190 protein-coding genes, 2 tRNA genes and 2 pseudogenes (1 of these 194 running past the window's edge) are annotated in these 230686 nt (G+C 61.0%); 102 read left to right on the forward strand and 92 right to left on the reverse strand.

What is annotated here, in order from left to right:
• Nucleotides 1-30 precede the first annotated feature (30 nt).
• The 5 genes from HJO_RS02000 (at nt 31) to HJO_RS02020 (ending at nt 8965) form a co-directional block, all read left to right on the forward strand.
• Nucleotides 31-2211, forward strand: a complete 2181-nt coding sequence (locus HJO_RS02000) for a TonB-dependent siderophore receptor (protein ID WP_035613010.1) — start codon at nt 31-33, stop codon at nt 2209-2211.
• A 23-nt stretch (nt 2212-2234) separates the two neighbouring features.
• The gene (locus HJO_RS02005) at nt 2235-5540 is read left to right on the forward strand and encodes an amidohydrolase family protein (RefSeq protein WP_051617987.1); all 3306 of its coding nucleotides are present in this window, start codon (nt 2235-2237) and stop codon (nt 5538-5540) included.
• Between the two features lie 29 nt (nt 5541-5569).
• On the forward strand, nt 5570-6286 hold the full coding sequence (locus tag HJO_RS02010) for a hypothetical protein (RefSeq protein WP_035613012.1): 717 nt from the start codon (nt 5570-5572) through the stop codon (nt 6284-6286).
• Between the two features lie 175 nt (nt 6287-6461).
• Nucleotides 6462-7217, forward strand: a complete 756-nt coding sequence (locus HJO_RS02015; RefSeq protein WP_035613014.1) for an AraC family transcriptional regulator — start codon at nt 6462-6464, stop codon at nt 7215-7217.
• A 122-nt stretch (nt 7218-7339) separates the two neighbouring features.
• A complete protein-coding gene (locus tag HJO_RS02020; protein ID WP_051617988.1) occupies nt 7340-8965 on the forward strand; it encodes a tetratricopeptide repeat-containing sulfotransferase family protein in 1626 nt (541 codons plus the stop codon).
• A gap of 137 nt (nt 8966-9102) precedes the next feature.
• Here the strand turns inward: HJO_RS02020 and HJO_RS02025 are convergent, their stop codons facing one another.
• From HJO_RS02025 to HJO_RS02035, 3 genes are read right to left on the reverse strand one after another with little or no spacing between them, the layout of a single operon-like run.
• Nucleotides 9103-9330 carry a hypothetical protein gene (locus tag HJO_RS02025; protein WP_035613016.1) on the reverse strand — a complete coding sequence of 76 codons (228 nt, stop codon included), beginning with the start codon at nt 9328-9330 and terminating at the stop codon, nt 9103-9105.
• 35 nt (nt 9331-9365) lie between these two features.
• Nucleotides 9366-14423: a vWA domain-containing protein gene (locus tag HJO_RS02030; protein ID WP_162173746.1), complete on the reverse strand. Its 5058-nt coding sequence runs from the start codon at nt 14421-14423 to the stop codon at nt 9366-9368.
• A 5-nt stretch (nt 14424-14428) separates the two neighbouring features.
• The gene (locus HJO_RS02035; RefSeq protein WP_156945384.1) at nt 14429-16732 is read right to left on the reverse strand and encodes a hypothetical protein; all 2304 of its coding nucleotides are present in this window, start codon (nt 16730-16732) and stop codon (nt 14429-14431) included.
• A gap of 264 nt (nt 16733-16996) precedes the next feature.
• On the opposite strand from HJO_RS02035, the gene HJO_RS02040 reads away from it, so the two are divergent.
• Entirely contained in the window at nt 16997-17443 is a 447-nt protein-coding gene (locus HJO_RS02040) for a hypothetical protein (protein ID WP_156945385.1), read from the forward strand.
• Between the two features lie 114 nt (nt 17444-17557).
• Here HJO_RS02040 and HJO_RS02045 read toward each other — a convergent pair whose 3' ends face one another.
• The gene (locus HJO_RS02045) at nt 17558-20050 is read right to left on the reverse strand and encodes a serine/threonine-protein kinase (RefSeq protein WP_035613022.1); all 2493 of its coding nucleotides are present in this window, start codon (nt 20048-20050) and stop codon (nt 17558-17560) included.
• Between the two features lie 212 nt (nt 20051-20262).
• On the opposite strand from HJO_RS02045, the gene HJO_RS02050 reads away from it, so the two are divergent.
• Nucleotides 20263-21036 (forward strand): hypothetical protein, encoded by a 774-nt coding sequence (locus tag HJO_RS02050; RefSeq protein ID WP_035613024.1) that lies wholly within the window; start codon nt 20263-20265, stop codon nt 21034-21036.
• A 22-nt stretch (nt 21037-21058) separates the two neighbouring features.
• Here HJO_RS02050 and HJO_RS02055 read toward each other — a convergent pair whose 3' ends face one another.
• Nucleotides 21059-21613, reverse strand: a complete 555-nt coding sequence (locus HJO_RS02055; RefSeq protein WP_051617990.1) for an ECF-type sigma factor — start codon at nt 21611-21613, stop codon at nt 21059-21061.
• Nucleotides 21614-21715: 102 nt separating this feature from the next.
• Entirely contained in the window at nt 21716-22180 is a 465-nt protein-coding gene (locus tag HJO_RS02060) for a hypothetical protein (RefSeq protein ID WP_035613026.1), read from the reverse strand.
• Between the two features lie 284 nt (nt 22181-22464).
• Between HJO_RS02060 and HJO_RS02065 the strand changes: the two genes are divergently transcribed.
• Genes HJO_RS02065 through HJO_RS02075 form a run of 3 tightly spaced genes read left to right on the forward strand, consistent with a single transcriptional unit; the run spans nt 22465 to nt 27269 of the window.
• Entirely contained in the window at nt 22465-24813 is a 2349-nt protein-coding gene (locus HJO_RS02065; protein ID WP_051617992.1) for a glycoside hydrolase family 3 N-terminal domain-containing protein, read from the forward strand.
• Nucleotides 24814-25908, forward strand: a complete 1095-nt coding sequence (locus HJO_RS02070) for an SMP-30/gluconolactonase/LRE family protein (RefSeq protein ID WP_206741790.1) — start codon at nt 24814-24816, stop codon at nt 25906-25908.
• A 5-nt stretch (nt 25909-25913) separates the two neighbouring features.
• Complete coding sequence (locus HJO_RS02075; RefSeq protein WP_035613031.1) at nt 25914-27269, forward strand: GntP family permease; 1356 nt, start codon at nt 25914-25916, stop codon at nt 27267-27269.
• On the opposite strand, the gene HJO_RS02080 is transcribed toward HJO_RS02075, so the two are convergent.
• A complete protein-coding gene (locus tag HJO_RS02080) occupies nt 27266-27778 on the reverse strand; it encodes a gluconokinase (RefSeq protein WP_035613033.1) in 513 nt (170 codons plus the stop codon). The two genes, HJO_RS02075 and HJO_RS02080, sit on opposite strands and share 4 nt — an antisense overlap.
• A 512-nt stretch (nt 27779-28290) precedes the next feature.
• Here HJO_RS02080 and HJO_RS18065 point away from each other — a divergent pair.
• Nucleotides 28291-29151: a rhodanese-like domain-containing protein gene (locus HJO_RS18065; RefSeq protein ID WP_162173748.1), complete on the forward strand. Its 861-nt coding sequence runs from the start codon at nt 28291-28293 to the stop codon at nt 29149-29151.
• Between the two features lie 13 nt (nt 29152-29164).
• Here the strand turns inward: HJO_RS18065 and HJO_RS02095 are convergent, their stop codons facing one another.
• Nucleotides 29165-30217, reverse strand: coding sequence for a tellurite resistance/C4-dicarboxylate transporter family protein (locus HJO_RS02095; RefSeq protein ID WP_051617996.1), 1053 nt, complete (start codon nt 30215-30217; stop codon nt 29165-29167).
• Between the two features lie 577 nt (nt 30218-30794).
• Here HJO_RS02095 and HJO_RS02100 point away from each other — a divergent pair.
• Nucleotides 30795-33071, forward strand: coding sequence for a Tex family protein (locus HJO_RS02100; protein WP_051618244.1), 2277 nt, complete (start codon nt 30795-30797; stop codon nt 33069-33071).
• Nucleotides 33072-33077: 6 nt separating this feature from the next.
• Here the strand turns inward: HJO_RS02100 and soxA are convergent, their stop codons facing one another.
• From soxA to HJO_RS02135, 8 genes are all read right to left on the reverse strand, one after another.
• On the reverse strand, nt 33078-33860 hold the full coding sequence (gene soxA, locus HJO_RS02105) for a sulfur oxidation c-type cytochrome SoxA (RefSeq protein ID WP_035613037.1): 783 nt from the start codon (nt 33858-33860) through the stop codon (nt 33078-33080).
• Nucleotides 33857-34177, reverse strand: coding sequence for a thiosulfate oxidation carrier complex protein SoxZ (gene soxZ, locus HJO_RS02110; RefSeq protein WP_035613039.1), 321 nt, complete (start codon nt 34175-34177; stop codon nt 33857-33859). The genes soxA and soxZ overlap by 4 nt, the downstream gene beginning before the upstream one ends.
• A 9-nt stretch (nt 34178-34186) precedes the next feature.
• Nucleotides 34187-34651 carry a SoxY-related AACIE arm protein gene (locus HJO_RS02115; protein ID WP_035614286.1) on the reverse strand — a complete coding sequence of 155 codons (465 nt, stop codon included), beginning with the start codon at nt 34649-34651 and terminating at the stop codon, nt 34187-34189.
• 7 nt (nt 34652-34658) lie between these two features.
• Entirely contained in the window at nt 34659-35111 is a 453-nt protein-coding gene (soxX, locus tag HJO_RS02120) for a sulfur oxidation c-type cytochrome SoxX (RefSeq protein WP_035613041.1), read from the reverse strand.
• Nucleotides 35111-36397, reverse strand: coding sequence for an NAD(P)/FAD-dependent oxidoreductase (locus HJO_RS02125; RefSeq protein WP_084141344.1), 1287 nt, complete (start codon nt 36395-36397; stop codon nt 35111-35113). The genes soxX and HJO_RS02125 overlap by 1 nt, the downstream gene beginning before the upstream one ends.
• Nucleotides 36390-36512: a c-type cytochrome gene (locus HJO_RS18790; protein ID WP_277813148.1), complete on the reverse strand. Its 123-nt coding sequence runs from the start codon at nt 36510-36512 to the stop codon at nt 36390-36392. Before HJO_RS18790 ends, HJO_RS02125 begins: the two co-directional genes overlap by 8 nt.
• A 222-nt stretch (nt 36513-36734) precedes the next feature.
• Nucleotides 36735-38921, reverse strand: a complete 2187-nt coding sequence (locus HJO_RS02130; RefSeq protein WP_035613043.1) for a xanthine dehydrogenase family protein molybdopterin-binding subunit — start codon at nt 38919-38921, stop codon at nt 36735-36737.
• A gap of 10 nt (nt 38922-38931) precedes the next feature.
• Nucleotides 38932-39387 carry a (2Fe-2S)-binding protein gene (locus HJO_RS02135; RefSeq protein ID WP_035613045.1) on the reverse strand — a complete coding sequence of 152 codons (456 nt, stop codon included), beginning with the start codon at nt 39385-39387 and terminating at the stop codon, nt 38932-38934.
• A gap of 345 nt (nt 39388-39732) precedes the next feature.
• Between HJO_RS02135 and HJO_RS02140 the strand changes: the two genes are divergently transcribed.
• The 4 genes from HJO_RS02140 (at nt 39733) to HJO_RS02155 (ending at nt 46952) form a co-directional block, all read left to right on the forward strand.
• On the forward strand, nt 39733-42009 hold the full coding sequence (locus tag HJO_RS02140) for a TonB-dependent receptor (RefSeq protein ID WP_035613048.1): 2277 nt from the start codon (nt 39733-39735) through the stop codon (nt 42007-42009).
• A 19-nt stretch (nt 42010-42028) separates the two neighbouring features.
• Nucleotides 42029-43729 carry a carboxylesterase/lipase family protein gene (locus HJO_RS02145; RefSeq protein ID WP_084141346.1) on the forward strand — a complete coding sequence of 567 codons (1701 nt, stop codon included), beginning with the start codon at nt 42029-42031 and terminating at the stop codon, nt 43727-43729.
• On the forward strand, nt 43726-45312 hold the full coding sequence (locus tag HJO_RS02150; protein ID WP_035613050.1) for an AMP-binding protein: 1587 nt from the start codon (nt 43726-43728) through the stop codon (nt 45310-45312). The genes HJO_RS02145 and HJO_RS02150 overlap by 4 nt, the downstream gene beginning before the upstream one ends.
• An 80-nt stretch (nt 45313-45392) precedes the next feature.
• Complete coding sequence (locus HJO_RS02155) at nt 45393-46952, forward strand: carboxylesterase/lipase family protein (RefSeq protein ID WP_051617999.1); 1560 nt, start codon at nt 45393-45395, stop codon at nt 46950-46952.
• Nucleotides 46953-46965: 13 nt separating this feature from the next.
• Here HJO_RS02155 and HJO_RS02160 read toward each other — a convergent pair whose 3' ends face one another.
• Entirely contained in the window at nt 46966-48576 is a 1611-nt protein-coding gene (locus HJO_RS02160; protein WP_051618001.1) for an FG-GAP repeat domain-containing protein, read from the reverse strand.
• On the reverse strand, nt 48573-49916 hold the full coding sequence (locus HJO_RS02165) for a spinster family MFS transporter (RefSeq protein ID WP_084141350.1): 1344 nt from the start codon (nt 49914-49916) through the stop codon (nt 48573-48575). Before HJO_RS02165 ends, HJO_RS02160 begins: the two co-directional genes overlap by 4 nt.
• 468 nt (nt 49917-50384) lie before the next feature.
• Here HJO_RS02165 and HJO_RS02170 point away from each other — a divergent pair, with 468 nt between their 5' ends.
• From HJO_RS02170 to HJO_RS02180, 3 genes are all read left to right on the forward strand, one after another.
• A complete protein-coding gene (locus HJO_RS02170; RefSeq protein WP_035614299.1) occupies nt 50385-51053 on the forward strand; it encodes a TetR/AcrR family transcriptional regulator in 669 nt (222 codons plus the stop codon).
• Nucleotides 51054-51427: 374 nt separating this feature from the next.
• Nucleotides 51428-51820 (forward strand): hypothetical protein, encoded by a 393-nt coding sequence (locus HJO_RS02175; RefSeq protein ID WP_035613051.1) that lies wholly within the window; start codon nt 51428-51430, stop codon nt 51818-51820.
• Between the two features lie 107 nt (nt 51821-51927).
• Nucleotides 51928-52923, forward strand: coding sequence for a LysR family transcriptional regulator (locus tag HJO_RS02180; RefSeq protein WP_084141352.1), 996 nt, complete (start codon nt 51928-51930; stop codon nt 52921-52923).
• Here HJO_RS02180 and HJO_RS17475 read toward each other — a convergent pair.
• The 3 genes from HJO_RS17475 to HJO_RS02195 all read right to left on the reverse strand — a co-directional run bounded on the left by HJO_RS17475 (nt 52900) and on the right by HJO_RS02195 (nt 59410).
• On the reverse strand, nt 52900-53226 hold the full coding sequence (locus HJO_RS17475; RefSeq protein ID WP_051618002.1) for a helix-turn-helix domain-containing protein: 327 nt from the start codon (nt 53224-53226) through the stop codon (nt 52900-52902). The two genes, HJO_RS02180 and HJO_RS17475, sit on opposite strands and share 24 nt — an antisense overlap.
• A 245-nt stretch (nt 53227-53471) precedes the next feature.
• Nucleotides 53472-57581: a translocation/assembly module TamB domain-containing protein gene (locus HJO_RS02190; protein WP_035613054.1), complete on the reverse strand. Its 4110-nt coding sequence runs from the start codon at nt 57579-57581 to the stop codon at nt 53472-53474.
• A complete protein-coding gene (locus tag HJO_RS02195; protein ID WP_162173749.1) occupies nt 57581-59410 on the reverse strand; it encodes an autotransporter assembly complex protein TamA in 1830 nt (609 codons plus the stop codon). Before HJO_RS02195 ends, HJO_RS02190 begins: the two co-directional genes overlap by 1 nt.
• Nucleotides 59411-59691: 281 nt before the next feature.
• On the opposite strand from HJO_RS02195, the gene HJO_RS02200 reads away from it, so the two are divergent.
• Both HJO_RS02200 and queF read left to right on the forward strand, forming a co-directional pair.
• Nucleotides 59692-60711 (forward strand): calcium/sodium antiporter, encoded by a 1020-nt coding sequence (locus HJO_RS02200; RefSeq protein ID WP_035613057.1) that lies wholly within the window; start codon nt 59692-59694, stop codon nt 60709-60711.
• Nucleotides 60704-61171 (forward strand): preQ(1) synthase, encoded by a 468-nt coding sequence (queF, locus tag HJO_RS02205; RefSeq protein ID WP_035613058.1) that lies wholly within the window; start codon nt 60704-60706, stop codon nt 61169-61171. Before HJO_RS02200 ends, queF begins: the two co-directional genes overlap by 8 nt.
• Here queF and HJO_RS02210 read toward each other — a convergent pair whose 3' ends face one another.
• A complete protein-coding gene (locus tag HJO_RS02210) occupies nt 61172-61807 on the reverse strand; it encodes a nitroreductase family protein (RefSeq protein ID WP_035613062.1) in 636 nt (211 codons plus the stop codon).
• Nucleotides 61808-61971: 164 nt separating this feature from the next.
• Here HJO_RS02210 and HJO_RS02215 point away from each other — a divergent pair, with 164 nt between their 5' ends.
• The 5 genes from HJO_RS02215 (at nt 61972) to HJO_RS02235 (ending at nt 68214) form a co-directional block, all read left to right on the forward strand.
• On the forward strand, nt 61972-62676 hold the full coding sequence (locus HJO_RS02215; RefSeq protein WP_051618004.1) for a TetR/AcrR family transcriptional regulator: 705 nt from the start codon (nt 61972-61974) through the stop codon (nt 62674-62676).
• A 4-nt stretch (nt 62677-62680) separates the two neighbouring features.
• Nucleotides 62681-63865, forward strand: coding sequence for an efflux RND transporter periplasmic adaptor subunit (locus HJO_RS02220; protein WP_035613063.1), 1185 nt, complete (start codon nt 62681-62683; stop codon nt 63863-63865).
• Between the two features lie 15 nt (nt 63866-63880).
• Nucleotides 63881-67009, forward strand: a complete 3129-nt coding sequence (locus HJO_RS02225; RefSeq protein WP_035613065.1) for an efflux RND transporter permease subunit — start codon at nt 63881-63883, stop codon at nt 67007-67009.
• Nucleotides 67010-67092: 83 nt separating this feature from the next.
• Nucleotides 67093-67905 (forward strand): serine O-acetyltransferase, encoded by an 813-nt coding sequence (gene cysE / locus HJO_RS02230; RefSeq protein ID WP_035614305.1) that lies wholly within the window; start codon nt 67093-67095, stop codon nt 67903-67905.
• A 96-nt stretch (nt 67906-68001) separates the two neighbouring features.
• Nucleotides 68002-68214 carry a DUF3126 family protein gene (locus HJO_RS02235; protein ID WP_035614307.1) on the forward strand — a complete coding sequence of 71 codons (213 nt, stop codon included), beginning with the start codon at nt 68002-68004 and terminating at the stop codon, nt 68212-68214.
• 13 nt (nt 68215-68227) lie between these two features.
• On the opposite strand, the gene xseA is transcribed toward HJO_RS02235, so the two are convergent.
• Nucleotides 68228-69637: an exodeoxyribonuclease VII large subunit gene (gene xseA, locus HJO_RS02240; RefSeq protein WP_035613067.1), complete on the reverse strand. Its 1410-nt coding sequence runs from the start codon at nt 69635-69637 to the stop codon at nt 68228-68230.
• A 49-nt stretch (nt 69638-69686) separates the two neighbouring features.
• Nucleotides 69687-70688 (reverse strand): OmpA family protein, encoded by a 1002-nt coding sequence (locus HJO_RS17480; protein ID WP_162173750.1) that lies wholly within the window; start codon nt 70686-70688, stop codon nt 69687-69689.
• 152 nt (nt 70689-70840) lie between these two features.
• Between HJO_RS17480 and purD the strand changes: the two genes are divergently transcribed.
• The gene (purD, locus tag HJO_RS02250) at nt 70841-72154 is read left to right on the forward strand and encodes a phosphoribosylamine--glycine ligase (protein WP_035613068.1); all 1314 of its coding nucleotides are present in this window, start codon (nt 70841-70843) and stop codon (nt 72152-72154) included.
• Nucleotides 72155-72157: 3 nt separating this feature from the next.
• Here the strand turns inward: purD and HJO_RS02255 are convergent, their stop codons facing one another.
• A complete protein-coding gene (locus HJO_RS02255) occupies nt 72158-72901 on the reverse strand; it encodes a CPBP family intramembrane glutamic endopeptidase (protein ID WP_051618008.1) in 744 nt (247 codons plus the stop codon).
• 122 nt (nt 72902-73023) lie between these two features.
• Here HJO_RS02255 and HJO_RS02260 point away from each other — a divergent pair, with 122 nt between their 5' ends.
• The gene (locus tag HJO_RS02260) at nt 73024-73551 is read left to right on the forward strand and encodes a DUF2975 domain-containing protein (RefSeq protein WP_035613071.1); all 528 of its coding nucleotides are present in this window, start codon (nt 73024-73026) and stop codon (nt 73549-73551) included.
• Nucleotides 73552-73553: 2 nt separating this feature from the next.
• Nucleotides 73554-73760: a helix-turn-helix domain-containing protein gene (locus tag HJO_RS02265; RefSeq protein ID WP_035613074.1), complete on the forward strand. Its 207-nt coding sequence runs from the start codon at nt 73554-73556 to the stop codon at nt 73758-73760.
• Between the two features lie 22 nt (nt 73761-73782).
• Here HJO_RS02265 and HJO_RS02270 read toward each other — a convergent pair whose 3' ends face one another.
• Entirely contained in the window at nt 73783-74370 is a 588-nt protein-coding gene (locus tag HJO_RS02270) for a murein L,D-transpeptidase catalytic domain-containing protein (protein ID WP_051618010.1), read from the reverse strand.
• Between the two features lie 106 nt (nt 74371-74476).
• On the opposite strand from HJO_RS02270, the gene HJO_RS02275 reads away from it, so the two are divergent.
• From HJO_RS02275 to HJO_RS02290, 4 genes are all read left to right on the forward strand, one after another.
• Nucleotides 74477-75565, forward strand: a complete 1089-nt coding sequence (locus tag HJO_RS02275) for a phosphotransferase family protein (RefSeq protein ID WP_035613076.1) — start codon at nt 74477-74479, stop codon at nt 75563-75565.
• A 5-nt stretch (nt 75566-75570) separates the two neighbouring features.
• On the forward strand, nt 75571-76485 hold the full coding sequence (locus HJO_RS02280) for a hypothetical protein (RefSeq protein ID WP_035613077.1): 915 nt from the start codon (nt 75571-75573) through the stop codon (nt 76483-76485).
• A gap of 35 nt (nt 76486-76520) precedes the next feature.
• Complete coding sequence (locus tag HJO_RS02285; RefSeq protein WP_035614315.1) at nt 76521-77813, forward strand: metal-dependent hydrolase family protein; 1293 nt, start codon at nt 76521-76523, stop codon at nt 77811-77813.
• 131 nt (nt 77814-77944) lie between these two features.
• On the forward strand, nt 77945-78811 hold the full coding sequence (locus HJO_RS02290) for an OmpA family protein (protein ID WP_156945388.1): 867 nt from the start codon (nt 77945-77947) through the stop codon (nt 78809-78811).
• On the opposite strand, the gene HJO_RS02295 is transcribed toward HJO_RS02290, so the two are convergent.
• Genes HJO_RS02295 through HJO_RS02315 form a run of 5 tightly spaced genes read right to left on the reverse strand, consistent with a single transcriptional unit; the run spans nt 78808 to nt 84311 of the window.
• Nucleotides 78808-79875, reverse strand: a complete 1068-nt coding sequence (locus HJO_RS02295) for a DUF2855 family protein (RefSeq protein WP_035613079.1) — start codon at nt 79873-79875, stop codon at nt 78808-78810. The genes HJO_RS02290 and HJO_RS02295 overlap by 4 nt on opposite strands.
• 13 nt (nt 79876-79888) lie before the next feature.
• On the reverse strand, nt 79889-80629 hold the full coding sequence (locus HJO_RS02300) for an enoyl-CoA hydratase/isomerase family protein (protein WP_035613080.1): 741 nt from the start codon (nt 80627-80629) through the stop codon (nt 79889-79891).
• Nucleotides 80626-81963 carry a cytochrome P450 gene (locus tag HJO_RS02305; RefSeq protein WP_035613081.1) on the reverse strand — a complete coding sequence of 446 codons (1338 nt, stop codon included), beginning with the start codon at nt 81961-81963 and terminating at the stop codon, nt 80626-80628. Before HJO_RS02305 ends, HJO_RS02300 begins: the two co-directional genes overlap by 4 nt.
• Nucleotides 81964-81972: 9 nt before the next feature.
• Nucleotides 81973-83307 (reverse strand): cytochrome P450, encoded by a 1335-nt coding sequence (locus HJO_RS02310; protein ID WP_084141354.1) that lies wholly within the window; start codon nt 83305-83307, stop codon nt 81973-81975.
• A gap of 14 nt (nt 83308-83321) precedes the next feature.
• Entirely contained in the window at nt 83322-84311 is a 990-nt protein-coding gene (locus HJO_RS02315; protein WP_051618012.1) for a pseudouridine synthase, read from the reverse strand.
• A 252-nt stretch (nt 84312-84563) separates the two neighbouring features.
• Between HJO_RS02315 and HJO_RS02320 the strand changes: the two genes are divergently transcribed.
• On the forward strand, nt 84564-85298 hold the full coding sequence (locus tag HJO_RS02320; protein ID WP_156945389.1) for a VV20781 family protein: 735 nt from the start codon (nt 84564-84566) through the stop codon (nt 85296-85298).
• 17 nt (nt 85299-85315) lie between these two features.
• On the opposite strand, the gene HJO_RS02325 is transcribed toward HJO_RS02320, so the two are convergent.
• The gene (locus tag HJO_RS02325) at nt 85316-85732 is read right to left on the reverse strand and encodes a hypothetical protein (protein WP_035613086.1); all 417 of its coding nucleotides are present in this window, start codon (nt 85730-85732) and stop codon (nt 85316-85318) included.
• Nucleotides 85733-85953: 221 nt separating this feature from the next.
• Between HJO_RS02325 and HJO_RS02330 the strand changes: the two genes are divergently transcribed.
• A complete protein-coding gene (locus tag HJO_RS02330) occupies nt 85954-87174 on the forward strand; it encodes a potassium/proton antiporter (protein ID WP_035613087.1) in 1221 nt (406 codons plus the stop codon).
• A 73-nt stretch (nt 87175-87247) separates the two neighbouring features.
• Here HJO_RS02330 and HJO_RS02335 read toward each other — a convergent pair whose 3' ends face one another.
• From HJO_RS02335 to HJO_RS02365, 7 genes are all read right to left on the reverse strand, one after another.
• Nucleotides 87248-88630, reverse strand: coding sequence for a M20/M25/M40 family metallo-hydrolase (locus HJO_RS02335; RefSeq protein WP_035613089.1), 1383 nt, complete (start codon nt 88628-88630; stop codon nt 87248-87250).
• Between the two features lie 107 nt (nt 88631-88737).
• Entirely contained in the window at nt 88738-89769 is a 1032-nt protein-coding gene (locus tag HJO_RS02340) for an MBL fold metallo-hydrolase (RefSeq protein ID WP_035613092.1), read from the reverse strand.
• 75 nt (nt 89770-89844) lie between these two features.
• Entirely contained in the window at nt 89845-90804 is a 960-nt protein-coding gene (locus HJO_RS02345) for a lysophospholipid acyltransferase family protein (RefSeq protein WP_051618014.1), read from the reverse strand.
• Entirely contained in the window at nt 90801-91796 is a 996-nt protein-coding gene (gene lpxK / locus HJO_RS02350; protein WP_051618016.1) for a tetraacyldisaccharide 4'-kinase, read from the reverse strand. The genes HJO_RS02345 and lpxK overlap by 4 nt, the downstream gene beginning before the upstream one ends.
• Nucleotides 91793-93052 (reverse strand): 3-deoxy-D-manno-octulosonic acid transferase, encoded by a 1260-nt coding sequence (locus HJO_RS02355; protein WP_035613094.1) that lies wholly within the window; start codon nt 93050-93052, stop codon nt 91793-91795. The genes lpxK and HJO_RS02355 overlap by 4 nt, the downstream gene beginning before the upstream one ends.
• Nucleotides 93049-93789 (reverse strand): lysophospholipid acyltransferase family protein, encoded by a 741-nt coding sequence (locus tag HJO_RS02360; protein ID WP_035613097.1) that lies wholly within the window; start codon nt 93787-93789, stop codon nt 93049-93051. Before HJO_RS02360 ends, HJO_RS02355 begins: the two co-directional genes overlap by 4 nt.
• Before the next feature lie 68 nt (nt 93790-93857).
• Nucleotides 93858-93932, reverse strand: a tRNA-Val gene (locus HJO_RS02365).
• A gap of 483 nt (nt 93933-94415) precedes the next feature.
• Between HJO_RS02365 and HJO_RS02370 the strand changes: the two genes are divergently transcribed.
• Nucleotides 94416-94658, forward strand: coding sequence for a hypothetical protein (locus HJO_RS02370; protein ID WP_034738295.1), 243 nt, complete (start codon nt 94416-94418; stop codon nt 94656-94658).
• Here HJO_RS02370 and HJO_RS02375 read toward each other — a convergent pair.
• The gene (locus HJO_RS02375) at nt 94655-95335 is read right to left on the reverse strand and encodes an HAD-IA family hydrolase (RefSeq protein WP_035613099.1); all 681 of its coding nucleotides are present in this window, start codon (nt 95333-95335) and stop codon (nt 94655-94657) included. The two genes, HJO_RS02370 and HJO_RS02375, sit on opposite strands and share 4 nt — an antisense overlap.
• Nucleotides 95336-95421: 86 nt before the next feature.
• Here HJO_RS02375 and glmU point away from each other — a divergent pair, with 86 nt between their 5' ends.
• From glmU to gor, 3 genes are all read left to right on the forward strand, one after another.
• On the forward strand, nt 95422-96795 hold the full coding sequence (gene glmU, locus HJO_RS02380) for a bifunctional UDP-N-acetylglucosamine diphosphorylase/glucosamine-1-phosphate N-acetyltransferase GlmU (RefSeq protein ID WP_035613101.1): 1374 nt from the start codon (nt 95422-95424) through the stop codon (nt 96793-96795).
• A 5-nt stretch (nt 96796-96800) separates the two neighbouring features.
• Nucleotides 96801-97502, forward strand: coding sequence for a ribose-5-phosphate isomerase RpiA (gene rpiA / locus HJO_RS02385; RefSeq protein ID WP_035613103.1), 702 nt, complete (start codon nt 96801-96803; stop codon nt 97500-97502).
• 98 nt (nt 97503-97600) lie between these two features.
• The gene (gor, locus tag HJO_RS02390) at nt 97601-98998 is read left to right on the forward strand and encodes a glutathione-disulfide reductase (protein ID WP_035613105.1); all 1398 of its coding nucleotides are present in this window, start codon (nt 97601-97603) and stop codon (nt 98996-98998) included.
• A gap of 18 nt (nt 98999-99016) precedes the next feature.
• Here the strand turns inward: gor and HJO_RS02395 are convergent, their stop codons facing one another.
• Nucleotides 99017-100315, reverse strand: a complete 1299-nt coding sequence (locus tag HJO_RS02395) for a ParA family protein (RefSeq protein WP_035613109.1) — start codon at nt 100313-100315, stop codon at nt 99017-99019.
• A 150-nt stretch (nt 100316-100465) separates the two neighbouring features.
• On the opposite strand from HJO_RS02395, the gene HJO_RS02400 reads away from it, so the two are divergent.
• The 3 genes from HJO_RS02400 (at nt 100466) to HJO_RS02410 (ending at nt 104123) form a co-directional block, all read left to right on the forward strand.
• Nucleotides 100466-101842 carry a class II 3-deoxy-7-phosphoheptulonate synthase gene (locus HJO_RS02400; protein WP_035613111.1) on the forward strand — a complete coding sequence of 459 codons (1377 nt, stop codon included), beginning with the start codon at nt 100466-100468 and terminating at the stop codon, nt 101840-101842.
• Between the two features lie 70 nt (nt 101843-101912).
• Nucleotides 101913-102626 carry a CPBP family intramembrane glutamic endopeptidase, BDIM_20840 family gene (locus tag HJO_RS02405; RefSeq protein ID WP_035613117.1) on the forward strand — a complete coding sequence of 238 codons (714 nt, stop codon included), beginning with the start codon at nt 101913-101915 and terminating at the stop codon, nt 102624-102626.
• An 84-nt stretch (nt 102627-102710) separates the two neighbouring features.
• Complete coding sequence (locus tag HJO_RS02410) at nt 102711-104123, forward strand: MATE family efflux transporter (protein WP_035613120.1); 1413 nt, start codon at nt 102711-102713, stop codon at nt 104121-104123.
• 38 nt (nt 104124-104161) lie between these two features.
• Here HJO_RS02410 and HJO_RS02415 read toward each other — a convergent pair whose 3' ends face one another.
• The 3 genes from HJO_RS02415 to HJO_RS02425 all read right to left on the reverse strand — a co-directional run bounded on the left by HJO_RS02415 (nt 104162) and on the right by HJO_RS02425 (nt 106519).
• Nucleotides 104162-104428, reverse strand: a complete 267-nt coding sequence (locus HJO_RS02415; RefSeq protein WP_035613124.1) for an HU family DNA-binding protein — start codon at nt 104426-104428, stop codon at nt 104162-104164.
• 99 nt (nt 104429-104527) lie between these two features.
• Entirely contained in the window at nt 104528-105439 is a 912-nt protein-coding gene (locus HJO_RS02420; protein ID WP_035613128.1) for a hypothetical protein, read from the reverse strand.
• A 57-nt stretch (nt 105440-105496) separates the two neighbouring features.
• Nucleotides 105497-106519, reverse strand: coding sequence for an NADP-dependent oxidoreductase (locus HJO_RS02425; protein WP_035613130.1), 1023 nt, complete (start codon nt 106517-106519; stop codon nt 105497-105499).
• Nucleotides 106520-106689: 170 nt separating this feature from the next.
• Between HJO_RS02425 and HJO_RS02430 the strand changes: the two genes are divergently transcribed.
• Nucleotides 106690-107646: an alpha/beta hydrolase gene (locus HJO_RS02430; protein WP_035613132.1), complete on the forward strand. Its 957-nt coding sequence runs from the start codon at nt 106690-106692 to the stop codon at nt 107644-107646.
• Nucleotides 107647-107732: 86 nt separating this feature from the next.
• Complete coding sequence (locus HJO_RS02435; protein WP_035614325.1) at nt 107733-108656, forward strand: Gfo/Idh/MocA family protein; 924 nt, start codon at nt 107733-107735, stop codon at nt 108654-108656.
• Between the two features lies 1 nt (nt 108657).
• Here HJO_RS02435 and pth read toward each other — a convergent pair whose 3' ends face one another.
• Nucleotides 108658-109272, reverse strand: a complete 615-nt coding sequence (gene pth, locus HJO_RS02440; protein WP_035613134.1) for an aminoacyl-tRNA hydrolase — start codon at nt 109270-109272, stop codon at nt 108658-108660.
• A gap of 86 nt (nt 109273-109358) precedes the next feature.
• Nucleotides 109359-110018, reverse strand: a complete 660-nt coding sequence (locus tag HJO_RS02445; RefSeq protein WP_035613136.1) for a 50S ribosomal protein L25/general stress protein Ctc — start codon at nt 110016-110018, stop codon at nt 109359-109361.
• Between the two features lie 246 nt (nt 110019-110264).
• Between HJO_RS02445 and HJO_RS02450 the strand changes: the two genes are divergently transcribed.
• From HJO_RS02450 to acs, 3 genes are all read left to right on the forward strand, one after another.
• A complete protein-coding gene (locus tag HJO_RS02450; RefSeq protein ID WP_035613138.1) occupies nt 110265-110531 on the forward strand; it encodes a DUF4212 domain-containing protein in 267 nt (88 codons plus the stop codon).
• Nucleotides 110532-110537: 6 nt separating this feature from the next.
• Entirely contained in the window at nt 110538-112316 is a 1779-nt protein-coding gene (locus tag HJO_RS02455) for a sodium:solute symporter family protein (protein WP_035613139.1), read from the forward strand.
• An 85-nt stretch (nt 112317-112401) separates the two neighbouring features.
• On the forward strand, nt 112402-114357 hold the full coding sequence (acs, locus tag HJO_RS02460) for an acetate--CoA ligase (RefSeq protein WP_035613141.1): 1956 nt from the start codon (nt 112402-112404) through the stop codon (nt 114355-114357).
• Here the strand turns inward: acs and HJO_RS02465 are convergent.
• Both HJO_RS02465 and HJO_RS02470 read right to left on the reverse strand, forming a co-directional pair.
• Complete coding sequence (locus HJO_RS02465; protein WP_241764651.1) at nt 114354-115910, reverse strand: stimulus-sensing domain-containing protein; 1557 nt, start codon at nt 115908-115910, stop codon at nt 114354-114356. The genes acs and HJO_RS02465 overlap by 4 nt on opposite strands.
• Nucleotides 115911-115991: 81 nt before the next feature.
• Nucleotides 115992-116456 (reverse strand): peptidylprolyl isomerase, encoded by a 465-nt coding sequence (locus tag HJO_RS02470; RefSeq protein ID WP_035613154.1) that lies wholly within the window; start codon nt 116454-116456, stop codon nt 115992-115994.
• 113 nt (nt 116457-116569) lie between these two features.
• On the opposite strand from HJO_RS02470, the gene HJO_RS02475 reads away from it, so the two are divergent.
• Nucleotides 116570-117040 carry a DUF3995 domain-containing protein gene (locus tag HJO_RS02475; protein ID WP_051618018.1) on the forward strand — a complete coding sequence of 157 codons (471 nt, stop codon included), beginning with the start codon at nt 116570-116572 and terminating at the stop codon, nt 117038-117040.
• Here the strand turns inward: HJO_RS02475 and HJO_RS02480 are convergent.
• Together HJO_RS02480 and HJO_RS02485 are read right to left on the reverse strand one after the other, a co-directional pair.
• Nucleotides 117024-117647, reverse strand: a complete 624-nt coding sequence (locus tag HJO_RS02480) for an alpha/beta hydrolase family protein (protein ID WP_156945390.1) — start codon at nt 117645-117647, stop codon at nt 117024-117026. The two genes, HJO_RS02475 and HJO_RS02480, sit on opposite strands and share 17 nt — an antisense overlap.
• Complete coding sequence (locus HJO_RS02485) at nt 117619-118311, reverse strand: response regulator transcription factor (RefSeq protein WP_034738323.1); 693 nt, start codon at nt 118309-118311, stop codon at nt 117619-117621. Before HJO_RS02485 ends, HJO_RS02480 begins: the two co-directional genes overlap by 29 nt.
• A gap of 177 nt (nt 118312-118488) precedes the next feature.
• Here HJO_RS02485 and HJO_RS17485 point away from each other — a divergent pair, with 177 nt between their 5' ends.
• Both HJO_RS17485 and HJO_RS02495 read left to right on the forward strand, forming a co-directional pair.
• Nucleotides 118489-119964: a caspase family protein gene (locus tag HJO_RS17485; RefSeq protein ID WP_156945391.1), complete on the forward strand. Its 1476-nt coding sequence runs from the start codon at nt 118489-118491 to the stop codon at nt 119962-119964.
• Between the two features lie 50 nt (nt 119965-120014).
• A complete protein-coding gene (locus HJO_RS02495; protein ID WP_035613161.1) occupies nt 120015-120677 on the forward strand; it encodes a hypothetical protein in 663 nt (220 codons plus the stop codon).
• Between the two features lie 4 nt (nt 120678-120681).
• Here the strand turns inward: HJO_RS02495 and polA are convergent, their stop codons facing one another.
• Nucleotides 120682-123471: a DNA polymerase I gene (polA, locus tag HJO_RS02500; RefSeq protein WP_035613164.1), complete on the reverse strand. Its 2790-nt coding sequence runs from the start codon at nt 123469-123471 to the stop codon at nt 120682-120684.
• Between the two features lie 377 nt (nt 123472-123848).
• Between polA and HJO_RS02510 the strand changes: the two genes are divergently transcribed.
• Nucleotides 123849-124871, forward strand: coding sequence for an NADP-dependent oxidoreductase (locus HJO_RS02510; RefSeq protein ID WP_035613168.1), 1023 nt, complete (start codon nt 123849-123851; stop codon nt 124869-124871).
• A 263-nt stretch (nt 124872-125134) separates the two neighbouring features.
• Here the strand turns inward: HJO_RS02510 and HJO_RS02515 are convergent, their stop codons facing one another.
• From HJO_RS02515 to HJO_RS02530, 4 genes are read right to left on the reverse strand one after another with little or no spacing between them, the layout of a single operon-like run.
• Nucleotides 125135-126577: an SLC13 family permease gene (locus tag HJO_RS02515; RefSeq protein WP_035613170.1), complete on the reverse strand. Its 1443-nt coding sequence runs from the start codon at nt 126575-126577 to the stop codon at nt 125135-125137.
• 6 nt (nt 126578-126583) lie between these two features.
• The gene (gene metC, locus HJO_RS02520; RefSeq protein WP_035613173.1) at nt 126584-127738 is read right to left on the reverse strand and encodes a cystathionine beta-lyase; all 1155 of its coding nucleotides are present in this window, start codon (nt 127736-127738) and stop codon (nt 126584-126586) included.
• A complete protein-coding gene (locus HJO_RS02525; RefSeq protein WP_035613176.1) occupies nt 127735-128580 on the reverse strand; it encodes a sulfurtransferase in 846 nt (281 codons plus the stop codon). Before HJO_RS02525 ends, metC begins: the two co-directional genes overlap by 4 nt.
• A 4-nt stretch (nt 128581-128584) precedes the next feature.
• Nucleotides 128585-129589, reverse strand: a complete 1005-nt coding sequence (locus HJO_RS02530; protein ID WP_035613179.1) for a cysteine synthase A — start codon at nt 129587-129589, stop codon at nt 128585-128587.
• A gap of 160 nt (nt 129590-129749) precedes the next feature.
• Between HJO_RS02530 and HJO_RS02535 the strand changes: the two genes are divergently transcribed.
• Together HJO_RS02535 and HJO_RS02540 are read left to right on the forward strand one after the other, a co-directional pair.
• Nucleotides 129750-130307 carry a cupin domain-containing protein gene (locus HJO_RS02535; protein WP_035613182.1) on the forward strand — a complete coding sequence of 186 codons (558 nt, stop codon included), beginning with the start codon at nt 129750-129752 and terminating at the stop codon, nt 130305-130307.
• Nucleotides 130304-130999 carry a DUF6134 family protein gene (locus HJO_RS02540; protein WP_035613184.1) on the forward strand — a complete coding sequence of 232 codons (696 nt, stop codon included), beginning with the start codon at nt 130304-130306 and terminating at the stop codon, nt 130997-130999. Before HJO_RS02535 ends, HJO_RS02540 begins: the two co-directional genes overlap by 4 nt.
• A gap of 18 nt (nt 131000-131017) precedes the next feature.
• On the opposite strand, the gene HJO_RS02545 is transcribed toward HJO_RS02540, so the two are convergent.
• Nucleotides 131018-133612: an AsmA family protein gene (locus HJO_RS02545; protein WP_162173751.1), complete on the reverse strand. Its 2595-nt coding sequence runs from the start codon at nt 133610-133612 to the stop codon at nt 131018-131020.
• 165 nt (nt 133613-133777) lie between these two features.
• Between HJO_RS02545 and HJO_RS02550 the strand changes: the two genes are divergently transcribed.
• A tRNA-Asp gene (locus HJO_RS02550) sits at nt 133778-133854 on the forward strand.
• A 529-nt stretch (nt 133855-134383) separates the two neighbouring features.
• On the opposite strand, the gene HJO_RS02555 is transcribed toward HJO_RS02550, so the two are convergent.
• The 3 genes from HJO_RS02555 to HJO_RS02565 all read right to left on the reverse strand — a co-directional run bounded on the left by HJO_RS02555 (nt 134384) and on the right by HJO_RS02565 (nt 139175).
• Nucleotides 134384-135586 (reverse strand): cytochrome P450, encoded by a 1203-nt coding sequence (locus HJO_RS02555; protein WP_035613189.1) that lies wholly within the window; start codon nt 135584-135586, stop codon nt 134384-134386.
• A gap of 41 nt (nt 135587-135627) precedes the next feature.
• Nucleotides 135628-136437, reverse strand: a complete 810-nt coding sequence (gene pldA, locus HJO_RS02560; protein WP_035613192.1) for a 4-pyridoxolactonase — start codon at nt 136435-136437, stop codon at nt 135628-135630.
• Between the two features lie 188 nt (nt 136438-136625).
• Nucleotides 136626-139175: a TonB-dependent receptor gene (locus HJO_RS02565; protein ID WP_035613194.1), complete on the reverse strand. Its 2550-nt coding sequence runs from the start codon at nt 139173-139175 to the stop codon at nt 136626-136628.
• A 397-nt stretch (nt 139176-139572) separates the two neighbouring features.
• Here HJO_RS02565 and HJO_RS17490 point away from each other — a divergent pair, with 397 nt between their 5' ends.
• Nucleotides 139573-140796: a cytochrome P450 gene (locus tag HJO_RS17490; protein WP_084141359.1), complete on the forward strand. Its 1224-nt coding sequence runs from the start codon at nt 139573-139575 to the stop codon at nt 140794-140796.
• A gap of 31 nt (nt 140797-140827) precedes the next feature.
• Nucleotides 140828-142279, forward strand: a complete 1452-nt coding sequence (locus tag HJO_RS02575; RefSeq protein ID WP_035613198.1) for an aldehyde dehydrogenase — start codon at nt 140828-140830, stop codon at nt 142277-142279.
• A gap of 27 nt (nt 142280-142306) precedes the next feature.
• On the opposite strand, the gene HJO_RS02580 is transcribed toward HJO_RS02575, so the two are convergent.
• Together HJO_RS02580 and HJO_RS02585 are read right to left on the reverse strand one after the other, a co-directional pair.
• Nucleotides 142307-142969 (reverse strand): SDR family oxidoreductase, encoded by a 663-nt coding sequence (locus tag HJO_RS02580; RefSeq protein ID WP_035613200.1) that lies wholly within the window; start codon nt 142967-142969, stop codon nt 142307-142309.
• Nucleotides 142966-143841 carry an HpcH/HpaI aldolase/citrate lyase family protein gene (locus tag HJO_RS02585; protein ID WP_035613202.1) on the reverse strand — a complete coding sequence of 292 codons (876 nt, stop codon included), beginning with the start codon at nt 143839-143841 and terminating at the stop codon, nt 142966-142968. The genes HJO_RS02580 and HJO_RS02585 overlap by 4 nt, the downstream gene beginning before the upstream one ends.
• Nucleotides 143842-144155: 314 nt before the next feature.
• Here HJO_RS02585 and HJO_RS02590 point away from each other — a divergent pair, with 314 nt between their 5' ends.
• From HJO_RS02590 to HJO_RS02640, 11 genes are all read left to right on the forward strand, one after another.
• The gene (locus tag HJO_RS02590) at nt 144156-145382 is read left to right on the forward strand and encodes an NAD(P)/FAD-dependent oxidoreductase (protein ID WP_199285752.1); all 1227 of its coding nucleotides are present in this window, start codon (nt 144156-144158) and stop codon (nt 145380-145382) included.
• A 322-nt stretch (nt 145383-145704) separates the two neighbouring features.
• Nucleotides 145705-147219 (forward strand): class I adenylate-forming enzyme family protein, encoded by a 1515-nt coding sequence (locus tag HJO_RS02595; RefSeq protein WP_241764670.1) that lies wholly within the window; start codon nt 145705-145707, stop codon nt 147217-147219.
• 8 nt (nt 147220-147227) lie between these two features.
• Nucleotides 147228-148664, forward strand: a complete 1437-nt coding sequence (locus HJO_RS02600; RefSeq protein ID WP_035613205.1) for an aldehyde dehydrogenase — start codon at nt 147228-147230, stop codon at nt 148662-148664.
• A complete protein-coding gene (locus HJO_RS02605; protein WP_035613208.1) occupies nt 148664-149764 on the forward strand; it encodes an SMP-30/gluconolactonase/LRE family protein in 1101 nt (366 codons plus the stop codon). The genes HJO_RS02600 and HJO_RS02605 overlap by 1 nt, the downstream gene beginning before the upstream one ends.
• A 233-nt stretch (nt 149765-149997) precedes the next feature.
• Nucleotides 149998-151350 (forward strand): amidohydrolase family protein, encoded by a 1353-nt coding sequence (locus HJO_RS02610; protein WP_051618026.1) that lies wholly within the window; start codon nt 149998-150000, stop codon nt 151348-151350.
• Nucleotides 151351-151432: 82 nt separating this feature from the next.
• Complete coding sequence (locus tag HJO_RS02615; protein ID WP_035613210.1) at nt 151433-152287, forward strand: HTD2 family dehydratase; 855 nt, start codon at nt 151433-151435, stop codon at nt 152285-152287.
• Nucleotides 152284-153093 carry an SDR family NAD(P)-dependent oxidoreductase gene (locus HJO_RS02620; RefSeq protein WP_051618028.1) on the forward strand — a complete coding sequence of 270 codons (810 nt, stop codon included), beginning with the start codon at nt 152284-152286 and terminating at the stop codon, nt 153091-153093. The genes HJO_RS02615 and HJO_RS02620 overlap by 4 nt, the downstream gene beginning before the upstream one ends.
• An 11-nt stretch (nt 153094-153104) precedes the next feature.
• Nucleotides 153105-153581, forward strand: coding sequence for a nuclear transport factor 2 family protein (locus tag HJO_RS02625; protein WP_035613214.1), 477 nt, complete (start codon nt 153105-153107; stop codon nt 153579-153581).
• Nucleotides 153578-154474, forward strand: coding sequence for an alpha/beta fold hydrolase (locus tag HJO_RS02630; RefSeq protein WP_051618031.1), 897 nt, complete (start codon nt 153578-153580; stop codon nt 154472-154474). Before HJO_RS02625 ends, HJO_RS02630 begins: the two co-directional genes overlap by 4 nt.
• A 69-nt stretch (nt 154475-154543) precedes the next feature.
• A complete protein-coding gene (locus HJO_RS02635) occupies nt 154544-156058 on the forward strand; it encodes a class I adenylate-forming enzyme family protein (protein ID WP_035613216.1) in 1515 nt (504 codons plus the stop codon).
• Nucleotides 156059-156125: 67 nt separating this feature from the next.
• Entirely contained in the window at nt 156126-157505 is a 1380-nt protein-coding gene (locus HJO_RS02640; RefSeq protein ID WP_051618035.1) for an MFS transporter, read from the forward strand.
• A 137-nt stretch (nt 157506-157642) separates the two neighbouring features.
• On the opposite strand, the gene HJO_RS02645 is transcribed toward HJO_RS02640, so the two are convergent.
• From HJO_RS02645 to HJO_RS02680, 8 genes are all read right to left on the reverse strand, one after another.
• On the reverse strand, nt 157643-158446 hold the full coding sequence (locus HJO_RS02645; protein ID WP_035613219.1) for an SDR family NAD(P)-dependent oxidoreductase: 804 nt from the start codon (nt 158444-158446) through the stop codon (nt 157643-157645).
• A gap of 157 nt (nt 158447-158603) precedes the next feature.
• Nucleotides 158604-159416: an SDR family NAD(P)-dependent oxidoreductase gene (locus HJO_RS02650; RefSeq protein ID WP_084141362.1), complete on the reverse strand. Its 813-nt coding sequence runs from the start codon at nt 159414-159416 to the stop codon at nt 158604-158606.
• Nucleotides 159413-160717: an acyl-CoA dehydrogenase family protein gene (locus HJO_RS02655; RefSeq protein ID WP_035613221.1), complete on the reverse strand. Its 1305-nt coding sequence runs from the start codon at nt 160715-160717 to the stop codon at nt 159413-159415. Before HJO_RS02655 ends, HJO_RS02650 begins: the two co-directional genes overlap by 4 nt.
• 17 nt (nt 160718-160734) lie before the next feature.
• Complete coding sequence (locus HJO_RS02660; protein WP_035613224.1) at nt 160735-161772, reverse strand: phosphotransferase family protein; 1038 nt, start codon at nt 161770-161772, stop codon at nt 160735-160737.
• Complete coding sequence (locus HJO_RS02665; RefSeq protein WP_035613227.1) at nt 161769-163229, reverse strand: aldehyde dehydrogenase family protein; 1461 nt, start codon at nt 163227-163229, stop codon at nt 161769-161771. The genes HJO_RS02660 and HJO_RS02665 overlap by 4 nt, the downstream gene beginning before the upstream one ends.
• A gap of 3 nt (nt 163230-163232) precedes the next feature.
• On the reverse strand, nt 163233-163997 hold the full coding sequence (locus tag HJO_RS02670; protein WP_162173752.1) for an SDR family oxidoreductase: 765 nt from the start codon (nt 163995-163997) through the stop codon (nt 163233-163235).
• The gene (locus HJO_RS02675; protein WP_035613231.1) at nt 163994-164776 is read right to left on the reverse strand and encodes an enoyl-CoA hydratase-related protein; all 783 of its coding nucleotides are present in this window, start codon (nt 164774-164776) and stop codon (nt 163994-163996) included. Before HJO_RS02675 ends, HJO_RS02670 begins: the two co-directional genes overlap by 4 nt.
• Before the next feature lie 97 nt (nt 164777-164873).
• The gene (locus HJO_RS02680) at nt 164874-165992 is read right to left on the reverse strand and encodes a thiolase family protein (RefSeq protein ID WP_051618039.1); all 1119 of its coding nucleotides are present in this window, start codon (nt 165990-165992) and stop codon (nt 164874-164876) included.
• A 256-nt stretch (nt 165993-166248) separates the two neighbouring features.
• On the opposite strand from HJO_RS02680, the gene HJO_RS02685 reads away from it, so the two are divergent.
• The 4 genes from HJO_RS02685 (at nt 166249) to HJO_RS02700 (ending at nt 169836) form a co-directional block, all read left to right on the forward strand.
• The gene (locus HJO_RS02685; RefSeq protein WP_206741794.1) at nt 166249-166734 is read left to right on the forward strand and encodes a Zn-ribbon domain-containing OB-fold protein; all 486 of its coding nucleotides are present in this window, start codon (nt 166249-166251) and stop codon (nt 166732-166734) included.
• A gap of 51 nt (nt 166735-166785) precedes the next feature.
• Complete coding sequence (locus HJO_RS02690) at nt 166786-167580, forward strand: enoyl-CoA hydratase/isomerase family protein (protein ID WP_035613237.1); 795 nt, start codon at nt 166786-166788, stop codon at nt 167578-167580.
• Nucleotides 167577-168386 (forward strand): enoyl-CoA hydratase-related protein, encoded by an 810-nt coding sequence (locus tag HJO_RS02695; protein WP_162173753.1) that lies wholly within the window; start codon nt 167577-167579, stop codon nt 168384-168386. The genes HJO_RS02690 and HJO_RS02695 overlap by 4 nt, the downstream gene beginning before the upstream one ends.
• Before the next feature lie 277 nt (nt 168387-168663).
• Nucleotides 168664-169836 (forward strand): cytochrome P450, encoded by a 1173-nt coding sequence (locus HJO_RS02700; protein ID WP_162173754.1) that lies wholly within the window; start codon nt 168664-168666, stop codon nt 169834-169836.
• Between the two features lie 75 nt (nt 169837-169911).
• On the opposite strand, the gene HJO_RS02705 is transcribed toward HJO_RS02700, so the two are convergent.
• Together HJO_RS02705 and HJO_RS18075 are read right to left on the reverse strand one after the other, a co-directional pair.
• Nucleotides 169912-171054, reverse strand: coding sequence for a thiolase family protein (locus tag HJO_RS02705; RefSeq protein ID WP_035613242.1), 1143 nt, complete (start codon nt 171052-171054; stop codon nt 169912-169914).
• Between the two features lie 13 nt (nt 171055-171067).
• Nucleotides 171068-171475 carry a Zn-ribbon domain-containing OB-fold protein gene (locus HJO_RS18075; RefSeq protein ID WP_162173755.1) on the reverse strand — a complete coding sequence of 136 codons (408 nt, stop codon included), beginning with the start codon at nt 171473-171475 and terminating at the stop codon, nt 171068-171070.
• Between the two features lie 226 nt (nt 171476-171701).
• Here HJO_RS18075 and HJO_RS18795 point away from each other — a divergent pair, with 226 nt between their 5' ends.
• From HJO_RS18795 to HJO_RS02750, 9 genes and pseudogenes are all read left to right on the forward strand, one after another.
• Nucleotides 171702-172595 (forward strand): LysR family transcriptional regulator, encoded by an 894-nt coding sequence (locus tag HJO_RS18795; RefSeq protein ID WP_035613244.1) that lies wholly within the window; start codon nt 171702-171704, stop codon nt 172593-172595.
• A 100-nt stretch (nt 172596-172695) separates the two neighbouring features.
• Nucleotides 172696-173856 (forward strand): acyl-CoA dehydrogenase family protein, encoded by a 1161-nt coding sequence (locus tag HJO_RS02720; RefSeq protein ID WP_035613247.1) that lies wholly within the window; start codon nt 172696-172698, stop codon nt 173854-173856.
• 15 nt (nt 173857-173871) lie between these two features.
• Entirely contained in the window at nt 173872-174885 is a 1014-nt protein-coding gene (locus HJO_RS02725; RefSeq protein ID WP_035613250.1) for an acyl-CoA dehydrogenase family protein, read from the forward strand.
• Between the two features lie 13 nt (nt 174886-174898).
• Complete coding sequence (paaG, locus tag HJO_RS02730; protein WP_035613253.1) at nt 174899-175696, forward strand: 2-(1,2-epoxy-1,2-dihydrophenyl)acetyl-CoA isomerase PaaG; 798 nt, start codon at nt 174899-174901, stop codon at nt 175694-175696.
• Between the two features lie 71 nt (nt 175697-175767).
• Nucleotides 175768-175908: pseudogene (locus HJO_RS18880) on the forward strand (nitronate monooxygenase); the annotation flags it as partial.
• Entirely contained in the window at nt 175908-176138 is a 231-nt protein-coding gene (locus HJO_RS02735; protein WP_051618047.1) for a ferredoxin, read from the forward strand. The pseudogene HJO_RS18880 and the gene HJO_RS02735, both read left to right, overlap by 1 nt.
• Nucleotides 176135-176512: a VOC family protein gene (locus HJO_RS02740; protein WP_051618050.1), complete on the forward strand. Its 378-nt coding sequence runs from the start codon at nt 176135-176137 to the stop codon at nt 176510-176512. Before HJO_RS02735 ends, HJO_RS02740 begins: the two co-directional genes overlap by 4 nt.
• A 10-nt stretch (nt 176513-176522) precedes the next feature.
• Nucleotides 176523-177644: an acyl-CoA dehydrogenase family protein gene (locus tag HJO_RS02745; protein ID WP_035613256.1), complete on the forward strand. Its 1122-nt coding sequence runs from the start codon at nt 176523-176525 to the stop codon at nt 177642-177644.
• Nucleotides 177644-178846 carry an acyl-CoA dehydrogenase family protein gene (locus tag HJO_RS02750; RefSeq protein WP_035613259.1) on the forward strand — a complete coding sequence of 401 codons (1203 nt, stop codon included), beginning with the start codon at nt 177644-177646 and terminating at the stop codon, nt 178844-178846. Before HJO_RS02745 ends, HJO_RS02750 begins: the two co-directional genes overlap by 1 nt.
• Before the next feature lie 136 nt (nt 178847-178982).
• Here the strand turns inward: HJO_RS02750 and HJO_RS02755 are convergent, their stop codons facing one another.
• The 4 genes from HJO_RS02755 to HJO_RS02770 all read right to left on the reverse strand — a co-directional run bounded on the left by HJO_RS02755 (nt 178983) and on the right by HJO_RS02770 (nt 182852).
• A complete protein-coding gene (locus HJO_RS02755) occupies nt 178983-179744 on the reverse strand; it encodes an SDR family oxidoreductase (protein WP_035613262.1) in 762 nt (253 codons plus the stop codon).
• A 37-nt stretch (nt 179745-179781) separates the two neighbouring features.
• On the reverse strand, nt 179782-180645 hold the full coding sequence (locus HJO_RS02760; RefSeq protein WP_035613265.1) for a MaoC family dehydratase: 864 nt from the start codon (nt 180643-180645) through the stop codon (nt 179782-179784).
• 31 nt (nt 180646-180676) lie between these two features.
• Nucleotides 180677-181537, reverse strand: a complete 861-nt coding sequence (locus HJO_RS02765) for an SDR family NAD(P)-dependent oxidoreductase (protein WP_051618052.1) — start codon at nt 181535-181537, stop codon at nt 180677-180679.
• A gap of 91 nt (nt 181538-181628) precedes the next feature.
• Complete coding sequence (locus HJO_RS02770; protein ID WP_084141367.1) at nt 181629-182852, reverse strand: cytochrome P450; 1224 nt, start codon at nt 182850-182852, stop codon at nt 181629-181631.
• A gap of 375 nt (nt 182853-183227) precedes the next feature.
• Here HJO_RS02770 and HJO_RS02775 point away from each other — a divergent pair, with 375 nt between their 5' ends.
• The 6 genes from HJO_RS02775 (at nt 183228) to HJO_RS02800 (ending at nt 189416) form a co-directional block, all read left to right on the forward strand.
• Nucleotides 183228-184472, forward strand: a complete 1245-nt coding sequence (locus HJO_RS02775) for a hotdog family protein (protein WP_035613269.1) — start codon at nt 183228-183230, stop codon at nt 184470-184472.
• A gap of 58 nt (nt 184473-184530) precedes the next feature.
• Nucleotides 184531-185529, forward strand: coding sequence for a LysR family transcriptional regulator (locus tag HJO_RS02780; protein ID WP_084141369.1), 999 nt, complete (start codon nt 184531-184533; stop codon nt 185527-185529).
• A 22-nt stretch (nt 185530-185551) separates the two neighbouring features.
• Nucleotides 185552-186352, forward strand: coding sequence for an SDR family NAD(P)-dependent oxidoreductase (locus HJO_RS02785; RefSeq protein ID WP_035613275.1), 801 nt, complete (start codon nt 185552-185554; stop codon nt 186350-186352).
• Nucleotides 186333-187589 carry an acetyl-CoA C-acetyltransferase gene (locus HJO_RS02790; RefSeq protein ID WP_051618054.1) on the forward strand — a complete coding sequence of 419 codons (1257 nt, stop codon included), beginning with the start codon at nt 186333-186335 and terminating at the stop codon, nt 187587-187589. The genes HJO_RS02785 and HJO_RS02790 overlap by 20 nt, the downstream gene beginning before the upstream one ends.
• A 142-nt stretch (nt 187590-187731) precedes the next feature.
• Entirely contained in the window at nt 187732-188052 is a 321-nt protein-coding gene (locus HJO_RS02795) for a 2Fe-2S iron-sulfur cluster-binding protein (RefSeq protein WP_035614372.1), read from the forward strand.
• A gap of 200 nt (nt 188053-188252) precedes the next feature.
• Nucleotides 188253-189416: an acyl-CoA dehydrogenase family protein gene (locus HJO_RS02800; protein ID WP_035613279.1), complete on the forward strand. Its 1164-nt coding sequence runs from the start codon at nt 188253-188255 to the stop codon at nt 189414-189416.
• Nucleotides 189417-189538: 122 nt separating this feature from the next.
• On the opposite strand, the gene HJO_RS17500 is transcribed toward HJO_RS02800, so the two are convergent.
• The 5 genes from HJO_RS17500 to HJO_RS02825 are packed head-to-tail and all read right to left on the reverse strand — an operon-like array spanning nt 189539 to nt 193821.
• Nucleotides 189539-190930: an MFS transporter gene (locus HJO_RS17500; RefSeq protein WP_051618056.1), complete on the reverse strand. Its 1392-nt coding sequence runs from the start codon at nt 190928-190930 to the stop codon at nt 189539-189541.
• On the reverse strand, nt 190930-191367 hold the full coding sequence (locus tag HJO_RS02810) for a nuclear transport factor 2 family protein (RefSeq protein WP_035613284.1): 438 nt from the start codon (nt 191365-191367) through the stop codon (nt 190930-190932). Before HJO_RS02810 ends, HJO_RS17500 begins: the two co-directional genes overlap by 1 nt.
• Nucleotides 191364-192179: an SDR family NAD(P)-dependent oxidoreductase gene (locus HJO_RS02815; RefSeq protein ID WP_035613287.1), complete on the reverse strand. Its 816-nt coding sequence runs from the start codon at nt 192177-192179 to the stop codon at nt 191364-191366. Before HJO_RS02815 ends, HJO_RS02810 begins: the two co-directional genes overlap by 4 nt.
• Nucleotides 192176-192952, reverse strand: coding sequence for an SDR family NAD(P)-dependent oxidoreductase (locus HJO_RS02820; protein WP_051618058.1), 777 nt, complete (start codon nt 192950-192952; stop codon nt 192176-192178). The genes HJO_RS02815 and HJO_RS02820 overlap by 4 nt, the downstream gene beginning before the upstream one ends.
• Entirely contained in the window at nt 192949-193821 is an 873-nt protein-coding gene (locus tag HJO_RS02825; RefSeq protein WP_035613289.1) for an SDR family NAD(P)-dependent oxidoreductase, read from the reverse strand. Before HJO_RS02825 ends, HJO_RS02820 begins: the two co-directional genes overlap by 4 nt.
• An 83-nt stretch (nt 193822-193904) precedes the next feature.
• Here HJO_RS02825 and HJO_RS02830 point away from each other — a divergent pair, with 83 nt between their 5' ends.
• The gene (locus HJO_RS02830; protein ID WP_035613292.1) at nt 193905-194603 is read left to right on the forward strand and encodes a TetR/AcrR family transcriptional regulator; all 699 of its coding nucleotides are present in this window, start codon (nt 193905-193907) and stop codon (nt 194601-194603) included.
• A gap of 21 nt (nt 194604-194624) precedes the next feature.
• Here the strand turns inward: HJO_RS02830 and HJO_RS02835 are convergent, their stop codons facing one another.
• Nucleotides 194625-196244 (reverse strand): AMP-binding protein, encoded by a 1620-nt coding sequence (locus tag HJO_RS02835; protein WP_035613295.1) that lies wholly within the window; start codon nt 196242-196244, stop codon nt 194625-194627.
• 372 nt (nt 196245-196616) lie between these two features.
• On the opposite strand from HJO_RS02835, the gene HJO_RS02840 reads away from it, so the two are divergent.
• On the forward strand, nt 196617-197906 hold the full coding sequence (locus HJO_RS02840; protein ID WP_035613298.1) for an MFS transporter: 1290 nt from the start codon (nt 196617-196619) through the stop codon (nt 197904-197906).
• Nucleotides 197907-198118: 212 nt separating this feature from the next.
• On the opposite strand, the gene HJO_RS02845 is transcribed toward HJO_RS02840, so the two are convergent.
• Both HJO_RS02845 and HJO_RS02850 read right to left on the reverse strand, forming a co-directional pair.
• Nucleotides 198119-199813, reverse strand: a complete 1695-nt coding sequence (locus tag HJO_RS02845; RefSeq protein ID WP_035613300.1) for an MFS transporter — start codon at nt 199811-199813, stop codon at nt 198119-198121.
• Nucleotides 199814-199916: 103 nt separating this feature from the next.
• Entirely contained in the window at nt 199917-200699 is a 783-nt protein-coding gene (locus HJO_RS02850; RefSeq protein ID WP_035613303.1) for a DUF2889 domain-containing protein, read from the reverse strand.
• Nucleotides 200700-200846: 147 nt separating this feature from the next.
• Here HJO_RS02850 and HJO_RS02855 point away from each other — a divergent pair, with 147 nt between their 5' ends.
• Both HJO_RS02855 and HJO_RS02860 read left to right on the forward strand, forming a co-directional pair.
• Nucleotides 200847-202223: an MmgE/PrpD family protein gene (locus HJO_RS02855; protein WP_035613306.1), complete on the forward strand. Its 1377-nt coding sequence runs from the start codon at nt 200847-200849 to the stop codon at nt 202221-202223.
• A gap of 37 nt (nt 202224-202260) precedes the next feature.
• Nucleotides 202261-203010, forward strand: a complete 750-nt coding sequence (locus tag HJO_RS02860) for an SDR family oxidoreductase (protein ID WP_035613309.1) — start codon at nt 202261-202263, stop codon at nt 203008-203010.
• Here the strand turns inward: HJO_RS02860 and HJO_RS02865 are convergent.
• The 3 genes and pseudogenes from HJO_RS02865 to HJO_RS02875 form a co-directional block, all read right to left on the reverse strand.
• Complete coding sequence (locus HJO_RS02865) at nt 203007-203822, reverse strand: FAD binding domain-containing protein (protein ID WP_035613312.1); 816 nt, start codon at nt 203820-203822, stop codon at nt 203007-203009. The two genes, HJO_RS02860 and HJO_RS02865, sit on opposite strands and share 4 nt — an antisense overlap.
• A 143-nt stretch (nt 203823-203965) precedes the next feature.
• A pseudogene (locus HJO_RS02870) lies at nt 203966-204439 on the reverse strand ((2Fe-2S)-binding protein); the annotation flags it as partial.
• A 16-nt stretch (nt 204440-204455) separates the two neighbouring features.
• Complete coding sequence (locus tag HJO_RS02875; RefSeq protein WP_156945394.1) at nt 204456-206813, reverse strand: xanthine dehydrogenase family protein molybdopterin-binding subunit; 2358 nt, start codon at nt 206811-206813, stop codon at nt 204456-204458.
• A gap of 263 nt (nt 206814-207076) precedes the next feature.
• Here HJO_RS02875 and HJO_RS18080 point away from each other — a divergent pair, with 263 nt between their 5' ends.
• Genes HJO_RS18080 through HJO_RS02890 form a run of 3 tightly spaced genes read left to right on the forward strand, consistent with a single transcriptional unit; the run spans nt 207077 to nt 209388 of the window.
• Nucleotides 207077-207775, forward strand: a complete 699-nt coding sequence (locus HJO_RS18080; protein WP_035613315.1) for an SRPBCC family protein — start codon at nt 207077-207079, stop codon at nt 207773-207775.
• A gap of 9 nt (nt 207776-207784) precedes the next feature.
• Nucleotides 207785-208525, forward strand: a complete 741-nt coding sequence (locus HJO_RS02885) for an SDR family NAD(P)-dependent oxidoreductase (RefSeq protein ID WP_035613319.1) — start codon at nt 207785-207787, stop codon at nt 208523-208525.
• A gap of 11 nt (nt 208526-208536) precedes the next feature.
• On the forward strand, nt 208537-209388 hold the full coding sequence (locus tag HJO_RS02890) for an SDR family NAD(P)-dependent oxidoreductase (protein WP_051618062.1): 852 nt from the start codon (nt 208537-208539) through the stop codon (nt 209386-209388).
• A 120-nt stretch (nt 209389-209508) separates the two neighbouring features.
• Here HJO_RS02890 and HJO_RS02895 read toward each other — a convergent pair whose 3' ends face one another.
• A complete protein-coding gene (locus HJO_RS02895) occupies nt 209509-210423 on the reverse strand; it encodes a pepsin/retropepsin-like aspartic protease family protein (protein WP_162173756.1) in 915 nt (304 codons plus the stop codon).
• Nucleotides 210424-210567: 144 nt separating this feature from the next.
• Nucleotides 210568-211149, reverse strand: coding sequence for a TetR/AcrR family transcriptional regulator (locus tag HJO_RS02900; protein WP_035614385.1), 582 nt, complete (start codon nt 211147-211149; stop codon nt 210568-210570).
• 255 nt (nt 211150-211404) lie between these two features.
• Between HJO_RS02900 and HJO_RS02905 the strand changes: the two genes are divergently transcribed.
• The 5 genes from HJO_RS02905 (at nt 211405) to HJO_RS02925 (ending at nt 218237) form a co-directional block, all read left to right on the forward strand.
• Nucleotides 211405-212466: an efflux RND transporter periplasmic adaptor subunit gene (locus HJO_RS02905; RefSeq protein ID WP_162173757.1), complete on the forward strand. Its 1062-nt coding sequence runs from the start codon at nt 211405-211407 to the stop codon at nt 212464-212466.
• A 20-nt stretch (nt 212467-212486) separates the two neighbouring features.
• A complete protein-coding gene (locus tag HJO_RS02910) occupies nt 212487-215630 on the forward strand; it encodes an efflux RND transporter permease subunit (protein ID WP_035613325.1) in 3144 nt (1047 codons plus the stop codon).
• The gene (locus HJO_RS02915; protein WP_241764653.1) at nt 215630-217030 is read left to right on the forward strand and encodes an efflux transporter outer membrane subunit; all 1401 of its coding nucleotides are present in this window, start codon (nt 215630-215632) and stop codon (nt 217028-217030) included. Before HJO_RS02910 ends, HJO_RS02915 begins: the two co-directional genes overlap by 1 nt.
• An 89-nt stretch (nt 217031-217119) precedes the next feature.
• Nucleotides 217120-217710, forward strand: coding sequence for a TetR/AcrR family transcriptional regulator (locus tag HJO_RS02920; RefSeq protein ID WP_035613331.1), 591 nt, complete (start codon nt 217120-217122; stop codon nt 217708-217710).
• A gap of 41 nt (nt 217711-217751) precedes the next feature.
• Nucleotides 217752-218237: a MarR family winged helix-turn-helix transcriptional regulator gene (locus HJO_RS02925; protein WP_035613335.1), complete on the forward strand. Its 486-nt coding sequence runs from the start codon at nt 217752-217754 to the stop codon at nt 218235-218237.
• Between the two features lie 5 nt (nt 218238-218242).
• Here HJO_RS02925 and proB read toward each other — a convergent pair whose 3' ends face one another.
• Complete coding sequence (gene proB, locus HJO_RS02930) at nt 218243-219403, reverse strand: glutamate 5-kinase (RefSeq protein ID WP_035613339.1); 1161 nt, start codon at nt 219401-219403, stop codon at nt 218243-218245.
• A gap of 277 nt (nt 219404-219680) precedes the next feature.
• On the opposite strand from proB, the gene HJO_RS02935 reads away from it, so the two are divergent.
• Both HJO_RS02935 and putP read left to right on the forward strand, forming a co-directional pair.
• Nucleotides 219681-220460 (forward strand): pyrroline-5-carboxylate reductase family protein, encoded by a 780-nt coding sequence (locus HJO_RS02935; RefSeq protein WP_035613342.1) that lies wholly within the window; start codon nt 219681-219683, stop codon nt 220458-220460.
• 70 nt (nt 220461-220530) lie between these two features.
• Entirely contained in the window at nt 220531-222075 is a 1545-nt protein-coding gene (gene putP, locus HJO_RS02940) for a sodium/proline symporter PutP (protein WP_035613345.1), read from the forward strand.
• 12 nt (nt 222076-222087) lie between these two features.
• Here putP and mdoH read toward each other — a convergent pair whose 3' ends face one another.
• Together mdoH and HJO_RS02950 are read right to left on the reverse strand one after the other, a co-directional pair.
• Entirely contained in the window at nt 222088-224214 is a 2127-nt protein-coding gene (gene mdoH, locus HJO_RS02945) for a glucans biosynthesis glucosyltransferase MdoH (RefSeq protein WP_084141511.1), read from the reverse strand.
• Nucleotides 224211-225950, reverse strand: a complete 1740-nt coding sequence (locus HJO_RS02950; protein ID WP_162173758.1) for a glucan biosynthesis protein G — start codon at nt 225948-225950, stop codon at nt 224211-224213. The genes mdoH and HJO_RS02950 overlap by 4 nt, the downstream gene beginning before the upstream one ends.
• On the opposite strand from HJO_RS02950, the gene HJO_RS18335 reads away from it, so the two are divergent.
• Entirely contained in the window at nt 225940-226149 is a 210-nt protein-coding gene (locus HJO_RS18335) for a hypothetical protein (RefSeq protein WP_156945395.1), read from the forward strand. The genes HJO_RS02950 and HJO_RS18335 overlap by 11 nt on opposite strands.
• Nucleotides 226150-226361: 212 nt before the next feature.
• Nucleotides 226362-227069, forward strand: a complete 708-nt coding sequence (locus HJO_RS02955) for a 4'-phosphopantetheinyl transferase family protein (RefSeq protein ID WP_084141383.1) — start codon at nt 226362-226364, stop codon at nt 227067-227069.
• Here HJO_RS02955 and HJO_RS17510 read toward each other — a convergent pair.
• A protein-coding gene (locus HJO_RS17510) for a beta-ketoacyl synthase N-terminal-like domain-containing protein (protein ID WP_162173759.1) crosses the window boundary here: on the reverse strand, nt 227066-230686 show its 3' portion. 2472 nt of this gene lie beyond the right edge of the window; the window shows 3621 of its 6093 coding nt (coding positions 2473-6093); its start codon lies beyond the right edge, outside the window; the stop codon is at nt 227066-227068. The two genes, HJO_RS02955 and HJO_RS17510, sit on opposite strands and share 4 nt — an antisense overlap.

Consider the following 230686-nt stretch of genomic DNA (forward strand, 5'->3'; position numbering starts at 1 on the left):
AGGCGGACTGTGAAGCATAGGGGTGCAGTCATGACGCATAAGTATCGCAGCACAGCGCAACAGGTTTTCAGCAAGGGGGCGCTTCTGGGTGCCGCGGCCGTTCTGACGGTTCTTGCGCCGGTCGCAATGGCGCAGGATGGTGAAGAAGACGCCGTCAGCATCCAGGATACGATCATCGTGATTGCGCCGGACTACGTGCCGCGAGACGGTGCATCGGCGAACAAGGCCGACATTCCGCTGATCGAGACACCGCAATCGGTGTCGATCATCACGCGCGACCAGATTGATCTGCTCAGCTTCGTGGATGCCCAACAGGCCGTGCGGTATACATCCGGCGTCTTCGGTGAGAACTATGGCCCCGACCTGCGGTTTGACTTCGTCACTGTGCGCGGCTTCACACCGAAGCAATACATTGACGGCCTGGCAGCACCTGTCTCGACATCAATCTACAGCGTTGGCGTAGACCTTTACGCCTTCGAATCCTTTGATGTCCTGAAGGGCCCCGCTTCAGCGCTCTACGGCAGCGCGCCTCCGGGCGGCCTCTACAACCAGACATCGCGTCGTCCGGAAAATGAGTTCAGCGGCGAAATCCAGGCGAAGTACGGGTCTGATGACTACAAGCAGATTGCGGGCACCGTCACTGGACCGCTGAGCGATTCCGTCAGCTACTCGCTGACCGGTCTTTACCGTGACCGCGAAGCCGAGCGCGATCTCGTCTCGGCGGACCGCACGCTGTTTGCGCCGGCAATCACCTGGGACATCACGCCGGACACGAAACTCACGGGGCTTGCCTATTACCAGCTTGACCATGTCGATGGTGACACGAACGGTTTCCTGCCGGTGTACGGGACGCTGCTTCCCAACCCGTTCGGCAAAATTGACCCGGCAACCAATGTCGGCGACCCGAACAACCGGTTCGAGCGCGAGCAATGGGCTTACGGCTACGAATTTTCACACAAGTTGACCGATACCGTCTCGTTCATTTCGAATTCGAAATTGAGCAGCTATGACGAAGAGACGCCAACCAGCATTTATGGTGGCGGCGGCCTGGTCGATGACGATTTCGATGGTGTTCCGGACGATTACCGGACCGTTCAGCAGTACAATTTCTCCTATGCCGAGCACGTTGACAGCTTCGCGAGTGACAACCGTTTCGACATCAGCCTCGATGCAGGCGCGGTGACTCACCAGATCATTGCGGGCGTTGATTACCGGAATGTCGAGAACAAGGCGGACTACGGGTTCATTTTCGCGAACCGGATCGACCTGTTCGATCCAGTCTATGCGCCGCAGGCGACGCTGGAGCCCGGTTATCCATTCTCGTTCAACAACCAGACCCTCGAACAGACCGGTCTCTACGTCCAGGACCATATCGGTCTTGGCAAACTGTTCTTCACCATCAGTGGCCGCCAGGACTGGGTGACCATCGAGAACAACACGACGAATGAAAGCACGGACCAGCAGAAGTTCACTTATCGCGCGGGTGCGAACTACATCTTCGATAGCGGTATTGCCCCCTACATCAGCTACGCGACGTCGTTCGAGCCGGTTCTCGGCTCTGATTCCATCACCGGCAACGAGTTCGACCCCAGCGAAGGCGAACAAATCGAAGCGGGCGTAAAGTATGATGCGCGCGGATTGCCGGACGGCTACGAACTCCTTCTGACCGGTGCCATTTACCAGATCACCCAGACCAATATTGTCAGCACAGCGCCGTCTGTGACGCCCGTGTTTGGTACACAGACCGGCGAGGTCGAGGTCAACGGTCTTGAACTCGAACTGGTCAGCCGGATCAATGACACGCTTTCGATCAATGCGGCATACAGCTACACTGACAGCGAAGTGACCGCGAGTTCGACACCAGCGGAAGTGGGCGCTCCACTGCCCGTCACGCCGGAAAACAAGGCGTCTCTGTTCATCGACTACACGGTTCAGGACGGTCCGCTTTCGGGCTTCGGTTTCGGGGCGGGTGTGCGTTACACGAGTGAAAGCCAGGGGGCGTTGCCCGGGCCGTTCAATCCCGTTGTCTATACCGGTGAGGAATCGACATTGTTCGACGCCATCATCCGCTATGACACCCTCGACTGGCGCTTTGCCCTGAACGCCTCCAACCTGTTCGACGAACAGTATGTGGCACGGTGTTCCGGACCTGCTGGCTGTACCTATGGTGCCGGGCAGCAGATTCTCGCAACGGTGACGCGGAAGTTCTGATCCCTGCCGGAGTGTGTGGAAGAATGCTGATTACCAGGTTCGGGGAGCGCCGGAAGGGCAACACGCGTCTCGCAAGCCTGGCGGCGGTCGCCTTTCTCGGGGTGCTGTGCGCTTGCGTGCAAGGGCAAGTCACCGAAGATGTTCCGGTTCGTCAGGTTGTCGTCTCAAAGGCCTATACCGACGGCGTGTCCGGCCGTCCGCCTGTGCCCGTCGCGAAAACGGGCCAGACGTTGCCGATGGAACCTGCACGCCGGATACGGTTCGAGACAACGGAAGGCACGGCGTTGGCACTCGACGTCGCGCCCGATGGGGCCAGCATCATATTCGATATGCTGGGCGACCTTTACCGGCTGCCGATCGCAGGCGGGGTGGCTGAGCCCATCACATCGGGCATGGCGCTGGATACGCAGCCCGTCTTTTCGCCCGATGGTTCAAGCATCCTGTTTCTCAGCGACCGATCCGGTGCGGAAAACATCTGGCTTATGGATGCAGACGGAACGAATCTGCGCCAGATATCCTATTACGACGATGACCCGACCTTCGTGTCGCCGGAATGGGCGCCTGACGGACAGTCCATTCTTGTCAGCCGGTACTGGGCTGGTCGGAATGCCTATGAACTCTGGCGGTTCAAAGCCGTTCCCGGGGATATGGGGGAGGTCGTCCGTTCGACTGATACAGACGACGCGACCCACATGAGTTCACTTGGTGCCGCATTTGCGGCCGATGGCGCGTCGATATTCCTGGCATCCCTGTCCGGGGCATCCCCTTCGTTCGAGGAATTGTCCGCCTGGGAAATCATTCGCAGGGACACGGCGACCGGCGAAGAAACGGCGATCCTTCCAACGGACAGCGAAGGCGATCATGTCGTGCCGCGGTTTCGTCCTGCGGCTTCGCCGGACGGCCGCTATCTGGCGTTCGCAGAGCGGCGCCAAGGCAAGACCAGGCTGAATGTGCTTGAGCTTGCCACGGGCGATGTCCGGTGGCTTGCAGACCTGGACCCGGACTCGCTTGAAGCATCACTGTGGCACGATGCGATTCCACGCTACGATTTCACGCCGGACAGCGCACATCTCATTGTCAACCGAGAGGGGCATGTCCAGGCGATTTCGGTCGAGACCGGTGACATCCAGGCAATCCCGTTCACCGCAACAATTGATCAAGGGCTTGGGACGCTTGCCCGGCATCAGGCAATCATCGAAGACGGGCCGGTTATCGCGCGCCTGATCCAGGCGCCTTCGGAATCGCCTGATGGAAAGCAAGTTGCGTTCTCGGCGCTGGGTCACATTTACATTCAGAACCTGACATTGGGCGGCAAGCCGCGACGACTGACTTCAGGTTCGGTCACAGGCTACCATCCCGCATGGTCAGCCGATGGTGACTGGATCGCCTCGGTCAGCTGGACCAACGCGGACGGCGGTGCTGTCTGGATCACGTCTGCAGATGGCAAGACGACAAGGAAACTGGATCTGCCACCCGCGTTTTACACCCACCCGGTGTTCACGCCCGCCGGTGATGCGTTGCTGGTTATCCGTTCGCCTGCTCAGGTGCGTCGCGAGACATACATGGAGTACGGCCAGTTGCGAGACGCCGACTTGCTTCATGTGCCGCTCGATGGCGCCGAAACAAGTGTCCTCATGTCGGGCCGTATCGGTGGCACGCCGCATTTCCGTGGACGTCCTGACGAAGTGCTGGTCAATACTGACGAGGGCGTCAAGGCGATCTCGCTTGTCGATAGTGTGCAAACGGATGTGACTGAGGCGGTCGGTCCGAACTGGTATTTTGCGTCGGAGGCCGCCGACGCGGATGACCTGCGGGTCTCACCCGATGGCCGGTGGGCGTTGGCCCAGATTACCCAGCAGCTGCATCTCTACAAGCTTGACGAAGGGCGGGATGAGCCGTTCGACCTTTCTGCACCCTCGGCCACCCACGTTCAGTTGACAGAGGTTGGTGCTGACTATTTCGGATGGAGTGCTGATGGGCAATCGATTCACTGGGCTGACGGCGCGACCTATTACCGGTTGCCGCTGGACGACGTTGCATTCGAGCGTGGCAGGAACGAATCCGCGGCCGCCCGATATTCCGTTATGGTCGAGGTGCCTCGCGATGCACCCGTCGGTGACTTGCTTCTGCGGGGGGGCAGCGTCATCCCCATGACCGACCGCAATGACCCCGGAAAAGTACTCGCCAATACAGATATCCTGGTTCGGGACAATCGTATCGTTTCGATCACGAAAGCCGGCGAGACAGGTGCCGGCCCCGATGTGCCCACCGTGGACGTCAATGGCAAGTACATCATCCCGGGTCTGATCGATGCGCATTACCATGTTGCCGACATTCGCCGCGATGTGCTGGATACAGATGTGTGGGGCCTGCGCACCGGCCTGGCCTATGGTGTGACCACCTTGTTCGACCCGTCATCCCTGACGGTCGACATGCTGGCCTATGAAGACTTGGTCGAGTCTGGTGAGGTCATCGGGTCGCGCCTGTTCACGACGGGCACCGCCGTGTTCAATTTCAATGATTTCCGGAGCCGGGACCAGGTACGTTCGGTCTTGAGTCGCTATCGCGATCATTACCGACTCTCCAACCTGAAACAGTACCTGTCAGGCAATCGCCGCGTCCGGCAATGGGTGTCCGAGGTGGCGGACGAACTGGGCCTGACCGTCACGACGGAAGGCCCGCTTTCCTTCAAACTGGGCCTGACCCTGATCATTGATGGCTATTCGGGTGTCGAACATGCCATGGCGCCGGTCGTCCACTACCGGGATCTCACGGAGTTTTTCGCACAGAGCGAGACCAGCAACACACTGACACTGATGATCACCCATGGCGGCCTTCCGGCGGACAAGGTTTATATTGCCCGAACGGACCCGCTCTCGGATGCCAAGTATGCCAATTTTGCGCCGGCCTGGTTTCGTGAATCCCGCTTCCGGGACGTGACGGCGGATGCGCCAGAGGACTATCTTTATCCCCTCGTGGCGAAGAGTTCTGCCGACATGTTTCGTGCAGGTGGCGTCGTTGGTCTCGGCGCGCATGGCAATATTCCCGGTTTCGGAACGCATTGGGAAATGCAGGCCTATGTGGAGGGTGGATGGACGCCGGCTGAAGTGCTGTGGGCCGCCACGATGGGCAATGCCAGGACGATCGGCCGGGACCAGGCGCTCGGCAGCCTTATTCCGGGAAAACTCGCGGACCTCGTTGTGCTGGATGAGAATCCACTCGATGACATCAGCCATACGCTGGCCATTCACTCCGTGATGAAGAACGGGCGGCTGTATGACGACGAGACGCTTGAAGAGATACCGGCGGTACATTCGTCCCGGCCCTGAAATCGCAATCGAGACAAGGACCAGCCATCATGCGTGCAATCATTGCGGCAACGACCGCGATCACCTGCCTTCCCTTTGCCGCTGATGCCGAGAGCAAACGCTTCTTCTTCGACGCTGCCACGTCGTCGGCACTGCTTGATCGCGGTGAGCAGATAGGGGGCCATACGGCGGAGTTTTTCGCGGGTGCCGAAGCGGCGGCGGGGGACCTGCTTTTGTACGCGACGGTCTATCGCCTGCTGCCGGTTGGCCCGGACCGGGCCGCTTTCGACAATGAGACCGACTATTCGGTTGGCGCGATCCGGGAAGGGCAGGGCTATGTTGTCGATGTGTCAGCGAACTGGCTGACCTATCCCGGAGAGCAAGAGGCAAGCAGTCTGGAACTTGCTGCCTCCATCTCTCTGGACTTGCCGTTCGCGCCCGGGATGGCGGCTTTTCGTGATACCCACACAGATGACTGGGGGCTGGAGGTGTTTGGCGGCCCGCAATGGGAACGGGATGCCTGGTCGTGGTACGTTTTGGGGCGCGTTGGCTTTGTCACGCCCGGAGATGGATCTGCCAGCCGCTCCTATACGGGGGTGGAAACCGGCGCTGTCCGCATGCTCACGGATGAGGTGGCGTTGGGGTTCCAGTTACGAGCTGAAGCCGCAGACGAAGACAGCTTTGCGGACACGATCGGCGCCAATGGCGTCACTGCATGGCGCAATACCGGTACGTCTTTCGGTGTCAGTCTGTCCTACGCGCGGTAGTGCCTCGTCGGCGGATTCTGACAAGGATTTGGGCACAGGCTGACCGAATATTGGCCTGTTGCGCCGAATTCGGGTATTATTTTGCTTGATCGGGCCACAAAATCCTTCATCATCTTGTCACAGTACCCGATACTGGCATCGCTAGGGGAAAGGCACACTTTCCGGGGAGGACAGGATGAAACGAACTCTCGATCTTGACCTGAACGAACGTCCGGTCGTTGCCCTGGCCGACGAGTACCCCGCCGGTTTCGTTGACAGCGCCCATTCGCACGAACGTATCCAGTTGCTGTATGCATCTGCTGGCGTGATGTCGGTCGTGACGGATCAGACCAGCTTCGTGATCCCGCCCCAGCGGGCCGTGTGGATTCCCAGCCTGGTGCGCCATGAGGTTTCCTGCCGGGGGCCTGTGTCACTCCGCACGCTCTATATCGACCCGAAGTATGAGCGCGATGATCCTGACTGTCACATCGTGGAAGTTGGCACCTTGCTGAAGGCACTGATCCTGGAAGTGACCGCTTTCAGTTCCAGCTATGATCTCGAGGGCAGGGAAGGCCAGATTGTCAGCCTGTTGCTGAGCGAGTTACTGGCATCACCCAAGGTGCCCTACGCGGCACCGATGCCAACTGACCCGCGACTGGTGCGCGTTTGCCGCGAGATAATCGACCATCCATCCGATCAGCGCGACATCGACAAATGGGCTGACCTGGCCGGGATGAGCCGCCGCAGCTTTACGCGTGCATTCAAGCGCGAGACCGGCATGGGCGTCGCACTCTGGCGCCAGCAAGTCCGCCTGCTTGAAGCCTTGTCATTGTTGTCGACCGGCTCGAATGTCACAACGGCCGCACTTGATGTCGGCTACGAAAGCGCAAGTGCGTTCTGCGCCATGTTCCAGCGCGCGTTTGGCGTGTCTCCAAGCCGCTACGAGTTCTGAGAACGCGAGAGGATCGAACGGTCTCGACGTCTCGCACGGTTTGTAGTCCACGTATGGGTGTGCGGCCGGTAACAACATGTGTCGTTGACGATGGCAGACGGTGAACGGCATAGAGCGCTTACATGACGATTGATAATCCGAATTCCGGGGCCGCGCGTTCAGGCCAGCCTGCAAGGTTTTCGCCGCTTCATGAAGCGCGGCGGTTGCTCGGCGGAAAACGCTATCGTGAGGCCCATGCGCTTTGCCGGGCAATGGTCGAACAGGATCCGGACTGCGCGGATGCCTTTTATGTGCTCGGTATCATCTCCTACGAGCATGGCGATTTTGAGCGGGCCCTCAAATTGTTCGAGGTCGCAGTCCAGAAGGGACACCCGGAGCCTGGGCCCCATGTCCAGGCTGCTCGCTGTTTCGCCCACCTGAACATGCCGAAACAGGCGCTGGCGCGGATTGATGCTGCGAAACGGCTGAACCCGGTGGACAATTATACGCTTGCTTCAATCGGCGCGACGCTGAGCCGACTTGATCGCCATGAAGAGGCTGTGGTTTTTCACCGCAAGGCGACGCAAGCCTCGCCCAATGATGCTCTCAGCTTCTTCAATCTTGGCTCGTCGCTCCAGTTCATGGGGGACTTCAATGGAGCGAAAGAGGCTTACCGAAGTGCCTTGCGGATTGCGCCCGCGTATACGCCGGCCCGCGTGCACCTGACCCTGCTGACACAGCATACGCCGGAGCATAATGACCTTCCACTGCTTCAGGAGGCGTGGGAGAAGCGCCATCCCGATGATGCAGAAGGCGGCCTGCAACTCGCCCACGCCATTGCAAAAGTTCATGAGGATCTCGCTGACCCGGAATCAGTGATGATCTGGCTCGATAGAGGCAAGGCCCTGATCCGCCAGCTTGTGCCGGACCAACAGGTGCAGGACAGGGCAAGCTTCGACGCCGCGAAAACACTCGCCCATGCCCTGGAACAGGATCCGGATACGCCTGCGGACGGACCGATCTTCATCGTCGGTTTGCCCCGAAGCGGAACTACCCTGGTAGACCGCATCATTTCCAGCCATTCCGAGATCATTTCCGCTGGGGAGCGGACCGAGTTCGGAGCCTGCCTGCATCGCGGCACAGGGGAAGCCAGTCGGGACATTCTTGACGCTGATGTCATTTCCAGGGCCGCACAGATTGACCTTTCAGCCGTCGGGGAAAGGTATCTTGAGAGTGTAAGAGCGATTTTGGACGGGCCCCAACGCTTTACCGACAAGATGCCGATCAACGCGTTTTTTGCTCCCGCAATTCTGGCCGCGATTCCGACGGCCCGCGTGATCTGTTTGCGGCGCCACCCCGCAGACAGTGTGCTGAGCATCTATCGCCAGCTGTTTGCGCCAAGCGCCACGCATTTTCGCTATGCGTATCACCTGGAAAGCCTGGCCAATCATGTTGTGGCGTTTCATCAACTCATCTCGACGTATGTCGAGACATTGCCGAAATCGCGCTTCATGGTCATTGATTACGAGAACCTGGTGGAGAATCCGGGTGCGGAAACAAGGCGCCTTCTGACGTTCAGTGGGCTTGCCTTTGAACAGGCATGTCTCGATTTTCACGGCAATGCCGCACCAGTGGCGACGGCCAGTGTCGCTCAGGTGCGTCAACCGATGTACACGTCATCGAAGGGCCGTTGGGTGCGCTACCGGGAGCAGCTTCAACCCGCGCTCGAAATACTTCGGGAAAACGGGTGGATGGGGCAGGCGGACTAGGCCGCCTTCACTTGTTCAAACGTCAGTAGGCGTTACGTTTGCGAGTGCATTGGCATTGAGATGTGCGAACGAAAATCTGACTTGCGCCCATGGTTCAGGATGAATGCCGGGATCATCCTGTCGGTTGTGTCTTATCCTCAGGGCGTATCGGCAGATGACGTGCCTGCCGATGCATTGTGGACGTTGGGCACCTTCCATGCGGCCAGCCCGCTTTTCCGTCGGACCTGCATGGTCATTTCGTCAGTTCTTGCCGGATCGCCCGATACGATCATGAGTGAAATCTCGAGATACTGGCGATCAGGGCCGCGCGCGAAGCCGGGAGCATCGCTTCCAGTTTTTACCTGATCCGGAAGCTGGTACTTCATGCGGATGGGCGCCGAACCGCGGAATTGAAGTGCGATCAGTTTGGAACGATCTTCGTGGTTTTTGACGCTGTGATCACGAATTGCCTCGGCGCCATGCCATCAACGTGCAGATCATATTTTCCCGCCACCAGTTCGATGGGGTCGCCACCGGAGGTTCCGCTCGCCACGCGTTCGCCGTCCTGGTAGACGGTAAAGCGAACTCGCGATGTGTTTGCCAGGGCGTTCTCAAGATCTGCGCCATCAGCAGCGTCGACATAGATGCCGCCTCCCGCCTTGGCCCATGCTTCAAAGGGGCGCCGGTCGACTTCCGGTTCCAGCGCGTAGCTGACCACGTCGATTCGCGCCTCAATTCCTGCAGCCTTGAGGCTCTGGATTGCCTGAAGCGGAAAGCCCCCGCATGTTTCCTCCCCGTCGGTTATCAAAAGGATCGAAGCGGAAGCAGGCGTTGTCACGCTTTGCAGATCCTTCGCGGCGGCGAGCAGGGCCGCTCCGATCGCGGTTTTCGCATTGTTCTGGGGACGAACGGACTTGATCGAAGATGCCAGTCGGTCATTGTCAAACCGTGTGACGGGCTGGATGAGGTCCGTGTCGCAGGAACTCGGCTCGCCGCCGAACACGCGCAGTCCGACGTTCAGTTGTTCTCCTGCCTGACTGCGCGCCAGTTGCGAATTTAGGTATTCGGCCAGCGCGGCCTTGGCGATATCAATACGCCGCCTGTCACCCAGCCGCTTCAGCATGCTGCCCGAGGCGTCCAGTATGATGAGTTGGCTGCGAACTGTTGTCTTGGGGTCTGGCGCCATCGCCGCATCGACTTGAAGGAAGCCGGGTTTCAGAACGACCACCTCGCCTTGGGCGCTCACGGAATAGGGTTTGGGGCCGAGCAGCCGCGCGGCGACCCGTGCATATGCTACCGATATATCCTCGCTTTGCAGCACAAGCGAAACCTCGCCGCCGGTTTGGCCGGCCCAGAATGAGGCGCGGGGCTGTGAGATGGATGGATCCTGAAAGGTGGAATTTGAAGGAGTCTTGACAGCAAACACCCTGGCCCGGGCGGCGTGGAGTGCTTCGACAAGACCTTGCTTCGTATCGACATCGCCGTCGGTAATGACAACGATTGCGCGCGAGCCCTCCCGGTTCTCCAGGAGTTTTGCTGCATCCAACAGGGACGATTCGCCGGCACTATTGCTGCCGCCGTTATAGTTCGCGAGAAGCGGGCGCAGCGTTTCGGGATCGGTGATCCAGTCATCGCGTGCCCAGTCCCCTCCGAACGACTTGAACTGGACGGCGTCGCGCCCGGTCACCATATCGTCAGCGAAATCGATAATTGCGCGTCGAATTTGCGGGATTTGGCTCGCTATGGATGCGCTCTGGTCGATCAGGAATACCACCGAGCGCTGGGGTTCGGATATTTCGACGTCAAGAAAGCTGCCCGGAGTCACATCAAATGTGTACGTAACTTCGGGGCGCAGCGGTGAGCGAACGATTTCGATCGGCTCTGTCTCGTTACCCGAAGAGTCCCTTGCGGAGACTGCAGGGTCGAAGCCGGCGCTGCCGCGTGCTGTGATCTTGAGCCTGTTTGTCTGGCCTTCTGCCGGCACGCGCCAGGTATCGGTACGTACGCCGAATTCGACGGAGCCGTCCAGCAAGGGTGAACCCGGTACCAGTGCGCGGTGGCCTGGATCAGATGTGACGTCGGGTCTTGTGCCATTTCGCTCTTTGCCCAGGACGGCGCCAACAAAGCGATCCAGCCATTCGTGAACAGAGGCCAATGCCTGCTTCATCGTGGCCAAATCGAGTGCGTCGGGTTTTGCCACGGTCTTGGCGGTCGCGAATTCACCCCAGGTGCCAAGCGCGGACCGGTAGGTCTCGTCCTCCGGTCGTTCAATGAACTTCATTATCATCGGGGCGAGGAAGTAAGCGCTTTCGGGGTGCTCGTATTCAACTTTGACGGCGCGCGCAGACGACCATTCGGGTAGTTCGTACCGGATGGTCTGATTGGGCTGTGGTTGCGCTGGCAAGTCAAATCGACCGATTTCATGAAAGGGGCCGATGGGGCCATAGGCCGAAGCAGAGACGATGGCCGCGCTTGCAAATGGCCACCCATCGTCGGGGAAGGTCGCCGGATATACCGCCTCAACGGCTTCGATGTCGGCTTCCAACTGGTTGCGGAACGTGATGGCATTGTTGAAGTCTGTTGGGTTTCCCATGTCACCGGGGAACCGTGTGACACTGCCTTCGGCTGCGTCAATCTGGAGGTGCCGGTTGGCTTGCATCTTGCGGTTGCCCGATACAAGTGCACCAAGTTCCTTGTCTGCAATATTGAGGTTGTTGAGACCGGAATGTCCGGGGCGAGCGATCACTTCGAATCCGCTAAGCGAAACTCGGCTGGCGTCCCCGCCTCGGCGATCAGTGGCGCGTAGCCTGACCTTCAAGGCATCAGCCGGGCCACCGGGGAATGCGTAGTATGCCGTCTGACCCCATTCCTCGTGCGCGCCGACCAGGACTTCGCGCCATTTCTTGCCGTCGCTTGAGACATCGATGGCAAAACCGAGAATGCCCTGCGGTGCATCCAGACGTGTATTGATGCCAATTCCGGCAATTGGAATTGGCTTGTCTCCGGGAAGGTCCAGTACCGGGCTGAGCACCTGCTGGCCACCACCTGAGAGTAAGCCTTCGTGATCGGTTCCCTGCGTTATGAAACCGTCGATCAAATTCAGGAGGTTACCTGCACCTGCGGGATTCCCACGCGCGTAGTCGCCATCTTCACCAACGCTGATGCCACCACTTTCCAGCCATTGCGCACCAAGGCTCGTACGCGCCACATTGATGCCGCCGGCCAGGGCAGGTGGCACCCGGCGCGCGGGTATTGCACCGACTGGCGCGGTGCGAAAACCCACCTTCAGATGGTGTTCGGTGCTGGCGACGATCGCGTCCTTGTCGGTGCGGACGGCGACAAAAAAGGGAAGGTCGCCATCGTAGAGGTCATCCGGAAGCAGGAAACTGACGACTTTCGTGGTGGATTCACCGGCAGCGAGGGACACGCTATAGGGGATGACTTCAATACCGGAGCGGGCGAACCAGAAGTCGAGTGTGCCGGATACGGGTTGCGTGGATGTGTTTGTGATGTTCAGAACCGCAGTCACCCGCTGGCGGAAGATGGAATAGGCGCTCACTTCTGCGACACGTGTCACGGCCAGTTTCAGGGCGGACGGAGTGGTAACAGGGAAGGGGTTGGCATAGCGCGCCGACAGTTTGTATTCAGCGGGACTTCCCGTGCGCGGTTCGATTCTCAATTCGTGCTCGCCGGCGGGAATTGAAACCGTTCGTTTCCAGCCGCCCGGCTTGATGATTTGGCGGTCGAGGCTGGCGGACGCGTCGTCCGATGCCACTGAAAATGTCATGTAATATTCAGATCCAGGTGGCACATCAATCGACATTTCCACGAGCGCATTACGTGGCAAATACATCGAGAAGCGATCATCATCGCCCGTTGGAGAAACGCCTATTATCGGCTGGCCGATGGAAAGGCGACGAGGGACGTTCTCATTCGGCTCGCGCTCGGAATCTGCCCTCGGGCTTCCCAATGGCTTGGCGATAACCTTGTAGTCGCCTGGTGTGCCGTAGATGCTGATATAGACTGGGCCGGGCTCGAGGTAGACATCGGGCGCAACGAGGCGACGTGTATTTCCGCCGTGCCTGCGGATATCGGCAATCTTGCCTCTGGCATTGCTCAATTCAATTTGGCCCACCGACTCGCCCAGCACCATGATGCGCCAGAGTTGACCGACATCACCGGTGTTGAACCCGATCGTATCGGTATCGTCGCTTGTCGAAAGCGCGCCTTGGATCCGGAACGCACCTTCAATGATCGGCTGGAATCCAGGAGAGGAATTGGGTTCGAAAACCGTGTCCTGTGGGTTTGCCGTCAAGCGCTCAAGAGTTAGCTCGTAAAGTCCTCCGAAGTATGAATGATTCACGACGGTCAAGACAGTGTCTTTGCTTATCCGGAATGGAGAAAAGCGAATATCCCTGCCTTCGAGGCATTCGACGACCTTGTTTGTCTCTCTCAAACAGAGCCTGATATTCACGGCGCTGATAACGTGTACACTCGCCGCGCCGACCCCCGCGAGTTTTGCCAGGCTGAATCTATCTTCGTCCCTGGCGTCAAGCGGCATTGTATAAGTCTGTCCGATCGACAGGCTTGGTCCGGTGGAATACTTGAGGTCCGAATTGGGTTCGATCGGCCCGTCGGCATACTGGCTGGGCTCTGCCACGAGACGCCAGCTTCCTGTTTCTTCATCGTCCCTAGATCTTACGCAAACAGCGCTGTCTTTCAGCCGAATGCCCGAGATCGCCAGAGAGCCTTTTCCGGAACGCGCCTCGGCCCGATTAGCCTTGGCCGAGTAGACGTACATTTCCACCGAACTAGTTGGCGCGCTGACAAGGGCCAGGTCGACAACTTTGTTGGCCGAGAGGAGGGCCGGCGTCATACAATGCGTTTCACCATTGGCTGGCCCACTCACATCGTTTCCGACGGGGAGCGCCTTGCTTGGGGCATTGGGAAGCGAAGCGGGAGATTGCACCGGTACAATCCGCTCGACCGTGAGCGTGACGTCCACGGGGTTGAGTGGTGCAAGCCCCAGATAGATGCGGCCGGGCTTGAACGTCGTGGCGGGCAATCTCGCAGTCCGGTCCCCAAATCCACGCGTGGAATCGCTCAGCAACTTGGTGCGGGCAGTCGGTTGGTTGCGCTCATTGAGCTCGATCGTGTTTGCTTCCAGAACGATGCTGACGGGCTCGGCGGCCTCAGCGGAGAGCTTGTAGATGTCGGCGGTATCGGTGACGTCAAAATGATAGACTGTGCTCTCAACGAGTTTGAGTTTGACTTCGGCCAGCCCGTCCACAAATTCGAGCGGCGTGCTTTCGAGGGCCGGAACTTCTGATGTTCCGCCGAGCTTGGACAGGTCGGGGACCTGACTCCATGCGGCGCTGCTGCTGATCTGTGCACCGAATGCTACGACAAGGAGACCATTGCGCAACTGCTTCGTCACCCAGCGCATCGACTGCTGTAAACCCTCCATAATTGATTGCATCTGCATTACTCTAATACAGCGCGGCAGACGTAGTCTGGTAATGGTATGGCTGCGCCTACTATTCCGCCGTAGACTATTTCAGTCCCCAGCGCTCCTGTCAGGTAAGCGAGCCCGCTTGCTCCCAGTTCAGTTATTCTTGACGCCCAGTTTGCGTTTGCTGCGGCTACGAACTTTCCTGCGCCAGCAGCTATCAACAAATTGCCGGCAAGACAGCAAACCCGCATCGACGGGTTGTCAGGATAAGATGCTTCGCAAGAATACGAAGCGTAACCGATGCCGAATGCTGTCACCGCACTGGACGCTGACTTCAAGAATGCGGCGTATTCCTTGGTTACTTCTCCTCCATTGGGGCCCATGCCCAATGTTTGTCCTGTGCGTGTATCTATCCGCCACCAAAGAGGTGTACTCTCGTGCTCAAGCAAGACGAGGACGGAGCCCTGTTCGAAGTCGTCATTTAGACGATCACGAACCAGCAACGATACATTCGCCTGATCGCTCCAAGCTTTCAGGGAAGCCAAGTCCGGCAGAACCGCTGTGACGTCCCGTAGCCTCCAGTCACTTGTAGTTGGACCGGACCCGAGTGCGTGTTCAGCGATGGTGGTGCGGATACCTTGTTCAAAGTTACCGGTGGGGTTAACAAAAACAGTTCCATTCGTGTGAGCCAGAGACAATGTTCCATCCGTGATGATATCGATCGTTTGGCGCATTATGCCTTTTGTGTTGGCGACGTGTTGAACACGTCGCATCGAGACCATCGGTCCGGTCCTGACAAGCCATCGATCATGCTTGCCGTTCTGGTTGAAGATGCTGCCCAGCGTAAGCATTTCCGTCCAGGAAGAGATGGATTGATCTGCTTCAAACGCGGGATGGGAAGCTGCGTCCTCGGGTGTGATCTTTCCCTCAACGATCCCTTTGTAATAGGGTAGAATCCTCGCGAAATCCGCTGCAGACTCCAACGTGTCCTTTATCGCGCGAGCACCATTTTCGGGTCCAACATCCACGTCAATTACACCATGGAAACTCACCAGACGGCTTGGCGATTCAGGCATTTCCTGCCTGAAATCCGTCAGGCGACGTTCCGTACTGGTCGATGCTCCACCAGGTGAGATGTGGACCACCGTCAAAATCACGCCGCTCAGCCGGGGGGCAGTGTCGGCTTTGCCGGTCGTCTCGTCCAACCCGCCCAGCGCGTCGCCATATTTCGATCCGACAGTCGCAAAGATCGCTGGGCCTGCGGCAACATCCTCCGCTGATGCAGTCAGCCCCTGCAATGTAAAAGCCTGCCCGCGTTCGGCAGGCGCCTGGTTCATGATCGGAATGAAATAAGCGGCTTCGCCGTCGCTACGGACGGTATCGGGCGCGATTCCGATATCGATTTGCGTCAGGGCAAGGTTGGCGGCTGGTCGGCTATAGGGGGACATGATGCTGATGCGCTCGAGCTTGTCACCCGTCTTGCGCTCTATCTCGAGGCGGATTTCGATCTTGTGCAACCTGTCATCGGGCACCGTTCCGGCAATGAATTGTTCAGGCTCGACCTTGGGCGCAGCAGCGTTCTGGAAAGCTGGATGTACATCGACCCAGGGGTCATTTGGCGTATTCCTGTAGCGGACCCAGACATACTCTTCAGCAATCTGAGCGACGAGACGATCTGTCTGAGCCGCATCAGTCTGGGCAATGGAAATGCCTGCCGTTGCGAGGCTGGCCGAGAGACTTTTCACGAGCTGCGACACATCTCGATCGGCCGCGAGTGTATTCTCGTCGGCATTCTGTTCCATGTCACGGGCTTCGGCGATGATCTCGTCCAGGCGAGATCTAGGCACGAATGGCTTGAGCGCTTCCGTAACGTCTTCGACCATGAGCCCTGTTGCCAGAGGTGCCCTGTCTTTGAAGCTGACTTGAAGGAGGCGTTCAGCATCCTTCTTTTCGAGTGTTCCCTTAACGATCATGGCCTCGCCCGCCATGCTGTTGATCAGGGCGGCCAGAAGAACAGCCTGGTCCCAGCTTGAGCCCGCCGACGCGGAAATCGTGCCTTCCGGCCCCCGCATCACGCCGAGGTAGGGATCGTAAGCAATATTGTCCCGAACGAAATCGGCGGCTGTCGCGACGTCATAATCCAGGCTCTCTGCCAGGCCATCAACGTCATAGAGTTCCAGCGGAATCTTCGATGAGAGGCCCCTGTAAGCGTCTGCGATGGCGCGTGCAGCGTCGCGTTCTGCGGCCGGTGCGATATAGGTGCGTGGTGCGGCGGTCGCGCTGAAGCTGAACGAAAAAGCGAAGGCTGCGGCGAGCACTTTCAGTTTAAGAGACAAGGGCGTCTTCTCCTCTTCGAGATGAATTTCGGTGTGCGAAACCAAGCCTTACCGTAGCGCCGCACACTCGCCGCGCAGAACTTTATCGACCAACTTCGCGAAAACCGACGGTTCTTTCCTTTTAATACGCATTGCCGAGGCGAAATCCGCCAAGGAAATTCAAGATCACCCTGCAACAGCATTGATGATCGCGCCAAGTATTTTGGCGGGGTCGACGTGCCGAACGCGTTGAGAAGAACGGGGATGCAGAAATTGGAGCAAGAAATGCCGTTACGACCAATCCATGGAAGGGCGCTTGGGGCGCTGTGCGCCGTCGCTTTCGGGCTGACTGCCTGTGGCCAGACAAATGCGGATTCGCTTGCGCCGGAGCAGAAAGCGAACGCAGCAAGTGCCGACGCAGTGTGCCTTGAACGCCTGCCGGACGAGATTGCCGTGCCGGACGCATTCGTCGTTGAGACCTGTACGCAATCCGAAAAGATGACGACCTTTCGTGGGAGGGCGACGCCTGCGCAAGACATTGATGCCGTCTTCGGCGCCCTCAAATCAACCTACAAGGCGGCTGGATTCACGCTGTATGACAATTCGAATGGCAAAATTCGCAGCGTCATTTTTGGCGGATCGGGACACCGAAAAGGGGAGATCCAGTTGAACCCGAAAGACGGTTTCCTCGCGGTCGCCGTCAATCTGTATCCACTGGAAATGGAGCAATAGTCCGGCGGGTGGAAAGCCATGAGCCGCCTGGGCTGCGGCCAAGCTGGTGGGCTCCTGACGCGACGGTGTTCATGCCGTTCGTGGCCCTCTCGTGATCTCGATCCGGATCAATTCTCAGGGCTGAACGTCTAGCCCCAGTTCGCGCCCGGCTGACTTGCACGGCGCGACATAGTTAGAAGGTGCCGCCGTTTGTGTTTCCAGCGCGCGGAGTGCTGCGTCGAGATACGCCCGTGCGCCGGCCCGGTCGCCGAGGCCGAGGCGGGCCAGGCCAACGCGGCAACGCGCCACCTCGGTCGCGAAATGGCCCGGGGGAAGTGATTGGGAGAGCGCGTCAAAAGCATAACGCGCATTCCTCTCGGCCTCGGTGTAACGGTGCAGATCGAGCAATATCGCTGAACGTGTCAGGGCTGGGTACGCTCGTCGAGGGTGCCCGGCAGGCAATTTATCGTCAAATATGGCCTCCGCCTTCATGAGGCTTGCGAGCGCGTCCTGCGGCAGACCCGCCTGCACCTGAGTGACAGCGAGGTTCTGATGAACGTCCCCGACCTCCAGATCGCCTTCGCCTGAGAGCGAGATGCGGGACGCCAGGATCGTCTCGTACAGGGTGATAGCTTCGTCGTATGATTTGGCACTCGACAGGGCGTTCGCGAGATTGTTCTGATGAGACAGTGTCGACGAATTGAGTGGGCCGAACGCGCGTGTCGACAAGGCAAGTGCGCGCCTCTGAGTCCCTATCGCCGCGTCGTGATCGCCAAGATCACCCAGTATGCGCCCGAGATCAGACAGGGGGAGTGCGAGGCGGGGATGGTCGGGGCCGTAGGTTGACTCTGTCAATGCGATGGATGCCCGGATTTGTTCCTCAGCCTCAGAAAGCCTGCCCAGTTCTCCGAACGCCCGCCCCAACCCTGACCGCGCTTCGATCTCGCCATTGGTGGAGCCGGCAGCGAGCGCGCGGGGCAGGGCCTCCTCGAACAGAACGCGCTGCTTTACCCATTCGCCCGGGTGCGACCATGCGGCAGTCAGGAACGTGTCGAGCGCACTTAAATCGCCTTGTGGTGCCGCGCGGGCGATGGACAGCGCCTCCTCGATCTGGTCGGCGCTCTGGTCGTCTTCGCCCAGCTGAATATCCAGCCGGGCGCGGTAGGCCAGGGCTGCTGCATATTGACTGGAACGCGACGCGCCTGAAGCCTTTAGAAGAGAGACTGCCTCGTCGGCGAGTTCTCTTGCCTCCTTGAGATTGTCGGAGCGCTCCTTTGAGCGAGCGACCCAGCCGATGAGTTCCGCCTGCAGTTCCGGATCGTCAGTCAGGCGTTCGCGCACATCATCGAGGGTTGGTTCGAGAATGGACGCCGCATCGCCGACATTCGACTTTACGCCGTCCAGTTCCAACGGGTCGATCCTGCGGAACAGGTCCAGCAGGACACTCTTGCCACGATCGGCGCGATCAGCTTCTGCGATCGCATTGGCGCGTTCGGATTCCAGAGCGCGTCCGTGTGCCGAAAGCATCACGCCCCATCCGACCGCGCCCAGGATCAGCAACGCAGCCAGGCCCGATGCCGCCCGGTTGTGTCGCACGAACCGGTATGCTGCCTCGGTTCGCGTGTCAGGCCTGGCGGCAGGTGCGCGCCCCCCAAGCACGGCTCGAATATCGTTGGCGAAGCTCGCCGCCGACGGATACCTGTCCTCGGGAGCCTGCGCCATCGCCTTGCGAATGACAGCCTGTGTGCCGGCAGGCAGCGCCAGGCCCGTGCAGAGTTCGGAAAGGACGCGGCCCAGTTGGTAAATGTCGCTCGCGGTCGTCACCTGCTCCAGGCGCAGCTGCTCCGGGGAGGCATAGTCAGGCGTCATGGCGGTCGTTCCGTCAGGATCGCCGAGGCTGCCGGCGAGGCTGGATACGCCGAAGTCGAGCAATCTTGCCCGACCGTCATCCGACACAATGATGTTGTCCGGTTTGATATCGCGATGAACGATCAGTTTGGAGTGCGCTGACTGCGTCGCGTCTGCAACGTCTGCGACGAGTGCAAGACGACTGTGCAGGTCCAGACCGGCCTCTCGGCAATAGGCGGTGATCGGCCGCCCCGGCGCCATGTCCATCGCAAGCCAGGGCGCGCCGGTCGCGGTTTCGCCGCCATCGAGGATGCGTACGATTCCTGGGTGGTCAAGCGTCGAGAGGATTCGGCGTTCACGCAGAAAATGGCGAATGGCCTCGCCGTTCTGCACACCCCCGCGCATGACCTTCAGGGCGACTGTCTGTTCGTATCGGCCGTCATCACGGTTCGCTTCGTAAACGACCGACAAACCACCGACTGCCAGTCGCCGAAGGATGCGCCACGGACCATACCTGGCGCCGATGCGGGGATCCTCAGAGAAGCCCTCTATGTCGGTCGACACCTCGTCGAGCATCGCGGCACGCAAGGTGTGCAGGCCTTCAAACCGTGAGCGGCTATCGCGCTCGCGTTTGAGCAGCTGGGTTGCACGTCGAAGCACGTCGGGCGTGCTGGCGAGTTCATGCTGTAACCATTCTTCGCGTGCGTCCTCAGGCAGCTCCAATGCTGCCGAGAATACATCGTCGAGGCGATTCCACTGTGACTTGTCTGCGGTATCCAAGGCGTGTCTTTCTGATCCTTCGGGAGTGTCTCGCTCACGACGTCGGTTATCAAGACATCAATGCGCCATCGCGGCCCACGCGCATCCCCTTTCCCAATCCCTTTACGCAACCACCACGGATATTCCGCCACGCAGAGTCATGTGGCGGATCACGGCACGAAGATGCGTTTGACACAATAGGGCGCACAACAACACAAAAAGGGAATTACACCATGCTTCGATCAAAACTGGCCTTGTCCGTCGCTGCTTTCAGTGTCCTCGCGGCTGCCGGTCCGGCCAAGGCGCAGGAGATCGCCGTCTTTGGACCCCCAACAGTCTCCTATCAGGGACAGCGAACAATCGTGACAAACGAGGCGAGCCTGAGCCAGACCGTTTATTCCAAGCCCGGCAAGAACCGCACCGAAATGACCATGGAGGGCCAGACCCTGATTCAAATCTGGCGGGATGACCTGCAGACGATGTGGTCGCTTTCGCCGCAGCAGGGCTTTGCCATGGAGATTCCCTTTGGAACCGATCAGGCCAAATCACCTCTCGATGGCCTGGATGAGCAGACTGCCGTTCTGGAAAAGCGTTTCATCGGGCAGGAAACGGTCAACGGCGTGGTGACAGATCACCATTTTCTTCGGGCGAGTGTGTCCGGGGGGGGCACGACATCCGGCGATGTCTGGACCACGCCCGAGAACATCACGGTGCGCATGCGAATGACGCAGGTTGAGCCGGGCCAGCGAGCTGAAAATATAAGCTACGACCTCAATGGGCTGCAACGGTCGTTCCAGGCGGACCACCTCTTTGAAGTGCCTGCCGGTTACCAGATCATGTCCATGGGAACAGGCGGCATGCCGACCGGTTTCGGAGCCGTTGGAGGCTATGCTGGCGACGTCGCGGGTGATGCAACCAATGCCGCAAAGGACGAAGTTGACCGTCAGGTGCGCGGAAAAGCGAAGAGCGAAGCCGCCAAGGCCGTGCGCAAGATATTCAAGTGGTAGCTTTCAAGGGACCGTTTGACGCTCAGGTCTGTGAATCGAGGAATTCAGCCAGGTATGTCCGGGCGCGGGCCCAGTCGCGCTCGACCGTCCTGACCGATCGCCCGAGTGCGTGTGCGGTTTCTTCGACTGTGAATCCCGCAAAGAACCGGCATTCCACAATGCGCTCGAGATCCGGCGCTTTCCTGGCGAGCGCAGCCAGCGCGGCGTCGACGTCCAGGATCTGGGTTTCCGCCGTACTGCCAGGTATCTGATAGTCGTCAATATTGACGTGCTCGGCACCGGCGCCGCGCTTCTCTGCAAGCTTGCGCCGGGCATGGTCGACGAGTACCTGGCGCATGGCGCGCGAAGCGGTTGCCAGATAGTGATTCCGGTCAGCAAATCGCCGGCCGCTGTCAGTTGACAGCTTGAGCCATGCCTCGTGGACAATCATTGTTGTATTCAGCGTTGCGCTGGGGCGCTGGCGTCCGAGCTGGCGGGAGGCAATACGCCGAAGAACGTCATACGTCTCGGCCAGGAGCTCTTCCGAGAGGCTCAGAGAATGGCTGGTCGGCTCTTTTGGAGCGTGATTGGCTGGCATGATCGTCAATGCGGGTCCCCATGGAACGGGCCCTGACAAAGCCAGGACCCATTCTACGGGTAGGCAAGAAGCATCGCCAATGCAATCACAAGTTCGGGGTGTCTATTCCGGTTCCGGGTCCATGATCAGGGACATCGAGAATGTGGCGGTGCCGTCACCAAACATATCCATGACCATGATGCTGGCATCGTCCAGCCCGATCGTGTCGAAGCGGATTAGCGTTGCATTCCCTTTTTCGATCTCAAGGATTTCGTAGCCGTTCTTTTCGATCATCTCGGTGAAGAAGGCGACAGTCGACTCGACGGTGTCATTGACCTGCCCGTCCACCTGGTAGTTCCGGCTGGCATATTCAGGGGGCTGGCCACCCGATGCGCTGACAATGCGGGTGCCCACGGGGAAGTTGATCGTTTCAGGAAATCCTTCCGGCAGGGAGACCTGTTCGGGTTCCGTGGACACGTCAGCTGGAGCTGGGCCATCCGCGACAGCCGGCCCGATTGGCACGATACCAAAGGCACCGGTCGCGATGGCAGAAAGCAAAAGGCGGCGCTTGAATACTGATTTCGTCATGTTGATTTCCTCTTCTGACAGCCGCGAACGGGCCCATTGGATAGAACGCAATTGGCACGAAGTTCCCGCCATTCGTGCTGTCAGGCGGATGCAGGCGGGCATGTCACTGGCGAGCGAAGGAACTCGCTCGGGTTGGGCCGCCGCTGCCGATCCCACCAATTGTTTGACACATGCTGCATCTGATGCCAGCTTTGCTAGCGCTAACAAAAATAACAAAATCCGCGGAGGATGGGATGGAAGATCCCCACAGAGCACCGTTCAGGAAGATGCTTTGGAGGTCATGCTTGGGAAAAGCAGCCGTCGTGATTCTGCTGATCGCTGCATCAGGGTGCGGACTGACGGGGGCGGCGGCGCCCCTGAATACGGAACTGGCCGACGAGGGAAGAACCACGGCTGGTCAGGCGACAGCGAACGGCCTTCGCGGGGCAGAGCGTGTGGAGTTTATCCTCGAGCGGATGGCGGTCGAGGAGAAGCTCGGGCAGCTAAATCAGATGGCGGGCGGGCGACAAATTGCGCTCAATTCGCGGATCACGGATGCCGAATACGACCGGGTCCGGGCGGGCGGGGTTGGCTCCTACCTGCATGTCGCCGGAGCAGAGTTCCTCGGTGGGCTTCAGCGTGTTGCAGTGGAGGAAAGTCGGCATGGCATTCCGCTGCTGTTCGCGATGGATGTCGTGCATGGCTACCGCACCATCTTTCCGGTGCCGCTTGGCATCGCGGCGACATTCGATACCGTGGATGCGGACCTCGCCGCGCGGGTAGCGGCGGTGGAGGCATCTGGCGCAGGATTGCACTGGACCTTTGCCCCGATGGTGGACATTGCGCGCGATGCACGCTGGGGGCGCATCGTGGAAGGTGCTGGAGAGGAACCCTTCTTCGGGTCGGCAATGGCGCGGGCGCAGGTGCATGGATACCAGGACGGGGACCTGACGCGGGCGGACACAATCATCGCCACCGCCAAGCATTTCGGCGCCTATGGCGCAGGTGCAGGCGGGCGCGACTATGACAGCGCCGATATTTCCAGGCGCACGCTGATGGATGTCTACCTTCCGCCTTTCCGTGCTGCAGCAGAGGAAGGTGCCGCGAGCTTCATGGTGGCATTCAACGATATTGGCGGGGTGCCGACCACGGCGAACAAGGCGCTCCTCAACGACCTGCTCAGGGACGAGTGGGCGTATGAGGGACTGGTGGTCAGCGACTGGAACGCCGTGCCGGAGCTGATGAACCACGGCGTTGCGGAAACGCGCGCGCAAGCGGGTGCATTAGCACTTTCGGCCAGTGTGGACATGGAGATGACAAGCGGTATCTATGCTGGCGACATGCTGGCCGCCGTGAAGGCCTCGCCCACGCTGCAGGCGGCGCTGGATGCTTCAGCCCGGCGTGTGCTCATGGCCAAGGAACGCCTCGGCCTGTTCGATAATCCGTATGCCTATAACGATCCGGACCGGGAGGCGGCGGTGATGCTGACACCGGACCATCGGGCGGCGGCGCGGCATGTTGCGGAACGTTCGCTGGTGCTGCTGCGCAATGATGAGAGGCTGCTGCCGCTCAAGGCCGCGCCGGGCAAGGTGGCTGTCATTGGTGCGCTTGCCGATGATGCGCGCTCCATGATTGGCTCATGGAAGGCGCAAGGGCGCGAAGAGGACGTGATCACGCTGGTGGACGCCCTGCGGACGCGGCTGGGCGAGGCGCATGTCGTTTATGAGCCCGGTGCGGGTGCGCGCGATCCAGCCGATCCGGCGGCGATCGGACGGGCCGTTGCTGCGGCTGAAGCAGCAGATGTCGTCATCCTTGTGACGGGCGAGGATTACAATTTTTCGGGCGAGGCGCGCTCGCGCTCGGATATTGGTCTTCCGGCATCACAACGAGTGCTTGCTGAAGCCATCCTGGCAACGGGCAAGCCCGTCGCAACGGTGTTGATGACCGGGCGTCCGTTGGACCTTGGTCCACTGGACCATGAAGGCGCTGCGATCCTTGTTGCCTGGTTCCCCGGAGTCGAAGCAGGGCCGGCCGTCGCGGACGTGTTGTTCGGCGATGTGTCGCCGGCTGGGCGTCTGCCCGCATCCTTCCCGCGCCGGACCGGGCAGTCACCTTCCTTCATCGGGCATTATCCGACGGGGCGGCCTGCTGACGAGGACCTGTCGAAAGACAGTGCGCGCTACATGGATACCCCGATCACGCCTGCCTATGCCTTCGGCCACGGGCTCAGCTATGCGACGTTCGAGTATGGCAATCTTCAGCTGTCGGGTGACACGCTGGCTCCCGGCGACACGCTGACAATCAGTGCAGATGTAACAAACACCTCGCGTACGGATTCCGATGAGGTGGTGCAACTTTATGTGCGCGACCCCGTCGCGCAGGTCGCAAGGCCGCAACAGGAGCTGCGCGGGTTTGCACGGGTGCCGATTGACGCAGGGAAGACGAAGCGTGTGGCGTTCACGCTGCGGCCGGAGCAATTCGCCTATTTTGCGCCTTCCGACAAATTCGAAGTGGATGCGGGGCGGATCGATTTTGGCATCGGGGCGGGGTCAGCCGACATTCGCCTTTCGGGCAGCTTTCAGATCACAGCACCGGTGATGGCAGGCGGTCCGGCGGCGGCGTTGGCGACGCCGGTTTCGATTTTGGAGGAATGAATGCAGTATAAAAGGCACCTGTCCACGGTGATGGTGATTGCCGGACTGATGGTTATGGCGGGTTGTGAATCCGAGAGGCAAGCGTGGGAACCGACGCTGCCACCTGCGAGCCTTGTGTATGCACAGCCGGAGGGCGCCGGGATTGTGGTTCTCGATACAGCGCTTGCAGCGGAGGTGGTCGACGAGGGGGCGAAGGTCGAACAGCTGACGGAGGGCGCATTTGGCTGGTCCGAGGGGCCGGTCTGGATCCGGGATGGCGCATATCTTCTGTTTTCGGACGTCCCTGGAAATGCGATCCACAAGTGGAGCGCGGAGGCCGGCCTGGAAACCTTCCTTCAACCTTCGGGCTATGTCGGGGAGGACACGGACGGCGTGTTCCGGGAGCCCGGCGCGAATGGCCTGATCCGCGGCGACGCGCCGGGCACGATCCTGTTGGCCGACCATGGTAACCGGGCAATCGCGCGGCTCGATCTTGAGACAAAAGAGAAGACTCTCCTGGCAACACATTTCGCCGGCAAGCGGTTCTCCAGCCCCAATGACCTCGTGCTGGCAGGAGATGGTGCCATCTATTTTACCGATCCCCCCTACGGCCTCAGGGACATGGATACGTCGCCGTTCAAGGAACAGACGTTCAATGGCGTGTATCTCTGGCGACCGGATGAAGGCGGCGGCACGATCAGCGTGATCGATGACAGCCTGACCCGGCCGAACGGCGTGGTGCTCTCGCCGGATGGCAGCACGCTTTATGTGTCAGTGTCGGACCCCGAGGCTGCGCGGGTTTACGCCTACACTTTGGGAGTGGATGGACTGGCCACGGATCGGCGCGTCTTTGTGGACCTGACGCCAATGGTGCAGCAGGGCTACAAGGGTTTGCCGGACGGCATGGCAGTTGACGTTGACGGGCGCGTCTACGTCGCCGGGCCTGGCGGCGTGCATGTGTTCCTGCCGGATGGCACGCCGGTCGCGCGGATCGTGACTGGCACGCCGGTGGCAAATTGTACGTTCGGCGATGACGGTCACACGCTCTACCTGACATCGGCGGCGTTCCTCGCGCGCGTGCGGCTGAAGGCAACCGGTCTCGGCTTTCGGGACTGACGGCGGTGGGGGAGTCAGCTTACGCGCTGGTAGTCGTCGCCGCGAGCATAGCGGCGCTGTTGGGGCTGATCCTGCGTGCACGCATTCCGGCATTCCTTGCCTTGCTTCTCGTCAGTGCAGGCTTCGGCATCGTTTACGGTATGCAACCGGCGGCGATCATCCAATCGATACAGTCTGGCATGGGTGGCACGCTGGGTTTTGTCGCCGTCGTGGTGGGGCTGGGTGCGATGCTGGGCGCGTTGCTCGACGTCTCAGGCGGGGTGCGCGCGCTGTCCACGGGTATGCTGAACGCTTTCGGCGAACGGCGCGCGCCGCTGGCACTGGGATTTATCGGCTTCGTGGTCGCCATTCCGGTATTCCTGGATGTGGCGCTGATCATCCTCGCGCCGGTGATCTATGGGCTGACGCGCCGGACCGGTCGGCCGATCGTGGCGTTTGCGATTCCGCTGCTCGCGGGCCTTGCTGTGTCACACGCTTTCATCCCGCCTACGCCGGGGCCAATTGCGGTGGCGGATATTTTAGGCGCGGACCTGGGACTCGTGATTGCGTTCGGGGCGCTCACGGGTCTGCCAGCGATGTTGGTGGCAGGGCCGCTGTTTGCGGGCTGGCTGGAGCGGCAACCGGCGTTTCAGGGCGGGGTGCCTGCAGGGCAGGAAACTCAGACGGTCGATGCGGAGGTGGGATTCCTGACTTCACTGGGCATTGTCCTGGTGCCGCTCGTGCTGATCGTTGCTGGGACGCTCGTGAACACGCTGGGTAAGGCAGGCATGCTGGAATTGCCGGAGGTCGTTACGCGCTTCGTCATGTTTGCCGGGCATCCTTTCATAGCGCTCATGATTGCGTGTTGCCTGGCATGGTTCGTATTCGGGAAAATCCACAGCGTGCCGTCAAAAACTCTGACAGGGGCGATGGTCAAGGCGTTGGAGCCTGCTGGCGTGGTCGTGCTGATCACGGGGGCAGGTGGCGCTTTCAAACAGATCCTTGTGGATTCCGAAGCAGGCGCGGCGCTGGCGGCGACTCTGACGGCGACGGGCATGTCGCCCTTGTTGTTCGGCTTTGCTGTCGCGGCGATCATCCGGGTTGCGCAGGGCTCGGCGACTGTCGCGATGCTGACGGCGGCTGGGATAGCGGCGCCTGTGGCTGAGTTGGCCGGGCTCAGCCCGGGCGGAACGGCGCTGATGGTTTTGGCAATTGCGTCGGGGGCAACTGTGCTCAGCCACGTCAATGACAGTGGCTTCTGGCTGGTCAGCCGGTATCTTGGATTGTCAGAAGGGCAGACACTGCGCAGCTGGACGGTGACGTCAACCTTGGTGGGGCTCGTCGGACTCGCGGCCACACTGCTATTGTCACTTTTCGTCTAGGATACCGCGGCGAGGGCCGCGATTGCGAGCCGAAGCTGTTCCTGGGTGGGCAGGGAAATGTCGATGCGGTGCGCTTCGTCCGGCGGCTCGAGGGTGGCCGACTGGCTGCCCAGCAGGGCAGGGTCGAAGAAGTGACCTCGTCGCGCGGTGAGGCGTTCCTGCAGCAGGGCGGCCGGTCCGTCGAGAAGAATGTAGGCCGGGGCATGGCCGAGGCCATCTGCAATCCAGCCGCGTACCACAGCGTTCAGGGCGGAGCAGGAAACGATGCAAGGCTCGCGGCGAGTGCGGATGAATTTGGTGAGGGCCGAAATCCAATCCCTGCGGTCGGAATTGTCGAGCGGTTGGCCGGCGGCCATCTTCGCTGAGTTGGCCGCGCTGTGGAAGTCGTCGCCTTCAATGAAGGTCCACCCGAGATGCGCGGCAAGTGCACGGGCAAGCGTGGTCTTGCCGCTGCCGGCGACGCCCATGATGACAACGACCGGGCAGAGTTCGTGTTCTGGCTCAGGCATATGTTCCGCATTGAGGTGGCTGACCGAAGGGGACCATAGCGCGACGGCGTGCTGGCGGCCAGATGGTGACGAGGCCTGAGGTGCGCCTCGGCAGCAGGGAGGCGATTCTGCAAGATCGAAATGGATTTCGTCGATCAGCGTTGTTCAGGCGAGTATGTCGCCAACGCACCACGAACGTATCTACTCCCAGGATTCCGCTTTCCTCTGGCCGCCACCCACATCCAGCCGCGCCCTTCTTACGCTGCTGTGAAGAGGTTTTTGCCCGGTTTGCCCCTGAAGGATAATTTCACCCGATAAAAAATGAAGAAAGTTTGACCCGTTTTCCGGTCCGTTGCCGCTCTTTGATTATAGGGATGCGTTTTTGAGCGTCTGCGTTTTCTGGTCTTGGGGATTTTCAAATGTGTAGTTTTGCCGTGGCAGCCGAATTTGCGGGTAGAAGACGAAAAGAGACGAGGACAAGGGGGGCGGCGTCAGTGAGTAGCGTCTGTATCCCATTCGCGGGTGCCGTCCTGATGGCTGTGGCAATGCTCGGCGGTTGCTCCGGGCCTGGTGTGGAAGACCCGGATCAGACGGTTGTAGAAGAATGGAACTTTGTGCCGGGAGAAGACGGGTCCGGGGTGGAAGTCACCCATCGACAGGCGCCGGAGCTCATGCGCAACGGTGCCAGCGGTGCGCAACCGGGTGGTGCCAACCAGACCTATCCACAGCAGAATTTCCCGGCTCAGACCCCTTATTCCCAACCGAACGTGAACCAGCCGGCCTATCCTGCCCAGCCAGCCTATCCACAATCTCCCGCTTATCCTGGCGGGGCATATCCTGCACCAACCCAGCCGCAGGGCGGCATGCAAAATGGCGTTGATCTCGATCAGCTCGGGCAAATGGAACGACAGGATTTTGGCGTGCAGGCAATGAACGCGTTGCATTCTGGCCCGATGCACGGGCCGACGCCGTCGAGCATTCCCGGTGGTCAGGTCATAACGACCAAGGGGATGATTTCACTCGTTCAGGATCGCCAGGTCCCCTTTTTCCTGTTTGACGTGCTTGGCGGTCCGGAGACGCTGCCGAATGCGATGCCTGCCGTCTGGATGTCACAACCCGGCAGTTTCCGCGACCAGACCCAGCAGCAGGTTTCGCAGATATTGCAGCAGGGAACACAAGGCCGCAAAGATACACCACTTGTGTTCTATTGCCTGTCGAGCCAGTGCTGGATGTCATACAATGCCGCTTTGAGAGCCATCAATGCGGGATACTCGAATGTCTTGTGGTATCGTGGTGGTATCGAGGCATGGAAATCTGCGGGCCAACCGATCAGCACGAGCCAGCAAGGCTACGGCCCGCAAGGCGGGACCGGCAATTCACAGCAGCCGTACTGAGCTTCCTTTGTCACTAAGTTCTGGTGCGCAGGCTGGTCCAGGTCGTGAAGACCAAGCCAGCAGCGGTCAGCGTCCATGCGCCGAGCGCGATCCAGACCATCGTCGCCGAGATCGATCGCAGCGGAGGGAAGTCTGCTGCGAGTGCGAGGCGCTGGCTGGCGAGCGCGTACATGCCGAGTGGGAAGACCATGCTCCACAGCATCGGCGTATAAGTCAGGGGTACGCGGCGGACGACATGCTTCCAGATACCGAATAGCACCAGCAAGGGAATCCACCAGGTCGCCCATGCCCACATGATCAAGGTGACACCATCAATGAAGGGCCGCATCGATTCGAGGAAGGCAATTCCAGTATCGGTCAGGATGAGAACTGAGCCGGCATTGGTCGAGATTGCAGCGGCGCCCATAACGACCCAGATCAGGGGTGTGATATCCTGTGGTTCGACGTCAAAAAAGAAGATGCGATAGGCAAACAATGTGATGAATATGCCGTAAAGCCCCAGCCCGACACCCCAGAGCATGTGCGTGAAGACCATTACGCTCTGTTGCCAGTCGCCCAGGCCTGGGGCGACCAGGGCGCCGAGAATGGCCAGCGATTCCGTGCCAACAATCGCGATCAGCCATCCACCATGCACGACATTCGCGCCGTGCGCCGTGTTGAGGAAAGTCAGGACTCCAAAGGCGAGATAGATCAACACAAACCAGAGCGCGAGCGCGAGCAGCCACAGCGCGACTGCCGCCCCGGAAAACCCGCGCAGGTGGAGGCCGACGCCGAGCACGTCAGAACCCGCGACCATGGTGAAGAACCCGAATACCACCCGTGGATCGACAAGGTCGGACCAAGTCGCCTGACGAAACAATGCAAGGCGCTCGAAAGTCAGTATCCAGAGTATTGAGTAGGCGATGAGGTTGACGCCAAGAAGGGCATCTGAAACCTGGTGATGCCCCCCTGCAAACAACGCATTCGAGACGATCCCCGTGGCCATGACGAGCGCAAAATAGCCCGGGTAGAGTGTCCGGACACCACCGAGAACCCATTCATGCAGGGACGACCGGGACCCGGTCATGGTGCCAGGTGCCGAATATCTGCGACGAGGCGCGTGATGCGAATGGGTCGCTTGTACATGCCTTCCTCACGGCTCCTGATGTTTCCTCAGTCGGTAAGCCGTGAATAGATCGGCGTGCCGGAATAGTCACGCCAGAGCCCGATTTTTTTGACTTCAGGATCCAGCGCGCCGCTGGATGGAAATTGGGAGGGCCTTGCCAAGGAGGACGATGCTGCTGGAAGGCGATGGTCGGTTGTTTCCCGGTACCGGTCTTTGTGCTGCCGCTATCACTGCCGTGCGACGTACACCCAACGGGGGAACGTTCCTCGATTGCTCCGCTGTCCTGTGGCTTTGAAATGGTGCCCAGTGTTTTGTAATGGCGTGTGTTTTTTGCAGGTCCCAGCCGGTTGGTCTCTGCAGTTAGAGGAGGGAGTTCGGGCCTTCTGACCATCCCACGGTGCATTCTGTGTGCATTAAATGCCAGCGTATCCTCTCACATGCTTCAAGCGTAAACGAGGTGTGAAGGATTTGGGGTGAATTGATACGGAAATTCATCATCGAGCGGGCCGACCCGCTTGCATTCAGAAAGCCGAATTTCATGACAGGTACCTCTCGTTCCACTGTTTCACCTACAGACAGCGCGATTGCACGACAGATTGCCCAGGAATTGGGCGTTGCCGAGCGGCAGGTATCAGCTGTCATGGCCCTGCTGGATGAGGGGGCGACGGTTCCATTCATTGCGCGTTATCGCAAGGAGCGCACGGGTGGCCTGGACGACACGCAGTTGCGGGCGCTGACCCAGCGCCTGGAATACCTGACCGAGTTGGCCAGTCGCCGCGACACAGTCTTGAGTGCCATTCGGGAGCAGGGCAAACTGACACCCGCGCTCGAGCGAGAGATCATGGCGACCCGGACCAAGGTCGAGTTGGAAGACCTTTATGCGCCGTTCAAGGTCAAGCGGCGCACCAAGGCGACGATTGCAAAGGAAGCGGGGCTGGAACCGCTCGCTGAACGGTTGCTGGCCAATCCCGCACTCTTGCCTGCCTCCGAAGCCAAGAGCTTTGTTTCTCCGGAAAAGGGCGTTTCCGACCAGGATGGCGCCCTGGAAGGCGCACGAGAGATCATCGTCGAGAAGATGGCGGAAACGCCGCGACTCGTTCGAAAGATTCGCGAAACCGTGTGGACCAGCGGAAAGCTGGGTTCCTCGCTCGTGAAGGGCAAGGAAGAGGCCGGCGCCAAATTTGCCGATTATTTCGAGTTTGATGAAGCCATCAATGCCATGCCGTCGCACAGGGCGCTGGCGCTGCTGCGCGGGCAGAAGGAAGGCGTCTTGCGCGTCAAGCTGGCCGTGCCGCACGCCGATCCGCGTGACCATCCGGCTGTACGGGAAATCTGCACAGAATTTGGCATCGCCAAGAAAGGCCGTCCCGGAGATGACTGGCTGGCGGAAACGGCCCAGGCCGCATGGAAGAGCAAGCTGGAGCCTGCCAGTTCGCGGGAATCGATCACCCGCCTGAAGGAATTTGCCGACGGCGAAGCGATCCGCATCTTTTCAAAGAACATGCATGACCTGCTCATGGCTGCACCGGCAGGCCCAAAGGTGGTCATGGGAATCGATCCGGGCATTCGCACCGGCTGCAAGATTGCGGTCGTCGATGCGACGGGCAAGCTGCTCGATACGGCGACCATCTACCCTCACGAGCCGCGCAAGGATTGGGCGGGCTCGCTGGCGACGCTGGCGAGCATCTGCAAGAAGCACAAGGTGGAACTGGTCAGCGTGGGCAATGGCACAGCGGGACGCGAGACGGAAAAGCTGGTTGCCGACCTCTCCGCAAAACTGCCGGACCTCAACCTCACCCGCCTGATGGTCTCAGAAGCGGGCGCGTCTGTCTATTCTGCATCCGAGCTTGCCGCGAAGGAGTTCCCGGACCTCGACGTCAGCATTCGCGGCGCAGTGTCCATCGCACGCAGGCTTCAGGATCCGCTTGCCGAATTGGTGAAAATCGAACCCAAAGCAATTGGCGTTGGCCAGTACCAGCATGATGTCGATCAGGCGGCCCTGGCACGCTCACTTGATGGGGTCGTGGAGAATTGCGTGAACACGGTGGGCGTTGACGTCAACACGGCCTCGGCATCGCTGCTTGCGCGCGTTGCGGGGCTGAACGCAACGATTGCAGCGAACATCGTTGCCTATCGTGACAAGAATGGGCCGTTCAAATCGCGCAGCGAACTCAAGAAGGTTCCGCGCCTTGGGCCGAAGGCATTCGAACAGGCAGCGGGTTTCCTGCGGATCACGAAAGGCAAGAACCCGCTAGATGGTTCGTCCGTGCACCCTGAAGCCTATCCTGTAGTCGAGCGTATCTCGAAAAAGACGGGCCGGAAACTCGATGCGCTGATCGGGGACAAGGCCTTCCTGGCCAAGCTGAGACCGGAGGATTTCGCCGACGCCATATTTGGTGTGCCAACCGTCAAGGACATCCTTGTCGAACTTGAAAAGCCGGGACGCGACCCGCGCCCGGAATTCAAGACGGCAACGTTCAAGGATGGCGTCGAAAAGGTAACTGACCTGAAGCCGGGTATGCGCCTTGAAGGCGTCATCACGAACGTCACGGCATTCGGTGCATTCGTGGACATTGGTGTGCACCAGGACGGGCTCGTGCATATTTCAGAGCTCTCGGACACGTTCGTGAAGGACCCTCATACGGTGGTCAGCACGGGGCAGGTGGTCCGGGTTCTCGTGCTCGACGTGGATGTCCAGCGAAAACGGATCGGCCTCAGCCTCAAGCAGGCGCCGGGCCGGGTGTCGCAGGCCAAGCCCACGGCGAGCAGTGGTGCATCGGCTAGTCCGTTCGACGTGTTGTCGTCACTGCGCTGACACTTATCAGCGCCGGATCGCTGGGCTTTCCATGGCCAGACCATTCGCCCTGGCACTCAGGTAGAGTTCCAGATCGATATAGGTCTGGCTTCCCAGCGGCAGAGGTTCGGCGCGCACGCCTGTGTCACAGTCAAATATCCGCCGCTGGAGCGATCCGAGCGTTTGCCATTCCAGACGGTAGGCAGGGAATCCATTCCCGTGCCCCTGGCTGATGGTGTCACCGCGCAGGCGCTTTCCGGCGTTCTGGTCGTGACACTGGTGGCAGGACAGGTTGAGTTGCCCGCGTCGTGTGAAGAAGTAATCGCGCCCATTGGCATAGTGGGTGGCAGCGGCGCCGCTGATGTCGACTGACAGGGGCAGGCCGTGTGACTGATTGGCAATATACGCGCTCAGCGCGCGCAGCGCGTCGCTTTCATAGTCCAGAGCTGGCAGATGCTGATGCCGCTCACGACACGTGTTGATGCGGCCCTCAAGATTGAGCAATTGCCCGCTGTCTGAATCGATGGCCGGATAGGATGCAGCGACACCGGCGAGGCCGGTCGTGTGGCAGGATGCGCAGGAGGGCGCGTCCGCATCGCTGGTGTTGAACAATTCGGCGCCGCGATCGACCCAAAGGTAACCAGGATTGCTGAATGTATCATCCTGGAGGGCCTGTGTTTCGGGGGTCAGGAAGTCATACCCCGATTGCAGCCGCTCAAACGGCGCGTCCAGATGGGTCTCCGGAGGCGCGGCAGGCGTGCACGCCGCGACCGCGACCAGTGCCAGACCCAATCCAGACAGGCGGATCATGTCACTGTCAGCATGGCGGTTTCCTGCCACGACTCGCCATGCTGGTCGGTCCAGCGAAACAGGACCGGGCCGCTTCTTGTCGCGCGCGTGTGGAATGTGAGGAATGGATCCGCGGCGATGCCGGGATGGAAGTCCGCCGCAAATACAGTCTCGCCATCATAGCGGCATTCGAAACGCGTGATGATGTTTCGCGGTATTGCTTCGCCGCGGGAACCGCGCCGGTAGCCACTCTCCATCGGGTGCTGGATCAGGGCTTTCAACTCGATCACGTCACCGCGCTTCGCGGTCGCCGGAACGGAGAGTCGGATGCTGGCCATTGCGGTCTCCTAAAGCACGACGCAGGCGGCGAGCGTGACAACCGTTTTCGCGGCACCTGACCAGAGAGACCCATCGCTCAATTCGGCGACGGCCTGAACCGTCTGTGTCCCGCCAAGCCGGATGCGCGTTGAAACGGAGGCGCGTCCTGCGCGGGGTCCGAGCTCGAACCGGACGATTTCGGCAATCGGGTTGCGAGGCGAGAAGATGGCGATCTGCCTGACATGGTCGCTCTCCGTCATGGGGCTATCAACGTCGACCGATAACGGCACGGAATAGCCATTCTCTGCGATCGCGGGAAGCTTCAAGGTTACGCGTCCCTGCTTGATCTCTCGATCGCCGAACAGGCGCCGCTGCGCGCTTGTGAGATCGGCGGGATCTGCCAGGGCAGTCAACGGAATTGCCGAGACGATCATACTGGCCGCACCCAGCCGGATGAGGGTGCGTCGCTCAGGGAATGAAAGGTCAGACGTCATGCGCATCTCAGTCTTTCAGCGTGGACAGGTAGGCGACGAGGTCTTCGACAGACTGCGCCGGCAGGATCGGTTGTCCCGCATTTGTATCAGACACCTGATATAGGGCGTGGGTGCGATAGTAGGAAGGCATCAGGACACCCGGACGAAAGACCTCGTAGTCGACGATCCTCAGCCGGATCTGGCCGGGCGACAGCCGTGAACCCACGCCCGTAAGTGCCGGTCCGACATCGCCCTGGAAAGGGGCGTCGAGTCCGTCCACTTGATGGCAAAGGATGCAATGCCCGCCGTCGCGTGACACAAAAATGTCTGCGCCTGCTCCTGCGTCGCCAGCAATACGGGTCAATGGCTCGGGGATCGTGTCGTTCACAATGCTGCCCGGTGGCAGGAGGTGTGTTTGCGTGTCACCACAGCCCGCAAGCGGCAGCAAGGCGAGAAGTGCGCTGCAACAGGCCGAGCGCATCAGCCGAATGCCTCTCCTGTGATCGCCGCGAACCATGCCTCCGCTTGCGCCGCTTCCGCGGAACGCACGTTTGACATGGCGCCGACCGGAGTCAGGCCGCCTGCGCCTTCGATACTGCTGAACTGGCCAAGGGCGTTCGAATACACGCCCGAAATCGATACCGCCTGGTCAGGTGTGACGAAAGAATAGCACGTGTTGGCGAGGATGGTCGGTTCGGGGGCCATGTCGGACACAAGACGTGCCACGGCGATGGCGCAAATCTTTGCCTGGAGGTTGGCGGAGAAGGCCGACTTCGGCATGGGTGCAGCGATCGTTGCGTCGCCGATGACATGGATGTCGTTCTGGAGCGTGGATTCAAAGCTCGTGGCGTTGATCGGGCACCAGCCTGTAGCGTCTGCGACGCCGGCACGATCTGCAATTTCGCCAGCTTTCTGTGGCGGGATAACATTGGCGACGTCTGCGCGAATATCGTCGAAGTCCGTCGAGAGGGTCAGGCTGGCGGCATCAAAGCGTGACACCCGGCCATCGTCCGATGCGCCGCGCCATTCGAGATGATCGGGATAGTTTTCGGCCCACGCTTCCTTGAAGAGCGGCATTTTCGAGAACCTGTCCTGATGGTCCAGGATCAACAGCTTTGACCGCGGCTTGCGAGTCTTCAGGTAGTTGGCAATCAGGCTGGCGCGTTCGTAGGGGCCGGGAGGGCAGCGGAACGGCGGGGCGGGTACTGACATGACGACGAGCCCGCCGTCCTCCATCGCAGCAAGCTGGTCACGCAGCAGAACGGTCTGGTCCCCGGCCTTCCAGGCGTGTGGCGCGCGTTTCGCGGCGGACTGGTCGTATCCTTCGATGGCCCCCCAGCGAAAGTCTATGCCGGGTGACAGGATCAACCGGTCGTATGTGAGCGACGCACCGCCGCCAAGCGTGATTTCTTTCCGGCTGGCATCGATCTCGATGGCGCGATCATGGATGATAGTGATGCCCGTCTGGACGAGCGGCGCATAGGTGAATGCCTGGGCGCTGATGTCACGCGTGCCACCGACGACGAGGTTGCTGAACGGGCAAGCAGTGTAGGTCGGGTTCGGCTCGACAAGGGTGATGTCGGCATTGGGCAGCAGGCGGCGCAAGCTGCGCGCTGCAGTCGCACCACCAAAGCCGCCACCGACGATGACGATCCTTGCGCGGGTCTGTGCAAATGCCTGAGTGCCGAAATCCACAAAGGGAACGGCGAGAGCGCCGAGTCCAGCGAGGACGTGGCGCCGGTTCGTGTCGGACACGCGTTCAGTCATTGGCTGTCTCCGTCGCCAGATAGTCGCTGATCATGGCGATCTGCTCGTCCGAATAGCCGCGCGCGAGACGGTGCATCACGGTCGTACCGTCTGGATCGTATTTGTAGGTGGCCAAGCGGGCGCTCAGTGTCGCGGAATCGAGGCCTCCGAGATCCGGAACTGCGGCGTGAGTTGCCGCGTGGCAACCGGAACAGGAAGATGCTAGCGCTGCGGATGCGGATAGGGCCGGCAGCGCTGGCGAGGTGGGCTGCGCAGCGGCGTGGCGTGTCGCTTGCTGGCACGCCGCAGTTGTCAGGAGCGCGGTGGCCAGCAGAAAGGCTCCAGCGTAGCGCAAGGTTCAGGCGTCCCTCAGGCTCTGGTCCTTCAGCGGCAGGTGTCGCATTCGCTTGCCGGTCGCAGCGAAAATAGCGTTCAGCACGGCCGGGGCCGCCACGGCGATCGTTGGTTCGCCGACCCCGCCCCAGAAGCCGCCTGACGGCATGACAAGTGTCTTGACCTTCGGCATGTCCGCAATTCGCATGGAATTGAACCGGTCGAAATTCCGTTCCTGGACCTCTCCATCCTCGAATGTGATTTCGCCGTACAGCATGGCTGACAGGCCGTAGACGAACGACCCCTGCACCTGCGCTTCAATTTGCTGCGGATTGACGGCGTTGCCCGGATCGGTGGCCGCGACGATGCGATCAATCTTGAGGTAGCCGTCTTCATCGACCGTGACCTCCGCGCATGCGGCCGTGTACGAGCCGAAGGAGTAGAAGCTGCACAGTCCGCGAGCTTTCCCGTCATTTGATCCCCAGCCGGATTCCTTGGCAACGGCATTCAGGACCGTTGCGGATTTCGGACTGTCCTGCAGGTGTGCGAGGCGGAACTCGAGCGGGTCGCGCCCGGCCGCATGGGCAAGTTCGTCCATGAAGCATTCCAGGTAGACCGCATTCTGGTTCGCGTTGACGCCACGCCAAAATCCGGGCCGGACGGGCGGGTTTCGCATGGCATGATCGACCAGCAGGTTCGGGAACGTGTACTTGAGTGTCTGGTCTTCAACGCGCGGATCGAGCCCTGACGGCAGAAGGCCCTGGAATGTGGCGTAGTCGGCGCCGTCCCGCAGGGCTTGGGGCATCAAGGCAGCCAAAATGGATTGACCCGATATGCGCACATGAAGCGCAGTCAGGTTACCATCGGCGTCGAGCGCCCCGCGCATCCGGGCCTTGGTTGTCGGGTGAAGGAAGCCGTGCTGCATGTCTTCTTCGCGAGACCAGAGCAGCTTGATCGGCGTGCCGGGCATCTGTTTCGCGATCTGGACGGCCTGGACAACATAGTCGGACATGCCGCGGCGACCGAAGCCGCCCCCCAGGTGCAACTTGTAGACGTCACACTGTTCGATCGGCAGGTCAGCTGCTGTCGCGGCAGCGGCGAGGGCCGCTTCGCCGTTTTGCGTCGGGCACCAGACTTCGCATTTCTCGGGCGTCCAGACGGCTGTCGCGTTCATGGTTTCCATCGGCGCATGGTTCTGGTGCGGAACGCGATAGGTCGCTTCGATGACCTGTGCCGCATCAGCAAACGCCGCTGCCGTGTCGCCAGCCTTGTTGCCAAGGAAGGCGTCGGCTGAGGTCAGCCCGTCATCCAGCTCGGCTTCGAAGGCGGCGCTGGAATAGTCCAGCCCACCGGTCCATTCCACCGGCAGGGCCTGCACTGCCTTGTTTGCGCGCCACCATGTATCGGCGACAACGGCCACCGCGTCGTCGCCAACCTGGACCACTTTCTTCACGCCCGGCATGGACTCGACGGCGGCAGCGTCAAAGCTCTTCACCTTTCCGCCAAGCTTGGGGGACGCCTTGATGGAGGCGTTCAGCATGCCGTCCAGTTTGAGGTCTGCCCCATAGACCTGTACGCCGGTCAGCTTGTCGGCCGTATCCAGACGCAATTTGGGTTGGCCGATGATGGTCCAGTCCTTGGGGTCTTTCAATTGCACTTCGAGGGGCGGCGCGAGGAGCGCTGCTGCGCTCGCGACCTTTCCGTACGTGGTCTTCTTGCGAGACCCAGTGTGCGAGATGACACCCTTGGATACGGAGCACTCGCTGACTGGCACACCCCATTCATTGGCGGCCGCTTCGACCAGCATGATGCGGGCCGCCGCAGCGCCTTCGCGGACGTATTGATGAGACCCCCGAAGCCCCTGGCTTCCGCCTGTCGAGAAGTCGCCCCACACGCGCTCGCGGGCAAGGTTTTCTCCCGGTGTCGGGTATTCGGTGACGACCTTGTCCCAGTCGCATTCGAGTTCCTCGGCGACGAGTTGGGCGAGTCCGGTCAATGTTCCCTGGCCCATTTCAGACCGTGCGATCCGTACGGTTACGATGTCGTCGTGACCGATATGAACCCATGCATTCACTTCAGGATTGGGTTCGAGATCGGATTGGCCGGGGTCGCCCGGTTTCGAACACGCTGCCAGAACGCCTATGGTCAGGCCGGCGGCACCTGTTCCGACGATGAAAGTGCGACGCGATAGATGATTGAGCACGTTTGTCATGATCGTCCCCTCAGGCTTTCTTCGTCTTGGCGAGATGGACGCCTTCGCGGACGCGAACAAAAGTGCCGCATCGGCAGATATTGGTGATTTCGGCGTCGATATCCTCGTCGGTCGGATTCGGATTGGTTTTCAGCATGGCTGCCACGGCCATGATCATCCCTGGCTGGCAGTATCCGCACTGCGGGACATCAAGCTCCGCCCAGGCTTTCTGAACGGGATGGTCACCTGCCTTTGAAAGGCCCTCGATCGTGGTGATCTTTGCGGTCCCCGACAGCGCAGACACCGGGAAGACGCAGGAACGGACCGGCGCGCCATCGACATGAACCGTGCAGCTGCCACATTGCGCGATGCCGCATCCGTATTTGGCGCCGGTCAAGCCGAGTTGCTCTCTCAAGACCCAAAGGAGTGGCGTGTCGTCTTCCACATCGACTGTGAGTGTTTGTCCGTTGACGTTTAGCGTTGCCATTGTCGATTTCCTTCGATCCTTGTCGGCGATCCTGCAGTGACTGCTCCGTGCGAGCACATGCATCACAAATTCTGTTGGGGAGGCGTTCGTACACCCGTCTCGCTCAGATGACAGGATGCGTTCATTTCACCCGATTGCCAAGGCGCGTGGGTCGATTTCCGGGAAATTAGGACCCGCTGTGGGGCGACTAGCGTAGGCTGGTTCGGTGCAATCAGACGGGGGCAATGGCGAGTTTCTCAAAATTCATTCACACCAGAGTGAATATTATTGACAGGGCCGGAGATTTGTTCTCCAACTATCTGCGAAAAGCGGAAAAGCCCGCTTTCACTCTGGGAGGAGAATCAAATGACTCTACGGTCAATGGCGTCAGTATCGGCGATTTCGTTTGCTGTTCTGGGAGCGCCCGCTTTTGCACAATTGCCCTCGTCTGCTGACGAGGTGTCACAAGAATCACACGATAATGAAGCGCGTCAGGATACGGTCATCGTGACCGCGACGCGGCGGGAGCAGAGCCTGCAGGACGTGCCGCTGGCCGTCACGGCCTTCCAGCAGGAAGCGATGTCGGAAAAAGGCATCGTCAGCTATGACGGCCTCGCCCGCGAAACGCCAGGCATCGTGCTGAACCAGCCGACCGCCAACTTCAACACAATCACCACCCGCGGCATCGCCACCAATGGCTACGGTGCCAACCTGCAGGCAGCTACCGCGATCTACATCAACGAGCTTCCGATCTCCTCGAACGGCAACTCGACCATTCTCGACCCGACCCTGTTCGATGTGGAGCGGGTGGAAGTGTTGCGCGGGCCGCAGGGAACGCTGTTCGGCGCAAACTCGCTGTCCGGTGCCATGCGCATCCTCACCAAGAAGCCAAATCCGAACAAGTTCGAAGCGTCGACGCTGGTCGATTTCGGCCTGACGGATGGCGATGCCTTCCGTCAGCGTTACAACGGCATGGTCAACGTGCCGCTCGTATCGGACCAACTGGCGTTGCGAGTCGTTGGCTTCTACCGCGATGAGGACGGTTGGGTGGACAATCTTGGCACCGGCATCAACGGCGCCAACTCACTGAAGGCTGTCGGTGGCCGCGCGCACCTGTTGTGGGAACCGAGCAGCAAATTCGACGTCGGTTTGCTCATTATCCGCGAGGACAACGAACCCGCGGATTCGGGGCTCACTAACCCTGACAGGGGTGAGTTCATTCGCTTTACGGACCGTCCGGACCTCTTCCAGTCCGACATGACCAGCTACAACCTGACAGCTAACTGGGACTTGGACTTCGCGACCCTGACCAGTTCCTCGAACTATTCCAAGATCGACGGCAAGTTCATTGTCGACCTGGCGGGCACGTTCGGGGGAGGCATTCCCTTCGCGCTTGATGCGGTCGGCCATGACGAAAACTTCGTGCAGGAAGTACGTCTGGCTTCCGCGGATGGTGGAAACTGGGATTGGATCGTCGGCGGTTTCTACTTCAACAAGCGCCGCGATATCGACTATGACTACCGCTCCTCGCAGGAATTCCTCGACTCGCGCGGCCTGACTGGCCTGCCGGACGAGTATTACTATCGCTTCAAGGGGTATTTCGACGCCATCGAATCGGCTGCTTTTGGTGAGCTTACCTACCACTTCTCCGACAGGTTGTGGGCGACCGGTGGCCTGCGCTATACCGAAACCTCCGTGCAGTCGCACACGCTTGCTGGCGGCTACAACTCCAACTACCTGGCCGCTGCGCTCCTCGGCTTTACCAACACCGCCCTCACGCTCACCCCGGTCGCGGCGGCCGATGGGCTCAAGGTTGAAGCGGACAACCTGTCCTACAAGGCGAGCGTCTCCTACAAGCCGATGGACAACCTGACGACCTATGCGTCGATTGCGACTGGCTTCCGCTCGCCGGTAGCGAACGCCCGAGCCGGCCTCGCCAGCGGGGTGGACCCCAACGACATTATCATCCCGAACGGGGCCGATTCGGACACGCTCGTCAGCTATGAAGTCGGCACGAAAGGGACCTTCTTCGACCGCAAACTGACCGCGAACCTCGCCGCCTACTACATCAACTGGGAAGACATCCAGGTTCAGGCCAACCGCCTGTCCGACCAGGCGCAATTTGCGACCAATATCGGCAAGGCCGTCAGTCAGGGCCTCGAATTCGAGATCGGTTACTATCCAGGCAACGGCTTCAGCCTGTTCGGGAACGGCTCGCTCAGCGACACCGAGATCACGGACCTGACCGATGAGGAAGCCGCGATTTCGGGTGCAGAGGAGGGCCTGCAGCTCGCCATGCCCAACTTTCAGGGTGCCATCACGGCTCGCTACGATTTCACGATCAGCGACAAGGACGCCTTCGTGACCGCAACGGCCGCCTATGTCGGCGACTTCCCGGCCATGCTGCCGAACGTGCCGGGTCAACCGGGCGTGCCGGCCGCGACCTTCGACTATACTGACGCATACACTGTCGTGAATGCGCAGGCCGGCGTCTCGAAGGACGACTGGAAAGTGGTTGCGTATGTCGAGAACCTGTTTGACGACAGCTCGATCACCTACGTCCATCCGGAAGGCTTCCTCGACAGCCGCTATGCACGTTTGCGTCCGCAGACGATCGGCGTTCGCGTCAGCTACGAATACTGATTACGGAAGGGAGAGACTGATGCTGAGACTGGACAGATCATACTCCTGTGGCCAGCTGGCAAGAAGCACTTGTGCGGCGTTTTCCCTGGTTTTGCTCTCGGTGTCATCTCTCCTCGTGACCAGCTGTGCGGGTGTGGACGCAACGTCCGTCGAAAGTGTTGTTGCCGACACGCCCGCTGGCCCTCTCCTTGGGAAGACCGAAGACGGCGTCGCCATTTATAGCGGAATTCCCTATGCGCTGGCCCCTGTGGGGGAGCGACGGTGGATGCCGCCGGAACCGGTGCCGGATTGGCAGGAACAGCGCGAGGCCATGGCTTTCGGGCCGGCGTGCCCTCAGCCGGAATCGCGGTCCCAAAGCATTTATGCCACAGAGCTTGGCGCCGTTTCGGAAGACTGTTTAAGCCTGAATGTCTGGGCACCGGAAGGCGTCAGGGATGCACCGGTTTTCGTCTGGATCCATGGTGGATCCCTGACGACAGGCGCGGGCAGTCAACCCATGTATGACGGGGCGAGACTTGCGCGTGAGCAGGGCTTGGTCGTTGTGACTTTGAACTATCGCCTGGGTGTCCTGGGATATCTCGCTCATCCCGGATTGAGTGCTGAATCCGAGCAGGGGATTTCTGGTAATTACGGCCTGATGGATCAGATACTTGCCCTCGAATGGGTCGAGCGGAACATTGGTGCTTTCGGGGGAAATTCCGAAAATGTGACTGTCGCAGGCGAGTCAGCAGGCGCGCTCAGCGTGGTTCTGCTGATGACATCCCCCAAAGCCCGGGGCCTGTTCGACAAAGCCATCGCGCAAAGTGCGTACATGGTGACCATGGGCGCGTTGAAGGACGAGGCCAATGGATTGCCGTCTGCGGAGTCGGTGGGGTCTGATCTGGCGGAACGGATGGGTGTTGACGACATTGACGCACTCCGGGCAATGCCCGCTGACAAGTTAGTCAGGCTCTCTGGTAAAGCGGGCTTTTTTCCCTTTGCCGTGATCGATGATGTTTACCTGACTGACCAGATGGTCGCGACCTTCGACAAGGGTGAACAGGCGCCTGTGCCGGTTCTGGCCGGCTTCAACGAAGGCGAAATCCGGTCATTGCGGTTTCTCCTGCCTCCCATTCCGAAGCAGGACGCCTATGAAATGGCGATCCGGAACGGGTATGGCGAACTCGCGGACACGTTCCTGAGCTTGTACCCGTCCGACAGTCTGGAATCGAGCATGCTCGCAACGACCCGTGATGCGATGTATGGTTGGACGGCAGAGCGCCTTGCTGCCTCGCAGGCCTTGCAGGGCTTTCCGTCATTCTTCTATCTGTTTGATCACGGCTACCCGGCCGCCGATCGAGCCGGGCTGCACGCCTTTCATGCTTCGGAAATCCCTTATGTGTTCGGAACCGCTTCCGAGGCCGTCGCGCCCTGGCCTGAAATACCGGATACGGATGAGGAGCGAGATCTGTCGCGGGCAATGATGGCGTATTGGGCCAGCTTTGCGCGCGACGGCCGTCCTGTGGCTGAAGGCGCTGCGGAGTGGCCGTCCTACGGAGAACGGGCGACCGGAATGGTCTTCGCCGAACGCCCGCAGTCCTGGCCGATGCTCGCCAGAGATCGCTTTGCTTTGCATGAGGAAGTGGTGTGCCGTCGGCGCGGCGCTAGCGACATTCCGTGGAACTGGAATGTTGGCGTCCTCTCTCCTCCCTTGCCGCCTAAGGATTCAAAATGCCAATGATCGACGGTGCAATCCAGGATTACGCACTCACGCTCGACAAGTTTCTTGACCATGCAGCAAAATGGCACCCCAAGACAGAAGTTGTGACGGCGCGCCCAGACGGCAGCACAACCCGCATCGGGTATGCCGGGCTACGCGAACGGGCCAAGCGGGTGACTGCCGTGCTCCGTGATCTGGACGTCAAGAGGGGCAATCGTATCGCCACGCTGTGCTGGAACAGCCAGGCTCACATGGAGTGCTGGTATGCGGTGATGGGATTGGGGGCTGTGTGCCATACGCTCAACCCGCGCCTCACGAGCGAGCAACTGGCATGGATGCTCGGACAGTCTGAAGCGTCGATCCTGATCGTGAGCAGCGACCTGCAGTCCCTGGCTGCCAGGATTGCGGATCAGGCGCCCGGCGTCACAACGGTGCTGGTCATCGACCTGACCGAAGACGACGTGCTGGATGTCGCTGGCCTACCGTGCGCGCAAGCCCTCGAAGAAATCACCCCGAACGACTGCGACGACATCCTCTGGGGAGACTTCCCGGAAACAACGCCGTGCGGTCTCTGCTTTACCTCCGGCACCACCGGTGCTCCCAAGGGCGTGACCTATACGCACCGTGGAAATTACCTCCACACTTTGCGCCAGCTTCAGGCGGATGTTTCTGGCATCACGTCACGTGATGTTGTCCTTCCGGTGGTGCCGATGTTTCATGCCAACGCATGGGGCCTCCCGTTCTCTGCGCCGGCCACGGGGGCGAAACTCGTGTTGCCTGGACGTCATTCCGATGGTGAAAGCCTCGCGCATCTCATCGCCGATGAAGGCGTGACGATTGCGGTGGGAGTGCCGACGATCTGGACGGGCTTGATGGACTATCTTGACGCGAGTGATTTGCGGCTGCCATCGCTGAAGCGGATCATGGTCGGCGGCGCGCCGATGCATCCCGCCCTGATGACACGGATAGAAGACCGAGGGATCTGCGTTCAGACGACATGGGGCATGACTGAGTTGTCCCCTCTCGGAACGGCAGCATCTCCGAATGACGATCGGTCACCTGACACCGCCGGGCGACCCGCGGTTGGCCTGGACCTGATGGTAACCGATCATGCCGGCCAGCCGCTGGAGCCGCAGCGCGGACAGGAAGGTCATCTCTGGGTTCGTGGAAGCTCGGTCGTATCGCGCTATTTCGGTCAGACTGACGATGCGACAAAGGACGGCTGGTTCGGGACGGGCGATCTCGCTGTCCTGAGTGAGGCCGGCCAAGTCTTTATTACTGGCCGCTCGAAGGATCTTATCAAGTCCGGTGGGGAATGGATCAATCCAGCGGAGATCGAGACACTGGTGTCCCGCATGCCTGAAGTTGCCCTCGCAGCGGTGGTTGGGCGGGCTCATTCGAAATGGGGAGAGCGGCCTGTGCTCATGGTGGAAATGCGCGAAGGGTGCCACCTCAGCGACGAAGCGTTGCTGGAAGGTTTAAACGGGCGGATTCCGAATTGGTGGATGCCAGATGAAGTCATCCGTATCGGCTCGATGCCACTCGCGGGCACCGGGAAGATTGATAAAATGAGCCTGCGCGACCTATGCTCCACCATGGCTTGAGAGGATGAAGGATGCCCATGAGGACGCAACCGCGATCATTCCTGACGACTGTGCTGGTTGCTGCGCTCTCTGGGTGTCTGATGGCATGCGCCCAGTCTGCAGACCGTTCCCCTCTTCCGACCGTCGAAGTACAACAGGGCAGGCTCGTTGGCGTGCGGGAGGGAGACGTCAATGTTTTCAGGGGCATTCCCTATGCGGCCGCGCCGACCGGGGAAGGGCGATGGAAACCGCCGTCTCCTCCGCCAGATTGGAGCGGCGTGCGCGATGCCACCGCGTTTGGCCCAAGTTGCATCCAGCCCGATGTGCCGGCGCGTAGCCTCTATTACGACCCGCCTCTGCAAACGTCGGAAGACTGCCTGACCCTCAACATCTGGGCGGGGCCGGAAGGCGTGAAAGCCCCGGTCATCGTCTGGATTCATGGCGGGTCCCTTCGGGTAGGCGGCAGCGCCCAGGCGATGTATGACGGGTCCGAATTCGCACGCCGAGGCGTGGTGTTCGTTTCCCTGAATTACCGTTTGGGTGTGCTTGGCTGGTTGGCGCACCCGAGCCTGAGCGCCGAATCGCCTGACGGAATATCCGGGAATTACGGTCTTCTCGATCAGATTTCCGCTCTTGAATGGGTGCGCGAAAATATATCAGCTTTCGGGGGTGACCCTGCCAATGTCACGGTGATGGGCGAGTCCGCCGGAGCACTCAGTGTATCCTATCTTTTGGCCAGCCCGAACGCTGCAGGTCTTTTTCAGAAGGCGATCATCCAGAGCGCGAACAGCCGGAACTTCCCCGAGCTTGATAGTCCGGCGTACGGGCTGCCGCCTGCAGAGGGAAGGGGCGCATCGGTGTTGAGCGCACTTGGTCTCGATAGCATCGATGCGGCGCGGGGCGCCACCGCGCAGGACCTTGCCGACAAGGCGAGCTTCGTGCCGCAGGGCACGATCGACGGTAAAGTACTTCCATTGCAGATCATTGATTCGTTCGACCACGGCATGTTTTCCAGGGTACCCATACTTGCGGGGCTCAATAGCGGTGAAGTACGTTCCCAACGCCTGTTCCTGCCGCGCATGCCGGATGACTATGAAGCGTCCATTGCCGCGCGCTATGGGGGGCTTGCTGACGATTTTCTTGCGCTCTACCCGGCGGAGGATGTGGGTGCCTCCATGCTCGCAACGCTGCGCGACGCGATTTATGGTTGGGCAACCGAGCGGATCGTGCGGAAGGAGAGGGAGGCGGGTCAGCCAGCCTTCATGTACGTATTCGACTATTGTTACCCGAACGCGCGCGAGGCTGGTTTATGCGCCTTCCATGCAAGCGAACTGCCCTTCGTGTTCGGCGCGCTTGATGCCGAACGCCTGTCTGGCAACTGGCCGTACCCAGACGGCCAGAATGATCGGGCGATTTCGAACGCACTGCTGGACTACTGGACCTCGTTTGCTGCGACCGGACAACCAACAAGCGATCATGGGCCGGCATGGCCTGCCTATGGGAGTGACGAGGCCTACCTGGAAATCGGGCAGGAATTGGAAGTTCGTCACGATCCGTTTCCGGGTATGTTCGAACTGCATGAAGAGCTCGTTCGTCAGCGCAGGGCAGCCGGCGAGCCGTGGTTCCTGAATGTCGGGCTCGGGGCCCGGCCGCACGAATAGGTGTCCCGCCGGACTAGTCCTGGCCAGCCTTGTTCGGTGGGATGAACGTCATTTCCGTTTCGTAGGTGTCGATCCAGTTTTCGGGCGGAAGCGGCAGTGATCGGCTATCGTTTGACCGGCCGGCAGTGAAGGCAGGTTGCGGTTCCGCGGTGCGGACCTGTTCCAACCAGAAAACGCCATCATAAACGCCGCTATTCCCACGGGTCGCGACCCAGTCGATATCGCCATCATCATCTATGTCCACAGGGATAAAGGCGTCATACATCCCGCGCACGCGCCGCGATATGTCATGGCGCCGCCAGGTTGCGCGGGCATCTCCCGGGTTCTCGAACCATGCAATCCGGCCAACGGTAGAGGCCGCAGTCACGCGCGCATCATCTTCATCGCGCGACGCACCGGAATAGGCACCGAGCAGAATGTTGAGTCCGGAATAACCTCCCGTGATCACATCAAGGTCGCCGTCACTATCGATGTCTGCCAGCGCGATACCGGCCACGATGTCCGGCAGCGTGTCGCCGATGCGGAAAAAGGTCCAGGGTTCGTCGAGCCGTTCAGGTTGTTTCAGCCAGCCCAGCCCTGCCATCAGTGCGCTGCCCGCGATCGGTTGTGGGGTTTCGTGGACGGCCAGTACAAGATCCTTGCGTTCGTCGCCGTCCAGATCCGCAAAGACCGACTGGAAGGCGCTGGAGGCCCCGTGCCAGCCTTCAGGGATGGCAATGCCGGGCGCGATGATGATGGGGTGCGCGTTTACGCTGATGCCGTGTTCAGCCCTCGTATCGACTGTTTCGAGGATCGCCATTTCAAAGCGCAGGCGCGCTGCGACCAGGACATCCATGTCGCCGTCATCGTCAATGTCGACCGGCATCGCCGTATTCGGCACGACTTCCTGCGATAGTATCTGTTCCTGCCAACTCGACTGCAGGAGCGGGTCTCCCGTGAGCCGGAACAGCGACGTCGGGCGGGCTGCGCTGGGTAGAAGTGGATCGATGATGTCAGCTGTGCCCTTGTTGGCAGCGAGGATATCCATGCGCCCATCCTGATCCATATCGGCCATGAACACGCGGAGCCAGGAGCCACGCTTCTGCGTAATGGCCGGGATGATCCGTGGCCAGGGGGCGGTGCGGGGACGCTGGCCCGGGTTCTGGACGTAAAGGAGGTGAGCCTCCTCGCAGGCCGCCATGAGATCGAGCCATCCGTCACCGTTTATGTCGCCAATCGCGACATCTTCAATCGCAGCAACATCGTCGCCTTCCGCGATGGTGATGTTTTCCCAAATGTCGGGGTCGTGCGTACCAAAAGCGATGCGCAGATGGTTGGAATCCTCATGCACCGATACGACATCCAGATACCCGTCCCCGTCAATATCCGCTACTGCGAGACCGTCACCGCCCCGGATGGCGGTTCCACCATTCGTCTGCTGATCATCGATCAGGTGTTCTCGCCATGAAATGTAAAGTCCGTCCTCCGTCCGCGCTTTGGTGGGCGTGTCACTGACTGTGAGATGCGGCAAGCCGGTGATGTCCGGGCCGGCAGCCTCCGGTGCCTGGCAAGCCGCGACCGCTAGCAGGGCCGACCCGATCAACCCGGTTCCGTAATATCCTGTTCGCTTCGTTTCGGGTTTCATCGTTCCAGCCTCGCAATATCCTCGCGAATAGTTCTCGCGGCGAGCACGTAGTGGAGGCAAGCCCAGAGCGCCCCGATGACTCCGCAAATCAGCATGGCGGTTCCCAGCGGGGTCTTGAATCCTGCGCTCAGGAACTGGTCGCTGAGCGCGCCGACGATGAGCGGGCCAAGGCCCAGTCCGATCAGGTTCAGGATGAAGAAGAGGACAGCGGAAGTAAGCGCTCTCATGCGAATATTGACCAGGCTGTGGGATACGGCAATCACCGATCCCAGATAGGCTGCGGTCAGGAAGTTGAAGGGCGCAGTCAGAAGCAGGGCGGTCTGTGCCGACCCAGACGTCAGTGCAATGATCAGAACGGGCACGATCATGAATGTCAGTATCGCGGGTATCCAGAGATACCAGCGAATGTCCCGCGCGCCGAACCGGTCGGCCATCCAGCCACCAAAAAATGAGCCGAAAGCACCTCCAAACCCGCTTGTCAGGGCCATCCATGCGCCAACAGTGCCAAGGCTCAGGTCAAAATTTCGAAGAAAGTAGGATGGGAACCAGTTGCCAATGCCATAGATCAGAAATGCCTGCAGACTGGCAGCCAGGGCGATGTGTCGAAACGAGACACGGCTCCATAGCAATTTGATCACATCTGTGATGGGCGGTGTGGATAGGTCTTTTTTCTCGGCACCTTCCGCCCAACCACGTACGGGTTCGCGGACAGTCAGTCTCATGACGATGGCGAGAAGGATTCCTGGCGCACCGACAATGAAGAATGCCATGCGCCAGCCAAAGGCCTCGGCGATGCGGCTGCCCAGTGCGAATCCGAACAGGATGCCGATATAGATGCCGATTGAATAGACGGACAAGGCAAGAGCGCGGTTCTTGGGTTTGAATATGTCAGAGAGCATCGAGTGCGCTGGCGGACTGCCGCCGGCTTCGCCCACGCCGACGCCAACGCGCGCCAGCAGCAGGTAGGTGAAATTCGTGGCAAGTCCGGATATGGCGGTCATGACGCTCCATACCGTCAGGGCCCATGCAATGATGTTTCGACGCACACCCCGGTCTGCCCACCGCGCGATCGGAATACCGCAAATCACGTAGAAAAGGGCGAAGGCAAATCCGGTCAACAGGCCGAGCTGCGTGTCCGAAAGATCAAGTTCGGCCTTGATCGGTTCCTGGAGTATGACCAGTAGCTGTCGGTCTATGAAGTTGAAAGCGTAGACGATCGTGAGCACGAGCAGGACGTAGATGCGGTACCTTTTGCTTGTGTAAGGTGTATTTACCGTCGTGCTGGTAGAGATCGGCTCATTCTGGACAGATTCTGCCTGTTGAGTTGCCTCTGGTTTCACATTTCCCTCCCGAAAGCCCTGAATTTTATCTGTTTGATGGATGCTGGACGGAACAGGCCGACCACTCGTGGGCGCCTGCTTTTTCCGCTCGGTGTTTCGTTGTTTTCGCGTTGTCTGCCCGGCGGCGCCTGGCGGAAGAGCCTACGCTAAGCAACGTGTTCAAAGTGGCGGTCGTCTTGACCGTCGACTGGAAACCTCCCTCCGGAAAAGATATTCACTCATGTGAGAGTGAAGTCAATTGAATGGTCGTGATTTGCATTGTATGGGAGGCGGGAAGGAAAGACGTCTGGGCGGCTACGGGTGTGCCGTGTATAGGGTTCAGGCTCGTGCAATGCCGTCAAATACGACGGAAAAGATCGAAGGAAACCGGTAGAGAGTTGCCCAAAGACGATGTGTAGTCGCCTGCATGTGGGCCAGTGGTTGACGGATGTGAATCGCCCAATCTATCCTGAAAGAAAGGACGACACGATGTCGAATACGAAAGCCAAGCGGCCAAGTCGCAGCAAGGCAGAGCAACGTGCGGAAAGCATGGAGCAAATTCTGGACGCAGCGGAATACCTGTTTTCCAGGAATGGCTTGCATGGTGTTACGCTGCGAGACGTTGCAAAGCAGGTGGGTATCCATACTACCCTCGTTCACTATTATTTCGAGGACAAGCAGCACCTTTTCGAGGCCGTGTTCGCGCGGCGGGCCGGTGTGACGAGTGAAGGCCGCATGAAGGCTCTCAGTGAGTATGAAAAGGCTGCGGGAGATCATCCAACTGTTGAAGGGGCGCTTCACGCTTTCCTGGATACCGATCTCGACCTTTACTATGAGGGAGGCGAGCATTGGATGCACTATGCCGCTTTCTGTGCACGTGTCAGCAACACGCCTGAGGGGGCGGAGTTGATGGACAAGCACTTCGACCCGGTCGTGTTGAAGCTGGTCAGCATCCTGAAACGCGCACTGCCTGATTATTCTGACGAAGACATCTTCTGGGGATATCACTTCGTCACGGGTGCGTTGATGAATACGTTGGCCTGCACGGGGCGGATCGATCGCTTGTCGGGTGGCGTGTGTCGATCCGAAGACTTCCCCGCCGTGAAGAAACGCATGGCACGTTTCATGGCGGCAGGCATTCTGGCGCTGGGAACATAGCACCGAAACATTCCTGCTGAATTGTCGGCGGAATGCAGGCTCGTCTTTGACAGTGCCATCTTCAGGCGAGGGACGCTTTTAAGCAAAGCGCGCTGAACGGGCTGTGGTGCCGAAACACGTCACCGACCCATACGCAATTTGTGACCCCTGCGCATTGCGCCTGCGCTTTTCCCCGACCGCGCCTCTGCGCGTCGGGGGAAAGCGGTCGGTGGCCGGGCGCATTGTGTGACGTCTGTGTCATGTGGCTGATTCGTAACTGGAGAACCGGCTTGTGCAGTCATAGTTTGAGCGCTTCGGGTGGGGCAGAGGTGAGAGCCTTGGAGGTAAATGTGTTCTATCCCCAGATTCCAATCCGTTCGGTCCGGGAGCCTCAGATGGTGCAACCCGGCTTGTCAGTCGACCAGATGCGTATCGTGCGCTTCCTGAGGGATCCGGCGACGTTTGGCGGGCGTCGGCCTGCCTATTTCAACACGGCGGTGTCTCATCTGTTCGTCGATGGTCCACACCTCTATGTTCTGCACAAGCCGGTCAGGTGTGACGGGTATAGCTGCCAGACGCCAGAAGAGCGCTGGCACTGGTGCGAGGCGCAGTGCATGCGCGCCGTGCCCCGTACCGGCAGGGGCCCCGCGCGCCCGCTGCCGATTGTACGGCGCGCCAACAGGTTCTTCCTGGGTGGCCCGGGAAGTATTCAGGACTGGGTCCTGAAGATTTCGTGCGCCTCAGTCGCCGTGGATTCTGGCCTGATTACCCTCAATCAAGCGGCTTAACTCCTGAATTCCAGTATAGTCATGGCATTCGCGCGACATTCAGGTAATGACGCCTTTGCCTTGGCAGCCTATGTGTACGGGCGGTGCCAGCTATCGGGAACCTTGTTATGACGTCAGAGCGCATGGACTGGGACAATCTGCGCGTATTCCGTATCGTCGCGGAACTCGGCAGCATGAGCGCGGCGTCCGTGCGGCTCGGTGAATCCCCACCGACTATTGGACGCAAGATCGACGACCTTGAAAAAAAGCTGAACACACAGCTATTCGTCCGGTCGACACGCGGCGTCGAACTGACTGATGCCGGTAAAGTTGCACTCAGCCATGCCCATTCCATGGCCGAGGCGGCGAAGATGATCGACCAGCAGGCGTCCAACAAGGACCAACCGGTCGAAGGGTCGATCACGCTGGCGACCGGCGACGGCCTCGGGCCATACTGGGTTGCGCCTCGCCTGCCACAATTCCAGGCGGCGAACCCGCGCATACAGCTGAAAATGATCGTCAGCGAGGAGGCGCCGGATGTCGGGACCGGAGAGGCTGATATCTCGATCCGGTTCTCGGAGCCCAAGCAGCACGATGTCATTTCTCGGAAGCTGGGCACGCTTCACTATATCAGTTTCGCATCGGCTGACTATCTGGCCGAGAATGGCGAACCGCGCAGCATTTTCGAATATTTCAAGCACCGCTGCATCCTGCACCAGGGGTATGTGAACCAGATCGAGCGGTGGGCGCCGAAGATGTCCGAGCTCAAGAAGATGGTGAACTTCGCCTTCGTGAGCAATTCGGGCAGCGCGATGATCGAGGTCTGCAAGAACGGTGGCGGCATCGCCCTGCTGCCATCCTATATCGGCACGGTTGCGCCGTCCCTCGTGCCCCTGGAATTGCCGGAAGTTGCACCGATCCAATTCTGGCTGACCTATACCGAGCGGGTATGGCGCATGCCGCGCGGACGGGTGGTGCTCAACTGGTTGCAGGAGATATTCGAGGCCGAGGATGCATTCTGGTTCGAAGCACAGTTCATCCACCCGAACAGGGCTGCGGACCGGCACGCGGCATTGAAATCGATCGCTGAGGCCCAGGCCCTATCCGGTGGCGAGGGCCTTTAGCACGCGCGCCATCGAATCCAGTTTTTCCAGCGACCGCGTCCGGTTGATCCAGTCGTGACATTCGGCGCGAATGCGCGCTGCCGGGTCGTTGACCGACGCATCGTCTTCTGAATCATCCTCGAAAAGATCGGCAATCGGCACCCGCAAGGCTTCGGCGACCAGCGACAGCATCCCGGCGCTGAGACGGTTGGTGCCTGTCTCGTACTTCTGCAACTGTTGATGGCTGATTCCGAGTTCGGCGCCAAGCTCGGCCAAGGTACGGTTCTGGCTGATCCGGAGTGCGCGAATCTTGCTTCCAACCATCTGATCGACCCGGGTCGGGGCGCGGGAACTCGACTGTCTCTGTTCGTTTTGCACTACAATTACCTTCAATTTCAGCCCTCATGGTTTCTCGCTCTGGATGTTTAAGCAAGACGACCAGTACCTAAAAAAATGAAGGATGAAATCGGTTAGTCAGAGAAAGCGTGGCAAAGCTGCCATCCATAGGCGAAATTCGCCTCGATCCAGACACCTCTGGTTTCATCGCCCAAAAATCCACCACATGCAAGTCAGTAGTCTTTTTTCCATCTTATGGCGACTTTGTTCTCCCCGGTCGATGTCGTCTCGGATGTGACGGACACCTGAGGCGCGGGCTCCCATTCCACCTCCACCGAACTGCCGCCACCAGCGGCGTCCAACTGTAGTTGCAGATACACATCGTCGGCCAGGTACTGCCCCACTCCAACCTCTGCGTTGCCTGCATCATTCGAGCCCACCGATAGCCGGTCGAGGCCGAGTGCGGCCTGCAGGCGGGCGGTCGGGTCAAAACTGTCGCCGCCACTGAGGCGGTTGATCGAAGATGCCAGCTGGGCCGCTTCCACCGGCGACAGGTCCATCGATGAGCGGCCAAACAGAAGCCGGGAAAGTATTTCATCCTGGGGAAGATCTGGTGTGCTCGACAGCTCGAAAGTGGGGCGAGTGGGCTTTCCGGTGACCTGAACCCGCGCGACAAACCCATTTGCGGTGCGTTCGGCGTCGACGGCGATTCGTGCCGAATCGAGCGGGCCATCAAACGTGACCTTGCCGCTGTCGAATATGAACGGGCGGCCAGCGAGGTCCAGGTTGCCGCGCACGAGCGTTGCCTGCCCGTTGAGCTGGACAGCCGACACGGCCCCCGTCGCCCTGAGGTCGAGCGCCCACTCGCTGTCCAGGCCGCGGCCGGTGACGACCACGCGGCGTGTGGCGCTGACCCCGAGATCCAGCTTCACGCTCTGGCGCAGGCGGCTCGGCGTATCTTGCGATACATCGCCGTCCTTCCAGCGAACGTCGATCGCTTTCGGACCGGCTGAGGGCAGGTTGTCGAGCGAGAAGCGTGCTTCATCGATCGTCAGGTCGCCGCTCACAAGCCGGCCGGCATCATTATCCGAAAAGGCGATCTTGCCCGATAGTCGTACGCTGTCCCCGTTGCGCTGGTAGGCGAGCAGCCGGGATAGATCGGCATCGATCCGGCCTTTGCCGGCGCCGAGCGAGCCGGCAAGCTTGACGCTGCCGTCGCCGTTGCTGTTGCCCGCACCGGTCATGGAGAGGACGTTGTCGGCATAGGCGGCGTCCAGGGTCACCCCGGTCAGCCGAAGGCCAGACGCGCCGAATTCATAGACTCCGTTCGCGACATTCGCCTTCGCCTTGTAGACCGGATCCGACAGGGAGCCCGACATGGTCGCCAGCGCATCAACATCTCCGCCGATATCATGCCCGTAGGCGAGCGCTGCGGAATGAAGCGCGCTGAGGTCGCCCTTGAGCGTGGCTCGACCGGTGAGAGGCGCCGTGCGATCGATCTGGACCAGCGCATCGGCTGATGTCTTGACCGGCAGCGCAGCGTCGGCGTTCAGCACGAGCCCTTTGCCATAATTGCTCCGCGCGTTCACGGATAGCGTGCTGGCGTTGAGCCGCCCTGTCACATCCAGCGACAGCGATGTCTCGAGTCCCGGTACCGGGCTGATCGCATTGAATGCGAACGTGCCGGACGGCGACAGCCCAACGGGATGAAATTCGCCCCGTCCGTTCAGGCGGGCATCGACCTTGCCAGCCCCCGCCAGTGCGAACAGTGCGCCGAAATCCACGTTCTCGATATCCAGTGCCAGAAGGGCGGCTGCGCCGGTGCCGGACAGGTCGGCGCTGATCTGCCCGCCAAGCACCGCGAGGCGCATGTCGAGATCGGGCGCATCACCGAGGCTCCAGCGGGCCGGCTGGGCGGTTGCGAACGGCTCAGCGAACGCAGAGCCGGACAGCTGGAACGTGCCATGCGGCGCGGTGCCGGAGAGGTCGGCTGTCCCGGAGAAATCGAAATCGAACGGCCGTGCGGGGTCGGCATTCGCAAGCGAGACCTTGAAATCGTATCCAGACGTATTGTTCGAAATGTCGGCTGAGAAAGTGTCGACTGCAATGCCGGTGCGGACCTGCGCACGCGTGCCGTCCACGTGAATCACGATTGCCATGGGTGACCCGTCCACGGACGTCACCGTGGCATGGGCCTGCACGGACGCGACGCTGAATGTATCCGTTTTCAGGCCTTCGCCAGCGATGTCGGCGACCACGCTCAGGCCGCCACCGACCGGCACGATGGCATTACCGGACAGGACAAGCGGCCCGTAGGTTCCTGACATCTCCTGGACGCGCACGCCGTCGTCGTTTCGCAGGAACCGCGCAGCCACGTCGAGTGTTTCGCCGGACACGCTGGCATTCAACGAAACCGGTCCGGAAACCTCGCCGTCTGCCAGCGAGAGTGTTGCGTGGGTTACCAGTTGTTCGACATTGCGGGAGGCAACCTGTGCCGCGCCGTTCTGGCTGGCCACAGTCAGAACCAGGGCATCCATCGGCCCTTTCAGGTCCAGTGTTCCTTCATGCAGGTCGAACGTGTTGTCGCCGATTGGCAACGGCTCAGTCTGGGAGAAGCGGAATGCGACCGCACTGTCGCCGTCAAAGCTGTACGTTCCGCCGCCATCCAGCGACAGGCCTGCCCCCGTGATGGTTGCCGTCTGTATCTGCACGGCATTGTCGCCAACCTGGACGGACAGTTTTGCATTCGGGGCCGGACCGATCAGCGGCTGCGCAATGTCCGGCAAACCACCGAAGCCGGTACCCTTGAGACTGGTCTCGATTTGCGGCGTCTTGAGTTTACCGGAGATACGGAAAGGCCCGGCTGCCCGCCCGGTCAACCCGCCGGGCAGCAGCAGGAGTGACTGGTCAGCCGTGCCGCGGATATCGAGTGTGCCTGCGCGGGTCGCAAGATTTCCGGAGACGGCAATCCTGCCGTCGGCAAGCGCGATTGCCGACGGGGCGAACGTCAGCATGCCGGTTATTCGGTCATATGCGCCACTGGCAACAATTGTGGGCGCGGTACCGGTGAGCTTCGACAGGGTCTGGTTGTCGCCAAACAGGCCATCGGCGATCAGGGTCCCTTTGAAGGGGATGCGTTCCGATCTCAGCGTGGCTTCCAGCGGGCCCGCCAGCTGGCGGAAGAACAGATCGGCGCCCTTGTTGGCAACCAGTGCTGCTTGCCCGGCATATGATGGAACACCATCATCAACCGTCAAGTTGCCGTCGAGAACGAGGCGTGCCGCCAGGCCGGCGACCGCATCAAGACCGGTAAAGTCCAGCTTCAGCGCCGCCGGGCCCTTGAGGGTCTTCTTGTCAATATCCGCCTGTCCGGCCAGGGTCAGGTCGCCTGACGCAAACTTTCCGGAGAGGTCGAAGTCGGCCAGGTGTTTCTTGATATCCGCGCCGAGTATGACCCGCGCGTTGGCGCCGGCGAGGGTCCGAATTGTATCCGGCAGGGGCAGGGTCAGCGCGTTGACGTCGGCATTGGCCGTCAGGCGACCGTCCACGATCTTGGCCGTCACCGCGGCGGCGTCCTCGTCGGAGATCCGCAGCAGGAAGTAGCCGTCTCCCTCTTTCAATGTGCCATCCGCTGACGCAGTCAGCGTCGCGTCCTGTCCGTCTTCCAGGCGCAGCAGCGTCGCGAACGTTCCGCCGGCCGGAGCGGTGCCCTGCGCATTCATCATGAACTGCCCGGCTGCATTGCGCTTGGCGTCCAGCTTGAAGCGATCACCCATGCCTTCCAGCGGGGAGATGTCGAGCTGGGCGTCCAGGGTGCCGTCTGTCACGCTGGCGAACCTGCCGGCAACACTGAAGGCGGCCGCCGGACCGGCGACACCCTCGGCAAGGTCCAGCTTGCCAATCGCAAGGTCATCGAGTTCGACGCTCCACTGGCCGGAACCGGCGCCGCTATCAGAGCTCGCTGTCACCGGTCGGCGCGCGATCGAGAGTTCGCCGGCGCTCAGGAGGTTCAGGTCGACGTGGCGGGACACCAACGCGCGGGGGGTCCATTTCAGGCGGATATCGCTGGCGACGAGCCAGACGCCCTGATCATCCGCGATCGACAAATGGGCGAGATGAACCTCGGTCAGCGGGTCCCCGGTCAGCCCTCTGGCTGACAGCGTGCCGAGGCTGCCGACCGTGCGTCCGTCGATTTGCGACAGGGCATACGCGCGACCGCCATCGCTGTTGATCCACATCCTGGCACCAATGGCAGCGATGATGAAGATGCCGACGGTAATCGCAGCCCCCGAGAGGAAGGGGTGCCGACGAATGACCGACCAGAAGGATCGCAGCCAGATCATCAGAAAGACTGGCCGATGGAGATATAGAAGTGTACCGGATCTTCGCCGTCACGCCGGTCCAGGGGCGTTGCAATGTCAATGCGTATGGGGCCGAAACCCGGGTAGTAGCGAAAGCCGACCCCAATCGACGATCGCAGGTCACTGAACGTTTCGTCAACGCTGTCGGCCGCTGCACCGGTGTCGACGAACAGGACATAGCCGTGTTTGGCCGAACGGCGCCAGCGCAGTTCCGTTGACAGATCGAACAGGCTGCGGCCGCCGATAAGGTCGCCATTCAGGTCACGCGGCGAAAGACTCTGATACTCGAAGCCCCGTACAGAGCCGCCGCCACCAGCAAAGAACAACCGGTCCGCCGGAACAGAGTTTGAGCCCACGAAGGCGCCCAGTTCGGCGCGCACCGCGGCGACAAACGGCCCGTCGGCGATCTTGTGATAGGTCGACCCCGTGAGGAGTATGCGTGTGTATCCGACAGTATTGTCGCCGACAGACACGCCAGGTTCCACGCCCACGAATGCCCGGTTTCCGGCTTGGGGATCGAGCGGTTGCTTGACCGTTGAATAGATCGCGGTGAGCGGGAAGGACAAGGTCAGTTGGTCACGTGCGTCGATCCCGGAGCGAAGACTGAGTTCGTCGATCCGGGTCGCGTCGAGCGTGGCGCCAGCGGACACGGTCAGGTTCTTGTTGAGCGGCTGCGAGAGTGACGCGCCGACTTTTACGCCCTGGAGGTCGTATGCGTCCGTCTCTTCGTCACGAACGCCCGCTTCGGCCGTGAATGTGCGTCCGAAGCGGCCGATATTCGGCCGTGTGTATCTCGCTGTCAGGTTACGGGCTATCGTTGCCACTTCGCTCTGGATACGGATCGTATCGCCTGCGCCCGTCACGTTCCGGCGCTCCCAGAAGGCGTCCGCGCCGACGCCATCGGTCGTGGACGCGGTCACGCCAGCCCCCACCGAACGCAGCTTGCCCTGAGCCAGGGTCAGGGTGACCGGATAAAAGCCGTCAGCATCCGGCGTCCTGGATATCTCGACGCCGATGGCGTTGTAGAGGCCGGTACTGCGCAGGCGGGTCCGCAGCTGGTCGATCTTCTCCGGCGAATAGGTGTCGCCGCGCTTCCATGTCTGGAGCGCGTTGATCGCCTTCTGGTCCAGGAAGGCCGGGTCCGCCCCGACCATGTCGCCAAGGCGCACGAACGCGCCGGGCTGAAGTGCGTAGGTGAGTTCGACCGTCTTGTCCTGGCGGGACGCGAGCACGTCGATTGCAGGACTTTCCGCAAAGGCGTAGCCGCCCGCCTTCAGTTTCGAGATCAGGTTGTCGCCAAGCGCCTCGATGTCGGAGGTGCGGGCAGGAGCGCCGGGCGCGATTGTCTTGAGGGCGGTTTCCAGGTCGGCCCGGACGGTGTCGTCAAGGTCACCCGTCACGGTCATCTGGACGGTGGTGACGCGGAACATCTCGCCGGCCGACACGTCGAGGCGTGGGCGCATGTCGACCGATTCAATCATTTCGGGCGCAACGGTTGCGGCGAGGTAGCCTTCTGACGCAAGCAGCTCCTCAAGCGTGTCTGCCGCCGAACCGGCCCTCTGGCGGGCTTCCAGCACGCTGCGCGGCGGCGCATCGTCGGTCGCCAGCGCGGAATTTGCCTTGCCGGACAGCCCCTGGGGCAAACCATCGAATACGACAGGAACCTGCCGTCCATTGGTTCCGGCACTGATCGACTTGCCGCCCGGGATGATCGAACAGGCACTCAACGCACCTAACAGGCACACCCCGGCAACCGGCCGCAAAAGGGTTGCGCCAGCGGATGCTGAGAGGCGGGCATACCGTTGAGACATCGACGAAACTACCATGCTGGCTGCCATGCGAGGATTGCGCCAGTTTTCCTAAATGAAGGCTGAACAGGCCTGCGCGTCTGCAAGATAAGGCGCAGTATCGGTTATTTCGCCCCTCAAACTGTATTCCGGGCCGGGATATTTCCATTAATGCTCTGTATTATATGGGCTTGTTCGTGGCTGGGGATGGCCCGCGACGCCTGACCGTCAGCCGAAGTCTCCGATTGCAAGCGCAACCCGACACCTCCTATGATGGCGGCCTTCCGGGTATTGCGAGGCAATTGATGACCTATCTCATGGTTCTGGGCGGGCTGGTACTCCTGTTCGTCGGCGGCGAAGCTCTGGTTCGCGGTTCGGTCAGCATCGCGCGAAAGCTCAATATTTCCGAACTCGTCATTGGCCTGACTCTGGTCGGTTTCGGCACGTCGGTTCCGGAACTCGTCACCAGCCTGCAGGCGATCGACAAGGGGGCTGTCGGCATCTCGGTGGGCAATGTCGTCGGGTCGAACATTGCCAACATATTGCTGGTCCTGGGCGTTGCAGCGATGATCCGGCCAATCATGACCAATCCGCGGGCGCTTTCCCGGGACGGCATGATCATGCTGGGCGTGACGGCGCTCCTGTGCGTGCTGATCTGGTTCGACGGTTTCAGCCGCGTGGCCGGGATCGCGCTGCTCGTCCTTCTGGCAACCTACCTCATCTATTCGCTGGTCGCAGACCAGAGCCGGGACAGCGACCCGGCCAGCTTGCATGCAGCAGAGGGCGGGACGGTCGAGGCGAGTTATGGCCTCCTGCTCGGCCTGGTCATTGCGGTTGCCGGCCTGGCCGGTGTCGTGCTCGGTGCGAACCTGCTGGTCGATGGTGCGGTGACCATCGCCCGTGATCTGGGGGTCAGCGAGACGATTATTGGCCTCACGATTGTCGCCGTCGGCACAAGCCTGCCGGAACTCTCGACATCGGTCATTGCTGCTTTCCGGGGCAAGTCGGATGTCGCGCTGGGCAACGTGATCGGTTCCAACATTTTCAACGTGCTCGGAATCCTCGGCATGACTGCGCTCGTCCACCCCTTCACCCTGCGCGGCGGAATGGCGGTCGAGGCGATGTCCCAGCAGCATGTGTCCAGCATCATTTCGTCCAAGGATGTCGGCGCGCTGATCCTGTCGGTATTCCTGCTGATGCTGTTCGTGATGACCGGACGGCGGATCGCCCGCTGGGAAGGTGCAGTCCTGCTTCTGGCCTATGCCCTGTATTTCGGCCTATTGTTCAACCTCATCCCCGTTCCAGGAATTCTTCCCCATGGCTGACAATCCGATCTATGAGGGCCTCGGCCAGCTTGGCCAGCACGTGCCCGCACCGCAAAGCCCGGACGAGGCGCAGCTTGAGCGCGTGCCAAACCCGCATGCCGGCACACTTTTTCTCACGCGCTTCGTCGCACCTGAGTTCACATCGCTGTGCCCGGTGACCGGCCAGCCGGACTTCGCGCACCTCGTGATCGACTATGCGCCCGGCGACTGGCTGGTCGAGAGCAAGAGCCTCAAGCTTTACCTCACCAGTTTCCGCAATCACGGCGCATTCCACGAGGACTGCACCGTCTCTATCGGCAAGCGCATCTTCGATTTCACCGAAGCCAGCTGGCTAAGGATATCGGGGTACTGGTACCCGAGGGGCGGCATTCCGATCGATGTGTTCTGGCAATCCGGCGCCGTGCCGGAAGGGCTCCACGTCCCGGATACCGGCGTCGCACCCTATCGCGGGCGCGGCTGATCAGGCTGGTGCGGACCAGCGCGTTACTTTTCCTGTCATGTCGGCCCGTGCGCGTTCAGGCGAGGGCAGTGTCGCCGTCCCGAGATAGATGAAGCCTGCAACGCGTTCGGTGTCTGCCAGGCCCAGCAAGGTGGCGACGTCCGCGTCGAACGCGATCCACTCGGTCAGCCAGGCGCCGGCCCATCCGCTGGCATTGGCCGCAAGGAGCAGGTTGTAGCAGACTGCACCGGCCGAAAGCTCCTGTTCCCAGACGGGTGTCTTGTGGGTGGCGTCTGGCGAGGAAATCACCGCCACCACGACCGGCGCGCGCAGCAACAGGCCAGCCGCTTCCAGCACGTCGCGGGATTCCGCATCAGGCGTGTTCGCGTCGTGGATGTGGGCAAGCGCCTTGCCGAACGCCACGCGGGCGTCGCCCTCGAAGACGATGAACCGCCAGGGCGAGAGCCGCCGGTGGTCGGGAACACGCGCCGCGATCTGCAGCAATTCATCCAGGTCGCCGGGCGACGGGCCGGGCGCGGCGATGTGGTGCTTGCTGGCGGACCGGCGCAGGGCGAGCAGGGCGCGGGCGTCGGCGCTGGGGCGTGTGGCCAGCATCGGCGTGCCGATTGGCGGGGCAGGCGGAAAGCGTTTTGTCATGGCCGCTACATAACGGTCCCGGGGCCCTATCGGAAGGGGCGGGCAGGAATGATTCTGCTTGCCTCGCAACGGTGCCTGATGTATCGAGTGAACGCTGTTCACTTTATGAACGCCTTGCGAATTCGCGCCGCTTCCATTCCGCCTGCACACCCCATTGAGGTTCCATGCCGTCCGACATGTCCCTTGAGCAGACTCCCGCCGAGCGCCGGCGGTCCAAGGTTCGCGGTGCCATCATTGATGCTGCCGAACGCGTCTTCGCTTCCGAAGGCGAGAACGGCCTCTCGATCCGGCGCCTTGCCGAAGAAATCGATTATTCGCCCTCTGCCATCTACAAGTATTTCGGGTCCAAGGAAGAGCTGATCGACGAGTTGAAAGAGGCCTTCTTCAAGCGCCTTCTGTCGCGGGTCGACATGATTTCCGGCACCGACCGGCCATTCCACCTGCGCGCCCGGGCCTGTGTGTCCACCTATATCGAGACGGCAGTCGAGCGCCCGCACCATTACGCGGCAGCGTTCTCGAATGCGTATGGCAGCAATACCGGCAATGTCTGGCCCGACATGGACTGGGAAACCTTCATGCAGACCAACAAGGGGCGCGCATTCGGTTTGCTGGTCGACATGGTCCGTGAAGGCCAGTCCCTCGGTGTGTTCGACCCGTCGCTCGATCCCTACCTCTCGGCCAAGTCAGTGTGGGCAGCATCTCACGGACTGGCCCAGCTGATGACCCACCTGCCGCAATTCCCGGACCTGCGGCCAACCAACACGTGCCTGTCCGCCAGCGAATTCGTCGCCTTCCATGCAGACCTCGTCTTCCGCGGCTTGCAACACCCCGCCGTTCTGCCCCACACTGACCCCACCGCTCAGGACTGAAACCATGCCGGCTTCTGACTATTATCAGGGTGACGAGACGCGAGAGAAGCGGCCGACAGTCTTGAAGGGTATTTTCTTTCTCTTCATTCTGATTCTCGTTGTAGCCGGCCTCTTGTATGGGGCGCTGCAGTTGCGTAGCGCCGAGGGGCCGAAAGTTGCCTTTGCCGCCCCCGAACCGCTGACCGTCTCCGTCATGCCGGTTCGGTTGGCATCTGAATTCCGCATCGACGAATCGTTTACCGGGCTCGCCGAGGCACGCCGCAAGAGCCAGCTCGGCTTTTCCAGCGGCGGCCGCATCGAGGCGATTTCGGCGGATGTTGGCGACCGCGTGAAGGCCGGCGAAACGCTGGCGCGCCTCGACACGCGCAGCCTGACTGCCCAGCTTGCCTCCGCACGGGCCATGGTCGAGGAGGCACGGGCCGGCCATGCCCTCGCGCTGAACACGGTCGAGCGCCAGCGGACCCTGAAATTGCAGGGCCATGTATCACAACAGCACGTCGACGAGGCTGAAGCACAGGCCAACACGTCGCTCGCCCGGATCGACGCGGCCAAGGCCCAGGCAGATACGCTGCGGGTACAGATCGACCTGGCCCGCATCACGGCGCCGTTTGACGGTGTCGTTACCGCGCGCATGGCAGACGAAGGCGCGATCTCTGCCCCTGGCCAGCCGCTGCTGGAACTTGTCGAAACCGGTCATCTCGAAGCGCGGATCGGCCTGCCCGCCGTCAGCGCCGCGCGCCTCGTGCCGGGCAATTTCTATTCGTTGGTGGCCGATACCGGAACGGTTGACGCGAAGCTGCGCACGGTGACCGGCGTCATCGATCCCGACCAGCGCACGGTGGCGGCGATGTTCGATATCGAGAACCCGGGAATCCTCGCGGTCGGTGCTGTCGTCCGCCTCAGCATGGAGCGCGAGATCGACGAGCCCGGCTTCTGGGTGCCGGTGAAAGCCATGTCGACCGCTTCGCGCGGCCTGTGGATGGTCTATGTCGCGGCGCCGTACAATGGCGGCTGGCGTGCAGAGCCACGGCCCGTGGAAATGGTCCATTCGGAAGGTGACCGCGGTTTCGTGCGTGGCCCGGTCCAGGAAGGCGACCGTGTCATCGTCGACGGGCTGCAGCGCCTCGCGCCGAACATGCCGGTCATTCCGCGTGAAAGCCCGCGCGCAGACACACCCACCGACGGCTGACGGGCAGGGGGGCGCATGTTCACGATCTTCTACCGCCTGCCGCGACTGGCCGTCCTGGTGATGATGGTCGTTGTGATCGGTGGTCTTGGCGCGATGTTCACGCTCGGCCGCCAGGAAGACCCCACCCTGATCGAACGATACGGATTCGTCCTGACCACGCTGCCAGGCGCGGATGCCGAACGCATGGAGGCGCTGGTTACCGAACCCGTCGAGGCGTCTCTCATGGAGTTGCCGGAGATCGACAAGGTAACGTCCTTCTCCCGTCCGGGCGTGTCGCAGGTCAGCGTCCAGCTCAGTGAGGATCTGACCGAATCCGAAGTGGACGATGCCTGGACCCTGATCCGCCAGAAGGTCGAATTCGCAAAGTCGCAATTCCCCGCTGGTACCAGTCCGCCCGACATCCAGCGCCTGTATGTCGGGGCCACGACCCTGGTCGTCGGCCTGGTCTGGGAAGGCGAGGGCGATCCGCCGCTCGCCGTGATGCGGCGCATGGCGCTTGAACTCGAAGACAGGTTCCAGCGCCTGCCCGGCACGGAGCTGACCGACACTTACGGCCTCCCGAAGGAGGAGGTGCGCGTTGTGGTCGATCCAGAAGCCCTGTCTGCAGCGGGACTCTCCGTTACCCAGGCCGCTGGCCTCATCGGCGCATCAGACAGCAAGACACCCGCCGGACGCCTGCGCGCCGAAGGCGGCAATATCGGCCTGGAGGTTGGTGGCGAGTTCGACAATATTTCCCGCATCCGCAGCGTACCCCTGCTCCAGCGGGCAGACGGGTCAGCCGTTCGCGTCAGTGACGTCGCCAAGGTGCAGAAGGGGTTTGAAGACCCGCCAACGCGAATGGCGATCGAGAACGACCATCGGGCGATCCTGGTCGGCGCTTTCATTTCAGACGATCAGCGGGTCGATGTCTGGGCGGCGTCAGCGCACAAGCTGGTTGATGATTTCGCTGCGGACGCGCCGCCGGGCCTTCGCATCGAAACTGTCTTCGACCAGAGCACCTACACCAATGCCCGCCTGACCGGCCTCGCGAAGAACCTGGTGTTTTCGGCCGGCATCGTGTTCGTCGTCCTGTTCTTCACGATGGGGTGGCGTTCGGCGCTGGTCGTCGGGTCGGCCATTCCCCTGACGGTTTGCCTCGTGCTGATCCTGTTCAAGGTCTTCGGCAATCCGCTGCACCAGATGTCGGTTACCGGACTCGTCATTTCGCTCGGCCTGCTGATCGACAATGCCATCGTGGTCGTGGATGATTTTGACCAGATGCGGGCACGTGGACATTCACGCGTCGATGCCATCAACAAGAGCCTGCGGCATCTGTTTGCGCCGCTTGCCGCCTCCACGCTCACGACAGCGCTCGCCTTCGCACCGATCGCCATGCTGCCCGGTGGCGCGGGTGAATTCATCGGCATGATTGGCCTGTCGGTGGTCTATTCGATCACGGCATCCTTTGTGATTTCCATTACGGTCATTCCGGCCATGGCGGGCTGGTTCGACCGCACACGCGGTTGGGAAACCGGTGCCCCCAAGCGCCCTCGCCGCTGGTGGCGGGATGGCGTGTCGGTCAATTTCATCTCCGACGGCTATCGCGCGACGATCGAGGCCGTGCTGAGGTTTCCCCCGCTCGGCATAGCGTTCGGCATCCTTCCGGCCATTGTGGGCTTCATCCTTGTCGGCCAGCTGCCATCGCAATTCTTCCCGCAGACGGAACGCGACCAGTTCCAGATCTCGATGCAGCTGCCACCGGAGGCAAACCTTTCAAACACGATTGAGGCCACCAGCCGGGCCAGCGAGATGATCAGGGCGATGGACGGCGTGCGGTCCGTCACCTGGGTGCTCGGCGAGCCGTCGCCGCGCGTCTATTACAACATGATCAACAATACCGAGGGCGTTGAAGGCTTTGCATCGGGCTGGGTGCAACTCGACGATAACCGGCGCACGCGTGCCATCGTTGCCAATGTCCAGCGCGAGATGCGGGAGGCGTTCCCGGGGGCACGCTTCCTTGCATTGCCGTTCGAGCAGGGGCCGCCGGCGGACGCACCGATCGAGTTCCTGATCCGGGGCGATGACTTCGAAACGCTGGGCCAGCTCGGTGACCAGGTGCGCACCATTCTCGCGCAGACGCCCGGCGTCACCTACACCGTGGCCTCGCTTCAACTCGGTGCGCCAACCGTCAGCCTCAATGCAGACGAAGCCGCCACCGCGCTTGCCGGTGAACGCCTGACGCACCTTGCCGCTGCGATGAACGCGGAACTCGAAGGCGTACGCGCCGGGTCTGTGGTTGAAGGCACCGAGGAATTGCCGGTGATCGTGATCGCGCCAAACGCTCGGCGCGGCACGCTGTCAGACCTGAGGGCCATGACCGTGGGCGCTGGTCCGAACGGTGCCGGCACACCGCTGTCTGCGCTGGGGGAAATGTCGCTTGATCCGAAAACGGCCGTGATTTCCCGCCGGGATGGCCAGCGCATGAACCAGATCCTTGCCTTCCTTGACCCCTATACCCTGCCGGCGCCGGTGTTCGAGGATTATCAGGCACGGCTCGCCGCCAGCGATTTCCAGCTTCCGGCCGGGTACGACATCCGCATTGGTGGCGAAGCCGAGAATTCGGGTGAAGCCCTTACCAACCTGGCCAGCGTGGGAATCCCGCTGATCCTGGTGATGGCCGGAGCGATCATGCTCGTGTTCAATTCCTTCCGGATGATGCTGCTAATCCTGACGACGGGCTTCCTGTCGCTGGGGCTCGCCTTCTTCGGTGTCTGGCTGTTCAACCTGCCATTCGGGTTCAACGCGATCATCGGCGGGCTCGGCCTGCTGGGGATCGCGATCAACAGTTCGATCGTTGTCCTGTCGCTCTTGCGCGCCAGTCCGGCTGCGATGGCAGATGATGTGATTGCGCAGCGCGAGATCGTCGTCGATGCCACCCGCCATATCGTTGCCACCACGCTGACCACCATGGGCGGGTTCGTCCCGATCCTGCTGACGGGCGATGCGTTCTGGATGCCGCTCGCCGCTGGAATCTCCGGTGGTGTGGCCGGGTCGGCCCTCCTGGCACTCTATTTCGTGCCGGCCGTTTTCCGTATCACAACGCTGAAACCCATAAGGAAAAGCCTGTCCTACCTGTTCGGGCGGCGGCAAATGCCGGCCGAATAGCTCAATTGTGAACAATCCTTGTCTTGATCGTGGGCGATCTTCCGCCCATCTCAGCGCACAAGACAATTTCGAGGGAGGCCGAAATGGTCGAGAATCCTGACATCGGCGCGCCAGCGCCCGCGTGGCGCAGGCTGCGATTCGAAGCTGCGGCTGCAGCGGCAGAAGAACCGACACTGGCATCATACGTCAATGCGGCCATTCTCTCGCACAACACGCTGTGCCAGGCATTGTCCTATCATCTGGCCGAGAAGCTGGGTGGACCGGTCATGGGCACGCTCCAGGTTCGCCATATCCTTTCGACGGCCTACGATTCAGATCCGTCCCTGATGAGCCTGGCGGAAGCCGATATGCAGGCCGTGCTCGAACGCGACCCCGCCTGCCGGGGCATGTTGCAGCCCTTCCTGTTCTTCAAGGGCTTCCTCGCCCTGCAGACGCACCGGGTCGCGCACGTCCTCTGGCAGCAGGGCCGGGAATCTCTCGCTTTCCACTTCCAGGGCGTCGCCTCCGAGCTCTTCGGCGTCGATATCCACCCGGCGGCCCGCATTGGCGCCGGCGTGATGCTCGATCATGCCACGGGGATCACCATCGGCGAGACAGCGATTGTCGGTGATGGCTGCTCGCTCCTGCATGGCGTGACGCTTGGCGGTACCGGCAAGGAAGTCGGCGATCGTCACCCGAAGATCGGTCGCGGCGTGCTCCTGTCGGTCGGCGCGAAAGTGCTTGGCAACATCACGATCGGCGACGAAGCCAAGGTGGCAGCCGGCAGCGTGGTCCTGAAGGACGTCCCGGCCCATTGCACCGTGGCGGGCGTTCCGGCCAAGATTGTCGGCGAGCCGCTTTGCTGCCAGCCGGCAAAGACAATGGATCAGAACATTCCCGACGAAATCGAGAAATAGGCCCTGAGCCCACAGGCAACCCGGATTGCAGGCGCCCCTGTTGCGCCGCAGCAGAAAATGACTAGTTTGCGCCGCTTGGACACGAAGGAGCACGCCATGGAACGCGAAGAAACGCTGAGACTCGAGGCGTACCTGAAAGAGAAACTGCATCCCGGCCTGCGCCTGCTGGCGCGCGACAAGACCGATGATTCCGTTGAGGTCTATCTCGGCGCTGAGTTCATTGCGCTCGTCTACAAGGACGTTGACGAGGGCGAAACGTCCTACCAGTTCCAGATGACGGTCCTGCAGGAAGACATCCAGGGCGCCTGAGCCTTCGTCGATTTCAGAACAGAGAGCCCTGGCCGCCTTTGGCCGGGGCTTTTTTTGCCTTGCGTTCAGGCGCGGGCGTAGCCGTGGCAGTGGTGCCATCGACCGGCGACGCCGCGACGTCCCCGTCGGCGAAGCTGACCGTGAAACGCGCCTGCGCGGCGGCGACGCCTGCAGACCTGACCAGCTTGCCGTCAGGTGCGCGGATGATCGTATAGCCGCGCTGCAAAGTCGCCTGGTATGAGAGTGTTTCCAGAAGTTTCGCCTGTGACGAGAGCGCCACTTTCCGCCTGTCGATCAGGCGCAGCAGGGCAGGGCGCGCACGCACTGCCGTTTCGCGCAGGCTCTGGCGTGCCCGGCGGATATCGGCCCTGAGGCCGCTCGGGCTGACCTGGGCCACGGCCAGCCGCGCCTTTGCCCGTTCGATCAGCGTGCGCGTGGCGCGGGGCAGGCTGGCTCCGGCATAGTCAAGCCGCTGGCGTTTTGACTGCAGCAGCGTTTCCGCTCTCGGCAGGCGGGCCGCCCTCAGCGCGTCGCGTGCCCGTCCGGCACGGCGCGCCAGCGCGCGCTTCAATCGGGCGCCATTCTCCTCGACACTGAGCAGAAGCTCGTTGCGTACAGGCACGGCAATCTCTGCGGCCCCGGTCGGTGTCGGTGCGCGCGCATCGGATACATAGTCGATCAGGGTCGTATCGGTTTCGTGGCCCACGGCCGAGATCAGCGGGATCTCGCTTTCAAACGCCGCGCGCACAACGATTTCCTCGTTGAATGGCCAGAGATCCTCGATCGAGCCGCCGCCGCGCGCCACGATCAGCACGTCCGGCCGGTCTGCACCGGTCATCGCGTTGAAGCCCTTGATGCCCGCCGTCACCTGTGCCGCCGCTGCATCGCCCTGCACCAGCGCCGGCCACACGATGACCCGGACAGGGAAGCGGTCCTGGATACGGTGCAGGATATCCCGGATCACGGCCCCGGTCGGGCTGGTGATCACGCCGATGGTACGCGGCAGGTAGGGCAGTTTCTTCTTGTGGCTGGCTTCGAACAGGCCCTCTGCGGCCAGCTTCTTCTTGCGCTCTTCCAGCAGGGCCATCAGCGCGCCAGCGCCCGCAGGCCGCATGGAACTCGCAATCAGCTGGTAGTTGGACCGCCCCTCATAGATCGACAGGCGCCCGGTCGCGATCACTTCAAGGCCTTCTTCCGGCCGGAAGGGCAGCTTGTCGACCTGCCCCTTCCACATGATCGTGTTGAGGACGGCCTTCTCGTCCTTGATGTCGGCATACATGTGCCCTGACCGCGCAATCGTCACGCGCCCCAGCTCGCCGCGCACGACGACATGATCGAAATTGCTCTCGATCGTCCGCTTCAGGCTGGCGGCGAGTTCCGAAACGGAAACGGCATGATCATTGGAGACAGGTGAGTCAGACATGCCGCCTTTGTGTCGTGTCCCTTCGGCGAGGGCAAGTGGCCGCGCAGTGCTATTGCGTCGCCTGGCGCTCGACCAGCTCAACCCGCCGGTTCTTGTCCTTGCCTGCATCCGACTCGTTCGAGAACACCGGCACCAGTGGCCCGACACCGTGCGCTTCGAGGCGGGACGGGGTCACATCATAGTCGGTGACCAGCGCTTCCCTCACCGCCGTGGCCCGGTCGGCGGACAGACGCTGGTTGTAGGTGAAGGTGCCGACAGAGTCCGTATGCCCGACGACGTAGAACTGCTTGTCCGGATGCGCGGTAAGGAATTCCGAGATGGCATCCAGTGCGGGTTTGGATTCCGGCTTCAGTGTCGCCTTGTCGAAGTCGAACACGATACCGTCCAGCACGACGCGCCCATATTCGTCGATATCGGCGCCCATCGCGTCAGCGTTGACAACCACCAGGCCGGTTTCGGCGGGTTTTGTCTCGATGATGTCGATCAGGCTGCCGACATAATTGGCCGAATGCTGCTCGACCGAAATAACGACATAGGCGGTTCCCTCGGCCCGCTCCTTCTTTGCCACGATCGATCCGGCACCGCCCGAAGATGACGTGCCACTGAACATGGTGCCCACTTCACCCGGCTTCGAGGCGGCGTTTGCCCTGTACACGACCTCCATCCACTGGCGACTACCCACGCCGACGCCCTTGCGGTCGCCGGAATAGCCTTCACCCAGGATTTCGAAGTCTGCCGCTTTCAGCGCCTCAAGGTAATTCAGGTAGAATTCCGAGAATGCCCGGTCAGTGCCCTCGTACCGGTAGAAGGTCCGCGTGATCCGGCCTTCCGTATCGATCCAGTCATCAATCGCCCGGTAGCCCGTCACCGGCCCGACCGGCACGCGATAAGGCAGGTGGTTTTCGATATGCTGCCAGCGGATCTCCTGACCGGGATATCGTTCGACCATAGGGTGTTCCTGAACGCCGTCGATATCGTCCGCGAACGCGGGCGCGACAAGGCACGCCAGGGCCAGTCCTGTAATGATTGCAATTATCCTGATCGGGCGCATGGCCGGTTTCCTTTTCCCCTCACCTTTGTATGCCTGAACCCTAACCTGAAAGGCGCCATTTTCAAACTTGAGGGCGCCAATGCCGGTCTTTTTCGGTCCGCGTCGCATCGGGGCCTTGATCTGCAGCCCGGACCCGCGCAACAAGCGACGCCATGAACATCCTCCTCATCGGATCAGGCGGGCGCGAACATGCCCTGGCCTGGAAAATCAGCCAGTCGTCGCTGGTCGACGTCGTGCATGCCACACCGGGCAATCCCGGCATGGATGTGATCGGGCCCTGTTTTGACGTCGCCGCCGACGACATCGACAATCTCGTGAAGCTGACGCTGCAGGTCGAGCCGGACCTTGTCGTCATCGGCCCCGAAGCCCCGCTCGCCCTCGGCCTCGCCGATATCCTGCGCGCACGCGGTTTCGATGTGTTCGGCCCCAGCAAGGCGGCCGCCCAGCTCGAATCTTCCAAGGCCTTCTCCAAGGCCTGCATGAAAGCCTACGGCGTGCCGACGGCGGCCTATGGCACGTTCACCGCCCCGGCGCCTGCGAAAGCCTTCCTGCGCACGCTCGAAGCCCCTTACGTTCTGAAGGCGGACGGTTTGGCCGGGGGCAAGGGCGTTGTCATCGCCGACACGCTCGAGGACGCCGATGCCGGGGTCGACGACATGCTGTCCGGCCAGTTCGGCGCGGCGTCTGCGACACTGGTCATCGAGGAGTTCATGCATGGCGAGGAAGCCAGCATCTTTGTGCTGACCGATGGCGTGGGCGCGGTTTATCTGCCGGCCGCGCAGGATCACAAGCGCGTCGGCGACGGTGACACGGGTCCGAATACCGGCGGCATGGGCGCTTATGCGCCGGCCCCGGTGGTCAGCGAGGCTGTGATGGACCGCATCAAGCGCGAGATCGTGCAGCCGATGCTGAAGGGCATGGCGGCCGACGGCATGCCCTATCAGGGCGTGCTCTATGTCGGTGTCATGGTCACTGAAGCCGGCCCGAAAGTCGTCGAGTTCAATGCCCGCTTCGGTGACCCGGAATGCCAGGTCCTGATGAAAGGGCTCACCGGGGATATCGTCCCGGCCATCCTTGGCGCGGCGACCGGCGCGCTGGAAGGGAATGAGACGGCGTTCGAGGCCCTGTTGGAACTGGACACTTTCCAGCCGTCCGCGACGGTCGTGCTTGCGTCGAAGGGCTATCCCGGCAGCTATGCCATGGGCTCGGTCATCAATGGCATGGCCGAAGCAAACCACCTGCCCGGTGTCACCGTCTTCCAGGCCGGCACGGACCGTGATTCCGAGGGCGCGCTGGTCGCGATCGGCGGCCGCGTCCTGAACGTCACAGCCTCCGGCGCGACCCTCGAAGAGGCCATCTCCCGCGCCTATGCGGGCGTGGACCGTATCGACTGGCCGGAAGGCTTCTGCCGCCGCGACATTGGCTGGCGCGCTTTGGGCGGCAGTTCATCCGTGAAGGCGACCTGACGGTCAGAACACCCGCCAAAGCGTGTTGATCGCGCTGTGCATGAATATTGGCGCTACAACGCTGCCAGTGTTGAGGCGCAGCCATGCCAGCACAAACCCGCAGAAGCTCGTGAACAGGAATGCCTCCATCGAAAATCCGATGCTGTCACCAGTCCAGAAAAGGCTGTGGACCATAGTGAACATCAGGGTCGAGATCAGTGCGGCGATACCAAAGTTTGCCCAGAGAGCGCGTGGCCCTTCGCCGAAGGCGCGGACCAGACAGTACAGCATGACCCCGCGATAGAGCAGTTCCTCGTCCAGGCTGGGAATGGTGAGCTGGAACGCGAACGTTTCCACCGTTTGCGGCTCGTCCGGGATATTGAGGGCGAGACCAATTTCGATCAGGCACAGAACGGCAATCACGGTCCAGCCGATCCAGGCCTTGCGGGCCTGCCGGAGCGTGACGCCGGCCTCTGCAAGGGGGAGTCGTCCGCTGGCGAGCACAGCGCAGGTGACGAGGATGGCCAGACCCTTGCCCGCCCAGTTGTAGGTGACGTCCGGGTCTCCGACGAGGTGATAGATCAGGGAATTCTGCCCGAAAATGTTGAGTACGATGACAATGTTCAGGTTGAACAGGACGAGGGCGGCCAGCAACCATCTCGGACGAAAGTGCTGCTTCGCAACCAAGGCACCTGTGACGCCAAGCAGCAGGAAGACACCATTCCAGATGGCAAGGTTGACCAGGTTCGTTGCGAGGTCCGGGCTCATCAGTGTCTCCAGTACGCACAGCCAGGCAATGCTTGCCAATATGGGCAGGCATGGGTATTGTCTTAAAAAGGCAAAAAATTATCATTTTTAGATAATTAATCAATTTCTGGAGAAAGAATCGGATGGAGTCAAGCCGCAAATCCTGGCTGCGTATCGCGAGCGCTGCCTTCCTCGTCACGATCCCGATTCTGGCCGCCGCGATCTTGGCCGGGACCGTCACCTATTGGGGCCTCGGCATTCACGAGATCGGCGACAACACGATTGTCCTGTACGACGCCCCACCGGTGGCAGAACGACGGGTCTATGGTCTGCTGGCGACCCTGGTGCCGGCGGCCTTGCTGATCTATGCGCTGTGGCAGCTGTTCCGGATGTTTCTCGGGTTCAATACGATCGACCATGTGGATACCCGCACCATTGTCCGCCTGAAGGCGTTTTCCCTGTTCACCTTTCTCGGCGTCCTTGCGGCCTTCCTGCTGAGCGGCGTGATGCGCTGGGCCATTGGCGAGTTCGATAATGCGCCATTGTGGACGCATCTCGGTTTCTCGGCGGCGCATGCGGCGGTGATGTTCTGCACGGCCGTTATCTACGTCGCGGCCAGCATTATCGACGAGGGCTATGCCTACAAGCGGGAAACGGAAGAGTACGTCTGATCATGGCCATTATCATTACGCTGGACGTCATGCTGGCCCGCCGGAAGATGCGCTCCAAGGAACTGGCGGCGGCAATCGGCGTGACCGAGGCAAACCTGTCGAAGTTGAAGTCGGGGTCTGTGAAGGGCGTGAAGCTGGAAACGCTGAACCGTATTTGCGATGTGTTGGACTGCAAGCCGGGTGATCTGATGGATTTTGAGCCGGATTGACGGGCGCCTGCCGCCCAGTCGCCTACTTGCTCACAAACATGAGCGTGCCCTTTGGCACGTCCGCGAGGAAGCGTTTCAGGTCGGCTTTCGAGAACACGATGCAGCCGTTCGACCGGCCGAGCTTGCCATAGCGCGCCAGGAAGTCCGGCTCGGCATAGGCGGCGGCATGGATGACGATCGCCCGGGCGCGTGACGACCGATTGCCGGCGTCCAGCCCGTCGAGGCGCAGGCTGCGACCGTGCTGCCCGACATATTCCTCTGCCAGCGCAAACGCGCCTTCGGGACTGGCGCTGGAGCCGGAGACATCGGAAAACGTGTCGAGATAGCCGTCATGGTCGCGGTCGGAGCCCCGTCCATGCGCGGCGCGATAGGCCGTGACGTTGCCGGTCTCCAGGTTGACCACGTACAGCCGTTCGGACGCCGAGTGTTGCGCATAGTCGACAATGACCAGCCGCCCGGTATCGCGCAGTTCGGCTGCGTGATCCTGCTGTGCCGCCAGCGCCCGGGCCAGCAGGTCGGCTCGAATTTCCCCTTCCGGGTCGATTTCAACTGCCCCGGCCGGCAGCGACAGCACGACAAGCAGGAACAGGGCGGTCAGGATTCGTATCATGGCGTCGAACTTCCCGGCAAAATGCGGCGACGTTACGGCAGGTCTTGGCACCACGCCGTGCCCCGCTATGGTGTCGCTAAGGAAACATCAGGATTGAGAACACGCGATGGAAGAGACAGAAACTGCGCAGGACCTGTTCACAGGCACCAAGCCGGTAGCGGAATCCCACATGTTCAACGAGGCCAATTTGGCGGCCTGGATGGAAGCCAATGTTGAGGGCTATGAAGGCCCGCTGACCGTCCGCCAGTTCAAGGGTGGCCAGTCCAACCCGACCTACCAGCTGGTCACGCCGACGAAGAAATACGTGATGCGCCGCAAGCCGCCGGGTAACCTCCTGCCCAGCGCGCATGCCGTCGACCGCGAATTCCGGGTGATCAATGCCCTGTATCCGCTCGGCTACCCTGTTGCGCGCCCCTACGGCCTGTGCATGGACGAAAGCGTCGTCGGCACGATCTTCTATGTCATGGACAATGTCGAAGGCCGCATCCTGTGGGACGGCACCTTGCCGGACTACGAACCGGCGATGCGCCGCAAGATCTACGAGGCCAAGGTCAAGACGTTCGCAGACCTGCACAATGTCGACTGGCGCAAGGCCGGCCTTGAGGGCTTTGGCAAGGAGGGAGACTATGTCGCCCGCCAGGTCCACCGCTGGACCAAGCAGTACAAGGCATCCGAGACGATGCACATTCCCGAGATGGAAAAGCTGATCGAGTGGCTGCCAAAGAACATCCCGCCCGGCGACAAGACCACGATCGTCCACGGCGACTATCGCCTCGACAACATGGTGCTCCACCCGACCGAGCCGAAAGTGATTGCCGTCCTCGACTGGGAATTGTCCACCCTCGGTGATCCGCTGGCCGATTTCTCCTATCACCTGATGAACTGGGTCATGCCGCAGGGCGATTCCTCCCGCGGCGCACTGTCGGCCATCCCGGACCTCAAGGCCTGGGGCATTCCGACCATGGAAGAATACGTCGACATGTATTGCGCCCACACAGGTCGCGATGGCCTGCCAGAGCTCGACTATTACTTCGCCTACAATGCCTTCCGGCTCGCCGGGATTCTTCAGGGCATTGTCGGCCGGGTGCGTGACGGCACGGCCAACAGCGCCAATGCCGAATCGAACGCCGCCCGCGTCGTGCCCCTTGCCCAATTGGCAGCCAAATATGCCCGCAGGGCGGGAATGGAAGGGTAGACGCCATGGCAGCGGACATTCTCGAAGGCCCGCTTCGCGCACCGGCCCAGATGCTGCAGGAGCAATCCTATGGCGGCCACAAGTCGCTGCATGATGATGAAGAGGCCGAACGCCTCGGCATCAAGGCCGGCCCGATCGAGGGGCCGACGCATTTCCAGCAGTTCGTGCCACTGCTGTTCCAGATCTGGGGCAAGGACTGGTTCGAACGCGGCTGCCTGTCGACACATTTCCTCAACATGGTCTTCGAGGGCGAGAAGGTGCGCGCCTTCGTTGAACGCCCGGCGCCCGGCGCCACCCGCGCCCGCTGCTGGGCCGAAAAGGAAGATGGCACGCCTGTGCTGGAGGCGAGCGCCACGCTGGGCCCCGATCACGGCACAACGCTCCTTGAAGAACGGATGGCCAAGCTGCGCCCCGCCGACGACCTTGTCATACTGGAAGACATGAAGGTCGGCCTGAAGACCAGCAAGGACGAACCTGTCCGGATGGGCCCCGACCAGCACATGGGCAACCTGTACCCCTTCAGCCTTGCGCAGAAACTGGCTGTCATCACTGAGCCGAACGACTGGTATTCCGACGCCCAGGCATCGCCCTGGGGGCGCCCGGTCATCCCCCTCGAAATGGTCAGCGTGCTCGCCAACTATACGGGCGGCATGGCCAACTGGCCGGTCAAGCATCCTTCCATCGGTCTCTTTGCCGATCTGGAAATGCGCATGATCGACGGTCCGCTCTTCGTCGACGAAGATTATATCCTCCGCCGCGAAGTCGTCGCCCTGTCGGCCAGCCGCCGAGCGGAAAACTACTGGATCCGCACCCGTATCTTCGATTCGACGGGCACGAAACAAGTCGCGGAAACGCTGCTCAACCACGGTGTTCTCAAGGCCAGCTATCCGCACTATCCCGCCGACAAATTGCCGGCCTGACCCGGTCCCGTCTCCCACACGAAAGGATGTTTCTCATGGGCTCAAGACTCCTGAATATCGCCGCGCTCGCGCTGGTAACTGCGGTCGCTCCGGCTATCGCCTCGGCGCAGGATGCCGTGGTCCATGCCGGCCACGTCCTTGCCGTGCCGGGTGAAGGCTATCTCACGAAGCAGACCATCACGGTCAAGGACGGGCGCATCGTGTCCGTTGTGCCGGGCTACAAGTCCGGTCCGAAGGGTGTGCCGGTCATCGACCTCAAGAACGCCTATGTCGTCCCCGGCCTGATCGACAGCCATGTCCATATCACGGGTGAAAATGGCCCCAACGAGCGCCTCAAGACCTTCACGGACTCGTCGGTCGATACCGCGTTTGACGGCGCCGCCTTCGCGAAGGTCACGCTCGAAGCCGGTTTCACCACCGTGCAGGATGTCGGGGGCATCAACGAGGCCGTCTTCGGCCTGCGCGATGCCATCGCCCGCGGTGCCGTGCCGGGCCCGCGCATGCGCGCTGCCGGGCAGGCGATCTCGGTCACTGGTGGCCATGGCGACGTGAATGGTTACTCCTCGCCAGTCATGCAGCTGTTTACCGGCACCAATATCTGCAACGGTGCCGATGATTGCCGCCGGGCCGTGCGCCAGCAGGTCAAGGACGGCGCTGACGTCATCAAGATCACGGCGACGGGGGGCGTGCTCTCCAACACGTCCGCCGGCCTCGAACAGCAATTCAGCAATGACGAACTCAGCGCCATCGTCGAGGCCGCCCATGCCATGGGCCGGCAGGTCACCGCGCATGCCCACGGCAAAGGCGGTGTCGACGCAGCCCTTCGCGCGGGCATCGATTCCATCGAGCACGGCACCTACCTGGACGATGAAACGATTGCCCTCTTCAAGGAGCACAATGCGACATTGGTCCCGACCGTTCTCGCGGGCGTCACGGTCTCCGGCTGGACCAACGAGCCGTGGTTGCCTGAAGCGTCGCGGAAGAAAGCGGCCATTATCGGCCCGCTCATGCTCGACATGTTACGCCGGGCCCACGAAGGGGGCGTCAACGTCGCTTTCGGCACCGATACCGGCGTCTCCCATCATGGCGACAATGCCAAGGAATTCGCGCTGATGGTGGAAGCAGGCTTCACACCCGAACAGGCGATCAAGGCAGCCACCGTGACCGCGTCGCGCCACATCGAGATGGACAGTGACATCGGTACCCTGGAGACAGGAAAATACGGTGACCTCGTCGCGACCAATGGCGACCCGCTGAAAGACATTTCCGAACTGGAATCGGTCGATTTCGTCATGAAGGGCGGCATCGTCTACAAGTCCGGCAAGTAGGCGGGGCAGCGCAGACGCCGTCTTCGCCTAACCCGCGAAGCATTTTGACATTTCGCGGCAAAGGCCAGAATGTTGGCAGATCGGAGGAAGGGCGCCTGATTTCAGGCGCCCTGACAGAAGAGGGATTGCCCATGCCTGCACCTGACAGCGTTCTTTTCGCAGGCGCCGCCATGCTGGCCCTGGCAGGCCTTGCCGCCTGTGGAAGCGAGACTGCCGGCACCGGCAGCGCGCCTGAAATCGCGCCGGTTGAGTGCGTCACGATTCCCGAAGGGGTCTACATTTTCGAGAACGGTCGGTTCACCGCCACCGCCGCCGCGCTCAAGACGCCCGCGCCGGATCGCGTCATACCGGCACCAACCGGCTGGGCCGGGGAATTGCAGACAGCGCTCGGTGGTGCCGGCTTCCCGTGGATCGGGGTCAGCATTCGCCAGAACGTCGCTGCCCTGACCGGCACGGCGCCAAGCCAGTACGCCAGGGAGCAGGGCTTTGCGACGGGCAAGACGGCGATTGAGAGCGACCCGATTGGCGGAGAGGAAGTCACCCTGATCGCCGACGCCATTGGCACCGAGACGGGCCCGCGGGCGCCGGGCGAGGCGCTTGTCACGCTCATGAACGGCGCGATTTCGCTCACGGCCTGCCAGCAGGCGCTGACCGACACGATGCAGGGCCAGAAGATCCAGTTTCCAACCAATGTCGGCGATATCTCGCCGGCCAGTTACGCCCTCGTCGATGCCGTGGCCGGCATCGCGATGCTGTGCGACGAATATCCCATCGAGGTCGGCGCCCACACCGACCTGCGCGGGTCGGACGAATTCAATCTCGTCCTGTCCCAGAAGCGGGCTGACGCCGTACGCCAGTACCTGCTGGAACGCGGTGTCGACACCGACCAGATATCAGCCGTGGGCTATGGCGAGAGCCGGCCGCTGGATACGGCCGACACGCTCGCGGCGTTCGACCGCAATGCCCGCATCGAATTCAAGGCGCGTCGGCGGCCCTAGAAGCTGAGGATCAATCCGGTTGCCGGACTGACCTGTCCTTCCAGCGTCTTGTGCCAGGCGGAATCGATCGCCTCCGGCCCGGATGCGTGCTGCGGCGTCACGAAAGCCGACGATGCACGGTAGAACGCCATCAACGACGCGCCGAGCCGCTGGTTCAGCGCATCCGCCCCCAGCACCTTGGCGCGTTCAGCCGCATAGGTTGGCACGAAGAAGAATTCCGGTTGCGGGTCAGGCAGGTCGATCGGCGCCCGGTTGCCTTCCCAGTCGGTCACGCCGATCACCAGGCTGCGCACCAGCCGGTCGCGCAGCGCATTGTGAATGTCCGCCGTCAATGTCGGGCGCCCCAGGAAATCGACAAAAGCCGTCAGGCCGCGTGCGTGCATCGTGTCGACTTCGTCATAGGTCTGCACCCGTGCATACAGGCCCGTGCCTTCGACGAATGCCACGTTGCCCTTCGACGTCAGCCCCACTGCGTCGACCCCACCGCGCGCCTTCAGGCAATGCGCAAGCGCCAGCGCGGTCTTGCTCGATGCGCTTGAGATCACAACCGTTTCGGGCACCGGGTCGCCGGTCTCCATCAGGCAGTCGTCAATCATCCAGCCGGTCGTGAAAAGCGGCCGGAACAGCATCTGCTGTGCGTCGAATGTCGCGTCATAGGTCGGGTCCGCCGCGGTGAACACATAGGTATTGTAGATCGCTGCGAGGCCCTGGCGGTGTGCGACACCGTCGATGAAGCTCTCGGTCCCGACCCGTACGGGCTGCACGTCGAACTGGTCGGAAATCGGCAGGTAGCCATAAACCCGCGCGCCGGGCGCAACGCCTTCGGCCTTCGATTCAACGACCGTGGCAAAGCCCCAGACCGGCACCCGTCCGAATTCCGGTGCCGTGGCCGGGAAAAAGTTCCAGTAATTCATCGCCTCGCCGAACGTGGCATAGGTCACGTTATTGGCTGTCAGTGCGAAGGCCTCGACCTTCAGCCGTGCGGCGCCGTCTGCCAGTTCGGGCAGGGCGGAATCATCCCAGGTGCAATCGCGCAGGTCGTTGCGCTTGATAAGATAGTCCATGTGGTGCGTCCCCTTATTCCTTGCGCATGAAAGCCGCGATTCGCGCCTTCATGTCAGGTCCGACGCCCTCGTTCCTGAGAATTTCCCACTGCAAGCCTGAATCCATGTCGCGGGAGTCCGTCGCTTCCAGCAGGCGCTTGTTCGCCGCATGGGAGAAGGCCGAGTTGGCCAGGACCTGCTGGGCCATCGCATCAATGGCCGCGTCAAACCCGGCATCAGGCACAACCTGCTCTGCCAGGCCGATCCGAAAGGCCTCTGCGGCGCCGATCAATTCGGCGGTGAACATCAGGCGTTTGGCCGTCGCGATGCCGACGCGCCGGGGCAGGCGCTGGCTCATGCCCCAGATGGGAGTCAGGGCCCATTTGGCGTGGGTGTCGCCAAATTTGGCGCTCTCCGCCGCAATGATGAAATCTGCCGCCAGCGCCACTTCCAGCGCGCCGGTATAGCAGTGCCCGTGGACAGCCGCGATCACGGGCTTCGGCAGTGTCTCCAGCAGGCGCAGCGTTTCCGAATGCCAGCCGGGTGACGGCACCGCCTCACCCTCTGCGATATCGCCAAGGTCATGACCGGCCGAAAAGCACCGCCCCGCGCCCCGCAGGACGACGCAGCCGATCGAATCGTCCTTTTTCAGCGCGATGGCGTGTGCGCGCAGCTCACGAAACATGCCCACGGTCAGCGCGTTCAGCTTGTCCGGACGGTTCAGCGTCAGGATGGCAAGACCGTTACGGTCGTCGCGGGTGACCAGCGTGCTCATGCAGGTGCGCCGAGATCGACCTTGAGCGAGGAAATCGCATGCACGAAATTGTTCGGCGCGATGGTCTGCTCGCCTGTCCACTTGATGTCCGGGAAGCGTGACAGGATCTGCCGGTAGGCCGCCTCAAGCTGCATGTTCGCCACCCGCTGGCCGAGACAGACATGCGGTCCGTTGCCAAAGGCAAGGTGTTCCTTGGCATTGGCGCGGGTGATGTCGAACGCGTCGGGATTGTCGAACTTGTCCGGGTCGCGGTTGGCGGCGGGATAGTACATGACCAGTTTCTCGCCCTCGGCGATGGGCTGTCCGCCAAGTTCGGTATCCGCCGTCGCAGTTCGGCGCATATAGGTCACCGGGCTGACCGCGCGGATCGCTTCATGCACGAAGTTCGGGAACAGGTCGCCATCGGCGATCAGTTTTGCCTTCTGGTCCGGGTTCTGCGTCAGCAGTTTCATCGTGCCTGACAGCGAGTTGCGCGTCGTGTCATTGCCCGCGAACACGATCAGCAGCCACGAACCATCAAGGAATTCCGGCGATAGTGGCTTGCCATCAATCTCGACGTTGGCGATGGCGCTCAGCAGGTCGGGCTGCGGGTTCTTGCGCCGCTCGGCCAGCAGGTGGCGGCCATATTCGAACATCGCCTGGATCTCGTTCATGAAGGCGGTGATCTGCTCCATGGTCACGTTGCCAAGGCCTTCCTGCTGGGCCTGGTATTGCGAAGTCTCGAGGAAGTGCATCCAGTGCACCAGCTTCGGTCGGTCGGCGGCCGGCACGCCGAGAATCTCGCTCAGTGTGAACAGCGGCAGCTCGGCAGAGAATGTCTCGACCATGTCGACGACCGGGCCCTGTTTCATCATGCCATCCAGCAATTCGTTCACATAGGTCACGACGCGCTTGCGCAGTTCGGCGACAAAGTCCGCACGGAAATAGGCCATGTGCTCCATGCGCAGCGGCGTATGGTAGGGCCGGTCGAGATTGATCAGCGAGTTCAGCGACGAGGCGTGCAGCAGGGGATGGCGGGGCACGCCCTCCATGCCGTAATTCATCAGTATGCCGCCCTTTTGCGACGAAAAGGTGGCCGGGTCCAGTTCCACCTTCTTGACCAGTTCATAGGATGTGACCGCCCAGAATCCGGCGCCTGCCTGCTCGGGATGCCACATCACGGGCGCCTTGCGCCGCATCTCGGCGAATGCCTCGAACGTGTAGCCGCCATGGTCTGAAAACACCGTGGCCGATGTCAGGTCGACGGGGGGGACGAGGTCGAACACCGGCTTGTGGCGCGGTGCCTGCGGTGCGCGTTCGACCTGGTAAGTGTCGCTGACGTTCTGGAATCCCATCGATATCTCCTAGAATTTGTAGCGGACGGGAATCGATTTCGGTCCGCCCACGAAATTGGCCTTGATGAATGTCGGGTCGCCGTTCAGTTCGATCGACTTCACGCGGCTGAACAATTCCTCGTAGATGATCTGCATCTCCAGGCGCGCGAGGTGCATGCCAAGGCACATGTGCCCGCCATACCCGAAAGAGATGATCTTGTTCGGGCTGCGGTCGACCCTGAACTTGAACGGGTCCTCGAAAATCTCTTCGTCGCGATTGCCGGACGGGTAACACAGGAGCAGGCTCTCACCCGCCTTTACCGATTTTCCCCGCATCTCGTAATCGGCCTGTGCCGTGCGCATGAAATGCTTCACCGGCGTGGTCCAGCGGATGGCCTCGTCGACGGCCGTTCGGGCCATGCCCTTCGGGTCGTCCATCATCTTCTTCAGTTGCGCAGGGTCCTGCAGCATGGCCAGCACGCCGCCACCTGTCGAGGCGCTGGTCGTGTCATGTCCGGCCGCGGCGACAATGATGTAATAGCTCATCGCCTCCAGCTGGCCGATCGGCTCGCCATCGACCGTGCCGTTTGCAATCACGGTCGACACGTCATCGCGTGGATTGGCGCGCCGGTCGGCGGTGATCGCCGTGAAGTACATGAAGAACTCGGCCAGGGTCTGCTGGATCGACGCGAGGCCCTCTCCGACATCGCGATCTTCCAACGCGCCCTTGTTGCGGCTCAGGTCCTCGTCCTGCGCGCCGAAAATCTCCTGCGTCAGCTTCAGCATCATGGGCTCGTCGGATTCCGGCACACCCAGGATCTGCATGATCACGCGCAGCGGATAGTGCAGGGCGATATCGTTCTGGAAATCGCATTCGCCGCCCAGGTCTTCCATCCGGTCGACGAACTGTTTCGCAATCGCGCGCACGCCGGCTTCGCGCTGTTTCACGTTCTGCGGCATGAACCATTCCTGGGTCAGGTGGCGCAGCTTGAAGTGCATCGGATCGTCCAGCTGCACCAGCGTCTTCAGCAAGTGTGGCTGGCCGAACTGGGCGTAGACGCCTTTTTCGACTTCCTCGTATGACAGCATTTCCCGCTCGCCATTCGTGAACAGCTTGTTCTGGCGGCTGACTTCCATGATGTCGGCATGCTTGGTCACCGCCCAGAAGGGCCGGAAGCCCTCCGGCTCGCACCAGGCCAGCGGGTCTTCTGCGCGCAGCCGGATGAAGGCGGCGTCCAGCACCGGCTGGTTGGCATAGACCGCCGGATCAACAATCTGGTTGCACGTCGCGGCCGCTGCCGCGCTCATTGCCCGGCCCGGTTCCATCTTGGTCTCGGGCGGGGTGGCAAGCGCGGTATCGGCCATGATGCTCTCCGGTATTATTTTTGGGGTCTGCGTTTCCTGTCGCCAAGTCTACTTGAACCCGGCCGCGTGCCAAGACGTGACTTGGCGGCAGGTGCGGGGCGTTTCGGTGCGTCCAGGAGCGGCTTGTTGGCGTCCGAGATCATCGTGCCGACCGTTTCCAGCATCAGCTCGGCGGGCACTTCCTCGACCGCGCCGGGGCGCAGGTCGCCAAGCTCGAATGGCCCGTAATTGATGCGGATCAGGCGGTTGACCATCAAATTCACCGCTTCAAGCGCCCGGCGTACCTCCCGCTTCTTGCCCTCGGTCAATGTCACGGTCAGCCACGAGTTTGCGCCGTTCTCGCGGTCGAACACCGCCGTGATCGGGGCATAATCGACCCCCTCCACGGTAATCCCCGCGGCAAGGTCGGCAATCTTGAAGTCTGTCACCGTGCCCTGCGCGCGTACGCGATAGGTCCGCTCCAGCGCATTCTTGGGCAGTTCCAGTGCCCGCGCCAGCTCGCCATCATTGGTCAGCAGCAGCAGGCCTTCTGTTGTCAGGTCGAGACGCCCCACCGTCACGACGCGGGGCAGGGATTTCGGCAATTCGTCGAAGATCGTCCGGCGCCCTTCCGGGTCGCTATTGGTGGCGATCAGGCCGGCCGGCTTGTGATAGCGCCACAGCCGCGTCGGTTCCGGCGCGCTCACTGTCTTGCGGCCCACCTTGATGGTCTCGCGCCCGGTAACCTTGAACGCCGGCGAGGTCAGCTTCACGCCGTTGACCCACACGTCGCCCGCCTCGATCATCCGCTCGACTTCGCGGCGCGAGGCAACACCGGCGCGCGCCAGGTACTTGGCGATGCGCTCGCCTTCGCTCCAGTCGGGCTCGGCCAGCGTATTCGGATTCGGTCCGGGCTTCTTCCGGGCCTTTTCCGGGCTGGTGTTCGTGTTCCTGTTCGGGCTGTTCCGGGGGCGCGAACCAGGTTTTCCCTGGCGCGTGCGGCCCGTCTCTCGACGCTCCGTCATGATCTGTTCGCTTTCTGTATCAGGTAAAATGAAGGGGTGGCGTATGGGCCGTCCTTTGGCAAGAGGGCAGGTGCTGCACCTCTCGGCGGCGCACCCGCGCAAATAGAGCGAGTACCATCTAGGCAGATCCGGTTGAAATAGAGTAGAAATCCCCGGATTGGCGCGCGGGATCCGGGCGTCATGCCTGGCATCTGACAATTCCCATTTCAACAATCAACGGGGGCGCGCATGCGGCCCGGATATGGTGCGTGAATGAAATATCGCGGTATCAGAGTGTATTCAGTCATCGTTGCAGCCCTTTTCGGGCTGACGGCTTGCGAGTCCATCCAGCCGGCCCGGATGGTCGCGCCGCCAGCCCTGGCGGGGCAAACCGTCGAAACACCGATCGAGGGTATCGGTGGCGGCACCAGGGGCACCTTCCGGTTCGGCGACCATTCCGGGACGTTCAGCCGGTCAGAGTCTCGCCTGGCATTCTTCAATATCCTCGAGAACCGCTCGGGCTATACGAACTTCACCCTGCGCGGACCGAACATTTCCGATCAGATCGAAGTGAAGTGCACCATGCGCGAGCGCAATATCACGATCAGTGTCGTCAGCTTCACGCCCAAGAAAATGGCCTATGGCTGTGACTTCACGGCCAACGGGTATCCTTTCCCGGCCCGCTTCGAGCTTCAGGAAGTGCGCGAAGGTCTGGGCGGTGCATTGAGCAAGAAGGAACGCCGCGGCGAAATCGCCCTCGATCGCGTCATCCTGACGATCCGGTCGGTGCATTCCGTGGAAGGATCGCCGATCCAGGTGGCGAGCCCGATCGGCTATGTTTTCGAGCTTGATGGGCGGCCCGTCGGGGCGGTCGAAGTCAACGGCACGCCTCGCGCCATGTTGCCCGTCTCGGGCGATCCGGCCCTCAAGCGCGCCGTGATCGCGGCATCGCTGGCGCTCGGCCTGTTCTGGGACCCTGCCAACAGCCAGCTCGGCGAACTCGACTGACGCCTGGCACCGATGCCTTAGATAACCTGCAGGACCGGCGCTGCGATCGCCAGCCCGGTGAGGAACTCCATCGGGATCCACACCGGAATCATCCCGCGGTCCCGGTTCTTCTTGCCGTCGAGCAGGAGGGAAACCGTCCGCCCGAAGGCGGCGCCGATCCATGCTGCGGCCAGCGGCAGGACAACAAGGATGCTCAGCAAGGTCACTTCACTGGCGGAAACGGTCAGCAACAGGGCCGCCGTCATCATGTGCACGAGCATGAAGAACCCGCCGAACGTGGCGCGAAATTCCGAATAGCCGCCCGGCTTGTCCGGATCCGGGTCTTCGACAAGGCGAACGACTCCGGCCGCCCAGCTTGGCGAAATCAGCGACGTCACGCCCAAAACGGCGCCGAAACCCAGCGCCACAAGCGAAATGATTTCCCCATAGTGCATTCAGCCGTCCTCCTTGTTGCTTTCAACCTAGATCATCTGTTGTGAAAGCGTAGTGGCTTCATATATCTACAGCTTACACGCTGGCGCTGTGTGACCGAACACCATTAAGCTGCACGAAACCGTTTACGAACCGGTCGGGTCCGAGAACGGGCGACGACTGCTTTTATGCGGGGGGCATCACGCTGGCACAATCGGCCCTGGCCTGTCCTTGAAGGGATAAAATGGAACTGGTGATCTTTCTCTCGAGCATGGTCGTGTTTGCCACGTTTGCACTCATGCCACTCGCCCGAAGATCCGGTGCTCCCATCCTTCTCATCGTGCTTGTGATCGGCATGCTCCTCGGTGTCGACGGCCCCGGCGGCATACGCTTCTACAGCTACCAGACCGGCTTTGACCTTGGCAGCCTGGCCCTGGCCATCATCCTGTTCGCGGGCGGCCTGGAAACAGAGCGGGGCATGTTCCGCACGGCGCGCAACTCCTCCATCATGATGGCGACGCTTGGCGTCGTCGTGACGGCGCTGATTGTCGGCCTGTTTGCCAGCTTCGTCCTTGGCATGTCTCCGGTTGTCGGTCTCCTGCTCGGCGCGACAGTGGCGTCGACCGACGCGGCCGCCACTTTCCTGCTTATCCAGCAAAGCAAGACGCGTATCGGCGAGCGCGTGAAGAACACCCTTGTGCTCGAATCCGGACTCAACGATCCGATGGCCATCTTCCTTGTTGTGTCGCTGACGGCTGTGGTGAATGGCGGGCCGCCTGAATCCCTGCAGGAAGTCGGCGGATTTCTGCTATTCCTGGTCACCCAGATCGGCGTCGGCCTCGCCGGTGGCATCGGCGGCGGGCGCGTCCTGACCTTCATCATTGACCGGATGACCCTGCCCAACGGCACTTACCCGGCCGTCGCCTTGTCTGGCGCCCTTGGCATCTATGCGGCTGTCGCAATGTTCGGCGGCAGCGGCTTCCTTGCCGTCTACATCGTCGGCATCGTTATCCGTAACAGGCTGCGCCGCTCGCTCGACAACATCCTGAATTTCAACGAAGCGCTGCAATGGATCAGCCAGATGGCCCTGTTCCTGATGCTCGGTCTGATGGTCGCGCCCAGCCACCTGCTCAAGGACATATGGTCCGCGCTCGCCATTGCCGGCGTCCTGATGTTCGTGGCGCGTCCGCTGGCGGTCATGGTCAGCATTGGATGGATGGGCTTCACCACGCGCCAGAATATCTTCCTCAGCTGGGTGGGCCTGCGCGGCGCGGTGCCCGTCCTGCTCGCCATCTATCCCGTGATCACGCCAGGCCCGGTGACGATCGAGTTCTTCAATATCGTCTTTGTCATCGTCGTCACGTCCCTTGTCGCACAGGGGTGGACCATCGTGCCCTTGGCCAAGCTTCTGCAGCTTGAACAATATTCAACCGAGCCCGCCGAGCCAGCGTTCGAGGACGCCTGAACGCCAGCACCGATCTCCCGGCCTGCCATCTTGCTCTGGAGCGCCTGCGGGGCAGCCCGATATCTGCGGAAACCTAGCCTGCCAATTCGGTCAGCAGCGTGTGCCAGTGGTGCAGCGCGCCGGGGATGGAGTCGACGGGAACGCGCTCGTTCAGGCCGTGTGCATAGTCATCCGACGGCTTCATGAAGATGCCTGACACGCCATAGCTCGGAATGCCTTCGGCGCGGAAGAAGAGGCTGTCTGTCGCCCCGGCAGACATGTTCGGGACGATCGGAATGCCGGGCGCCTGCACGTCGACAGCCTTGCGGACGGCGGCCATCAGGATCGGATCAAGCGGCGAGGAGTCGCTGGAATGGGCGGCGACCGGCAGGCTCACGGTTGCCCCGGCGCCGGCGAGTTCCTGCAGCGTCTGCATGATCTCATCCGGCGAGACGCCGGGAAAGATGCGGCAATTGACGTTGGCCGAAACGCGCTGGGGCAGGGCGTTCAGTGCGTGGCCGCCATTGACCATCGTGGCAACGCAGGTCGTGCGGATCTGGCCGATATATTCAGGCTCGGCCGAGAGACGGGCGGCCGCCGCCGGATCGGACGGGTCTTCCACGAACCGGGCCATGGCCTGCCCGAGGTCGCCCGGCGTCTGCTTCGCTGTCTCGCTGAAATAGCCGAGTGTCACGTCACTGGTCTGCACCGGGAATTCGTAGGCGCTGATGCGGTCCAGTACATTGGCCATGTCAACGATGGCGTTTGTGCCGGTCGGGCGGCTGGAATGGCCGCCGGGATTGGTGATGACGATCTGGTAGTCGGCATAGGTCTTCTCGCCGGCCTGGATGCTGTAATAGCGCGGGATGCCGTCATCGCCGAGCGTGCCACCGCCGGCATCGGCGTTCAGCACCATGCGGGCACCCTTGAGGCGCGGAGCAATCTCGGCGGCGGTGGCTTGTGACGTTTCCTCATCTCCCGTCAGTACCAGCGTGATGTCGTGCGCCGGCACAAAGCCTTCGCGCTTCAGGCGGATCAGCGTGGTCACCAGCATGGTCAGGCCATACTTGTTGTCCAGCACGCCGCGCCCATAGAAATAGGTGCCATCGGATTCCATCTTGAACGGGTCGCGCACCCAGTCGGCCGGGTCGGCCTCGACCACGTCCATGTGCGCATTGAGGATGATCTGCCCGTCAGCGCTGCGGCCCGGATAGCGTGCCATCAATATTGCGGTGTCGCCGAACGGTTCGATCACCACGTCCTCTTCCGCAAAGCCGCCCGCGACCAGTTCCTGGGCCAGGTAGGCGGCATAGGCCGGCACCTTGCCGTGTCCTTCCACCGTGTCGAACGCCACTGACGCGCCCAGTATCTCGACCGCCTTGTCGACGTCCACCTGCTCGGCCTGGGCTTCCACAGGCGCGGACACACAGCCCGCCAGAATCAGAACGGCAAGGCTGGTCAGGAGGCGGTTTTTCATGGGGATTCCCTTTATGGCGACCCTTGAGGCTTATCCGCCAGAGGCGGGCAGGGCAATTCGTTTTGCGACTGCCGGCCCGCCATCCGGTCAGCGTGCTCCGGCGCCGGTCACCCGGTCTCGACGTCATGCCCGCGTTCGCGCCATCCCAGGAAGCCGCCATCAAGGGCGGCGGCACGCTGGAAGCCCATCTGGCGCAGCGTCGCCGCGGCGAGCGTGGAGACCTTGCCGAATTCGCAATAGGTGATGATCCGGAGAGTCGGGTCCGGGAACTCCTCGTTGACCCGCAGTTCAAGCTGGCCGCGCGGAACGTGCCGGGCACCCGGTATGTGACCGCGCTCAAAGGCGTCACGCTCCCTGACGTCGAGAATGACGAGGTCATTCGACCGGGACCGGGTCCGCTTCAGCAATTCGTCCATCGAAACGAACGGCACCTGCGCGGCGGCCTGGGTCAGGATTTCCGAAACACTGGTTCCGCCGCTCATGTTGACGCGCAGCGCCTCCGTCAGGTGAGTCGGCATGGACAAGTTCAATGATTCCATCATGGCGACGAATTCGGCACGATCGCGCTTTTGCAGCCTCGGGTTCCCGGCCATTTCGGCCCCGATCGTCGTCGCGTCCCGTCCCTTGTATTCGTGGGCCGGGTACACTTCCGTAGCCGGATCAATCAGCAGCAGCTTGTTGAACAGGCTGTCATACAACTGCTCAGGGTCGCCCGTGGGCAAGTCGGTCCGTCCTGTCCCGCCAATCAGCAGGGCGTCGCCCGTAAACACCTTGTTGCCGACGATCAGTGACATGGAGTCACTCGTGTGCCCGGGTGTGTGCATCGCGGTCAGCAGCAGTTTGCCAATGCGCAGCGAGTCGCCGTCGTCTAGCCGCAGGCTGGCATACGGTGCCGGCGCGTCCCGGTGCACGACAACCGGCGCCCCCAGCGACGCGCCGAGGCGTCTGGCCCCGCTGAAGTGATCGGCATGGGTGTGGGTGTCTATGATGTAGGCGATGCGCAGGCCGTGCCGCAGGGCCGCCGCGCGGTACTGGTCTTCCAGGCTGGTTTCAGGATCGATCAGTGCGCCAATGCACCCCTCGTCACATCCGATCAGGTACGAGCGGCAGCCGCCCACGGCAAACGTCTCAAAGATCACGGTTTACGGTCTCCCAACAGGTTGCGATGGGATAACACAGGGCGTTCAGGTTGTGGAGGCTCCGGCAGGGCCGGATCAGGTCACGCCGGCTTCGCGCCAGGCCTCTTTCGGCCAGCGACGATGCTGCCAGAACCACTGGCCGGGTTCGGCGCGGATGCAGGATTCGAGGAACTCGTTGATCCGTGTCACGGACGCGAGAATGTCGGCCTCCGTGTCGCCGGTATCGTCCGGCACGAACGGTTCGTGGATTTCGACGCGGAACCGGGCCGGGCCCGTCCGCACGGTCGACACCGGCACGATCGGCACGCCGTATTTCAGCGCCAGCCGCGTTGGTCCCTGCGCCGTCATGGCCGCATGCCCGAACAGGGGCACGGACACGCCCTCGCGGAACTTCTGGTCGTTCATCAGCGCAATCGGTGCGCCGCGCGCCAGCGCCCGCATCAGTTCGCGCGTGCCGATGCCCTTGGGCGCGGTCGTGCCGGTGCCGTAGGCGTGGCGCAGCCTGTTGATGCGCCGGTCGATGTGCGGGTTGTTCAGCGCCCGGTAGGTCATCACGGCCTCCGGGATACGCTTGCAGATCGCGGCCGGCATGATTTCCCAATTGGCAAAGTGCCCGGAGATGAACACGGCGCCCTTGCCGCTCTCCCGGATCGCATCAAGGCGCTCGACGCCTACGACATCCACGCGCCCGCTCGTATAGGGGTCGATCGCGGGCAGGTGCGGCAGCTCGCCGGCCGTCCGTCCGGCGCTTTCCCATGTGGCAAGGGCCGTGCGGGCGATCTCGTCTTCGCTCCAGTCGGGGAAGGCAAGCTTCAGGTTGCGCCGGGTCGTCTTGTGCTGCGACAGCATCGGGCCGATCTTCTTCAGCAGCCAGCCGCCGAAATTCGAGGCGCGGTCCGGCCCCAGCAATGTCATCGGCCACCAGTAGATCACGTCCCAGGCCACCGTCTCCAGCCGCCACTGGATCCGCTGCCATAGGGAGGCGCGGTTATCGATGTCCTTCGGACGGACATAGGCGGGGGGCGTTTCGGTCATGCGTTTGCAGATTTGACGATCGGGTCCAGCAGCGCGTCAAGCGCGCCGGGGTCTTCAAAGCGGGCAGCGACCGGAAAGGCAAGCACGCGCTGCTGTTCGCGCTGCGGAAGCCGCACATGGTCCTTGGTCGTGGTGACCAGGCGCGCGCCATGGCGCTCGGCCAGGCTGTGCAGGAATTTCAGCTCGCCGTCGGAATAGGCGTGATGGTCGCCATAGCCGACTGCTTCGCGCAGGTCGGCGCCTGCTGCCTTCAGCGCATCGAAGAACTTGATTGGCCGGCCGATGCCGGCAAACGCCACGAGCGGCCCATCTGGAATGGCGCTGGTCGGCTCGACGGTCGCGCGCAGCACCGGCAGGCCGGACTTCGCCGCCGCGGTCGGCACATCCCCAGCCCCCATCAACACCACGCCGCCCGCCCGTGACAGGCCGTCGGCGACCGGCTCGCGCAGTGGTCCCTTTGGCAGCAGGTGACCGTTCCCGAACGGCGCGGCGGCATCAATCACGACGAGGGACAGGTCCTTGTGCAGAGACGGGTTCTGGTGGCCGTCATCCATCACGATCACCTGCACGCCGTCTGCCTGCATTGCGCGTGCGGCGGCCACCCGGTCGCGGCCGATCCAGCTCTCGCCGCTGGCCGCCAGCATCAGGGGCTCGTCGCCGACGTCTGCCGCCGTGTGCGTGCCCGTCTGTACCCTCACCACCCCCTTGGCGCCCCCTCCGTACCCCCGCGACAGCGTCGCGGTACGCACACCTCGCGCGGTCAGCAGCGCCCGTATCGCCGCCACAACTGGCGTCTTGCCAACGCCGCCAACGGTCAGGTTCCCGATGCAGATGACCGGGATATCCACCCGCACAGGCACGGCCTTCTTCAGCTTGTTCTGCACGCCCAGGCGATAGGCAAAGGCCAGCGGTGACAGCAGGAGGCGCGTCATCGGCGCGGCCTCCCGCGATCGCGGGTCCAGGCCCGCCGACCAGAAATACGGGGCCTTCATCGCAACAGTCCCGGTTCGGGGATCAGCGGCATGAGGGCCGCCAGAGTCTCCACCATGGGCGCATCGGCATGTTCCGCCAGGGCTGCAACGGCCTTCGCCGGCGGCGGCGCGGAATTCTGCAAAGCGTCAGCAACGCCGGCAGAGTCCGAGGCCACCTTGACCAGGCCGCGGGCTTCAAGATCGGCCATCATCCCGGCGAAATTGAACACGTCCGGCCCCGTGACGACCGGCTTGCCGAAACGCACCGGCTCCAGTGGATTGTGCCCGCCGACACCCGCTGCATGGCCGCCGCCGAGGTAGACGGCGTCGGCCAGGCGCAGCCAGAGGCCCATTTCGCCCATTGTGTCGGCCAGCAGGACCCGCGTGCGGGTGTTGGGCACTTGCCCCTTCGAGCGGCGCGCGAAATGAAGCCCGCGCTCACGGACCAGCGCTTCGACCGCGTCGCCCCGTTCGGGATGCCGCGGTGCGATAATGATGGCAGAATCAGGGATCTCGGCGGCCGCGTCCAGGAACAGCGCTTCTTCGCCCTCATGCGTGGACGCCGCGACCAGGCAGCGCCGGCCACCGACAAATCCTTCGCGAATGCGGCGCAGTTCGAATTCGCTCGCCTCCGGTCCCGGCAGGGCCGACTTGAGGTTGCCCGACGACCTGACATTGCGGCCCAGCAGGCTGCCCAGCCGCTGGGCTGTATCCGTGTCGGCCGCCAGCACCACGTCGAAGCGGCCAACCAGCTTGCGGAAGAGTCCCTGCACGCGGCGCCACCCATCGGCCGAGCCTTGCGTCATGCGGGCATTGACGAGGGCGCGTTTCGCGCCGCTGCGGCCGGCCTCGTAGATAAGGTTCGGCCAGATCTCGCCCTCGCCGAAGACACAGACATCAGGCTGCCAGTGCTGGATGAACCGGCGCGCGGCGCCCGGCGTATCCATCGGCGCCATCAGGTGGATCGCATTGTCGGGCAGGGCCGGGCCCAGCAGGCGCGCGGACGTCAGCGTCTGGCTGGTGAACAGCAGCATCAGGTCGGGCCGCTCGGCCAGAAGGCGATGTCCGAGTTCCAGAAGCAGCCGGCTTTCCCCGACACTCGCCCCGTGCAGCCAGACCAGGCGTCCGGGCTTCCGGTTCGGCATCGCCCGCGCCAGCCGCTCGTTGATCCGTCCGATATCTTCCTTGCCCGCCCGCGCCCGGCGTTTCAGCAGGCCGGGAAGGAGCGGAGAAATCATGCCTGTCAGTGTGCGATAGGCGTGGAAGCCAGGTGTCATGTGGCGCTGTGCCCCGGATTAGCGGCCTGTACAGTGTAGCCTGCCAGTTTGTCCGCCCTGCGGGTCGCCGTATCAAGCCTGCGCTGCAATTCTGCGCGCAGCATTTCCGGGTCGGCAGATCGGGGTGTCTCCAGCACGGGGCCGAACACGATGGCACCGGTGGTGAACGGAAACGGAATGATGAACCTGTCCCAGCTCGACAGGCGCTTTGCCGGCCGGCTGGAGAGCGCATAAGGCAGGATCGGTGCGCCGGCGCGCTGCGCGATCAGGATGGCGCCCAGGCTGACTGTCTCGCGAGGACCGCGCGGGCCGTCCGGCGTAATGCACAGGCCGCCGCCATCGCGCAGCAGGCGTGCCGCCGCAACAATCGCCCGCGTGCCGCCCTTGTCCTTGCCGGCCTTCTTCTTGTTGCCGGCAGAGCCACGAATTGCCGAAAGGCCGAGATAACCGATCGCCCGGGCCACGGGCTCACCATCGCCGGACAGGGAAATCAGCATGGCCACGGGCGCGGTGCGCCCTGGCCAGTGGCGTATCATGCGCGTCCAGCCCGTCGGCAAGAGCAGGATTCGTGAGTGCCATGCTGCCACAACGATGCCTTGTGATGCCTGCCAGGCCTGCCGTGCCTCGCCCTCACCCTCCACATGCCACCGCACCGTGCGGGCGACGAGCGCCATCCACGACCAGATCAGGAAGCCGATCAGAATGACAACAGGCTTGGAGCGAAACAGGAACTTCATCGGGTTGCTTATACTTCGCTTTGCATTCTGTGCCATGGCCGCTGAATGCAACATCCTGGAAGGCTCGATGGTGGGCGATGCAAGGTTCGAACTTGCGACCCCTGCCGTGTGAAGGCAGTGCTCTACCACTGAGCTAATCGCCCCTGTTTCGGGAACCGGGTCCGTAATCTGACAGTGTGCCAAGGTCAAGCGCGTAACGCTTTTCGGGCTGCGAAGAGGCATTGAAGGCGAAATAAGACGCCGCAAAAGTGCATGGCTGTGTCCCATAGAGTGCTGTTGCTGCATGCAGAAACATAATTGCCAATTCGCGCTTGGCGTTCCATCTTATGTCCTCAGAAAGTCGCATTCCCCGCAGTGTTTGCTGTTCATTCTGATCTTCATCGGGTTTTTTGTGCCCAATGACGCTCTCCAGGGCCAGTATGAACATCTGTTCATACTGAACAATCGTTCATGTTTTATCATTACGTTTCTTTCATCCGGTTTCTCCCTTGAGAAATGGGTAGAACATAGTCATCTTGATGCCATACAAGACGGGTCGAAGAGCGGCCCGCGATTTTGACTTAAGAAGGACAGGCAACAGCGAAGTAAATTCGCGTGTACAACAAGAAAAGCCTGAGAGAGAGACAATGAAAGACTGGTGTGACGAAGAAGGTGCAAAGCGCCTTTGTGAAAAGATCAATGCGTATTGGGCCGAGCGCGGCTATGAAGTGGATGTCGACCTTGTCGACGCCGGCTTCGTGCCGGCCATGCGCAGCGCACGAACCGATGTGCGCAGCAATATGGTGAACGGCATGCCGCGTCGCCGTGCTGCTGGCGAAGCTGGTGCTGCACGCCCCAGCTACCGTCCAAGAGCTGAAGCCACGGCTTAGCTCAACAGACCGAGCAATACTGAAACCAGGTCCGAATAATCGCTGACCGTCCGGTCTGCGGCGATCTGTTCCGCTGTTTCAGTCTCGTATCCAAACGGAACGAAAATGAAGGGCAGCCCGGCATTCCGGGCTGCCCTTTCGTCTGTCCGGCTGTCACCCACCATGATTGCGCGCGAACGGTCACCGCCAGCGCGGTCTACCGTGAGCAGGATGTGGTCTCCGTGCGGTTTGCGCTCCGGAACGCTGTCGGCGCCAACAATCGCCGCGAACTTGTCGGCCAGGTGAAGCGTGGTCAGCAGCCTGTCGGATGAACTCTGGCGCTTGTTGGTGCACACCGCGAGCAGCGCACCCTGTGCCGTCAGGTCATCGAGCGCCTCGACCGCATGGCTGAAAGGGCGTGAGCCCACCGCGATATTGGCCTCGTAATAGGCGAGGAACTGGTCGAACAGCGCGTCCATCCGCGCCGGTTCCGCCGTCACGCCCTGCGCCGCCATGCCCATCGTGATCATCGCCCTGGCGCCATGGCCGATCATCCCGGCAATGGTATCCAGCGTGACAGGCTCGAGTCCTGCGCCGCTCAGCACGTGGTTCAGCGCGCCCAGCAGGTCCGGTGCGGTATCCACCAATGTGCCATCAAGATCGAAAACGATCGTCCATCCGTCAAACTTCCCTGCCATGCCCGTAAAGATTTCCCTATCGCCACTCGCCTTGAATCGGCCTTTGGTCTAGGCGAAAGGTCTTGGGAAAGCGAGAGGGCCCGCCCGTGACAGACACGACCAGAGACCGCGCCGCGATCATCCTTGCCGCTGGCAAGGGCACGCGGATGAAGTCGGACCTGCCAAAGGTGATGCACCCGGTTGGTGGACGCCCGATGGTGGACTGGTCGATCGACCTGGCGCGTGAGGTCGGTTGCTCGCGCATCATCGTCGTTGTGCATCCGTCGCAGAGTGTCCTGATCGACCATGTCAAAGCCCTGCTTGGCGAGGGCTGTATCGCGTTCCAGGACCCGCCACAGGGCACCGGTCATGCCGTGCGCTGTGGCGAAGCGGCGCTGAAGGGATTTGCCGGCGATCTCGTCGTACTCTACGGCGACAGCCCGCTTGTGCCCGCCAGCGCGATTGAAGACCTGTTTGCAGCGCTGGGCACAGGCGCAGCGCTGGGCGTGCTGGGATTTGAAGCCGAAACACCCGGCCTCTACGGCCGCCTGATCCTGTCGGATGATGGTGATCTCGACGCGATCGTCGAAGCGCGTGAAGCGACACCGGACCAGCTGGCCGTGACGCTGTGCAATTCCGGTGTGATGGCAGGCGACGCGGACACCATGTTCCGGCTGCTCGGCAAGGTGACCAACACGAACGCCAAGGGCGAGTATTACCTCACCGACCTGGTCGGCCTCGCGCGGGCCGAGGGGGCGACATGCAAGGCCGTCCAGTGCGGCGAGGAAGACCTGATTGGATGCGACAGCAAGGCCGATCTCGCCGAGGCCGAAGCCATCTTCCAGGCCCGCCGGCGAACCGCCGCCATGGATTCCGGCGTCACGCTGGTCGCCCCGGAAACGGTTTACTTCGCCCATGACACGGTGCTCGAGGCGGACGTGGTGGTTGAGCCGAATGTCGTGTTCGGCCCCGGCGTCCATGTGCATGGCGGCGCGCGCATCCGGGCCTTCAGCCATATCGAAGGCGCCGAGATCGCATCGGGGTGCATGGTTGGCCCCTATGCCCGCCTGCGTCCGGGCACAGTGCTGGAAACTGACGTCCACATCGGCAATTTTGTCGAGACCAAGAACACACGGATGGGAAAGGGCGCCAAGGCCAGCCATCTGGCCTATCTCGGAGACGGGCAGATCGGCGCCAGCGTGAACATCGGCGCCGGCACGATCTTCTGCAACTATGACGGCTTCCTGAAATACGAGACGAAGATCGGCGAGGGGGCCTTCATCGGCTCCAACTCAGCGCTGGTCGCGCCGGTCCAGATCGGCAAAGGGGCGATTGTCGGGTCCGGCAGCGTCGTCACCAAGGACGTGCCAGCCAACGCCTTGGCGGTCGCTCGCGGCCAACTCGTCCAGCGCGAGGGCTGGGCGATCAGCTTCCGCACCCGCAAGAGCGCCGAAAAAGCCGGCAGCACCCAGAAGGACTAATCGCCATGGCGAACGAATTGGAAAAAGAGAACGCCGCCGCGGCCGCGATGGAATATGTCGAGGACGGCATGACCATCGGCCTCGGCACCGGGTCGACCGCCAAGTATTTCGTCGAGATGCTGGCGGACGAGATTGCCGATGGCCTGATCGTGCGGTGCATCGAGACAAGCGAACAGACCCGTCGCCTGGCCAGCAGCCTGGCCATCCCGCTCGTTCCGTTCGAGCAGATCGACCGGATCCATCTCACGGTAGACGGTGCTGACGAGGTTGATGGCAATGGCTATCTCATCAAGGGCGGGGGCGCGGCGCTGCTGCGCGAGAAGATCATCGCCAATGCCAGCGATCACATGGTCGTTATCGCCGACCCGTCCAAGCAGGTCGAACGGCTGGGTGCGTTCCCGCTGCCGGTGGAGGTGACGCCGTTCGGCTACACGATCACCGCGAAGAAGGTTTTCGATGCACTCTGCGCTGCTGGCGTCGACCGGCCGCGCGTTGAACTTCGCAAGGAACACGGCAGTGTCGAGCTGCTTGTCACGGATGGCGGAAACCACATCCTGGACTGCCATTGCGGCCGCATTCCGGACGCTGAAGCCCTCGCCGCGCGCCTCTCCAATGTACCCGGCGTTGTCGAGCATGGCCTGTTCATCGGCATCGCGCGGACCGTGATCATCGGCAGCGAGAACGGGGCCACCGTATTTGAATTCTAGGGCCAAGGCCCTACATCAGCTGACCATCCAGGGGATTGCCAGGGCAGGGCGCGCGATATGCGTACAGGCCGGCCCGGGCACCGAACAAGGAATTTTCCATGCCAGACAAGAACTTTGACTACGACCTCTTCGTGATCGGAGGCGGTTCCGGCGGCGTGCGTGCCGCACGCCTGGCGGCGCTGACGGGGGCGAAGGTCGCTGTCGCCGAGGAATACCGCATGGGCGGCACCTGCGTGATCCGGGGCTGCGTGCCGAAAAAGTTCATGGTCTATGCCAGCGGCTACGGGAAACATATCAGCAAGGCGAAGGGGTACGGCTGGACGGTCGGCGACGTGTCCTACGATCACGAGGTGTTTTCCTCCGCCATGCATGCGGAGGTCGATCGCCTTTCGGGGATATATCATCGCAACCTCGTCAATGCCGGCGTCGAAGTGTTCGAAGAGCGCGCCGAGTTTGTCGATGCAACCACGCTGCGCCTGAAGACCAGCGGCAAGAAGGTGACGGCCGCCAAGATCCTGATCGCAGTCGGCGGCCACCCCTGGGTTCCTTCGCCAGAAGAATTGCCGGGCGTCGAGCATACGATCACGTCAAACGAGGTCTTTCATCTCGAAACGCTTCCCAAGCATCTTGTCATTGCCGGCGGCGGCTATATCGCCGTCGAGTTTGCGCACATCTTTGCCGGCCTCGGCGTCAAGACCTGCCTGGTCTATCGCGGTGATACGGTGCTGCGCGGCTTCGATGAAGATGTCCGCGTCGTCGTGCATGAAGGCCTGAAAGAGGCCGGCGTGCGGGTCATCACACAGACCGTGTTCGACAAGATCGAAGACACGGGTGAAGGCGACTGCAACCTGCGGGTCCACCTTCGCAACGGGCAGCACGTGGACGCCGACGTTATCATGATGGCCGTCGGCCGCAGACCGAACACGTCCGGCCTCGGATGCGATGCCGCCGGCGTCGCGCTCGACAAGAACGGCGCGGTGATCGTGGATGAATGGTCGAAGACGAACGCCGCGAATATCTGGGCCGTCGGTGACGTCACCGACCGGGTCGCGCTGACACCGGTCGCGATCCGTGAGGGCCACGCATTCGCCGAAACGGAATTCTACGACAAGCCCTGGCATTTCGACCATACGGACATCCCGACAGCCGTGTTCTCACAGCCCGAAGTCGGAACGGTCGGCCTGACCGAAGCACTGGCCCGCAAGCAGTTCTCCGAGGTCGATATCTACAAGACGCGGTTCCGACCGATGAAGAACATGCTGAACGGCGATACGAACCGGGTCTTCATGAAGCTCGTGGTGAAGGCAGACGACCAGCGTGTGGTCGGTGTTCACATTGTCGGAGAAGACGCGGGCGAGATGATCCAGGCGATCGGCATTGCCATCAAGATGGGCGTGACCAAGCCGGATTTCGATCGCACGTGCGCCGTCCACCCGAGCGTCGCTGAAGAGCTGGTCACAATGCGCCAGAAATGGGTGCCGGAAGTGGCGGGCTGACCGCCTGTCCTCCGGTGATCAGGCCTCGACGAGGGCCTTCAGCTCCATGCCGATGGTCTTGAGGCTTTCGCGGATGGCCTTGAGCCCGCCGCCCCGGCCGGAATGGATCAACAGCTGCTTCCAGGGCGGCTCGCCCTCTTTCGGGGCCTTCACCACAAGGTGGCCGGACCGCGGCAGGGCGGACTTCAACAGCGCCTTGGACAGGGCGAAGCCCGCCTTGGCGTCATACGCGCCATTGCGGGCATCCGCTTCGAAAGTCGACTGCTCGCTACGCCCGACAGCGTTGAAGAGAACGGACAGGGCAGGCCGCTTGCCGGCCTCGACCTGTTCCTCGATCACATGGTTCAGCAGGCGCACGCCGCGCAGGGAATAGATGTCCGGATGCATCGGTGCCAGCACGCGGTCGGCGGCCTCCAGCGCGCACCGGGTCAGGAAGGTGGCGTTGGGATTGGTGTCGAACACGATCAGGTCATAGTCGCTGCGGTAGTGATCGATCATGCGCAGGAATTGCGACTTCACCTTGTCCAGTGCCGCAGCGTCCGAGGCGAAGGCGTATTTCGAGATCTCGAACTGCCCTGAAATGAGGTCAAGCCGCCCGCCGGGGCTGTCTTCGCCCATCAGGTCGTGGACGAGTTCCGCGCGCGGCACGGCCGCAAACGGTTCGGTCGACAGGCTCAGCCAGCGTTCGCCAGGGCTGACCACGTCGCGGGCATGCAGGCGCGAGCGCTCGAACAGCGAGATGACCGACCGGTCCGCCGCCGCGCTGGCATCGGCATACTCCATGTCGAAGAAGGCCTGGGTGAGATTATATTGCGGATCGAGGTCGACCAGCAGGACACGCCCGCCGAGCGCGCTTTGCCACGCGCCGAACACCTGGCTGGAGATGGTCGTCTTGCCGACCCCGCCCTTGAGGTTCATCACCGCAAGCACGGGGCATTTGCGCTTGTAGGCGGCCTGGACTTCCGCCACGAGCTGGCGGGTACCGTCCGGCATGGTCGACGAGAGCCGGAGGTGGGGCTGGACCTCGTGCTTGAAAAAGCCGTTCAGGCGGGCCTTGTCGATCTGGAAGGGGATCAGGCGCAGGTTGCGCGCCTTGGCCCGGGTCACGTCGGCGCGGACCGTCTTCGAGCGCACCGAACTTGCCGAAACCAGCACGATCATCGCGAAGGCATCGTCGATCGCTTGGTCGGCGGCCGCGCGATCGTCCTTGTCATTCGGGGCATACCAGTCGGGTATTGCCGCCATCCGCAGGGATTCATGAATTTCCAGCAGCGCATCAAGATCGTCTGACGAGTGGCTGATATAGACATGCGACATTAGGTTATCAGTCCTTCGGGCGGGCGGCCGTATTGCCGTTACTAAAGGGCTTGAGCCCGATTCCACCAGCTTTGTGCTGTGAAAATGTGGTGAAACTTGAGCAAGCGCGGTCCATGTGATTTATGCTGCACTGCCACGGAGCGATTGAACATGACCTGGACCCCTTCAGACTGGCGGAAACTGCCTGCCAAACACATCCCGTCGGATTACCCCGACGCTGCAGCACTCGCTGCTGTTGAAACGCGCCTGAAGGGATACCCGCCGCTGGTGTTTGCCGGCGAGGCCCGGCGCCTGAAACAGCGCCTCGCAGAGGTCGCTGCCGGCAAGGCATTCCTGCTGCAGGGCGGCGATTGCGCCGAGAGCTTCAAGGAATTCCATCCGGACAATATCCGCGACACATTCCGCGTCATCCTCCAGATGGCGGTTGTGCTCACGTTTGCGGCGGCCAAGCCGGTCGTGAAAGTCGGCCGGATTGCCGGGCAGTTCGCCAAGCCGCGGTCCGAGCCGATCGAGACCATCGACGGCGTCACGCTGCCATCCTATCGCGGTGACAATATCAACGGCATGGATTTCACGCCCGAAGCGCGCAACCCTGACCCGGAACGCCTGATCCAGGCCTATTCGCAATCGGCTGCCACGCTCAACCTGCTGCGCGCGTTCAGCAATGGCGGCTATGCCAGCCTTGCCAACGTGCATAGCTGGATGCTGGGCTTTGTCGATCGCAGCCCGCAGGGCGAGCGCTACGAACTGCTGGCCGACCAGATTTCCAAGTCACTCGACTTCATGCAGGCCGTCGGTCTCAACGCCGAGACCGTGCCGCAAATGGCGCAGGTTGAATTCTACACCAGCCACGAAGCGCTGCTCCTCGGCTATGAGGAAGCGATGACCCGAGTCGATTCCACCTCGGGCGAATGGTACGACACCTCCGCCCACATGCTGTGGATCGGGCACCGCACCCGGCATGTCGACGAGGCGCATGTCAATTTCTGCAAGGGGATCAAGAACCCGATCGGCATCAAGTGCGGGCCAGGCATGGAGCCGGACGAGCTTGTGCGCCTGATCGAGACGATCAACCCGCAGGACGAAGCTGGCCGGATCACACTGATCTCGCGCTTCGGGTCCGACGGTGTCGCCAAGGGCCTGCCGCCGCTGGCACGCGCCGTCAAGAAGAGTGGCCGCACGGTTGTCTGGTCCTGTGACCCGATGCACGGCAACACGCTGAAGACCGAGAGCGGGTTCAAGACGCGCCCGGTCGACCGTATCCTCTCCGAGGTGCGCCAGTTCATCGACGTGATGAATGCCGAAGGCTGCTATCCGGGCGGCGTGCACTTCGAGATGACCGGCCAGAACGTCACCGAATGTCTCGGCGGCGCGCAGGCGATCTCCGAGGCGGACCTCTCCAGCCGGTACCACACGCATTGCGACCCGCGTCTGAACGGTGAGCAGGCGCTGGAGCTGGCCTTCCTGGTGGCGGAGAAGCTGCAGGCACTCGGCAACGGCAAGGACGCTGCACGCAAGGCCGGCTGATACAATTCAATAGCGATGCATCCAACGGGCCCCCTGATGGCATCGCCATTTCTTCCGGGAGGGCGGCTGCATGGACGAGGTGATTGGCGTGTTCCTGGAAACGGGAGCGCTGGCCGTGTTGGGACTGGCAGGCGCGGTGTTCATGCGGCGGCAGTTCCGGTTCAAATGGTTCCTGGTCGCGCTGGCGCTGAACCTGTTTTACCAGGTGTTGCTGACCCGCGGGTTCTGGTTGGTGCCCAGTCCGGTGCACGGGCTGAGCTGGAACTGGGTCGGCAAGCTGGCGGCGATCGCCGGGACGATTGTGGTGATGTCATTGCCCGCGTTCGGTTGGCGGCGTTGCGGCGCGACCCTGCATCAGGGACGCCAGTGGCGCGGGGCGCTGGTCGTGCTCGCCATGCTGGGGGGCCTGTTCTTCTATCTCGCCCTGAGCGCAGCGGACGGACGGGATGACCTGGAAACGATCCTCTTCCAGTGGACGATGCCGGGGCTGGACGAGGAGCTTTTCTATCGTGGAACCCTGCTGCTTGCGTTGAATGAAGCGTTCAGGTCCAGGACGCGTGTCCTGGGCGCCCCGATCGGTTTTGGCGGCGTCCTTTCCACAATCCTGTTCGGACTGACACATGCCTTGTCCTATGAGCACGGCCTGATCGAATTCGATACGTTCAGTTTCGCCATTACCGGTGTGCCGGCCATCCTTCTCCTGTGGTTGCGTGAGCGCACCGGCAGTCTGGTCATGCCTGTCATCGGGCACAATATGGCGAATGGCGCAGCCACCTTGTTCTGATCGCGCGGTTGTGGGTTGCGACGCCGGGTGATTTCAGGCATTCGGGCCGGCTGCGCGTTGCAAGGACCATCAGGAAAGGCCGCCATGAAAACGCTTCGCCGGCCCGCCTGGGCGCGGGCCTCCGACATCTCGGACCTGCTTCGGCTGTCCGTACCGATCGCGATTACGCGCATGTCGATGATGCTGATGGGCATCACCGACGCGATCGTGCTTGGCCAGTATGCGCCCGGCGAACTGCCCTACATCCTGAACTCGTGGCTGCCGATGGGGGTTTCCATCGGCTTCGGGATGGGCCTGCTGCTGGGGACTCAGGTGCTGACGTCGGAACTGCTCGGGGTCGGGCAAAAGGCTGAAACCGGCCGGATATTCCGGCGCGGCTTATGGGCGGCGCTCGGGCTGGGGATTGCCCTGACCGGCCTCGTCTTTTTCTCTGCCGAGCCGCTCTTCCACTGGATATTCGTCACGATCGCACCTGTGTCGGAAGCCGCCGACAAGATGGATCCGGGCACCATTGCCGCGGAGACCGCAAAGGTCACGCGGATCCTGTCCAGCGGGCTGCTGGCCTTCATGGTGTCGCAGGTTTGCAGCTTCTACCTGGAAGCCCTGCGCCGGCCGCTGCTCGTCACCGTGGTCATGTATTTCGGTGTCGTGATCAATCTCGTGCTCGACCTTGCGCTGGTCGGGGGTGTCTGGGGCGGCACGCCGATGGGGGCCGAGGGCGTGGCGTGGGCGACAACCTTTTCGCGCTGGGCGCTGACCATCGTGATGTTCATCCTCGTCGTGACGCTGACCCCTGCCTTCCGCAAGTCGGTCGTCGGCCCCCTGGACGAAGTACGGCGCCAGTTCAGCGTCGGGATCGGCACGGCGATCAGCAATGTCGCCGAGTGGGGCGGCTTCAACATGACCTACATCATCGCCACCTGGATCAGCCTCGCGGCGAATTCCGTCTACGGGTATGCGGTCCAGATCATGGGGCTCTGCTTCATGTTCTACCTGGGTATTGGTACGGCAACCAGCGTCCGCGTGGCAGAAGCCTTCGGACGGGGCAATCCCGAGGAAATCCGGGATGCGGGCCGCCTCGGCGTCGCGGCCACGATCCTCATGGGTGTGATCCTCGGCGTCATACTCATCGTGTTCAATGGGCCGATCTCACGCATACTGGTGCGGCCGGATGCGGTGCTGAATGGCATCGCGCTGGCGCCTGCCATCGCCGGCCTGCTGTTCTTTGCGGCGGCGGCAACGATCTTTGACGGTCTTCAGGCGACCGCGTCGATGGCGCTGCGTGCACAGGAGATCGTCTGGTCGCCGAGCGTGATCCATATCGGCTCGTTCTTCCTGGTGATGATCCCGGCCTGTTACTGGCTTGGCCTGGTCGAAGGGCGGGGCGCACGGGGCATGATGGAAGGCGCGCTGATCGGTATCGGCATGGCAGGCATTCTCCAGACCATGCTTCTGGAATTGAAAACGGCGCGTCTGCCAAGCAAACGCGCCGCCTGAAATTCAGGGCCGGCCTCCGAAGACGGAGGCCAGGAACCCTAGAGGTCTTTCAGTGCCGTGGCCGGTTTGAAGGCCAGGGATGTTTTTTCTGGGATCTTGATTTTGTCGCCAGTGGCCGGATTGCGGCCTTCGCGTGCATTGCGGGTCTTCGCCGCGAACGTACCGAAGCCGGCAATTGCGACTTGCTGACGCGACTTCGCTGCACCAGCGATTGTGTCGAAGACAGCGTCGACAGCCTTGCCAGCTTCGCTTTGCGAGAGGCCGGATTCGGCAGCAACTGCCTTTGTAAGTTCACCCTTGTTCATAGGGGTTCTCCTCTAAGTTAAACGGCGATCCCCCGCCGTTGCGCCGACATGCCCACGATTCGTTTTGCGTGAATATGCCGAAAGGCCAGTAAACACAGGCTATATGCCTAGAATCCAGCCCTCTTCGGCCTGAATCTGCTCGTTTTTTCCCTCGTCAAGCGATTTGCCTGTGGAAAACGCCTCTCCGAGACGCCCTTTTTCATCGAGTTCCGAATAATGACGGGCGATTTCGCGAACCTGCACTTCGTCGAGAATCTCGCCTTTGGGGGCACTCGAGGCAATCTGGGACGGGTAAATTTCCGCTATTACCACGTCGATACCGTCCAGCGTTTCGGCCGTCATCGGCTCAACGCCCGTCTCGAACGGCCAGATGCGGGCATTTGGCCAGGCGGCCCGCAGCGCGTGCACATGCGGGATGCCGGTCAGCGACTGGCTGCCGACGCTGCCGGTATAGGCCAGCTGCCAGACCGACTTTGGCTGGCCGATCTTTTTCTCGCGCAGGTAGGATTCAACGATCCGGAATTCCGGCAGCGGCCGGCCGGCAAAATCAGGCTTGGTCGAGGCGAGGGTCGAGACCACGTCCCGGGCTGGCGCGCCCCAGAATGGATACGGACCCTTGGAGATGGCGTAATTCATGCCCGCCGCGATCGCGAAACGGGCATTGGAATTGTCAGCCTTGTCTTTCAGCTTGCTTGCAAGGTGCGCATGCATCGCGGCCCAAGGCGCCTGAGTCGTCGTGTCGAGGCCAAGTGCTGCGGCGGTGCCCGCCGGGTAGCCCAGTGAAAAATCGAAGCCGAGCAAAACCCGGTCGCCGCGCCGCGTCAGCCGCGCCACCATGTCTTCCAGGAACGCACGGGCCTTGAGCCGCGTGTCGACGTTGACCGCCTTGAACTGCAGCTTCAGGCGCGCGTCCTTGGCCAGGATCCCGATCCAGATTGAATTGGGTCCGGTCGCGGGCTTTGACGCCGCGCTCCAGTCCACCATGATATAGGCATCGAAAAGACGTGCCATCTTGTCGTCTCCGTGACCGCTCCGCGGTCTTGGAGACGCGGAGCGGAGAGGTTGTTGTCAGGTGAGTTTCACCAGCATCTTGCCGATATTGGCGCCGGTGAAGAGGCCCATAAAGGCTTCCGGTGCCTTGTCGATCCCTTCCATCACCGTTTGCTCGAACTTCATCTTGCCAGCCGGGATCCACGCGGCCATGTCGGCAAAGAAGGCGGGCTGCATGTCGGCGTGCGTCGACACGATGAAGCCCTGCAGCTTCAGCTGCTTGCCCACGAGCATGATGATGTTGTGCGGACCAACAGGCGTGCCGGTCTCGTTGTATTGAGCAATCATGCCGCACAGGGCCATGCGTGCCATTGGCCGGGCAACCTCGATTGCAGCCGTCAGGTGGTCGCCGCCGACATTGTCGAAATAGACGTCGATGCCTTTCGGCGAAGCGGCCTTGAGCGCGCTGACCAGGCCGGCAAATCCGCCAGCTTCCTTGTAGTCAATGACATGGTCGGCGCCGAGCGACTTCACGAACGCACACTTTTCCGGGCCGCCTGCAGATCCGATCACGGTGCAGCCCTTGTTCTTGGCAATCTGCACGACGGTCGATCCGACGGCACCGGCTGAGCCGGACACGAACACGGTGTCGCCTTCCTTCAGTTCGGCAATCCGCAGGAGACCGACATAGGCCGTCAGGCCGGGCATGCCGGCGACACCCAGAAATGCGCTTTCGGGCAGGCCGACATCCGGCAGTTTCTGGACCATCGCCGCTGCGGGTGCTGCCACCCAGGCCGTGCGCCAGCCAAGCATGGACGATACGAGATCACCCACCTTGTAGTCAGGATGGGCTGATGCCGTGACGCGGCCGACAGCGCCGCCCTGCATGGTTTCACCGATCTGGAACGGCGGCACATAGCTCTCGCGGTCGTGCATCCGGCCGCGCATGTAGGGATCAACCGACATCCATTCGTTCTGTACCTGGATTTCGCCATCCTTGGGTTCGGCGATCTCGATGGTCGTTTTGGCAAAGTTCTGTGGTTTCGGCATGCCTTCGGGGCGTGAGGCGAGGGCCCATTCAGTCGACTTCAGAGTGGCCATTGCTTTGTCCTTCCTGTGTTTTCGTTGCCGCTTAAGTGGACCGGGAGACAGCGCATGTGAAGGGGCAATGCAAGAATAAGCTGTTCGGACGGGGCCCGCCTTGCCCAATTCCGGAGCGACGCCTAGGTTTCGCCGGTCAGGCAGGAACGCGCGAACGGGCAGGAAACAACATGACCACCAGACACCTTGTGGATCCGGAACTTCTGGAACTTGCGGAAACCTTCCCGTCACTGGACCTCAGGCCCGACACGCTCCCCGCGATCAGGGACATGTCGGCCGGGATGGTCGTGTTGGGAGAGCCGTCAGCCTTCGGCGTCACGCGGCGCGAAGTGATGGTCCCCGGCCTCGGTGGCGCACCGGACGTGCGCTGCCTCGTCTACGAACCGGCAGCGAAGGGCAAGGACCGGCCTGCCTTCCTGCACATCCATGGCGGCGGCTACATGCTTGGCGCGCCGGAAGGATCGGACGTACGCAATATCCGTGTCGCAGCCCGGCTCGGCGCGGTTGTCGTGTCGCCGGCCTACCGGCTGGCCCCTGAGACGCGATATCCCGGCCCACTGGATGATTGCGCCGCCACGCTGGCCTGGATCGTTGCCAATGCAGTGCCGCTGGGCATCGACGTGTCGCGCATCGCAGTTGGCGGCGACAGTGCGGGTGGCGGCCTCGCGGCGGGACTGGCCCTGCGTGCGCGCGACGAAGGCCTGGTCCGCATCGCGTTCCAGCACCTCGTCTACCCCATGCTGGATGACCGCACGACGGCAGATGATGCAACCCTGGACCCGGTGCTCGGCGAATTCATCTGGACTCCGGCGGCCAACCGGGCGGGCTGGGCCGCCTATCTGGGCGGGCACACGCCCCAGGCGCCCGCGGTGCCGGCCCGGGCCAGCGACCTGTCCGGCCTGCCGCCCACCTGGATCGGCATTGGCGGGCTGGACCTGTTTCTCGACGAGAACATCAGCTACGCCCGCCGCCTGATCGCGGCGGGGGTCACGACGGAATTCATCATCTATCCTGCTGCTTATCACGGCTTCCAGTTCGAGTTGCGCGCAGCCGTCACGCAGCGGTTCGAGAAGGATTACCTGGCCTCGCTGGCGCGCGGGCTCGGCTGTGACCTTGCTGCAACCTGACGCGAACGGTCGCAGTCATTGCTGACCGCGGCTCTTGCGGCACGGGGCGATGCGGTGTCATGTCGGCGCAGGAGAGGGCCGAAATCATGACCAGATTGAAAGTGGGCGTTGCGGGCGCCGGCGTGTTCGGGAACTATCACGCGCAGAAAGCGGCCGCCTCGGCGCGCACGGATTTCATGGGCGTCTATGACCTGGACCAGGCGCGGGCCGAACGGGTCGCCAGCACATTCGGCGCGCCGGGCGTGTCAGACTACCGCGCATTCCTGGAAATGTGCGACGCCATCGTGATCGCCGTTCCGGCGACGTTCCACGAACCGCTGGCACGCGAGGCCATCGAAGCGCACTGTCATGTCTTGGTGGAGAAACCGCTCGCACTGTCCGGCAAGGCGGCGCGTGACCTGGCGGACGAAGCCGCTGCCCGGGGGCGCATCCTCCAGGTCGGCCACCAAGAGCGGTTTGTCGCAAGGGCCATGGGTGTGCTCGCCATCGAAGAGCCGCCGCTCTTGATCGAGTCCGTCCGGGCCGGCCCGCCTGCACCTGAAAACCGGGCAGGTGACGTGTCGGTGATCTGGGATCTGATGATCCATGATCTAGACCTTGCCGCCATGATGCTCGGCACCGAATTCAACGGCGTGATGGCCAGCGGCCGGCGTGTGCATTCAGCCCATCTTGATGAAGCCAGCGCACAGTTCACCTATGCCAGTGGCGGCGTCGCCCGCCTGCGCGCCAGCCGGGCGGCTGAAGTGCGCGAACGTACGATGCGCGTGGTCTATCCGTCCGGCGAGATCGCCATCGACTTCCTGTCGCGCAAACTCGAGAATACGACACCCTATGAAGTGCGGGTCGATATCGCCGCGGACCTGCCCGATCCGCTCGGCGCGGCCGACGAGGGGTTCTACGCTGCCTGCCTCGGCCTTGCCCGCAGCCCGGTACCGGCGCACGGCGCCGTCGCGGCGGTCGCGATGGCTGAAGCCGCCGAAGCGATTGCGCTGGCGAAGGTCGACGCCTGACCTAGTCCCGGTTCGATTGCCTGGGATCGTTCTTGGGGGCCGGTGCGAGACGCATGACTTCTGTCTGGAAGCGCTCGTCGTCACCGGCGACCAGCAGGGGCAAGGCTCCGGAAATCGCTTTCTGGAGCGGCTCAAACCAGGCCTGGTCAGCTTTCGAGAAGTCGGACAGGACGTAGGGCATCACATGCGACTTGTCGCCGGGGTGGCCGATGCCGATGCGCACGCGGCGGACATTTTCCCCGAGGTGCGCAATCATCGACCGGACGCCGTTATTGCCGGAATGACCGCCGCCTCGCTTCACGCGCATGCGGCCCGGCGCAAGATCGATCTCGTCGTGAAACACGGTCACGTCTTCAGGCGCCAGCTTGTAGAACGTCACGGCCTTGGACAGCGCGCGACCGGATTCATTGTAGAAGGTTTCGGGTTTGACGAGCAGCGTCCTGATCCGGCCAGATGCCGTTTCGATCGTGCCTTCGGAAATCTGGCTTTCGAATTTGGATCGCCATGGCTGGAAATCGTGCTCGGCGTGGATTCGGTCCAGAACCAGAAACCCGGCATTGTGCCGGTTGCCCGCATATTTCGCGCCGGGATTTCCCTGGCCTGCGAGGATCAACATGGGGGTCGCTCCCTCGTCCGATCGTGCAGGAGATGGCCGCGTGCCTGGACTGAAAAGTCCAAGCACGCTGAGCCAGACCGAACGGATCAGTCTTCGCCGCCTTCGGCTTCGTCTTCCGCGTCAGCACCCTCGGCCTCGGCCTCGGCAGCATCAGTCTCTTCATCCGTTTCCGCAACGGAAGCGCGGCCGGCAATCGTGGCGATCGTGAAGTCGCGATCCGTGATGGTCGGCTCTGCGTCCGATGGCAGCTTGATGTCGGAGATTTTCACGTTGTCGCCCACTTCGAGCGCCGAAACGTCGGCCTCGAGGTATTCCGGAATGCTGCCAGCCGGAACGAGCAGTTCCACGGCGTGGCGCACGACGTTGAGCGTGCCGCCCTTCTTCAGGCCAGGCGAAACGGCTTCACCGACGAAGTGAACCGTCACTTCGACCTTGATCTTCTGGTCGGCCTTGACGCGGAACAGGTCGACATGGACGGGCCGGTCGGAAATCGGGTGCATCTGGATCGCCTGCGGGATCACGAGTTGCTTTTCGCCCTTGTGAACCAGCGTTGCTGTCGAAGACAGGAATTGTCCCGTTTCAATGGCTTTCAGGACTTCTGCGAGGCGCAGGTTGATCGGCACGGGCTTTTCGTCGCCGCCGTACAGCACGCCTGGCACGAAGCCGTTATTGCGGGCTTCACGCGCGCCGCCGGTGCCGGTGCGCTCGCGCACTTCGACATTGAACATGATCTGCTTCTTGGACATTTGTTTTCCTTTCGCCCTGAAGTCCGCCGCCGGACGCCCGGACGGTGACAGCCTGACACGCACGGCCTTGCGCCGTCGTTTCCAGTCGGCGCCTATAGGCGATCAGCCCCGTGCTGGCAAGCAGGCAGGGCAGGCGGCGTCCATCCGCTGCGGGGCAACGGGCGAGCCTTTTTGATATCCGTGTTTGCGTCGGTGGGCGATCTGCGAAAAGAATAAGAGAAAAAACCGCTGGGAAGGATACGCAACATGGCTGAACAGCCCCCCGAAATCGATGGAAAAGCCTATTGGCGCGCCGTGCTCCGCCTGACTCTCGGCCTGCTGGCGGTCTGGTTCGCGGTGTCCTTTGGCGCAGGAATTCTGCTGCGCGACTGGCTGGATGGCCTGTCCATCGGTGGCGCGCCACTCGGTTTCTGGTTCGCGCAACAGGGGTCGATCTACGTTTTTGTGGCCCTGATCTTCTACTATTGCTTCGCCATGAGACGGCTGGAGCGCAAATTTGGCGTGAAGGGCTAGAGACGCATGGATTGGACGCTTTTCTGGGTTTTCACGACCTTTGCCCTGTATATTGGTATCGCCGTCTGGGCACGGGCCGGTTCCACCAATGACTTCTATGTCGCCGGCCACGGTGTCCACCCCGTCGTCAACGGCATGGCGACCGCGGCGGACTGGATGTCGGCCGCCTCGTTCCTGTCCATGGCCGGGCTGATTGCCGGGCTGGGCTATGGCGGCTCGGTCTACCTGATGGGGTGGACTGGCGGCTATGTCTTGCTCGCCCTCCTGCTCGCCCCCTTCCTGCGCGAGTTCGGCAAGTTCACCGTGCCGGATTTCGTGGGTGACCGCTATTACAGTGACACGGCTCGTGTCGTCGCCGTGATCTGCGCGCTGTTCGTGTCCTTCACCTATATCGCGGGGCAGATGTCTGGCGTCGGCCTCGCCTTCTCCCGCTTCCTCGGCGTCGATTTCAACACGGGCATCTTTGTCGGCATGGGCATTGTCTTCTTCTATGCCGTGCTGGGTGGCATGAAGGGCGTTACCTATACCCAGGTCGCCCAGTATTGTGTCCTGATATTCGCCTATACTGTGCCCGCTATCTTCATCTCGCTGATGCTGACCGGCAATCCGGTGCCGCAGCTCGGGTTCATTTCCGAGGTCAAGGGCGAGGGCATCTCGATGCTGCAGAAGCTGAACGAGACCGTCACCGGTCTCGGCTTTGCCGAGTATACGAGCACGAACAAGACGGTGTTTGATGTCTTCTGCATCACCGCGGCCCTGATGTTCGGCACCGCCGGCCTGCCGCATGTCATCGTCCGCTTCTTTACCGTTCCGCGCGCGGCCGACGCCCGCCTGTCAGCCGGTTGGGCGCTCGTGTTCATCGCTCTGCTCTACACGGTGGCCCCGGCGGTCGGCGCCTTCGCGCGTCTCAACGTGACCAGCTCGGTCAATGAAACCACCTATGTGCCCGCGGCGTCATACGAAGCCGACGCTGCAACCCTGATCGCGCAGGGGACCGTGCCGAGCCCGGCCTGGTTCGCGAACTGGGAAAAGACCGGTCTGGTGGCCTTCGACGACCTGAACAATGATGGCCGCATGCAGATTCGCGGGCCCGCCTCACCGGACGGCCTTTCCAACGAGGTCACGATCAACAACGACATCTACGTGCTGGCCAATCCGGAGATCGCCAAACTGCCGGACTGGGTGATCGGCCTTGTCGTCGCCGGCGGCCTGGCTGCCGCCCTGTCGACGGCTGCGGGCCTCCTGATGGTGATCTCCTCGGCAATCAGCCACGACCTTTGCCGACGAACCTTCTTCAAGGGGATGACCGACAAGGCGGAACTGCGTGTCGCGCGCGGGGCCGCTGCGGGCGCGGTCGTGGCGGCCGGGTTCATGGGCATCTATTCCGCCAAGCTTGCCTTCGTCGCGCAGGTCGTCGCCTTCGCATTCGGGCTTGCGGCGGCATCCCTCTTTCCCGTCATCCTGCTCGGCATCTTCTGGAAGCGCATGAACCGGGAAGGGGCAATCGCCGCGATGCTGTCCGGCCTGATCCCGACCTTCGCCTATATCTGGCACTTCAAGCTCGGCACCGGGAAAGCTGCGACAGCGGCCGACTGGTTTCTCGGCGTGTCGCCGGAGGGGATCGGATTCGTGTTCATGTTCGTCGCGCTGATCGTCGGCATCATCGTGTCGCTGGCAACCAAGCCGCCGCCGCAGGATATCCAGGATCTCGTGGAGGACATTCGCGTGCCGGGCACGCGCAGCAGTCACGGGATCGCTGATGCCGGCATGAAGCCTGTCGCGTGAGCCCAGCGCGGGCTTTCGCCTTCTCAACCATGATGCGGGTCTGATAAGACAGAACCGGAACGCAATACCAGAGGAACCATTCGCAATGACCGAAGCGAGCAAAACCTATCCAGTCCAGGCCGAATTTGCCGCCAAGGCAAACCTGACCCCCGAAAAATACCGGGAGATGTACGCCGCATCCATCGCCGACCCCGAGGCGTTCTGGAGCGAGCACGGCAAGCGGCTCGACTGGATCAAGCCGTACACAATTGCCAAGGATGTGTCCTGGGAGGCCAGCGACCTGCACGTGAAATGGTTTGCCGACGGCGAACTCAATGTGTCTGCCAACTGTATCGACCGCCACCTCGCCACCAGAGGCGACAAGCCCGCCTTCATCTGGGAGGGCGACGATCCGGCAGACAGCCATACCGTCACCTACAAGCAGCTCCACGGCGCCGTCTGCAAGTTTGCGAATGTCCTGAAGAAGCTCGGCGTCAAGAAGGGCGACCGGGTCACCATCTACATGCCGATGATCCTCGAGGCGACCTATGCCATGCTGGCCTGTGCCCGCATCGGCGCGATTCACTCCATCGTGTTTGGTGGCTTTTCACCGGAAGCCCTGGCGGGGCGTATCGTCGACTGTGAATCCGAGGTGCTGATCACGGCCGACGAGGGCGTTCGCGGTGGCCGCAAGGTGCCGCTCAAGGTCAACGCAGACGCCGCCGCGAAGATCGCGAAGGGCATGGTGAAGAAGATGCTGGTCGTGCGCCGCACCGGCGCCGAAGTTGCGATGGAGGAAGGCCGGGATGTCTGGCTCGACGAGATTGGCGCTACCGTCTCGGCCGATTGCCCGCCTGAGCCGATGAAAGCGACCGACCCTCTCTTCATCCTCTACACGTCCGGGTCGACCGGAAAGCCCAAGGGTGTCCTGCACGGCACGGGCGGCTATCTCGTCTGGGCGGCAATGACCCATGAATACGTATTCGATCTCAAGGAAGATGACGTGTTCTGGTGCTCGGCCGATGTCGGCTGGGTCACCGGCCACACGTACATCGTCTACGGCCCGCTTGCGAACGGGGCGACCAGCGTGCTGTTCGAGGGCATTCCGACCTATCCGGACGCCAGCCGCTTCTGGCAGGCCTGCGACAAGCACCAGGTGACGATCTTCTACACTGCGCCGACCGCGATACGGGCGCTCATGCGCGAAGGCTCCGGCCCGGTCGAAAAGGCGTCACGCAAATCGATCCGCCTGCTGGGCACGGTGGGTGAACCCATCAACCCGGAAGCCTGGGAATGGTACTACCATGTCGTCGGTGAGGCACGCTGCCCGATCGTCGATACATGGTGGCAGACCGAAACCGGTGGCACCATGATCGTGCCGCTGCCGGGGGCGACCGACATGAAGCCGGGCGCTGGCAGCCATCCGTTCTTCGGTATCCAGCTTGAACTGGTTGATGCGGAAGGCCAGCGCCTTGACGGGGCCGCCGACGGAAACCTCCTGGTGACAGACAGCTGGCCCGGCCAGATGCAGACCGTGTATGGCGATCATGACCGTTTCCTCGAAACCTATTTTTCGGCCTATCCCGGCAAGTATTTCACCGGCGACGGATGCCGGCGCGACGAAGACGGGTTCTACTGGATTACCGGCAGGGTGGATGACGTGATCAATGTGTCCGGCCACCGGATGGGTACGGCGGAAGTCGAAAGCGCGCTGGTCAGCCATGATGCCGTCGCCGAAGCGGCGGTGGTCGGCTACCCGCACGACGTCAAAGGCCAGGGCATCTACGCCTATGTCACGGTGCGTCAGGGCGTCGTCGCCGACGAAGACCTTCGCCGCAGCCTTGTCCAGCATGTCAGGGCCGAGATCGGCCCGATCGCTTCACCGGACCTGATCCAGTTCGCGCCCGGCCTTCCCAAGACCCGGTCCGGAAAGATCATGCGGCGCATCCTGCGCAAGATTGCCGAGAACGAGTTCTCGAATCTTGGGGACACGTCGACGCTTGCCGATCCGGAAGTCGTTCATGACCTGGTGGAAAACCGGCAGAACCGCGGCTCGGCCTAGATCGCCGGAAGGTCGACCACGAAACGCGCGCCGCCCGAGTCCCGGTTTTCGGCATAGACCTTGCCGCGATGGGTGGCCACGATTTGCTGGACGATCGACAGGCCAAGGCCTGAATTGTTGCCAAAGGCTGTGCCCTTTGGCCGGTCGGTGTAGAACCGGTTGAAGATGGTCTCCAGCTTGTCGGCCGGCACGCCGGGCCCGTCATCGTCGACCACGATGCGCGCGATCGTCTGCGGGCCGTCATTGGTCTGGTCCAGCTTGACGCGGACTTCGCCGCCTGGCGGAGAAAAGGATCGTGCATTGTCGATCAGGTTGCGAATGACCTGGCCCAGCGGGCCTTCGCGCGCCCGCACCAGCAGCCGCGCCCCCATCGTGGCGTCGTCGAACACCACCGACACAGCGTCCGGGTTGTCGGACACGGCATCATAGGTGCGCACGACATCGCGCACGAAACGGGCAATATCGATCTGCTCGCTCGGCACGCGGGTCATCTCGGCTTCCAGGCGCGAGGCGTTGGATATGTCCGTGATGAGACGATCCAGCCGTTTTACGTCCGATGCGATCACGTCTCTCAGCCGTTCGCTCGCGACGGGGTCGTTCTGCACGCGCTCCGCCGTTTCGACTGCAGAGCGGATCGATGTCAGGGGATTCTTCAGTTCGTGCGCCACGTCCGCGGCGAATTGTTCGTTGGCCTGGATCCGTTCCAGCAGGGCGTCCGTCATGCCCTGCATTGACGAGGCGAGATTGCCGATTTCGTCCTTGCGCCGGGTGATCGCCGGAATGTCGATCCGGTCGGACGCGCCGGACCGGATCCGGTCTGCCGCCAGCGACAGGCGGCGCATCGGACGGGCGATCCCCATGGTCAGCAGGAACGAAGTCACCAGCGCCACAAGCACAGCGACGCCGATGAACGGCACCAGCGCCGCCCGCTCGGACCGGATGATCTCGTCGATGTCGCTGGCTTCAAGTGTCAGCACGCCGACGACGGCCGACACACGCTGTATCGGCATCGACACCGAAATGATGCGCTGGCCACGATCCGAAAACCGCTGGCTCGCCGCAACGTCGCCGAGGACCGCGCTTTCGAATTCTTCCTCGAAGGTCTGGGTCCGGACGGCCTCCGAACTGCGCCGGGGCATGATGGGCCCGAACACGCGGCCGGCCCATTCGGACATGGCCGCTCCGATCTTGGCAATCCTGCCGGGTTCCTTGAGGGGCGGAAGCGCGGCAATGTCCACCCGTTCGGACAGGTAGAAACTGTCGCCGACCAGGTCACCCGAAGGTGAGTAGACGCGCGCCCGCACCCGCTCCGGCAGGTTCAGGCGCACAATGGTCTGCCGGGCGGCGTCGACATCGAGGCTCGGCTCGGGTGTCGTCGCGTCCTCGCCCAGCAGGTTGGTGAAGATCTGCGCCTGCGCGACGAGGTCCTGCTTCTTCGAGACCACGAAACCGGCCCGCATTTCATTCAGGACCATCGCGCCGATGATCAGGACGGCCAGGCCGGCCAGGTTGGACGCAAAGATCAGCCGTGCGATCCGCGACCCCAGGAACATGGATCCGCGCCGTGACATTGGCAGTTTAGCGCGACTTTTCCTGGCCATCGGGTTCAACCTGGTTGTGGAGTGCGGCGAATCTCAGGCGTCCGCAGCAACGCGCATGCTGATGATCTTGTCAGGATTGCGCGGCGGCTCGCCTTTCGCAAGCTGGTCGACCACGTCCATGCCTTCGGTGACCTTGCCCCAAACCGTGTATTGGTTGTCCAGGAAGCTGGCATCATCGAAGCAGATGAAGAACTGGCTGTTCGCGGAGTTCGGCGCGGACGTGCGCGCCATCGAGCAGGTGCCGCGCACGTGTGGCTCGGCGTTGAACTCGGCCTTGATGTCAGGCTTGCTGGATCCGCCGGTACCATTGCCTTTCGGGCAGCCGACCTGGGCCATGAAGCCCGGGATCACGCGGTGGAAGACGATTCCGTCATAAAATTCTTCCCGGGCGAGTTCCTTGATTCGTGCGACATGGCCGGGGGCCAGGTCCGGACGAAGCGTAATCGTCACGGGGCCTTTGGAGGTTTCAAGAAGCAGTGTATTTTCAAGGTCTGTCATGGGAAGTTCCTGATCTGAAGAGGGCTGTCCTGACTGGCTATTGAATGAAGGCGATGGCGGCAAGCCCGCGAGACATGTTAATGTGACGGCATAACCACTGGTTGGACAGGCGAATGATTGCACAAACCCTCTCTCTGTTCCTCGCAGCCCTGCTTGCCGTGATCGGGCTCGTGCACCTCGCATGGGCCTTCGGCAGCACGTTTCCCTATGCCAACGAGCAGGCGCTGGCCCGTGCCGTGGTCGGTCGCCGGGGCATCACGCGCATGCCCTCGATGGCGGCGTCGGCCTTCGTGGCAGCGTGCCTTCTGGGTGCGGCCGTATGGGCCCTGATGCTGGGGCGCGTGGTGGTGTTGCCGGTCTCGACATGGCTGTTGCTGCCGGGTGGCCTGGCATTGTCGGGCATCTTCCTGTTCCGGGGCATCATCGGCGTCATGCCGGCCTTCGAACGGGCATTGCCCGAACAACCCTTTCTCAGCCTCAACCGGCGGATCTATTCCCCGCTTTGCGTCCTCATCGGCATAGGCTTCCTGGGGCTGGTATTCGCCCTTCCGAACTGGACCTGGCGCCTCAGCCAACTCGGTTAGCGGGCGTCCTCAGATCATCGATCATGCGGGCTACCGACCGGTCGGTGGCATCCTGCGCTGCCATCATGTCGGCGAATGCCCAGTGATTGAATGGCGTGACGATCTTCAGGTCGGCCCGGCGAAAGGCAGGTGCCAGGCCAAGGCCCATCACGACTCCCATCGCCTTCACCACATCCGACCGGTCCAGCCGCCTTGGCCGGGCATCGACATGGACCACCGTCTTCGCAGACTGTGGCCGTCGGCTGACGCGCGTCAGCACCCTGCCGTTCCGCGCCACCGGGTCGATTCCCGCCAGCAGCGCCACGGGGCAGGGCATCCGGTGGGCAACCTTCAGCGCGGTGTCACTTCCCCAGCTGTGGCCAACCAGGACAAGAGCGTCCCCACGCGCTGCCGCATCGACGCAATGGGCCATCACACCCCGAAAGTTGGAATAGCTGAACCACGCGGCCGAGCGGCGGCCGCCTTCGCGTGACAAGGCGCCCTGCCGTGCGGCGACATAGCTGGTGACAATCCGTGACTGGGCGTCTGCGGCGCCGCCGATATAGACTTCGGCGACGCCAGCAGCGTCTCGCGTTCGCCTACTCGGTATAGCGGTAGCCGACGCCATAGAGTGTTTCGATCGCATCGAACTCATCGGTCACTTCGCGGAATTTCTTGCGCAGCCGCTTGATGTGGCTGTCGATGGTGCGGTCGTCGACATAAATCTGGTCGTCATAGGCGGCGTCCATCAACTGGTCGCGGCTCTTCACATAGCCGGGGCGCGAGGCCAGGGCCTGCAGGATCAGGAACTCCGTCACCGTCAGGCGCACCGGGTGGCCATCCCAGGTGCAGGCATGGCGGTTCGGGTCCAGTGTCAGCTTGCCGCGAACGATCGGCTTGTGGTCGCCCTCTTCAGGGCCGGCGACGCCGCCACGGGCGCGCCGCAGCACAGCTTTCACGCGCTCGGCCAGCAGGCGGTTGGAGCAGGGTTTGCGCACGAAATCGTCGGCGCCGATATTGAAGCCGATCACCTCGTCGATCTCTTCGTCCTTGGATGTCAGGAAGATCACCGGCAACTCGCTGGTCTGGCGCAGGCGGCGCAGCAATTCCATGCCGTCCATCTTCGGCATCTTCACGTCGAGGATGGCAATGTCGGGCGGCGTCTCCGTCAGCGCGGGCAGAGCGGATTCGCCGTCATGATAGGTGCGGACATTGTAGCCCTCAGCCTCAAAGAACATTTTCAGCGAGGCGACGATGTTTTCGTCGTCATCCACCAGTGCCAGAGTTGTCATTGCTCGATCCTTTTCGTCCAGTGCATTCCCCTGCACGGGGTCTGGCCGTCTTGCATTATGGTGTTCAACCACGGTTCGTGACATGACAAAAGCCCTCCTTCGGTGCTGTCTCAATGAAAACAGCAGACTAGGGCAAGCAAGCGCTCACATTACGGCCTTTTAAGGATTTCCGTTTCCGTGAAATCCCGACACCTCCAAAATTTTACGACTTGTGATATAGTTAACAATTCGCTTTTGTGGAGATGCGCAAGGGGACGACGTGCGATCATGAGAACCTGCTTCATCTTGTTTGTGTCGCTGCTCGCATCGCTCAATGCATGGTCAGAGCCGCGTTTCGCGCTGGTGATCGGCAATGCCAAGTATCAGTCGCCGAAATGGGTTCTGGACAACCCTGTGAAAGACGCACGCCTCGTCGCGGCATCTCTCGAGGGGCTCGGTTTCGAAGTCGAGATTGTCGAGAACGCCGACCAGAAGCAGATGGGTGAAGCGTTTGCCCGATTGCGCGCCAAGCTGAAGGCGGGCGGTTCGGATTCCACCGGCTTCTTCTATTTCGCCGGCCATGGCATGCAATCGCAAGGCCTGAACTATCTCATTCCCACCGATATCAATGCCCGTGACGAGGCGGACGTGTGGCGCCAAGCTCCGAACCTCGGGCTGTTATTGCGCGATCTTGATGCCGCGGGAAACGCGACCAACTTCATCGTTCTGGATGCCTGTCGCGACAATCCGCTGCCGTCAGCCACCCGGTCCTTGTCGGGTGGGCTAGCACCTGCCGGCAAGGTGCGGGGCACACTGATCGCCTACGCGACAGCGCCCGGTTCAACAGCGGAAGATGGCACCAGCGGGAATAGCCCATTCGCCCTGGCACTGGCTGAGTATCTGCCTCAGCCGGGGCTTTCAGCCGAAGGTCTATTTCGCCGCGTCGCCACCCGGGTTGAAGCGGTCACCAACCGGCGCCAGCAGCCCTGGGTCGAAAGCGGCCTGCGCGGTGAAGCGGACTATTGTTTCGCTGGTTGCAAGGGCGGTGGAGACGATGGGCAGTCCTCGGCGCTGATCGCGGCGCTGCAGAGCAATCAGGCGCCGGTGATGCAGGCGTTCCTGGATGCGTTCCCTGCATCGCCGAGCCGATCACTGGTTGAAACCCGGATGGCAATGATTGCCTCGACGATGCCAGCTGCGCCAGCGGTGATTACCGCTCCGGTTCCAAAAGAAGAGGCGCAGCCTGCCGCTTCGCCCCTCGCTGTTGCACTGATCGCGGATTTGAAAACTGCCAGACAAACTGCGTCCGTCTTCAAGAACGGCGCAACTGTTGGTCCGGCCATATTCTTCGCACCGGGATCGGACACGATCAGTCCGGCTGCAGTGGCGGCGCTTGACGCCTTTGCAAAGAATAGCGCGATGGTACATCGGATGCGCAAGGGTCCCAACAGTATCATTCTTGTTGCCGGCTGCGACCTGACGGAGAAGGAGATTTCGCTGTGCGTTGCGCGGGCTGATGCCGTACGCGACGTGCTTGTCGCGGCTGGCCTGTCTCGAAATTCCTTTGCGTCGCAGACAACCTTCGACCGCTACACCACACTCAAGGGCAGCAGCGCCGATTTCGAAACACAAAATGCGATGAATCGGTTTTCCGTACCGATCCTCATCGAGTGATCCATCCACCATGCGTCAGGGGACGTTTTCAATCCAGAGGGAGAATTAATGTGAAACTTCTTGCTATTGGCCTTGCGGCCGCGATCCTCGTGGCGCCGTTCGCCTCAGCCCAATCGGCGGCCGAGAGGGCAGCGGCGCTGAAACAGTGGAAGGCAGATTGCTCACAGGAGGACCCGGATCTCCGCCTCGCCTATATTGAGGATGCGATTGTCAACCAAGGGGCTACGGTTGCACGCCTTTGCGCCAGACAGGCACTGGAAAGCAGCGATCCTGATACCCGGGCGCTCGGCTTGAGGGCGGCGCTCGCGATGACGGAAGTGCTAAGTCTGCCGTTCGACATGCCGATCGAATATCAGACCGCGTTGGCGGAGGCGCAGAAGCAGGGCCAGGACGAAGTCGACGCCGTCAATCGGAAATGGAGCAATGCTTTGTCGCTGAGAAAGAACCTAGGTGGTTCATTCGGTTTCCAGCAGTACCGGGTCTCGATCGAGTCAAATACGACAGAGTGGCTGACTAAGACGTATCGTGGAAATTTCGATAAGGACGAGAAGTCAAAGATCACGTCGACTGCCGATTCCGTGCGCATCGAGGGCACCTACGGGTGTTGCGATCCGGTCGCGATTGACCTGCGTCTCGGCGCAGGCGGTGTATTGTCGGGCACTGGCATGCTGGACGGGATCGGTCCCTTTCCAATCGTCGCCGAAATTCTTTGAGGCCTCAGTGCGCGTCGGCCCAGTTGCTCGCGGCGCGTGCGTCCACCACCAGCGGCACAGACAGGCAAAGGGCCGGCAGGGCCGCGCCCTGCATCGTCTCCTTCGCGACCGTGATCAGCGCGTCGGCTTCCGCCTCCGGGCATTCGAACACGAGTTCGTCGTGCACCTGGAGCAGCATGCGCGCCTTGAGGCCTGCCCTGGCCAGCGCCTCCGGCATGCGGATCATCGCGCGCTTGATCACGTCGGCCGCCGAGCCCTGGATCGGTGCGTTGATCGCCTGGCGTTCGGCAAACGCCTTGGCCGGGCCTTTGGACTTGATGGCCTCAAGGTGGATCTTCCGCCCGAAGGCTGTCTGCACGTAGCCGGTGTCCTTCGCGAAGGCCTTGGTCTCGTCCATATAGGCGCGGATGCCGGGGAAGCGCTTGAAATAGGTCTTGATATATTCGGCCGCCTCGCCCTGCGGGATGCCGAGCTGGCGGGCAAGGCCAAAGCCGGAGATGCCATAGATGATCCCGAAATTGATCGCCTTGGCCTGCCGGCGCACCATCGGGTCCATGCCCTCGATCGGCACGCCAAACATCTCGCTCGCGGTCATCGCATGGATGTCGAGGCCCTTGTGGAACGCGTCTTTCAGGGCCGGAATGTCGGCCATGTGCGCCAGGATACGCAGCTCGATCTGGCTATAGTCGGCGCTGACCAGGACATGGCCGTCCTCGGCAATGAACGCGGCCCGAATCTTGCGGCCCTCTTCCGTCCGCACCGGGATGTTCTGCAGGTTCGGGTCTGACGATGACAGCCGCCCGGTCTGCGCAACGGCCATGGCATAGCTGGTGTGCACGCGGCCGGTCGCCGGGTTGATCGCGGCCTGCAGCGCCTCGGTATAGGTTGAGCGCAGCTTCGACAGCGTGCGCCAGTCGACAATCGTGCGGGGCAGGGCGTGGCCCTCGGCGGCCAGGCCTTCCAGCACATCGGCATCCGTCACCCAGGCGCCGGTCTTGGTTTTCTTGCCGCCTTCCAGTCCCATCTCGTCGAACAGGATTTCGCCGAGCTGTTTCGGGCTGCCGATATTGAACGCCCGCCCGGCCTGTTCCTCGGCCTCGGCCTCCAGCGCTGCCATGCGCTGGGCAAAGTCGGAGGACAGGCGCGAGAGCTGGTCGCGGTCCACCTTGATGCCTTCGCGCTCCATCTGCGCCAGCACCGGCACGAGCGGCCGTTCCAGCGTCTCGTAGACCGTGGTGACTTTTTCGGTATGCAGCTTCGGCTTGAACGTCTGCCACAGGCGCAGCGTCACGTCGGCATCCTCGGCGGCATATTCGGTCGCCTTGTCCAGCGCCACGCGATCAAAGCTGACCTGCTGCTTGCCAGTGCCGGCAACTTCCTTGTAGGAAATCGGCACATGACGGAGGTAACGCTCCGACAGCGTGTCCATGCCGTGGCTGTGCTTGCCGGCATTCAGCACGTAGGACAGCAGCATCGTGTCGTCGATGGGGGCGACATGGATTCCTTGCGAGGCGAAGATGCTGTCATCATACTTGATGTTCTGGCCGATCTTCAGGACCGACGGATCTTCCAGCATCGGCTTCAGCGCGCGGATCGCGTCCTTCATCCGTATCTGCCGTGGCGGATCGGCGCCGAACATGTCGCCATCGCCGGCACCGTTCGGATCGACATGCGCCAGCGGAATGTAGCACGCCTCGCCCGGCGAAAGTGCCAGCGACACGCCGACAAGATTCGCGACCACGGAGTCGAGGCTGTCCGTCTCGGTGTCGACCGCCACATAGCCTTGCGCCACGGCGCGGGAGATCCAGTCTTCCAGCCGGTCAAAGTCACGAACCGTCTCGTATTTCGTCCGGTCGATCGGGTCTTCCGACGGCGGGGAGGCCTCTATGACACCTTCCAGTTCCATCATCTCGCGCACGCGCCGGGTGATGGTGCGGAATTCCATTTCCTCCAGGAAGGCGATCAGGGTGTCCGGGTCCGGGTCGTCCACCGCCAGCCCTTCCAGTTCCAGGGTCACCGGCACGTCATCCTTCAGCGTCACCAACTGCTTCGACAGGCGCACCTGCGCCGCATTGTCGATCAGCGACTCGCGCCGCTTCGGCTGCTTGATCTCGGCGGCCCGCTCCAGCAGCGTTTCGACATCGCCATATTCGTTGATCAGCAGGGCCGCTGTCTTGATCCCGATGCCCGGCGCGCCCGGCACATTGTCGACGCTATCGCCGGCCAGCGACTGCACGTCCACGACGCGGTCCGGCCCGACGCCGAATTTCTCGAACACTTCATCGATGCCGAGCGTCTTGTTCTTCATCGTGTCCAGCATCATGACGCGGTCTGACACGAGTTGCATCAGGTCCTTGTCCGACGACACGATGGTCACCCGCGCACCCTTCGCCTCGGCCTGGCGGGCATAGGTCGCGATCAGGTCGTCGGCTTCATAGCCTTCCAGTTCCAGCGCGTGCGCTGCGAACGCAATTGCCGCGCGCCGCACCAGCGGGAATTGCGGCACCAGTTCTTCCGGCGTTTCCGAGCGGTTCGCCTTGTACTGGTCGTACATCTCATTGCGGAAGGTGTGCGACGAGGCGTCGAAAATGCACGCGAAATGGGTCGGGCGTTCCGGGCCCTTCAACTCTTCCAGCAGCTTGAACAGCATGTTGCAGAACCCGGCCACGGCGCCGATGGGCAGTTTGTCGGACGCCCGGGTCAGCGGTGGCAAGGCGTGGAAGGCGCGGAATATGTAGGCGCTCGCATCGACGAGATAGAGGTGGCTATCCTTGGTGACAGGGGCGGTGGCCATGAGCAGGGAATCCTTTGCAGGCCGCAGGTTTAGCGCCTCGGGGCGGGCGCGTCACCCGCTGCTTGTCCAACCCTGCTGAAACCCGTGTATTCTTTGCCGGTCGCCTGAATGGAGGCGAAGGCACCGGCCAGTATGCGTGGCCGGGCGCTTCGGGCAGAGAGGGGAATCGCGACCCCGATCCTGTCACACCAGCCTCACTCGCGCGGTCTCCTGTCTGCCCGCCCGTTTCTGTCCCGAAACCGGATGCGCCCCGCCGCAGTCCGGACTTTCGTGCTGGTCGTCATCGAAATGCATGCGGCTTGCCTGATGGCTGTCCCGGCGGGACGCCTTGCGCTGGTCCGGGATCGGCTTACCCTCCTGCAAAACTGGAGGAAAAGATGACAGAGACAAACAAGACCTGGGTACTGCGTTCGCGCCCCGTCGGCGACATCAAGGATGGCGACCTCGAACTCGTGGAATCGCCGCTCGCGCCGCTGGCCGACGGCGAGGTGCGGGCTCGCACGATCTACCTGTCGCTCGATCCGACCAACCGGATATGGATGAGCGACGTGGATGCCTACCTGCCGCCGGTCGGCCTGGGTGATACGATGCGCGGTGGCGGCATCGGCGTCATCACCGAAAGCCGGTTCGATGGGCTCCAGCCCGGCGACGTGGTCAATACCGGACTTGCCCATTGGGCCCTCTACAACACCCTCCCGGGGGCCAGCCTCGCCAAGCTTCCAACCCTGCCGGGCGTCCCGCTCACCGCCTTTACAGGCCCGCTCGGTGCGACAGGCATGACCGCTTATTTCGGGCTGATGGACATCGCGAAACCGAAAGCCGGTGAAACCGTCGTCGTCTCGGCCGCTGCCGGCGCCGTCGGCTCGATGGTCGGCCAGATTGCCAAGATCCAGGGCTGCCGCGTCGTCGGCATCGCGGGGTCGGACGCCAAATGCAAATGGCTGGTGGAAACGGCCGGCCTCGATGCGGCGATCAACTACAAGACCGAAGACGTCGGCGCCGCGCTGGACAAGCATTGTCCCGATGGCATCGACATCAATTTCGAGAATGTCGGCGGCGAGATCATGGACGCGGTCATCGCGCGCCTGAACGATTTCTCTCGCATGCCCCTTTGCGGCCTGATCTCGACCTATAATGCCACCGACCCGGTGCCCGGTCCGTACAATTTTGCCAACCTGCTGATGCGGCGCACTCTGGTGAAGGGCTTCATCGTGATCGACTATTTCCCCCGCTTCCCGGAAGGCATCCAGCAAATGGCCATGTGGCTGATGGAAGGGAAGCTGAAATTCGAGACCGACATCGTGCAGGGCTTCGAGAACGCCCCTGCCAGCCTGTCGCGCCTGTTCGAAGGCAAGAACCTCGGCAAACTGGTGGTGCAGGTCAGCGACGAGCCCAAATGAAGCTGCCGCAGGTCCTGTTGTACCAACAGCAGGACCTGCCGCGTCCGACATGACAAAAAAGACACGAAATTTCCGGGGCTCTCCGCGACGGGAATTCAGCGGAACCGCGTTTTAGGACATGATGCAGGCAGGGACTTCCCGCCCGGCCGGCATCACGTTCGATAACGTGTTCCCGCTGCTGGTACCTCCGTCCCCCCCTGACCTGCAGCGGAGCCCCCCACTCTCCTTCCCCTCGGAGTGGGGGGCTGCACGCGAACCGATCCTTACAGGACGAGTGGTGCAATCCAGTAGCCGATCAGCGTGATCACCCCGATCCCGATCAGGTTGATCCGGAACCCGTGCCGGATCATGTCACCGACCGCGATATGGCCGGTCGAATAGACAATCGCATTCGGCGCCGTCGCCACTGGGAGCATGAAGGCACAGGAAGCTGCAACGGCGGCCGGGCCCAGCAGGCTGCTCGGTGCCATGCCGACGGCGACGGCCAGTGCGCCGAGGATCGGTGCCAGGGTGGTCATCGTGGCGACATTGCTCGTCAGTTCCGTCAGGAAGATGACCAGGGCCACCACTACCGCCACGAACAGGATCGGCGGGAAGGACTGCATCACCGCCAACTGGCTTCCAAGCCACTCGGAAAGCCCCGTCCGCGACACCGCATTGCCGAGGGCGATACCACCCCCGAACAGCACGAGCACGCCCCAGGGCAGGCGCTCGGCCTCCTGCCATGTCAGCAGCGCGCGGCCCGATCCGGCGCCAGCCGGGACAAGGAACATTACCACGGCGCCGATAATGGCGATCATCATGTCGACTTCAGCGCCGCCATATTGCGCCAGGACGCCCCATCCGAGGAAATCGAGGAGCTGGACCGACCATTGGCGCGACACCCACAACAGCGCGACGACACCGAAAACGATGGCAACGCGCTGCTCGGGCTGCGACATGCGTCCCATCGCGTGCTTTTCCCGCCGCACCTGTTCCAACACGACGTGACCGCCTTCGAACCGGGGCAACGCGCGTGTCACCACCCACCATGCGACGGGCACGAGCAGCGCCGCGGCGGGAATGCCGAACGCCATCCATTGCGGGAAGCCGATCGTGGCGCCCATTTCCGTCTCGAGCCATTTGATTGCGATGAGGTTGGTCGGCGTGCCGATCGGTGTCGCCACACCGCCGATCGACGCAGCGTAGCAGATGCCGAGCAGCAGGGCGGTCGCAAACCGCCCGCTCTTGTCGCCAAGCGAATGCGCGGCGGACAGCGCAATCGGCATCATCATCAATGTCGTCGCCGAATTCGATATCCACATCGACAGCAGCCCCGTCGCCAGCATGAAGCCGAAGATCAGCGCTTTCGGCGCGGCACCGACGCGCGAGATGACGTTCAGGGCGATCCGCTTGTGCAGGTCCCAGCGTTCGATGCCCATCGCGATGATGAACCCGCCCAGCAGCAGCAAGACGATGTAATTGGCATAGTCGGCGCCAACCTGGCGCGGCGTGCCCGCCTCGATCAGCGGCAGCACGAATAGTGGCAGCAGTGAAGTCGCCGGGATCGGGATCGCCTCTGTCGCCCACCAGGTTGCCATCAGCACCAGCAACGCTGCCGTGCCCCATGCTGCAAAGCTCAGGCCTTCCGGCGCACCCGCCAGCAACATTGCCCCTGCCAGAACCGGCCCCGCCACAAGGCCAATCGTCCGCGCCCCCCCCTTCATGCGTGCCTAGCCCCCGCCCATGGCCATGAATCCGGCCTCCAGGTCCGCGATCAGGTCACTGGTCGCTTCCAGGCCGACATGCACGCGCAGGAGCGGCCCGGCCCGCGTGTCCGTCCAGTTGCCCTTTGTCCGGGTCAGCTGGTGGTCGCAGGGGATGATCAGGCTTTCGAACCCGCCCCAGGAGAAGCCCATAGCGAACAGGTGCAGCGCGCCGAGGAACCGTTCCATTCCGCCGTCCGGCACCGGGTTCAGCACAACGCCGAACAGGCCATTGGATCCGCTGAAGTCACGCTGCCACAGCGCATGGTCCGGGTGGCCGGGCAGGGCAGGGTTCAGCACGTCCGCGACTTCCGCCCGTTCGGCCAGCCAATGTGAGATTTTAAGCCCGGCGGCCTCATGCGCCCGGAGACGTGTCTTCAGCGTGCGCAGCCCGCGCAGACAGAGATAGGCGTCGTCGGGCGCGAGCGAGATGCCCCAGTCTTCCGAGAGTGCTTCGAGCCGCCCGGACAGGTTGTCATTGCGGGTCATCACAGCGCCGCCAAAGGCGTCCGAGTGGCCTGCCACATATTTGGTCAGGGCCTGGACTGACAGGTCGACGCCGAGGGCCAGCGGCTGGTGGTACAGGCCGGCCCCCCACGTATTGTCCATGATGGTGCGAATGCTGCGGGCCTTCGCGACGTCGACGATTGCCGGCGTGTCGGCCACTTCAAATGTCAGGGACCCCGGAGATTCCAGGAAGATTGCCTTCGTGTTGTCCTGCAACATGCCGGCGATCCCGGCGCCGATGCGCGGATCGTAGCGTGTCGTCTCGACACCCATCGCGGGCAGGCGGCGCTCGCAGAATCGCGCCGTCGGCCCGTAGACCGAGTCCGGGAACAGCAGGTGGTCTCCGGCACGCACGCAGCTTGCGATCGCCAAGGCACAGGCCTGGAGACCGTTCCCGGCGAGGCGCGTATAGGTCGCGCCTTCGAGCTCGCACATGGCGGCTTCCAGTTCGCGGTGCACGGTCAGGCCCATCCGCCCATAGGTGGGTTTCGGGCCGTAGAGCGCCTCTTCCGTCGAGAACAGCACAGTTGATGCCCGCTCCACCGGCGGGTTCACTGTCACACGTCCAAGGCGCTCCTTGCGCAAGTGGATGAGGCGCGTTTCGGGCTTCTTCATTCGGCGGCCGTCGCCACCGGGCGGGAAGGGTCTGCTGCCCATTCCGTCCACGATCCGTCGTAGACCGCGACGTCCCAGTTGCCCAGCCGGGCAAGAGCGAGTGCCGTGATGGCGGCGGTCACACCAGACCCGCATGTCGTCACGGTCGGCGCCATCGGGTTGGTGAACAGTTCCGCAAGCTTGTCATGCGGCTTCATGTGACCGTCTTCGGTGACCAGGGCGCTGCCTGGGAGGTTCACGCTACCGGGAATATGGCCTGACCGCAGGCCCGGGCGCGGTTCCGGTTCGCGGCCGAAGAACCGGCCGTCCGGCCGTGAGTCGACGATCGTCATGTGCGGGGAGCCGACCATTTTTTCGAGGTTTGCGGTGGTCATGACCAGGTCGCTGCGAACCCGCGGCGTGAAGTGGCGCTCGCTGACCACGGGCGGCAGGTCTTCCAGTTCACCGCCCTCTGTGACCCAGGCATTCAGGCCGCCATCCAGGACTTTGACATCGTCATGGCCCATGACGCGCAACATCCACCAGACCCGCGCCGCCGCGAAGAATCGGTTCTGGTCGTAGACCACAATCCGGTTGCCGTCGCCGACGCCAAGCTTCCGGATACGGGAAGAGAATTTCACCGCATCCGGCAGCATGTGCGGCAGGTCGGTCCCGGTATCGGCAACATCGTCGATGTCGAAATAGGTGGCGCCAGGAATATGACCGCGCGTCCAGGCGTGCCGTCCGGTTTCCGGCGGGTTGGTGAACGGCGCAAAATACGTCGCGTCCAGGACCCTGACGTCCGGCGCGGCAAAGTTTTTCAGCAGCCATTCTGCGCTGACTAGCGGGTCATCTGGTTGCATGTGCTCAGCCCTCCATCCATGGCGGCACCGGAAGGTCCTTCGATCTCAGGAATTCCGGGTTGTACAGTTTCGACTGGTAGCGATTGCCATAGTCGCACAGCATGGTCACGATCGTGTGCCCCGGGCCGAGGTCACGCGCCATCTGCACGGCGCCGGCAATGTTGATACCGGCTGACCCGCCAAGGCAAAGGCCTTCGTGCTGGACAAGGGCGAACAGGATATTCAGCGCCTCGGTGTCCGAACAGCGATACGCCCGGTCGACCACGATGCCCTCGAGATTGGCCGTGATGCGCCCCTGACCGATGCCCTCGGTGATCGAGGTGCCTTCGGATTTCAGCTCGCCGGACGAGAAATACTCGAACATTGCCGCGCCGCCCGGATCGGCCAGGCCGATCTGTACCGACTCGCGTTTTTCCTTGAGCGCCATCGACACACCCGCCAGCGTGCCGCCCGAACCGATGGCGCAGATGAACGCATCCAGCTTGCCGTCGGTCTGGGTCCATATTTCCTGGCCGGTCGTCTCGTAGTGCGCCTTCCGGTTGGACGTGTTGTCGAACTGGTTTGCCCAGATTGCGCCATTGGCTTCCGTTTTGGCCAGCTCCTCGGCGAGGCGCCCGGAATATTTGATGTAATTGTTGGGATTGGCATAGGGGACGGCGTCCACCTCGATCAGTTCTGCGCCCAGGATGCGGATGGCGTCCTTCTTTTCCTGGCTTTGCGTACGGGGCATCACGATCACGACCCTGTAGCCCAGCGCCGCGCCCACAAGGGCGAGTCCGATACCGGTATTCCCGGCTGTGCCCTCGACGATCGTGCCGCCGGGCTTCAGGTCTCCTGCGGCTTCAGCGTCGCGGACAATGCCCAGGGCCGGCCGGTCCTTGACCGACTGTCCGGGGTTCAGGAACTCGCACTTCCCGAGAATTTCACAGCCCGTTTCGTCGGATACGCGGTTGAGGCGGAGGAGGGGCGTGTTTCCAATCAGGTCAATGACGGAGCGGTAAGTGGTCATGCAGCAGGGTCCGGTTCGATTTTGCGAGACAAGTTATGGTCAAGCTAGGATGCGGCGGGCCGTTGCACAACAGGGCGCCCGGCAGCTTTTCGGAGTGATCCAGTCGGGGGCAGGCCACGTAGAACGGTCAACTGCACCTTAACTGTCCGGAAATCCGCAATTGAGCACCCAGGAATCCTACGCCACCTTCATGATGGACCATGCTGCCGGCAACCATGCCGAGGCATTCGCCTTGGCAGGAGACCTGCACATCGCGCTCAGCGCGGACGGAGCGGAAGCGGGTTTGTTGTGGGCGGTGATCGGTGGTGCCCTGCTGGAAAATGCCGCACGTGCGGCGCCTAGACCGGCGGCCGGCAAGCGGCGCCAAAAGGCCCACCGGGAATACGAAACCGCGGAAATGCTGCTCGCCGGGTCCGACACCATGCTGGACTGGAAGCGGGGCATCTCCGGCGTGGCCTATGCCCGGACGGCGACCCCCGGCGCGAGCTTCATGAAGCTGGAGCCGGGGCAGGCCGCCCCCATGCACGGACACAGCAATATCGAGGCGACGGTCGTTCTGTCCGGCCAGTTCAGTGACGGGCACGGCGTCTATTCCCGCGGCGACCTGGTGCTCGGCGAACCGGGACAGCGTCACAAGCCCGCAGCAATAGGAGATGAGCAATGCATCTGTTTCGTAGCCGAAAAACCCCGGCCATTCTGGAAGGCTTTCCTGAAATGACCCGGATCGCCCCACTGGCCATGGCGCTGCTGCTTCTGGCAGGCCCGGCAATCGCAGACGACAGCGCGCCGCCGGAAATCGCAAGCGTGCAGTCGGATTTCGCGTGGACGCCGAAGGACGGAGACGAAATCGCGTTCGACGTCCTGCGCAAGGGCAAGCCGTTCGGGTCTCATTCGGTGACATTCAAGGTCGCCCCGGACGGGACCCTGACCGCGACCACGGACGTGCGCCTCAAGGCGGGCCTCGGCCCGATCACGCTGTTTCACTACGCGCTTGATGCCAGCGAGACCTGGAAGGACGGCGCACTCGTTGCCCTGAAAGGCGCCGTGGATGACGACGGCAAGGATGGCTCGGTGACCGCCAGGGCGGACGGCGAGGCGCTGGCTGTCGCTGGCACCGAATATTCCGGCCAGGTGTCGCGCGATATCCTCCCGGCCAGTCACTGGAACGTCGCCCAGACCCGCGCAACCGAACTGCTGTCCACCGAGGATGGTGAAATCATCAAGGTGAAGGTCTCCGACAAGGGCCAGGACACGGTGATGGTGGCGGGCAAGCGCGTCGAGGCGACCCGCTACCTCATGGACTCCGATATCGATGTCGACCTCTGGTATGACGCAGAGGGGCGGTGGGTGAAGCTCGCCTTCGTCGCCCGCGGGCAGCAGATCGACTATGTCCTGGCGCGTCCGTACTGATGCCTCACGACGCCCCGCCTATTCGGGCGTCTCGGCGGGGTCTTCCGGCTTTTTCTTCTTGTTGAACAAGCCACCGATTGCGTCCCGCGCCGCTTTTTCCGCCAGGTCCTCGACGCTTGGCTGTGCCGTTGCAGGCTGCGGTTCGGCCGGCGCGGTGTCGGTTGGCGCAGTGTCAGCCGGTGGGGTGTCGGATGGTGGGGTGGTGGCCGGCGCGGTGCTGGAGGGCGTACCGAGGACATTTCCGAGGATCGCACCGGCATCGCCGCCGAGCTTGTTCGTCAACTGGTCCTTGAGCTTGTTGCCGAGTTCCGCCTTGAGGGCCGCCTGAACGCCTGACAGGTCGGGTGTGACCTTGAGGTTGCTCCAGGAGCCCGACAAGCGGACTGGAACGGGAATGCCGTTCAGTTGCACGACGCTCCCGGTGCCCTGGCCCGACTTGTCGATACTGGTCGCCAAACGCAGGTCCAGGCTCTGGCCGCCGAGGTTTATCTGGCCAGACCCATCCAGGCCCAGGACCGGATTGATCAATTTCATCAGGTTGACCGTCGCGACACCGTCATTGATCGTCATGACCGTATCGAAACTGGTGAAGTCGGTCGACGCGCTGGGCGACAGGACCGAGCCGAAATCCAGGTTCTGCAGGCTGCCGGTTGTCACTGCCTGCTGCAGGGACTGGGCGCTGCGAACCAGCTGGGTCACGTTCAGGCCCTTCAGCGCCCCGTCGGCGAGGTTGGTGGTGACCTTGCCGTCGAGGGCCTTCATGATTTCGTCCAGCGAACCACCAGACGACGCCCCGGTCACCGTGAACCCGCCCGTGCCCGTGAGCTTGTCGAAACCTGCCAGGGTGCCCAGCAGGCTCGACATACCGACCCCGCTGCCATTCATCGTGAAATCGATGGCGGGCTGTGCGCCGCTGGCGTTCACCGCCATGCGGCCGTTCCAGTCGCCCCCGAAGACCTTGAATTTCGGCAGGTCGGCCGTCAGGCGGCCGTCGGCCAGTTTCGTTTGCATGACAGCATCGGTCATCTTCACCTTGCCGATGGTCAGCGCCGGTGTCGTGATGGCCACATCGGCATCGACGGCCTTCAGGCCGGCCAGGTCGAGCGGCTCCTTGCTCCAGCCCGTGCTGGCGGCCTTCGGCTGCTGCGGTGCGCTGGAGTCTCCAAGGAATGGCGACAGGTCGAGGGGACCCATGTCGAGGTCACCCGTGAGCCTTGGCCGCGTGCCTGACAGGTCGATGCCCACCGTGCCCGTTCCGGAGATATCGTCCACGGCCAGTTTCAGGTTCGTCATCGCCAGCTTCTTGAACGTGCCCTTGATCGCGCCGTCGAGGCTGAACGTCTGCAGGGTCTCGCCCGGTGCCATCTCGACGTCGGCCGCTTTCAGGAGCGCCCTCAGTTCGTCGCTGGCAGCCTGGACCTGCCCGGTGACCCGGCCGTCGCCGCCAAGGCCGACATCGCCTTGGTAGGATGCATTCAGCAGGGCGCCGGTATGTTTCACGTCGAGCCCGGAGAGGGCGAGCGCATCGAAAGCGCCCTTCAGCGCCCCCTTGATCTGGACGCGTTCAAGGGCACTGCTGGCCGGCAAGTCGATGCCGATCTGGCGAGCCAGGTCTCCGGCCTGCGGCAGGAGCGCGGTGAATGCGCCCTCCAGCGACGGGGCGTCGCCCAGTGCCAGCGCGCCGGTGTAGGAGGCGTCGATCAATTGTCCCTTCAGCGCCAGCCTGTCGAAGGTGACGTTGAGCGCCGCGAGCGGGCCGCTGAGGGTCGCTTTGACATCCGCGCCGCCCAGAGGGGTGAGGTTGTAGGGCAGGTCGACAGCGGCAAAGGCGGCGAGTTCTGCCACGCTTGGCGCGGAAAGTGTCAGGCCGCCATCCAGATCAGGTGCTTCGCCGAGCGTGACACGGCCATCATAGGTCAGCTTGGCCAGCGGTGAGTCGAGGTCGAACTTGACGGCAGCGGGGGATCCGCCGGTCAGGGCGCCGGGCGAATCGAGCTGGAGGGAGATGTCGAATGTCTGTCCCTGGAACAGGCCGTCAGCGGAGGCCTTGAGTGGCTGGTCGAGGGCCTGGAGCGATGCCTGCAGGTTGAGGTTGGTCAGGTCGTACGCCGCGTTCGTCGCATCGTCACGATAGGACACGCTGGCGTTTTCGAGGCTTGCGATCTCGATTCCCGCGTCAAACCCGCCGCCGGAAGGGGCCGGGGATTCGCTCGCCGATGCCTCGCCTTCGGGAAACTCCCAGTTGGCGCTGCCGTTTGCCAGCCTGTGCAGGTCGACCCTGGCGTCCACGAAGGACAGTTCCTGCACGTCGACCCGGCGTGACAGCAGGGGCAGCCATTTCACGGAACCGCGAAGTTCGCCGGCCTCGATCATGTTCGGCCGGTCAAACCCGTCCGGGTTTGCGACCGTCACTCCGCCCACGCTGGCGGCGATCCGGGGGAACACCGAAATCTTCACGTCGCCGTTCAGGTGCACATCGCGTTGCAGGGCTGCTGTCGCGGCCTTTTCGATCTGGGCCTTGTACACATCCTTGGGAATCAGGAAGGGAACAGCCAGTGCGGCGATGATGAGGACGCCCAGAACGCCCGCTGCAATTAGAAGAACGCGCTTCATTTCAGATCCCTGTGACTGCCTGTTGATGCCGGTATATGTATAATGTGTCTGATGAATGGCCACTGAAAGAGTCGAATACCGGTTTTTGCCTGAAGTTACTCGCTTGACCGGCATTCCCCGCTTGATTACAGAGGCGGCTCGCCGCTTTGCGGCAGGAGAAGATGCGCGGGTGTAGCTCAGTCGGTTAGAGTGCCGGCCTGTCACGCCGGAGGTCGCGGGTTCGAGTCCCGTCACTCGCGCCATTTTCTCTTCGCGGCCCGTGAGTTCGACATTCCGGCTGCGAACCGTTGCCGGGCCTGATCGCTGCAAAGACTTTCCGTCCGGGACACATTGTGGCTGATCACTGAATTCCCTGAGCGAGACTTCGCGCCGGCTTCGCCACGTACGATGCGAAGCGCACTCGAACCCGACCGGCAATTCGGACAAGATGTTCAGAATCTTGCGATCTGCAATGGATTGTGCAGGTGCGGGCTCGTTTGGTGGGCCACTGGAGCGGCCATGAGCATGTCTCTGGGCCGGGCGAGCCGACCTCACTGTTGCGCTCCTGGTGGCGCAGGCGTGCCGGCCTCAGAGCGTTCGGGCGATAGGGTGGACCGTTCGTCCATCCTGCAGAGGAAGCTGCCTGAGTGCGCCCAGGCGGGCCTTGCTGCCTTCGTGCGTGCCGTCACCAGCGACGCCGCAGGCCGCACTGACGGTGCCAATGCGGAGCAATCGAAATAGGGACAAGACGAAAGCGGCCCGGACTCTTCAAAAGCCCGGGCTTTTCGTCTGTTACCATTCCAGCGGTAGATGCGTGACCGAGTTGGTCCGCCCCGACTGAGCCTTCACTTCGCCGTTTGCAGGAATCCCGAATTCCGGAATGCGTTTCAGCCATTCTTCAAGGAGAATCCTGAGCTGTGCCCGCGCGATGTTGGAGCCGAGGCAGCGATGAATGCCGACCCCAAATGTCAGGTGTGCCCCGTCCTTGCGCTCGAAATCCACTTTCAGCGGATCGGCGAACTTGCGATCATCAAGATTGTGGAGCGCGCTGGGCAGGAGGACCATGTCGTCCTTGCGCAACTTGATGCCGCGCCAGTCGCAGTCCTCCTTCACGAGGCGACCCGTGTTGAAGATTCCGTGGCGCCTCAGCAGTTCTTCACAGGCCTCGGGTATCATCGCCGGATTGTCCGCAAGTTGCCGGCAATGCCCCGGATTGCGGGCCAGGAAGTTGAAGAAGAAGCCCATCGAGCCCGTCACTGTGTCGAGACCACCCAGCATCACGTTGATGATGGTCACACGCGCCTCGTCGTCCGTGATCGGCCGTCCACCCACGTCAGCGGACAGGAGGCGGCTGATGAAGTCGTCTACGGGATGTGTTCGCCGCTCGGCGATTCGCGCGTCTGCATAGGCGCTCAGTTCTGCCATCGCCTCGGCAAACCTGTTCATGTCATGCTCGCGCGCGATGATGTCGGCGGGCGGCAGGAGCGATTCAGCGTCCGAGAGGGGCAGGCCCATGAAGAAAAGGAAATTGTAGATCGGCATCCGTGCAGAAATCGCAGCGCGAAACTCGCAGGATCGCTGCGCCTGCACCTCTTCGATCAGCTGGATGCACATGGCACGCGAGGAGTCTTCAAACTCGCGCACACGGCGCGGCGACGTCTCGGGGTTGAGGACTTTACGAAAATTGGTGTGCTCGGGTGGATCAAGCTCACCGGGAATGAACCGCGGCCCCTCGCGCTCCCGGATGAGCGCGACGCCGTGATTCGAGAACCGCTCTCCATCGCGCATGATCTGGTAGATATCGTCAGCGCGGGTGGCGACCCAGTACCCGCCATTCAGCGGTGTGTAGAACATGTCCGGCGCGCTATGCCATTCGTGCCAACCCGCATGGAGATCGCCGTCGATCGGCTGCACCTTGAACAGGTCGAAATCGATGATCAGTTTGTCATCGATTTCGGGAAGCGGCCAGGCTTCCGTATTCATGCTCGTGTCCATTGTCGTCTGCCTCCCTTGGCCATTTTGCGCCATCCGAAATCCTAGCTGTAGTGTGCGGGTGCGGGCTTCCAGTCCCTCCAGGCATCAGGATCGTGTGAGTAAAACAGCTCGGCATCATATTGTTCAGCCAGATCGCGCAAGCGCTGCAGCGACGTGTGTGCGTCACGCACGTCGGTATGCGCATTGGCGATGATGTTCTCTTCGAGACTGCGCTTGGTGTAGCAGGCGTCTCCGGTGAAGAGCATGGGACGACGGCCTGCGAGTTCGACCATCATCGAATAATGGCCCGGCGTATGACCGGGTGTCTCGAACAGGTGAACGCCCCTGGCGATCTCGTTGTCGCCTGTCAGCAGTTCGAAGCGCGGCGTGACGATGTCCTGGACGCGGTCATCGGGTTCCGGTGTGGCGGGCGAGGCATCAGGGGCCGCCGTTCCCAGGGCGGTGCGGTCAGCATAGCCGTGGGCCTCCCAAATTTCGGGCTGCTTGTAGGATTCCAGTTCCTTCTTGTGGCAAAGCGTGCACGCCTGGGTGCACAGATGGTTGCCGCCGACATGGTCTACATGCATGTGCGAGTTGACCACGTGCGTGATGTCGCTGGGCCTGAGGCCGATCCGGGCAAGCTGGCCCGGAACGGTCTGCAGTTCGGTTTGCTGGGCCAGGCCGGGCATGTTCTGGTCGAACCAGTCTTTCGAGTAGCCTGTATCGAAGAGGAAGCGTCCTTCCTTGTGCTCGACAAGAACGCCATAGCAAGGGAAGCGAAACGGGCCGGACGGGCCGCGCCCCCAAAACATCATGTAGCCATCAAGCACCAGTGTGCCGAAGTCGAGCAGGTAGACTTTCGTGTCCGTCATTCCCGTTCTCCAGGTTGCCTGCCGCCGATTTCGAAACGTGGTGTGTTCGAGAGCAGGGAGCTGATTGTCTCCAGACCTTCAGGCGACCTGACCGCCGAGACCCGGGTGTCCGATACGTCGCCGTTCGGAAAATGAGGGGCAGCCGGGCCGGGGGAATATCCTCCACCGTCCCGGCTGCCCCGATCAGATCAGAACGTGTATTTGAAGCCAGCGCCGTAATAGGCCTGTGCGTTGCGATTGGCCCGGACAACCCGCCGGCCCAGTGCGCCGAACGCTTCGAAGGCGTCGGAAACGTAGGTCTGGTCGAGGACGTTCTTGCCGTAGACGAAGACTTCGTAACGCTCGGATTTGTCCTTCAGGCCAAAGGTCAGATCAAGCAGCCCGTAGGCTTTCTGCCGCGCCAGGTCATCCTGGTTGAGGGTGAACTGGACGTCATCCTTCCATGAGTAGTTGACCAATCCGTAGAAGTCGAACGGCAGGCTCTGCGTCGGGATGGTGAAGGATGCGTAGGTGTTGAAGGCCCATTCCGGCGTGTTGGTGGACCGGTAACCTGAGACGTCCTGGGTCTCGGGCGTGCCGTCATTGTTGGTGTCGATGTTACAGTTCGGCGTGAGCGCGTTGTTCACCGACAGCTGGTCGAAGAAGCAGGACTGGAGCAGGTCCTTGATCTCGGAGTCCAGGTACACAACGCTGAGCCCGAACGTCAGATTCTCGTTGACCACCGCGGTGATGTCCGTCTCGGCCCCCATGATGTCGATATTGCCCGCATTGATCGTGGTCGTGTTGACCGTGCCGGGTATCAGTGCCGATGCCTGAAGGTCTGTGACGTCGGTCTGGAAAATGGCGGTGTTGAAGCGCACACGACGGTCGAACAATTCAGACTTCAAACCGATTTCGTAGTTGTCGGCGACGGTTGGCTCAAGGAACGACAGGTCGTCAGTGTAGCTGATGGGGGCAGCCAGGCCGACCTGACCGCGGCTGACCGAGCCATAGACGGACACTGCATCGCTGAGATGGTAGGATGCGCCTGCACGATACGAGACGAATTCCTCGCTTGCCTTCGCCTTGCCGACGACAAGGTCGGATGGAACCAGGTCGTCCGTGTCCAGGATCCGCTTCGTGGAGTCAAAGCGCGATGCGATGTCGGCGAAGGTGAAGACGCTGAAGAAGGTCTGGTTGTTGAGATCCTTCGACACTTCCTCCCGCGTCCAGCGCAGGCCGCCGAACACATCAAGCTGGTCTGTAAGGTGGAAAGTCATGTCACCGAAGATAGCGTAGGTATCGATGCCGTAATTGTTGTCCTGCGTATTTGCACTGAGGACGTATTCATCATTTGGCGTTGCGGTTCCGCCTACATTGGCACCGTTGCCGAAGGCCGGATTGAAGGAGTCAATGATGAGCAACGGCGTCGTGTTGAGCAGGTCTTCCTCATAGTCCTGGTAAAACCCACCGACGATCCATTCAAACGCATCATAGGTACCCTGAAGGCGCAGCTCCTGAATGAAGTAGTCGGATTCCACGCTGCGAGACGGCGCGTAGTTCCCGCCATTCCGTGTGATCGTCTTGCCCGAGGAAATGTTGACGCTCACAATGGGCATGATGAGGTTGTCGCCATCGGCAGGTGTTCCATCGACGTCAGGGCCGTTGTCGTCGGTGAAGTGGCGCAACGCGGTGATCGACTTGAGAGTGATGTTGTCATTGAAGTCGTAGGTCGCGTCGATCGAGCCGCCCCAGGCAATATTCTCATTGGAATCGCCGCGCAGGCTGATGGCGGTCTTCAGGGGATCGTTCAGGATAGCCTGGCCACGCTGCGCGTCGCCGCCGCCGAGCGCGAGGGCGCGTGCCCCGCCTGTCACGTCCAGATCCGTACCACCGGGCCCGATGCCGCGGATGACTTCACCGACCGACCCGATCTGCGGGCTGTAGCCGTGCTCGCGGTTGCTGTAGTCACCGCTGAGGAGGACATTGAAATCTGGTGAGAAGTCGATATCGAGCTTGCCGCTGAAGGCAAATGTCTCGATGCCGCCGAGGTCGCCGCCGCTGAATGCCGGGCCGGAGTTTTCGATGAAACCTTCGCGATCAATGTAGACGCCCGCCAGGCGCCCGGACACATTATCCGCAAGCGGGCCGCTGACGACGCCGCGAATGAGGTATTCTTCGTCAGACGAAATCCCGGCCTCGATTTCACCTTCGAATTCGTCGGTGGGGCGTTTGCGCGTGATATTGATGGCGCCGCCTGTCGAGTTGCGTCCGAAAAGGGTTCCCTGAGGACCGCGAAGGATCTCGACCTGCTGAACGTCAGCCAGGTCCGTCACAAATTCGCCCGCGCGGGCATAGGGGACGCCGTCAACAACCAGCGAGACGCTTGGCTGGACCCCGCCCGTGAACGCATAGGACCCGACGCCACGAATGCTGAAATTGGTCGCGCTGGGTGTAAACCCACCCTGGAAGTTCACAGAAGGTGAAATCGAAGAGAGTGCGGTAACATCGCTGAACTGCTGCAAGTCGAGCAAGTCTTCATCAAGCGTACTGACCGCGATCGGAACGTCCTGTGCGTCCTGTTCGCGCTTTTGGGCCGTGACCACAACCTTGCCGAGTCGAGCTTCGGCGTCAGGCTTTTGCGCGCCTCCATCTTGCTGGGCGTCTTGAGCCGTTTCGGCAACCTGAGCATATGCAGGAATTGCAAGCGCCAGACTTGCAAGCGAGCTGCCAACAAGAAGTGATTTGAAAAAGGACATTCGGTTTTCTCCCCATAGTTTTTGATTACCAGGCGCACTTCATGCATGGCTCAGGTTCATTGGTAGAAGATCGATCGGTGTCTTGGCCAATGCCTAGACGACGCTATTGCGGGAAAATCCTCCCTAGACGGCAAGAGCAGACGATTTGATGAGCAACCACCCTTCCTTCGCTGGTGCAGCAGGCGTTCAATCGTTCACAGTGGCAGGTTCCAAATGCCATGATCACGCACGATTTTCGGCATAGGGCGGGCTTTGCCGTGTTTGTCTATGGGGCATCTTGAGGTTGGTGCATCGGCGAAGCGCGTCCCATTAGAGAAGGAAAGCCATAAGTGTGCATCAACTGGTTGGTGCCCCGACCCGGCAGCCGCGCTAGGTGTAAACTGGTTAGGAGACTTAAATGCCGCTGAATGACTCTACGGTCAGTTTGACCGACAAGGAATTTTACTTCGACGATCCCTTTCCCACCTATCGCGAGATGCGGACGTCGGCCCCGGTATATTGGCACGCGGGCGCCGAGTGCTGGGTCCTCACGCGGTACCAGGATATCGAAGCCGTTTCCAAGAATGCGCAGACCTATTCGGTCGGTTCGGGGTTGTTGTTGAGCGACCTGCTCAAGAAGCACGACTATCTCTCCAGGATGTTTCCCGATGGGGTGGAGACGGTATCGCTCGCCGATCCGCCGCGGCACACCCTGCTGAGGCGGGTCATGAATTGGGCCTTTGCCCGATCGAGGGTCGATTCCTTCGCGCCAACCGTCCGTGACCTGACCGCCCGCTGCCTTGATGCAGTTGCGGCGAAAGGAGAGGCGGAAGTGGTTCACGAAGTGTCCGTACCGGTGACGGCTGGCGTGGTCAGGGCTTTCATCGATTGCGAAGACATGACGATCGACCAGGTGCTCCAGTGGAGCGATGCCGTGTTCCGCATGGGCAGCGACATCTCGCTGGACGAGATGCAGAAAACGGTCGCCAGCATCCAGCCCATGTTCGAATATTTCATCGCCAAGGCCGAGGAGCGCCGTGCGAATCCAAAGGACGATTTCATCGGTCATCTCGTGAGCTACGAACTCGATGGCGCCACGCTGTCCTCGCTGATGGTGGAAACGTACCTGCAGACCGTGATGGTGGCGGGCAACGAGACCACGCGCAATGCGTTCACCGCGACGATCAGGTTGTTTGCCGAGCATCCCGAACAGTATCAGCGCCTGCGAGACAATCCGGACCTCGTGAATAGTGCGGTCGAGGAAATACTGCGCTTTCACAGCCCTGTCCTTGGCTTCGTGCGGACCGCGACCGAGGACACCCAGCTGGGGGAGACCCGCATCGCACGGGGAGAGCATGTCTACATGCTCTATGGCGCTGCCAATCGCGATCCTGATGTGTTCGAAGACCCGGAAACATTTGATATCGCCCGCTTCCTGGATACCCAGAAAACGCATCTCGCATTCGGTCGTGGACCGCACATCTGCATTGGCATGGCAGTTGCGCGCCTTGAACTGCGGACCTTGCTTGAGGAACTGATCGCGCGGTTTTCCGGTTTCGAACTGCTTGGCAAGCCTGAACGCCCGGACACGCTGCTGGGCAATGGCTATACGGCGCTCAACGCAAAATTCCACCTGGGCTGAAGGTGGGCTTCAACACATACAGGGGTGCTTCATGGCAACTGATCTGGTTCAGTACCAACTTTATATAGACGGCGAATTTCGCGACGCGGAGGGCGGGGCAACGTTCCGCTCGACCAGTCCCTACACCGGCGAAGACTGGGCAGAGCTGGCGGAAGCCCAGGCTGTTGACGTCGAGGCGGCGATAGATGCCGCCCGCCGGGCATTTGATGACAGCTGGTGGCGCAGGGATCATCAGCGCCGGGCGCAGGTCATGCGGGACTTCTCCGACCTGTTGGAGGCGAACAAGCAGAGGCTTGGCCTGATCGGCTCTCGCGACAACGGCAAGCTGGTCCGCGAGATGACGGGCATGGCGACGATCCTGCCGCGGTTCTTTCGGTATTTCAGCGAGGTTGCCGACCATATTCATGGACAGGTGATCCGTGGTGCCGATCCGAATGTGTTCGGCTATACCTTGCGTGAGCCCTACGGGGTGGTGGCATTTCAGACGCCCTGGAATTCGCCCCTCGTCATTTTCGCCCAGGGTGGCGCACCGGCGCTCGCCGCCGGCAACACGATTGTCCTGAAGCCCTCGGAATTTGCATCCTGCACCACGATCGAGATGGCCAAGCTGGCGCATGAGGCCGGCTTTCCGCCGGGTGTCCTGAATGTCGTCACCGGCTTCGGCCATGTCGTAGGTGCTGCGCTGTGCAGCAGCAACAAGGTCGACAAGATCGCCTTTACCGGCTCACCCGAAGGCGGCCGCATCGTGGGCGCACAGGCGGCACGGACATTGACACCCACCGTCATGGAGCTTGGAGGAAAATCAGCGAACATCGTCTTTGCCGATGCCAATCTGGACAAGGCGGTTGAAGCCGTCTTTGCGGGCTTTACAGCGAGTTCAGGGCAGAGCTGTGTCTGTGGCTCGCGCGCCCTGATCGAGGCCGGGATCCATGACCAGGTCGTCGAGCGGCTGGCCGATATGGCGAAAGGCTTGAAGCTTGGGGATCCGTCTGATCCGCAAACGCAGGTCGGTCCATTCTGCACGGCCGCCCAGCTGGACAAGGTCGGTGGCCTTGTGACCGTCGCCAAAGGCGAGGGGGCGCGCCTGGTCGCCGGCGGGCAGCGGCCGGCTGGCCTCGATGGCTGGTTTTTCGAGCCGACAATTTTCGCTGATGTTGATGAAAACATGGCGATTGCGCAGGAAGAAGTCTTTGGCCCGGTATTGAGCGTCATCAAATTCGACACCGAAGAAGACGCAATCCGCATCGCCAACAATTCGGTCTACGGTCTCGCCGCCGGACTGTGGACAAGCAACCTCGGCCGGGCACACAGGCTTGCTGCGGAGCTTCGCGCGGGAACCATCTGGATCAACCAGTATCGAAGGGGCGATGCGGCCTTTCCCTTCGGAGGGCGCGGCGACAGCGGGTTCGGTCGGCAGAGTGGTGAAGACGCCATCCTGGAGTTCACGACGGTCAAGAGCGTGCAGGTTGATACAAGCGTGTAGGGGGGCGTTACCGCCGAGGCTGGCGCACTACACCCGGCCAATGACAGGAATGCAGGCACCAGTCACCCCGCTGGCGGAATCGGTGAGAAGGAATGTGATGACAGCGGCGAGTTCGGCAGGTTTGACCCATTTGTGCGCATCTGCATCGCCCATCTCATTTCGGTTCGCTGGCGTATCGATAATGGACGGCAGCACCGCATTGACCCGGATGCCTTGATCCTTGCATTCTTCTGCCAACGCTTCCGTAAGGCGCGCGACGCCGGATTTCGCGGCTGTATAGACGCCCATGCCAGCCGCCGCTTTCGCCGCGGCGGCAGCCCCGATGTTCACGATGGATCCGCCTTCCTTGAGGTGCGTGAGTGCGGCGCGTGACGCATTGGCCGCGCTCAGTACATTCATGCGAAACATCTTTTCCCAGCTCTTTGCGCTGCTGTCAGCGACCGTCTCCCAGGTGAAGCCGCCGGCGACATTCACCAGCCCGTGAATACCCTGGCTGCCTGCAATCGCATCGAGTGCTGCCGTGATGGCGTGTTCATCGGTCAAATCGATCCCGCCATGAAAGGCGATTGAATCGGGGCCGCTTTCAGCGAGGTCGATACCGATCGGCTCCATGCCGGCTGCGTTCAGGGCGTCGATAACTGCGCGTCCGAGGAAGCCTGCTGCTCCGGTAACAACAATACGCTTGCTCATTCAAAATCCTCCACTTGCGATGATCTTCCGGCTCGTCGGAGAATGCCCTGCGCGCGCGAAACCACCGGCGCGTCGATCATTCTTCCATCGAGTTTGGTGATTGCCATACCCTGCGATTGGGCTGTGGCCCATGCGTTCATGATTGCATCTGCTTCAGCAACTTCCGCGTCGCTGGGCCCGAAAGCCGTGTTGACCGGGCCAAGCTGACTTGGGTGAATGCACAAGGCGCCCGTGCAACCCAGCGCGGCTGCCTTGCGTGCTGCCGCCAAGAACCGGTCCGCATCGCGAAAGTCGGCGATGGACAGAGGCAGGGCCAGTGCCGCCTTTTGATAAGCCCGTGCGGCGAGCGCCACCTGTCGCACCGGGAGGTCCAGCAAGTCGGGTGTCGGCGGCGCCCCCATCGTGAGAGAAAAATCCTCGGTACCGAGAGCAAGTGCCGTGACTTCGGGCAGCGTGGCAATTTCAGCCGCCGCCAAGACGCCCCGCGCGCTTTCAATCAGCGCAATCAGGCCGGGCTGGGTTGCTGCTTTGCTTCCGGGGTGCTCCGTGATGGTGTGCGTGACGCGCTGCAGATTTTCCGGCGCGTCGGCCTTGGGCACCATGATCGCGTCGAACCTGCAGGCAAGAACGCTTTCCAGATCGGCGACGAAGGCCCCGTTCTCGGCATTGATCCGCACGATCGCGAACTTGCCCGCCTGGTCGAGGATCTTGCGCGCCTGCGGCAACCCGGCCCGTGCAGCGGGTTTTGCCGCCGCGGTAACCCCATCTTCCAGGTCAATGATAACGGCGTCCGCCCGTGTGTGCGCCGCCTTGGCGATCCGTTCCGGGTTATCGCCCGGAACGAAGAGGAAGGATTTCAGGTTCTGAATCATCGAATGCCTGTCTCACAAAATGGCGCCGCGCTGGAATGACCAAGTCGAACGGTCTCAGGCCGATCAAGACTTAGTCGCTCGCACAGTGCGTCGTGCCTGTCCAGTCTCCTGAATACGGGGATTTCGGTACTCGAAGGATGGCCCGATCGAGTCTATCGCAGCACCACATCCCGTAGGCATTGCCGCTGTCAAACACCTGAATGCGTAGGCCCTTCCATGAGCATTTTCCTGCCCGCCAATGATATCCGTTTCGACTCGACGGTCCCACCGGACGATGAACTTTTGACCGTTCGCATGGGCGGCAGGCAAGCGTGATGGATATGGTGGATGTTGTCATTGTCGGCACCGGCCATGGCGGGGCGCAGGCGGCGATCGCGTTGCGGCAAAGACAGTATGAAGGGTCCATCCTGATGATTGGCAGTGAGGCCGTACCGCCATACGAGCGCCCGCCATTGTCCAAGGAATATCTCGCACGGGAGAAGCCGTTCGACCGTATTCTTCTGCGGCCGGAGGCGTTCTGGGGTGACAAGCAGATCGACATGATGCTTGGCGAAGAAGTCGTTGCGGTCGATCCAGTGGCGCACGCGGTCACGCTCGGATCCGGAAAGCGTGTGGAATATGGCAAGATGATCTGGTCGGCGGGTGGCCAGCCGCGCCGCCTGGCCTGTTCAGGCGCGGACCTCAAAGGCGTTCACGCGGTGCGCACCAAGGCTGATGTCGATGCGCTGATGGCGCAGATCGATGCTGGCGCGAAGCGGGCGGTTGTAATTGGCGGCGGCTATATCGGACTCGAGGCGGCAGCCGTGCTGCGCAAGCTCGATTGCGAGGTTGTCCTGCTTGAGGCCCTGCCGCGAGTCCTTGCGCGGGTTGCAGGGGAGCAGCTTTCGATATTTTTCCATGAGTTGCATCGCGGACATGGAGTGGACCTGCGCCTTGAGGCGAAGGTCGATTGCTTCACCGGCGACGGAGAGAACGTCACCGGTGTGAATATGGACGATGGCAGTGTCATACCTTGCGACATGGTGATTGTCGGTATTGGCATTGTCCCCGAAGTGCAGCCCCTCGCCGAAGCGGGTACATATTGCCCCAATGGTGTGAAAGTCGATAATCGCTGCCGCACATCGTTGCCTGACATATACGCGATCGGGGATTGCGCGGCCCACGCCAACCCATTTGCAGACGGGGCGATCATCCGGCTCGAGTCCGTGCAGAATGCCAATGATATGGCCGGGATCGTGGCGCGCGACATTACTGGAGATCCGGTGCAATATTCAGCGACGCCGTGGTTCTGGTCCAACCAGTACGATGTGAAGCTGCAGACTGTGGGTCTCTCGGCAGGCCACGATACGGCCATCCTGCGGGGTGATCCGCAGGCGGGTGGCTTTTCGATCATCTATCTCAAAGACGGCCACGTCATCGCGCTCGACTGCGTCAACGCGGTCAGGGATTATGCTCAGGGGCGCAAGCTGGTCGAGACGCGGGCTGCGCCGCCACCGGGCGATCTGGCGAATACAGGCATGCCTCTGAAGGCACTTTCCTGACGTGCCTGGCGGAGCCTCCATTCCGTTACCCGGCACCGTTTGCTTCATGTGCGGGACAGGGTGACGGTCAGGGATGCGCAAGTGGTGCCGTCGAACGGGTGTCATTGAGGGTGATTGCCCATCAATCCGCACGATGGTGTCAGTGCCCAGGGGCGCCCGAAATGGTATCGGTCGATAGCGCTGATTGGTCAGGCCCCGTGATTTGTGAAGATGATATGGGCCCTGGCGAATGCATGGATTGGGTCAGCTGGCTCGCACCTTTAGCCACTATCGGCTGATGCGTCGTGATTTCTGACTCCAGCCGGCAGGAAGGGGAGGGATGATGAAGTCGGAAATTTTGCTCCCCCATGAGGGGCTCCCTCAGCGCATCGGTCAGTCTGTGGCGTCCGGTGGGCGCCTGGCGCTTTCGGCGAGGGGCGAAGAGCTGACTTGGGACGACCTCGCGTCCAGGGTCAGGACCATTGAGGAAGACCTCACGCGGGCCCGGGTCATGCCAGGGGCGACGGTGACAGTCCTTGGCCGAAATACCATCTCCTGCGCCGTGGCGGTTCTTGCATTGATCTGCAGCGGCCGGTGCGCGCAAATTGTGAATCCGCATGTTTCCGTCGAAGGAGCGCTGGCGTCTGCACGCGCGCTCCAGCCGCAAGCGATGCTGTTTGAGGAAAATGACCCTGTCGCTGGGGCGGCGTTGCGGACCGACCCTGTGCTTGTCTTGAAACGTGACGGGAGGCTGAGCTGGAAAGGAGATGTGGCGACCAGTGGTGCAGAATGCGAACCGCGTGATGGAATCATCGTCTCGACCAGCGGCACGACGGGAGAACCAAAGCCGTTCCATCTGACGCTTTCGATCCTCTCACGCGCGATCTCCGAAATCGAACTGATCAATGCGGGATTCGGCGACCGACGACTCTCCGGTGGTTCCTGGCCGCCGCTCATCCAGTATTCACCATTGGCGCATATTGGCGGCGCGCTGACCCTGCTGCGCGCTGCGGCGCAGGGCAGGGCGACCGTCATACTGGGCAAGTTCCATGCGGAAGCCTGGGCCCGGACTGTCGAAGAGTTCGGGTTGGTAACGACCGGCCTGCCTCCGAGCATGCTGCGAATGGTCCTGGCGGCGAAGATCCGCCCTGAGCGGATGAAGACACTGGTCAGCGTCTGGTCGGGAACTGCGCCGCTGCGCAAGGAAGATCGCCAGGCATTTTCGGACGCATACGATATTCCCGTTCTGGGAAATTATGGTGCAACAGAGTTCTGCGGCGCGATTGCAGCCTGGTCGCTGGACGATTTCCGGACCTATTTTGCGAGCAGGCCGGACGCGGTCGGACGCATCAATCCGGGGATCGCGCAGGCGCGTGTCCGCTCGCCCGAAGGTGAGCTTCTCACCGGCGAAGGGGCAGTCGGCATTCTCGAATTCCGGGTGCCCCGGGTTGGCGAGCGATGGATACCGACGAGCGACCTGGGCTGTGTCGACAAGGAGGGGTTCCTGACCCTGCACGGTCGCAAGGATGACGCGATCATTCGCGGGGGATTCAAGCTGTCGCCGACGAAAATTGCCGAGGTGTTGCGACAGCACCCCCTGATCCATGATGCCGCCGTTGTCGGTATCGCCGATGAGCGGCTCGGGCAGGTGCCCGTTGCCGCTGTCGAACTGGAGCGAGGCGCCGCCATTGACGCCTCCGAAATCCAGGATTTCGTACGGGCCAGCCTGCCTGCCTATTTCGTGCCCGTTCAGGTCATCGCCGTAGACTCACTGCCGCGCAATTCAGCGATGAAGCTGGATCGCCGCGCGATCAGCGGGTTGTTCACACATGCGGGCACACCCCGCGTCGCCCAGTAGAGGCCGGGATGGTTGACTTCGACAGGAACTTCATTGGCGGCGAGCGCGTCGTTCCGTGCACCAGTGACGTGCTTGAGGTGCGGTTCTCCTACGACAACGCACTCGTGGGGACGGTGCCGCTTTCAGGGCGCGCCGATGTCGATATGGCTGTGGCGGCTGCGCGGCGAGCCTTCGATGAAGGGCCATGGCCGCGCACAACACCAGGGGAACGCCAGGCCGTGCTGGCAAAGTTCTCGCACCTCCACGCCGCGCGCTGCGAGGAGTTCGCGACGTTCATATGCGGAGAGAACGCGTCTCCACTCTGGTTTGCCTTGGCGGTCCAGCAGGGCATTGCACAGCAGAATGCTGCCTATCTCGAGGCAGCAAAGGCGTATCCATGGGACGTGCGGAGACCGTCCTTTGGCGGCCAGACGGACACTGTCTGGCGGCGTGAAGCCGTTGGAGTCGTCGCAGCCATCATTCCCTGGAATGCGCCGCACCAGTCTGCTCTTGTAAAACTCTTCCCGGCCCTGCTCGCGGGGTGCCCGGTTATCTTGAAGCTCGCACCCGAAACGGCGTTGGATGGGCAATTCCTGGGTGAGATGTTTGCCGCGGCTGGCCTGCCCGAAGGTGTACTCAGCATCCTCGTCGCCGATCGCACGGTCAGCGAGTATCTCGTGACACATCCTGATGTCGACAAGGTCGCTTTCACCGGATCGACCGCTGCCGGAAAGCGAATTGCATCGGCAGCCGGCGCGCAATTGAAGCGCATCAGCCTGGAGCTGGGCGGGAAGTCGGCGAACATCATCCTGCCGGATGCAGACTTCAGCATGGTGGCCGGCACCATCCGATACTCCGGGCTGATCAATGCCGGGCAATCCTGCGTTGCGCAAACGCGTATCCTCGTCCCGCGGTCGAACCACGACTCATTTGTCGATGCGCTCGTCGCGGATGTCGCGCGCCTGAAAATTGGCGATCCCCGAGATATCGAAACCTTCATTGGGCCGCTTGTCTCCGAGCGCCAGCGCGCGCGCGTTTCCAGTTACATTGATGCGGGCATTGCCGAAGGTGCCACGCTTGCTGCGGGTGGGCCGGGCAAGCCGGAAGGTGGCGAGCACGGTGCATTCGTGCGCCCGACCGTTTTCTCCAATGTCGATAATAAGATGAAGATTGCTCAAGAGGAAATCTTCGGGCCGGTCCTGTCGGTCATTCCGTATGACGGTGTCGAGCAAGCTGTCGCGATTGCCAATGACAGCCCTTTCGGACTCGCGGGCGGTATCTGGTCCGGTGATCTGCAGGGCGCGCTGGATGTCGCGAGCAGGCTGCGCGCTGGTACGCTGTCGATCAATGGCGCGGCTCCTGACTTCGCCGCGCCTTTCGGGGGCCGAAAGCAGAGCGGGGTCGGGCGGGAATTCGGCGCGCAGGGCATAGACGCGTATGTCGAGCACAAGGTAGTTACAGTCTGATGGCAAGAGGCGATTCACTTTTCAATGGCCTCTCCTGGCTGCTGGTCCTGACCGGTGCGGCTTGTTCCGCCCAGGTTACGCCTGCCGATTCCGGCGGGGAGGAGCCCCTTGCCAAGGTTTGCGGCATTCCTGTGCCGGAAGATCTTGTGTCTGTTCCAGGATCAGACTGGATCGTGACCAGCAGCATGCCGCACGACGGCTCTGCGGGTGGTCTGTTCCTGGTCAACGCAAAGACCCACACAGTCGAACCGGTTCTGATCGCACAGGACAGTGCGCCTTCCGCCCTTGGCGACGAAGAGGCGGTGACAGAGTGCCGTCCGCCGGATCCGGCGAACCTGGTGACTCATGGGATATCGATCGTCGCCGGCGAGGACGGCATTCACAGGCTTTATGTCGTCGGCCACGGTGCACGAGAGGCGATCGAGCTTTTCGACATCAGCATGCGCTCGAAACGACCGGTGGTTTCCTGGAAAGGGTGTGTTGCCCTGCCGGACGGGATCGAAGCAAATTCGGTTGCGGGACTGCCAGATGGCGGCTTCTTGTTCACGTCTCTCTACGATAAGGGCGATGGTGACTGGTCCAGCCGGATCAGCAAGCTGGCTTCTGCGGCTGCGGCCGGGGGCGTTTATGAGTGGCAGGCGGGTGGCGCCATTGCGCACCGCGCGACGCCGGCCATTTCCGGCCCGAACGGGATCGCCGTGTCGCCTGATGGTGAGGTGGTGTTCCTTGCAGGGTGGGGTGACCGGACCCTCAGGCGGGTCGACCGCCAGGGGCGGGAAACCGTGCCGCATGCCACACTCGATTTCCTGCCGGACAATCTGCATTGGGCACCCGACGGTTCCTTGCTGGCCGCTGGTCAAAGAACCGAGGTTTCAGACCTGTTCGCCTGCATGTCGAAAATGGATGCGCCGGCCTATTGCGTACGGTCCTATTCGGTCGCGCGTATCGACCCCGACACGCTGACGATCATCGAGACCTGGGACCGGGACGTGACGACGGGATTCGGGGACAGCACGTCGGCAATCATTGTCGATGGACGCCTTTGGATCGGCTCCATCAATGGCGAGTGTCTCGCCCATGTGGATGAAAGAAGCGAATGACCGCTCCAGGTGAAACAGGTGAGTGGCGGCGGGACCATCGTGACCGCACTGGGCGAGCTGGCCGGCCTATGGCCGCCTGGTTGCGGGAGGGGCAGAACGGGGCGGAAATAACTGATTAAGCATCAGCTATTGGCTTGCATAATAACTGACGAATTGTTAGTTGTTGGAGTCATCGGAACTCAATGGCGTGCCTTTGCACAGCCGCGGAAAAGCAGGACGGGTAGGAGATTCTCATGAATATGGAAGACATGGTGATCGCAAGTGTGGACGACCACGTGATCGAACCACCGACAATGTTCGACCAACATCTGTCCAAGGAATTCCGCAATCTCGCGCCACAGTATGTGACCGACGAGCTCGGCAATGCATCCTGGTACTGGGCGCACGAAGACAAGCGGACTTTTGCCATCGGGCTCAACGCTGTCGTCGGCCGTCCCAAGGAAGAATACGGGATGGAGCCGATGAACATCGACCAGATGCGGAAAGGCGTCTGGGATCGCGATGCCCACATCGAAGACATGGATGCGATGGGGCAGATGACGGCCCTGATGTTCCCGACCTTTGCCGGATTCGATGGCAGCTGGTTCTGGGATGCGAAGGACAAGGAAAACTGCAAGCGCGTGATGAGTGCGTACAATGATTGGCACATCGATGAATGGTGTGGCCCCTACAAGGGCCGCTACTTCCGTGGCGCCGTGCTTCCCCTCTGGGACATGGACGCAACTATCAAGGAGGCCAAGCGGGTTGCGAAGAAGGGTGTCGAGACGTTCTTTTTTCCGGCCAATCCGGCAGCGCGCAATCGCCTGCCTTCGGTCCATGACGAGTATTTCGAGCCGCTTTGGAAGCTGTGTGATGATGAAGGCATTCCGCTGAGCTGTCATATCGGCACTGGTATGGCACCGGAGGCCAATTCTGACCTGTCACCGATTTCCGCCTGGATCACAGCCATGCCCATGGCAATCGCGACGGACGCTGCCGACCTTCTTCACCTCAATGCATTGCAGCGCTATCCGAACCTGAAATTCGCGCTGTCCGAGGGTGGCATTGGCTGGGTGCCCTACCTGCTTGAGCGCGCTGACTTCACGCACAAGCACCATGGTCCCTGGGTGCGTATGGATTTTGGCGGCAAGCTGCCTTCGGAGATTTTCCGTGAGCACTTCCTGACCTGCTTCATTGACGACCATTTTGGGTGCCAGAATTATGAGGCAGTCGGTGAGGACATCATTTCCTACGAATGCGATTACCCGCACTCCGACTGTACCTGGCCGTATGTTCCCGAAGACCTCTGGGACAACGTGAAGGACATGCCTGACGCGGTTATCAACAAGGTAACCCACCAGAACGCGTACCGGTTTTATAACATGGACCCGGTTGCCGAGTTGGGGCATGAGAACTGTACTGTCGGCGCCCTGCGGGCCAAGGCGGCGCACGTCGACACAGGCGTAAAGTCACTGGGCGGCAAGGACGCGCGCGAGCATGGCGAAGACGGCAAGGCGATCACATCCGGGCAGGTCGCGAAGACCTTCGTTCCCAGAACGGCGGGTGAAGTGTCGGAAAGCCGCCGCAAGCGGAAGGGGCTTGTGTAAGGCTGCTGCCGGTCATGGGAGTTCAGGTGCACGCCGTCGAAGTGCCGGGGTGTGTCGCCGTCGATATCGGGCAATGGTGTAAATGAGCGAACAGTACGACCTGACCCCGTTTATTGGCCGCGAGCAGAGTGCGCATGATATTGTCGATCCGGAGCGCCTGATACGGCTTGCTGCCTTGCTTGACCGCTCGTGGACGCCTTCCGACGCCATTCCGCCGCTCGGGCATTTTCTCCTGTTTCGCCCCGATGAGCGCCAGTCGAATATCGGGCCAGACGGGCATCCGGTCCGCGGCCCAGACGATTTGTTGCCGGACATTCCGTTGCCGCGTCGCATGTGGGCGGGCAGTCGCATCCGATTCGAGCGGGCACTTGAGCCGGGTATGCCGGTTTTCCGAAAGTCGCGTCTGGAGAAGGCCGTCGCCAAGCGCGGGAAAGGCGGCGATCTCGTCTTCTGCACTGTCGCACATGAGATCCGGGCCGGCGAAGGCGGTCCGCTGCTGATCGCGGAAGAGCAGGACATTGTATATCGCGGGGCACATACGGGCGCGGAGCCCGCAAAACGGCCATCGATCGATCCAGATTTCACGGCGCAAGAGGTGCACTCACGCGTGGTGGGACCGGTTGAACTGTTCCGTTACAGCGCGCTGACGTTCAACGCGCACCGCATTCACTATGACCGGGACTATGCACGGGATGAAGAAGGCTATCCGGCGCTTGTCGTGCATGGCCCGTTTCTCGCAACACTCCTCTTCGATCACCTTCAGAACGTGACCCGCGGCAGGCGTATTTCTGCGTTCGCCTTTCGCGCGACCAGCCCGAGCTTCGACGGCGAAGAACTGGTCTTCGGAGCGACAGTGCAGGGTGATGAGGCAAAGCTCTCGGTTACCAATCCGTCCGGCCTGGCGCTGACCGGCACAGCCAGGTTGGCAGACGGATGAATCGGGCAGGTCAGCGTGTCGAACCCGGCAGCATCGCCGTCGTGACGGGGGCGAGTCAGGGGCTGGGCGAGGCGATCGGGCGGCGCCTGGCGCAAGATGGATGGCACGTGGTGCTGGCCGCCAGGAGAAAGGACAAGCTGGATCGCATCGTGTCTGAACTGGCGGCCGCAGACGGATCGGCAGAGTCGGTCGTGATGGATGTGAGTGATCCGGAGCAGGTCGCCGCCGTCATCCGCGACGTGGGTGAACGGCATGGCAGGATCGACGGCCTGGTGAACAATGCGGGGCACTTTTCCGGTCGCGGAATTCTTGACACCAAGCTGGAAGAGTTCCGGCGCAATCTGGTCATGAACCTTGAGGCGCCGTTTCTGACAATGCAGGCCGTGCTGCCATTCATGATCGAACGTGGCAGGGGGGCAATCGTCAATATCGGGTCGGTTTCGGGCATGCGGGCTTCCGAAAACACCGGTGGGTATGGGGCGTCCAAGGCCGGGCTGTCCCATCTCGGCGCGATCGTCGCGATGGAGATGGGAAAATACAATATCCGCGTGAACACTGTTACGCCCGGCAGCACCTGGTCTCCGACATTCGCAAAGTCCGTCGAAGGAAAGACAGAAGAAGAGATCGAAGCAATGCAGAAGGCCGGTACCATACTGGGCCGGTTCGGCCAGCCTGCCGAGATCGCAGACGCCGTTGCGTTCCTCCTGTCAGATGAAGGGCAATTCATTACTGGCACCAATCTTCCGGTAGATGGCGGGGCCTATTGGTTCCGCGGTGGCAACCGCCTGATCGGCATGCGTGACTGAGGAGCGTATTGATGAGCACTGCTGCTGACGACGAACTGGCGATCCGTTCGCTTGCTGCGGCCTATGCGGATGCTGTCAACCGGCGCGACGCGGAAGGAATGGCTGCAGTGCTTGCCCCCGATGGCATCATCGAAAAGCCGGGGCATGGCGACCCTGTGCAGGGACAAAGCAAGATACTCAAGCGCTACCTCCGCCTGCAGCGGGAACGCAGTTTCCTGTGTCAGATGATCCATAGTGGCGTGGTCCATCTTGACGGTGACAAGGCGACGGCGCGGTGGTGGTTTTCCGAGACCAAGCAAGTGGCAGAGAGTGGCACCTGGATGACGATGATCGGCGTCTATCAGGACGAAGTGGCGCGCTTGCCAGAAGGATGGCGGTTTGCGCGCAGGATCCAGACGACAATCATGGAGCGCGCGTTGCCTGCCGAACAGGTTACACGGCACGCTTTGCCGGACTTCCTGACCATTCCAGGGCTTCCCGCGCTTTGACCCAGGAACCGAGCTGGTATTTGCAGGCGATGGCCGACACGCCGGAAAGCGGCTGGATCGTCGTCGACGGGGCGCGGATCGAATGGGCGGCGTGGGGCGAGCGTGGCAAGCCAGGCCTCCTGCTGCTGATCGGCAATGGTGCCCATATGGGGTGGTGGCGGCCACTCGCGTCCATGCTGGCGCGGGACTATCGCGTCGCGACGTTCAACTGGTCAGGAATGGGGACGTCCGACTGGCGTGATGCTTATCCGATACCGACATTCCTGGACGAGGCGCTCGGCGTCGCGACAGATGCAGGCTTGTTCGATGCTGAACAGCGCCCCTTCCTGGGGGCGCATTCCTTCGGTGGATTCCTGGGGCTGCAGCTCCTGATCGATCACGGCGACCGGTTCGCTGGCGGTATCCTGATCGACAGCCGCATGCGGTTGAAAGCCAAATGGGGCAACCAAGCCACGCCGGCGCCGCGGTTCCGCGTCCACCCCAAAAAGGACGACACCATCGCGCGGTTCCGTTTGATTCCCCAGCAGCCGGTCGAGAATGATTTTTTCATCCGCATGCTCGCCGAAGGGGCGGTGGTCGAAACCGAAGATGGCTGGCGGTTTCGCCAGGACTTCGACTTTCGGCGCAAGACGCAATTGGAGCCGGACATGCTGCCGCTGATCCCGCATGCAAGATGTCCGCTCGCGTTCGTGCGGGGTGAACTGACGCAAAGCGTGACCGATGAGATATGGCAGGCGAAGAAGGCGGTTGCGCCTGCCGGAACTCCATTTGTGGAGATTCCGCACGCCCATCATCATGTGATGGTCGACCAGCCGATCGCGCTGGTTTCGGTCATGCGCGTGCTTCTCAACGCCTTCCAGGTACCGAGGGTTCAGCAAGCCGGACCGATCTAGGATTGATGGTCCCGTATTACGATACTTAGCAATTGGACGGTTGAATTCCGCCGGTGCACAAAGCTGGCCATGACTCAATTGAAAGACGAAACTCTCGCCGAACGGCTGGAAGCGGTCCTGACGCTTGATCCCGCAGCGACGGCGATCGAGTATCAGGGCACCAGCATCACGTGGAATGACCTGGAGGTGGCTGCTCGCAGCGTCGAGCGGCTCCTTCAAGATGCGGGTATCGAGCGGGATGCGCCTGTCGGCTGGGCTGCTCGCAATCGCCCGCCGGCCGTTGCGTCGTTCATAGCGCTGGTGTGCGCTGGGCGCATGGTCGTGCCCCTGCGGCCCGCCTATTCGGTGGCCAACTTCCGAGACGATATCGACGCCCAGAAGCTGAAGGCGGTTATTGGGGATCCGGATGACTGGGCGGGCGAAGGAGTTGTTGATGCGGCGCGCGAAGCCGGAAGCATCGGAATTGAAGTCAGCCAGCATCCGTTCTCGGTCCGCTTTGTTCCGGGGCTCGAACGGCCCGGGCCTGGGCCGCACCGTGAGCCGATGCCCGACTATGTGCTGGAGCGCCTGACCAGCGGGACGACTGGCGCGCCGAAACGTATCCCGGTCAAGCAAGACATCCTGATGCCGTCGCTGGGGGCGGGCGATCAGAAGAAAGAGGCCGAAGGGCGGGGGGAACTCACGCTGAAGAGTTCGCCTGCGCTGCTGTTCAAGCCCTTCAGCCATGCGGGCGGTTTGTTCGGACTATTGTTTTCGCTGTATCAGGCCCGCCCTCTAGTGCTGTTCGAGAAATTCAATGTTCCGGAATGGGTCGATGCCGTCGACAAATACAAGCCGAAAGCAGCCAGTCTCGTCCCGGCCATGATCCGCATGGTGCTCGACGCAGACGTGCCGCCTGAAAAGCTCGATAGCCTGATCGCCATTCGGTCCGGGACGGCGCCGCTTGAAATCGATGTCCAGGATCGTTTCGAGGCGCGTTTCAATTGTGCAATTCTGGTCGATTATGGTGCCGCCGAGTTCATTGGAGGGCTGGCCGGCTGGACCCTCAAGGACCACAAGCAGTTTTCCAGGCAGAAGCGTGGCAGTGTCGGACGGTCCAAGAAGGATGTGGACATCCGGGTGGTCGACCCAGAGACGTTCGAGCCCCTCTCTGCCGACCATACCGGTATCGTTGAAGTGAAGTCAGACCGTTACGGTCCGGACTGGATACGCACCAACGACCTTGCCCGCATTGATGCGGACGGCTTCATCTTTCTTGAAGGGCGTGCCGATGACGCAATCAATCGTGGCGGGTTCAAGATATTGCCCGAAGAAGTCGTCCAGCAATTGCGAAAGCACCCAGGCATTCGCGATGCAGCCATCGTCGGGATGAAGGACGAACGGCTTGGAGAGGTTCCTGTCGCGGCTATTGAATTGCCGGACGGGGTGCGAGACGCGCCGAGCAAGGAGGTTCTGGATGCCTTCCTCAAGCGCACGCTCCCATCCTACATGGTGCCGGTCGAGTATCGTGTCGTCGACTCCCTGCCTCGGACGATCTCGCTGAAGGTCAGTCGGCCGGAGCTGAAGAAAATGCTGGGTATTTGAGTCTGCGACAGTGACGCGCGAGGAGTCCGGAGAGGAAATCGAGGTGGCGCGACAGGACCGAAGGGGGTTGCTGTCACGCAACAGGATTGTCCCGATCGTCATCGCCAGTGCCTTGTTCATGGAGCTGATGGATTCGTCTGCACTCGCTTTGGCCATTCCGACCATTGCGCGAGATCTTGGTGTGTCTCCGAGCGATATGCGGTTGACCTTGACGGTCTACGCCGCGACGGTCGCGTCCCTGGTGCCGGTGTCCAGCTGGCTGGCTGCAAGGATGGGTGCACGCCGCATATTCATCGCGGCCATCCTGGTCTTCGTGACCGGGTCGGTCTGCAGTGGCATGGCCGGAAGCCTTCCAGCACTTGTGGCCTCGAGAGCGCTGCAGGGGGTGGGGGGAGCAATGATGATCCCGGTTGGCCGGACGATAATGGTCGGGGTTGTCGACAGGGAAGCCCTGGTCAAGGCCATGATCTGGTTCGTCCTGCCGGCCATACTGGCCCCTTTGTTTGGGCCTCCCATTGCCGGCTTGTTGATCGAATTTGCGACCTGGCGCTGGATATTCTTCATCAACGTGCCTGTGGCCGCGCTTGCGATCTTCTCGATCCTGCGAGTCGTTCCGCGGATCGAGCAGGAGCCAAGACGGGCATTCGACTTCGTGGGATACCTGCTCTGCGCGTGCGCGATCCTGTCTGTCCTGGGATTGCTGGATACAGGCTTTCTCGCCGGATATGGGCCAGGCGTGCGTGTTGGAGCGATCCTCGGTGCAGTGCTCCTTGTGGGCGCCTTCATCCGGCACTCACTGCATGCAACCGAGCCGCTCATTGATCTCAGGGTGTTGCGCCATGCAACGCTGCGGCTGAGCCTTGCGGGGACCTGGATTCAACGCGTGTCGATGGGAGCACTTGTGCTGGTGTTGCCCTTGCACTTGCAGCTTGGTCTCGGTTTGTCGCCGCTTGCGGCCGCACAAGTTCCGGCGGCCGGCGCCATCGGATCGGTCGTGGCACGCTTTGTGACTCCCTACATGCTGAGGCGGTTCGGATTCCGTTCCGTCATGATGAATGTGTCGATACTGATCGCCATTGTCACAATCTGTCCGGCGTTCTTCAAGACGAGCACACCCGTCTGGCTGATGGCAGGATTCATGATTGGTTATGCGCTGATCCGCGCCAGCTTCTTCATGTCAGGCAACTCACTGTCCTATGCGGATGTCGAGAAAGGTGCGGAAATCGGCCACGCCTCCGTCCTCTTCTCTGTCGCTCAGCAACTCAGCCTCGGGTTTGGCTACACGCTCGGAGGAGGCCTGTTGGCCGTCGCGGGTGGGGCCGATGACCTTTCGACGTATTGGCTTGCCTACCCGGTGATCGCCCTGTTGCCGCTCGCGGCCGCAGGCGTGATAGCTCGGCTTCCGCAAGGGGCCGGCGAACGCTTGCGGCACCAGGCATCCTTGTAGTTAGTTTCGAACGAACGAGATGCGGGACTGGACGAGTCGCGGCTGCGCTGTCGCTTTCCTCAATTTCAACCAGGCCGATGCACTAAACGCTCAGGGCGAAGCGCAATCGCGGAACCGCGGACCAATGCCTGGGGCGTTCAGATCGGTGGCACCATCTTGTAGCCACCACTCGCCTCGATCCACTGGCCGGTAACCCATCCGGAATCGTCTGACGCGAGCCAGCATACCAGCGCCGCGACATCTTCGGGCATGCCAAGGCGGTCGCGCGCGGTTACGCGCTTCACTTTCTCTGCAAAGTCGGGGACCGAGAGCATGTGGGCGGTATTGTCGGTCTTCGTATAGCCAGGCGCGACGACATTGGCGGTAATGCCGTGGGGGCCAAGTTCGACCGCGAGAGAACGCGTCATTGCCAGCAGCGCGGCCTTGGACATGCCATAGGCGCCGTTGAGAGAGCCCGGTTGCGTCGCCGCGCCGGATCCGATGGTGACTATTCGTCCACCTTGATACATCCGTTTTGCGCCCTCGGCGCTCACGAAAAGAGGTGCCTTGGTGTTGATCGCCATGATCCGGTCATAGGCGTGCTCGAAGATCTCGGTCAGGGGTGCGGCAGACGTAATTCCAGCGCAATTGACCAGTGCGTCCAACCGATTGTCGCCAACAAGTGAGCGCGTGGTTTCATCCCATGCTTCGAGCATCTGTTGCGCGGACCCGCTTTTCTCGAGGTCGACCTGGATCGTGAATGCTTGTCCGCCATTGTCGACGATGGCCTGCGCGATCTGTTCGGCCTCGAAACTGCGTGTCCTGTAGCAAATGGCGACCAGTGCGCCTTCTGCGCCGAGCCTGCGGGCGATTGCCGCGCCGATGCCGCGACTGCCACCTGTCACCAGAACACGCTTTCCGCTGAACCGGTCTGAATAGATGTTCGGTTTTTCATCGGCCATGCCGCAAATCTCCCGGGGAACCTGATCCATCTAAGTCCCGTGGAGGGACATGGCCAAGACGGCCCTGGCGTGATCATCCGGTATGCGACCCCAATCCCGGTACGGGGTGCCGTCCGGTGCGATTCCAGCGCCCGTCACTTGCCAGTCTCACCTTGCCTCACAACCTGCCCCCGTCCACTCGCAGGTTCGCCCCGGTGGTGAAGCCGGAAAAGTCGCTGGCGTAGTAGAGCGCGGCGGTCACGATTTCGCGCGGGTCGGCCACGCGCTCCATCGCCGCACGCTTGCGCACTTTTTCAGGGTCAGGCCAATGCCTGGACACATCGGTCGCGAAGGCGCCCGGCGCAATCACGTTCACTCTCACATTGCGGCTGGCATATTCCATGGCGATACCGACGCTTGCTGCATTGAGCGCGGCCTTTGCGGCGCCGTAGGCGGAAACGGTTGGCTGGGGCCTGATCGCGGAGAGGCTGGATATATTGATGATCGCCCCTCCACCCGCTTCGGCCATGCGTGCGGCGACCAGAGCGGTCAGCCTGAACGGGCCCTTGAAATTAACGTCCACCACCTTGTCGAACAATGCTTCAGATACATCCGCAGAGCACGGTGACGCTGGAGACATGCCGGCATTGTTGATCAGCACGTCAAGCTTTCCAAACTCGGCATAAGCCGCCGCGACCATCGCTTCGATATCCTCCCACTTGCCGACATGGCAGGCGATCGACAACGCTCGCCTGCCCATGGCCCGGATTATCTCCGCGACCTCGTCGCAGCTTTCGATCTTCCGGCTCGCGACAACGACGTCTGCGCCGGCCCGCGCAAAGGCGAGGCTCATGGCCCGGCCCATGCCGCGGCTGCCACCGGTGACCAGGACAACCTTTCCCGACATGTCGAACAATTCTGCGGGTGAGGGGAGGGTATCCTGCTCCCACTGCGAATACGCGTTGGTGCCGGTGTCTGCACGTTCGGTCATGCCAGGTCTTCCTTGCTCATCTCGAGGTATGGCTTGAGCTTCTGGTAGGCGGCGGCCTTCCGTGTGGGAATGTGCTCGGTTGGGAAGAGACCTTTGGCAGGCTTCACGTCCTTCAGGAGGCGCTTCGCGAGCTTGATCTCGTGAATCTCCGTGGGGCCGTCGACGAGTCCCTGGGCGGCGGCCTTGATCCAGTACTGGCCGAGAACCAGTTCGTTCGAAATCCCGAGCGAGCCGTGCAGCTGGATTGCACGGCCGACAATGTCCTGCAGGATCCTGGGGCTCATGATCTTGGCTGAACCGATACCGATCTGGCCACTTTCCTTGTCACCCTGGTCGATTGTCCACGCGGCGTGGAGGACAAGCAGGCGGAACTGCAGCAACTCGACATAGGACTGCGCGATATATTGCAGGGTGGACTGCTTTTGTGCGAGCGCGGACCCTTGCGTGAACCGGCTCACCGCGCGCTCCTTCATCATTTCATACGCCTTGGTGGCTGCGCCGAGGGTGCGCATTGCGTGGTGTATGCGTCCACCGCCGAGGCGGACCTGCGCAACGTCGAATGCCTTGCCTTCCTGGCCCAGGATTGCGTCTGCCGGAACACGGACATTGTCATAATGGATATAGGCGTGTGCACCGCTTTCCTCACTTTCACCGGCAAGGCCCGAATTGCGAATGATGTTGACGCCCATCGTGCCTCGTTCGACGAGGAACATCGAGTAGCGGTCGGATGGTGGGGCGTCGCGGTCAGTGACGGCCATGACGATGATGAATGAGGCCCAACGCGCTTGTGATGAAAACCACTTCTTGCCGTTGATGACCCAGTCATTGCCATCCTTGACTGCTGTCGTTTCGAACACGCGCGGATCGGAGCCGCCTTGTGGTTCGGTCATGGAATAGCAGGATGTGATATCGCCCTGCAGCAGAGGCTGGAGATATTTTTCCTTCTGCGCTTCTGTACCAAAATGGGCGAGAATCTCCGCGTTCCCGCTGTCCGGGGCCTGGCAGCCGAAGACGCGCGGTCCCCAGTTCGTGCCGCCAAGAATTTCATTCATCAACGCGAGCTTGACCTGTCCGTACCCTTGCCCGCCAAGTTCCGGAGTCAGGTGGCAGGCCCATAGGCCTTGCTTTCTCACCTGCTGCTGAAGCGGACGGACTGCTGCCATTGCGCGCCTGTCAGTGACGTTGTGGTGATGCCCGGGTTCGTTGAATACGAGGTCCAGCGGTTCGACCTCGGCGTGGACAAACTCCTTCATCCAGTCGAGCTTCTCTTGAAATTCCGGATCAGTCGAAAAATTCCACATTGATCGGGCTCCTTTGGTCAGTTGCGGTCGATCAGGCGAACGGCCTGATTGAGGATATCGGGAACGCGCTGCTCGAAAGCGGCGTGGCGCGGATTATCGGATTGTCCCCGCACATAGCGGGCATAGCTGCCCTCCAGGATCACCCCGAGCCGGAACAGGGCGAGCACCATGTAGAATGGCAATGCATTGACGTCCCGGCCGCTTGCCCTGGCATAGCGTTCAGCGGCCTCGGCCCGGCTGCGAAAGCCCGTGTGCCAGTCAATGTAGAAGGCCCAGGTGGGGCCGCTCGTATCGTCCGCCCAGCTCGACAGGAGGTGACCAAGATCAACCAGAGGGTCGCCGATTGTTGACAGCTCCCAGTCGATGACAGCCGCCACGCAGGCCGGGGTGTCCGGCGCGATCATGACGTTTGCGAAGCTGTAATCCCCATGCATGAGTCCGGGCGTGGAGTTCCTGGGTTGATTGGCGTTCAGCCAGGCGGCAATCAGGTCGAGCTGGACGAGGTCGCGTGTGCGATTGCGCTCGAACTGGCCTTTCCAGCGATCAACCTGGCGGCTGATAAAGCCGTCCGGCTTGCCAAAGTCGTCAAGGCCAACCGCCCGCCAGTCGACACGTGATATGGCGGCCAGCGCGTCGATCACCGCGTCGCCGAGCGCACGGCGATTGTCCGGGTCGGTGGCGAATGGCGGGGGCATGGGGTCACGTGGCGTGAAACCGTCAATCCAGTCCATGACAAGGAACGGTCCTCCGATCCATTCCGGATCTACTGTGCCCTCGACCAGGCGCGCATGGGGAACGTCAGTCTGCTTGAGGGCACGCGCAATACGCAATTCGCGGTCCATATTGTGCGACGTCTTGTCGTTCGAAACGGCAGGCGGACGGCGCAGGGCATATTGCCTGGCACCCCGGGTTACCCGCAACAGGCTGTTGCTGGCACCCCCGGAAATTTTCTCAAGCGTCAGGTCGCGCGATTGTCCGCCCAGTTGTGCATCAAACCACGGAACGAGCGGCGATGGATCGGCGATGAGTGCTTCGTCGTCCAGCCGGTTCGTCATGCCGCATGAAAGCTGATGGTGTTGGCGTTGGTGAATTCGAGCAGCCCTTCGAGTCCATTCTCCCGCCCGAAACCCGACCGCAGGTTTCCACCGAAAGGTTCGTCCGACAGTTGCGTGCCGGCGCCGCCATTGATCGCGCAGCGGCCCGTGTGAATCTGCTGGGCCATTTCGTAGGCCCTGCCGACATCTGCAGAGAGAATGTAGTTTGCGAGCGCGAATTCGCTGTCATTGGCCAGTTCGATGGCTTGCTCGTCGGTGTCATAGCCAATGACGCACGCGATCGGACCGAAAATTTCCTCCTGTGCGATGGCGCTTGAATTGTCGACGTCGTCGAAGAAGGTCGGCTCGAAGAAATAGCCCTTGGAAAGATGGACCGGACGCCTTCCGCCCGTCATCAGCTTCGCGCCGCCATCAAGCCCGAGTTGCGTATATTTTTCCGATCTTTCGACTGCGATGGACCGGATGAGTGGCCCCATCTGCGTGCTTGCGTCAGCCGGATCACCCAGCTTCACGTGCCCGGCCATTTCCTTCAACCGGCTGACATATTCGCCGCGTATCGAGTTGTGCACGAGATGGCGGGTGTTGAGCGCGCAGCCCTGTCCGGCGTGAGAGGTGAAACCCCGAAGACCGGCATGCACCGCCAGGTCCATGTTCGCGTCCGGCCGCACGATCATCGCGGACTTGCCGCCGAGTTCCATGACGAGGCGCTTCAGGGTCGGCGCGGCCTGCTGCATGATTGCTGCGCCCACGACGTCCGATCCGGTGAAGGTGACCAGGCGGATGCGCTTGTCGGATGTCAGGAAGCGGCTCACTTCGAGCCCGCCGGTCATCACGTTCAGCACACCCTTCGGCAAGCCGGCTTCTTCGGCGATGTCTCCGAAAAGCGTGCCGGCAAAAGGCGTGTAGGGTGACGGTTTGAGAATAACACAGTTGCCCATCAGGAGGGCGGGCACCATCTTTACGAGGTTCAGCATGAAAGGATAATTGTAGGGTGTCACAACGCTTACGACACCGACGGGATCATAGCGGACGACGCTCGTCCCCACCGTGCTGCCAGTCACTTCGAGCCGTGTCATCTTGGTGTGATCGATCGCTGCCTGTTCCATGTAGTATCGGAAATGCTTGAGGCCGATTGACCATTGTGCCCCGGTGGCAAGCGCGACTGTCGCACCCGCTTCGGCGATGAGTAGAGCCACGATCTCATTCTTGCGGCGTTCCAGCGCAGCATAGAATTTCTGCATGATGGAAATGCGTTCATGTCGGCCCATGCGGGGCCAGGGGCCGTTTTGGAACGCGTCGTAGGCCGCACTCACGGCTGCTTCGGCATCAGCCATTGATCCAACAGGCGCGTGGCCGATGACTTCTTCCGTGGCAGGATTGACCACGTCTTCGATCCCGTCGCCACCATTGATGAACTCACCGCCGACATAGAGTTTGGTTTGGAGATTAAGGCTCATGACTTATCCTTCAGGAAGTTGTGCCGCGCCGCGCAATTCAACGAGGTCGATCTGCGCTTCGCGCGGAAGCGTAACGATATTCAGAATCATTTCGGCTGGGATTTCAGGCTCGATCTGGCCGCCGGAGCGCGCATAGAAACCAGCCGACCGCGCAGCCTCTCTTGCGCGCGCTTTTGCGTCGGGGGTCCATGTGCGGCTGAACGTACCGCGCACGTTGCCGGAGCGGTAGGTCGTGACGCGAATGCCTTCCGGCCCGAACTCCTGACGCATCACCGCTGACAGCGTTTCCAGGGCCGATTTCGTTGCTGCGTAGAGTCCAAGATGGGGGTAGGGGTGATTGACCGATTCCGAGCTGATATTGACGATGTCGCCGGTGCCGTTCCTTCGCATCAGGGAGGCGGCCTCTCGCGCGCAATAGATCGGTCCGAGAATGTTGACGGCAACTTCATTTTGCATGTCGCTGTCGCGAGCGTCCGACAACGGATTGGGCGTGGCGAGCGCAGCATTGTTGACGAGAATATCAAGGCGGCCAAAGCGGGAGCGGACGGCAGCAAATGCCTCGCGCACGGATGCGGGGTCGCTGACATCACAGACAAAGGCTGCGGCGTTCGCGCCTATCTTGCTTGCTGCTTCAGTCAATTCCGTCTTGCCGCGCGCAACCAGGGCCACATTTGCACCTTCGGCGACGAAGCGTTGCGCGATGGCAAATCCCATCCCGCGCGACGCCCCGGTGACCAGCGCCGTCTTGCCTGCCAATCGTCCGCTCATGCGCCGGTCCATACGGGCTTGCGCTTTTCTGCGAACGCGCATGGGCCTTCCTTGAAGTCGGCGGAGGCGCGCAACGCGTCGCGACCGGGAAAGGAATGATCGATGACGTCTTCAAGCGCCCAGGAGAGCCCCATTGACGCTGCTTCCTTGGTGGCACGCACAGCAAGGGGCGAGTTGCCGGCAATCTCGAGCGCCCAGGCCTTCGCGCGAGTCATCAGGTCATCACCCGACGTGACTTCGTTCACGAGGCCCCAGTCGAGCGCTTTCGTTGCGTTGATGGGACGACCTGTCAGCAACAATTCCATAGCGCGTTGCCAGCTCAGCGCGCGCGGCAGGCGATGCGCGCCACCCGCGCCGGCAAGCTGGCCGAACTTGACTTCCTGCATGGCGAAGGTCGCATGCGTGGCAGCGATGACGATGTCGCAAGCGAGCGCTATCTCCACCCCTCCACCGACCGCATATCCGTTGACGGCGGCAATCACGGGCTTGAACAGGTCGTGACGTGTGGTCAGCCCGCCAAAACCGCCTGACCATTTGTCTTTCGACAACGTCGCGCCCGCGGCACGCTTCTTCATGTCATTGCCTGCGCAGAACGACTTGTCGCCGGCGCCCGTGATGATCGCGACCCATGCGTCGTCGTTTTGCGCGAAATGATCGAAGGCTCGTCCCAGCTCGATATTGGCCAGGTCATCAAGGGCATTGCGCGAAGCTTCGCGGCGGATCGTTATGATCGCGACATGCCCTTCAGTCTCATAGCTGATGTGTTCATATGCCCTCATTTTGGGCCTCTCCCTTGTGCCGAGACCCTATCGAAAACTGACGGCGCTTCAACTGCCGGCCCAAGCTGAAGAAATTCCGAGGCAGGGCGGAGCTTCCTCAATCTCGGCGAAGAAGAATCGATCCTGCGAGCGGGCCGCCACCCGCCGCGGCAACGCCGAGATTTACATCCCCCGGGACCTGCCGGTCTCCGCCTTCGCCCCACATCTGGATGCAGGTCTCCCAGAGGAGGCCAAAGCCATGCATTCGCCCGCCTGAGAGCTGACCTCCACCGGTGTTGAGCGGCAGTTCCCCGTCCAGCGCGATACGGCGCCCGCCTTCGACAAATGGCCCGCTTTCACCGCGTCCGCAGAACCCGAGGGCTTCCAGCCAGATCAAGGTCTGCGGGCTGAAACCATCATACAGGTTGGCGACCTTGACGTCCGAAGGAGAGAAGTCGGTGCCTTTCCAGAGATGTGGCCCGTTTTCCAGCGCCATCATGCCGGATTTGGGCTCGAACTGGTCCCAGCTGTATCGACCGCCCATCCGTCCGGAAAAGGATTCAATGACAAGAGGCGGCTTCTTCAGGTCGCGTGCGGCGTCCAGTCTAGAGACGATTACAACGGTTGCGGCGTCAAGGAGCGCGTCGCAATCAAACAGGCCCAGCGGATCGCAGATCATGCGGGCGTTCAGATAGTCGTGCTTGGACATTGGGTCGCGATAGATTGCACGCGGATTCCTGACGGCATTGGCCCGTGTGTTGACGACCAGGTCGCCGAGCTGTTCCTTCGTCGTGCCGAACTCATGGCAGTGACGACGGAACATCATTGCTGTCGGCGCGACCGGCGAGACCACGTTGAAAGGCCGATGATACACCCACTTGCCGGATACGCGCTCGTATCCGTCGGCTTCCTTGCGTGGCTTTGTGCGATTGATCAGCTGTTGGGTATGCTGGGCCAGTGCCCGGTAACAGAGCACATGGGTCGCCTGACCCGACATGATCGCGCCGATCGCCTCGAAGATCGACGCGAACTGCGCAGGCCCTTCTGTGCTGCCGGAGAAATGGTTGACGTCGAGGCCTAGCGTCTCCTTGAGCTCAATCACGTCGATCGGAGAATCGTTTTTCGCGCCGGCTCCGAGATTGTAGGTGCTTGGGAACGTGGAAAGCCCGTCAATGTCTGAAAGCGTCAGGCCTGCACCGGCAAGCGCTTCGTCCACAGCATCAAGCATCACGCTCATGATCGGCCGGACATTCTCGCGACCTGGCGCGCAAAGTCCGACTCCGCTGATCGCTACTGCTTTATTGCTACCTGATGCCATCTTTCACCCATCGCCCCTTCAATGCTGCCTAGTCTCACAGATCGTGTCCATTGGCGATCATATGCAAAGAAGGCGACCTTGGCCTATTTTTCCTTGAGCGGTCGAGCAGGCGTTGACGTATCGCGAGTCTGGCACGCCCTGAACGACCCGACAGCCACTTGCGTGACCTGCGCGCATGCGCAAGCATGGCGCGATCACAAGTGGGACGGGTTTGATGGAAACCGACAACGACACAGTCAATTTGCCACCGCGCAAACATCTTCCCGTCATTGAGGACGGGCCGCGCGGCGAGTACTGGCGGTCGGGTGCGGATGGCGTATTGAGGATCACCCGCTGCCAGCCTTGCGGCTTCTGGATTCATCCTCACAAGGAAGCGTGTCCAAGTTGCCACTCTCGCGAGGTGATGCCGGAAGCGGTTTCAGGAAAGGCGACTCTCGAAACCTGGACGATCAATCGCCAGAAGTGGTTTCGTGGGCTCGACGAACCTTTCGTGGTTGGCCTCGTCACACTTGTCGAGCAGGACGGTCTCAATCTGACGACAAACATCGTCAATTGCCCATTCGACCAGCTGGAATTCGGTATGCCGGTTCGCCTGATCTTCCAGAACATCGAAGATGTCTGGCTTCCATTGTTCGAACCTGACCGGATGTCCCCTGAATAGAAACAATCTCGTCGCTTAAAGTTTTCCCGGCCACGGGTTATGAGATTGAGCATGTTCGATAAAAATGACTACGAAACAATCCTCGTCGACCTCGCGGCTGGTGTGCTGACAATCACCCTGAACCGTCCGGACAAGGCCAACAGCTTCAACAATGCCATGATCCGGGATTTCAGGCGATTGTGGGATGAGGCGCGCCATGCCGAGCATGTGCGCTGCATCGTTTTGCGGGCAGCGGAAGGGAAAGCCTTCTGTACTGGCGTTGATGTCCGTTACGGATGGCGCGCTGAGGGCGAAACTCCGGCGCCGTTCGATTATGATGATCCAGGTGACTCGCTCGGTCCGAAGAGCAATCGTGTCTGGAAGCCTTTCATTGTCGCTGTTCACGGGATGGCTGCTGGGGGGGCTTTCTACTGGTTGAACGAAGCAGACATCGCAATCTGTTCGGATGATGCGACGTTCTTTGACCCTCACCTGAAGTTTGGAAAGCTGTCGTCTGTAGAGCCGATCGGAATGCTCGGCCGCATCCCTTATCAGGAGATCAGCCGCATGGTGCTGATGGCTGATGAGGAGCGGATTTCTGCCGAAACCGCCAAACGCATCAGTCTTGTCACTGAGGTCGTGGTGCGCGAGGATTTGTGGCCGCGAGCGCAGCAGATCGCCCAAAGCATTGCAGCGCGGGCGCCAATCCCGACGCAAGGCAGCATCAAGGCGCTTTGGGAAGCACAGAGCCTTCCGCGTGATCAGGCGATTTCGGGAGCCGTACAATATGTTCAGCTGTCGAAAGCCAGTACGGGACCAGCAGAGATTCCGGAAAGCATCAAGGCGAAGCCATGGAGCCTGCGATGAGCGGCGACAATGACGAGCTTCTCGTTGATGATGACGGACGGTTGCGGATCATTACCCTGAACCGACCGAATCGAATGAACGCGCTCACGCCTGAACTTCATCACAGGTTGCAGAGCGCAGTCGTTGCCGCGGCGAACGATCCGGATGTTGGGGCCGTGGCCCTGACCGGCGCTGGACAGGCATTCTGCTCGGGTGGCGATGTTCGCAAGAGTACAGACGAGGCCGCGAAGGCAGACCGCCCGGAAACTGTCGAAGAGCGCGCTGATTCCATAATGGCCCATGGGCGCACGGTGATAACGCTGCATCGCATGGGCAAGCCGACAATCGCCTTGATCAATGGTGCTGCAGCTGGGTCGGGCATGGCCCTGGCGCTTGCGTGCGATATGCGCGTCATGGCTGAAGGGGCGATCATGCGCACGGCCTATGCCCGGATTGGTCTCAGTGGTGATCTCGGGCTGAGCTATTTCCTGAACCGCCTCGCAGGGCCTGCAAAGGCGTCGGAGTTGCTGTACCTCAACGCGAAAGTATCCGCAGAGGAATGCCTGGGACTTGGTCTCGCCAATCTTGTTTTCAGTGCCGAAACATTTGAATCGGAAGCGTTCGGCCTTGCCAGGAAGCTTGCCAATGGCCCGACGGTCGCGTTCCGGTGCATGAAGCAGAATCTACAGACTGCCGCTTCAGCTTCGTTGGAGCAGACGATCGAGCGCGAAGCTTATAACACTGCGCGCTGTGTGCGAACGAAGGACGTGAAGGAAGCGGCGTTAGCCTTCAGGGAAAAGAGGGACCCCGCCTTCAAGGGAATGTGATGTACCTTTCGAGGCGTGCTCGGGAGGTCTTTGATCGGCGAGTGATAATTCCCCCCCCCCGGCGCACAACAGAGGAATTCTCCTGTCCGCCCCGGCTTTCGGATTTGCCATGCACGCGACGTCGCACTTAGCGTAGGTTTGATGGTGCGCCCTGAGTTGCATCAACCGGGAAAAAGGAGAGCAGAAAATAATGTCTGAGCAGGGTGTGAAAGACCGCAAGATTCCGATTGAAGATCCGGAGTTCTACCTCAACGATCCCTGGCCGACCTTCGCGTGGATGCAGCGCGAAGCGCCATTTTACCATTATGAGCCGCTCGACACGTTTGTCGTGACGCGCGCCGAAGACATTCGCGCGATCAGCCCGCGCGCAGACGTATTCAGCAATGCGCGCGGCATTTTCCTGAATGAAATCAAATATCGGGCACAAGCCGGCGACACGAATTTTTCCGAGGGTTTCTGGCCTGAGGGCGGCGAGCAGATCGGCAATACGGATCCGCCCCGCCATCATGAGCTTCGCCGCGTCAGCCTGGGTGCTTTCACGGTCCCTGCCATCGAGGAGGTGAAACACAAGCTTACCGTTTATATCGGCAAGGAACTCGACAAACTGGCAGCGCAAGGCGAAGTCGATTACTGGGATTTCGCCGCTGGTGTCCCAATCGAAGCGGCTTGCTTCCTGATCGGCCTGCCAGCGACCGACCGAAAAAGGGTGGAGTTCTGGAGTAACGAACTGGAGAAATTGGGCGCCGATATTTCCTTTGAAGAATTGCAGGCGGCCGTCACCGAGTTTGCGAGCTTGAAGGATTACATCACAGAGAATGTCGAGATCCGAAAAGCCGAGCGTGAAGCCGGAACGGCCAAAGGACTCGATCTGATCAATGTGCTGCTTGACGCAGAACTTGATGGCCAGAAAGGCGTTCAGTTACCCAACGTCGTCACATTTGCGATGACTGCAATAGCGGCGGGCGCGGATACAACGCGGGCCTTGCTGCTCGGCTTGCCTTACTACTTCGCAAACAATCCAGACCAGTGGCAGCGGCTCAAGGAAGACCGCTCGCTCGTCAAGAACGCAATTGAGGAGACACTTCGGCTGGTGACGCCAGCACGTGCTTTCCTGCGCTATGTCAGCAAGGACATCGAGATCAATGGCCAGGCCATGAAAGAGGGGCAACACGTCTACCTCATGTACATGGCTGGCAATCGCGATCCCGACCTTTTCCAGGATCCGCACCGGTTCGATATCGGACGCGAGAATGCGTCCCGGCATTTTTCCTTTGGCGCCGGCCCGCATACTTGCCTGGGCGCCCGCCTGGCTCGGATGGAAGGGGCCGAAGTGCTGAACGCCTTGCTTGACCGCTTCGAACGGATCGAGCTGGCTGGCAAACCCGAAATTGTCCGCAATCACATCATTCGCAACAGCTGGGAAACGATGCCGCTTCGGCTGATCCGATAAGGAAAAAGAAGGACCGCAGCCGGTTGGAGGAATATTGGCCGCGGTCCTTTAAGTGCTCGCATAAAGCCTGAAGGGTCAGGCCTTCTCGAGCAGATGCACAGCGCATGCGCTTCCCAGGCCGACAACGTGCGTCAGTCCGATTTTAGCACCTTCCACCTGGCGGGCACCTGCCTCGCCGCGAAGGTGTTGCGAGATTTCATAGATGTTGGCGATACCTGTTGCGCCCAGGGGGTGGCCTTTGGACAAGAGCCCGCCGGAGACGTTGACCGGTTGCTGGCCGCCCAGTTGCGTCGCACCGCTGTCGAGATACGCCCCGCCTTCGCCCTCGGCGCAAAGGCCCAGATTCTCATAGTGGCAGATCTCGGCCGTCGCGAAACAGTCGTGCAGTTCGATCAGGTTTACATCCTCAGGCCCGAGCTCTGCCATCTCGTAGGCATTCTGTGCTGCAAGCCGGGTCACCGTGTTCACATCCTGCATGACGAGGTTGCGCGCCGTAAACGGGTCGCTTGCGAGCGCAGAGGCGCGCACCTTGACGGCCCGGTTGATGAGCCCGGATTGCTTTGCCTTTTTTTCGCTCATCAGGACCGCAGCCGCCGCCCCGTCCACATTGACCGAGCACATCAGCTTGGTCAGGGGATAGGCAATCATCTCGGACTCCATGACCATGGCGAGAGGTGTTTCCCTCTGGTACATGGCCTTGGGGTTCAGTGTGGAATGGCGGTGGTTCTTTTCGCTGACCCGGGCGAACTGTTCGAACGTGGTGCCGTGTTTGCGGGTGTGTTCCATGCCCATCTTTGCGAAGACTGACGGCATCACACCCGAGCCCAGCAGGCCTTCAGTCGGAATGGCTGTGCCCTGGCTGTTCTTGGGCACAAGCATACCCTTGCCCATCTTTTCCGCGCCGACTGCCAGGCAGGTATCATAAAGTCCGGCCTTGATTGCGATCCATGCCTCACGAAAAGCCGTCGCGCCGGTGGCACAGGCATTGGTAACGTTCACTACAGGCACACCGGTCTGTCCGATATAGTGCAACATGCGTTGCCCCATCATCGTGGCGTTACAGCTCCCCGCCCAGATGGCCTGGATATCCCTTATCCCCAGCCCGCAATCATCGAGTGCCATCAGGGTCGCCTGTGCGGCGAGGCGTTCGGCCTTTTCGTTTTCGAAACGGCCAAACTTGATCATGTCGATGCCGACAATATAGACGTCGTTGCTCATGGTCGGGCGCTCCTTAGTTCGCAGGGACAAAGAAATGGGCGAGATAGCCCTCGCCGCCTGCGACGGCATCGGCGGCACTTCTGAAGACGACCTTGACCGGCATATCGAACGCGATCTTCGAAGGATCCGGCTCGACTTCCAGCAGGTTGCCCCTGATCGTGCCGCCGCCATCGAGATCGACCACGGCCGAGATGAAGGGCACGGTTACACCGGGCAGGCTGCGATACACGATCGTGTAATTGTAGAGCGTGCCCTGATTGGAGAGCCTTACTTCATCCATCTGTCCGCGCGCCGTGCAGGCGGGACAATTTTCGAAGGCTCCCAAATGGGTTTCGCCGCACGCGCTGCAATGACTGCCGACGAGATAAGGTTCGCCACCGGTGCTGATCACAGTGTGGGGCGCTACGGGTTGATCGGCCATGTTTTTTCCAGACATAGGTTTTCCCACTTGCAGACGCACTCAAGAGCGAACGATACCGTTGCGTCGGGTGGATCGCTCCAGCTTTTCAAAGCGTGATACAATTTTTGGAGGGTGACGTGGCAGACGCGATTATTGGTAGTTAGGAGGGGTGCGCCCAGCCTTGGTTGCCTGACGGGTTCGATGTCAGGCGCGTTGACTAGAAGGCGGCCTGAGGTAGAGTGCATCCATGAATTTACGCTGGATTTCGTTGTTCGCCACCGTTGCGGAAGAGGGGTCGTTCACCCGCGCGGCGACCAAACTGCATATCGCCCAGCCATGGCTTTCCGCACAAATCCGAAAGCTGGAATACGAACTCGGTATCGAGTTGCTGATAAGGGACAATGTCGGTGTGCGGGTGTCTGAAGCGGGCGCGCAGCTGCTGCCTCATGCGAGCCAGCTGGCGCAGTCGGCGCAATTGTTTCGGGAGACTGCCAGGAGCCTGGGAGAGGACCGGATGCGGGCGTTGAAGCTAGGTTGCCATATCCCCTTGATCGATATCCCGCGGTTCAAGACGGTCGCGCTGCAATTCGCGCAAAAATTCGGAAACTTCGAACTTACGACCATGGCCGACACGCCGGCTGCCTTATTGAAGGCCCTGGACGAACGCCGGATCGATTTGGCGCTATTGCCCGCTGAAGCCGGGTTGGTGGATGGTGGACCGGACCTTGAGACATTGTCTGTGGGCGAAACGTCGGTCTATTTGCTGGCACCCAAGCAGAAAAAGTTTTCGAAGCTGGAGGATCTTGCTGGCGTTGCTGTGGGTATTCCGCCCGAAGAGCGGGGTCGCGCGCTTCACAAGCGATTGAAGGTCAGGTTTGAAGAGCTGGAGATTATCCCGTCACCGATCCCGGAATTTGATCGCCGCGCGATTGAGCACGCGGTGCTTACGCGGGGAGACATCGTTGCGGTGTCCATTGAGGACGAGATACTCAAGACGCTCGATCCAGGAGTCCGGTCATTCAAGGTTGACGGTATAACTGTCGATCAACGGTTTTGTCGGATAGGTGGACGGGATCTCGGACGTGCGGCTGAGCGTTTCTGGAACCTCTGTATCAGTGAGTTCGAGCAGGCTGTCGTCTGAACGTCGAGGAATCACACCTAAATACCCAAATTTCCGTTGTGGGGCCGGACTGCGCAAGTCGATAAGACCGTAGTGGTTCGAGCCACAAGGTTATGTATTTATGGACCTCAATTTCACAGCGGAAGATCGTCAGTTTCGCGAAGAGGCGCGGGAATGGCTGAATGCCAACGTGTTCAAGGAACGCAGGCCGCATGGCGGCCAGGAAATGCGCGAATACGACCTTGCCTGGCAGAGAACCCAATATGATGCAGGCTGGGCGGGGGTTTCCTGGCCAAAGGAATATGGTGGCATGGGCCTCGGCCTGACCCGTCAGTTGATCTGGTACGAGGAATATGCGCGGGCTCACGCGCCCGACAACCACCTTTGCTTTGTCGGCCTCAACCATGGTGGCCCGACGATCATTGCCCGAGGAAGCGAAGAGCAGAAGAAAGAGCACCTTCGCCCGATCCTCTCCGGTGAAAAGATCTGGTGTCAGGGGTTTTCTGAGCCCAATGCGGGATCAGACCTTGCGTCGCTCAAAACTAGGGCTGTCATCGATGGCGACGAACTCGTCATTACGGGTTCGAAAATCTGGACCAGCCACGGGCACCTGTCCGACATGCAGGAATTGCTGGTTAGAACAGACCCGGGAGCCCCCAAACACAAGGGTATCAGTTGGGTCATATTCGACATGAACACACCGGGTCTCGACCTGCGTCCAATTGATATCATGTCTGCACCCAATCACACACACTTCGTCCAGTGCTTCTATGACGAGGCGCGGGTGCCGCTGAAGAACGTGGTCGGCGACGTGAATGACGGCTGGTCGGTCGCGATGTCGACGCTCGGTTTCGAGCGCGGGACAGCTCAGATCAAGGACCAGATTCGATATGCGTTTCTGGTCGAGGACATGATCAAGAAGGCGCGTGATCGCTATGGTGCGGAATTCGTTAGCACGGACGAGTTCGGGGCGCGTTTGGCGCAGCTCCGAGCGGACATGGCAGCTGCCCGGGCAATGACCTATATGGCGGTGAGCCGCGCGGAGCGGGACGTCAGCCCAGCCATGGCGTCCCTGATGCGCGCCATGGTCGGACAAGTGCAGCAGCGCGTTCGTCGCCTGGCGTTTGACATCATCGGCGCTGATGGGCTGGAAAACCCGGAGGACGACGATTGGGTCTACTTCTACCTGCGCTCGTACGCGACGACCATTGCTGCAGGCACGCTGCAAATCCAGCGCAACATCATCGGCGAGCGCGTGCTTGGCCTTCCTCGCGGCCGCTGACCAGGAGACAAGACCATGGACCTTCTTCCTTCCAGCGATCAGCAGCAGATCGTTGACACAATCCAGGACTTTCTTCGCAATGAAGCGCCAGTCGACCGTTTGCGCGAGTTCGGGGCGATCGGCAATTCCGATGCAAAGCTGTGGCCCAAGCTGGCAGAACTCGGCTTTTTCGGCCTAAGCTTGCCCGAAGAGATGGGCGGCATTGGCCTTTCCGCGGCTGAGGAGATGCTGGTCTTCCAGCAATTCGGGTATCACCTCATCTCTCCAGCCATATTCGGGACTATCCTGGGTGCGCGTGTCGCTGCCTTTTCAGGTGATGCTCATCTGCGCGATGCGCTGCTTTCAGGCGAGGCGCGCGTGGGCGTTGCCAACTCTCGCGGTGCAGCCGGCGGAACGGATGCGTTTCATCTGTTTGAAGCAGATGAGGCTGAACTCATTCTTCTTTGCGACGACGATGAAGCTGCGCTTTATCCGCGAAGCGCCTTCACTCACATCGAACGGGTCAACTCGACGGATGCCGTTCTGGTGCTTGAGCGTGCAAGGTTGGGTGACAGCGTCGAGCCGCGTGTGCGTGTCTCCAAGGAAACCGAGAATATCCATGCCCGCGCCCTCATGTTGATGGGCGCCTACGCGCTGGGTATCGGTCAAGGCGCGCGTGACATGGCGGTGGAATACGCGCAGGTTCGCGAACAGTTCGGCAAGCCGATCGGCTCGTTCCAGGCGATCAAGCATATCTGTGCTGACATGGCGATCCGATCAGAGGCAGCCCTTTGCCAGGCATCCTTTGCGGCGCTGGTCATGGATGATGCCTCGCCGGACACTGAATTTCATGCTGTCGCCAGCAAGATCGTCGCGTGCGAATCTGCAATAAAAAATGCGGCGGACTGCGTGCAGGTTCACGGTGCCTTTGGCTTCACGGCCGAAGCGAATGTTCATCACTATCTGAAGCGGTCGCATGTTGCGGACAGGCTGTTCGGTGGGCTTCGGGAACAGCGCCGGCGTATCCTGACATTTCCGACACCGGCTTAAGGATGGATAAGCGATGACGTACGAAACCATCCTGCTGACCGTCAAAGATGGCGCTTATCGCTTGACGCTTAACCGGCCTGAGAGGCTGAACTCCTTCAATGCCTGCATGCATGAGGAGGTACGTGATGTCCTCACGCGAATCGAGAGTGATCCGGGAGCGCGCGTGCTGCTGATCACTGGTGCGGGGCGTGGCTTCTGTGCGGGACAGGATCTTGGCGACCGCGACGTCAATGCGGGGCCGCTCGACCTCTCGCAGGGCCCTGAAAAAGATTACAATCCCCTCATTCGCCGCCTGACGGCGTTGGCACTTCCTGTCGTTTGCGCAGTGAATGGAGTTGCGGCGGGAGCGGGAGTTAATATAGCGGCGGCTTGCGATATTGTTGTGGCGAAAAAGTCAGCCAAGTTTGTGCAGGCTTTCTCGGCAATCGGACTGGTTCCCGACGCGGGAGGCTCGTGGCACCTGCCGCGCCTGATGGGGCAGGCCAGGGCGCTTGGCTTCACGCTGCTCAACCAGAAGCTATCTGCAGAGCAGGCGGCGGAATACGGGCTGATCTGGAGGGCAATCGATGACGCTGTTTTCGATGAAGAGGTTGCGACGATCGTAGACGGCCTGGCGAGGGCGCCAACATTCGGGTTGGGTCAAGCCAAGAAGGCCATTCGGGACAGCTGGGCGGCGACGCTCGATGAGTCGCTCGACCGTGAGCGAAACATGCAAAAGGAATGCGGACTGTCACCCGACTATCGCGAAGGGGTCAGCGCATTCAAGGAGAAGCGGTCGCCGGCGTTTACAGGATCGGGGCCCAAACCGTGACGAGACTAAGGACGCGCTTTACCGATACTTCTGGAATTGTGCATCCGATCGCACAAGGCGGCATGCAATGGGTCGGGACGGCCGGAATGGTGCAGGGGATCATCGATGATATCCCGACTGTACGCGAGCTTGTCGAAAGAAGTGTCGACGAGGCGGTAGATATTATTGGCGGCAGGCTCGCGGGTGCCGTTTTGCTAGAGGAGCGGAGTTGATGGCTATAAAAGTAACTGTAAACGTGGAGGGCTGTGTCGGGCACGCGCGGTGTGAAGCTGTGGCGCCGGAAGTCTACCAGCTAAACGATGACGGCTTTAATGTAACGCCCTGCAAGTATGTCTCAGACAATCTGAAGGAACAGGCCATTCGCGGCGCGCGCGCATGCCCGGAACAGGTGATTACTGTCGAGGAAGTGGACGATTCTGAAGCGGATAGCGCCGACACATGATCGGTTATGCGGTTATTGGCTCGGATGACATCGATTCGGCGGGGAAATTCTACGATCCGATCGCGCAATTGCTTGGGGCGCGGCGTATCCATGCCTTTGATCGGGGCATCTTTTATGGCGTGACGGAGTTTGAGTTGGCGGTCGTTACTCCGTTCAACGGCGAAGCCATGCGGCCGGGCAACGGGACCATGGTCGCGCTGAAGGCGCCGTCGCGGAAGGTGGTCAACGAAGTCCATGCGCTCGCTCTGGAGACTGGCGGAATTGATGAAGGCGCCCCCGGCATTCGCAGACGAGAAGAGAGCGGATTCTACGGCGCGTATTTTCGAGATCCGGAAGGCAACAAGTTGTGCGTTTACCGCATGGGACCGGCTTGAGGGGTGTGGGATGAATTTCGATTTCTCAGAAGACCAGGAGATGCTGCGCAAAGAAGTGCGCAAGTTTCTTGAGGCACGCTGTCCACTCACAAGGGCACGCAAAGTCCTCGACGATTCAGAAGCCAGCTTTGACGTCGAGCTCTGGGAAGAGTTGGTCGGGCAGGGGTGGACCGCACTTTCGATTCCAGAACAGTTCGGTGGACTTGGGATGAGCCGCACTGATCTCTGTGTTCTGGCCGAGGAACTCGGCCGGGTTCTGGCACCAGTCCCTTTCGCCTCGACTGTGTATATTCTTGCCGAAGCGTTGATGATTGCCGGAGACGGCGTCCAAAAAGACAAGTTGGCAGAAATTGCGGCTGGTGATTGTATCGGTTGCATCGCCATCTCTGAAGGCCCCGGTGAGCCGAGCTTTGAGCGCATTGGTTCGCGCGTCGAGCGCGGCAGACTGACCGGGACCAAACAACCCGTCACTGATGGGCTGGCCGCGACCGATGCCCTTGTCTGGGCTCGTGACGAGAGCGGAACGCCAAGACTGTTCCTGGTGCCACTCGAACAGGATGGTGTCACCCGGGAGAAGTTGGACACGCTGGATCCGTCACGCGACGCCGCCAGGATTGTTTTCGATGGCGCGGCAGCAGAACCGATCGGCGCTCCCTGGCTTCTTGACCGCCTCCTTGATGGTGCCGCTGTCCTCTTAGCGTTCGAGCAGGTTGGAGGGGCAGACCGGGCGATGGAACAGGCGGTTGCCTATGCCAAGGAACGCTACGCTTTCGGACGGCCTGTCGGTAGCTATCAGGCGATAAAGCACACGCTCGCGGATGCCTATGTGAACAACCAGATTGCAAGATCCAATGCCTATTACGGAATTTGGGCGCTTGATTCTGGCAGTGATGATCTGGCGCAAGCTGCGGCGGCGGCGCGGGTCGCTGCCTGTCATGCCTATTGGTTTGCGGCGCGAGAGGCGCTGCATGCCCATGGCGGCATCGGGTTCACCTGGGAGGCTGACCAGCATCTGTTCTACCGGCGCGCGCTTCAACTCGACATGGTGATCGGTTCGCCGCGTATGTGGCGAGAGCGCCTTTTTGAGCAGGTCGAAGCGCAAGGCGAAAAGATGAAAGCAGAGGCAAGCTGATGGATTTTTCCGACACGCCGCAAGAAGCCGAGTATCGCGCCAGGGCGAGAGACTTTCTGGATGCCCACAAGGACAAACTGCCTTCGCTTTCAGGGAGTGAGGCGGCTCGGCTGAAGAAGCAGCGCATCTGGCAGGCGATCAAAGCCGATAATGGCTATGCCTGCATAACATGGGATTCCGAGTGGGGTGGCGCTGGGGGTACGGCCATGGAGCGGGTCATCTTCCGGGAGGAAGAGGCGGGGCGGGGCGTTCCGGATGCCTTTTTTGGCATTGGTCTTGGTCTGTGCGTCCCGACGATCATCAAATACGCGTCCGATAAACAAAAGGCGGAACTGGTCCGCCCGGCGGTTCGCGGCGACCAAATCTGGTGCCAACTCTTTTCCGAGCCTGCGGCGGGGTCTGATCTCGCAGGTGTTCGCGCAAAGGCCGTGGCGGACGGGGATGAATGGGTCGTAAGTGGCCAAAAAGTCTGGACCAGCGGCGCGCATTATTCAGATTGGGGGCTCGTCATAACCCGCACTGATCCGTCGAAGCCGAAGCACAAGGGGCTGACAATGTTCTTTGTCGCGATGGATTCACCGGGAATTGAAATCCGTCCGATTCATCAGATGTCTGGTGGGGTCGAATTCAACGAAGTCTTCTTTAACGATGTCCGCATTCCGGATGCTCAACGCCTTGGTGAGATCGATGCCGGTTGGGGGGTCGCAATCTACGCCTTGATGAACGAGCGTGTGCAGGGAGGCAAGGAGAGGGGTATCCCGGCCGGCGAAACGATCAGGCTGGCGCGAAGTACACCGGTTGCAGATGGTACGCTTGCCGATGATGGGGCATTCCGTGCTGCGTTCGCTGACTGGTATGTTCGTACGCGAGGCGTGCAGCTCACGCGTTACCGCACACTGACCGCGATGTCCCGCGGACAAACCCCGGGGCCGGAAGCTTCGATCGGCAAGTTGGTTACTGCGTTCGAATTACAGGAGATGTCGCGTCGACTGGTCGAGGCTCAAGGACCGTTCGGGCTGATCGACGACAGGGCAATGGCCTTTTGCGAGGGCAATGTGCATCATGACCTTCTTCACGCACCCGGCATCCGCATTGCCGGTGGCACGGACGAGATACTTCGTAATATCATCGCAGAGCGCGTGTTGGGCCTGCCGAAAGAACCGCAGCCGGACAAGAACGTCCCATTCTCGGAAACGAAATAGTCTGCTGCAGTGCTGCTTGGCATCCGACCTGAAGTTTCTGTCATTGGTCACGGTTCGACGTGGCAGTTTGGGGCGCGCCTGCCATGTGAAAGCGTCTTGGTAGAACCTCAGATTCCTTGTCCACCACCGCCGTGATCTACCCTCGGCCGATGAACGGCATTTGCGTCGCCATGATCGTCATGAACTGAATATTCGAGTCGAGCGGCAAGCCAGCCATACACCGTACCGCTTCGGCGACACTGGCTAGTGGCATTACGGGTTCCGGAGAAGTGCGCCCGTCAGGCTGCAACATGCCGGCGTTCAGGTTGTCAGCGACTCCGGTGGCAGCGTTGCCAATATCTATCTGGCCGCAGGCGATATTGTATGGGCGTCCGTCCAGTGAAATCTGCCTTGTAAGACCGGTGATCGCATGCTTGCTGATCGTATAGGGGGCTCCGTTCGGGCGCGGGACGTGCGCGGAAACCGACCCATTGTTTATGATGCGGCCGCCTTGGGGATCCTGGGTCTTCATCTGTCGGAATGCGGCGCGCGCGCACAGGAAGGCCCCCGTCACATTGGTGGCGAGCACTCGGTTGAAATGCCGCAGATCGACCATATCGATCGCAGCTTTGGGAGCCGACGTTCCAGCGTTGTTGAATAGCAAGTCGAGCTGCCCATAGTGGTTCACCGCCCTGGCGAACACGGCCTCGATCTGGGCTTCATCTGCAACATCGGCCTGGAGAACGAGCGTTTCTGCGGTCGCTCCGATCATGTTGGCAGTTTCTTCCAGTCGGTCCAGCTTCCGGCCGACGAGTGCCATTGCATAACCTGCCTCAGCCAATGAAATCGCGCAGGCTCGGCCGATGCCACTCCCGGCCCCCGTCACCAGTGCAACGCGTGCAGGTGTGCCATTCGTCATGAGGCGCCCTCGGCGGCGATGCGGACGCTGCCCGTCATCACTTGACCCGCAGCTTGGTCAAACCGTTCTTGATAACGATCTTGCCGCGGTTCGGAACTTCGGCCTGGAAGGAGATTGTCTCGTCGTCTTCCTTCCATAGATTTATCCGAAGCTTGTCGCCGGGAAACACGACAGCCGAGAACCGCGCCTGGTGGCTGGCAATCCTGTCGGGATCGAAATCGCAGTACGCTTCCAGCACCGCGCGGCAGGTAAAGCCATAAGTGCACAGACCGTGAAGGATGGGGCCATCAAACCCGGCGGCCTTTCCGCGATCGGGGTCTATGTGTAGTGGATTGCGGTCTCCTGAAAGGCGGTAGATGGCGGCTTGGTTGCCCGCAACCGTGTATTCCACGACATTGTCCGGCTCTCTGTCCGGCGTGGGGTGGGGTGTTGGGGTTGGTTCGGACGAGCCGCCTGACCCGCCATCACCACGCGCGACAATCGTTCGGATCAATGTCGCGATTTTTCCGCCGTCCCCTTCATCGCGCAAGACAGTTTCACGTACGATGATTGCCCCTTTTCCTTCACCCTTGTCATAGACTTCCACAACACCGCTATCGGCGATGATGCTTGCTTCGGGTGGAAAGGGGCGATGGAGGACGGTTTTTTCTTCGCCGTGCAGCACGAGTTTATAGTTTACGCCAAGCTTGTTGGTTGGCACGCCTGCACCCCATGCGACGACTGTCGCCTGTGTTGGCACGGCACGCAGGTCCTTCTCGTAAACGAAAGGCAGTTCATCTGCATTGTCGGGATCGCCGCCAAGACCGATGCCGAGCGCGTAAAGCATGGTGTCACGATCCGTGAAAGTATAGCGCTTTCCGCTTTCCTTCAGTTCAAGGATGGCAGGATAATTGATCGGCATCGACGGAGTCCTGTTGCTTTAGTGGGGCCTTCTATTCGCCATTCTGGGGGCCATACGCGGTGACCCATTTGCCCGGCCTTTCAGGGAAGAATATTTTGCCGGCGCCTGCTGCTTCCGCGATTTCCTGCGGAGTGATCGTTTCGGTGGGCACATAACCCTCTGTCGCTTCAAAACGGACTTCCCCGATCCAGCCGCCGCCTGCGAGCAAGGTCTTGCCCGTTTGATCGCCCGACAAGTCGCTGACCATGTACAGCAACGTCGGGGCAACGCGATCAATGTGGAATTGCCGCTGGTATTCTTCGGGCATGTGTGCGGTCAGGGCGGTCGCGGCGGCTGGGCCGATATTCCAGACACGAATGCCGTATTTCTTGCCTTCTATTGCCAGAGATGTCGAAAAGCCTATCACGCCGCATTTCGCTGCGCCGTAATTGGTCTGGCCGAAGTTCCCGCGGATGCCGGCGGTGGAGGTGGTATTGACAATAACGCCACCACCGCCGTTCTCTTTCATCCAGGCGAAGACGGGGCGAGTCGCGGTGTAGAGCGCCTTGACGTGGACATGCATTACGGCGTCCCACTGGCTTTCCTCCATTTTGACAAGGGAGGCATCGCGCAAAATGCCCGCATTGTTTACGAGGATATCGACCCGTCCAAATCCATCAAGAGCGGTCTGCAACAGGGCGTTGCCACCTTTGGAAGTGCCGACGTCTGCCACGTTGGCAATGGCTCTTCCGCCTTCGTCGACAATGAGCTTTACGGTTTCATCTGCCGCATCGCCTGAAAAGTCATTGACCACAACCGCGGCGCCTTCGCGCGCCAGGGCTAGCGCATACGACCTTCCAAGACCGGCGCCTGCACCAGTTACGATGGCGATCTTGCCGTCAATCAAACTCATGTTTCATTTCTCCTCACGACGCCTATGCGGGCGCCGCAGCAAGATGTCTAAGCTGGGAATCCAATGGCTCTGGGGCGATAGCCCTAACGCTTTACCAGACGAGTGGAAGTTCCCTCATGCCCATCACGCCACCCCCCAGGGTCTCGAACTCTGTACCTGGTTTGACCCGGAACTCCGGCATTCGTTTCAGCCATTCGTCGATGGCGACCTGAACTTCGCGCCGTGCGAGGTGAGAGCCAAGGCAGCGGTGTGGGCCGAATGAAAAGGCATTGTGGCGGTTTGGGCTGCGGGCAAGATCGATGATCTCGGGATTCTCAAACTCGTCGGGATCGCTTGTTGAAAGGAGGGTCGAACCGGCGACCATGTCACCTTTCTTCATTTGCACGCCGAACATGTCGGTATCCTCGGACAGGATCCGGCCCGTCGTCACGACCGGGAAGGCTCGAAACAGTTCCTCGACGGCATCAGGCAACAGTGAAGGATCTTCACGCAGCCTTCGCTGCTCATCCGGATTCTCGGCAAGATACCGGAAGTGAAACGAGAGGGAGCTGACAACGGTATCGAGCCCACCAATGAACAGGAGGAATACAGTACCCAGGACTTCTTCGTCGCTGAACGGCTTGTCCCCGGCTTTGAAGCTCAGGACTTCGGTGACCAGAGTTCCCTCTCGCGGGTTCGCGCGGTGCTCGGCAATCTGCTCCTGAAGGAAGACCTTGACCTCGCTCATGGCTTGTCCGCGGCGCGCCCGGTCGTGCACGATCATGTCTGCCCAGTCCCGAAATTTGGCGAGTTCGTCATCAGCCATGCCCATCATTTCCAGGAAAACACGGACGGGCATCTGTTCGCCGAATGTCGCGATAAACTCGCACTCGTGATCATTCTTGATTTGATCGATCAGTTTGGCCGCGATTTCCCGCATACGCGGTTCGAGAGCGGCGACGCGCTTCGGCGACAGAAGCGGATTGATCGGAGCCCGAAACTTTCCGTGCTCAGGTGGATCCAACTCGAGGGGAATAAGCTTCCAGCTCTCGCCCATCGCGTAGCTGCGGGGTTCCGCCGAACTGAACAGGTTTGCATTCTGCAACATCTTGCGAATGTCCTCAGCCTTGGTCAGTACCCACGCTCCTCTGCCTTCACCGCCGCGATCCTGGTGGCTGAGGGGCGAATAGAAGACTGGTGGACCTTTGTGGAATTCGGAGATTTGCGCATGGGGGCAAGGGCCAAGGCCCGTCCTGAAGTCCAGAAACCGCACAAGGTCGGCGGGCACATGGTCCGGCACGGTCCAATTGCCTGAGCGTTGCGGGTCATCATGCATTTTGGGGGCGCTCACTGCGTGTCTCCTCTCGACTCTGCGGGCTAAACATCACCTCGATTCGGAAATGGCACCCTATTCTCAATATGGATAACTGATGACTCGACAGTTTTCAAGAACAGTTGTTGCGCGCTGGGGCGCGATTACGGTTTTCGATCGGAAAAGTCAGAAAGTTTCTTAAAATACAATTGGTTGTGTGTGTCGTGTTGGAGCCTCGGGTGCAAGGTATGGCGATCAATATGGAACGGCCTGAAGAAAGCGCAGAGTTGACATTTTGTCAGTTATGCGGAATTTCTTTGGCTGGGACTGCCGGCATCGAGGGACATTTTACATTGCCGTCCGGACGGCTTGGAGAGGCAAAGAGGCTTGGGAGTGAATATGGCCGATACTGAAACGTCCGTGGGGACAATTACCGATGAGGATATTGATCGTGCGCGTCGCCAGATTGGCGTGCCGAAATTTGCCTACAACAAGCCTTACAATGAATTTGCGTCGACGGACTCGATGCGGCACTTCGCGTTCGGCTGTGGCGACGACAATCCGCTCTTTACGAGTCGGGATTATGGCCGAAGCACACGCTGGGGTGACCAGATTGCCTTTCCACTGTTCCTGCATACGACGGGAACGAATCTGACGCCGAAGCCTGACGGTGAACTCAAGGCGTTGTTCAAAGGTTTGTTCCGGGGAGTGGGCAAATATTATACCGGCGTCGATTGGACATTCTGGCGCCCGCTCTATCCAGACCAGAAAGTGTTCGTGGAGCGCGTGACCTCGAATATCGAAGTGCGTGCAGGGTCGTCCTTCAGTGGTGGCCGTACCGTTACGGAGACTTATCGCGATCTTTATGTCGATCACGCCGGAGTGCCGGTCGGCCGGAGAGAAGAGCATTACCTGTCAGCGGAGCGGAGCGGGACCAAGAAAAGCGGCAAATACTCGGGTATCGAGCGCCAGACATATACCCCAGAGGACATCGCGGAAATCGACAAGGTCTATGCGGCTGAGTGCCTTCGCGGAAGCGAACTTCGCTGGTGGGAAGATGTCGAGGTGGGTGATGATGTGACGCCGGTGGCCAAAGGGCCGCTCACGATGGTCGATATCATTTCGTATCATATGGGGATGGGGCTGTCTTCAAGCGGGATTGGACCGCTTGGCCTAAACTACAAGCAACGCATGAAGATGCCCGCGTTCTTCGTGCCTGATAAATACGGCGTTCCAGACGTGGTCCAGCGGGTTCACTGGGACCATCAGCGCGCCCAGGATCTGGGGTTGCCGAGTTCGTACGATTACGGACAGATGCGCACGAGCTGGCTCATGCACCTTGTGACAAAGTGGATGGGCGATGACGCGTGGCTTTGGAAATTCTCGTGCCAGTCGCGCGAATTCAATTTCATGGGCGATACGACAATTTGCAGCGGCAAAGTGATTGCCAAGCGAGAAGAGGGTATCCATCGCGTGGTGGATCTCAAACTGGCTTCGACCAATCAGCGCGGTCAAGATACGGCGCCTGGCACTGCAACGGTCATACTCCCGAGTAGGGAAACAGGGCCCGTCGTGCTTCCAACACCCGACACAGACATGCTCCGGCGCGGTGCGCAGATCATGCATGCGTCGGTCAGCAGGTAGAAGAAGGCCTGGGCCGAACTGTTCAGAGAAAAATAGCTAGAAAATTGGGAGAGGAAGCATGACAAAGACATCGGTAACAGCAGGCTCCAAATCACGCAAAACTGGAAAAGCAAACTCCAGGTCGCAGTCAAAGGCCAGCGCGACTGCGCAATTGAACCCGTCGCAAATCAGCGTGGAATACCTGCTTTTCTTCCGAGCAGTTGCTGACAATCTGAGCTTCACCAAAGCCGCACGCGAGCTTGAAATCGACCAATCATGGCTTTCGCACAAGATCCGGCAATTTGAAGAAATGTTGGGAATAACCCTCCTGATCCGTAACACCCGCCACGTCGAACTCACATCGGCCGGTCGCGCATTGCTCGAGCCGGTTCACCGGCTGGCTACGGTTGTCGAAGAGACGCGGGCTGTAACAGAAGCGCTTCGGAAGTCCATGAAGGGCGTTCTTAGAGTGGGGTGCCTGCCTTTCAGCTTTCCAGATCCGCAACGGACCCGGCTGATGGACGATTTCATGACGCAGAATCCCTCAATTCGTCTCAATGTGGAAACAGGACCGACCCCATCGCTGCTGAACCAACTTCGCCTTGGGGAAATCGATCTTGCATTCGTTTCTGCCCCCTTCGAAGAAAAGGACCTTGATCTCCTTCTGCTGCGCGAGAACGAATTCTGCTTCCTCCTTCCCAAGGATCATGTCCTGGCGGCCAAAAGCGTCATTGAGCTCAAAGATGTGGAGGGACTGAAGGTTATTGTGCCTGCTCCCCAATATCATCCAGCGGCTTTTGATTTGTATTATAAGCCGCTTTCCGACGCCGGAGCGACTGTTGAGTCGACTCCGGAGTTTCAGAATGCAGCTGCATACGCTGAAGACAGAATGATGCCGGTCGTCTGCACACGGTATGCAGCGGAGCGGTACAACAGTGAGAAGTTTGTCCAACGGCCGGTGGGCTTTCTCCCGCCTTGCCGTAAATACCTTGCGAAGCTGAGTGGCCGGCAATCTCCATCGCAGCTGCTGATGTGGGATTTGGCGAATAATTCGTCGGAACTCAAGCAGGCGGCCTGAACGAACCAACTGGAGCGCGAAGATGGAACTCGGGCTCGCCGGAGAGACCTGTGTCGTCCTGGGCGGCACGCGCGGCGTCGGGCTCGAGACCGTGCGTCTTCTCGCTGAAGAAGGCGCCAACATCGCTGTGATGAGCCGGTCGCCCGAGATCTTGCAGCCAGAATTTGATGCTCTCATCGTTCGGCATGGGGTGCAGATCGCCACATATGCGGCAGATGCTTCCATGCCGGGAGAGGTAGAGCGGGCCGTCGGCGCCGCCATCGGCTACTTCGGGGAAATCCACGGATTTGTTGTCACAAATCACTGGATGGGGCAGGCTCGCGGCTTCGCTTCGATCAGTGATTACGAGTGGAGCCAGTATTTTGAAAACAGCTTGATGGGAGCGGTCCGCGCAATGCGGAGCGTGTTGCCGCATATGGCTGGCAACAGAAGCGGCAGCGTGGTTCTGACGACGGCTTATTCGGCGCGGGCGCCAAAGCCTGCCATACCAGCTTATGCGGCGTTCAAGGCGGCACTTGAAAACCTGGTAAAGTCACTCGCCAAGACGTACGGTCCTTCCGGTATCAGGATAAACGCTGTCGCCCCCGGAGCTCTTCGAACAGGACGATACGACGAGCGGCTCGCAGGCCTGCGGGCTGCGGAACCCGATATTTCTGTTTCCGAAGCCGAGGGGCGAATGCTCGAACAGATGGGTATGGAGCCGGCGCTGGGCCGTATAGGAGATCCAGCCGAAGTTGCCGCCCTAATCGTCTTTCTCCTTTCGCGTCGAGCCGCTTACACGACTGGGCTTATCGCCAATGTCGATGGTGGGACCGATTTTTAGGCCCTGCCGCAAGTGGAGAAAAATTGTGCCTCGTAAAGCTGCCATTATATCACCGGCTCGTACGCCGATCGGACGTTTCCTGGGGACACTTGCGCCGCTTCCCGCGGAACAGCTTGCCGCTCACGTCATCCGCGCCGTCGTAGAGCGTAGCGGGATCGATCCGACACGGATCGAGGACGTAGTGTTCGCCCAGAGCTACTCCAACAGCGAGGCGCCGTGCATCGGGCGGTGGGCGGCGCTCGCGGCAGACTTGCCGATCGAGATTCCCGGGATGCAGCTCGACCGACGGTGCGGTGGCGGCCTGCAGTCGATCGCCACGGCGGCGATGATGGTGCAATCGGGCGTGGCCGATGTCGTTCTGGCGGGCGGTGTCGAGAGCATGAGTAATATCGAGTACTATACGACGTCCATGCGCGGCGGAGCGCGCGCCGGAAACACAATGCTCTACGACCGACTGGATCGCGGCCGTGAGCGGTCACAACCCGTTGAGCGGTTCGGCGTCATTTCCAGCATGATTGAAACTGCAGAGAACCTTGCATCCGACTACGGCATTGGACGTGAAGAAGCCGACGCCTTTGCTGCGCGCAGCCAGAAACGCGCTGCAGTGGCTCAATCCTCCGGACTGTTTGACGCTGAGATTGTACCGGTCGAGGTTCCTCAGCGCAGAGGACCGCCAATCGTTTTCGAAAAGGACGAGGGCATTCGAAGCGAAACCACGCTTGAAACGCTCGCAGCACTTCGCCCCCTTATGAAGGATGGAACAGTGACCGCAGGTAACGCCAGCCAGCAGAATGACGCTGCTGGGGCCTGTTTGGTCGTTGCCGAAGACAAGCTTCACGAGCTGGGTTTGGAGCCGCTAGCCTTCATGACGGGCTGGGCTGCGTCAGGGTGTGAACCTTCGCGCATGGGCATCGGTCCGGTAGGGGCGGTCGGGCGCCTTTTCAGCAAGCTTGGCTTGCAGTGGACCGATATCGACTTGCTGGAGATTAACGAGGCCTTTGCCGTCCAGGTGCTTGCTTGCCTCAAACAGTGGGATCTCGATCTGGGTGGCGAATGGGATGACAAGATAAATGTGAATGGTTCGGGCATTTCTCTCGGCCATCCGATTGGCGCCACCGGCGTAAGGATCATGACGACCTTGCTGCACGAGATGGAGCGGCGCGGCGCCAGGCGTGGTGTCGAAACCATGTGCATTGGTGGCGGGCAGGGCATCGCTGCAGTATTTGAGCGGCCTTGATGAACAATCTGCAGTGTTCCTGCGCTAAGGCGAGTTTCGCGATAGTTTGCGCGATGCCGTAATGGCTTTGCGCCGCGGTTTCGCTTAGAGGCATTTGATAATGGCGCCCGATTAGCGGGTATCAATGGAGTATTCGCGGTTCATGGTTACGGTAATCTTCAAGAAGGACGGGAAGGACGATCGCGTCGCCAAAGGCGAACCGGGCGCAAGTGTGATGGAAGTCGCGCTCGCGAATGACATCGGAGAGATTCTCGCCGATTGCGGTGGGGCGCTATCGTGTGCGACGTGTCACGTTCATGTCAGTGCAAGCTGGATGGAGAAAGTCGGCAAGCCTTCCGAAGAAGAAGATGCCATGCTGGAAATGGCCGTCGATCCTGACGAACGCAGCCGTCTGTCGTGCCAGCTCAAGCTGTCCCAAGAGTTGGATGGTATCGAAATCATTCTTCCCGAATCACAATTTTAGACAGGGGTTGCCCCGATGAAATATCGGGTGAATACGCCGGTACGCCATTCCGAGACACTCTCATCGTCCATTCGAAGGATTGACACGCGAAGCGATCAACAGCGAGTTGCTGCCGCCGCTCTGTCCTGACGTCCATGCGCCGTTTTCCTTTGAAGTCCGGTCCGATGGACAATATCGCAACTTAATTTGCAGGTGCCACAATGCCCGAATCCAACGACGCGACCTTCCCTGAAATCCGTGAGGCGGTTCGCCGTCTCTGCGCGAATTTTCCGGGCGAGTATTGGCAGAAGCTGGACCGGGAACGCGCCTATCCTGCAGCGTTTGTCGAGGCGCTCACCGAAGGAGGTTTCCTGTCGGTGCTCATTCCTGAGGAGTATGGCGGCTCGGGGCTGGGACTCGAGGCCGCTTGTGCCGTGCTCGAGGAAATTCATCGTTCCGGCTGCAATGGCGGGGCCTGTCATGCCCAGATGTACACGATGGGTACGATCCTGAAGCACGGGTCAGAGGAACAGAAGCAACGGTACCTCCATAAGATCGCGAAAGGTGAATTGCGCTTGCAGGCGTTCGGAGTGACCGAGCCGAATGCGGGGACTGATACCACGCGCATTTCAACGTTCGCCAAACGGGATGGCGACGATTACATCGTCAATGGGCAGAAAATCTGGATCAGCCGGGCCGAGCATTCCGACCTTATGGTCCTGCTTTGCAGAACCACGCCGCGTGATGAATGTAGCAAGCCTTCGCAGGGCATGAGCGTCCTGCTGGTCGATCTGCGTGAGGCAGTAGGGAACGGACTTACCATCCGCCCGATACGGACCATGCTAAACCACGCGACTACCGAACTCTTCATCGATGATTTGCGGGTTCCGGCCGAAAACCTGATCGGTGAAGAAGGGCAGGGGTTCAAATACATCTTGTCGGGCATGAATGCCGAACGGATATTGATCGCCGCTGAATGCATCGGTGATGGACGGTTCTTCATAGACAAGGCGGCTGGCTATGCGCGGGAACGCAATGTGTTTGGCCAACCGATCGGCAAGAACCAGGGCATACAGTTTCCGATCGCGCGGGCCTATGTGCAGTTGTCAGCCGCCGCTGGCATGGTCGACCGCGCTGCGCGCATGTTCGATGAGGGGCACCTGGGCGGCACGGAAGCAAACATGTCCAAAATGCTCGCGTCAGAAGCAAGCTGGTATGCTGCCGATATGTGCATCCAGACTCATGGCGGATTTGGCTTCGCCGAGGAGTATGACATTGAACGGAAGTTCCGCGAGACGCGGCTTTACCAAGTCGCGCCGATAAGCACCAATCTCATCCTGAGCCACGTCGCGACCCATGTGCTCGACCTTCCGAAGAGTTTTTGACGGAATACCGGCAGAGCCGAGTGGATCTACCCACCGACGGACAAAAGCGAAGAGATCCGTCGTTGCGCGGGGCGTATCGTGAAGACACGCAAATGCACGCTGAATCTCCTCGTCCCTGTCGATTACGACTGATGTGTCTTCAGCGTATGGCGTCCGTGCCGCAGGTCCATGATAACGGTCAATAGCGGGACGATCGCGACCGGAACCATGACCATGGCGAGACCAGCCATGCCGAATTCCTTTCCATTGCTTGCCATGAGATAGCCCACCAGAGGCGCTGACAGCATTGCACCGAGATAGGCAGACGTGCGGAGTAGGCCCGCTGCAGACCCGCTTTGTTCGACAGGAGCATAGTCGAGCAGTCTTTGCTGGTTGCTCATGTTCAGGGTGCCGAAGCAAATTCCGAAGCCGAATGACAAAGCGAGAACAAAGATGATGCTTGTGTTGGCGTCCACGAACAGGAGCGCTGTTGATGACGCGACTAACGAAATTGCACCCGCGAACTCAGCGATGCATCCACGCCTGCCACGCGTCGGAACAAGCGACCCCATGAACGCGGCGAGCGCGACGGGCATGAGCAAGAACCCTGACGTTGCGAGGGGGTGGCCAAGTGTTGTGTGGGCCCATTGAGGCATGGAATAGAAGTAGCAGTAGTTTGCAAAGTTAAATGCTGCGTGGTTCCCATAGGTCAGGGTGAGTGACCGGTTCTTGCGAAGAAGGCCGAAGTCAACGAAGGGGTGCAGGCGCTGCGTTTCGTACAAAACGAAACAAGCCGTGCCGAGTAGCGTTGCGGTGAGCGCAATGACGTCAACACGTTCGGTCAAGTGCATCAGAAAGAAAACCAGCGATGTCATGGCGACCGTGAAGAGTGCGATACCCGGCCAGTCGACCATTTTCTTGTCTCGGGAATTCGTATCGGACGGCGGAATGGTGAGGAAAATCATCGTGAGGGCGACGACCGCAAAGGGCAGATTGATCGAGAATACGCCGCGCCATCCGATCCATTCTGTGACGAAGCCCCCTAGCGGCGGGCCAGCGGCCACAGCAACAGAACTCGCGGCAGCCAGGTATCCCAGTAGCTTTGCCGGTGGTTCGATCGCCGCCCTGGATGCACGATGGCGGATTATGGCGACTGCGCAGGGGAACGCACTCGATGTTCCGAAACCTATCAGGATTCGTGAGATGATCAGGGTTGCAAAACCCTGCGCCAGGGCCCCAACCATGGCTCCCAGACCAAGAACGACTGTAGTCCAGACGAGCACCCTGCGCGCTCCGAAACGATCGGCAAAACTTCCGAGGACAGGCTGGGAGATTGCAGCTGTGAGGTAGAGCGATGCCACAAGCCATCCGCCGATTTCCTCTTGACCCGGATAGGCTTCACCGATGGGAGCCAATGCGGTGGCGAGCATCGCGGAGTTCAGCGGATTGAGCGCGGTGACAAACAGCAGTGGAAGTATCAGCCCCCAGCTGAATATCGGTTTCGACTCAGCATCGCCTTCCTTTGTACCGCTCATCAGGTGGTCCTGGTGAGGATGGAGGTGCGATGTGATATGCGCAGCGACCCGCCCTCGTTGACGATGACGTCTCTGAATTCCCCGAAGCCACGCAACCGGGGTTCGCATTGGTCGGCGTAGAAAAATGCGATCGTATGCCGCGCAACCAGGCTGCCGTCGTCCAACGCCAAAATATCCGGGTGCTCGGCCACATGTCTTTCCTTTGAGCCGTGCTTGCCGTGGCCGCCAGATGCCCAGACCTGACGGTAGAAAGCGATGATCTCATCACGCCCTTCGACCGTGGGCATGACAGTTCCGTTCGACGTGATTTCGAGCCTTGCGTCAGTGGTCCAGCACGCTGCAAAGCGCGTTTCGTCCTCGTCATCCTTGGCGTATTTTGTAGCTGCCAGCAGGTCGAGCGCAGCTACGCGCTGGAGGGGGGACGGAGAACGGCTCACGACTTTCCGAACGCATTGGTAAGCATGCTGTCGACAGGGTGCAGCAATCGGCCGCCATCGACGGGCAGGACAGCACCGGTCGTAAATGAACTCGCATCGCTAGCGAGAAACGCGGCGGCCATCGCAATTTCACCGGTCGTGCCGGCGCGCCGCATGGGCAGCTTTGCGATACGCTCGCGGCCTGCCTGCGATTGGAACAGTTCCTTGCTGCCGCTTGAGTCCACCATGGCGGGTGCGATGACATTCGCGCGGATATTCTGCGGTCCGTACTCAGCTGCAAAATTCTTCATCATTTGCCATTCGCCAGCACGGGCAATGCTGTTCACCGAACGCTCTGTGGTCGCTTCTGAGACGGAACCCGAACCGATATAGATGAGAGAGCCTTCTCCAGCGGTGACCATATGCGGGATTGCGAGGGCGGATAGCCAGAAGCGACTCTTGAGCACATAGAGCAGTTGCTCGTCGAGAACATGGTCTGGTGTATCGATCGAGGCGCCGATCCATGGCCTGACGGTCGGCGAGCAGAGAAGTGTCGTGAGGGCACCAAACTGTCTGACTGCCGCACCAACCAGTGCCTGCAGGCAAGCCTTGTCGCCCAGGTCTCCGGCGACGGGAATTGCTATCGAATGTGCGCGGCCAAACTGCGCGTTCAGTTGCTCAGCCTTCGCTTCAAGCTTGTCACTGGTGCGCGCGGAAATGACCAGTTTGGCCCCGCTTGCAGCAAAGAGATCGGCAGCGGCGGCCCCCATGCCGTCGGTCGCGCCGGTGATGATGGCAACCTTGCCCTCAAGGCCGAATTTCGTTGCGCTCATTCGTGTAGCCCTGTGAGCACGCCGCCATCGACCTGAAGTGTTTGGCCGGTGATATAGCGTGCGGCGTCGCTGATCAGGAACGCGACGATGCTGGAGACATCGGTAGGGGTGCCGAGATAAGGCGTGAGAACGTTAGCCTTTGATTGCTCCAGTCGCGCGGGCGACAACTCAGCCAGCATGCGGGCGGTTTGGATTGTGCCGGGGGCCACTGCATTGCTGCGGATGCCAAGTTTGCCATAGGCAACTGCCATGTGCCGGGCGAGCATGATCAGTCCTGCCTTGCTCGTGCCATATGACAAGCGCTTTCCCGATAAAGGAGGGGCGATTCCTTGGCGTGATACCAAAGTGACAACTGCGCCGGCGCCCTTTTCGATCATGAGCGGCAAGATGGCGCGCGATACCAACATCGTTCCCCGCAGATTTACACCCAGCGTGCGGTCCCACACTGACAGATCGGTCGAGAGCAGGTCGAGGTCGCGCGCGACATCAATCAGCGCCGCGTTGTTGATCAGTGCGTCAATGCCGCCGAATTCACGGGCTGCCGTGGTCAAACCAGTGACGCTGTCCTCGTCGGATATGTCACATTCGACAGCTTGCGCACCACCGCCAAGCGATTCAGCGTACCCCCTTGCGCCCTGACCGTCGATATCAGCGATCAGGAGCTTGGCGCCGAGGCATGCAAAGAGTCTGGACATATCTGCGCCCAGTCCGCTGGCACCGCCGGTCACCAGGACATGCTTTCCACTAAGGTCGATGACGTTGCGCGAGCTCACCTGTCCGGCCTTTGGCCTTCCATCTGCGTCCACTGGCCCTTGCTGCCACGAACCCAGCCCATGGCAGCTGAGGTTCCGCCATCAATCGGGATAATCGCGCCTGTGATATAGGAGGCCAGATCGGAACTCAGAAAGGCGATCAGATCACCGCATTCTTCTGCGTTTCCTTCTCGCAGTAGCGGAATGACGCGGCGCATCCTGTCGTCCTCCTCGGGAGTAGGCACCCGCCACTTGCTTTCATCCACAGGACCTGAACGATTGCCGCGCCCCCCAGGGGTTACCGTGTGGTCGGGTGCGATGCAGTTCACGCGGATCGTATCGCGAGAAAGTTCAAGCGCCATGGACTTGGTAAAACTGACCATCGCCGCCTTGCACGCTGCGTAGACAGCGACATTGGGGCCGGCACGCATTGCCTCGATGGTCGCAACATTTACGATCGATCCACCGCGCCCGTCGCGCGCGATGATCGGTGCGGCAGCGTGAGTTGCGGCGAGCATGCTGACGAGATTGATGTCGATGTGGCGCCGCCAGCTTCGTTCGCTCTGATCCAGAAACGGCTTATAGGCAACGCCGCCCGCATTATTGACAAGGATATCAAGACGACCGAACTGCCGGTCGGCCCGGTTGACGGCGTCACGTACCTGATCGGTGTCCATCACGTCGGTTGCTATCGGAAGTGCGGCGCCGCCCAGGGCTTTTATTCGCTCGGCAACCTCGCTACAGCGCTCAGGCACGATATCGGCGATGACGACGCTGGCGCCCAATTCAGCCATGCGAAGCGACGCTGCCCTGCCGATGCCAGCGCCGCCGCCAGTCACGAGTGCGACCTTGCCATCCAGTCTCAGTTTTTGAGTTGCACTTGCCGCCATGAACCCTCCAGCGTGCCAAAAACTTGACGGATCGGGATTTAATACGCAAAGCCGTAGACGGCATTATTCAGGTTTAAGAATCCATGGCGCGCCCCAAGCAAAATCTTTACGGACAGGAAATGGGCAGCAAGGGCTTCCTGACGCGTGAAAAAATCGTGAAGGCTACGGCTGAACTTCTTGAAACTCGCCCCTTGCGGGACATCAAGGTCGCTGAAATCGGCCAAACCGCCAGTGTTTCCACGTCGACCTTCTACCTGTATTTCGAAACTGTAGGAGACGCTGCGCTGGCGGCAGTTGAGCAAGTAGAGCAAAGTAGCCCGAAAATCGTCGCCTTGCTCAAGGAGGAATGGACGCGCGAGCAACTGCTCGAAAAGTGCAAGCAACTGACCTCCCTGTATTTCTCGATCTGGGATGAACATCACGCCCTGTTGCGGGTGAGGAACTTTGTTGCAGACGAAGGTGATCGTCGGTTTATCGATGCCCGTCGTCGGTCGATTGAGCCGATACACCTCGCCTTGCAGGAGAAGATTGGTATCCTGCAGGCAGATCTTCCCGACAACAGGCGCCTGGACCCGGCTTCCACTGCGTCGGTCGTGCTCGCGATGCTTGAGCGTACCGCGCAGATCGTTCGTCTCCCTTCGGCACATCGGGCCACACGACCTCGCACGATGGAAACCCTGGCCTTCCTGGTTGCGGCCGCACTAAGCGGGGCCGGGCCATTCATGGACCGGCTCGAAGACGACGTAAAATTCAATCGCAGTGGGATGCCTCAAGGGATCTGATCGCCGGAGCATTCTCTGGCGTCACCTTTTCTTCAGCTTGAATCCCGCTTTTTCCCGATCCCAGGTATGTTCGGTGCACCCTTCGTCACGCAACTGGTACTTGAGCACCCGTCCCACGGGGTTTCGCGGCAAGTCTTCACGAAACTCTATGAAACGCGGGACGGCGAAGTAGGGCATTTTGTCCGTGCACCACTCGCAGAGTTCTTCTTCGGTTATCGTAGCTCCGTCCTGAAGTGTTATCGTTGCCTTCACTTCGTCTTCGGTTTCGGCGAACACGGCATGCACGGCAACGTCCTTGACGGCTTCGTGCTTCTTGAAAGTTGCTTCCAGTTCCTGGCTGGAGATGTTTTCTCCCCGCCGCCGTAGATAGTCCTTCTTGCGGTCAACGAAGAACATGAAGCCGTTTTCGTCCATGCGTCCAATATCTCCGGTGTGGAGCCACATGTTTCGCATCGTTCTCAATGTATCTTCCGGTCGATTCCAGTAGCCGGAAAACATGATATCCGGATGCCGGGGACGCACGACTATTTCCCCCGGTTCACCGACCGGGACCTCGTTGTCCTCTGCATCGACGATTCTGACATCGAAATCTTCATTGATTTTACCGGCATTGCCCACTGGGCCCTGTTCAGTGTCGGCCAGGGTGGTGACACGCGCCGCTTCGGTCAGGCCATAGTTATGAGAACCCGTTATGGTTACGCCGAATCGCTCGCGCCATTTCCGTTGGATGTCCGGTGGAAAGGGTGAGCCTCGTACGGCGTAAACCTGCCCGAAACAGCGTTTGGCGGCTTCGTTGTCAGGGGCGTTGGCGATAAAGGTCAACATGGAGCCGAGCAGGTTGACGATGGTCGCACCAGAGCGTTCGATATCGTCCCAAAACCTAGAAACGGAGAAACGCGGAAACACCGCGACACGCGCGCCGACCATTGCAGAAGACAGGATCGATCCGCCCAGTGCATTCATGTGGAAAAAGGGCAGTGGAGTCCAGTTGACGGTACTCTCATCACGCGCTTCACGCTTGAGAATCTGGCGTGCAAGATTGCATGCGTAATTGTGCGAAATCATGCAGCCCTTCGACGGACCCGTGGTTCCGCCAGTAAAGATAAACATACACAGGTCGCCCGGCTTGTTCTCATCGAGAATCCCTGAATCGTTCTCGATGTAAGCGGCCGAAAGAGGCTCTGATTTGAGGCGCTTGAAGTGCGGGAGAGATCCAGCGCCGTCGCGTACAAGAACAACCTCTGCCTGCGGTAACTCTTCCTCGAGATCGTGGAGGCGCAGCGCATAATCGGATTCCATGACCAGTATCCTCGCGCCCGCATCGTCAAACTGGTGGCTGAGGAAGCTGCCTTTGTAGGCGGTGTTCACCGGGACATGAATTGCTCCAATCTTGTTTGCCGCGAGCCACAACGAAATCGAGTCGACGTTGGAATCCAGCAGACTGCATATCCTGTCGCCGCGCTGCACGCCGCGCGCGACAAGACCGTGGGCAAGGCGCGTCGAGCGTTTGTCCATGTCGGCATATGTGTAGGTTTCACCCTGGAAGTCGAGCCAGACATTGTCCGGGTAGTTCTTGACCGCGCGGGCCAAAACCCCGGTCACGGTTTCTCTGACGTCCGGAGACCAAACAGGAAAATTCACAAACCCAACTCCTAAACTGACTAAATGTCAGTAATAGCGGTTACCGAGCCAATGGTTCAAGACTGCCCATGGCCGGTCTAAGGTGACATCGTCCTGAAAACGCCCAGGGTGGGCATTGGGGTTTGCCTGAATCTTGCGCACCATCGTTTGAACGAAGCAGGAGGCGCAGATGAGGTTCACTCGAAAAGTGGCCATGGTCACAGGTGAATCCAGAAGTCGGGGGGCGTCGATTGGCAGTGTGGACTTGGCTGCCGACGATGAGCAGGCATTCTTGCTCCGGACAGTCGAAACGGCCCTGTTTCCGGCATCGACTGTGACTGCGTACATCTCTGGAGAAACCGTCATTGTCAGCAGAGATGCGCCGTGTCGGACATGACGGACATCTCGGCAGGGCCTAAGGCCGCAAGAAAGTCGGCATCTGCCCGGTCGTGGTACATGCTCGCGTTGCTGGCGCTGGTCTACATTATCGGGTCGGTCGATCGAGCGGTGCCCTCCGTGATCGTTGAACCGCTCAAGGCCGAATTTGCGCTCACGGATGCGCAACTCGGGTTTCTCACCGGCTTTGCTTATTCCATTCCCTATGCACTGGCTGTGTTGCCTGCTGGGTGGCTGATTGACCGGGTCGATCGCCGGGCGCTTCTCTCGATCGCAGCGGCGGTCTGGAGCGTTTTGACCATGGCGGGTGCTGCGGCACAGACGTTCACGATGCTGTTGCTTGCCCGGATGGGCGTCGGGGCGACGGAGGCGCCCGCATCGCCCGGCAGTCTTTCGTTAATTGGCGATGCCTTCCCCAAGCATCGGCGCGCGACGGCGGTGAGTCTCTACTACGCCGGTACGGCCGCTGGCCAGATGATTACTTTTCTCATCGGTGGCGCTCTGTTGATGCATTTCGACTGGCGTGCATTGTTTTTGATAGCCGGCGCACCAGGCCTGGTCCTGGCAGCCCTCTTGTTCTTTACCTGCAAGGAGCCCGAGCGCGGCCAATTCGACGAAGAGCAGGAATCTCCGGAGCCTGTCAGTTACAGGCTCGCTGTCCGCTCTATCTTGGCCTCGCCACCTCTGCGGCATGCGATCGTGGCGAATATGCTCGCAACTGGTGTCAATTACGCGATCCTCGTATGGACGGTCTCTTTCCTTGTGCGAAGCCATGGGATTGCCGTCCAGAACGCTGCAATGACGGTAGGGGTGACGATCGGGCTCACAATGATGCTCGGCTCTTTCGTAGCCGGGTGGATGACTGACCGCTATGCAAAGGGCGATGCGAGTCGCACAGCACGTGTTCCCGCCATCGGCACCAGCATCGCCGCGATTCTGGGTATCGCCATGATCCTGATGCCCGATCGTAACGCAGCTTTCGTGCTGTTGGCGGCATTTGGCTTCATGATGGGCATCAATACCGGCCCCGGCTACGCGACTTTGGTCAGCATGACCGAATCATCGATGCGGGGTGCAATCCTGTCGATCGCCAAGCTCGCCTCCATCCTGATTGGCAACGGGGGGCTGGCCTGGCTGACTGGCCAACTGAGTGACTGGATTGGCGGAGGAGACTCCATCCGTTGGGCGCTGCTCATCACAATTCTTTTTCTGTTCTGGGCCTCATTCCACTTCTTCAGGGCTGCCCGGGCGCAGCGGAAGGAATCGGGGCTTGATGATATCCTGTGAGACGATTCCCGTAACACGCCCGACATGATAGAGTGGGTTCAAGCGGATCCAAGAAACCGACCCTTGCTGCGTGACGTTCAGGCAGGGCCTTGAAATCAAGCCGGACAGGATGTTCCAACCAAACCTTTCCGCTGAGGCGCAACGCCGCTGGCACTGCGAACGCACTGCGCAGAATAGCCTGATCATTGGCGAGAATTAGAATGTTGATTTCACTATTGAGGGGGAAGGGGCGTCGTGCTTGTCGGCACCGACAGTGCTTCGCCTGGGTCGATCGTGTCCTCCCTCCAGCGCACAGATCCCGTAGGGCGTTCTAGATATCGGCGCGCTTTGGGCGGCTCATCTCCAACATGGTACGCCACCACACGGTCGCGATGTGCTCTATCATCCGTTGTCGGGCGATCTCGTGCGCGCAAATAGTCATTCCAAGTCGCGTAGGTGAATTTTTCGAGCCACACTTCGGGATCGGATATGTCCCGCATCAAGGCGGTGGCGTAGGCGCCGTTTCGTTCGCGGGACTGTCGTACATCCCGCATTGCATGATAAAACGCTCGGGCATCTTCGTTGCGGACGCGGTATTCGATTTCGATCACCAGTGGGCCACTGCGGCCAGTCAGTGCGAGTTGAACGATTGGGTCACGCGCGGGTGGGGGACCGTTTTCTACCGTACTCAGCTTGCGCAAACCCGCCACAGAACCGATGCAGGAAGTTGCCAAGACGTAGCCGCCAGCAACGACAAGGGCCACTGCCACTCCACCTGCGTTTGCAATCATGCCCCACAGCGCGGCGCCTCCGGCAAGGCCGCCGGCAACGGAAGCTTGAAATCCCGCCAGCGTACGGCCGCTCACCCAGCGTGGGCTGGCGAGTTGCACTGACACATTGTAGGTCGAAATCGAGACCATCCACCCGCCACCGGCTGCAAACATCGCTAGGGTCGTGACAATGACGGAAGAGCTGTACGCAGCAACCAGAAGCGTAATGGCAAGCGTAATTGTGCATGCCACGACGATCTTCTCTGGAGAAAATCGACTTTGCACAAAGCTTGTCGCTGTCGCGAAGGTTACCGCGCCCAGGCCGAAACCGCCAAGCAGGAAGCCGTAAGTGCGAGGCCCTCCGCCCAGCAGATGGTCAGCCACCAGTGGCAACATGGCATAGAAGGCGGCCCCGCCTACGGATGTAAAGAAGGCACGAAAAATGACCCGCCGCGATTGCGGTGAATGCCTCACGTAGCGCAAGCCTGACAGCATGGCCTTGTCGAGCCGTTCGGGCGGCAAGCGAGGGGGTGTCGCTTTTCGTTTCCAGACGTACAAGGCAAGCAAGATAGGCAAATAGAGTGCGGCATTGATGGAAAACGCTGCCGCGACTCCTGCCGAAGCGATTACGAAGCCACCTATCGCAGGCCCGACGCTGCGCGCGGCGTTGCTGGACATGGAATAGAGCGCAATTGCAGAAGGCAGGGCACGAGGACCGACAAGTTCTGCGACGGATGCTTGCCATGCTGGAGAGTACAGCGCGATTCCGGTGCCGGTCACGAACACGCCAATCAGAATCAATGGTGGAGAAATAGCACCCGCCAGGACAACCAAGGCAAGCATCGCCGAGCCTGTGAGCGACAAAGTCAGCGCCGCAATAGCGACCTTGCGCCGGTCATACATATCCGCGAGCGCGCCGGCCGCCAGGGCGAGTAGCATCACCGGTAGCATCGAAGCGGTCTGGACGAATGCAACGAGATCGGCCCGCTTCGTGAGTTCCAGCATCGTCCACGCCGCAGCGACCGCCTGCATCTGCTGGCCCAGATTGGAAAGGAGGCTAGCGGACCAGATCCGACGGAACGGCTTGTCACGCAGAGGCACGCTTATTCCTGCATGCTGGAAGGGCGACGCGACACTGGTCTTCGTTTCGTCTGTCAATTTGTCCCTCTTCGCGACTTATCACGGTGGCCGAATTACGAAATGACAAATGGTCAGTTATTTGTTTTAGTCGTGATGGACAGCGTGTCAACGCGGGGAAATATCAGGGGCGTTCGGACAATCTCGACAGCATGGTTTCCCCGGTCGTCTCGTAGTTGAGCGTACTTCCGAACATGCGCAGAGCAGCATCGCGATTCTCTTTCAAGAACGTGTAGCAGACACCACTTTGTCCACGCTCGCTGGCGCGGGTGAAAAGGTCAGGGTCAAGCGTGCGGCCGGATGAAACCATGATTGCTCTGCGCAGCACGGAAGCAGCCTCTGCTTCGTCCAGGGACATGGTTTCCGTTCGAGCGCGAAACCCCTCGACCAGGGGTTGCCCGGCCCAATTCTCGGGTCCGGTAATCTGGCGCCTGTCGAGTTGCCAGTGAAGCACTTCTTCGCCGTTACACAGTAGCCAGGCTTTGCCGGGGCCGAGCAAGCGCCGTTTTCCTGCTTCCCATGCGACTATGTCGCGATCGGGGATGACTGCTTCATAATGCCGGTGACCGATATTTCTCGCGCAATGGGCCATGGCAAGGCCGGCGAGATCAAACATGTGCGTGCATTGCTGGCGCATCTGCACCAGAGCGCCGATGTCTGTGCACCTCGTGGACATTCTCTGCCCGACAAGAGCTTGCAGGTTTGCGGCCGCAAAGGGACATGACGAAAAAGGTAGCCGCTCGGATATTACCCGGATCGCGGAAATTCGGCCGCCATCGTGCTCAAGCGTTAGGCCCACATGATGGAAGTCGTCTTCCAGCCAGCCCACAACCGCCCCATCAGCTTCTGTCCTGAGATCGATCTTGCGCCGAAAGCATCCGCCCGTTCTTGGATAAACATCGCTCATCCGGCAACACTCGATCTGGGGACTGCCAGCGTCAAGTTGGCTTGCCGGCCGATTATGGGCTGACAGCGCATAAAGGCGTTTCTCCCATCAAGCCCAGAGCCTCAAATTGCATTATGGTGCCACCAGTACCGAACAGGATAGGCTCAGATGACGGCACCCGATATAGACCGAGATGGACCCACGTTAGCCGAGCGGCAAGCGCGCTGGATCAGCACGCTCACCTATGATGCAATCCCGAAGGACGTGCGCGAGCGTGCGCGACTCTTATTGCTTGATTTTATGGGCGTCGCCCGGCGGGGCGCGACTTTGCCTCAAGCTGCGCTTGCTCGTGCCTTGTTTGCTGATATGGGCGGCAATGAACAATCCTCCGTTATCGGCGGTGGCTCGAAAACGTCTGCGGCATATGCTGCGCTTGCAAATGGCGTCTCCGGACATGCTTTTGAATATGACGACGCTCACTGGAATTGTGGACATCCGGGCGTTTGCGTAATTCCGGCGGTGCTGGCGCTGGCTGAGCGTGAAGGGGCCAGCGGGAAAGAAATTCTCACTGCGATCGTGGCTGGATATCAGGCAATGGTTTACGCGATGGGGCCGATAAACCGCATCACGCTGGATATCGGATGGCATGGAACAAAAGTCGGAGGGGTGTTTGGCGCAGCGGCAGCTTCGGCGAAGCTCCTGGGCCTCTCTGAAGCCGAAATCGCGCAGGCTCTGGCCATCGCCGGAAGTGAGGCTTCCGGCACCATGGAGTACGACCAGTCTGGTGGAGAGGTGAAACGCTTTCATGCAGGCATTCCCGCGCGGGCCGGTGTGGAATCCGCGATTCTTGCCAAGGCGGGGTTGACGGGGCCGCTGACCATTTTCGAAGGCTTGCGAGGCATTCATCGACTTTTCTCGGAGCGATCTGAAGTTGATGTCGAGGCCTATTGGGATGGCTCCTGGCATATAATGAATACATTCGTGAAGCTGTACCCCATGGTGGGTACGACTCATGCGGCGTTGGATGCCTTGGGTACTATCCTTGACCGCCAGCAAGCCAGAATGGGTGAAATCATCGCAATCGAAGTTGGGCTCGTTGACTGGGCGTTGCCGCACGGGGCGGCAATCGTGCACCCGCATGACATGCTCAGCGCGCAGTTCAGCCTTGCATTCGCCTGCGCGCTCAGGGTCTTACGAGGGCAGGTCGCGTTCCTGGATCTCGCGGATCCCGAAATCCGTTCCGATCCTGAAATAAACGCGCTTGCCGACAAGGTGACTCCGGTCGCAATGCAGGTTCCAGATGGCGCCGATCCACTATTTGGGCACGTTACAGTCAGGTTCGCGGATGGCCGAGAAGACAGTGAGCTGCAAATCGCACCGCGCGGCCATCCAGCGAATCCAGCTGGGATAGAGGATGTCAGATGCAAATTCCGGGAGGTTCTAAGTGGGCTTCTCGATGATGCAGCGATCGAACAGGTGATCGTGGCGGCTGAAAATATCGAGGAAACCGGAGACGCCGGTATGCTCGTGCGAATGATGGGTTGAGCAAGCTCAGTCTGAACGACGTCAGGGAGTAGAGAATATGCGTTTTAATGAAAAGGTCGCGATCGTCACCGGGGCGGGCCAGGGAATTGGAGAGGCCTATGCCAAGGCGCTCGCAAACGAGGGCGCCTCAGTGTGCATTGCTGAAATCAATACAGACAATGCGAAACGTGTAGCTGATGAAATCGTATCTGTAGGTGGGCGAGCCATCTACACGTCCACAGATGTATCATCGGAAAACTCATGCGCCGAGTGCGTCGCGCAAACCGTCGAAGCTTTTGGTGGGCTCGACTACCTGGTAAACAATGCAGCGATTTTCGCAGGCATGGTCCGAAAGCCGTGGATGGAAATCGAACTCGAATACTATCGCAAGTTCATGGCGGTGAATTTCGAAAGTATTCTGCTTATGACGCGTGCCGCATACCCCGCGATGAAGGCGCGGGGTGTTGGTTCAATAGTGAATCAGTCATCGACCGCTGCTTACTACGCAGGCAATTATTACGGTCTGGCCAAGCTGGGTGTGAACGGCTTGACCATCGCGTTGGCCAAGGAACTTGGTCCGCAGAATATTCGCGTCAACGGCGTTGCGCCGGGGCCAACCGATACGGAGGCGACGCGAACGTCTGTTGCGGAAGACAGGCTCAAGATGATCGTTGATGGTCTGCCGTTACGCCGCCTCGGGCAGACGGATGATATCGTGAAGATGGTGCTGTTCCTGCTTTCCAATGATTCCGACTGGATCACTGGCCAGACAATCTCCGTCGATGGCGGTCAGATGATGCGGCCTTAAGCGGCTGGAGCGCTTTCGAGCGTCTCCAGGACTGCGCGGCGCGTCATGACCTCTACGAGATGAGCGCGGTATTCGTTATCACCATGAATATCGCCGTTCATTTCACTATGATCCATCTTAAGACCTTCCAACGACCGGATGGAAAAGGATTCAGTCAGTGCATCTTCCGCTGCAGCCCATCGGAATGCGCCTGACCGGCTCGCGCCTGTCACGGCCACGCGCACAAGCTCTCCAAAACGCGCGACGAACACGCCGACGAGCGCAAACCGGGATGCGGGATGTCGGAACTTCGCATACGCCGCTGCATCCGGGATCGGGAATTCGGCGCCTGTCACCAACTCACCGTCCTTCAGGGCTGTTTCGAATACGCCGATAAAAAACTCGTCTGCCTCGATATCGCCCCCTGTCGTCTGGATGGTCGCACCGAGCGCCAGGCAGGCGGCCGGATAGCAAGCTGCCGGATCGAAATTGGCGATTGATCCTCCCATCGTGCCACGGGCCCGCACCATGGGATCTCCTATGCCTGCAGCGAGTTTTGCAAGCGCGGGTATTGCAGCTTGTACGTCGGCAGATGCGGCAACGTCCACATGGCGCGTCATCGCGCCAATCCGTACGACTTCATAACTGGCTTCAATGCCTCGCAATTCCTCACAATCGCGCAGGTCGATGATGTTAGGCGTGCTGGCAAAGCGAAGCTTCATCATGGGGAGCAGCGACATGCCGCCAGCCAGGAATCGCGCATCAGCAAGAGACGCGCGAAGGGTAAGCGTATCAGCGACATTCCCGGCCCGGTGATAGTCAAAGGGATACATTACGAGCCTCTGGAGTTTTCGATGAAGACGTCGACTTGTGCTTTGCGTTCGGCCGACTGTTCTTGGGTTTGAGGAGCGTCATTGCAGACTCTTGCGTCGGGATCCGTCAACCCTTGTGGGGACGAGGATATCTCGTCGCGGGCTTCGTTTTCCAGCATGGCCTTGGCCCCCGCGCGTATCGACTTGACGATATTCTGATAACCGGTGCATCGGCATAGATTGCCGTCCATCTCTTCTCGGAGTGTTTCTTCGTCCGCATTCGGACCGAGACGTTCTGCGATCTTCACAGCGGCCATCACGAAACCGGGCGTGCAATAACCACATTGCAACCCGTGATTGGCTCGAAAAGCTTCTTGCATCGGATGGAGTTTTCCGTTTTGGGCAAGCCCTTCAATTGTTGTGACCTTGCCGCCGTCACAGGATAGCGCGAGCGCGGTGCAACTCTTGATCGCGTCACCGTTGAGATGGACGGTGCAGGCACCGCACTGCGTACTGTCGCAGCCTACATGTGTGCCGGTGAGTCCCAATTGATCGCGCAGGAATTGCACAAGCAGCGTACTCGAAGTGACTTCGCGCGTGACGATGTTGCCGTTTACAGCGAGTGTAAGTGTGGGCATGGACTTGGCTCCTGTCTCAAGCTGCTTCGGTCGGCTTGCAGATGGCATCAATGCCACCGGCGTCGTGGATCGCCTTCCAGAGGCGATGCGGGCTGGCCGGCATATCGAAGTGACGGATACCGAGCGGCTTTAGTGCGTCGCACACGGCATTGAGGCCAGCTGGCATGGCGCCCACGGTTCCACTTTCACCTGCCCCCTTGATGCCGAGTGGGTTGTTAGGGGAGGGGACGTCGTGGCTGATCGTGGTAATGTGCGGGATGTCCAGTGCGCGGGGCATCTGGTAGTCCATGAAGCTGCCGGTCAACAGCTGGCCTTCGCGGTCAAATTCAATGAATTCGCCAAAGATCTGACCGAGGCCCTGCGCGACGCCTCCGTGGATCTGGCCTTTCACGATCATGGGATTGATCGAGCGCCCGACATCCTCGCAAACCCAATAGCCGATTGCATCGAGTTCGCCGGTTTCCGGGTCGATCTCGACCTCGCAGATATGGCAGCCATTTGGAAAGGTGGGGCCACCGGGGCGGACAATCTGCTTATGGGCCAATCCGCCGTCAAAACCGTCGGGCAACCCCATGGGGTTATGCGCCAGCGCGGCCACTTCGGCAAAAGTTGCAGTCTTGTTTGTCCCGCGCGCATTGAAGGTTCCGTCAACGAATTCAATCTGGGCCGCATCCGTCTCTAGCGGGATCGCGGCAATGATCTTTGCTTTTTCGATCACTTTCTCGGACAGGGTCTTGATGAGCGCGCCACCCACGGCGGCGGCGCGCGACCCGGCGCTTCCAAGACCGAAATTTTGCACGTCGGTGTCACAGTCCTTCATTCGGATCTTCTCGGGCGGCACCGCAAGGAATTCGGAGATCAGCTGCCGCATTGTCGTCTCCTGTCCCTGGCCATGATTGTGAAAGCCGGTACTGAACGTTACGGAGCCGTCCGCTTCGATCTCGATCTCTCCCATTTCGTCTCGCATGCCGGAGGCGATCTCGACCACGTGACCCATTCCAATGCCGCGAAGCTTTCCTCTTCGAAGGGCCTCGGCGCGCCGTTTTTCGAATCCCGCCCAGTCGGCCGCTTCTTGCGCTTTGGTTTGACTGACCGGATAGTCGCCGCTGTCGTACGTGAACTGAAAGCCCGTATCATAAGGCATCTGCTCAGGTTGGATAAGATTTCGGCGGCGCAATTCCGCTGGGTCCATGCCGAGGTCGAAGGCCGCGGCGTCCATAGCTCTTTCCAGTACCACGAGCGCCTCCGGACGGCCTGCGCCACGGTAAGAGGCGATAGGAACAGTGTTGGTGAAATAGGCTCTCACCTCGGCGTAAATGGCAGGTGTCGTATAAACGCCTGACAAATGCCCAATATTTCCCTGCGCGCAATGCATGCCAGCCAGACTGATATATGCACCGAGATTGGCGCGTGAATTGAATTTGAGTCCGACAATCCTGGCGTCTTCGTCGAGCGCCAGGTCGCAATGCGAAATGTGGTCGCGGGAATGGCAGTCTGAAAGGAACCCTTCAGATCGTTCGGAGAACCAGTGAACCGGACGTCCAAGACGGCGCGCCGCCCACATGACAAGGGCAAGTTCCGGATGAGGAACGCCCTTGAGTCCAAATCCTCCACCGACATCCAGGGCGCGAACGCGTACTTTGCTAGGTGGCACCTTGAATATGCAGGCGGCAAGTTGCGTCCGGGTCATATGCGGGCTCTGTACGCCGGCGGTAAGTTCGTAGCGTCCCTCTGCTTCATTCCACACGCCAGTTGCGACGCGAGGTTCCATCGGGCTTACCGCAACGCGGCTCACGCGGACATCGATGCTGTGTATGCTCGCCGCCTTGGAGAACGCCTCTTCTACCGCCGCCTTGTCTCCAAAAACTCCGAGGCTGTCATTGTTGTCCGGACATTCCGGCCAGATAGAAGGCATTCCGGGCTTGTCTGCATCAGCTAACGAAACAACCGCCGTCAGTGGTGCGTATTCAACTTTTATGAGTTCGGCAGCGTCCTTTGCCTGGTCAAGCGTGTCGGCCATGACGATGGCGACCGGTTCTCCGGCATAACGTACGATATCGCGCGCGATAACCGAGAAGGGCGGTGCGAAATTCGGACCTGAGCCGTCAGGGGCATTGCTCGGGACGAGGGAGGGAAAGCCGCCGAGGTCGTCTTCGTCGGCATCGACGCCAGTCAGTATTCCCGCGACGCCCTTGCTTTCAAGCGATGCTGTTTTGTCGATGGACAATATCTTCGCGTGGGCATGCGGCGACCGTAAGACAAACAAGCGCAGCGCGTTCGCTGGAACGATATCGTCGGTGTATCGTCCCTCGCCGAGGAGTAGACGGGCATCCTCTGCCCGTTCAACCGATTGCCCGACACCGAACTTTTTCATTGGCCAGTCTCCTGAGCGGGCTTTTGCCGCTTCGTTCAGCTTCTTGTGCCAGAGTTTCACCCTCCGGGGCCAACCGTATGGCAGACGATTTTTTGGAGCCTTAGGGCAACGCCAACATACTTATCATTGCTCTGCCTCAGGATACGACCCGAAGCAACGAAATTGCCCGTTCGATAACGCAACCGGGGCGTCCTGCGGCGTTGATGATACTGTATCTGTCGTCTATCTGGAGACGCGACAACAATAAGTTGATGGGAGCTGGTATGGCCTTCGAAATGGATGGGGAATTCGTGCTGCCTGCCACGCGTGAGCAGGTATGGAAGGCACTCAACGATCCCGATGTGCTTTGTCGTTGCATTCAGGGCTGCCAAGCTTTGGAGCGCACAGGGGAAAACAGTTTCAAAGCAGATGTGAAGATGAAGATCGGCCCGGTGTCGTCCGTCTTCAGCGGAAATGTTGACCTGCTCGATCTCGATCCTCCGGCCAGCTATCGCATCCAGGGAAAGGGTGATGGTGGTGCCGCCGGGTTCGCCAAGGGTGGTGCAAAAGTGACGCTCAATGATACCGAAGGCGGCACGCTCCTTCGTTACGATATCAATGCCGATATTGGTGGCAAGCTCGCGCAACTCGGCGGGAGACTTATCAATGGCGTTGCGAAGCGCCAGGCGGATCTCTTTTTTGAGAGTTTCGCCGCCGAGTTCGGTCCGGAAAAAGAAGAAGGTCGCAAAGAGGGACGGAGTGTCGCTCAAGGTGATGTTGGTTCTATTGCATCGCGCCCGTCGCAGTCATCCGTCCGTGGCTCTGCCCCGGCAACGCCATGGGCCTGGTTCATTGCGCTCGCTGTCGCCATTGTCGCAGGTTTTTTGCTCGGGCGCAGCGAAGCTGATACTGCCTGGGTTGTTGCAATGGTGGTGCTGGCGGTCATCAGCGCTGGTGCGGGCTTCCGCGCCGGACGGGGATAGGATCACCACATGCGTTTCAAAGGTAAAGCAGCTTTGGTCACGGGTGCAGGTAAAGGCATAGGCGAGGCGACGGCCATAAAGCTTGCATCAGAAGGCGCCAGTGTCCTTTGCGCTGACCGGGATGAGATTGCTCTCGACGATACTGTGCGTGCAATTGTGGCGTCGGGCGGCACGGCTGTTGGGTGTCACACGGATGTGTCTGAAGCGAAGCAAGTGGATGCGATGGTCTCAATGGCTGTCGAGCGCTTCGGAGGGCTGCATCTGGCGGTAAATAATGCCGGCATCGGCGGTCCGGAAAAACCCCTGGCAGAACAGGCATTGGAAGACTGGAAACGTGTTCTTGACGTCAACCTCAATGGGGTTTTCTACGGACTGAAATATGAGATCCCGGCGATCATCGCCGCAGGTGGCGGTGCAATTGTGAATGTCGCTTCGATGTTTGCGCGACACGCGCTGCGGGGGCACGCTCACTACACTGCTTCAAAGTATGCTGTGGTCGGATTAACGCGGACCGCGGCGGTCGACTATGCTAACCATCCGATCCGCATCAACACAGTGTGTCCAGGCGTCATCGATACACCACTGTCTCGCAGCGGCGGCGATACAAGCGCCGGCATCGCGCAAATGATTCCGCAAGGGCGCCTCGGAGAAGCGCGTGAAGTCGCAAATATGATTGCGTTTCTGCTTTCAGAAGAAGCGTCCTACGTCACGGCGAGCGAGTTCGACGTCGATGGCGGTATCTTACACTAGGGAGATTATTCATGGACCTGTCAGGCAAAAATGCCGTGGTAACCGGCGCCGGGGGCGGTATTGGCCGTGGCATTGCACTTGCGCTAGCTGACGCCGGCGCCAATGTTGTTGCGGCGGATATCGAGGAGACGAAGGCGAAAGCGACCGCCGAGGAGGTGGCGGAGAGACGTGTGAAGTCTGGTTTCTTTAGAGTTGACGTGCGCAACAGCGAGGAAGTCGGAAGGCTCGCAGATTATGCTTGGGAGACGCTCGGTAGAGTGGATGTCCTCTGCAATAATGCTGGTGTGGTTGCTCCGGGGCCGGCCTTGAGCGTCAGCGATGCTGATTTCCGCTGGCAGTTGGAGGTCAACGTCGTTGGCGTGTTCAACGGTATGCGAGAGTTTACCCGACGTTTCATCGAACAGGGCGGCGACGCTCATATCGTAAACACAGGTTCCCATCATTCAATCGGTGCGCCGACGGCCGGGGTTGCCCCTTACGTTGCTTGCAAGCACGCGGTGCTCGGGCTGGCTGATGCCTTCCGTACTGAATATGGGGACAAGGTCAAATTCAGCGTTCTCTGCCCCGGCATCATTAATACCGGCATTTGGGATGCGGGTCGCAATCGGCCTGCTGAATTCGGGGGTGCATATGAAGGGGACGAGCGCAACCAGAAGGCGTTGACTGCATTTGGAATGCGCCCTGAACGCGTGGGACGGCTCGTGGCGAACGGCATCCAGAATGAGGATTTCTTCATATGGACGCATCCGCAGGATATTGAACTCATTGAAAAACGTTACAATGAGTGCCGGGAAACGCTCGAAAGTCAGTGGCCTGATGGCCCTGATGAAGAGCACAAGATGACTCCTCACGATGTGACGTAGTGGGCGCGAGTTTAACGCTCGGGCTCTCAGGCGGCCGCTTGTGCGTTTAGGAATCTCGCGGAAAATGCCTGCACGTGATGCGCGAGGCCGAAGCCGGCGCGTCTGGCGTTCGATGAACTGTCAGTCCCGATTGATGTGCGACCCCGTCTGCATGGTACGAACGATTGTCTCGCGAGGCCGGGTGGTGGGCACGCTCAGGACAAGATATTTCCGGCGCCTGTCGATCTGCACCCGAAATGCCGAGAGATAGTCCAGGCCCAGAACCATGGTGGGTTGTTCGCTGCGGCCCAGGTGAGAAAACAGCGCCGGATCGGCCACGAGCAGGTCAAGGCCCGGGATGCGGTGACGCCCGGCCGTGAACAGGCGGGCGGTCGCGACGCGGACAGCAACGCCGCCGCCTGTCGCACCTAGGAGGGTTTGTGTCTTTTCGACATTGGTGCGCATGCCGGCGTCGTTTGCGAACCGCGAGTTTACGTAAGTAATGCTGGAACCAGTATCGATCAGTGCGAGGCCCTTCTTTCCGTTCAGTTTGACCTCGGCAAACCAGAGTCCTGAAATTTCCTCGATTGGCACCCGTGTCGAGACCCGGGTCGTGCTCGAATCGGGGCGCCCGTCATAAATGAGAACGCGCTGCTCATCGAAATCAAAGTCGATCACGTCGCCGTCAAACGCGCCCGCGGGAAGAATATTGTGAGCCCCAGGAATGTCGGGTCTATTGTTGAGCGCCGCAGGAACGTCGCCAATACCGGTGTTTCCGGTAGCCATGCTGTTGATATAGACAACGGGGTATATCTGGGGCCCGGATACACCGAGGACGTTCACTGACTCGGCGTCCGGTTCCGCCACGCCAGCCGAGCGGGCCGTGGCGACGTCAATCATCGCATAGGTGGCGGCTGTATCAATGACACCGTCGATGCCGCTGCGTCCGTTGATCGTCAGCGAAACAAGAAGATGACCTTCGTCCGTCATTTCGAACGGGATGACTTGCCGCTCGTTCGCCGATGCGACCTGTACGGTGAAAGTCAGAGGAAACATCAGTGCAAACAAGGCCAATATGCGGAACAAGCGGCGCGGTGAGCCGGACTTTCCGGGTTCCACAGACTGGTGGTTTCGCATTGCGCTGTCCTTGTTGCAGCAGGACAGGACTATGCCACAAATTCGCCCGGTCTCAAACCGGGCCTAGTCCCTGAGCACAGAGCGGATCGCCTTTCTGAGGAACGCGGTCAGCGAATCCCGGTCGAGGCCGGGGTTACGAAGGATACGGATTGGCAGGCCACCAAAAATCGTGAACAGCAGCTCCACACGGCCTTCGGCGTCCTTGAGACCGAGTTTCGTCGTCAGGAGCGCGGCGAAAATACTGCGGACTTTCGTGTCGTGCGCCCTCAACATCTCGGCGATCGCAGGATTCCGCTGGGCCTCGGCGGCAATTTCGAGGTTGAGGACGGATTGAAACGGGTCCGTGTTCATCTCGACGCCTTCTCCGGCCTTTTCCACGAGCGCCTGGAGCAATTCCTCACTCGGAATGGCTTCGAAGTTGGCGAACCCTTCCGCTTGCATGGCGCATTCGCGCGCGACGATGGCGGCGATGATGGCGTCCTTGCTTTCGAAATAGTGATAGATATGGCCTGCGCTCATATGCGCCAGTTCCGCAATCCGGGCCATGCCGGCGCCATGAAAGCCTTGTTCTACAAAGCATTTTGCCGCGGCATCCAGAATTTGTTCGCGGCGAGCCGCCTGACGCGGAGAATGCTTACAATCCACAGTGCTGTTTCCCGGATAATTTGTGCGCGCGGGGCTTGAAATGGTGCGCCGCAGCATTACTTCGAACGTTCATTCTAACTCTTCTGTCCCCCAAACACCTATACATTTTTGATCAAGGTGCGCTTAATGCCAATAATTATCAATACTTTCAAGGTTTTGACCGCAGCGGTCCTTATCGGCGCGGCGGCCGCGTGCGGTCAGCCGGAGGCTCCGGCCGCCGTCGAGGCGCCCGCAGCTGCGGCAGTTGACGTGCAGGTGGTGTACAAAACAAATATTGAAAGCAAGCGCGAGTTGCCGGGCCGGGCCCGGGCATTCCGCGAGGCGGAAATTCGCCCGCAGGTGACCGGACTCATCCAGTCGCGCCTGTTCACCGAAGGTGAGCAGGTCAAGCAGGGGCAGCCGCTCTATCAGATCGACGCAGCAGAATATGCCGCGGCCGTGAACAGTGCGCGGGCGGCGGTTCAGCGGGCCGAGGCGACAGCAGAATCTGCACGCCAGACGGCTAGCCGCTTTGAACGCCTGGCAGAGATCAATGCAGTGAGCCGGGAAAACCTTGACCAGGCTGTTGCGGCGCAGAAGCAGGCCGAAGCCGACGTGGCGATACAGAAGGCGGCGCTTCAGCGGGCCAATATCGATCTGGCCCGTACCAAGGTGACGTCGCCGATTGATGGCCAGATCGGCCGGTCGTCCGTGACGCCCGGTGCGCTGGTGACCCAGAACCAGGCGACGCCGTTGGCCATGGTGCTGCAACTGGATCCTATCTACCTGGACCTGACGGCGGGCAGCTCGAAAATCCTTGGCTGGAAACGTGATATTGCCGCGGGTCGGATCAAGTCCAGCGACGGCGAGAGCGTGGCCGTGACGATCGCGCTGGAAGATGGCAGCACCTATTCCGAGCCGGGCCGGCTGGAATTCAGCGAAGTCAGTGTCGACGAGAGCGCCGGGTCGGTGATCATCCGCGCTGTGGTGCCTAACCCTGACGGGTTCCTGCTGCCGGGCATGTATGTGAATGCCAGTTTCAGTGCCGGGACCTATGACAATGTTTTCCTGGTGCCGCAGCGTGCGGTGACACGCACCGTGAAAGGCGACCCGACCGTGATGGTGGTGGGCGAGGACGGCACAGCCGAAGTGCGCAACCTCACCATCATCGAAGCCAGCGGCAATGACTGGATCGTGTCGGACGGGCTGGAAGATGGCGACAAGCTGATTATTGGCGGCCTGCAGAAGGTGCGCCCCGGCGCGCCAGTGAGCATGGTGCCACCGATGACGGCATCGACCCAACCGGCTGGCGCGTCGGCGACAGCTAGCAAACACTAATCCAACCGGGCGCATCTTCCATGGCTAATTTCTTTATCGACCGGCCCATTTTTGCATGGGTGCTGGCGATCATTGTCATGATCGCAGGCGGAATCGCGCTGAGGACCCTGCCGGTCGCCCAGTACCCTGACATTGCGCCAACCACGGTGTCGATCAACGCTGTGTATCCGGGGGCGTCGGCCAAGGCGGTGGAAGACACGGTCACGCAGGTGATCGAGCAGCAGATGACCGGGCTTGATGGCCTTGATTACATCGCGTCTTCGTCGAGTTCGCAGGGCAGGGCCTCAATCACTCTGACGTTCGAAACAGGCACCGATCCAGACATCGCGCAGGTGCAAGTGCAGAACAAGCTGGCGCTGGCGACCCCGCTGCTGCCCGAGCAGGTGCAGCGTCAGGGCGTGACTGTAAGCAAGGCTTCGTCCGGCTTCCTGATGGTGGTGGCGCTGATTTCGCCGGACGGCACGTTCGATCAGACCGACCTTGGCGACTATGCGCGTTCAAACGTGACAGACGTGCTGAGTCGTGTGGATGGTGTGGGCAGCGTGCAACTGTTCGGCTCTGCCTATGCGATGCGGATATGGCTCGATCCGGGCAAACTGAACCAGTATCGCCTGGTGCCGAGTGATGTGATCGCCGCAATCCGGGCCCAGAACGCACAGGTTTCCACGGGTGCGTTGGGCGGCAGCCCGGCCATCGAGGGACAGGACATCACGGCGACCATATCGCTGCAAACGCTGCTGTCGACGCCGGACCAGTTCCGCGACCTGCTGATCCTGACGACGAGTGATGGCGCATCGGTACGCCTGGGCGATGTCGCGCGGGTAGAGATGGGGGCCGAGAATTATTCGACGGTCGCCAAGTATAATGGCCAGCCCGCCGCCGGCATGGCCGTCTCGCTGGCATCCGGTGCGAATGCCCTGCAAACGGCAGAAGGCGTGCGCGCGGCCATGGGCACGCTGTCGGAACAGTTTCCTGACGATATGGCAGCTGTGTACCCGTTTGACACGACGCCCTTCATCAGCACGTCCATACACGAAGTCCAGAAGACGCTGATCGAAGCCGTGTTCCTGGTTTTCCTTGTGATCCTCGTGTTCCTGCAAAGCTTCCGGGCGAGCTTCATCCCGATGATTGCTGTGCCGGTCGTCCTTCTGGGCACGTTCGCGGTTCTTCTGATGTTTGGCTATTCCATCAACACGCTGACCATGTTCGCCATGGTTCTGGCGATCGGCCTGCTGGTCGATGATGCCATTGTGGTCGTGGAGAACGTCGAGCGGGTGATGGCCGAAGAGGGCCTGTCGCCACGCGATGCGACGCGCAAGTCGATGGAGCAGATTACCGGCGCGCTGGTGGGGATCGCGGTTGTGCTTTCGGCCGTGTTCATTCCGATGGCATTTTTCCCGGGCTCTGCGGGCGTGATCTATCGCCAGTTCTCGGTGACAATTGTGACAGCCATGGCGTTATCCGTGTCAGTCGCAATCATCCTGTCGCCCGCATTGTGCGCGACGCTGCTGAAAGCGAACGGGCATGACGTGTCCGGCAAAAAGAATCTCGCTGCCCGCGGTGGCGCCTTGTTCGAGACCGGGTTTTCGCGGCTGCGCGATGGCTATGAAGCGATCGTGTCAAGGGTGCTGCGTCGGCGCTGGATTTTCGTGGGCGTGGCGACGGGAATGCTTGTGTTGCTGGGACTGGGTTTCCGCAGCCTGCCAACCTCGTTCCTGCCAGACGAAGACCAGGGGGCTGTGATGACGATCGTCCAGTTGCCGACCGGCGCCACCCTGCAACGGACGACCGAGGTGATGGATGCGGTTTCATTGCACTATCGTCAAAACGAGACGGACAATGTTGAGGGCGTGATGGCGATTGCAGGCTTTGGCTTTGCCGGAGCGGGCCAGAACGTCGGCATTTCTTTTACCCCATTGAAGGACTGGTCCGAACGGACCGGCAAGGCGCAGGCGTCGTCGGCGATTGCCGGGCGCGCTTCGGGCGCGTTCAGTCAAAGGACGGATGCTTCGGTGTTTGCGGTCATTCCGCCCCCGATCCGGGAGCTGGGCAATGCCAGCGGTTTCGACCTTTACCTGAAGGACACGGGCGGCATTGGCCACGAGGCCCTGGTCAATGCGCGCAACCAGTTGCTTGGCATGGCGGCGCAGGAGCCCGGCCTGACCAGTGTGCGCCCCAACGGGCAGGAAGACAGCCCGCAATTCAAGCTGAACCTGGATTACCAGAAGGCGCAGGCGCTGGGCATCAACCTGGCCGACGCGACAAGCCTGTTGTCTGTCGGTTTGGGCGGAACCTATGTGAACGACTTTATAGACCGTGGACGGATCAAGCGGGTCTACGTACAGGGCGACGCCCCATTCAGGATGCAGCCGGACGACATTGGAGATTGGCGTATCCGGACCGCGACCGGCGAGATGACACCTATGTCGGAAATCGTGTCATCTGAATGGAATTACGGCGCGTCCCTCTTGCAGCGGTACAATGGTTCACCGGCACTCAATATACAGGGCCAGCCGGCGCCGGGCGAAAGCTCGGGCGTGGCGATGGACAAGATGGAAGAACTGGTCTCGCGCCTGCCGAAGGGCGCCAGCCTGGAATGGACGGGCATCAGCGCGCAGGAGCGCAGTTCCGGCAACCAGTCAGCACTGCTGTATGCATTGTCCGGCCTGTTCATCTTCCTTTGCCTTGCCGCCCTTTATGAGAGCTGGACCGTGCCGATCGCGGTTTTGCTGGTCGCACCGGTTGGCGTTTTCGGCGCTGTGATCGGGGCGCATCTCGGTGGGTTTGACAATGATGTTTACTTCCAGGTGGGCCTGCTGACCACGGTTGGTCTTGCGTCGAAGAACGCGATCCTGATCGTCGAGTTCGCCCGCACCCTGGAAGAGCAAGGCAAGGAACTGGTCGAGGCGACGATGGAAGCCGTGCGGATGCGTTTCCGCCCGATCCTGATGACCTCGCTGGCCTTCGGATTTGGTATCTCGCCGCTGGTGTTCAGTTCGGGCGCCGGGGCAGCCTCGCGCGCCGCGCTGGGGACGACAGTGCTGGGCGGGATGATTGCCGTCACACTGATCGGCCTTTTTGCGGCACCTCTGTTCTATGTCGTCGTGCGTACATTGACGACCCGCACGCCAAAGACGCCACAGCATATTGATGGAGCCGTATGATGACCAACGCAATTCGCTTCGCCCCCCTGATGGTGTCTGTGGCCCTGGCAGGATGTGTCAATCTCGCGCCGGATTATGAACGTGTCGCGGCCCCCGTGCCGAGCGCGCTGCCTGTCTCCGAGGCAGACTCCAGCGCTGCCGGAGTGCTGGGCTGGCAGCAGCTTGTCGAGTCAAAGGATCTTGAGCACCTGATTGCACTGGCGCTCGAGAATAACAGGGACCTGCGGTCTGCGACCGCGCGGATCGCGATCGCAGAAGCGCAATACGGAATAACGCGCGCTGCGCGCCTGCCGACGCTGTCTGCAACCGGAGCGGCGACAGAGACCGGCACGTTCGACGGTGACGCGGCTGCTGCCTCGCTGACGGACAGCGCACGGGCACAATTGGGCGTGACGGCGTATGAACTGGATCTGTTCGGGCGGGTGGCAAGCCTGAACGAGGCGGCGCTGCAGACCTATTTGTCGACTGTTGAGGGCGAGCGCAGCGTGAAGATTTCGTTGGTCTCGTCTGTGGCAAAGGCGTGGCTGACCCTTGCGGCCGACCGGGAGCGCCTGCGTTTGGCGCAGGATACGGTGGAGAGCCAGGGCAAGTCGCTGGCGTTGACGCGGGAATTGTTTGATTCCGGTGTTGTAACAGAGATCGATGTGCGCCGGGCGTCCGCCAGCGTCGAGACGGCAAAGGCGCAGGTGGCTCAGTTTACTGGACTGGTGCGTCAGGACGTCAATGCCCTGCGTCTGGTCGTCGGGGCGAACCTGCCGGCAGATGTGGCGGAGCAGGCCGTGCTGAGCCCGTCGCCGATCAAGGACAGGCTGGCAGTCGACGTGTCGTCGGACATCCTGTTGAACCGTCCCGACGTTCTGGCCGCTGAGCGGCAATTGCTCGCTGCCAATGCCAATATCGGGGCGGCGCGTGCCGCCTATTTCCCGACGATCTCGCTGACCGGCAGCGCCGGCTATAGCAGCACGGGGCTCGACGACTTGTTCGACGGTGGCGGCGCGTGGAGTGTTGGTCCGCAAATATCGCTGCCAATTTTCGATGGCGGCAGACGCAAGGCAAATCTTGGCGTATCCAAGGCCAGTCGCGACCTGGCGCTGGCCCAGTATGAGCAGTCGATCCAGGCGGCTTTCCGTGAGACGGCTGACGCGCTGGCGGTTGCCCAGACGGTGGATGACCGGATTGATGCCCTGCGCCGACTGGTCGAGGATACATCGGTGACGCTGAACCTGTCGCAGGAACGCTTTCGGGTCGGAATCGACGATTATTTCTCCGTGCTGGATGCCCAGCGCAACGATTATCAGTCGCGCCAGAACCTGATTGCAGCCGAATTGGACCGCGCGCTAAACGTCGTGTCGCTGTTCAAGGCGTTGGGCGGTGGACCTGCTGACGGAGCGCTTGATTGAGGCAGGCTGCGAGCGGTTGTGACTGCTGCTTCTGATTGATCCAGTGGCGCACACTCTGTAACGCCTAGTATCCGACAAAGGTAAGATGCATGACGGACGAACTGGACAACACGCTGGATGGGCGCCGCCTTCGCGGCAAGCGCAGCCGAGCCCAGATCGTCGAGGCCCTGTTCGATCTCGTCCGTGATGGCGAATTCGATCCGAGCGCGATGTCTGTTGCGGCCCGAGCGGGCGTGGGCCTTCGCACTGTGTTTCGGCATTTCGAGGACATGGATAGTCTGTACCGTGAAATATCCCACAAGCTGGAGGCAGAAATCCTGCCGATGGTGATGACCCCGTTCGAGTCGACGAACTGGCGCGGCAAGGTGGAAGAACTCATCCTGCGCAGGTCCCATATCTATGAATATGTCATGCCCCTGAAAATTGCGTCGGATCTTCGCCGTTTTCAGTCGGAATTCCTGATGGATGACCACAAGCGGTTTATCATCATGGAGCGGGCTGGCTTGCAGGGCGTCCTTCCTGCAGTGATCGTCGAGGACAGGATTCTGTTCTCCGCGTTGGAGATGCTGACCGGATTCCAGACCTGGAGGCGCTTGCGCCAGGACCAGGCGCTGAGCGAAAGCGACGCGACCGCCGCCATCCAGCGAAGCGTCCGCGCCCTGTTGCCGCCGGCTGATTAGACGCTTGCGATTGCGCGGCCGGCGAACTACGAGTCCCGGCGATGACCGACCACAATGACTTGCTGAAATCGCTTCGCCAGATAACTCAGGCGATCGACCTCTATTCCAGACGGCTGTCCAAGGAGACTGGATTGACCGCACCGCAATTGCTGGTGTTGCAGGCATTGGCCCGACGGGGACGTGAAAAACCGTCCGAAATCGCGCGCGCGGTGAGCCTGTCCCAGGGCACGATCACGTCGATCGTGGATCGGCTGTCGCGGGCAGGCCTGGTCACCCGGCAAAGAAGCGAAACCGACAAACGGGTGATTGACGTCGTCATTTCGGCCAAGGGCAGCGCTCGTTTGGCGGACGCACCCGAACCGCTCCAGAAGAGCTTTGTCGAGGCGTTCAATGCCTTGCACGATTGGGAAAAAACCCTGCTCGTTTCATCTGTGCAAAGAATTGCGAACATGATGAACGCGGACGGATTCGATGCTGCACCGATCCTTGATGTGGGAGACCTGTCGCGTGCCGACAGATCGGACTGAACCAGCTAGGGTGAAACAATATCCATTTCATCTTCCGGTGGGCTGTCCCATTGCAGGTGACGCTCGTCCAGGATCACCAGATTGTCGCGGCTGACCAGTGTGGCGCGCGTGTGATAGCCGAGCAGCTTCGTGGCCAGGGCATCCGGATTGCGAGCCAGCAACATGGTTTCTTCCGAGGAGAAATTCGACAGGCCACGTGCGCGTTCGACGCCAGCTTCGTCAAAAATGTGGATCACGTCGCTCTTGATATAGGGGCCGTGGATGGACCGCACATCGTTACGCTCGACACCGCGAACACCCGGCTGCAACGCATCAGCGGCGGCCTGGTCGATCACGATGCTGCCCGCGACCTGCAGCCTGTCGGTGAGCCAGGCGGCCCAGGCAGATGCAGGCTCGGTATTCGCGATGCACCTGGTATGGCGCCGCTTGCCCGCGAGCAGTGACGTCACCGGATTGTCCGCCTCGCCATTGGCGATGAGAGTAGTGCAGCCGGCGTGCTGGGCCATGTTTGCTGCTTGCATCTTTGTCAGCATGCCGCCACTGCCGAGCGCGCTGGTGCCATCGGTGACGGCCAGGTATTCAGACACGTCTTCGAGTTCCTCGACCAGGACGGCGCCTTCTTCCGAAGGGTCCCGATCGTAGAGGCCGTCAACGCTTGTCAGGATCACAAGGTGCTGGGCCTGGATCATCTGGGCGATCCTGGCCGCGAGCCGGTCATTGTCGCCGACTCGGATTTCTTCGGTCGTGATCGTGTCGTTTTCGTTGACGATTGGCATGACGTCACCACTCAACAACCTGTGAACCGTGTTCTTCGTGTTCAGGAACCGGCGGCGTTCTTCGAGATCGCCCCGCGTGACGAGGACTTGCGCAATATCGAAGTTGAACTCGTGCGCGACCTGTTTGTAGGCGTTCAGGAGAATCGGCATGCCGCAAGCGGCCGCTGCCTGCTTGTCACGCAAACCGGCGGTTTCCGGCGAGACGTTTAGCATGTTCATGCCGAGCGCGACGGCGCCTGACGAAGTCAGGACCACCTCGTAACCGTCCGCACGGAGCACCGCGAGGTCTTCAAGGAGCCGTTGGATGAACGCCCAGCGCGGCGTCAGAAGGTCTGGATTTGCCAACAGGCTTGATCCGACTTTTACAACGATGCGTTTTGTCTGTGTCAAAGGTGTGCTCCATAGGGCTTTGATCCCGAGTTAGGAGCATTTCGGACCCCAGACAACTCATTCCACCACAAAACATCAAAATCATGACAGTGAGGTCTTTGCCGCCAATATTGCGCTTGATAGGGGAAAGGATGCCCCGGAAACGCAATGAATCTTAGGTTCTTCGGCGGAACAATGCCTGTGATTAAGATTTGAACACAAAGCAAAAAGCGTTAGGTAGGCACCTCGTGAGCGATTCCAGTGGGCTCGATGCCCCGAATAACAATGAGCAGGCGCAATGAAGGCACTTCTGATCGGATGTGGAAAAATGGGCGGTGCCCTGTTGGGCCGTTGGGTAAAATCCCCGGAATGGTCCTTCACTGTCGTTGACCCGATGGCGCAGGACCTGCCGGATGATGTCCGCCTGTTTCGCGACCGGGAAGAGCTTGGGAGCGAGCTTTTCGACCTCGTGATCGTCGCAGTGAAGCCGCAACTGATTGATGCGGTGCTTCCGGGGTATGAACAATATCTCGGTGCCACCGGGTGTGTTGGCTCGATTGCCGCCGGATGTTCGGTCGCGCGGCTCCAGTCAGCCCTTGGCGACGTGTCCGTGATCAGGATCATGCCGAATCTCCCGGCATCCATTGGGCAAGGCGTCAGCGGTCTGTTTGCCGGGCCGAAATGCACGCCAGCGCAGCGCAGTGGTGTGGAAAGCCTGATGCAGCAGGCCGGTACGACTGTCTGGGTCGACGAGGAAGACGCGCTGGACCGCGTGACGGCCGTTGCAGGAAGCGGACCCGGATACGTGTTCGAGATCGCCCGGACGTATATCGAGGCCGCCGAGGCGCTCGGCTTCACGACTGCACAGGCACGGGCACTGGTGCTCGACACAATGGCCGGTGCTGTGGAGATGGCCCGGCGATCCGACGAGAGCGTCGAGACACTGCGCAATTCCGTCACCAGCAAGAATGGCACGACCCAGGCCGGCCTGGATGCCCTGAACGGTGACGGCACGCTGACGGAGTTGATGCGTCGTACAACGCGCGCTGCGTATGACCGGGCGGTGGAACTGCGTTAGGCGTTTCCGGCAGCTTCTGGCACCAGTATCGGCAAATCACACACAAAGACGACAAAGAAGAAGGTTCACAATGAATACTGCAGCCATTGTTTCGCTTGGCGCCTATTTCGTCCTGATGATGCTGATCGGGTTTTACGCCTACCGCAAATCAACCAGCGATGTGTCCGAGTACATGCTTGGAGGGCGCCAGCTGCATCCTGCTGTCGGCGCATTGTCTGCCGGGGCATCGGACATGAGCGGCTGGATGTTGATGGGGCTGCCGGGGGCCGTCTTCGTGTTCGGGTACAGCGCGGCATGGATCGCGGTCGGCCTGGTGATCGGGGCCTATTTCAACTACCGCCTCGTTGCACCGCGGCTGCGCGTTTATACTGAACTGGCCGAGGACGCGATCACCATTCCCGACTTTTTCGAGAAGCGGTTCAAGGACCGCTCGCACATGCTGCGTGTCTTGTCGTCCATCGTGATCGTGATCTTCTTCACGCTCTACACGTCATCGGGTGTCGTCGCCGGTGGCAAGCTGTTCGAAGCATCCTTCGGGCTCGACTACACGCTTGGCCTGTTCCTCACCGCTGGCGTTGTCGTGGCCTATACGCTGTTCGGGGGCTTCCTGGCGGTCAGCCTGACCGACTTCGTGCAGGGCTGCATCATGTTCGTCGCGCTCGTTCTGGTGCCTGTGGTGGCCATCAGCGCAGTCGGAGGATTCGACGCAACGCATGCGGAAGTCCTTGCCTCACCGCCAGCCAGCGTGCCGGATGCACCCAGCCGTGAGAACTTCTTCAACTGGTTCCAGGGCCTGTCCGTGATCGGCATCATTTCCGCTGCGAGCTGGGGCCTCGGCTATTTCGGCCAGCCGCATATCATCGTTCGCTTCATGGCGATCCGGACCCTCAAGGACATTGCCACTGCGCGGTATATCGGGATGGGCTGGATGCTGGTGACGGTGATCGGCGCCGTCTCGGTCGGTGTCGCGGGCGTGGCTTACGTCAATGAAAACAACCTGAACAGCCAGCTGACTGATCCGGAAACCATCTTCATCCTGTTCTCGCAGGTGCTGTTCCATCCGCTTGTGACGGGCTTCCTGCTGGCGGCGATTCTTGCCGCCATCATGAGTACGATTTCGTCGCAATTGCTGGTGTCGTCGAGTTCGCTGACCGAAGACTTCTACAAGACATTCCTGCGCAAGGAGGCCAGCCAGAAGGAACTCGTCCTGATCGGTCGTCTGTCCGTTCTGGTCGTGTCACTGGTTGCCATCTTCCTGGCGTTCGACCGGTCGAGCAGTATCCTGTCGCTGGTCAGCTATGCCTGGGCCGGGTTCGGTGCCGCATTTGGTCCGATCATCCTGCTCAGCCTGTTCTGGCGAGGCATTACGCGCAATGGCGCACTGGCCGGCATGATTACCGGCGCGGTGACCGTGCTCGTCTGGCTCTATGCGCCGATCAGCATCGGTGGCCAGCCGCTGGCGGACACGATCTATGCGATCGTACCGGGCTTTGTGTTCAGTTTCGTGGCGGCCGTGCTCGTCAGCCTGATCAAGGGCCAACCGGATCCTCGGGTAGAGACCGAATACAAGGAAATGCTGGCGGCGATGTCGGTCGAGAAGCAGCCACTGCTCTAGGCAGAGTGGCTGCTACGTCGTGCCTGTCGAATAGTGCAGGTCGCGTGCGGTGAACTGTTCGAGCACGGCGTCTAGGTCTCTTGGCGAATTGAGCAGTGCCAGCTTTTCGGGCGGGCGCAGGGCGATCTCGTATTCCTCGATGCTCGACAGGCGATCGGCACGGGCCCGTGCCAGCGCCAGCGGCGTGTGAACATCGCTGCCCTTCAGTGGCCAGTACGGATCGACAATGTTGAGGCGGCGGGCGCGCAGCGTCCGGTCCTTCAGCAGGTGCGAGAAGCTTGGCGGGGTCAGGGCGCGATAGGACGGACGTTCCGCGATGGATTGCAGGAAGGACGCAGGTGGGGACACCTCTTCCGGGCATTCGAGCAGGTTCAGTTGCCTGGCGAGTTCGCCACTGCGCGGCTTTCCGGTCCAGTGTGAAAGGCTGGCTGCGAGGATCATGCCGATGGTCGCTGGTGCCAGCCAAGCGGCGAACACGGGCGAGATGGCGAACGCTGAAACCGTCAGCAGCACGCCCAGAATGATTGCCGGGGCATGGTGCCGAAACGTGTCCCGCACGCTGTAGCCGTTTGCTTCGCGCTCCTGCGGGTTCCATCCACCGTCCTTGCCGCGGAAGACGCGATAGACGGCAGTCGTCTGCTCGACCATCAGAACTGGCGCCAGAAGCACCGAAAGCAGGGTTTCAGCGAGCACGCCAAGAACCACTTTCGCCGGGCCGACGCTGGCCCGCCACTGCGGTGCCACGAGGCCGTAGATCAGGCCGTAGAGCTTGGGGGCGAACAAGATCGCCATGGTGACCATGAACAGCTTGTATGACCGTTCGGAGTCGATCACGGGCCATGACGGGAAGAGGGCGGCTGTCTCGCCGAAATAGGCCGGCGTCAGGAACATGTTCTGAAGGGACAGCAGCATCCCCACGCAGATGAACAGCAGCCAGAGCGGCGATGCGAGATACGAGAATATGCCGATGCACAGGTGCATGCGGCTGGTCCAGGTCAGGCCGCGCGTGCGCAGCAGGACCGCCATGTGCTGCATGTTGCCCTGGCACCATCTGCGGTCGCGGACGGAGAGGTCGATGATCGATGGCGGGCCTTGTTCGTAGGACCCTGACATTTCGGGCGCGATCTGCACATTCCAGCCTGCGCGGCGGAGAAGCGCCGCCTCGACGAAGTCATGGCTGAGGATCGACCCGCCGAACGGCGCGCGGCCCGGGATCTCGGGCAAGCCTGCCGAACCGGCCAGGGCGGAAATACGGATGATCGCGTTGTGGCCCCAGAAGTTGCCTTCGTTCTGCGCCCACCAGGCCAGGCCGCTGCCGAGAACGGGGCCATAGAGGGCCGCTGCAAATTGCTGGCTGCGGGCGAACAGCGTCTTGCCGCCGACCAGTTGCGGGATTGTCTGGATCAGACCCGTCGAAGGGGCCGCATCCATCCGGCGGGCCAGCTCGAGAATCGTCTCGCGGTTCATGAAGCTGTCGGCGTCAAACACGATCATGTAGTCGTACCGGCCGCCCCACCTTGTCACGAAGTCCCGGATGTTCCCGGCCTTGCGATGAAGGTTCATGGTGCGCCGGCGATAGTGAACCAGGGTGCCGTCCGGGACGCTTGCGCGCAACAGTTCGAAGGCGGTTTCTTCCTGCAGCGCAATGTCGGGATCATTCGTGTCGCTGAGGACAAAGCATTCGAACCGGCCGGGCGCGGTCGCCAGCGATGCGGCTGTTGCCTGAACCGTCGCAAATACCCGTTCAACGCTCTCATTGTAGATCGGGAAGACAATGACCGTGCGGCCGGTGATCAGGGTATTGTCGGCAAGCAATGGACGCCGGCGCGGCGCCAGGACGTTCGCTAGGGCGGAGACGAACCCGATCGTGCTGCTGACAAACGCGTAGGCGATCCACGTAATGTTCAGGCTGAACACGCCAAGCAACAGCTTTTCGAGAACCGTGACGCCCGACACGTTGAGCACCATGTACATTTCCCGGGTCGCCCAGGCAGCCAGTGCGAGCGATGCCACGAGCAGGAATATCTTCCGCCACTTCAGCGATTTCGGTGCCGACAGGTTGACCGTTTCGGCCGTCTTGAACGCCTGGTCGGGCATTGAAAGCGGGAATTCTGCAGGACGTGCGCGTGTGCCGATCATGAGGCTCTCCACCGGTACAACCAGGTTTCGGTGACGGGGTGATTTCCCCTGACGAGCAGGGCACGCAGTTCGCAAAGGCTGCCGTCCCGAGTCTCCAGTTCGAAGCTGAGCCGCAGGCCGCCGGTTTGCGGATTGGGCCGTACGATAGGGCTGATGATCGTTCCGGCAGACGCCGAGATCTGCGGCACGACGTCTTTCAGGAGGTCGAGATTGTCGCTCTCGAAATCAATGATGAACATCGGGCGCTTGCTGGCCGGCGATATGCCGACGCGTGTGGCGCTGACGCGGGCGACTGGCGGCACTGCCGGCGCTGGCAGGCTCCACGTCATCTGATAGGCCAGCCGCACCGGCTTGCCGGCTTCCCAGGGCTGCGTGGGACGCCAGGACACCACGATATTGTCATTGTACTCATTCGCCGTGGGGATCTCCACGAGCGTGAGGCGACCGGGCCCCCAGTCGCCCTTTGGCGCAACCCACACGTTCGGGCGGCGCTCGTAACTGGCTTCGAGATCGTCATAGTCGCTGAACCCGCGCTTGCGCTGGATCAACCCGAACCCGAGCGGGGGTTCTGTCGCAAAGCTGGATATCTCGAGCTGGTTCGGATTGGCGAGCGGACGCCAGACCCATTCGCCATTGCGAAGTTCGATCATCAGCCCTTCTGAATCGTGGACGGCTTCCCGGTAGTCGCGATTGCCCCGATTGAGACTGTGCGGCGAAAAATAATACATCGAGGTCAGCGGTGCGACACCAACTTCATCGAGCTGGCGCCGCGGGAACAACACTGCTTCGACATCGATCAAGGTGGACGCGCCGGGAGCGATCACGAAGCGATAGGCGCCGGTCACGCTGGGCCCGTTCAGCAATGCATACACGGTCATGGAGTCAGCGCCTGGAGCGGGCTTGACCAGCCAGAATTCGCGGAACGCCGGAAACTCCTCGCCGTTCGGTGAGGCCGTCGCGATCGCGAGGCCGCGGGCGGACGCCCCATAGACGGTGCCGGCGCTCAGCGCGCGGAAAAAGCTTGCCCCCTTGAAGCTGATCAGGTCGTCGAACTTGCCAGCCGAATTCAGGGGTGTCGTGACGTGGAAACCGGAAAATCCGACTGCCGCCTGGTCTTCTGGCGACAAGGGAAGGTCAAAGAAGGCAAATTCCTTGGGATCATAGGGACGCGGGCTGGCGACGCCATTGTCGATGAGACTGATCTTCACATCCTCGTCGAAGAGGTAGCCGCGCGGGTCGTAGTGGACACGGAACGGCGCCGTTGTATCGTCCGCCCATTGCGCGGAATCGCGCTTGAACTCGATGCGGCGGTACTGGTCGTAGTTCAGGTCTCCGGCGGCGGCGGGAACGGATGGCGATTCCTGGAACTCATGCTCGGACAGCGCCTGCGCCTTGTTGATCACCTGGTCGAAATCGAAGTTTCCGGCCGGGCGGGGCTGGGTGACCGCCGAAGTCACGTCTGTTGCTGTGGTGGCCTTTGCCGATGGCGCGTCTTCGAGGGCAGCAACGGAATCGAGGGGCGCGACAGGTGGCGCTGCCGGTGCGGGAGACGGCGCGTCTGGACTGGCGGTTGCAGCTTGCACGTCGCCATCCGTTTCGGCGGATGCGATTTCGGTGTCAGCGGCTGGTTCCGGTGCGGAGCTTACCGACGCCCAGACCGCACCTGCGATCAGGATGACAGAAGCGGCGCCCAAGGCGGCCAATGGTGCAAACAGGGGGCGATCAGTGAGTTTCAAGGCAACCTCTGGCCAAATTCGGCATCTGTTTTCAAAGCGCGTCGATTTCGGTGAGGCAACAAATTTACACCGCCCTGACGTCCGGGTTCATCAAACCGCCTACGATATGGGCAAAACACCTCACGGGAACTTTCGTTTCACCGGGAAATCAGGTTATTTTGCGGCGCAGCAAAATGATCTTGCAGCGTCGGCCGGGTGACGGTTCACTCCAATCAATGCTGCAGCACGCCATTTGTTGCGTTTGCGCAATGATGTGCCTGCAGCGGACGGTGGGAAATCCCTTTCCGATGGGGTGCATTCGGCGCGATCCAAGCCAGAAATGCGTTCGGTTTCAAATGTTTGGCGCAGGTTGCCGCTGGTGCCTGGACCGGTATTGTGCGGGAGTTGAGCAAGGGTGGCAGAGGGAGTGGCATGTTGACCGACGACGCGCGCCCCGCCGGGATAATGTCAGTTCCGCTCTCGATCCCTTCGCTATCCGCCTCGCTTTGCGACACTGATATGCTGCCGAACAGTCCTGACGACGCAGGTGTCCGATTGCCGCAGCAGGACCGGGCGCGCATCGACAAGCTGGTTGACCCGGATGTCCGCAGGCGGCGGCTGGCATCCGCTGCGAGCGTTTACCGAATGTTCGGCGACCTGCTCGGCACTCGTCCCGAAGCGGTCTCGCTAGCGCATTCCGACCAGGGCGCACCCTATCTGTCCTCCATGCCGGGCGCGGGAATATCAATCTCGCGCAGCGAGAACTGGACGGCCACGGCGTATGCGCAATCCGGGCGGGTCGGGATCGATATCGAACGCGACCGCGTCATGGAATGGCGCCCGATGCTGTCGACCATCTGCGCCCCCGACGAGGCAGCGGCATTCCTTGCTGCGGCGGGGCAGGATGGCGGCTTGGCGCGGCGCGCCTTTTTCAGGCTGTGGACAGCCAAGGAAGCGGTCCTGAAAGCGACACAGCAGGGTTTCGGGTTTGGTCCCCGGACCATCCGCTTGCCAATATCCACACTGGCGACGGACAGTTCGTGGCGCGGAACGATCACGATAGACGACAGCGCCTTCGCCCTCGAGATATTGTCGATGGGTGAACTGGTCGTCGCCGTCGCGTGGACGCCAGCGCCCTAGATGCCGTCAGACAGCGCGACGGAGATCGGGTTCGCCTCGTAAATACGCAACCCGTCACACCAGAGACTGCCGCGCCCGGTGATGATGGTGCGGGAATCCTGGCGCGTAATCGACACGATTTCCATCACCGTCGTCACCGTCTGCTTGTCGGGTGTCACCTGCCCGCGATACATCCATTTGACCCGTTCAGCCGCCGCGATGGTTTCGAAACGCGGAGCAGTCATTCCGTCTGCGCATCCCTTCAGGCGTGCGGCATGGCACAGGAGCTGGACAAGCGCATCGAGGCCGAGCGAGCCGGGCTGGACAGGATCCTGGAAGAAGTGTGCCTTGAAGTACCAGGCATGCGGATCAACCGTCTGGCGCCCACGAGCGAGGCCGAGTCCTTCGGTGCCGCCGTCCGCGTCGAAATAGTCGATCTCGTCAATCATGCGCAACTGACCGCCGGCGGTCAGGGCGTGCCGGGTGCTGTGGACACCATTGGACGGCAAATCACGGAGATGCCGGTGCGCGTCAGTTGTCGGCAAACCGGCCTGGCGGACCAGCGCAGCAGCAGGAAAGAATCCGAACTGAGTCTTCAGGTTCATGATCGGCCGGCCGTCAGCAAGGACGCACTTGAGATCAAAGCCCACGATCGTCATCGGGCCGACTTTCGAGAATGAAATCAGTGTTGTTTCGACGATAATCGTACCGTCGTCCGGGCCGACTTCCATGAACACGTCGCCGTCGCCATCGAGGTTGCGGAACCGCTCGCCGCTTTCCAGCGCGAAGCCGCAATGACTGGCGAGCCAGCCGCATGGCTGGAGGGCGATCTCGGACAGGACCGAGAAGGGCATCGCGCCGTTCGGATTGTCGCGGAAGTACCAAGCGTCACCGGGTATGTCGTATTCCGCCACGACGCGAGCGCCTGTTTCCTTCACGCCGGGCCGGGTCGAGACGTCGGTGACACGGGTCATCATGTGGTAGGGCGGCTGGGGCAGGCGGGGGGCGCGACCGGCGGTGTCAAAGGGCAGGTAGAGGTCTCCGAAGGCAGCGGATGGGGCGCTGGCGGCACAGTTCAGCAGGGCGGCATGGTCGCCCCGGCTTTCGCCCATTGGGCCGACACGGAGCGGCGTGTCGCTGGTATACGGCGCTGGCCAGTGCTTGCGCAGGCGTATCGCGAAGCGCGGGCAATGGAACACCTTCTTGCCATCCGACTTCGCGAGCAGGGAGGCGTAGAGAACCGGGCTTTCACCGTCGACGATATCGTCGATGAACACTTCGTAGGTCACTTCATGATCGCGGTCGGGGATGACCTGCCCGCGACAGACGAATTTAGCGGTTTCTCCCGGCATGGGTTCGAACACGTAGCCGTCGCGTTCAATCGTCAGGCCGACGGCGGCGGCATAGAATTCCAGCGCCTGCACGGCGGCTTCGGCCATCAGCGTGCCGGGCATGCAGGGGTCCTTGTGGAAATGGCCGTCATAGAACCAGGCGTCCGTCGGGACATGCGCACGGGCCTTCAGGTAGCCGCGCCCCCAGGGGCCCCCGGCGGGGTCGAAAGCGGTGATTTCGTCGAAGAAGGCGAGACGGCCGTCCGGCAGGTGGGCCGGGCGGGAATGGGCGGCGCAAAACTCAAAGCCCTTGCCGAAACAGGCCAGCGCATCGCCTGCGCGGAATGCGGCGAGATCAGGCGCGGGGAAGGCACGCTTGAGGGAGGCGCGGGACGTGTCGAAGGGGTGGGGTGAGGGGGTGGGGGCGGCATGGGTGGTGGCATCCCAGATCACGCCCTTGCCGGTGGCGAGTTCTTCGTCCGTGAAGAAGCCCGCCTGGCCGTTGCGGACCGAAAACACCTTCCGGTCACCAACCCGGCAGTCATACTGGAAGAAGAACATGCGCACGCCTGCCAGGGTCGCGTGGCCGGTGATCTCGATCTGGAAACCCAGCGTGTCGCCGGGGCCGGGCAAGCCGCCCTCATGGAAGGTGATTTCGCAGCCGAGCAGGCGGTAGACCCGTTCATCCCGGTTCTTGAGGTCTGCGCCCATCCAGCCGATCAGGGTGAGGTCGGCCTGGCCGCATTCGATCAGCGGGCCGGGGCGCACATGGTCGTTGCGGACGTGCCAGTCATCGGCGGTGAGGTCCGTCTCGGTCCAGATCACGCCGGTGCTCTCGATGCCCGCGTCGGCATCGATGCCCGTGATCCGGTCGACCAGCAGGAGCGGCGGCGCGGGCAGGCGGACCTGCCGGTCAAATGCATCCTGGGCAGCAAAGGGGGCGCCGAAGAAGTCCGACATCCGCCCGCGGGTCGATGCTTCGATACGCTCCCGGTTCCATGAGGGGCCGCGCGGATTGCGCCTGGTCAGGGGCTGCGTGCCGGACACGACCTTTCTGGGAACGACCGATTTGGTGGGACAGGCCGCCGGCATTTCGGCTTCAGCGGCAACGGCCGGGCGTGTACCGCTATGTGGGTAGCAGGGCGCAGCCAGTGTCGGCGCAGGCGGCAGCGCGCTGGCGGTCGTGCCGGCCGGAACGACCGGTGTTGGATAGTGTGCGGGCTTGTTGAGCGGCATGGGGTCTGATCCTGTCCAGCCATTCTCCCGGGCAGCGTCAAGCCGCTCCGCAATCGCGGCAATGTTTATGGGGCGGCCATCAGCAAAGAGGACAGCCGTGAGGTGCGCGATCTGGCCAAGGTCCGAGGCCTCGATCCGGTCTGTGGCGACCGCGACATGCGACTTGTCGCCGAGGATCGAGGGGATGGCGCGGGACAGCGTGTCACGGGGGCCGAGTTCGACGAAGGTGCGGACGCCGTCTTCATAGGCTTGCCGGATGGTTGGAGGGAAATCGACCGTATCGACGGCCTGCCGGGTCAGCATGTCGGCGACGCGCGCTTTCGTAGGCGTGTAGCTGGCATTGATCGCATTGGCGTAGAGGCGGATGCCGGGCACGCGCGATACGGGCCGTGTGTGCAGCTTGCGCCACTGGTCCTCGAACGGCTTCATCGCCTTGGCATGGACGATGAGGTGCTGGTGCATTGCCGCGCCGGCGCGTGGACCGAGCGCATCGGCAACCGCCCGGCAGGCCGCTGACGGGCCGCCGATCAGGCAGTCCTCGTCCGAATAGATGATCGTGATTTCGACATTCGGATGGTCGGCGACGGCGGCGCGCACCTTGTCCAGCGGCGCCTGCACGTGCCAGTTCGCCCAGTCGGATGGCACGTTCGGTCCCCAGGCGGCTTGCGCTGTTTCGAAATCGCCGCCGAGGTGGCGTTCGTACATGGCCGCATCCTCGATCTCGTCGAGCAGCTTGCCGGGATCTTTCCAGAAACCGAACGCAAACAGGGCGTTGCTCTCACCGAGCGACAGGCCAATGGCCGCGGTGGGTGTCACTCCCAGAATATCGCGCATCAGGATGGCGTGGGCCTGGCTGACCAGCGTGCCGGCGCAGAGTTGCTCAAATTCGCTGAGATGGCTGCGCGTGAGAAGGTCGGCCATTTCCGTGGCACGGGCCATGCCCGACAGCTGCCTGCCGATTTCAGGGAATGCCATGAACAGGCCGCGCGACATGCGGGGATAGACGGCGGCAGACCCGGTAAACACGAACGCCAGTTCGCCGTCGGGCGCGCCTTCACCATAGGATACGCC

The sequence above is a fragment of the Hyphomonas johnsonii MHS-2 genome, assembly GCF_000685275.1.
Taxonomy (GTDB): Bacteria; Pseudomonadota; Alphaproteobacteria; order Caulobacterales; family Hyphomonadaceae; genus Hyphomonas; species Hyphomonas johnsonii.

Excerpts from the sequence above, each read along its gene's own strand:
- HJO_RS02000 (WP_035613010.1), top strand. The coding sequence starts at position 31 with ATGACGCATAAGTATCGCAGCACAGCGCAACAGGTTTTCAGCAAGGGG.
- HJO_RS02005 (WP_051617987.1), top strand. The coding sequence starts at position 2,235 with ATGCTGATTACCAGGTTCGGGGAGCGCCGGAAGGGCAACACGCGTCTC.
- HJO_RS02010 (WP_035613012.1), top strand. The coding sequence starts at position 5,570 with ATGCGTGCAATCATTGCGGCAACGACCGCGATCACCTGCCTTCCCTTT.
- HJO_RS02015 (WP_035613014.1), top strand. The coding sequence starts at position 6,462 with ATGAAACGAACTCTCGATCTTGACCTGAACGAACGTCCGGTCGTTGCC.
- HJO_RS02020 (WP_051617988.1), top strand. The coding sequence starts at position 7,340 with ATGACGATTGATAATCCGAATTCCGGGGCCGCGCGTTCAGGCCAGCCT.
- HJO_RS02025 (WP_035613016.1), bottom strand. The coding sequence starts at position 9,330 with ATGAAGTACCAGCTTCCGGATCAGGTAAAAACTGGAAGCGATGCTCCC.
- HJO_RS02030 (WP_162173746.1), bottom strand. The coding sequence starts at position 14,423 with ATGCAATCAATTATGGAGGGTTTACAGCAGTCGATGCGCTGGGTGACG.
- HJO_RS02040 (WP_156945385.1), top strand. The coding sequence starts at position 16,997 with ATGCCGTTACGACCAATCCATGGAAGGGCGCTTGGGGCGCTGTGCGCC.
- HJO_RS02050 (WP_035613024.1), top strand. The coding sequence starts at position 20,263 with ATGCTTCGATCAAAACTGGCCTTGTCCGTCGCTGCTTTCAGTGTCCTC.
- HJO_RS02055 (WP_051617990.1), bottom strand. The coding sequence starts at position 21,613 with ATGCCAGCCAATCACGCTCCAAAAGAGCCGACCAGCCATTCTCTGAGC.
- HJO_RS02060 (WP_035613026.1), bottom strand. The coding sequence starts at position 22,180 with ATGACGAAATCAGTATTCAAGCGCCGCCTTTTGCTTTCTGCCATCGCG.
- HJO_RS02070 (WP_206741790.1), top strand. The coding sequence starts at position 24,814 with ATGCAGTATAAAAGGCACCTGTCCACGGTGATGGTGATTGCCGGACTG.
- HJO_RS02080 (WP_035613033.1), bottom strand. The coding sequence starts at position 27,778 with ATGCCTGAGCCAGAACACGAACTCTGCCCGGTCGTTGTCATCATGGGC.
- HJO_RS18065 (WP_162173748.1), top strand. The coding sequence starts at position 28,291 with ATGGCTGTGGCAATGCTCGGCGGTTGCTCCGGGCCTGGTGTGGAAGAC.
- HJO_RS02095 (WP_051617996.1), bottom strand. The coding sequence starts at position 30,217 with ATGACCGGGTCCCGGTCGTCCCTGCATGAATGGGTTCTCGGTGGTGTC.
- HJO_RS02100 (WP_051618244.1), top strand. The coding sequence starts at position 30,795 with ATGACAGGTACCTCTCGTTCCACTGTTTCACCTACAGACAGCGCGATT.
- soxA (WP_035613037.1), bottom strand. The coding sequence starts at position 33,860 with ATGATCCGCCTGTCTGGATTGGGTCTGGCACTGGTCGCGGTCGCGGCG.
- soxZ (WP_035613039.1), bottom strand. The coding sequence starts at position 34,177 with ATGGCCAGCATCCGACTCTCCGTTCCGGCGACCGCGAAGCGCGGTGAC.
- HJO_RS02115 (WP_035614286.1), bottom strand. The coding sequence starts at position 34,651 with ATGACGTCTGACCTTTCATTCCCTGAGCGACGCACCCTCATCCGGCTG.
- soxX (WP_035613041.1), bottom strand. The coding sequence starts at position 35,111 with ATGCGCTCGGCCTGTTGCAGCGCACTTCTCGCCTTGCTGCCGCTTGCG.
- HJO_RS02125 (WP_084141344.1), bottom strand. The coding sequence starts at position 36,397 with ATGACTGAACGCGTGTCCGACACGAACCGGCGCCACGTCCTCGCTGGA.
- HJO_RS02130 (WP_035613043.1), bottom strand. The coding sequence starts at position 38,921 with ATGACAAACGTGCTCAATCATCTATCGCGTCGCACTTTCATCGTCGGA.
- HJO_RS02135 (WP_035613045.1), bottom strand. The coding sequence starts at position 39,387 with ATGGCAACGCTAAACGTCAACGGACAAACACTCACAGTCGATGTGGAA.
- HJO_RS02140 (WP_035613048.1), top strand. The coding sequence starts at position 39,733 with ATGACTCTACGGTCAATGGCGTCAGTATCGGCGATTTCGTTTGCTGTT.
- HJO_RS02145 (WP_084141346.1), top strand. The coding sequence starts at position 42,029 with ATGCTGAGACTGGACAGATCATACTCCTGTGGCCAGCTGGCAAGAAGC.
- HJO_RS02150 (WP_035613050.1), top strand. The coding sequence starts at position 43,726 with ATGATCGACGGTGCAATCCAGGATTACGCACTCACGCTCGACAAGTTT.
- HJO_RS02155 (WP_051617999.1), top strand. The coding sequence starts at position 45,393 with ATGGCATGCGCCCAGTCTGCAGACCGTTCCCCTCTTCCGACCGTCGAA.
- HJO_RS02160 (WP_051618001.1), bottom strand. The coding sequence starts at position 48,576 with ATGAAACCCGAAACGAAGCGAACAGGATATTACGGAACCGGGTTGATC.
- HJO_RS02170 (WP_035614299.1), top strand. The coding sequence starts at position 50,385 with ATGTCGAATACGAAAGCCAAGCGGCCAAGTCGCAGCAAGGCAGAGCAA.
- HJO_RS02175 (WP_035613051.1), top strand. The coding sequence starts at position 51,428 with ATGGTGCAACCCGGCTTGTCAGTCGACCAGATGCGTATCGTGCGCTTC.
- HJO_RS02180 (WP_084141352.1), top strand. The coding sequence starts at position 51,928 with ATGACGTCAGAGCGCATGGACTGGGACAATCTGCGCGTATTCCGTATC.
- HJO_RS17475 (WP_051618002.1), bottom strand. The coding sequence starts at position 53,226 with ATGGTTGGAAGCAAGATTCGCGCACTCCGGATCAGCCAGAACCGTACC.
- HJO_RS02190 (WP_035613054.1), bottom strand. The coding sequence starts at position 57,581 with ATGATCTGGCTGCGATCCTTCTGGTCGGTCATTCGTCGGCACCCCTTC.
- HJO_RS02195 (WP_162173749.1), bottom strand. The coding sequence starts at position 59,410 with ATGTCTCAACGGTATGCCCGCCTCTCAGCATCCGCTGGCGCAACCCTT.
- HJO_RS02200 (WP_035613057.1), top strand. The coding sequence starts at position 59,692 with ATGACCTATCTCATGGTTCTGGGCGGGCTGGTACTCCTGTTCGTCGGC.
- queF (WP_035613058.1), top strand. The coding sequence starts at position 60,704 with ATGGCTGACAATCCGATCTATGAGGGCCTCGGCCAGCTTGGCCAGCAC.
- HJO_RS02210 (WP_035613062.1), bottom strand. The coding sequence starts at position 61,807 with ATGACAAAACGCTTTCCGCCTGCCCCGCCAATCGGCACGCCGATGCTG.
- HJO_RS02215 (WP_051618004.1), top strand. The coding sequence starts at position 61,972 with ATGCCGTCCGACATGTCCCTTGAGCAGACTCCCGCCGAGCGCCGGCGG.
- HJO_RS02220 (WP_035613063.1), top strand. The coding sequence starts at position 62,681 with ATGCCGGCTTCTGACTATTATCAGGGTGACGAGACGCGAGAGAAGCGG.
- HJO_RS02225 (WP_035613065.1), top strand. The coding sequence starts at position 63,881 with ATGTTCACGATCTTCTACCGCCTGCCGCGACTGGCCGTCCTGGTGATG.
- cysE (WP_035614305.1), top strand. The coding sequence starts at position 67,093 with ATGGTCGAGAATCCTGACATCGGCGCGCCAGCGCCCGCGTGGCGCAGG.
- HJO_RS02235 (WP_035614307.1), top strand. The coding sequence starts at position 68,002 with ATGGAACGCGAAGAAACGCTGAGACTCGAGGCGTACCTGAAAGAGAAA.
- xseA (WP_035613067.1), bottom strand. The coding sequence starts at position 69,637 with ATGTCTGACTCACCTGTCTCCAATGATCATGCCGTTTCCGTTTCGGAA.
- HJO_RS17480 (WP_162173750.1), bottom strand. The coding sequence starts at position 70,688 with ATGCGCCCGATCAGGATAATTGCAATCATTACAGGACTGGCCCTGGCG.
- purD (WP_035613068.1), top strand. The coding sequence starts at position 70,841 with ATGAACATCCTCCTCATCGGATCAGGCGGGCGCGAACATGCCCTGGCC.
- HJO_RS02255 (WP_051618008.1), bottom strand. The coding sequence starts at position 72,901 with ATGAGCCCGGACCTCGCAACGAACCTGGTCAACCTTGCCATCTGGAAT.
- HJO_RS02260 (WP_035613071.1), top strand. The coding sequence starts at position 73,024 with ATGGAGTCAAGCCGCAAATCCTGGCTGCGTATCGCGAGCGCTGCCTTC.
- HJO_RS02265 (WP_035613074.1), top strand. The coding sequence starts at position 73,554 with ATGGCCATTATCATTACGCTGGACGTCATGCTGGCCCGCCGGAAGATG.
- HJO_RS02270 (WP_051618010.1), bottom strand. The coding sequence starts at position 74,370 with ATGATACGAATCCTGACCGCCCTGTTCCTGCTTGTCGTGCTGTCGCTG.
- HJO_RS02275 (WP_035613076.1), top strand. The coding sequence starts at position 74,477 with ATGGAAGAGACAGAAACTGCGCAGGACCTGTTCACAGGCACCAAGCCG.
- HJO_RS02280 (WP_035613077.1), top strand. The coding sequence starts at position 75,571 with ATGGCAGCGGACATTCTCGAAGGCCCGCTTCGCGCACCGGCCCAGATG.
- HJO_RS02285 (WP_035614315.1), top strand. The coding sequence starts at position 76,521 with ATGGGCTCAAGACTCCTGAATATCGCCGCGCTCGCGCTGGTAACTGCG.
- HJO_RS02290 (WP_156945388.1), top strand. The coding sequence starts at position 77,945 with ATGCCTGCACCTGACAGCGTTCTTTTCGCAGGCGCCGCCATGCTGGCC.
- HJO_RS02295 (WP_035613079.1), bottom strand. The coding sequence starts at position 79,875 with ATGGACTATCTTATCAAGCGCAACGACCTGCGCGATTGCACCTGGGAT.
- HJO_RS02300 (WP_035613080.1), bottom strand. The coding sequence starts at position 80,629 with ATGAGCACGCTGGTCACCCGCGACGACCGTAACGGTCTTGCCATCCTG.
- HJO_RS02305 (WP_035613081.1), bottom strand. The coding sequence starts at position 81,963 with ATGGGATTCCAGAACGTCAGCGACACTTACCAGGTCGAACGCGCACCG.
- HJO_RS02310 (WP_084141354.1), bottom strand. The coding sequence starts at position 83,307 with ATGGCCGATACCGCGCTTGCCACCCCGCCCGAGACCAAGATGGAACCG.
- HJO_RS02315 (WP_051618012.1), bottom strand. The coding sequence starts at position 84,311 with ATGACGGAGCGTCGAGAGACGGGCCGCACGCGCCAGGGAAAACCTGGT.
- HJO_RS02320 (WP_156945389.1), top strand. The coding sequence starts at position 84,564 with ATGAAATATCGCGGTATCAGAGTGTATTCAGTCATCGTTGCAGCCCTT.
- HJO_RS02325 (WP_035613086.1), bottom strand. The coding sequence starts at position 85,732 with ATGCACTATGGGGAAATCATTTCGCTTGTGGCGCTGGGTTTCGGCGCC.
- HJO_RS02330 (WP_035613087.1), top strand. The coding sequence starts at position 85,954 with ATGGAACTGGTGATCTTTCTCTCGAGCATGGTCGTGTTTGCCACGTTT.
- HJO_RS02335 (WP_035613089.1), bottom strand. The coding sequence starts at position 88,630 with ATGAAAAACCGCCTCCTGACCAGCCTTGCCGTTCTGATTCTGGCGGGC.
- HJO_RS02345 (WP_051618014.1), bottom strand. The coding sequence starts at position 90,804 with ATGACCGAAACGCCCCCCGCCTATGTCCGTCCGAAGGACATCGATAAC.
- lpxK (WP_051618016.1), bottom strand. The coding sequence starts at position 91,796 with ATGAAGGCCCCGTATTTCTGGTCGGCGGGCCTGGACCCGCGATCGCGG.
- HJO_RS02355 (WP_035613094.1), bottom strand. The coding sequence starts at position 93,052 with ATGACACCTGGCTTCCACGCCTATCGCACACTGACAGGCATGATTTCT.
- HJO_RS02360 (WP_035613097.1), bottom strand. The coding sequence starts at position 93,789 with ATGAAGTTCCTGTTTCGCTCCAAGCCTGTTGTCATTCTGATCGGCTTC.
- HJO_RS02370 (WP_034738295.1), top strand. The coding sequence starts at position 94,416 with ATGAAAGACTGGTGTGACGAAGAAGGTGCAAAGCGCCTTTGTGAAAAG.
- HJO_RS02375 (WP_035613099.1), bottom strand. The coding sequence starts at position 95,335 with ATGGCAGGGAAGTTTGACGGATGGACGATCGTTTTCGATCTTGATGGC.
- rpiA (WP_035613103.1), top strand. The coding sequence starts at position 96,801 with ATGGCGAACGAATTGGAAAAAGAGAACGCCGCCGCGGCCGCGATGGAA.
- gor (WP_035613105.1), top strand. The coding sequence starts at position 97,601 with ATGCCAGACAAGAACTTTGACTACGACCTCTTCGTGATCGGAGGCGGT.
- HJO_RS02395 (WP_035613109.1), bottom strand. The coding sequence starts at position 100,315 with ATGTCGCATGTCTATATCAGCCACTCGTCAGACGATCTTGATGCGCTG.
- HJO_RS02400 (WP_035613111.1), top strand. The coding sequence starts at position 100,466 with ATGACCTGGACCCCTTCAGACTGGCGGAAACTGCCTGCCAAACACATC.
- HJO_RS02405 (WP_035613117.1), top strand. The coding sequence starts at position 101,913 with ATGGACGAGGTGATTGGCGTGTTCCTGGAAACGGGAGCGCTGGCCGTG.
- HJO_RS02410 (WP_035613120.1), top strand. The coding sequence starts at position 102,711 with ATGAAAACGCTTCGCCGGCCCGCCTGGGCGCGGGCCTCCGACATCTCG.
- HJO_RS02415 (WP_035613124.1), bottom strand. The coding sequence starts at position 104,428 with ATGAACAAGGGTGAACTTACAAAGGCAGTTGCTGCCGAATCCGGCCTC.
- HJO_RS02420 (WP_035613128.1), bottom strand. The coding sequence starts at position 105,439 with ATGGCACGTCTTTTCGATGCCTATATCATGGTGGACTGGAGCGCGGCG.
- HJO_RS02425 (WP_035613130.1), bottom strand. The coding sequence starts at position 106,519 with ATGGCCACTCTGAAGTCGACTGAATGGGCCCTCGCCTCACGCCCCGAA.
- HJO_RS02430 (WP_035613132.1), top strand. The coding sequence starts at position 106,690 with ATGACCACCAGACACCTTGTGGATCCGGAACTTCTGGAACTTGCGGAA.
- HJO_RS02435 (WP_035614325.1), top strand. The coding sequence starts at position 107,733 with ATGACCAGATTGAAAGTGGGCGTTGCGGGCGCCGGCGTGTTCGGGAAC.
- pth (WP_035613134.1), bottom strand. The coding sequence starts at position 109,272 with ATGTTGATCCTCGCAGGCCAGGGAAATCCCGGCGCGAAATATGCGGGC.
- HJO_RS02445 (WP_035613136.1), bottom strand. The coding sequence starts at position 110,018 with ATGTCCAAGAAGCAGATCATGTTCAATGTCGAAGTGCGCGAGCGCACC.
- HJO_RS02450 (WP_035613138.1), top strand. The coding sequence starts at position 110,265 with ATGGCTGAACAGCCCCCCGAAATCGATGGAAAAGCCTATTGGCGCGCC.
- HJO_RS02455 (WP_035613139.1), top strand. The coding sequence starts at position 110,538 with ATGGATTGGACGCTTTTCTGGGTTTTCACGACCTTTGCCCTGTATATT.
- acs (WP_035613141.1), top strand. The coding sequence starts at position 112,402 with ATGACCGAAGCGAGCAAAACCTATCCAGTCCAGGCCGAATTTGCCGCC.
- HJO_RS02465 (WP_241764651.1), bottom strand. The coding sequence starts at position 115,910 with ATGTTCCTGGGGTCGCGGATCGCACGGCTGATCTTTGCGTCCAACCTG.
- HJO_RS02470 (WP_035613154.1), bottom strand. The coding sequence starts at position 116,456 with ATGACAGACCTTGAAAATACACTGCTTCTTGAAACCTCCAAAGGCCCC.
- HJO_RS02475 (WP_051618018.1), top strand. The coding sequence starts at position 116,570 with ATGATTGCACAAACCCTCTCTCTGTTCCTCGCAGCCCTGCTTGCCGTG.
- HJO_RS02480 (WP_156945390.1), bottom strand. The coding sequence starts at position 117,647 with ATGGCGTCGGCTACCGCTATACCGAGTAGGCGAACGCGAGACGCTGCT.
- HJO_RS02485 (WP_034738323.1), bottom strand. The coding sequence starts at position 118,311 with ATGACAACTCTGGCACTGGTGGATGACGACGAAAACATCGTCGCCTCG.
- polA (WP_035613164.1), bottom strand. The coding sequence starts at position 123,471 with ATGGCCACCGCCCCTGTCACCAAGGATAGCCACCTCTATCTCGTCGAT.
- HJO_RS02510 (WP_035613168.1), top strand. The coding sequence starts at position 123,849 with ATGACAGAGACAAACAAGACCTGGGTACTGCGTTCGCGCCCCGTCGGC.
- HJO_RS02515 (WP_035613170.1), bottom strand. The coding sequence starts at position 126,577 with ATGAAGGGGGGGGCGCGGACGATTGGCCTTGTGGCGGGGCCGGTTCTG.
- metC (WP_035613173.1), bottom strand. The coding sequence starts at position 127,738 with ATGAAGAAGCCCGAAACGCGCCTCATCCACTTGCGCAAGGAGCGCCTT.
- HJO_RS02525 (WP_035613176.1), bottom strand. The coding sequence starts at position 128,580 with ATGCAACCAGATGACCCGCTAGTCAGCGCAGAATGGCTGCTGAAAAAC.
- HJO_RS02530 (WP_035613179.1), bottom strand. The coding sequence starts at position 129,589 with ATGACCACTTACCGCTCCGTCATTGACCTGATTGGAAACACGCCCCTC.
- HJO_RS02540 (WP_035613184.1), top strand. The coding sequence starts at position 130,304 with ATGACCCGGATCGCCCCACTGGCCATGGCGCTGCTGCTTCTGGCAGGC.
- HJO_RS02545 (WP_162173751.1), bottom strand. The coding sequence starts at position 133,612 with ATGAAGCGCGTTCTTCTAATTGCAGCGGGCGTTCTGGGCGTCCTCATC.
- HJO_RS02555 (WP_035613189.1), bottom strand. The coding sequence starts at position 135,586 with ATGGACACGAGCATGAATACGGAAGCCTGGCCGCTTCCCGAAATCGAT.
- pldA (WP_035613192.1), bottom strand. The coding sequence starts at position 136,437 with ATGACGGACACGAAAGTCTACCTGCTCGACTTCGGCACACTGGTGCTT.
- HJO_RS02565 (WP_035613194.1), bottom strand. The coding sequence starts at position 139,175 with ATGTCCTTTTTCAAATCACTTCTTGTTGGCAGCTCGCTTGCAAGTCTG.
- HJO_RS17490 (WP_084141359.1), top strand. The coding sequence starts at position 139,573 with ATGCCGCTGAATGACTCTACGGTCAGTTTGACCGACAAGGAATTTTAC.
- HJO_RS02575 (WP_035613198.1), top strand. The coding sequence starts at position 140,828 with ATGGCAACTGATCTGGTTCAGTACCAACTTTATATAGACGGCGAATTT.
- HJO_RS02580 (WP_035613200.1), bottom strand. The coding sequence starts at position 142,969 with ATGAGCAAGCGTATTGTTGTTACCGGAGCAGCAGGCTTCCTCGGACGC.
- HJO_RS02585 (WP_035613202.1), bottom strand. The coding sequence starts at position 143,841 with ATGATTCAGAACCTGAAATCCTTCCTCTTCGTTCCGGGCGATAACCCG.
- HJO_RS02590 (WP_199285752.1), top strand. The coding sequence starts at position 144,156 with ATGGATATGGTGGATGTTGTCATTGTCGGCACCGGCCATGGCGGGGCG.
- HJO_RS02595 (WP_241764670.1), top strand. The coding sequence starts at position 145,705 with ATGAAGTCGGAAATTTTGCTCCCCCATGAGGGGCTCCCTCAGCGCATC.
- HJO_RS02600 (WP_035613205.1), top strand. The coding sequence starts at position 147,228 with ATGGTTGACTTCGACAGGAACTTCATTGGCGGCGAGCGCGTCGTTCCG.
- HJO_RS02605 (WP_035613208.1), top strand. The coding sequence starts at position 148,664 with ATGGCAAGAGGCGATTCACTTTTCAATGGCCTCTCCTGGCTGCTGGTC.
- HJO_RS02610 (WP_051618026.1), top strand. The coding sequence starts at position 149,998 with ATGAATATGGAAGACATGGTGATCGCAAGTGTGGACGACCACGTGATC.
- HJO_RS02615 (WP_035613210.1), top strand. The coding sequence starts at position 151,433 with ATGAGCGAACAGTACGACCTGACCCCGTTTATTGGCCGCGAGCAGAGT.
- HJO_RS02620 (WP_051618028.1), top strand. The coding sequence starts at position 152,284 with ATGAATCGGGCAGGTCAGCGTGTCGAACCCGGCAGCATCGCCGTCGTG.
- HJO_RS02625 (WP_035613214.1), top strand. The coding sequence starts at position 153,105 with ATGAGCACTGCTGCTGACGACGAACTGGCGATCCGTTCGCTTGCTGCG.
- HJO_RS02635 (WP_035613216.1), top strand. The coding sequence starts at position 154,544 with ATGACTCAATTGAAAGACGAAACTCTCGCCGAACGGCTGGAAGCGGTC.
- HJO_RS02645 (WP_035613219.1), bottom strand. The coding sequence starts at position 158,446 with ATGGCCGATGAAAAACCGAACATCTATTCAGACCGGTTCAGCGGAAAG.
- HJO_RS02650 (WP_084141362.1), bottom strand. The coding sequence starts at position 159,416 with ATGACCGAACGTGCAGACACCGGCACCAACGCGTATTCGCAGTGGGAG.
- HJO_RS02655 (WP_035613221.1), bottom strand. The coding sequence starts at position 160,717 with ATGTGGAATTTTTCGACTGATCCGGAATTTCAAGAGAAGCTCGACTGG.
- HJO_RS02660 (WP_035613224.1), bottom strand. The coding sequence starts at position 161,772 with ATGACGAACCGGCTGGACGACGAAGCACTCATCGCCGATCCATCGCCG.
- HJO_RS02665 (WP_035613227.1), bottom strand. The coding sequence starts at position 163,229 with ATGAGCCTTAATCTCCAAACCAAACTCTATGTCGGCGGTGAGTTCATC.
- HJO_RS02670 (WP_162173752.1), bottom strand. The coding sequence starts at position 163,997 with ATGAGCGGACGATTGGCAGGCAAGACGGCGCTGGTCACCGGGGCGTCG.
- HJO_RS02675 (WP_035613231.1), bottom strand. The coding sequence starts at position 164,776 with ATGAGGGCATATGAACACATCAGCTATGAGACTGAAGGGCATGTCGCG.
- HJO_RS02680 (WP_051618039.1), bottom strand. The coding sequence starts at position 165,992 with ATGAGCGTGATGCTTGATGCTGTGGACGAAGCGCTTGCCGGTGCAGGC.
- HJO_RS02685 (WP_206741794.1), top strand. The coding sequence starts at position 166,249 with ATGCGCAAGCATGGCGCGATCACAAGTGGGACGGGTTTGATGGAAACC.
- HJO_RS02690 (WP_035613237.1), top strand. The coding sequence starts at position 166,786 with ATGTTCGATAAAAATGACTACGAAACAATCCTCGTCGACCTCGCGGCT.
- HJO_RS02695 (WP_162173753.1), top strand. The coding sequence starts at position 167,577 with ATGAGCGGCGACAATGACGAGCTTCTCGTTGATGATGACGGACGGTTG.
- HJO_RS02700 (WP_162173754.1), top strand. The coding sequence starts at position 168,664 with ATGCAGCGCGAAGCGCCATTTTACCATTATGAGCCGCTCGACACGTTT.
- HJO_RS02705 (WP_035613242.1), bottom strand. The coding sequence starts at position 171,054 with ATGAGCAACGACGTCTATATTGTCGGCATCGACATGATCAAGTTTGGC.
- HJO_RS18075 (WP_162173755.1), bottom strand. The coding sequence starts at position 171,475 with ATGGCCGATCAACCCGTAGCGCCCCACACTGTGATCAGCACCGGTGGC.
- HJO_RS18795 (WP_035613244.1), top strand. The coding sequence starts at position 171,702 with ATGAATTTACGCTGGATTTCGTTGTTCGCCACCGTTGCGGAAGAGGGG.
- HJO_RS02720 (WP_035613247.1), top strand. The coding sequence starts at position 172,696 with ATGGACCTCAATTTCACAGCGGAAGATCGTCAGTTTCGCGAAGAGGCG.
- HJO_RS02725 (WP_035613250.1), top strand. The coding sequence starts at position 173,872 with ATGGACCTTCTTCCTTCCAGCGATCAGCAGCAGATCGTTGACACAATC.
- paaG (WP_035613253.1), top strand. The coding sequence starts at position 174,899 with ATGACGTACGAAACCATCCTGCTGACCGTCAAAGATGGCGCTTATCGC.
- HJO_RS02735 (WP_051618047.1), top strand. The coding sequence starts at position 175,908 with ATGGCTATAAAAGTAACTGTAAACGTGGAGGGCTGTGTCGGGCACGCG.
- HJO_RS02740 (WP_051618050.1), top strand. The coding sequence starts at position 176,135 with ATGATCGGTTATGCGGTTATTGGCTCGGATGACATCGATTCGGCGGGG.
- HJO_RS02745 (WP_035613256.1), top strand. The coding sequence starts at position 176,523 with ATGAATTTCGATTTCTCAGAAGACCAGGAGATGCTGCGCAAAGAAGTG.
- HJO_RS02750 (WP_035613259.1), top strand. The coding sequence starts at position 177,644 with ATGGATTTTTCCGACACGCCGCAAGAAGCCGAGTATCGCGCCAGGGCG.
- HJO_RS02755 (WP_035613262.1), bottom strand. The coding sequence starts at position 179,744 with ATGACGAATGGCACACCTGCACGCGTTGCACTGGTGACGGGGGCCGGG.
- HJO_RS02760 (WP_035613265.1), bottom strand. The coding sequence starts at position 180,645 with ATGCCGATCAATTATCCTGCCATCCTTGAACTGAAGGAAAGCGGAAAG.
- HJO_RS02765 (WP_051618052.1), bottom strand. The coding sequence starts at position 181,537 with ATGAGTTTGATTGACGGCAAGATCGCCATCGTAACTGGTGCAGGCGCC.
- HJO_RS02770 (WP_084141367.1), bottom strand. The coding sequence starts at position 182,852 with ATGCATGATGACCCGCAACGCTCAGGCAATTGGACCGTGCCGGACCAT.
- HJO_RS02775 (WP_035613269.1), top strand. The coding sequence starts at position 183,228 with ATGGCCGATACTGAAACGTCCGTGGGGACAATTACCGATGAGGATATT.
- HJO_RS02780 (WP_084141369.1), top strand. The coding sequence starts at position 184,531 with ATGACAAAGACATCGGTAACAGCAGGCTCCAAATCACGCAAAACTGGA.
- HJO_RS02785 (WP_035613275.1), top strand. The coding sequence starts at position 185,552 with ATGGAACTCGGGCTCGCCGGAGAGACCTGTGTCGTCCTGGGCGGCACG.
- HJO_RS02790 (WP_051618054.1), top strand. The coding sequence starts at position 186,333 with ATGGTGGGACCGATTTTTAGGCCCTGCCGCAAGTGGAGAAAAATTGTG.
- HJO_RS02795 (WP_035614372.1), top strand. The coding sequence starts at position 187,732 with ATGGTTACGGTAATCTTCAAGAAGGACGGGAAGGACGATCGCGTCGCC.
- HJO_RS02800 (WP_035613279.1), top strand. The coding sequence starts at position 188,253 with ATGCCCGAATCCAACGACGCGACCTTCCCTGAAATCCGTGAGGCGGTT.
- HJO_RS17500 (WP_051618056.1), bottom strand. The coding sequence starts at position 190,930 with ATGAGCGGTACAAAGGAAGGCGATGCTGAGTCGAAACCGATATTCAGC.
- HJO_RS02815 (WP_035613287.1), bottom strand. The coding sequence starts at position 192,179 with ATGAGCGCAACGAAATTCGGCCTTGAGGGCAAGGTTGCCATCATCACC.
- HJO_RS02825 (WP_035613289.1), bottom strand. The coding sequence starts at position 193,821 with ATGGCGGCAAGTGCAACTCAAAAACTGAGACTGGATGGCAAGGTCGCA.
- HJO_RS02830 (WP_035613292.1), top strand. The coding sequence starts at position 193,905 with ATGGCGCGCCCCAAGCAAAATCTTTACGGACAGGAAATGGGCAGCAAG.
- HJO_RS02840 (WP_035613298.1), top strand. The coding sequence starts at position 196,617 with ATGACGGACATCTCGGCAGGGCCTAAGGCCGCAAGAAAGTCGGCATCT.
- HJO_RS02850 (WP_035613303.1), bottom strand. The coding sequence starts at position 200,699 with ATGAGCGATGTTTATCCAAGAACGGGCGGATGCTTTCGGCGCAAGATC.
- HJO_RS02855 (WP_035613306.1), top strand. The coding sequence starts at position 200,847 with ATGACGGCACCCGATATAGACCGAGATGGACCCACGTTAGCCGAGCGG.
- HJO_RS02860 (WP_035613309.1), top strand. The coding sequence starts at position 202,261 with ATGCGTTTTAATGAAAAGGTCGCGATCGTCACCGGGGCGGGCCAGGGA.
- HJO_RS02865 (WP_035613312.1), bottom strand. The coding sequence starts at position 203,822 with ATGTATCCCTTTGACTATCACCGGGCCGGGAATGTCGCTGATACGCTT.
- HJO_RS02875 (WP_156945394.1), bottom strand. The coding sequence starts at position 206,813 with ATGAAAAAGTTCGGTGTCGGGCAATCGGTTGAACGGGCAGAGGATGCC.
- HJO_RS18080 (WP_035613315.1), top strand. The coding sequence starts at position 207,077 with ATGGCCTTCGAAATGGATGGGGAATTCGTGCTGCCTGCCACGCGTGAG.
- HJO_RS02885 (WP_035613319.1), top strand. The coding sequence starts at position 207,785 with ATGCGTTTCAAAGGTAAAGCAGCTTTGGTCACGGGTGCAGGTAAAGGC.
- HJO_RS02890 (WP_051618062.1), top strand. The coding sequence starts at position 208,537 with ATGGACCTGTCAGGCAAAAATGCCGTGGTAACCGGCGCCGGGGGCGGT.
- HJO_RS02895 (WP_162173756.1), bottom strand. The coding sequence starts at position 210,423 with ATGTTTCCTCTGACTTTCACCGTACAGGTCGCATCGGCGAACGAGCGG.
- HJO_RS02910 (WP_035613325.1), top strand. The coding sequence starts at position 212,487 with ATGGCTAATTTCTTTATCGACCGGCCCATTTTTGCATGGGTGCTGGCG.
- HJO_RS02915 (WP_241764653.1), top strand. The coding sequence starts at position 215,630 with ATGACCAACGCAATTCGCTTCGCCCCCCTGATGGTGTCTGTGGCCCTG.
- HJO_RS02920 (WP_035613331.1), top strand. The coding sequence starts at position 217,120 with ATGACGGACGAACTGGACAACACGCTGGATGGGCGCCGCCTTCGCGGC.
- HJO_RS02925 (WP_035613335.1), top strand. The coding sequence starts at position 217,752 with ATGACCGACCACAATGACTTGCTGAAATCGCTTCGCCAGATAACTCAG.
- HJO_RS02935 (WP_035613342.1), top strand. The coding sequence starts at position 219,681 with ATGAAGGCACTTCTGATCGGATGTGGAAAAATGGGCGGTGCCCTGTTG.
- putP (WP_035613345.1), top strand. The coding sequence starts at position 220,531 with ATGAATACTGCAGCCATTGTTTCGCTTGGCGCCTATTTCGTCCTGATG.
- mdoH (WP_084141511.1), bottom strand. The coding sequence starts at position 224,214 with ATGATCGGCACACGCGCACGTCCTGCAGAATTCCCGCTTTCAATGCCC.
- HJO_RS02955 (WP_084141383.1), top strand. The coding sequence starts at position 226,362 with ATGTTGACCGACGACGCGCGCCCCGCCGGGATAATGTCAGTTCCGCTC.